This is a genomic window from Leptothoe sp. ISB3NOV94-8A (assembly GCF_043421595.1).
In the GTDB taxonomy this organism is placed as follows: domain Bacteria; phylum Cyanobacteriota; class Cyanobacteriia; order Phormidesmidales; family Phormidesmidaceae; genus Leptothoe; species Leptothoe turfae.
Genome location: NZ_JAXSQW010000001.1, coordinates 4,267,693 through 4,498,378, shown reverse-complemented (window position 1 = coordinate 4,498,378; position 230,686 = coordinate 4,267,693). Strand labels below are relative to the sequence as shown.

Sequence of the window (230,686 nt, the reverse complement as noted above, 5' to 3'; positions counted from 1 at the left end):
AGCTGAGATAAAAATGGCTCGCAGGATTTGCTTCATTCTCTCTTGAGATCTTTCTTTTGATCCAGGCAAATTGGCTAGTTATCTGTTTCTTCTTCCAGGTAGAGCTTGGAAATTGACTGACTAAGAACCCTGGATTGAAACTAAGTATGACTGCGGCAAGCATAACGAAACTAACTATCGTATATATAAGTTATATCGCAAATTCGATAATCTGTGTTGTGGAAGCTTCTAAAACTAACTAGCAAGATTTAGTTTTAGTTGAGTCTTGCTCTCTGCTTGACTTTGGGCACGCTTGAAGATGTGACTCCATAGAGTTTGACCGGCCAATGATGGCGATTACTCACGCTGAGATCGCAACCGCAGGTGCATCCTTACTACTCGGCACTGCCCAGCCCCTACCGTTAGCGCTCGCCGTCCTGGGTAGCCAGCTGCCGGACATCGACACTAGGACTAGCATCATCGGCCAGGTCTTTTACCCCATCAACTCATGGATTGAAGATCGCTTTCCCCATCGGTCTCACTCATTCGCTGGTGGCGACGGTTGCGATTGCAGCGGTATCCCTAAGCATCGGCGCAGCGTTGGGCAATATCAAGACGACGGCGGTGGTACTCCTGGGTCATGTGTTGGCCTGTTTTGCCGATTGCTTTACGCGCTAGGATGTTCAGCTGTTTTGGCCTGATCCGGCCTTGGCGATCAGCGTGTCAAACCCAAAACGACGGATACGGACGGGGGGACCGGCGGAGTATTGGGTGCTGACGGTGGCCGTGGCGTTGTTGCTGGTGGGTATGTGATTAGCCGATGCGGGTGGTGGGTGAGTCGGTAGAGTTGCAGTATTGTGAGCTGGAGGTTGCGATCGCTCTACTGAGTGACCAGAGGGCTATCGGGATTATGACATCGCTAATTTTTCAATGAGATGTAGTACTACAAGGATTAAAAACTAGACTATAAGGGAGTATGACTAAAAATTACAATTCATTGTGCATGAAAGAACCAATTGTTGAAGAGTTGGTAGATGTCCTTCGGGTGATTGGTATGCTTCAATTGAGAGAGTCTACTCTCAGAGAGGATCTGCAGTTTTTTATTAACAATTACAATCCAGATGAGCAAGGCTGGATTGGTGCTTACAAGCGCCTAGAGCATGAAGCAATGTTTTTATGTGTTGATGCATACTCAATGCATCAAGGAATTTCTAAGAAAAAATCTCTTTACAGCAAGATAATTAAGCAGAATTCGAAAGAGTTTTTGAAGATTGACCGTCAACCTATAACTAACGTAGAGCACCTTGGAATTAATGGAGAAGATGGTCTGAGGCCAGCCACTAACGCTGAGGTAGCTCATGCTATGAAGGCTATTAATGCTATGGCTATCGACTCTAGAAAAAAATCACAAGAAGAAGTTGGCATACAGTCTCACAAGTCTCCTGAAATGGACAATTGGATAGAGTCTGTGGTAGACGAGGAGACACTATTCAAGTTAAGTGAATATAGAAAAAAATTTGCTCATAGGCTAGATAGCCTAGAGCATCTAAAGCAAGAGTTGGAAGTCTATCACTCTAAAGCTTTACAGGAAATGTTAGATGTAGTCGCCTCGGTCTTGGAGCAATATTACTCTTGTATCCAAAAGATTTTGGAATATGCGACTTCAACACATTACAGTGCCAAGTTTCCAATGCATTACTCCTCATTGGGACGAATAAAACTTTGGAAGGAATGGCAGCAGAGACAATCTGATTAATCGCCAGACTATATCCTCAATCTTTAGGGTATACAGATGAACTCGCCAACATTTCGAGCAATCATCATTGCTGACTTATGCTCCAGTAATCGGCTAATTTTTACGGCTGACTTGCCTGCTTTTTAAGGTTCGAAGCTTCATTTTGGCACGACGATTCCAATAAAAAGGAGTAAAAACGTATATGGTATCACCGCAATTCCAAGCGGCTCACTTCCGAGCGTTTCAGCATGCGTTAGGGCTTTTGGTAATGACCTGTGGCAGCTACATGTATTTGAGCATTGGCACGAGCTATTAGAAAAGCAAAGGTTCCCAATCAAATAGAGTTTATAAAAACAAAGCTTCTGGATAACACCAGGGGCTTTTCATGTGCGTATTGATACCCTGCCTAGGGGTTGTTACTTTTTTGCCTTCGGTGGTCAAACGGTTTGCTCCTAATGAAAAGTTATCTAATTTGCTTAGGCTGAGTTTGTATAAGCTGTGGCTGGAGTCTGGGCGATCAACATTTCGCAGTTATAGCAACTTTCAGTATTATTTCAAATCAGGCTACCGTATAAGGTGAATAGGCAAAAGTCAGTTTCTGAACATTTGGAGGAATCTAGGTGTGGATTTGATCATTGATACACAGATTTTGTCGTATCGATTCAAAGGTATTGAGACAGGTATTCATGACGCAAGGTTGGCAATAGCCTCCATTACGGCTAATGAGTTTTTAATAGCACAGGCTAAAGAATCAAAGCAGCCTGATTACTATATTATTCATCCAGCTAAATATCCTAATCTCGAATATAGTCCTAGTAATCTTGACCTTTTTAGTAATCCCAAAAGCGCAAAATTGGGTGCTCGTCGGACAGATCAGATAGTTATTGATTTTGGCAATCAGTTTTCAGCTTATCGAGAGTTTGGCAATGAGGCAGTTTCCGAAATCATAAATGAAAAGAAAATTGATATATACAAAATTAGTATTTCCCATTTACCCAAACAAAAACAGAAATATCTTTTAAGACGTTTCAAGTATATTCTTGATAGTGATTACTACTGTTACTCTCTCACTAAGACGTCTTTAGAGGATGGATTGAGACTATTCTCAGAGTTTGTATCTAAATATAACTGCAAAGGAAATGTTCGGAATACTATCAATGACCTTTTGATATTGTCGACAGCTATTAATAGAAAGAAGAAGCTTTTAACAAATGATAGTCTGCTTAATCGTTTCGCTGCTGAGTATTATGAGGCACCTATTCATCAGAATGAGAATGAATTATTAATTGACTTTTCAGAAAAGCTATTAAAGAAAACGAAAAATAGAGAAAGTAAAGGCTACATAAATAAGGGTTGGAGTTATGCTTTACGTAACAATCGTTTTTTCTAGGTTTCTAACAGTTGAAGTAAAACGGATTGGTCAAAGGCATTTACCTGGTGTGTAAAGAGATGAATAACCTTTTCCCGAGCCATTGATTAGGGTTTAGCTCAGCTAAGATAAACTACTCTTCAGTAGGTCTGCTCTGCCATATATTTACTGTTTCAACACAAAGAATTTGTTACTTGTTAGTTGATTCCTTGTGATGTGAAAATATGTCTAACCTGCGCACAATCCCAAGAAATTCATGCTGGTTGGGTCTGAGTGATCGGCATCTCACAGTTAGAGCAACGACTTGTAAAGATAGGATGCTAGTCGAATAGGGCAAATGCTAATCCAGGTGTAACGGTCTACTGGAACAGGGACTATTTCACCGTTGTAAGGTTACTGAAGTTTCGTTGGTATTCATTGGGTTAGGGGGCCTGAGTTCGGTAATAGCTGTAATGCTCAGACCGCATCAGCAGTATTTGCGGGAGCTTTCAAGATTCGCTGAATAATGCCTAAGCTAATCCTACACTTGCAGCAGCTCATCCCATTGCCACGAAGTTTAAGGACCATATGACCTGCTCGGATTTACAGGACTTATGGCGACCACCTAGGGATAGCCCCTTAAACTTTGCGGTACTCCATTGATTCCTGAGTGCGTTCTCTAATCAGTCCCCGCTCAACATCAGCCAGTCCAGTAATAAGACTAAACTACAACCGGAGCAAACTTGCCCAGTGCTTTTGTTTGGAAAATAGTATTCCAATATTTTGTATCAATACCCTCTGATTCGATACAACACCTAGCTTTTGATACAGCCCTAATATCGTCAGTTGGCTTTAGCAGTAGCAGGATAAACATTGCTATTGAACCTGATGGTTCCCCTTAGATTCAATAGAAAGTCCAACTCTAGTATGGTTTCTCTAGACTTATTTGATCTGAATCAACCCACTCGTGATTGTGAGTCCAACGCGGATCCTTAGAATCAACCTCAATTTTTACATCCACGTCATCAGGGCCAGGATTACGAAAATCTTCAATTTTGCCCCAGTGGTCAGATTGCCAATTTTCGTGGCTAACAAATACATTTGTGCCCTCGTTGAACCCTTCACCTTTCAGGTCATGCACCGAAATACCGCTTCGTTGTAAATCTCCTGCCGACTCCAAATGATCACCGACAAAGCTATGTGCATCAGCCATCTCGTCAGGGTCAACATGAAAATGTGTATGATGATCGTGAAAGATTAGGCTAGAGCCAACATTCGCTGTACGGCCTAATATATTTGCTGTGATAGGGTCTGCACCGCAAGCCGTAGCAGCTCCTTTTACAATTAGCCTAACAAAGTAAGATGGTCCAGACATAGTGGCAACCTTATAAATAGAAAGGACAAATTGGTATAACTCAAGGCTTGTAAATAGCTTCTTACATCACTGCGTTTAAGCTCTCATAATTTGGGTTAAAACTCAGGTGTTTTCTTAGGGTGAGTCCCAGCGTAGAAGACCATCACTTTAAGCTCTCCTTCTTTCGGGAAGTAATATACTCTATCCCCTTCAGATACTTCGTATTCCCATTTACCCTTATATTTTTTGCCCTTTAGTGGGAAAACACTTCCTGTTATTCGAGCTAATGGGGTTAGCTCTAGATGTTTCTTGCACCGCTTGGCAGCGCTTGGAAACCTCTGCTCCAACTCTTTCCAAGCTTTTCTTACAGAGTTATTTTTGAATACGACTTGCCATTTTTTCTTCTCCATTCACTTTGTAGCTAAGTTATTCTTAGCATCGATCATAAAGAAAGCGAGTGCCTATCTAGACAGATTCATCTATGGAATCACTATTATTTGTCTCATCTAGAGGCACCTCATCACCTTCTGCATTCCATGCCTCATCTAGCTCATCGCTAACGATAGCGATTGCACTTTCACACCATTCGTGAATTATTCCAAGAAGAAGTTTCCATCCATCATCAGTGGCCATTGCGCGATGATAGGACTCAGAGATTTCATCAATCAAATCTGTTAACTCTTCTGAGTCAAAAGCTTTGAGCCAAGCAAAGCGGCTTGATGAACTTATCTGTTCACCATGTCTAATTCGGTGAGCCGCGTTGGTAATTTCAAAAGCTTGAGCAAGACTGTCAGTTTTGCCATAAAGAGCTGACGCCCTCTTCCGACTCATCAGCGCATAACTTTCGCCATTCCGATGAATAGTTACAGGTCCTTCCAAAGCTGCATCCAATATCTGACCAGGTTTACGATTCAGCTCTGTGGCAGAAAAAGTGGCATCCTGATAGAGCCTGTTTGCGGTGATTGCAGAAGACACGGTTCTAGATCCCTAAGTTTCTAAGAAACAGATAAACTGCTACTAGCCTTTGAATCTAGTAGCTCATACATACACTTCATCGAGTACGTAGAATATTACGTACTTTGTGTACACTTATAGTAACCTTTCCTCAAAGCAAGGTGTCAATAGTTTGATTGAAAATTTATATTACCCAGTGTCAATAGTTTGAACAGTGTCAATAGTTCGACTGCGATTGACACTAACTGCTGACCGTGAATGCCTACCACTCAATTAACTTCATCGATAGAGTCTTACCCCAATCATGCTAGACACTGAAGCCATACTCCTTTTTATCGTAATCAGCTACCTCAGGATGGGCAGCAAAGTAAGCTTTGATTGTGCCATAGCGGGAGCCTGACAGGTGTTTAACGTTAGTCTTAGAGCCGTCTGCCCTAACTCTTTGAACTCGTTGTAAGCCCGGATGGCCTCAGTAGAGCGTCTGATTTTCTCCTCAGACCATGGGGCTGATTGCCTTTAAGCTCAGAGCTGGACACCTGGGACCAGTCGGTAGTAGATAGTTTAGATTCCGGCTCAGGTTTAGCGGTAGCCACGGCTTCAGACATGACCTTAAGCTGACTTACCTGATTTCTGAAGGTTTGTAGCCGAATGACCTACTATCGCTTGGTTGGGTACTCATTACTTCCATTTAAGTGGCAACTTAACCAACCAAACGGTAGTAGGTCGCCCGACTGATACCCACCTGCTTACAAATTTCTGTGATAGGCATTTCTCCAGCATCAGCCAATCGCTTAGCCTCTAACTCCTGACCTTTGGTAACCGTTTTCTTACGACCACCTTTTCGACCACGGGCACGAGCAGCTTTCAAGCCTGCTTCGGTTCGCTCCTTGATAATGTCCCGTTCTAGCTCAGCAATACTGGCCATGGTGCGAAAGAAGAACTTACCCATAGCGGTTGAGGTATCGATCTGGTCCTGAATAGAGCGCAGTTCTACACCTTTGAACTCCAGGAACTCTGACACCTCAATCAGATGCTTGGTACTCCTGCCAGCTCGGTCTAGTTTCCATATCACTAGGACATCACCTTTACGTAGCTGATCAAGGCACTTATCCCACTCCGGTCGAGATGACTTTGCACCACTCACACCCTCATCAGTGAAGATGCGATCTCAACTGTCAGTGTTTGGGTTTGTACTGAAGCTTGGAACGGGTTCAGTGCTGAAGGATAAACATCAATCAAGTCCTAAAAACCGCTTAACCCTTCTTACTATGTCAGGAGTACCTATAACTAAGCCACCTGGTGCTTCGTAGTCCTTGACCTTTAATGCATCGCCTAATATAGATTCTTCATCTTCTTTCTTTTGAAGTGATTCAGCTAAAACTCGAATAGTAATTTGATTTTCCTGTAGCTGTTGCCCTAATCGAGAAATTTCAGCATTTTTATCTTGAATACTTTGATCCTTAAGTTCGATCACAGCACCTATCATTTGACGCTTTAGGTTTGCTATATCTAATTGATTTTTCAGATTATCAACTTGAATCTTTAGACTTTGTGCTTGCAAACTTAGGTCCGAGGAAACTTGAATCTTATTGATTAACTCGCTACCTGGAAACTGCAAGTAAGCTTTTAGATATTGACCAATCGTATCTAATGCTTCTTCTCTATTTCTAGGTTGAACTGCAAATATAGTACTTTCACCATCAGGGCTCAAACTAGTATCAACTTCAATACCAGCAATATCATTTAAGAACTCAGCAAAATATAAAAGGTATTGTTCACATGCTGTTTTGACTTCTGGTGGAAAGTTGAAGCGCTCAGTTAAAGAGTAAGTAGTTAAGGATGACTGATATTTATCTAATACTTCACTGTTTGCTTTCTTAAAGATCTCAATACATCTGTTCAAAAAATCCTTTAAGGTAAAACTACCATAGTCATTTATGAAGGTGGTAAAGATATCGTATTCTACTGGATTAGTATTGCTATGATCTGATTGTATGCCTAAAAGGCCACAATCTTCTGGGGAATTAAATTTTAATTCATAGCCATTTATATAGGAATGGAAATTATTGAAGTGCTCTTTTAGTGACCAGACTTTTTTCCAATTGACAATATCAATTTCAAACTTAAACTCAATATATTTTTCTCTGTAGGCAGGTTCTCGACTTGTAGGGCTTCCAGACCTGACTGAGATTGAATCTATCCAGAAATCTTCAAAAGAATTAGTTGAAAATAAATCATAAATATATATCTCTTCAAAAGAATTAGTTAATTCATCGATAGTATAGTTGCTTGTTTTATAGTATCCCTCTTTTGAAAATATACAGAGACTTCCTAAGCCCTTTTGAGTTCGAGAATAATAGCTTAAGTAAGCATATTCCGGTGAAATAGCTTCCTCATTGACAATAATTTGATAGGTATTAGTTTGATTTTCTCCTCTTACATATTTTTCACCTCTCTGAAAAATTGGCGTTGAACCACTCATATAAGCTCATTCCTTATCAATAAACCAAACTAACTAGCTACTATCTTAGTCATAGAACTAAATAATATTCAGGTAGTAAGTAATCATTAAACCCAATTAATAGCCAACCATCCTAGCGCTGCCTATTTGCCTTAAGGCTGAATTTACAAGCAATAGTCTCCTTTAGTTACAGACAAACTACCCAATATACCGAGCCGTCATCGTCGTTGACTTATGCCCTAGTAATCGGCTGATTTCTGCTGCTGACTTGCCCGCTTTCTGCAGGTTCGTAGCAAAGCTCCTACGGAAACTATGAGTACTAATTCCATCCAACTCGGGTGCAGCGTCAATCACCTCTTTCAAAACTTTATGGGCAGCTTGCCGAGAAACATGAGTCTTACGCTGACTGTTTTGGTAGGCCGGGAAGAGATACCCGCTTTCGGGTGCGTCGTAGGCATCTAGAAACGTCTGCAACTGTGGCTGAATTGCAATTTCTCGCGTCATGGGTTTGCGAGCTTTCAGCACAGTAATCACGATCCGATCGGACTGAATCGCATTCACATCTAAGCTCAGTACTTCAGAGATACGAGAGCCAGTGAAGTATGCGATCGCAAATACACATTGCCATTTCTCATCCGGCAAGTGATTGAAAAACGTGACTAACTCTTCTTCACCTAGATGACGAGCTTGACCCTTGCCATCTTTTTTCCGAGCTGGAGCCGCAACGGTTTCGGAGAGATCAAAATTCGCAGTCGTGAACATTTTAGGAGCGATTTTCATGAACACCTCTACTCTAGTTTACAAAATGGAGTAACGTAAACTAGAAATCAACGAATTTATAAGGGTTACAGCCATCAGTCTAGATTTTTGATCGTTTTTAGGACAACTGGCACACTCGCAACCAGTTTTATGAAGTCATCCTAAGACAACTTGTGTCAAGCTAAGACTATATTTATGTGACAGCAAGTGTGACAATCGAGAATTATGATCTTTGTATTGACTTGAGATTTAATAGTATTGATATGAGACAATCTCATGTCTGAAAAGTGCAGCAGCGCAAAAAGTGAAAGTGCTAATGAGGAGTCTTCGGGGCACTACACACTGCTCGAAAACCAATATAGTTGCTGCAGAGGCCAGGTTGATTGAGGTCGCGACGGGCGGAGCGGCAATACTCTAGATCGTAGGGCCAGGAGCCCCCGCGAAGAACTCGATAGAAGGAATCACCGTCCTTTATCCATGTACTGCCGTCGCTTAGTGCTCCATGATAGTTTTCATGCCAATGGTCCTGACACCATTCCCAAACATTGCCATGCATATCATAGAGACCAAAGGGATTGGGGGGATAAATACCTACTACAGTTGTTGTGCCTTGGTTTCGGTGAAAGTTAGCCTGCTTCCTGGTGAGTTTATCTCCACAGAAATAGCGCGTTGTTGTCCCCGCTCGGCAGACATATTCCCACTCTGATTCACTGGGCAAACGATAATCCTTACCTGTACGCCTAGACAAACGCTTGCAAAATTCAATCGCTTCATTCCAGCTCACTTGCTCAACAGGGAGATCGTCCCCCTTGAAGCCGGAAGGATGGGGATCTAAATGACTATCTGCATCAGGTAACAAAGAGACCGCATACCATTGACGTTGGGTAACTGGATACTTGCCCATGTAAAATGTTGGCACAGTAACTTTATGCTGTGGACTTTCCGAGTCTCTATGCCCTAGTTCATCCTTGGGAGATCCCATCCAGAAAACTCCTCCAGGAATTTTCACCATATCCAGATATGCACCATTACCCAGCTCCTGACGGAAATACTCAGCACTTCTCTGTTCTCGGCTAGTAATAAAACCTTCGTTATTTACCTTGACAGTTTCAAAGGTAAAGGTCGGAAGTTTCGGAGTTGGGGTTGCGATCTCATTTGGAAAATGCAGCTCAATTGACGTCACGAGCCGTTCTAATTCCCCGTCTTGAAACAGATCCACCCACTGCAGATCTGCCAGGTTTATTCCATATTCTTCTTGGCGTAGCTCGGGTACTTGGCAATCATCTAACCGGACCGGAATTAGATAGATTTTTCCAGGTGGCATATCTCCCATTTTCTGGAGGGCCATTCTAAATTCGCGTTGAATATAGCCTTGCTTAGCAACCGATTCCTTGGATAGACAGGCAATGAAAACGTCACTTTCTCGAATTGCCTTAGGTATTTCAGCTCGCCAGTTTTGCCCCGGTAATAAATCCTTCTTATCTAACCAAGGCTTGAAACCTTGAGCCTTGAGCCGATTGTACAGATCAATAACAGCATCCTTATCTTCACTGGCATGAGCCAAAAAAATCCGAACCATCGGCTACCATAGGGCTACAGGTTACATACTTTGAAAGCGGCTCTAACTTGGCGGTTGGGAGCCGTTTTCTGTATCTATAGCCTATTAAAGCTGGTTTGCTTGATAGATGTCAGGAATCTAAACCTGGGCACTGTAGGTATAGATGGCAGACATACTGCCCCATTAAATTTCTTATAAAAAGCCGCCCCTGGTGCTCAGTGCATCGGGGGTTATTTAATGCTTACGGAATCCCGATAAACCAGCTGTATACTCCTGATAACGCGGTTAACCGTTATCGGAAATGAGTAGACCTGCCACTGGACGAACCACCAAGCTTGTTAGAGTACCGATTCGCTTTGAGGCTCAAGTCAAGGCGTTGATTCGGCGGCTCAAGGACGAAGAAGCTCTGAAGCAAGTGCAACAGGAGCAGAGGTGATGCTGAGTGCTGTAGCATGGCTGCTGGCTGAGTCAGCTACTCAATCCGATCCTTTGTCCAATCTACTTGAGCAGCTTGAGCAGCTAATGTCTCCCAGGGCATGGACGGTGCTCTTTTTGGGATCTGTCGTTCTTGTATTTCTCCTCACTGTTGGTGACCAGTTATCTGGAATTCTTAGTTGGTTAGGTGTCCCAAGCCCCTTTCAGCGATCTCAACCCTCTACAGACCAGCTAGAACACACTCGCAAACAGCTACTGAAAATCGTCAAAAAAGAAGTCAACCTTCGTTTAGCTACGTCTTTGCATGAGCTGGTCAAGCTGGATCTCTATATGGAAGACCAGCGGCAACGGGTAGGTACCCCTAAGTATGAGCTGGTTCCTGAAGACCCACCCAAGGACGGTGAGCCCAGCTTTCAGGCTGTCAACCGGGTACTACATCCAAAAGGCAATAAACCACCGCTGGACTTAAAGCTCAAACAGAAAATCATTGAGGTTTTTGAGCGACCGGATATTGCAGGAAAGCTACTCATTCTAGGAGAGCCGGGCGCTGGGAAAACAACTGAATTGCTGCAGCTGGCTAAAGACTTGGTTGCTCGGGTAGAGGAGAATGCTCAGCATCCGGTGCCCATGATTCTAGAGCTGTCGAGCTGGAATGGGGAATCTATTGATAAATGGGTAGCAAGCCAACTAGATAGACTCTATAGTCTGTCAGAAGTCACCACACAGCAATGGTTACTAGGTAACCACATACTGCTGATGCTGGATGGATTAGATGAGCTAGGGCTGACTAAACAAAAACAATGCATTGCAAAGATTAACCAATTTCTAGAAACAACTCGTACATCAGAGTTAGTAGTTTGTTGCCGTCGAGAAGAGTATGAAGCAGGCCAAATTGAACTGGATGGGTTGAATGGGGCTATTTATTTAGAGACTCTGAAAGAAGATCAAATCCGTCAGTATTTTGAAGAATTAAATCGACTGAGCCTTTGGAAGAATATCAAGAATAGTTCAGCTTTACTAAAACTATCCCAGAAGCCACTGTTCCTTTTTATGATGGTGGTGGCGTATCAGGGTAATCCAATTCGTAACGAGCAGGAATTGTTTGATGCCTTTATTGCACAAAAGCTCAAAGAGAAGCATTCAGATGTTTACCCTCCTCATAAAGCTCCCAATTCTCATCAGACATGTGTTTACTTAATATGGCTAGCTCAAGAGCTGGAAATTTCTGATGAAACCGAGTTTTTAATCGAATGCTTACAACCTAGCTCGCTGTACCAATCCCAAAAAGAAATGCATCTTTATGAATTGATTTTTAGGCTGATTGTTGGGCTGCCTTGCGGGCTGATTGGTGGGCTGCCTTGCGGGCTGATTGGTGGACCAATTGTTGGACTAATTGTTGGAGTAATTGTTGGCCTGATTAGTGGGCTAGTTATCGAGTTCCACAAAGGCCTGATAGACGGGTTACGTGCCGGACTGAGCGTTGGGTCGATTGTCGCACTAATTCTCGGATTAATTGCTGCTGGGCTAATTAGCGTTTTTTCCCATGTGTATATTATGGGCTTGATTGAACGTTTGCTTTCCGCATTATTTTTCGGATTAATTGCTTGGCTATTTTTCAGTCTGCCCTGTGGGCTGATTGGTGGGCTGATTGGTGGACTGATTGGCGTGATACGTGAAGGGATGGGCGAAAGGTTGAAAATCTCAGCTATTCAACTACGTGAAAAACTGAGATTTTCATTCTCTGATGGATTAGGAATCGTTCTGAGTATCATAATGATTTTCGCGCTGACTTGCGGACTGAGCATTGGATTGGATCCTGAGCTGAGCGGCGGGCTAATTGGCGGACTGATTGGTGGACTTAGTTTTGGACTGAGTACTGTGCTTAGTTTTGGACTGAGTGTTGGACTAAGTAATGAACTAATCAATGAAAAAAACTTTCCTAACCAGGGGATTTGGAGATCTTTTCAGAACTCAATCGTTGTTACTTTAATAAGTGGACTGAGTTTCGGACTAAGTGTCGGACTAATTTTTGGATTGCTTTTCGGACTGAGTATCGGACTGAGTGTCGGACTGGGTGTCGGGTTAGTATTTGGGCTTAGTTTTGGACTGATTTTCGGATTAAAAGCAGCTATTCAACATTTTGCCCTACGTGTAGTTCTCACAATCAACGGACATACCCCATGGAACTACGCCCGGTTCCTTGACCATGCTGTTAAACACCGATTCATCCAAAGAACGGGTGGTCGCTATCGCTTCGTGCATGATCTGCTACGGAAACACTTTGCAGCCATGCCTTTGGAGTAGTTGACGTGGGACAGTGATCAGCAATCCTAAAGACAGTATTAGAAGGAAAGCAAAGAATTTCGAGGGTTTTGGCTGAGTTGCTTAGCAAATAGCCCAGAATTCGATCAGTAGAAGCATTAGCTGAACTTGATGAGTTAAAAAGGTATTGCTGGGTGATTGGGTGCATGGAGCTAGGACATGAAAGCCGCTGAGGTGCTGCGACTCTATGAGAAAGGTGAGCGAGACTTCAAAGGAGTCAGTCTCAGAGGTCAAAACTTTAAGGGCAAAGACTTATCAGGTGCAGATTTTAGCGGGGCTGATATCCGTAGTACGGACTTCACCAATGCGAATTTGACTGGGGCGAATTTTGCTCAGGCTACAGCTGGATTGCAGAAGCGTTGGGCAGCGGGGATTGTTGTTTCTTCATTATTAACGTCTACAATTCTAGAAATTTTTTCAGGGTTTGTCGGCGCTACTGTTAACCTACTCTATGACTCTGGTAAACCTCAAAATCAGATTGTTGGTTGGGCCTCATTAGCGGTTGCCGTTATCTTTTTATTCCTGCTTCTCTGTAAAGGTTTTAGATATGCAGTCATAGGTGTAGCAGTCATAGCTCCAGGTGTAATTGCGGGCCTATCCGGAGCTGGATTGATGGCCATAGGCAGGCCCATAAGTATAGCTTTAGCCATAACCATAGCCGGATTCGGAGTCGTTATCGTCGCTGTAGCTATAGCTGTAGTCACGTCTATAGCCGTAGCTGGAACCGTAGCTGGAACCGTAGCCTTATCTATATCCATATCCATAGCTGGATTCATCACTGGAATCCGCGCCGTAGCCATAGCTTTAGTAGTAGCTGTGGCGTTGGTGAGTGCCTATATTGGCTGGCGAGCGTTTAAGGGAGATGAGCGAGATGCTTGGATACGTTCTGTTGCTATCGCGTTTGCCGCTATCGGCGGCTCTAGTTTTCGAGGGGCGACGCTCACAGATGCTGATTTTTCTCAAGCATGTCTCAAAAGTACTGACTTTAGGCGAGCAGTGCTACGTCGTACCTGTTGGCGGGATGCTGAAAAACTGGACCGTGTACGTCCGGGAGAGACTTATCTCAACAATTCTAAAATTCGTGAGTTAGTACTAACGGGCAATGGGCAGGGACAGTCCTATGACCATCTGCTCAATCTCTCGGGTATCAACTTGCAAGGTGCAAACCTGTTCAAAGCGGATTTTACGGGCTCTAATCTCAGTTATGGAGTGCTGCAAGGGGCTAATCTCGCTAACACCAGTTTCATCGGTGCTAACCTCAACTGTGCCTACCTGCAAGAAGCTGACCTATCCGACGCCAAGCTAGTCCAAACTCAGCTCGATGTTGCTGACTTAACTGGTTCCACTCTGACCGGAGCCTATATCGAAGATTGGGGCATTACCACTCGTACCAAACTCGATGGCATTCGCTGTGACTATGTCTTTATGCGCTTGCCCTCTGAAAGACATCCAGATCCCAATCCCCGTCGTAAACCTGATGATTGGAACAAGACCTTTGCGGATGGAGAGTTTTCTGACTTCATCGCTCCGATGGTCGAAACCCTGGACCTATACCATAACCAAGCGGTAGATCCTCGTGCAGTTGCGATCGCATACCATGACCTCCAGCAAAACCATCCAGAAGCTGAGATGGAAATCGTTTCTATGGAGAAACGAGGCAAAAATCGAGATAAACTCCTGCTCCGTGCTGAGACAGATCCCCAAGCTGATTTATCTGAGCTGAACAGTCAGTATTTTGAGCGCTACGATTACTTGCTTACTCTGCCCCCAGAGGCATTACAAGCACTCCTTATTGAAAAAGATAAACAAGTCAAAATGCTAGCCCGCATGGTTGATACAGCAATTGATCGACCGTCACAAACGTTTGTTAGCCAATACCATAACCAAGGAGATGTAAATATGTCTGAACAAGGTTCAAACGCCCCAAAATATGACCTCCGTAATGCTCAGTTTGCCGGGGGGTTTGCCGAAACCGTCAAAGGCGACCAGGTCGGTGGCACGATCAATAACCAAGCTAGTAAAACACCCTCCCTTGCAGAGGCTGCAGCCGAAATCCAAGCCTTACTCAAGCAGCTAGAGCAAACCGCCCCAGCTGAGACCATGACCGAAAAGATGACCCTGGCTACCCAAGCTATTGCCCAAATCGAAGCCAATCCAACCTTCAAACAACGTGCCGTCGCTGCCCTCACTGCTGGTGGAATGAAAGCGTTTGAAAGTGCTATTGACCATCCCGTCGCCGCTTTCGTTGTGGGAGCGATTGACGAATGGAAAAAATCCTAGTTGACGCGGTTGATTGAGTTGGAGTGGCCAGCGTTGGATTTTTGAAGGTTGTTGCTGCTGAAGTTGAAGAAAAACGAACGTTTTCAGGTGTGTCGGCTGAGTTGTTGAAGTGAGGGTGGTGGCGTGGCGAATGTGAATCATTTGAGGCGGCTTAACCGGGGAGTAGAGGGCTGGAAGCGTTGGAGAATTGGGAATCCTAAGGTTAAACTTGACCTGAGTGGTGCCAATCTGAGGGAAGTCGACCTGAAGGAATCCAACCTGAGTGGCGCTGACCTGAGTGGCGCTGACCTGAGTGGCGCTGACCTGAGTGGTGCTGACCTGAGTAGTGCTGACCTGAGGGAATCCAACCTGAGTGGCGCTGACCTGAGTGGTGCTGACTTGCATGAAGCAAATCTAATTAGAACCGACTTGCGTGGAGCTAACCTAAATGGGGCCAACTTGCATGTAGCTGACCTAGATAGGGCCGACTTGCGTGTAGCCAACCTGCGTGAAGCAGATTTGCGTGTAGCCGACCTACGTAAAGCAAATCTGATTAGAGCCGACTTGAATGGAGCCAACCTGCGTGTAGCTGACTTGGGTAGAGCCGACCTGAGTGTAGCCGACTTGAATGGAGCCAACCTGCGTGGAGCCGATTTGCACGAAGCCGAGCTAAGTGAAGCCGAGCTAAGTGAAGCAAATCTGATTAGAGCCGACTTAAATGGAGTCAACCTGCGTGGAGCCAACCTGATTAGAGCCAATCTGCGAGGAGCCGACCTGTGTGGCGCTGACCTGAGTGAAGCCGACCTGAGTGAAGCCGACCTGAGTGGAGCTAACCTGATTAGAGCTAACCTGAGTGAAGCCGACTTGCGTGGAGCTAACCTGAGTGGCGCTAACCTGAGTGGCGCTAACCTGAGTGGAGCTAACCTGAATGCAGTCGATCTGAATGGAGCTGACCTGCGTGAAGTCGACCTACGTGAAGTCGACCTACGTGGAGCCAACCTACGTGGAGCTAACCTACGTGGAGTGAAGTTGGAAAAAGCTAACTTACGTCAGACTTGTTTTAGTTGTGCCAAGCTGCAAAAAGCTAACTTTACACAGGCTCAGCTGGTTGCAACTAATTTTATGCAGGCCGATCTGCGAGGGGCGATGCTACTGGGAGCAAATCTCCAGGGAGCGTATCTTCAGGAGGCAAATCTCCAGAAAGCGTATCTGGTTAAAGCCAATCTCAAATCGGCTAATTTAAGCTGGGGGCGTTTGCAATACTCCAATCTCGCGGGAGTCGATTTGAGTCAGGCTATACTTTGTGATGCGAATCTGACCCAAGCTAATTTGTTTCGGACTGATTTAGTAGGGGCTGACTTGCGCCAGGCAGACCTAACCCAAGCTATTTGTGAAAAGGCTCAATTTATTGAAACTAAGTTGGGTAGTGCCAGTTTCTACAAAGCTGATGCGACGGGAGCTAGCTTCTACAAAGCTGAAGCCATTGGTGTTGATTTTCAACAAGCTACTTTGACTGGTGCGTGTATCGAAGACTGGAATATCAACAGTGCCACGAACCTTAAGGATGTTGTTTGTGAGCATGTCTACCTTAAGGAAAACGCTCAAGAGCGTCGTCCCCATGGCGGTAGCTTCCAACCAGAAGAATTTACCCAACGGTTCCAAAAATTCTTAGAAACAGTCGATCTATTCTTTGTTGATGGTGTTGACTGGAAAGCCTTCTTAACTTCGTTCCAAGACCTAAAATCCCAATACGGCAATGAAAACTTGGCGGTTCAAGGCATTGAGCGCAAAGAACAGAACAGCTTTGAAATCCGTTTAGCAGTGCCACCAGAGGCTGATAAAGCTGAGATTGAGAAGGTAGCCTACGAACGATACGAGATTAATCTCAAACAACTTGAAGCCCAGTATCGTGAACAGTTAGCAGCTAAAGAGGGTGAAATAATCCGTTATCGTCAGCAGACTGAATCTCTAAAAGATGAATTATTAGACGCCTATCGTCAGCAATCTCGACAATCTGCACCAGACCTAATGGAAGTCGTTAAAATCCTTGCTGCTCGTGATTCTATTGTCAATGTTGAGGCAACTGCTGTAGCAGAGAACAACGCTCCTAAGTACGACCTCAGCAATGCGCAGTTTGCCGGTGGTTTTGCCGAAACTGTTCAAGGCGATCAGGTGGGTGGCACCATCAACAACTACGGCCCCAACACGGAAGACATCACCCGCCTAATCACCACCCTTCGCGACCAGGCCCAGACATTTCCTACCGACCAAAAAGATGAAGTCCTCGATACAATTGAAGCGCTGCAAGATGACCTCGCTAAGCCAGAAACCGATCAAAGCCGCATCAGTCGCCGGTTGAAAAAGCTGGTTGAGAGCGCAAATCTACTCACCGACCTTACCGACTTCACTAACAACGTCATCGAGCTAACCGAAAAGCTGAGCATTCCTATCGAGCAAGTACAGTTGCCACCGTCCAGCAATCCATAAGCTGCTTTAGGGGGTGTGCTCGTTTGGTAGCATTATCCCTCTCAGCTCATTCCGGACAGGTCATTTTTATTGACTCTGCCGTTTTGCGATCGCTAAACAGTCTGGACATTTACAGTGCCAAGATTGGCCTGCTTTGGCGGGTCTAGGTTGATGCTCAGCCGCTGTTTTTGCAGTCGCTCTTTGCTCAACACCCTTGCGGAAAAGCTTTGCCCAGCGGGATATTACTTCCTGCTTTTCAATTTGGCGATCTTCTTCGAGTGCTTCGATGATTTCAGTCGTGGTGGGGATGTAACCAGGGGGCCACTTACCCGCAAGCTTAGCCAGTGGGCCTTTACTATCGGGCGGGATGAACGAACTATTCAACGCACTACGCTGCTTGCCTTCAGCCGTGCGTGGACCTGTGCTCTTCTCCCAGGGTTTCCAATCCTGGATCAACCGTGCTTGCCGTTCACGCTGCTCCTTTGTCCACCGTCGTCGTGCCATCATTAATCACCTTTTATGTGTAGCTATATGCTGGTCAAGTCTTTAGCTTGCAAGGGATCTAGATAGTTCTAATAGTTCGTACTAACCTGGATACCCCCCTCTGATTAAAAAGGTCTTAGGTCTGCACATAGAGGGTGGGGTAACCCTTAAAACGCGCATTTCTTAAATTTTTACTTCAAAAAAATCGAATGAAAATTTACCCTGGAAAATCGTTAAAATCAATTTATTCTTAATTCAATTAAGGCTCTGAATTAACGAGTTTCTGTGAGTTTAGATAACCCCAAAGAAGTGTCTTTTCCAGATTTTTCTTTCAAAAATTCACCCAATTGTTTTTCCAAAATTTTTCTAACTTGAAAATCCCTTTGAAAGATTCTCTAACGCTTCACCTAGATTGGTTTCAGGATGCCAGAGTTCATCTTTGAACGCTAACGGTATAAGGCTTGCCTCCATATCAGCTTCAGCTAGACTTCTGCCACGCTTTAAGGCAAGTTTTTTGGCATGCTTCTGAGTTCGCTTTAATGCAATCCGGTGCGCTTTCTGGTTAGCACGTCGCTGTTTCCTATTCATAAGAAAAGATAGCTAATAGTTCACCTGTATTGTAGCAATTAATCAACCGGAACGAGGCGAACGGGTGGCGCGCAATATGCGATCACAGGTTCCATCGAACGAGGCTCCCTAAGGGTCGCTCGATACCAACCGAAGGGAGTAGCAATCCCTTATCCCTAACTACACTCCCTAAGGTCGTTCTAATGGTCTCATCCGGGCGAAGAGTAGTACACCCATCTATATCCGATTTCAAATTACAACCGAGATAGCCCCAAAATTCTAAAAACCGTGTCTACATAGACACGGTTTGCATATAAACAGACACGCTATAGACACGCTTTTATATACATAAATAAAGAATAAAACCTATATATATCAATGCTTTCAATTATTTTTAATCATTTCATAGACACGATAGACACGGTTTCTGATCTTCTTCCTACAGAACACTCAACCGGGGGTAGTACACTCTTATCCCGATTACCACGCTCCAGAGGATCATTTTGAGGTTTCTATCAGTAGTGGCCAGATATGAACAATGGCTCCTACGTCCGCTCGGTAGGCACTACTGATAGAAACCCTGCTCCAAACCTCTGATGATTATCGTGCAATTTACAGGCACGAGTTTTTGGCACAATATTGTGCTAAAAAACTGACCACCCTCAAATCCAATCTCTGCATGCTCTATCAGGCATATCAATTTCCTGGTTGGCTTTGTACTTTACAAATTCTTCTAATGTCGCACCTCTCCCAGGGCACCACCTTTAAACCCAATCTCAGCAAAGGTTTCAGCTAAATTATCTCTTACCAGGGCACCACTCTTCTATTGGGTGCGTGGCAGGTGCGCATGTACTGGTCATGCTCTAAAACCTTTATTAGGTAACACTTCAGGTATGTGCTTTTTACCTTGGGGTAGTAGGGGTCGTGGGTTCAAATCCCGCCGCTCCGATTCTTGAAAACCGCTGGTATCAGCGGTTTTTGTGTTTTTAAAGCCAGGGTTCGTCAAGTATCAATTGGTCGACGGTGACGCCTGAAAGCGTCATTGTCACGTCACAATACGCCATAAACTGGTCGATAGTTGGTCGACGAAAACTGGTGACTGAGCCTAAGCAAAAGAAAGCCCTTAAGGGGCAAATCGCACTACATGTAGATAAAGGGTGGCTTCGACTGCGGTGGAACCACCAGGGAAAGCGTTACACCATGGCGGTGGGCTTGCTCAATACACCGGCAAACCGCAGCTTAGCAGAGGCTAAAGGGGCCATCATTAGAGCAGACATCCTGTCTGGTCAATTTGATAAATCTTTGGTCAAGTACAGATATGAGTCGGTCGATAGCCTGACAGTCGTGGAACTCTATCAGAAATTCGTTGACTGGAAACGTCGACAGGTGACAAAACGCTCACTAGATAAGTATCTTGGGTTGCGATCGCAACTTGAAACTTACTTTGGTAGCCGCCAGGCGGAGCGGGTCATTGAGGACCATGCTTTAGACTTTCGTGATTGGCTGGTGAAGCGCCTGGCCCCGTCAACAGCGAAGGAACGTATCGGCATGATTCGCAGTTGCTGGAGCTGGGCGATCGGCAAGAAGCTGGTAGCCGAAAACCCATGGGTCAATGTCAGGGTGAAGGTGCCTCCGAAGCAACGCCCCAGACCCTTTACTCAAGATGAATATGGCCGCATCCTCGACGAGTTTGAAGCTAACCATGCCCATTACTTGGACTTCGTTAAATTCCTGATGGGGGTTGGTTGCCGGACGGGTGAAGCTGCCGGTTTGAGGTGGAAGCACCTATCGGAAAATTGCGATCGCATCTGGATTGGTGAGTCGTGGGGACGTGGTGAACGGAAGCCGACTAAGACCAATCGGAGTAGAGCATTTAAGCTATCGCCTGACCTGGTCGCTATGTTTCGCGCCAGGCGATCAGCCACGGTCCGCGACGATGATTTAGTGTTTACCAGTCCCAAGGGTAACCCCATTGATGACCATAATTTTAGAAAGCGACATTGGACACCGGCGCTGGCCGCTGCCAATGTGCCCTACCGCAAGCCGTACAATACGAGACACAGTTTTATCTCTCAGGCAATCGACCAAGGCTGGTCTATAAGCGAAATAGCCTCCATCACTGGCAATAGTGAGGAGACTATTTTGAGGCACTATACGGGCAGTGTGAGAGGTGAAGCGGAGCTTAAGTCTGTTTGGGGTTAATTGACTCTTGTCTGGAGTTGAACAAACTATCCAATACCCATGAGCATCAGCGTACTCGTCGAATATAAAGTCTGAAACTGCAGTGTCTACAACCAAGTAGTTAGCAACAGATTCATGTATTTCAAAACGGGATTCTGTCATATCTAAAACTAACCAGAGAAATTGGTGCTTAAGTCTGTTTGGAATCTAGTTAATCCTGAAGTGATTTTAAGATAGTAATAAATTCAACAATAAGATGATGCTGTGCTTGCAACAGCTTTCTTTGGGCAGGTTGAAAATTACTATCAAGTTCTACTTCTAATCTCGTCTTTCTACTTTCGTATCTCAGTAAGTATGAATCAATCATATTCAGAAGGTTTGCGGGAGGATGCAACTAGTCAACGTAGTTACGCCCGTTTCACTCATAGCCCCCAACGAAGGAATGGGGCTTGACCTGTGTGACAGTTAGCTACTTTAGGCCCGACTTAGTCCACTAGACTTTTAATCCAGATATTGCCTTGAGATATTGAAGATTTTCTAATCTCTTCAATACAGGCATCGGAGTTTTCAAACCAAGTTTGTTCATAAGTTGCTCTACTATAACAACGGCATAAACTGTTGTCTGCTGTAGCTCCAACAAAACCTGGTATAAATCTCTTTGGCCGGATGAGAGTGTGCCATCGTATTCAGACTCAACAAAAATGCAATAAATGTTTTCTTGCTTTTGTTGTTTCTCGCTACTGGATGCATTAAGGAAGGGCGTATCTAAACCTCCTAGCCAGTTCCATGAATGCGATGGGGTATTTGAAAATGATTTTCCAGCCGTATCCCAATACCAAACTCGCACACCTTGTTTTTGAGCTTCAATCTTGATTTCATCATAATGTCCCAAAATCCTGCTATCGTGCGTGAGAGCCAAATCGTTAATTATCAGTGCCTGTGACGTGAGAAAAGCTACTATAACCGAAGGCAAATTGCTACCCACCTTCCCCTTCCCTTCCGAGGCTCGTTTGTTTGGCTTGCCGCCCGACCAGGGTCGCTGGCTGTTTATTCCGCTCGGCTTAATGGTATTGCTCTGTTTAGGTACGGTTTATTCCTGGAGCATTTTTAGCGGACCCTTTGAGGCAGAACTCAAAAGTCGTCCGGGTACGATTTTACTGCCATTTTTGGTTTTGGGAGTCACCTTTACCCTGGTGATGCCGATTGCCGGCCTGTACATGAATCGCTGTAGCCCACGCATTCTTGCCAGTTTGGGGGGAATCTTAGTGGGCCTGGGCTACCTGCTGGCCAGTCAAGCATCTAGCCTGCTCTGGCTGGTGCTGAGCTATGGCGTAGTGGCCGGTTTGGGGGTGGGCATGGCCTACGGCGTGCCCCTGGCAGTGGCAGCTCGCTGGTTTCCTGATCGCAAAGGATTGGCCGTGGGGTTGACGGTCGTGGGATTTGGCCTGTCGCCGCTGGTGACTGCACCGCTAGCCTTCAATCTGATTAACGGCAATCCCGCCTGGAATTTACCCGCCCTGGGAATACGCCAGACCTTTGTTTTGCTGGGCATTGTGTTTACGGTGCTAATTGTGGCGATCGCATCTGTCCTGCGAATGCCGCCGCCCCGCTGGACTCCCAGCAACTTTGCGCAGACGCTCAATCAATCGGTCGAAACGGATGCCAGTCTGCCCATGATGCAAACCCAGACTTTTTATGGGCTGATGTTTTGCTACACCGTCGGTACCTTTGTCGGGCTAACGGCGATTGCCACAACCGCCCAGGTCGGGAGCGAACTGGTCAACCTGGAGGCCGAGGAACTTGCTCTGACTGTGCCGCTATTTGCAGTCTTCAATGGGCTGGGGCGACCGCTGTTTGGATGGTTGAACGATCGCCTGCGCCCTAAGTTCACGATTATCATCATCAACAGTTTGACTTTGATTGCCTCAATTTTGATGATTCACACCAGCCCCAATGAACCCGGTCAATTTCTGGTGGCGTTTTCCATTTTCTGGTTTTGTCTAGGGGCGTGGCTGGCAGTCGCACCAGCGGCAACCTTGAGCTTTTTTGGGTTGCCCAACTACCCTAATAACTATGGTTTATTGTTCCTTGCCTTTGGCGGCGGTGGCCTTTCGGGAATTTTTATGGCGATCGCCCTGCGCGGCATCACGGGAAGTTTTGCGCCTTTTTTCTATGTCACGGCGACGCTGGCGATCGCGGCAATTTTAGTGGCCTACTTTGGCCTCAACGCACCCCGAAAAACGCGACTGGCGGATTGGCTATTTCGCTATTTGATTAGCCCGATTACGCCTCTGCTAATGACATTAGTAGAGGGTTGGCTGGCAGTGGTAAAACCAAAAGAAATCAGGGAAAAAGGGGATGGCAACTAATCCGCGTTCGACTCCAGCTATGCATCGTTTTGATAATCGTTTGGGAAATGATTCTGCCAGCTATTTTTCAACCAAAGAACGGTTTGAGCACACCGGGTTAATCGACTATAGCCAACTGCGATCGCTTCCACAGATGTGGGAGATTACAGAACAATACTTTGGCAATGTGGAGGCGCTGATTGACCCCCACAGTCGTCCGGCAGTATCGCTGACTTATCGGCAGGTATATCAGCAAATTCGACAGTTCGCGGCAGGGATACAAACGCTGTTGTCCCCTTCGTCGCGCTTACCGCAAAATCCACCCATCGTGGCGCTCTTTGCCGACAATAGCTGGCAGTGGCTGGTGGCAGATCAGGGCATCATGCTAGCGGGGGCAGCGGATGCGGTGCGATCGGCGACTGCAGATCCCGATGAACTGCTCTACATTTTGGAGCATAGCCAGAGCAGTGGGCTAGTGGTGGAAAACGCCAAAACGTTAGATCGGTTGGGTGATCGCATCTGGACATTGCCAGTGGAGTGGGTGGTGCTTCTGTCGAACGAACAGCCCGACTTACCCGGTCGCCCCTCCCACGTCAAACTACTCACGTTTGACCAACTGCTGGAACTGGGCAACCAGCAACCGCTACAATCCGTCAACACAACTCCAGACACCCTCGCCACGCTGATTTACACCTCTGGCACCACTGGCCAACCCAAAGGGGTAATGCTGAGCCACGCCAACTTTATCTATCAACTGGTAGCTTTAACGGCGATTATTCAACCCCTGGTTGGCGATCGCACCCTAAGCATCTTACCCACCTGGCACAGTTTTGGGCGGGTAGGCGAATACTACACGCTTTCCCAGGGCTGCACTCAGGTATATACCAATCGTCGTTATCTCAAGCAAGATCTGAAAACCTATCAGCCCGCCTATGTGGTGGGAGTGCCGCGATTGTGGGAGTCTATCTTCGAAGGTATTCAAAAGTCTTTTCGAGATCGCCCACCTCGAATGCAAGCATTCATTCAATCGTTTCTGGCGGTCAGCAGTCGCTACATTCAAGCGGTACGTACCTGGAAGCACCGCGATTTGCTCAATTTACACCCGACGCGCTCGGCAGTCCTGCGAGCCTGGGCGACCACGCTGTTGCTGGCTCCGCTGCACTACTTGGGGGAACTGTTGCTCTACAAGCGAATGCAGCAAGCCCTGGGTGGCAAAGTCAAGCAACTCATCTGTGGCGGCGGTTCCCTGGCTCAGCATTTAGAAGACTTTTTTGAAATGATTGGCATCGAAATTTTGGTCGGTTACGGTCTGACTGAAACCTCCCCCGTACTCAGTGCGCGACGCTACTGGAACAACGTGCGCAAGGCTTCTGGTCAACCATTAATCCAGACCGAATTTCGGGTTGTCGATCTAGAAACCCGACAAGCCTTGCCCGCCGGAAAACGCGGCTTAGTCCTGACAAGAGGTCCCCAAATCATGCAGGGCTATTATCGCAACCCCGAAGCCACCACCAAGGCCATTGATCCCGAAGGCTGGTTTGATACAGGCGATATTGGCTGGCTAGCAGACGATGGCAGCATTATCCTGACCGGCAGAGCCAAGGATACGATCGTCCTCAGCAATGGCGAAAACATTGAGCCACAACCGATCGAAGATGCCTGCTTACGCAGTTCATTTATCGATCAAATTGTTCTGGTTGGGCAAGATCGAAAAGCACTGGGAGCATTGATTGTGCCTAATCTGGAAGCCCTGCAAGCCTGGGGATTAGCGCAATCACCTCCGTTGATGATTGGGGAGAATGAAGCGATCGCACCCGACAACCTCATTATTCACAATCTCCTGCGCCAGGAACTCAACCGAGAAGTGCGCGATCGCCCTGGCTACCGTTCCCAGGATGAGATTGCTGCATTTACGCTGTTACCGGAGCCAATGACGATCGAAAATGGTCTGCTCACCCAAACGCTCAAAATTCGCCGCAATGTGGTTGTGGAGCGTTACTCTGAGATGATTAAGGGGTTATTTTAGCGTTTTGCGCCGAGGCTTGGCGAAAAACTCAATGCCCCACTCTTTTAAGAGTTTGAGTGCCAGCTTTTTACCCACATAGCCTCGAACGTCCTAGACCCTTTACTCAGGATGAATATGTCCGCAGCCCCGAAGAGTTTAAAGCTAACCATGCCCATTACTTGGACTTCGTTAAATTCCTTAGGGGGTGGGCAAGGCTTGAAAAGTCTCTTCCACTAGCCGCTTAGCTTTTTTATCCAGGGCAATCCAATCCACATCACCCATTTCCAGGTCCAATAGACTTGTATCTATGGTGATGGGGCCAGTATGATTTTTTGTATCTGCTGTATCCGCTGCATTACAGAGCCGATAGCACAGCTGCCAAACATCGATTTCCTGCTGTTGATCTTGCTTTTTAAGGCATAGGGTATACCGATGGTCAGGAGATGGCAACTGGGCAAGCGTGGCCTGAATTTGATCATGCTCTTCAGGCGTTGCTTTTTCTAACATCTCTTGAAGCGCTAAGTATTGCTGTTTTTGTTCAGCCGTTGTCTCTGCTGGCCATCGCATATCGTCTCGATAAGACCCCTCCCAAGTAGAGGCATCTAGCTGTTTACGAATATTGTCAATAATGCGAATTAACGCAGGCTGCATTAATGCTTGGGCATAGCGTTGATCTTGGGCAGTGGCAAATTGAGGCATAGAACGGCCAATGCGATATGGAGACTAAAATATAGTGTATGGGAAAGTGCTCTGTTCTTCCCCATGGCTTTTCTGCCTGACCTGGTTAATGCATCCGTAACGGTCACGAATTATGCTAGCCCTGTAGAAGATGGCTGCTTTAACCAAAGTTGTAAAATGTCATTCACCCAACTGATTTCTGACTGAGTTAATTCCAGCTCTTTGGCTGAAAGCGTATACTTCAGCTTGCCAACGATGGTGCGATTATTATGTAGGAAAAACTTGATGAGAGAGCTATCTTTTTGGAAATGAATATCTTCAATATCGCGTTTATAGGTATTGATTTTATAGTCAACTGGCCGACAGGGGAACCGATGCCCTAACAAAATAATTTCTGGCAATAGCTGAATGCTGATCTGTTGGAAAAGACTAGAACAGATAGATTGCAATCCTCGGTACCCAGAGCGTACGTTAAAATATGTCCATCCTAGCCCGATGATAATAATAGATAACTGTTGCCAAACGTTGACCAGCTGAGGCCAGAAGTATAAAAACCCTCTAAACGTCAGCCATACACTTGCTGCGCTCACGATTGTCTGGAGCATTGCCAGGCAGAATTTTCTGCTTTTCCAGCCCAATGGAGGAAACAAGACCTCCAACATTTGACTGTACTCAAGAATCTTTAGCTGGGTGTTGGCTGGGGCCATTGTTTCTAAAAACGTGCGTTGCAAACGATGGCTAAGACTGTTGAAGGATAGCCAGTGAGATGAGGAAAAAATCTCATCAGCTTGCTCTAATCCTTTCAGGGCAGATTTTGCGGATATGGGTCGTTTATGTTGCTTGGGTTGGGTGAGCCAGCGTAACCAAGATTTGAGGGGCCGACTCATATGCTCTAATTCTTGGCTAAACAACAGACGTAGGCCGCTCTGGGGCAACGTGTTGGGATGTTTTCCTGTAGCAAGATGGATGAGTGTGGCTCCCAGGCTGTATAAATCTGTGGCAGGCATGGCCCGATCTCCCAGTTGTTCGGGTGGGCGGTAGCCTGGAGTCCCTGAGATGAGAATGGGGGTATCTGTATCAGTTTCTGTATCAGTTTGAGTTGTGCTAGCACATTGTACTAAGCCAAAGTCCACTAAATAGAGATCACCTGGCGTAGAATTAGCGAGGGTATTCAGCACAAAACTGCTAGGTTTGATATCACGATGAATGATCGGTGATTTTTTGGTGTGTAGATAATCAAGGATCGCTAAAATCTGTTGCGCCAGTTTACGAATCTCTTCTTCGGTAAAGACTCTTTGAGTGTTGATCAGGGTATATAGTGATTTACCCTCAATGTATTCTTGTACAAGCATGCAGCCGTGATAGCCATGGTCTTCGATCTCAAAGCTGTCGTAGTAAGCTGGAATAGCTTGATGCTTCAAATTTTTAAGGACTGTAACTTCTTGGTGAAAACGTTTGATATCGTTTGCTTGAAGTGGATCGTCAAAACATAAATATTTGATGATAACCCAGCTATGGCGGATGTGGTCGTAACCCAGCATCGTTCTACGACCAAGGCGAGCCCCTAAGTTTTGTTGAATACTGTAGCGATTGAGAAGTCGAGGAGTCGTCTTTAAAACGCTGGGGGAAACCATGAAACTATTGACGGGGTTGCAATTATTCATCAGAATTCCCGATTGCATCCCCAGGGTAGCGGCATAGATACTGAACAATGCTGTTTGATATTAAGCCAATGACCATGGTCTACCGAATCATGGCCCTATAAAATGACACAGACGGTTTAAGAGAGTAATCAGGAGTTGTCCCATGGTGCAGCCCAGGGTTTTTATTGATGGTGAAGCAGGTACAACCGGGCTGCAGATTTATGCCCGCTTAGCCCAGCGAGAAGATGTCACGGTTGTCAGTATTGATCCTGCTAAGCGAAAAGATGTGGCAGAGCGGGCAAAGCTGATTGATTCTGTGGATGTGGCGATTTTGTGTTTGCCCGATGCCGCCGCTCGTGAGGTGGTTGATCTGGTATCAAGTCCCACGGTTAAAATTTTGGATGCTAGCACAGCCCATCGTACCCATCAGGATTGGGTGTATGGATTCCCAGAGTTAGCACCGGGGCAGCGGGATGCGATCGCAAAGGCCCATCGTGTTAGTAATCCAGGCTGTTACCCTACCGGCTTTCTAGCAGCCATCAAACCATTAATGACCTCTGGTCTAATTCCTGCTAGTTTCCCAGTCACCATTAATGCAATTTCCGGATATTCCGGTGGAGGCCGTAAGCTGATGGAGACCTATGCCGGGTATCGCGGTGAATCAGAACCACTTTATCCCTATGGTGTGTATGGTCTGACCTTTGGCCATAAGCATGTGCAAGAGATGCATCAATATTCTGGGTTGGCCCATGCGCCCTTATTTCTGCCAGCGGTAGGTACGTTTGAGCAGGGCATGCTGGTGCAAATTCCGCTGCCGCTGTGGACGTTGGATCATCCACCCACTGGTCGGCAACTGTGCGCTGCCCTCACGGATTACTATGCCGATGAACCCTTTGTGCAGGTGGCGGCTTTGGCGGATGAAGCGGAGCTGCGTGATGGCAAGTTTCTGGATACAAAAGCGGCTAACGGAACTAATCAGGTCCAACTGTTCGTCTTTGCTAAGGACGATACCCATGAGGCATTGGTCGCAGCACGATTGGATAATTTAGGCAAAGGGGCTTCAGGGGCTGCTGTGCAAAATATGAACATCATGTTGGGGCTGCCGGAGCAGGCAGGGTTGAATCAGGGAGTCTAACCATGGAAACCTTTACATTTGGGGGGCTAGGGGGCTGAGTAATGGGTAGCGTCTTTTCTAGACACATCCTTATACCTAAGACAAAGGACCTCAGATAAAAAAGGAGCCGCTTACAACTAGCAACTCCTCACTTAGAGACTTATTCCCACTGTGGAAGACACGGATTCTTGCATGGCAAGAACCGCCAGGGGAGAACGATAACTCCCCAACCCTGATGCAAGTTTGAAAGATCAGTTAACTGACAGTGTCAGACCAGCCAACAGTGTCAGATCAGCCACACGCTGCTTCACTCTCAAGGCAAGCTGTTGTTACTTTGGCTTAAAACCTTTGAGTTTGGGTAGTACCCTTTTGTGTACTCCTGCAAAGGCATGACACAGCGGTATTAGTTTTCCAGGACTGTCCGGAATTATGAATATTGGCGGGGTAACAATTCAGAGGTGTCTAAGATCGGCGGTGCTGCTCCTCGGTATGGTTTCATCTCTCAAGTCTTGGTTGGTAACCTGTTGGGGTGATCGGTTTCTATACTCAGGCAGTAACGGCTGAATATTTACAGCGGCTCTGGGAGTCTTTTCATACATTATTTTCTATGGTTTTATCGTCGCCTAGTAATGCCGCTCGGTTTCAATTTGAACCGTATTCCCACAGTTGGGTTGCCCTCCATCCCCAACCCAAAGGTGTGATTCAGTTTGTAGGGAGTGCTCTATGGGGGACATTTCCCACCCTCGTGTATCGTCATTTTCTCAAAAGTCTTTTTTCGGCTGGCTATACCGTTGTCGCTTTGCCGTTTCGGTTTACGTTGCACCATTGGTCCACAGCCATTGACCTTTTAGATGAGCACTACACGTTACGGGGCTCAATGGTCGAGGCGGCAATGGCTAAGGGGTATGAGTCAGCGGTGTACTTAAATGCGGCTAACTACACTTGGATTGGCCATGGCCTGGGCTGTAAGTATGTAGCCCTACTAGAACTTTTGTCCTCTACAGAGGTGTTAACAGAATGCTGGCAATCGTTGCCGCCGCACGACCCTAGTACTCGGCAGTTAAAAGAGATTCAGCAGGGATTATCCTGCCTCAATGCGCGTCTACGTCTGATGGAACAGCGTATCCAACGGCTGACCGGGCAGACTGTTGATTACGGTCTGCCGTCGATTATGCAACAGGCCTCTTTATGGTTGGCCCCTGCCATTAAATTCCCTGTGCCTGCCAAATGGCTACGATGGGTTTTGAGTAAACTGCTGACGGCATCCCCTACTGTTGATCAAACCCATCAGCTGATTGCCCATAGTCGGCTATTTCATTTCACCGGGCTGATCCAATTTGCTCGCGATCGCAATACCGCCAATACCTGTCAACAGCTGATGCATGAACAGCCCCACATTCGGCGACGGTTTCTCAAAGGCAACCATTTAGAGCCAGTGGGGATTCAATTAGGCCAGTGTGTGGTTGACTTCAACCCACTGGATAAATTTATTCAGCCCCTCAGCTGTCGGGACTTAGAGTTTAACGCCTTGGCCCTGGTCCATCGCCTCCGAAATACACCCGCTGTTGCCCAGCAGAGGTGTGATGAGACGTGTGATGCCAGTACTACCAGGCATCGAATCGCGGCTTGAGAGCGGACTTAACCGCTCCTGATTTCTCAGCTTTCCCTAACGCTTCCAGCGATCGGCTATAGCCTGAACTATATGCGCCAAGCTATAATCAACCATTTAGGCAAGCATACTGGGGATGTAGATGGATAGCTGGATAGATGAAGACGACGAGCTGCTCGATTTTGAGGAGCTGCGATCGCAACTTTTCACAACCTATCAGCAACAAACGTCTTTACGTAAAAGTATTGTCCAATTGCTCTCAATCTTTTACGGACCCACTAGCCTTGCAAATGCCACGACAGCCCTCAACTATGTGGGCATCACTACTAAAACGGGTAAAACCATTACCCCCAGCTCTCTAAAAACTCAGATTACGGGGCTGATTAATGACAAACTGCTGATTTATGGTGCCGGACATTTACCCCAATGCCACCCCCTGATTGTGGAACAGGTCACTCGGGATGTGGTGCAATCAGGCCCGTTTGAGCCGATGCTTCAGGCCGTTAGAAATATCTTTCATCCACATCGCCAATATAGCGGTCGGGTCAATCGCATACGCCATATTTGCCGATCTAAAGACGAGCTATATCGTGAAGCGCGTTTGGCGCTTTACGAGCAGGACTATGACGCTTTGCCTCAGCTGTTTCTCGACTATAGCAACTATAACTACTACGCTACGCCCGTTGCCCTAGAAGATTTTCTCCTAGATGTCGTCAACAACCCCTTTGATGTGACCTGGTTGCAAAGACTGCCTGCTGAACATTACAGCATGGTTTTGAAAACTCTCCTGGTAGGGGCAACAGCTTCGTTAAAGCCCGCTGATCAGCTGTTGGACCTGTTGGAAAATCATCCCGCTGATTCCAGTGAGTTTAATGTATTGCTGGTGGAGCAATACCTGTTGCGCAATCGGCTGACTGAGGCTGAAGTCATCTTAGACAAAACCGTTGACGAACAGTCCCAGGTCTATGCCACCGCTTTAAGAGGCGCACTCGCATTGTTGCTAGGGGAGACCAAACTCTCCCTGGAGTACTATGCAACCGCTACCAAGCTAGCCCGTAAACAGCTCAACAAAAAAGCAGTGATTGGTGGTATCGCTGGCTTGTTTTATATGTTGGCTTTGCTGAAGTCCGGGGATGCCAAGCATCTAAAACAAGCGATTGCCATTAGCACCCCACTGATGCAAAACTCTGGCTATTTAAGTAATGCTTACGGCTTGCTGCATGAGATGACAGTGCTCCAACAAGGCAATCTCGCTGCTCGTCAGAGACTATTCGAGCTCATCGAATGTTATGGGGATGATGCAGAAGATAGCTTTGGCCGATTTTTTAGCAAGCTCTGCCTTTACTGGCTAGATTTGGATGAAGCTAGGGCAGAATCGCCCCGTCCCCTCGGGATATTTGCCGAAGAGGCAAACGATGCAGGATTCTATTGGTTTGCCACCGAAGCGGCTGAGATTCTCAGTCGTTTAATTCCGGATAGTGACTATCGAGCATGGGCTGACCAGCGAGTGGGTGTTTCAATTGTTGATACCCTAGAACCCCAAAGCACCTGGGAAATCAGCTTAAAGGCATTGACCAAAGTGGCCGGTGTCAGTAGTAATGATGCCAAAACAGAACGGCGTTTGGCCTGGTTTTTGACCCTGTATACTAAGCACTGGTTGCTACAGCCTCGAGAACAAAAACTCAGCGCCAAGGGAACGTGGACTAAGGGCCGCGTTGTTGCCCTCAGTCGCCTGGCCAAGAATGCCTCAGAATTTGATTACCTAACAGCTCAGGATCTCAAGGCTTGCAACCATATCAAATATGACTACTATTCTGGTTCTCAATACGCCCTCAATCGAGACGCCATCAAGGCTTTAGTGGGTCACCCCCTCGTATTTTGGGAAGATTCTCCAACGGTGCGTGTGGAGATTGTTGCCGCAACACCAGAGTTGGTGATTGAACAGGCTGGTGATGGCACCCTCATACTTAAGATGGAGCCTGCCATTAGTCCAGGAGATGGCATTACCTTGTTGAAGGAAACCCCCACTCGGATCAAGGTTTTGGAGGTTACCTCCGAACACCAGCAGATTGCCGAAATTTTGGGTAAGCGTAATCAATTGACGGTGCCTGCTGCCGGGCATGAGCAGGTGCTGGCTGCCATTCAATCGGTGTCGAGCTTGGTAACGGTGCACTCCGACATCGACGGTGATATGGATGATGTGGAAGCAATTGAGGCAGACGCCAAACCCCATGTGCACCTGATGCCAGCCGGTGATGGTCTGAAGTTATCAATGTTGACGCGACCTTTCCCCAATTCTGGGGCTTACTATCCGCCGGGAACTGGTCGCAAGACAGTGATTGCCGAAATTGATGGCAAACGCTCCCAGGCAACTCGCGATTTAGCCATGGAAAAACGCCTGGCCCAGGATATTCAGCAGGCTTGTCCAGCGCTACAACTGGGGGAAGAAGCTGAAGGAGAATGGATTTTAGACGAGCCCGAAACCTGCCTGGAGCTGTTGTTGCAGCTTGAGGCCGTGGAAGAAGATATTGTTTTGGAGTGGCCTGAAGGAGAGAAACTAAAGATTCGCAATAAAGCCGGTATCGATGGCTGGCGGTTGCACATTAAGCAGGAACAGGATTGGTTCTCAGTCAGTGGCGAGCTAGAGCTAGATGATGGCAGTGTCATGGATATGCAGGCTTTACTATCCTTATTAGATCAAACCTCTAGTCGATTTATACCCATCGGGGATGGTCAGTTTTTGGCCTTGACTCAAGCCTTTCGTAAACGGCTGGATGAATTTCGAGCCTATTCAGAACGTCACGGTAAAGGGGCTCGCTTTCACCCATTAGCGGCCCTGGCTTTAGAAGAAACTCTCGATGAAGTGGGACAGTTAAAGGCGGATAAAACCTGGAAATCCCACATTAAAAGACTAAAAGAATCTAAAACTATCGCTCCAGAAGTTCCCTCCACACTGCAGGCTGAGCTAAGAGACTATCAGCAGGAGGGGTTTCAATGGTTGGCCCAGCTTGCCCACTGGCGGGTGGGTGCTTGCCTGGCTGATGATATGGGCTTGGGTAAAACTCTCCAAGCACTGGCGGTGATTTTGATGCGGGCTCCTGGGGGACCCACACTCGTTGTTGCTCCCACCAGTGTGGGGGCTAACTGGATTAGTGAAGCGCAGCGGTTTGCGCCCACACTCAATGTATTCCAGTTGGGTAGTGGTGATCGTCAAGCTGTGGTTGATCAGCTGAGTGGGTTTGATTTACTGGTGTGCAGCTACGGTCTGCTACAGCAACCGGAGGTGGCGGCACTGCTGGCGGAAATTGAATGGCAAACCATTGTGCTAGATGAGGCTCAGGCCATTAAAAACAGTGCTACGAAGCGTTCCCAGGCGGCGATGAAGCTCAAAGCTGGGTTTAAGGTGGTGACCACTGGTACCCCCATTGAAAACCACCTGGGAGAACTGTGGAATCTGTTTCGATTTATCAACCCCGGCTTGTTAGGCTCGTCAGAGAAATTCAATGAACGATTTGCGATTCCCATTGAACGTCATCAAGACAAGCAGGCGCGTTTACGGCTTAAGAAACTAATTCAACCTTTTATGCTGCGGCGTACTAAGGCGCAGGTGTTGGATGAACTGCCCTCTCGTACTGAGATTACTCTTCATGTAAAACTGAGCGGTGAGGAGAAAGCACTGTATGAGGCGCTGAGGCGGGATGCGATCGCAAAGCTTACGACAACTGATGCAAAAGCTGGAGCTAAACACCTACAGGTCCTGGCTGAGATTACTCGATTACGACGTATATGCTGCAATCCCAAGCTAGTGATGCCAGAGATGCCTCCCACCAGCGCCAAGCTACAGCTGTTTGGCGAAGTGTTAGAAGAATTGCTCAGTAACCGTCACAAAGCCTTGGTGTTTAGCCAGTTTGTCGATCACCTAACAATTTTACGAGAGTATCTGGATAAACGAAATATTACCTATCAGTATCTGGATGGCAGCACGCCAGTCAAACAGCGTAAACAGCGAGTCGATGCGTTTCAAGCCGGTGAGGGTAATGTGTTCTTAATCAGCCTAAAAGCGGGTGGCACTGGCCTTAACCTGACAGCGGCTGACTATGTGATCCATATGGATCCATGGTGGAACCCAGCCGTGGAAGATCAAGCTTCAGACCGAGCCCACCGTATTGGCCAAACTCGCCCAGTGACCATTTATCGTCTGGTCACTGAAGGCACTATTGAGGAAAAAATTGTTGAACTACACAATAAAAAACGAGATCTAGCTGACAGCCTTTTAGAAGGCGCTGACATGAGTGGTAAGCTCTCTACTGATGCGTTATTGCAACTCATGAGCGAAGCATAAGATAGCCCGTTTATGGAGCCCTGAGGCTAAGGCAGAGCTCGCTAATATCCACTTAACAAAATATGAGGTTCTAGGTATCGGTCTATAAGCTAAAGCACCCAACACTTAATATCCAGGTAAAACGGGTATTTCATTTAGCGACAGTTCCCTACCCTCAAGAGGTTACTGTTGATTAGTCAGGCTCCTCCTATATCCTCCTTAAAATGATGTATCTTGAGTAAGGTATGCGAACTTTTAGGGCCTTTAATGCAGAAGAAAATTGCATCGCGATTTTAACCCTAGGTCGGGTGGTGTAGGTTGAGGCTTTGTGTCAGCGAAATCAATCATGCTTTAGCTGTGACTTCAAAATTAGCGTGACTTTACAGTGAGTGAATCGATTCCAACAATAAGAGTCTCCTTTGCTGGTATGTGATTTAGAACATCCACTGTACGCTCACTTATTGATTTGGATATTTTTGCTTGCATATCTGATTGAGATAGCTGATGAGTATAGATCCTGATAATAGTGAGCTTGCCATCCCATCAACTGAGGGATTTAGTAATCGGATCGAATTTGATCAAACTCCTCTAATTGTGGAGCCCCAGGTTCCCTTAAGTCAGGTTTTATCATGGATGTCCCAAGGGGAAGATGGTCAGGCTGATGAGGCCGAGAGCCAGAGTCAAGATGCTGTTAGCGATAGGCCTCGCCCATCCAGTTACTGCCTGGTCATGTCTGGCGAGCAGCTACTCGGTATTTTCACTGAGCGTGATGTTGTTAAAATCATTGCCCAGGATATAGATTTAAGTGCTTTCACCATTGCTGAAGTGATGAGTCGTGGGCTGATTACAATTTCGCCTGGAGAATTGGAGCGACCATTTAATGTAGTTGCTCTTTTGAGGCGACATAATATTCGCCATTTACCTGTGTTAGATGACCAGCATCATCTTGTAGGAGTTGTTACGCATACCAACTTACGTCAAGCATTAAAGGCCGCTGATCTATTGCGTTTAAGGCGGGTTCATGAAGCGATGTCTACCCATGTGGTAACGGCTCTTGCCGACGAGCGACTACTAGGTGTGATTAGACTTATGGCTACCCATCAGGTTAGCTGTGTTGTCATTGTTGACGTCAATGATGGGAAAGGTGCTCAAGTGCCAATTGGCATTGTGACCGAGCGTGACATTGTTAAGCTACAGGCTCAAAACATAGATTTATCCGCTCTGGTGGTCGAGGCTGTAATGAGCAAACCTTTGCAATGTGTTGCTCCTGAGGATAGTCTTTGGACTGTTCAGAAACAGATGCAAACCATGGGTGTACGTCGATTAGTCGTTGCTGATCAGGGTGCCTTGAGTGGGCTTGTCACCCAAACCAGCATCCTGTCAATGCTCGATCCATCAGAGATGTATTGTACTATTCAAGTCCTGAGGGAAGAGCTCAATCGATTGCAAGATCAGCGTTTAGATCTATTACAGGCCAAAGCATCTCAATTAGAGCAGCAAGTAAAAGTTAGTGAATCTCGATTTCGGGCAATTTTTGACCACACATTTCAGTTTATTGGTTTGCTAGAACCTGATGGAACTCTGATCGAAGCCAATCAGGCCGCACTGGATTTTGTTGGGCTAAGTCAAGAAGATGTCATCAATTTACCGTTTTGGCAGACACCTTGGTGGAGGTTATCGGCTGCTATTCAGGCCCAACTGCGTAAGAATATTGAGCGATCTGCTCAAGGTGAATTCATTCGATATGAGGTGGATGTCATCGGGGGGAATAATCAAGTTATTACAATTGATTTTTCACTGAGTCCGGTCAAAAATGACGCAGGTGAGGTGATTTTAATTATTCCAGAAGGACGAGATATTAGCGATCGCAAACGTATAGAAATTGAATTAGAGGAAAGTCAGAATCACTATGCTAGTCTGACGGCTGCCGCTCCTGTCGGGATCTTTCGTGCTGATCGATGGGGCGATTGCGTCTATGTAAATGAACGCTGGTGTAAGATTGCTGGCCTCTCGTTAGAAGACGCATTAGGCACAGGATGGGCTGAGGCAATTCATTGCGATGATCGTATGCGAGTATCGCAACAATGGCATCACGCTACCCAAACGAGTCAAACTTTTCAGGCTGAGTATCGCTTGCAAACCCCTGCTGGCAGTGTAACTTGGGTCTTTGGTCAGGCTGTTCCTCAGTACGACAATGACGGTGATTACATGGGCTACGTTGGTACTATTACTGATATTACTGAGCATAAACAATTAGAAGCAGCACTAGAGGCCGAAAAAGAAATGGCTCAAGTGACTTTGGACTCTATTGGTGATGCCGTAATTACTACCGATGCTGCTGGTAATGTGCGTCATCTCAATCCAATAGCTGAGACGATGACAGGATGGACTACCCAAACCGCCCGTGGACGCCCTTTAACCCAAGTCTTTCAAATCATCAATGAAACGACTCGAGAACCTGCCATTAATCCCGTAGAACAGGTGCTCTTAGTTGGTCTTATAACTGGGTTAGCGAATCACACTATTTTGATCCGACGGGATGGCCAGGAATTTAGCATTGAAGACTCAGCCGCACCAATTCGCAACAAAAGCGGTCAATTAATTGGGGTTGTCATGGTTTTTCATGATGTGACCCAGTCTCGTTTCATGGCACGCCAGCTCAGTTGGCAGGCAACCCACGACACATTAACAGAATTGTTTAACCGTCGCTACTTTGAGGCCGAACTCGAAGACATCGTGACAACAGCTGTGCAACAAAATCAGTCCCATGTGCTCTGTTATTTAGATCTAGATCAGTTTAAGGTGGTCAACGATACCAGCGGTCATTTAGCTGGAGATGAGTTGTTGCGCCAATTAGCTCGATTGCTCAAGCGACACATCCGAGCTGTCGATATCATAGCCCGTCTAGGCGGTGATGAGTTTGGCATTCTATTGGCTCAGTGTCCCCTTGATCGAGCCGTCAACATTGCAGAAGATTTACGTCAGGCAATAGCCGACTATCCATTTATCTGGCAAGAGAAGATTTTTCGTGTGGGTGTCAGTATTGGTTTAGTTGTTATAGACTCCAATAGTACTGATGCCATAGCTGTTATGAGTGCTGCCGATGCGGCCTGCTATGCAGCTAAATATCGGGGTCGTAATCGTATTCAGATTTATCAAAAAGATAATGCTGAACTTAATCAACAACGCCAAGAAAGACACTGGAGTGTTGTTATTCGTCAGGCCCTTGAAAATGATCGTTTCTGTCTCTATCGTCAACAAATTGCCCAAACGATAAACCCTCAGGGGACACCGATTGCTTTTTATGAAGTCCTGGTGCGGATGATCAGAGACTCTGGGGAAAATATCTCTCCAGGGGAGTTTATTCCAGCTGCTGAACGCTATGGCTTAATGCCAATGTTAGACCGTTGGATTATACGAAACTGTTTAGCCAATCTAGAACAGGTACTGCAAGACGGTATTGAAAACGTCCTCTACAGTATTAATTTATCCGGTATGAGCCTGAATGATGAGCACTTTCTTGAGTATGTGAGTGCTCAGTTTGAGAGATTTAATGTTCCGCCTGAATGTATTTGTTTTGAGATTACAGAAACAGCAGCGATTGCTGACTTTGAGTGTGCAATTTCATTTATTCGAGCGTTAAATCGTTTAGGATGCCGCTTTGCCTTAGATGATTTTGGTAGCGGCATGTCTTCCTTTGCTTATCTCAAAGCACTACCAGTTGATTTTCTCAAAATCGATGGTGACTTTATTCAAGGTGTTATTACTGACTCTACAACGGAGGCCATCATCGAATCTATTCATCGCATCGGCCATGTTATGGGTTTACAGACCATTGCCGAATCGGTGGAAAACGAGGCCATTCTAACTAAAATGCAAACAATTGGTGTTGATTATGTCCAAGGCTATGGCATTAGCTACCCATCTTTTTGGTGCTAAGGCGCTTGTGCTTAAATAATTACCCCATTACCCCATCACTCATCCACCCATCTACAAATCTGATTTCCCGCCAGTCAATTTGATACCCAGGCGGTTATAGTCAACTGCTGACTGCATATCCCCAAAGGAAAGGCTGCGCCCAGCTATATTTAATCGGTAGTGTTTAGCTGTGCCAACCCTGAAAGCTCCACATCTCAGTGTTTACAAAGACATGCCCATGTGGGGTTTTTAATCACTTACAATCAAATCTCATTGCGGACAGCTGATGAACTGATATAGTTTCTTACCGAATGGGCAAACTTTCCCGGAAAACTACATAGACACCTGTTAGACGCTAACCTTGTGTTTCCTGTAGCCGCACTTTTAGACACGCTATCTCCTACCCGCGACCCCTTAGGGATATGAAATCACTTCTTCGCCAACTCACCACACTGTCAGCTGTTGCTGCTACTACTGCTTGTAGTGCAGTGCTCACTTTGCCCTCTAACGCATTGGCAGCTCAATTTGGTCAGCAGCCTATTTCAGACGAGCGTGTCGTCGCTGTCGCCGAACCCATAAGCAATGGTCGGTTTTATAAATTGTTGATTATTGAGCAATTGAGCTCTGTCAGACGTTGTTGGCAAGAGGAAGGCAGCAATCCGACGACAATTAATCCCCTGTTGCTAAACTTTGATTTCTCAGGGATTTGTGGCCGTAGTTCTGACAGCAATGGATATTCTGTACGTATTGGCGGAGAAGATTTAGGGTCTCGCTATCGTCTGCAAGTGGAGAAGCAAGGGGATAGTTTGGTGCTGGTCGCCTCCCCGAGTCCGTTACAACGAGGGTTGCCACGGCTAGAGTTGGGGCGCTCTAATGGGAGTGCGAATGATTTTGTCAAAATTGAGTTAGATCCAGGGTGGACGATGACCCGACGGGTCTATAACGGCCAGCTTCTCGGTCACACTTACATCACCAATAATCAATCCTTAGATGCTGTGATTGCAGCGGTAGGGGCTGAGCCCCCTGCTCCTCGGCCCTCCACGCCTGCGCCTAGACCGCTGCCGACGCCCCCCGTTAATCGACCATTACCCCGACCCGGTACGCCTGCCCCCGGCAATGGGTCTAATGTTGATTACCAGGTGATTGTGCCAGGCGGTTCTGCGATTTTGCGATCGCGTGTAAATTCCGTTGAGCCTGGTGCGTTTCGCACTACGGTGGATGGCCGAGCGGTGATTCAGGCTGGCCGTTTTCGTGAGCGGGCGCGGGCTAATGAGTTACGTCAACGGTTGGTGCAAGCCGGTCTGTCAGCACAAATTGTAGAAGCCGGTCGCTCAGATGGTCCCAGCACGCCTGCGCCCACCACCCCTGCTGGCAATGTGGTTTACCAGGTAATTGTGCCGGGGGGCTCTACAGTTTTGCGAACGCGCGTAAACTCCGTTGAGCCTGGTGCGTTTCGCACGACGGTAAATGGTCAGACGGTGATTCAGGCCGGTCGTTTTCGTGAACAACGCCGGGCGAATCAGCTACTGCAGCGTCTGCAAGATTCAGGGTTGGATGCTCGCATTGTGCAAACAACGGGAACTGTGGCAACTCCTCCTAGCCGACCCTCTCCAGGACCCGCCACGCCATCTGCAGGGCGCGGAGAAGTACTGATCATGATCGATCCAGGGCACGGTGGCCGTGATCCTGGTGCCGTCGGTCGAAATGGTCTATTAGAAAAAGAAATTAATACCTTTATTGCGCGTCGTCTTCAACGTACCTTAGAACAGCGAGGCTATCGTGCTGCGTTAACCCGTACCCAAGATGTAGAACTCGACCTGCAGCCACGGGTGGATATCGCTGAGCGGGCCAATGCAACGATATTTGTCAGCATTCACGCCAACGCCATTAGTCTCAGTCGTCCCGAGGTGAATGGTCTAGAGACTTACTATTATTCGTCAGGTCGTAACCTGGCGCGGGCAATCCACAGCAGTGTTCTACGCGGTACCGATCTTCGCGATCGCGGTGTCCGCCAGGCCCGCTTCTATGTGTTGCGCAATACCTCCATGCCTGCGGTACTGGTGGAAACTGGGTTTGTTACCGGCAGTGAGGATGCAGCTCGTTTTCAAAGTACTGCCGCCCGCGAACAGATTGCCGATGCGATCGCCCAGGGGATTATTGATTACTTACGCTGATATTGCCAGTGCCAGGGTAGTGAGGGCAGTTTAAAATGTGGGGTCATGGGTGTGATCTACACATTCTTCTCGGGTCCAGACTCCTCCATTTTTTTCGCAGGTATTTTGCCCTTTGCGGAAGGGTAAAACCGTTGGGTGAACTGACGCTTTCTCGATGGGCAGAGTGGCCTTGGTGTAGGCGGCAATTTGATAGTCATAGCGAAATTTCATTAAGCCGACCATACTACCCATGCCGATCATGCTAGCCATCAGGCAGAGTGCCGGTGCCAGCAAGCTTTGATTGAGCCGTTTTTTACTCCGCTTGCGACCGGCTGTGAGCGATAGGCAAAAAGGCCCCAATGCCGTTCTAAAAATCGTTTTTTGTTGCCGTTCTCGCAGTACGCTTTGGATCGCTACCATTTGTTGTGGCGTAATGCTGTGACGATGCTCTGCCGGAATTCGATGGAGAATCTTAAGGGCTAAATCACAGGGTACTTGTCCAGGCAGACTAGGGTTTTGCTGGGAGGTTGGCATGGGTGATATTACAAAAAGTATGCAGTACTTATGTGCTGTCTGTACATATTTATACATAAGTTTTCTCCGTGGTCTCCTCACTAAAACTACCGAAGTTTCCATGAGGTTTATGTGAACCCTGCATATGTTCTGCTAGTGGCCTGATATCTACATCTGAAACACCACAAAAGTCCAAGGTCACGGGGTTAGGTGTAACAAAATGCACGATGCACCGTCCTACTCCACTGTGTGAGCTTGATGCCCTATGAGCTGAACGGATTGAGAGCCATAGCGTAAGTCATGCTGGCGATTTAACCAGGTTTGTTGCACCCACGACAGCTTGCCAATGATAGGTAAAATCTGTTGAGCAATGGCTAACTTCCAAGGAGAAGATCGCACCACTTTGAGGCCATTGGCTTCGCGAAGCTGTAAGGTTTGCGATCGCACCACTTCTGGCAATCGTTCTTGCTGAATTGTTGCCAAGGCTTCATCTACTTTTTCATCACTTTTGTGGAGAGCTGGCACCAGATGGTTCGTCGCCACAATGGCATCCCGCAGCGCTAAATTAATCCCTTGAGCTCGCACTGGAGACATGGGATGGGCCGCATCTCCCAATAGCAAAGCCCCCGGCACCCACCACTGTGGACATTTGCCCACCACCACGTTCAGTCTTACCGGTTCGCTGACAGAATCGCGGTGGGCGAGTACATGCTCAGCCAACCAATCGGGAGCAGAGGCAGCGGCCAGACTGAGCCAATCTGCATCCCCTAATTGTTGCAATCCCCCCTTGGGCAAAATTAACCCGTACTGTAGTTGACCGTCCCAGGAGGTGTAACAACTGGCCGGATGCTGCTGAGATTTCGCCATCAAATAAAACTGGCAGGTGTGTTGCAATCGCTCCGGGGGCGGTAGCTTAAACCACAGGACGTCGTACTGATCAGGCTGTAGGTCAATGGTTAATCCAGCTTTACGGCGCACCAATGAACCGCGACCGTCACAGCCAATGACTAAATCAGCTCTAATGTCTGAGGACGTATTATTTGTTTTAATCCGCACCCCAACAACGCGATTCTCTTCCCACAGTAAATCCTGTACCTGGCAGCCCGCTTTAAACTCAAAGCCCTCATGCCCAGCAGCTTCATCCACAATGCCCTGTAATAAAGCAGGTTGAGAAACAATACTCAGGGACTGTTCTCCTAAGTCAGGCTCAGGAATCACAAAAACCTCGTTACCACCCAGATGAATATGCCAAGACTCAAGCCGACGATGGGGCACCTTAGTGAGCATTGTTGTGAGCCCCATCTGTTTCAGTGCGTCCATGCCTACAGGCATCAACCCTTCACCTCGAAAAACTCGTTCGAAGGTGGTATCTTTTTCCAACAATGTGACATGAATGCCATTGCGAACCAGCAACAGCGCTAAACTGGTACCCGCTGGCCCTGCACCAACAATAATGACGCGTTTAGTCATAACTTTGATATCAGTTTGGTTGTGGTACTGCGCTTATAAAATCGAACTTTATTCGGGTAACCAGTCGGAAGACACAAGTTGCTCAAGTAGATAGGGGCATTTTTCTGGAAATGAAGTTAATGCCTTGTTAGTTTCCTGGGCTGCATCTCGGCGTGCTCGTCGGTAATACTTCTGACGCCATTCAGCATTATTGACAAACTGCTGCAAACTCGGTGCGTCTTCTAGGCAATCTTGGATGCTATCCCGACAATTGGTGATTGTTATTTGCCAGCTGGCCGTGCGGCGTTCAGGTTGATACTGCCATTTCAGCAGATGCATCATGAGTACCCTAAGATAGCTACCCAGTTCCCGTTGTTCACTACGCCCCAAATCTTCCAGTTCCTCTATTAGATTTTCAATATCTAAGTCTGACCAACGACCATGACGCAAAGAGTCAATCTGTTCTTGGGTCCATTGCAGAAAATCTTGACTATGGAGTGTTGATTTGCCCATGGCGTTTTACCCAAAAACGTTCGAGTTCTGATCTCTTATTTTATGGGTAGTCATTAATGATTTGCAGTCAGTGTCTTGGGTTCTACATCTGTAGAAAATGCCTGTACCTCGGCTCTAACAGCCCGAAACATGCCAAAACGACACAGGCCCGCTCCAAAAGCCAAACGCATTAACAAGATAGTGGGCACCTCGCGTAGGGATTTAATCAGCCCTGAAAACCCAAAGCGGATAAGACCTTGGGGACGAACAATACCTTGCCAAACTGAAGCCAACCAGGAGGGCAAGGTTTCCTGGGTCCAATCTGCGGTTACAACAGTGTCTTGCACCATGCCGGTTGCTTCTAAGTTTTCGGCAAAGCCTTCAATGCTGGCAAAAGCAGGATGAGACCACTGGTCTAGTAACTGTCGCATCACTGGTTTTTCCCAGACATTTAACGGCACCTGACGATCGTCTCGCTGGTTCCAGTCTGCCAAGACTAAAATACCGCCGGGTTTTAGTACCCGCATCAATTCTCGGGCAAACATCGCTTTATCGGGCATATGGGGGCCTGCTTCCACTGACCACACCACATCAAAGCTGGCATCTGGAAACGATAGCGCCATGGCATCATCAATTTTGAACTGGGCAGTGACGCCTGCGGGTGTCAGCTGTTGAGCTCGCATCACCTGTTGAGGGCTAATCGTGACACCCGTAACATCAAACTGATATTCCTTGGCCAAAATCCGACTACTGCCACCGATACCGCAGCCCACATCCAACAATGTAGTCCCAGGGGCTAGTCGATCCAAACCTCCCCAGGCCACCATTTCATGCACAAAATCTGCCTTGGCCTTTAGAAAATCCTTAGATCGCGCTGGTGAACCGTAATGCCCCAGATGAATATGCTCACCCCAGTAAAACTCTAAGATGCCGTCTTCAGTCCACTGGTCATAGGAGTTTGCTACAGAATCTGAGGACTGATAACGCCGGGCAGTCAAAAGATAGGCAACCACACCAAGCACTGATAGGGCCAACAGCAGCTTGATTAAAAACAGTAGATTCATGGGTGAAAGCGGAGATGTAAATAGCTGTAGTTAGGTTTGATTTTGCGATTCCAGACAATCAATCAAACCTTAGAAACGATACATTCCTTTACATCTTACTCCGTAGAGTTCTCCTGTGCTGCGTTGGACCGTAGAATCACAATCGCCTACCACTGTTGATTTTCCCGAGTATCCTTAACGGCAGCCATAAAGAAAATAACGGTAATGGGGATGCTTAAGGCCAACACGATACTGGTTGGAACCACACCCAAGTCAGGTTCACCATAGGCAAGCTCAAATACAGACCCGACGCCGGCAATGGCAGTGATACATGTGCCGGCTAGAAACAAACCACTTTTAGGGGTCACAGTTTTCTCCTGATAATGAAAAATGAGGCTTTAAAGGATATTGCTCTTAGTGGCGTTGTATGAAACGCCTCTACATATTCCTAGGCAACCTTCCTAACATCATTAGCAGAAAATCCGCCCTTCTGAAGTTCCTGGGCTAAGGCAATGGCATTATCAACCCGGTCAACAAACATGACTCCGTTGAGGTGATCCATCTCGTGTTGAATCACACGAGCTAAGAGATCATCAGCTTTAATCTTTTGAGGACGACCGTTTTCGTCTTTATAACTCACTTCAATGGCCGCTGGACGAATGACATCTAGAAAAACGCCGGGAATGCTGAGACAGCCTTCCTGACCACAGGCCATTTCCTTGCTGTTGCGAGTGATCTTAGGGTTGATCAATATTAGCGGTTTGTTAGCGGCCTCTTCAGGGTCCGTATCAACCACTAAAATCTGCTTATGAATGCCAACTTGAGGGGCGGCTAGACCAATGCCATCTTCGCTATACATGGTCTGTAGCATCTGGTGGGCTAAATCACGAATGCCGTCATCTACTTTAGCAACGCGTTTGGTTGCTTTTCTGAGCACCCGATCTCCCAAATAGTGCAGCTCAAGAGGCGGATTTTTTAACTTTTCTTTGCTGACTGAAATACCCACGATTAAATTGATTAGGCTGATGGATCTAACCCTATCCTAGCAAGTAGGACTTCACCTCGTGTATGTGTACGGGGCTATGAACGCAAAAGCCTTTGAGATAATGGTTTAATCAGGCTGTTTGTGTCTTTGCATTGTGTTCCCAAAATCGTTATTAACTGTGATTAACTGCGCTCTCAGCGTGTAAGCCAGCATGGGGAAGTTTTTTACTAAAGCAAGCTATTTGTTGCGGGAAACCTTTTTGGGCCTGCAGCGCGGTGGTTGGATGAACTGGGCCGCGGTGAGCACCATTATGGTGTTGTTATTCCTGTTTGGGATTAGTTTGCAGGCAACCTGGCAAGTGGAAAGCTTACTCAATCAATTTGGTAGCCAGCTAGAAATAGCAGTTTATTTGGAAAGCGGTGTTACTGCGGATAGTTTGAGCCCTCGCGTTAGCAGCTTAGCCGAGGTGGCTGAGGTCGTAACGGTTACTAAGGAAGAGGCCTGGACGCAGCTGAGTCAGGAACTCGGAATTACTGATATCTCCGGCGCAACTGAACAGCTGAAAGGTAATCCGCTGGTTGATGAAATCAAGGTGAAGGTACGGTCATCTGAGGCGGTACCTGCTGTGGCCGCTCAGTTAGAAAGTCTGGCTGGGGTGGATGAAGTGTTGTATATCACGGAAGCTGTGCAGCGGCTGACGGAACTGAACCAGGGATTGCAGTATGTCAGTCTCGGTGTGTTGGCAATTTTAAGCTTGACTGCGATCGCAGTTATCACCACCACAATTCGCTTAATTGTCATGGCCCGACGGCGAGAAATCGAAGTAATGCAGCTGGTGGGAGCCACGTCCGTATGGATCTATATGCCCTTCATTTTGCAGGGTATTACTTTTGGTCTGATGGGGGCGTTTATTGCCTGGGCACTCTTGGTCGGTACCCATCAGTCACTACAGCGACTGTCAGCCCAGCAACCTGAATTCCTACAATTTTTAGCTGTTGGACTACAGTTTACGCCGAAACAGTTGCTGCTATTGCCAGCATCCCTCTTTGCCCTAGGTAGCTTGGTGGGATTGCTGGGCAGTTTAGTGGCTGTGCGCAAGTTTGCTGTGCGCGCCTAGTCGGCGGTGCATATTTCCATAAAAAAACTCCTAGCCCATACAGACCAGGAGATGTAAACGTTTCGAGTGAAAGCTGTTATCGAATCTGAAGTCTAGTAAGCCAGACCCATACTCCGAGTAGTCTCAGCACCCAGGTATACACGAATGCTCAAGAAGTCAGTTGGGCAGGCAGTTTCACAGCGCTTGCAGCCAACACAATCTTCAGTGCGAGGGGAAGAGGCGATTTGACCAGCTTTGCAGCCATCCCAGGGCACCATTTCAAGTACATCTGTTGGGCAAGCCCGAACACACTGAGTGCAACCAATGCAGGTATCGTAAATCTTGACCGAATGAGACATCGAAGGAATGCTCCAAATATTATTAAATGGTTTCAGCTATATAGCAGTTTGGCTATGACCTTGAATGCAAACAATCGCCTAAAAAGCGTTCAAAAAGATAGATAAATCACAATTCAGCGACGTTTGTTTACATTAGTCCAAACTAGCCAGAAGAGTTCTCCAATCAAGTTTCAGTCTATCAGTGCCATTTTTAGCGAACGGGGCAACATGTCAAAAGTTTATGGATTGTAATATTGTTAGGCTTCTGTCTTTGCCAGCCATAGGTTACCTAAAATGCGACCACTGTATGCCCATGTAGGGCGCACGCTTTCCTATAAGATGAAAAAATGCCTAAATCTGGACGGACGGTTTGCCATTGTGGCAAGGTCCGGTCTGGGGCTAGGGTATGTTCTTTGCTGCCGCTGAAAAGGAAATTTGGAGATTATGGCTGACGACATTTTAGGAAAGGTTCAGAAGATTGTATCTGAGCAGCTAGGTGTAGATGTAGCTGAGGTCAAGCCTGAGGCCAGTTTCGCCAACGATCTAGGTGCTGATTCCTTAGACACCGTGGAGCTTGTAATGGCTCTCGAAGAAGAGTTTGATATTGAGATCCCAGATGAGGCTGCTGAGGGCATTGGCACAGTTCAGGCCGCTGTCGACTTCATTCAAGAAAAGTCGCCTGCATGAGCGCCCCTGTCTGTTTGAAAATCTGTTTTTTAATGCCTTGGGACCGTCCCCCTTGTGTCGATGACCATGACAAGTACTGAAAAAAAACGCGTTGTGATTACAGGGATGGGGGCTATTACTCCCATCGGTAATACTCTAGAGGCCTATTGGCAAGGATTGCTGGCTGGCAAAAGCGGCATTGGGCCGATCACATTATTTGATGCATCGAAGCACAAATGCCGCATTGCAGGTGAGGTTAAAGGGTTTGATCCACTAGAGTATCTGGATGCTAAGGATGCTAAGCGGACTGATCGATTTGCCCAGTTTGCGATCTCAGCTAGCAAGCAGGCCTTAGCCAATGCCGATCTCACCATTACTGATCTCAACGCCGAGCAAGTGGGTGTCATGATTGGGACTGGGGTGGGCGGCCTCAAGGTTATGGAAGAACAACAGGCTGTCTACCTAAATAAAGGGCCCAATCGTTGCAGTCCGTTTATGGTGCCTATGATGATTGCCAACATGGCAGCAGGCTTAACAGCTATTCATACCGGTGCAAAAGGCCCCAATTCTTGTGCTGTGACTGCCTGTGCAGCTGGCTCTAATGCCATTGGCGATGCGTTTCGTATTGTCCAAAATGGCTATGCCCAAGCCATGATCTGCGGCGGCACTGAAGCTGCCATTACGCCCTTGTCGTTTGCTGGGTTTGCCTCAGCTCGGGCGTTATCTACACGCAACGACGATCCGGATCATGCTAGTCGCCCGTTTGACAAAGGTCGTGATGGTTTTGTGATGGGTGAGGGGGCTGGCATTTTAATTTTAGAGGAGCTAGACCATGCCCTCAGTCGAGGTGCTCGCATTTATGCTGAAATGGTGGGCTACGGCATGACCTGTGATGCCTACCACATGACTGCGCCAGTCCCCGGTGGTGCTGGTGCTGCCCGTTCTATGGAACTAGCCCTGAAGGATGCAGAAATTTCTCCTTCAGACGTAAGCTACGTTAACGCCCATGGGACAAGTACTCCTGCTAACGATCCCACTGAAACGGCAGCTATTAAGACTGCGTTGGGCGATCATGCAAAACAAATACTGGTGAGTTCTACGAAATCAATGACCGGGCATTTGTTAGGGGGGTCTGGCGGTATTGAGGGTGTGGCAGCTTGTATGGCTGTGGCCAACGACCACGTTCCTCCCACCATTAATCTGCAAGATCCAGATGATGAGTGTGATTTAGACTACGTGCCCAATCAGAGCCGTGCCCATACGGTAGATGTGGCGATGTCTAATTCATTTGGCTTTGGCGGTCACAACGTTACTCTGGTTTTTCGCAAGTATCGTAGCTAGTGCTACAGCTTGGTAGGTATAATGACCTAACAGGAAACATTAATTAAAACGAAAGGTTTGCTTATTTCATATAAGCTGCCACTCGTATCTGAGCATATTTAACTTAACCAATGGATATGCTCAATATTACGGTATAGGCTTAGGCCAGTGGCTCTCCTTGGACCAGGTTGAGGTAGTTAGCTCGTATGCTTAGTCAGCTGCAGCGAGCTTCTGTCACAATCAGCGTTTCAGGTGAGCGGCTAAGTGTCTGCTCCAGCCTGTTGTCTGTGAAAATGTTTTTGCCCCGTGGTTATGTGCTCAGGGGTGAAGGCTTGAGCTATTGCGTTCAGCTTTCTTCCGCTGTGGTGCACAGCTGCGTAGATTACGTACCTATCCGTTTTTAGCACATGCTTTGGCGTGTTGGGGTTACCCATCTGAGAGCTCCGAATCTCTATCACCATCAGCAAAGGTGCGTTCGTCTGCTTTGTTCACACCTGGACTGTACCGTCGTTAACTACTTGGAAGACTATGGCTGTCGCAACCCAATCTCTTGAAACGCAGTGTATAAATGCCATTCGGTTCTTGGCCATTGATGCCGTTGAAAAGGCAAAATCTGGTCATCCTGGTTTGCCCATGGGAGCTGCGCCAATGGCGTTTGTTCTTTGGGATCAGTTTATGCGCTTTAATCCCAAAAACCCCCAGTGGTTCAACCGCGATCGCTTCGTGCTGTCTGCAGGACATGGTTGCATGCTGCAGTATGCTCTGTTGCATCTCACAGGTTACGACAGTGTCAAGATTGAGGACATTAAGAATTTCCGGCAGTGGGGCGCAACCACTCCTGGGCACCCTGAGAATTTTGAGACCCCCGGTGTTGAAGTTACCACGGGGCCTCTAGGGCAAGGTATTTGTAATGGCGTGGGTCTGGCCATGGCGGAGGCTCACCTGGCAGCTCGCTTTAACAAGCCTGACTCCACATTGGTTGACCATTATACCTATGTAATTTTGGGCGATGGCTGCAACATGGAGGGTGTCTCCGGTGAAGCCTGCTCTTTAGCCGGTCACCTAGGTTTGGGTAAACTCATCGCTTTTTATGACGACAATCATATTTCCATTGATGGTTCTACCGATATCGCTTTCACTGAAGATGTGAGCAAGCGTTTCGAGGCCTACGGCTGGCACGTATTGCATGTGGAAGATGGCAATACTGATTTAGAAGCCATTGCCAAAGCGATTGAAGAAGCCAAGAAGGTAACTGACAAGCCCACCATGATCAAGGTGACTACCACCATTGGTTATGGTTCTCCTAACAAGGCTGATACATCTGGAGTCCATGGTGCTGCTTTGGGTGGTGACGAGATTGCGCTAACTCGTGAAAACTTGGGTTGGGACCACGCTCCTTTTGAGATTCCTGAGGATGTGTTAGGCCGTTTTCGTCAGGCAGTTGAGAAAGGCGCTAGTGCAGAAGCTGAGTGGAATCAGACATTGGCAACTTACCGTACTAAGTACGCTACAGAAGCTGCTGAGTTTGAGCGCATGCTCAAGGGTGAACTACCTGCAAACTGGGCTGATGCACTGCCTACTTACGCCCCCGGTGATAAGGCTATTGCCACCCGTAAGACCTCTGAAGCGACATTGAATGCGTTAGCACCTGCTGTGCCTGAGCTAGTGGGGGGGTCTGCTGACCTGGCTAAGTCCAACAATACCCTGATGAAGATCTCCGGTGATTTTCAGAAGGGAGCCTATGAAAACCGCAACCTACGTTTCGGTGTACGTGAGCATGGTATGGGCGCTATCTGTAATGGTATTGCGCTGCACAACTCGGGTCTGATTCCCTACTGTGCAACATTCCTGGTATTTGCTGATTACATGCGCGCGGCTATCCGTTTATCGGCTTTAGCTGAAGCGGGTGTTCTGTATGTGATGACCCACGATTCCATCGCATTGGGTGAAGATGGTCCCACCCACCAGCCAGTGGAAACGGTTGCTTCCCTGCGGGCAATTCCTAACCTTTATGTGATTCGTCCTGCGGATGGTAATGAGACATCCGGTGCTTACAAGGTTGCGATCGCTAGTCGTAAGACTCCCACACTGATGGCCTTCTCTCGTCAGAATCTACCTCAGCTAGAAGGTAGTTCCATCGATGGTGTAGCCAAGGGTGCCTATGTCCTTTCCGATGACGAGGGTGCTGACCTACTGTTAATCGGAACCGGTAGTGAAGTTTCCCTCTGTTTAGAAGCCGCTAAGCAACTACGTTCCGAAGGCAAGAAAGTCCGCGTTGTTTCCATGCCCTGCTGGGAACTTTTTGAAGCTCAAGATGCAGCCTATAAGGAGTCCGTTCTACCCAAGGCAATCACCAAGCGCCTGGTTGTAGAAGCTGGTATCGAAATGGGTTGGGGTAAGTACTACGGTGCTGAAGGTGACATGATCAGTGTTGATCGCTTTGGTGCATCTGCTCCCGGTGGACGCATTATGCAAGAGTTCGGCTACACGGTTGAGAATGTCATTGCTCGTGCCAAGGCTCTTTAATCTGTAGAAGATTTCCTGAGGGCATCCTGTCCTGGGTGCTGCATCCTGGACAGACTGACTCACCCAGGAACCTCAAAGGGCGCTTAACTGACTCCTTTAAACAAGAAATGCCTTAGAAACCTTGGTTTCTAAGGCATTTCTTGTTTAGTCTAAGAAATATAGCTTGGCGCACATAGTTCACAACTATGAGTGTAAGTGAGCGCTGACAGCTATAAAAAAATAGCCCCTATTCTGTAGCTGCATCGGCAGGGGCTTCAGGAGAACCTAGTTCAGATGGAATGGTATCAGCTGCGGGAGCTGGGGCTGTTTCTTCAATGGGAAGACTGTCTACGGAGGGAGATAGTTCAGATACCGTACTACCTAGCCAGCCAGCACTCAAAATTACCGTAATTCCCATAAACAAGATTGTCAGGAGCCAGGTAGCACGATTTAGAGCCGTTTCAGCACTCTTAGTACTCGTAAACATCTGAGCTTGTCCCCCTAAAGCTCCAAGGCCATCACCTTTTGGGCTGTGAAACAGCACCAAAATGATCAATCCAATGGCAGACACTAGCCATACCACCTGTAAAACCGATAATACCATTTCAATTTTCTAGCCTGACTGTTCCGTAAATTCATATTTGTTGAGTTTAAGAATACACTCTTAAACCCCAGCATCAAACCATGGTACCGCAGGTAATGGCACCATGACGAGCCATCTAATCCACCCCAAAAGTTCAGGTTGATGATAGATTGTATCTGGAAATACAGTTAACGAGATACTTTGACCGGTGTGCGGTTACGCTTCACATCAACACGAGCCGGTTCAAGCATAGACTTACCTGTCATTTCCTCAGGTTGGGTTAGTTGCAGAATTTCCAAGATAGTTGGTGCAACATCCGCCAGGCAACCATTTTCTCGCAACTCTACTTCGCAACCGCGACCTGGAATCTTCAAACGCTCACCTTCGACCAAAATAAACGGAACTGGATTAGTTGTGTGGGCTGTCCAAGGTCTGCCCTCGTCATCCCACATATATTCAGCATTACCATGGTCGGCAATGATAATAGTTGTTCCTCCAGCTTGACCTACGGCATCGAGCAATCGACCTAGCTGTACATCAACTGACTCAAGGGCCTGAATAGTGGCTTCCATATTGCCAGTATGGCCAACCATATCTGGGTTAGCGTAGTTGATCACTACCAGACCATACTTATTTTTGTTGATCGCTGTGATTGCTGTATCAGTAACGGCCTTCGCTGACATGGCTGGAGCCTTGTCATAGGTTGCGACCTGGGGACTGGCGACTAGCTCACGGTCTTCTCCCTCAAAGGGATCTTCACGACCCCCATTAAAGAAGTAAGTGACATGGGCATATTTCTCAGTTTCAGCGGTGCGGAACTGCTTGATCCCATGGTTAGCAACCACTTCCCCCAGAATATTGCTCAGGTTTTGAGGCTCAAAAGCAATCTGCACAGGTAATGACCCATCATACTGAGTCATGGTGACAAAGTGGAGCGGGGCAATTAGCTGTCTTTCAAACCCTTCAAACTTAGGAGCGACAAACGCTTGAGTTAGCTGACGTGCCCGATCTGGACGGAAGTTAAAGAACACAACACCATCATTGGCTGCCAAAGTTCCAGATGATAAACGGACTGGTTCGATAAACTCATCAGTGATGCCTTCAGTGTAAGAAGCCTGGATTGCTTCTAGGGCTGTAAGTCCATTGCCAGCGCCTGAACTTGTCATCACTCTGTATACCTTTTCCACACGATCCCACCGATGGTCGCGATCCATCGCGTAATACCGTCCGCTTAAGGTAACAATCCGACCGATCCCGCTCTGTTCCAGATGGTCTTGCAATTTGCCAATAGCGTATTGCCCTGCAGTAGGCTGGGTATCACGACCATCGGTAATTGCATGAATGCAGATCTCTTGGATATCTTGTGCCTTTGCCATATCCACTAGGCCTAGCAAGTGGTCCAGGTGTGAATGTACACCTCCCTCCGAACAAAGACCGATTAAATGAAGCTTGCCGCCGTTATAACGGACTTTTTGGCATACATCCAGAAGAGCCTGATTTTCTTGAATTGAGCCATCGTCGACGGCATCAGAAATGCGCACAAGCTCCTGAGGCACAATGCGACCTGCACCGATGTTTAAATGCCCCACTTCAGAGTTGCCCATTTGGCCATCAGGTAACCCCACCTGTTTACCTGATGTTTGAATTAAGGTATGTGGATAGGCGGTCCAAAGACTATCGATAACAGGGGTCCTTGCATTGCGAATTGCATTGCCATTGTCCTCATTGCGATGTCCCCATCCATCCAGGATGACGAGAACCATTGGAGAAACAGACTCCTGCGCCATACTTACAATTCCTTCTTCCGACTGTGAACGACTGTGCCTTTTGCCTAGCGAGATCATATCACTCGCCCTTTCTCAAATATTAAGGTTTTCTTAACATTTCTTTCTCGTACAAAAGTATAGCTTGTTAGGCGGCTAGCAAAAACCTACTGTCAGTGCAAGACCTAACTGCTCTGGCGTATATTCTGAGACTGCTTAACTACATTTTGGTATCAACAGCTTCCTAATATTTTAGCTATTGATCAGAGTATTATCGCTTGCTAAAAATTATCCAGAATATAGAGCATCTAGCTATATTTTTTTCTCTGTTTACCCCCAGTTTGTCAATGAGTTGAATTACTCATTGGAACAACCACGTTGTCAATAGATTTTTCTATTTGAACAGCTTTACTCTGTGTTTTCTTAGCACCCCAAAATTAATGCTATTGAAAATAACTGTGGGCAAGGATGCCTATATACTTCCAAGTCTATGGTGTGCTCTTGAGTAACTGTCAGAACTATATAAAAGTTTTGGGAGCATGACAGAAGTACATCTGAAACCTTATATTAATGTCCGTAAGGAAGGATGCAGTGTCAATGGTTATCCCTTTTTCTTGGCAGCGGCCTTGGCCTTTTGCTTATCCTTTTGTTTCTGCCGTTTAGCGGCTGCTTTAGCTGATCTTTCGGCTTCTATTTTTTCTAATCTAGCCCGTTCCTTCTCCTGGGCTATTTTCTCAAGATAGTAGCTATAGTCACCGCGATACAGCCGTAATTCACCTTCTCGGATTTCTACAATCTTATTGGCTACCTGGGAAATGAAAAAGCGGTCGTGGGAAACGATGAGAACAGTTCCCTCATATTCTTTTAACGCCGACTCTAGCATTTCTTTAGCTGGGATATCCAGGTGGTTCGTGGGCTCATCCAAAACTAAAAGGTTAGCTGGGGCAAGTAGCATTTTGGCCAAGGCTAAACGAGCTTTCTCACCACCACTGAGAGCGGTTACAGGTTTGTTTACCATGTCGCCGCTAAATAGAAAGCGACCTAGGAGGGTGCGTACTTCTTCATTTTTCCAGGTGGGCACCTCATCATGAATAGTGGCCATGACCGTTTTATTAAGGTCCAAGGCCTCTGCCTGATTTTGCTCAAAGTAACTAGGAATGACATTGTGCTCCCCTAGGGTGGCATTGCCTTCTACGGGCTCTTCTAGACCCATGATTAGGCGCAGAAGCGTCGATTTGCCAGCGCCATTGGGGCCCACAAAAGCGATGCGATCGCCCCGCTCAATCAGCAATTCTGCCCCTAAAAATAAAATGTTATCACCGTAAGTATGGGTGAGGTCGCTGATTTGAACGACTTCACGACCGCTACGAGGGGCGGGGGGAAACTTAAATTGCAAAGTTCTAACGTCGGAAATGGGAGCTTCGATCAGCTCTATTTTTTCCAACTGTTTCTCACGACTCTTGGCCTGGGTGCTGCGAGTCGCACTGGCACGGAAGCGATCGACAAAGGTTTGCTGTTTAGCAATTTCTTTTTGCTGACGATCATAGGTGGCCTGTTGAGCAAGCTTACTTTCCGCTTTTTGAGCCAGATAAGCGCTGTAATTACCCAAATAGGTAGTGGAGACGCCTCGCTCAGTTTCTACAATCTGAGTACAGAGGCGGTCGAGGAATTCACGATCATGGGAAATGATCACCATCGGTGTCGTTAAGCCTTTGAGATAGCCCTCAAGCCATTCGATGGTTTCTAGATCCAGATGGTTAGTAGGTTCGTCCAGCAGTAATAAATCTGGAGCTTTGAGCATCACCTTGCCCAGACCCATGCGCATTTGCCAACCGCCACTGAAGGAGCTAACTAGTCGCTCTCCATCATCATTTTGAAATCCCATTTCGGGCAGAATCTTCTCAATTTTGGATTCCAAACCGTAGCCGTCAAGAGCTTCAAACTTCCGTTGTTCGCGGTCTAGGGCCTTAATCAACTTTTCTAGTGCATCTGGGTCGGCACTTTCCATATGTATAGGAATTTCTGCCAGCTTTTGTTGAACTGTGTTGGCTTCTTCAAAGACTGTCCAAAATTCTTCACGTACGGTGCGGCGGGGATCAACTTCAAATTCTTGATTGAGATAGCCGATGTGTAGTTCATTGGGGCGAATGACATTGCCGCTGGTGGGTTCAACTTCCCCCATGATGATTTTGAGCTGAGTGGATTTGCCAGCCCCGTTAACCCCCACTAGACCAATGCGATTACCTGGTTTGACCTCCCAGGTAACGTCTCGCAATACTTCTCCGGTAGGATAAACCTTTGTAATGTTTTCGAGACGCAGCATAGGTTAATGAGTGAGATTACCAACGTTGAACGCGTTTATAAACTTTAACAAAAATCAACGTACAGTTTGTTTACTGTAGGTTAAAGCCTTGGTTTAATTTGGCGATCAACAGTAGCTAAAACATTGCTAATTAGGGTAGGAGAGGGGCATCCGCAATATTCTCTAGCCCGATAGATTCTAGTAGGATTTGCCAGCTGGCAATGGCCTGACGGTCGTTGGGTTGCTCCTGTAGATGGTCCGTTAGAGCACGGGTGGCATCAAACCACAGGCTGTTTTCAGCTGCGATCGCAGCTCGACTAATTCCGTCACTATTTTCGAGGGCTGCCGCCAAAGTAGGATCAGGCTCCAATCGTTCTACAAACCCCTCCGCCATCATCACGGCAATTGTCTCATCGGAGCAGTAAATCTCTACGCTCCAGTAATAATAATTCTCTGCTTTGAGGGGGGCCAGACCAATATTACGAGGAAGCTCTAGAGTGGCAATGCCTGCTGTGGGGGCGGGGACAAAAGCCGTCTGGTAAATCGGCTGAAAGATGCCCTCTTCTTCACTAACAACTTCGTAGAGGTTAAATTCGACATGGCTAGCGTTGTTGCTAGGCATATACCATTGGAATGCTGGATAATTATCCGTGGTGTAGCCCAGATCATCGTCTGGAAAGATGGATGTCAGCTGAGGGGCTTGTGGATCACTAATGCAGCTAGCACCAGCGGGGGAACGGGTGCCTCCTGAAACGCGTACATTGGGAATACCACGAGGTTTGGGGATATAGCCAGGAAATACTTCGGCACTCGTGGCCATTACAGATAGCCCCAACGTCACTGGAGCTAATGCTGAGACAAGGCTAAGAATTTTCATGGAAACCTGAGATGCTTGATACTAGACTGAGGTGTTCAGGCGACTAGAGTTTTGAGGGCTATTGTTCAAAGATATAGACGTCATCGCTAAACACTTATGGACTTTGATACTAAGCAGACTGTAAGGCAATTTGTATTGGGCATAGGCGCTTTAGGGATCGTCCTAGCCCCTGGCTCGACCGAGGTTGCCGCTGAGACGTTGGCTAATCACCAAGAGGTTGAGTTTGCTGCCGGTAATGCCGTTAACGTTAAGCAGGAACCGTCGGCCCCCAGTGAGTTTGCTCGTTATGAATCTGCTAAGTTCAGTGTGGATTACCCCAGGGAATGGCAAATAGCCTCCCAAGAAGATAATGGTGTGGCAATTGTCAGTATTGCCGATGGCGTCAATATGCCTATTCGCACCGATATTGTAATGCTCCGGGAAGATCCGCAGACTGCTGTGCCCCAAAAACTAGATCAAATCGTGGCTGACGCAGTAGCTGTGCAGCGCTACTCCCTGGTTGCTATCGATGGACAGTCGGGGTTTCGGATTTGGTACGAGCCAGAAGCTGGGCAACAAGCACTAATCACATTTGTGGGTTATGGTAACGAGCAAACAGTTGTCCTCTCCAGTCAGTATTCCCAGGTTGAGGATGCTGAAGTCCTGGTTACTCAAATTCATGATTCATTTGTGAATCATTCAATTGCCCGCGCGGCTAAGCCTGAGCAGTGATATAAACATCGTGGGCCTAGTGTCGTCGGGTGTAGTAAGAAACTTCTAAGTCAGCACACCAGCCAGCATTCGTGTTTTCGTATAGAAATACGGCATCTACACGAAAATAGCGGCCATCGTGAAAGATGCAGTCACCCACACGGGGAATGATGGGATACACCGCAAACCATAAATAGTCGCGGCTGGGCATATTGGTATTGGTGGGCATTGGGATTTTGGCCAATACCTGAACTTTGTAGCCATTCCCTGTGTAGCTTGCAGAAGGTGTTGGTGTAGAAGGCGGGCTAGTGTTTTTTTTGGCAGGGCTAGATCGAGTTTTTGTCGTTTTTGCTGTGGCCTTCGGTTTAGATAACGATTTTGATACTTTTTTTGCTGTTGGTTTAGCTGAGTTTTGAGGTGGGGCAACGGCTGGCGACTTGCTGAGTTTCTCTGGCGTAGCGAGGGAAAGATCCGTTGGCGATTTGTGTTGAGACTGGGGAGATACGTCAGGATCAGCGGGTGGTTTTTTTCTGCCCTTTTGCATAAAGGGATTGCCGATAAAGGGATTACCTTGCGAATCACCCATAGCTACTCCTGGACTTTGTTGTGGATAACCTAGCATAGGTTGTCGAATTCCATCGAGAAACCCAAGTTTTCCCATCGGTTATGGAAAAGCGGTGCAAAATATAGTCCAAGGGCAAAATCAGTCTTTTTAGGCATTCACATACGCTTCAGCATGCTTTATTCATCAGGTTCGCGTTCAGTCAATCTTACGTATTTAATTCTAGAAGCGTTGCGGATGTCTCCCGCCTCCATTCCTTACTACGTCAGTCAGTTTCTGGCAGAGAGCTTTCCTGAAAAGGAGATTTTAGAGGGGGATAGCTACTATTTTGATCTTCGTAAATATGCTGAAGAAGGACTGTGTACGACCCAGGTAATTAGCACGGTTGATTTGCCACCAGGCTATGCGGCAAGTGCCCGCGAAGCAGTTGTGCATAACCATGTAATGACCCTCTGGGATGCCAAGAACCAGAAACTGCGCTATGAGCAAAAGAATTTTTGTTTTGAGGTCCAGTGGCAGGAGCACATATTGATGGTTTTACAGCTGTCCTGGCCTCAGGGGTATTTTGACGATTGCCGTTATTACTGGATTTTGTCAGATACCCAGGTTGTTGCCGATAACTTTTTTGCTGATGTTTGTAAATGGAACTCCCAAGTAAGGGAAGAAGTTTTGGTGTTTGAGGGGGGCTTTTGGCAAAAAAATCGTGATTTATACGCGTCGATTAAAAGTGCCACGCTCGAAAATCTAGTCCTGGCTGGCACCCTCAAAGAAGATATTTACAAAGATGCTCAACGCTTCTTTGAATCGCAGGCTATGTATGCCGAGTACAACGTGCCTTGGAAGCGTGGCCTTTTGTTTATTGGCCCGCCAGGCAATGGGAAAACCCACATGGTCAAGGCGTTAGTCAATTCTTTGGGATATCCCTGTTTATATATCAAGAGCTTTAAGACCCGTCAGAGTAGTGATACTGATAACATGCGCTTGGCCTTTAATCGGGTTAGGGAGGCTGCCCCTTGCATTGTAGTGATTGAAGATTTGGATGCTCTAGTAGACGATGAGAATCGATCGTTTTTCCTGAATGAGTTGGATGGTTTCGCCCTCAACGATGGAGTGTTGATGATTGCCTCTACCAACCACCCAGAACGGTTAGATATCGCAATTTTGGAGCGTCCTAGTCGGTTTGATCGCAAGTATCATTTTGAAGCACCTGGAATGGACGACCGCGTGGCTTATTTGCAGCTTTGGAATCAGAAGTTGAAGTCAGAAATGCAGTTATCGCTGGATGAAATTGATGCGATCGCAACTACCTCTGAGAATTTTTCCTATGCTTATCTCAAAGAGTTGCTGCTGTCAGCCAGTATGGTTTGGGTTCAACAACGCACACCGGGCACCATGGCCAGTATCATGGTTGAGCAGCTTAAAAAACTTAAGACGCAAATGCAGAGCCAATCTTCCGAGTCTAAGGGCCAGGATGAGCACCCAACATCCGATATGAATGGGGCGGCATCGGATAAAGTAACCTCTGACTCTGCAACTGCTGAGACTTGAACCACCCCATTAAACTAGTACTCTGTGGCGTAAGTTTGCCCACTATAAATGTGGACGGGGGGATGCAATAGCTCCCAAAATTCTGCCATCGGGTACTAGGCTGAATTTTGTAAATGATTGACCAGGGCTCGTAGACCCAGGTAATAGCTATTTATGCCAAAGCCGCAGATTTGACCAATGGCAATGGGGGCAATGTAAGAATGGTGACGAAATGCCTCACGCTTATGAATATTGCTGAGGTGGACCTCAACCGTTGGAATATTTACAGCGGCAATGGCATCACGGATGGCAACACTTGTGTGAGTGTAGGCTCCAGGGTTTATCAATAATCCTTGATGCTTTTCACTAGTAGCCTGTACTGCATCCACCAAATCACCTTCGTGATTAGACTGATAGGTGCTAACCTGCACACCCAAAGACTCAGCCAGAGATACTAAGGCCTGATTGATATCATCCAGGGTATCGTGACCGTATATTTCAGGCTCACGTTTGCCCAACATGTTCAAATTAGGGCCATGAACTACGAAGATACTATCCAATGAGTCACCTAAAGCTACACATGGAATAGTATCAAAGACTAACCAGCGAAGCGACAGAGGTTAATCCTAGGACAATACTTGAAAGCCCATTTATAAATGATGCTGGGGCTTAACGACGGCGGCGATCGTTAACTGGAATAGGGATTGCTTCTGGCTCCGGTTGTGCTGAAGGGCCAAGCAAAGAGTCTAAAACCCGATTTACCCAGTTCTTCAACTTTTCCAGAATTTTGCCAATATCCATGAGCCAGGCTGCTCCTAATCTCATCTGGTGCGGTCTCATTTAACAAGACCATTATAAATTCCACAAATAGCAAATCAACTTGAAGTAAACTTCAGTGAAGTTACTTGTGGAAGTATTCACCATAATAACGAATTAGCAGAAATGATCAAGGTGTTGTCATCCCGATGTCGGTACTTACACTGTCTGAGGATTACTGAGTAAGGTACGTCGGAGTATATCTAGCGCGGTGTTACGACTCATTAAACGAATCCACTCGCGGCTTTTACGATGGCCAAACCGGCATTCAATATGCCACGTAGTTGTCTGGTTTGCCACACCAATAAATACTAAACCAACAGGTTTCTGCGGACTGCCGCCACCAGGACCGGCAATGCCTGTAATACTGATGCCCCAATCGGTTCGCAGCCGTGCACGGACACCACCTGCCATTTGTTCAGCAACTGGAGCACTGACAGCCCCATGGGTTACTAAATCCTGAGGCGAAACTCCCAGTAGCCGCTCTTTAACGGTGTTTTCATAGGAGATAATTCCCCCCATAAAATATTGGGAACTGCCTGGAACGGCGGTAACCATGGCACCCAGCCCACCCCCGGTACAGGATTCGGCTACAGCTAGAGTGGCAGCTTGTTCTATGAGCAACCGCCCGACAGCATTGCCCAAGGTCTCATCGTCTTCTCCAAAGCAGTCGACACCACCAATGGCTTTGAGTTGTTTGGCGACAGGGTCGATGAGCTGTTCAGCAGCGTTTAAAGAGTCTGCCTTAGCTGAAATTCGCAGCTTAATCACGCCGTCGCTGGCGTAGGGGGCAACTGTTGGGTTTTCTAGCTGAAGAAAATCATTGACTTTGGCGGCCAGACCTGACTCACTGGTGCCCCAAAATTTGAGGGTGCGGCTATGAATGATACCATTGCTCCACCCTTGATCTTGTAGATAAGGAACAGCAGTGGTTTGCCACATGGAGTACAGTTCTCGCGGTACTCCTGGAAACGTCATGATGTGCAGTCCGGGGCGAGGTTGCCAGAGAATACCGGGGGCTGTGCCTTGAGTATTCGGTAGTATATCTGCACCTTCGGGAAGCCAGGCTTGCTTACGATTGTTATCAGTCATAACGCGATCGCGCTGAGCAAATTTAGCTTTAATATCAGCCAGAACCTCGACGTTTTCCACTAGCGGTACCCCAAAGAAGTCTGCAATCGTTGCAGTTGTAATGTCGTCAGGGGTGGGGCCAAGGCCACCGGTAAAAATAATCAACCGTGACCGTTCACAGGCAATGGCGATTGCTCTTGCTAAGCGCAGTGGGTTATCACCCACAACGGTTTGATAGTGATGGGAAATACCCAAATGGGCCAGCTGCTTGGCCAGGTATTGGGCATTACTGTTGAGAATATCGCCTAAAAGTAGCTCAGTTCCCACACATATGATTTCTGCACTGCCGGTGATCATGGTTGGCCAAGATAGGTCGTTAATAAAGGAAAGCGGAGAAAGTGCCCTGTGTTGGTTGATGGTAAAGCATTTCTTGCAAATTTGATCTGATACTTGGAAGGTGCGTGCGCTTTGCAATTGGGATGAAAACATGGCCACTGGAAAATTGATGCAATGGCCAAGCTGGCTGATGGGGCTGGTAATAGGCTCTTGGATTTTACGAATACTTATTGCATGGCTGTTGCCGCCAGGGTTTGATGAAGCTTACTACTTCTTGTACACCCAGCATTGGGATTGGAGTTATTTTGACCATCCGGTCATGGTGGCGTTGACGACGGCACTGGGTCCCTGGTTAACGGGGTATATTTCACCCTTGACGATCCGACTGGGGGCATTGATTCTATATGGCCTCAGTACGTGGTTGCTCTATTTAAGCGGGCGGCAGTTGTTTGGGGAGAAAGTTGGGATGGGGGCAGTTGCGATCGCCTCCCTATGCCCGTTATTTATATTCAGCTTTGGTCTGCTAGCAGCCCCAGATAACGCCTTGATCTTTTGGTGGTCAGTGACGATGTATGTGGCTGTCTTGGAATTTTTCCCAGTGAAGGGACCCTATCAACCCACTGCCAAAATTGCTTTGATTGGTCTGTTGCTAGGGCTGGTCTGTCTGAGCAAATATCACGGCTTTGTTTTAGGGCTGAGTTTGGTGGGGTTTTGTTTAACCAGCACGCGTCATCGTCAAGCACTTGTGTCCGTATGGACCTTGGCCGCCCTAGGGCTTTTTAGCCTGGCTTTACTGCCGCTGGTGTACTGGAACCTTCACCATGATTGGCTCTCCTTTGGATTTCACTTATTTACCCGGTTTGACGGTGATGCCACGGGGCCTCAGTTTAATTTGCTGAATATGGTGGGTGTGTGGCTGGTGGGTATTGCCTACCTGTTTCCTGCCTTGGGGTTTCCACTGTGGTGGGCCATTGGTCGTCACCTCTGGCATGTACCCAACGGTGATTTGCGCCATCGATTTATTCTATGGCTAGGGTTGCCCATTGCGGCTGGGTTTACCTTGCTCGGCGGTTTTACCCGGATTTATCCGGCTTGGCCTGCTCCAGGACTGTGGAGTTTGAGTTTATTGCTGGCGGTGACCATGGCCGGCTGGTCATCCCAAACAGTAAGACGATGGTTGGTCAGCAGTGCCCTGGTGATAGCCACATTATTAGTGTTTGCCCTGGGCCATGTCGCGCTGGGGACCCTACAGCGCCCCGGTGGCGTGGTTGAGGTGGTGGCACCAGAAACCGATCCAACCACCACCATGATTGACGTGGTACAGCTACGGCGACGGTTGCAAGAGGGTGGCGTGGGAGATGCGATCGCAGCCGCGAATTTTCTAGTGACGAATGAGTTCTGGCTCAGTGGATATGTAGACATGGCCATTAGCCCTCTCACGTCATCTCCCGTAATGGCATTTACTCAAGATCCACGGGGTCATGCAGTCTGGTTTCAGCCAAAAGATTGGTTGGGATATTCAGGGCTGTTTCTGAGTATTGCCGATGATGATCAATCTGAGATCCGAGCTACCTACGCCCCCTACTTTGAGCGGTTCGATTTGTTAGCAAGCGTAGACACTCAACGGGCAAGATCGACAACGGAGACGTTCTATCTATACGACGTTGGTCAACTCATAAAGCCCTACGATTATCCATATTGACGGTCGATAGATATAAGAGAGGGCAGGTATAAGGCCTGCCCTACGAATTTATTGTTTGTTGGCAGTGGCCATTGCCGATTCGTTACCGGTTCATCTCGCATGACGTTTAGCCCGCCAACCTGTGTAGCCTAATAATGCTGTTGAACCAAGCGCATAGGCCCTGCCACTGGGCATATCAGAGAAGGCCAACGCTAGACTACCCACCCATAGGGTCAAAGAGTAAATAAATAACACTGTAAAGCGATGGGATAATCCAGCATTTAAAAGCCGATGATGGAGATGTCTTTTATCTGCAACAAACGGGGACAGCCCTCGACGCAGACGAGCCAGGATGACCGCTGACATATCCAAGATGGGCACAGCCAATATCAACAAATAGGGTAAAAATACCGCAGCTGTTGTTACACCTTTGACCAGACCAATGACCCCTACCCCTGCCAGGGTAAAGCCCATGTAATAGGCCCCGCCATCCCCCATAAAAATTTGGGCAGGGTTGAAATTGTACTTGAGAAAACTCAAGGCTCCACCGGCAAGAGCGGCAGCAATAAGGGCTGCAGCAGGCTGCTCCATAAACAGAGCTACCAGCATCATGACAATCGCGGCAATTCCGGAAACCCCAGCTGCCAAGCCATCTAACCCATCAATCCAATTAATTGCATTAGCCATCCCCACCAGCCATACAACCGTTATGGGTAAACTCACCCAGCCAGCTAGTTGAACAATGCCCAACCCTGGAATAGACACAAACTCAATATCCACCCCTACATGCCAGGTAATAGCCGCGACAACAGCCTGCATTAACAAACGACTAATGGCAGAAAGCCCAAATAGATCATCCAACAACCCGATTAAGAAGAATGCCAAGCCTCCCAAGGTAACACCCCAGATTTCAGCCTCAGGTTCATTAACCAGCTGTTGACCTTGGGCATCAACAAAGCCACCAATATTCCAAACAACCAATAGAGCCACGACGGAGCCCAAAAAAATTGATACGCCCCCCAACCTAACCATGGGGACTTTATGTACTTTACGGCCACCAGGCATATCAACTCGGCCACTGTGTAACCCAATTCTTTTGACAATCGGTGTAGCGACAAGAACCACAACAGCCGACAGCGTAAAAGCTAACAGGGGATATATCTGAAAGGGCATGGGTGACAGAGTAAGGGGGAAGACAACACAAGCTCTTATATGAACTCAACGCACAGGGTTGGCAGCACACACAATAGTCACCGTCACCCTAGCAGGTTTTCTAGATCTTTCAAGCCGGTAATTATATGGTTCAAATAACGATTATGGATTTGTCAAAGGAATTGGCGAGATATAGGGATTTTTATAAATCTTTGATACGTCAGGTACTCATGACGTATCAAAGATTCTTTGTAGGAATTCCATGGAAGATAGAGCAATTGTGAAGCTATCTAGCCATGAAGAGATTACCTAGGCCAAAATAGCCTCTGTTGGGTGGAGATGAGGATAAAGAGGAAATCGATTACAGAGAGCTGCAACACGATTTCGACAGTCAGTTTCAACATCACTATCCTCAGGGGAGAGTAGCCGATCAGCAATAATGTTGGCAATCTCCTTGAACTCTTCACTGCCTAGCCCGCGAGTGGTCATAGCTGGTGACCCTAAACGCAGACCACTGGTCACAAAGGGAGACTCTGGATCAAAGGGAACCGTATTTTTATTGGCTGTAATGTTGACCATGCTGACTAGAGCGTCAGCCTGTTTTCCAGTCATACCAATGGAACGCAAATCGACCAATACCAGGTGATTATCGGTGCCATCTGAAACCACCTTAAACCCTCGTGTCTGTAGCTGCGCTGCAAGGGCTTTGGCATTGGTAATTACCTGGGCGCAATAGGTCTTAAATTCGGGTTTAAGCGCCTCTCCAAAAGCGACTGCCTTAGCGGCTACGACATGCTCTAAGGGCCCCCCTTGGCTACCAGGAAACACGGCTTTATCAAACTTTTTACCCAAATCAGGGTCATTGGTCATGATCAGACCACCACGGGGACCTCGCAATGTTTTATGTGTGGTGGTGGTCACTACATGACAGTGGGGAATGGGATTGGGATGATGACCTGTCGCAACTAGCCCTGCAATATGAGCGATATCGGCCATGAAGTAAGCACCTACCTCATCAGCAATGGTTCGGAACTTATCAAAATGAATAGTTCGGGAATAAGCAGAATAGCCACAAATAATTATTTTAGGTCGATGCTCAAGGGCTAGCTTCCGAATTTCATCGTAGTCAAGTTGCTCAGTTTCCTTGTTAACGCCGTACTGGACAACATTGAACCATTTGCCCGATACATTCACCGGAGAGCCGTGAGTTAAGTGACCACCATGGGAAAGATCCATACCCAGGATGGTATCGCCGGGTTGTAGTAAGGCTAGAAAAACTGCAAAGTTAGCCTGAGCACCCGAATGGGGTTGAACGTTAGCGTGGGCCGCTCCAAACAGCTGTTTGACTCGATCAATTGCCAGAGCCTCAGCCTGATCGACAAATTCACACCCGCCGTAATATCGCTTATTAGGTAACCCCTCTGCGTATTTATTTGTCAGAACAGAACCTTGGGCAGCCATGACAGCAGGGGATGTAAAGTTCTCGCTGGCAATTAGCTCTAAGTGTTCCTGTTGACGCTGACGTTCGTTCTCGATGATGGCGGCAATATCTGGGTCAGTTTGTCTCAAAAATTCAAAATTAGTGGTCATGGGGATGGATACTTTAAGTTGGATAAGTCTGGTTGGCTGAAGAGTTAGGACAGGAATTTAATTCTTCGTGGTTTTACCAGCAAACTATAGTACCGTGCTGCAAAGGGTGGTTACCAGCTAGAGCCATCGCCTCTAGCTGTTTCAATTTCTGGTTAATTGAAACCTCACTAAGGTTAATGTTACGTTTTTGTATCAGAATGTAACGCTTGAAAATCTATAATGGATAAAATCCACGAAAACTTGTGATTAATCCTGTGCTTGGGCATTTACAAATGTTCAAGGATAGTAAGGTGAATTTGCATTTGTCATTAGCTGGCAAACATTCATCTCTTGTTTTTTGACTCCCTACTAGCTCTTGACGCTTTTTTGCTTAAGAAGGACACCCATGCTGCTGCAACCCACTACTAATGTCTCGCCTGCGTCCAAGTTGGCTTCTGTAGATGAGTCCTACGAACGCTGTCGGCAAATTACAGCTAAGTACTCAAAGACATTTTATATGGGTACGATGCTGATGTCGGAAGTCAAACGCCGTGCCATTTGGGCGATTTATGTATGGTGTAGGCGTACAGATGAGTTGGTTGATGGCCCTTCTGCTCAGTTCACGACTGAAGACACCCTTAATGATTGGGAGAAGCAACTAGAGTCTGTCTTTTCAGGTCATCCTCAGGATGACTACGATGTCGCTATGGTGGACGCTCTAGAGCATTTCTCCTTAGATATCCAGCCTTTCCGTGACATGATTTCGGGGCAACGGATGGATTTAGAATGCTCTCGATACGAGACCTTTGAAGATCTAAAGCTATATTGCTATCGGGTTGCAGGTACGGTGGGTTTAATGTCCACCGTAGTGATGGGTGTGGACCCTGAATACAACACAGCACCCTGGGCTAAGGCATTACCTTGTCCTACGGAAGAAGCTATTGCCTTGGGCATTGCTAATCAGCTCACTAATATCTTGCGTGATGTGGGAGAAGATGCCCGTCGTGGTCGCATTTACTTACCCCTCGAAGACCTTGAGCTATTCAAATATAGTGAAGACGATTTAATGAATGGGGTGATTGATGAGCGTTGGTGCGCACTGATGCGCTTTCAGATTCAACGGGCATTAAAGTTTTATCGTCAGGCAGAAAGCGGTATCAGTGTTCTAAGCCCTGATGCTCGCTGGCCTGTATGGTCTGCTCTGATGCTTTATCGCAAGATTCTGGATGTAATTGCTGAGAATCAATACGATGTCTTTAACAGACGTGCATTTGTCCCTACAGTACGTAAGCTGCTCTGCTTGCCACCTGCATTGCTTCGTGCTCGGGTGCTTTAAGCTAGCGTTGAATCCTCTAAAGGTTATAAACTTTCAGCATTAAAAAAAGCCAGGGGATGCATCCCCTGGCTTTTTCCTAAAGTCAAGTAGTGGAGGGCGCTTCTATGAAGCAGTTGTTTGGGCAGCTAGCATTTCCTTGAGCTTTTCCAAATCGGAAGCCCATCGAGGATCGGGCTGTGTGCTTTCAGGAGCTGGGGAGGAATAGGTAGCAGGCTTACGTCCACCGCCGTTACGCTTACCGCCCTTTCGATTATTGTTTCCGCTACTAGCATTAGCGCCCTCATTTTCTTTGGTACGGGGCATTGCTTTCTCAACCTTTAGAGTGATGTCTTGCAAAGCCTGGCCATTGTACTTGGTAACAAGGGTGTCTGCGATCTCATCAGTTTTAACAGTTACGAACCCAAAGCCGCGGCACTTGCCAGTCTTTCGGTCAGCAATCAATTTTACTGAAACGATATTATCCACGTCTTCTGAGAAGACAGCTTCAAACTCCTCGCGTTCTAGATCGCGGGGTAGGTTGCCAATATATAAGCGCACTGACATGGGATACCTCTTAAAAAAATCTAAAAAACAACTGCGGCGGATAGGCAAACAAAAAATTAGCCAACTAGCCCTACCAGAGCTTGGAAATCTCTAGAAAATAGCTTGTAACTGTGGCTTGAAATGATTAACAGGTGACGAACCGCAGCAAAAAAACTGGCCATTTTAAGCGAGCAACTACGTTGATGAGCTAACAACCCTACTTAGGGGTCTGCAAAAATCACTTTAAAACTCTGGTAACAGTCAACTAAAACGACTACTCATCACTATCGTTACCAGAAAATTCTCATTATATTCAATGAGAACTATGACGTATCTCTACACCTTCAAGGTATCACGCTGTCCGATGCCTAGCCAAGCTATTCAGTGGTTTTTTTGGTGAAGCTCCCTAAAGATAGCGTAGAGTATGCCATCAAGTGTATTGGTCTGTTTTGTCCCTTCCGTGGGTAAAACCATTGAGGGCATTTACTCGAAGGGAAAGACAATTGATATAAGTAAATGATTTATCGTTAAACCATTTTTTCAAAACAACAGCATCTGTGTAATAAAAAAACCAGCCACTTTAGTAGGGCTGGTTTGCTGTGTTGAGAGTAGGAGAACCCGATGCCCAACGACAAATTGCTAAATAAACAATCTGAAACGAAATTAGGCAATCAGTACTCATTTACAATATTTAACATTTTCTGGTAATGGGTGCAACGTGTCGGTATGGTCAGCCGCCTTTGAAGATGAGCCAAAGGCCGTACGCCAAAGGGCAGAGGCTGCTAATGGTAGCCCATATGGGATGTTGAGCAATCTTGATTTGGTTTTGATCGTTTTGGAGGCGGTCAATATCAATCCAGAGGTGATGTCCTCGGCGAAACCATCCGGTTACCTGTAATGACTGTTGGAGCCAAGGGGTGAGGCTTTTGATATTGCCCAAGGGGCCAAAGTGGTTGGTGTAATGCAGTTTAATGCAGTTTTGGGGTGTGCGTAGTCGCCATTCTTGACCTAGCCAGTTTGCTAAGGCTGGGCGGCCTGTCAGAGTACCTTTGATAGTTACAGGTCGATGACTGAGGGGAATCAGCGTAGGATCTTTTTGCCAGCTTGTTAGGTGTGCTTCACTTTTTGGCTGAGTGTTGCTGATTTCTGGAAAAAAGGGATTGATCCTTAGTAACTGGCCAGTTGCGGCACAGATCAGAGGGATACCAATGAGAATGCTGCGATCTTTATAAAGCCAATCCAGTAGAGGGAAATCGAGGCTTGTCGCGATCGCACCAATGAGCCACATTACACCTGCTACACCCAACCCCACGATTAATCCAGACCATCCGCCCCCCTGGGACAGGAGTTCTTGCCAATCATGGGCAGAGAGAATGCGCGCTCTATTTTTGAGGGTCAGATGGGCAAAGTTGAGACTCGGTTTTAGTCGCCAATGCCGTCCATAAGCTCCTAGGGTATAGAGTCTATCTCCTAGGGGGGGGTGAGCTTGATTGATGGATAGCCAGTGCCGCAATGGATTAAACGCCCCCCAAGCATACTGTTGCACCGATGTCCCCGTTTCTTCCAATCCAACTGGCAGCATTAAGTCCAAACTTTCCAATAAAGGAGGCGTGTAGCCTTGCTGGGCGATAGCCTCTGCGTTGGCTTGTGACAATTTGGCCAGTGCCCGTACAAGGCCATTGGGATTGCCCGTAAGTTCGGTGGCGATGCGATCGCGATAGGGTGTGCGAATACGCGCTAAGCTACACCCGATCTTAGCCAGTAGCCAAAACATACAATAACTAAGAGTGGCGAGTGTACCAGCAGTCCACTGGATGAGGATTGGGCGATGCTCGCCGTGCCGTGCCAAGAACCAATAGACACGATGGCATCCTTGTAATAACAGCCCTAGTCCGGAAAACAAGATCCAGTCAAGTTTGGGCCAGTGGCTGATTTCATACATGATGATTGCGGCCAACTCATCGGGCTGTAGGCGATCGAGTAGCCCCTGGCTGACCACCAGTTGACCAACGCGAGGCTGCCAGCCATAGGAAAAAATAACGGCTAGTTCACTGTCTATTAGCTGAATTGTGGGAAATTTCCAGCGTCGATTTGTGCAGAGACGTCGTAATAACTGAGCAGCTTCCGGGCTGTAGTTTTGTAATTGTTGATGGGTGATTTGTTCAGAAGGGCGTAAAAGCAATGCCCATAACCAGGGCGCTGCCAACGTCAATAGTCCCAATCCAATCAGGACTGTCCAGGTCTGGTTACCCCAAAAAAATGGGGCTGGTCTAATATTGATCGGTAAGATCCGATCGAGAAACTGTAAGTAGCCGCGAATAAAGATCAGGCTAGTTTTTAGCGACCAACGAATTACCAAAAAAAGAATTGGGATTGTTGTTATTTGAGCAAACCAAAGTTTCCCTTTACTGACTTTACCTAGAGATTTCAGGGCTCTGAGGCGAGTGCCTTGGGGCCAACTGTCAGGGCCATGTGGTGGAGGTGCAGAAGCTAGAGGGTGGGGGGGAGAGTCTTGTTGTTTTTGGTGAGGGGATTGTTGCTGTTTAGGGGGCTGTGGCTTTGGCCGTTGTGTGGACGTGCTAGTTTGCTGTGGTGTGGATGCAGCAGTTGGCGTACTTTTCGGCACTTGATTGACGCCTGTGTCAATGGTGCTCAAATCTTGTTTAGTGTTGAGCGTTTCATAATGGAACAAAGACGATCTGCCTACAGTTTGGTGAGTGAGGTCGTTGGTGGACTGAGGCTGTACGTTTAATGTCTGGTTAGAAAGTCCACGACTGTCAGCAATGGTTTGCTCACTGTGCGTTAGCGATTGGCTAGGGACGTCTTCAGCCAATGTTGGTTGGATGTCTGGTGAGGAAATACTGTCTTTTGAGGGGGGTGTTTGATTGACGGTCGGTGTCTGGTCGTTAAAAGGGATAAAGCCGCTGCTCTCAGGGACAAACCCTCTACTCTGGGGTGCTTCAGGTGTGCTATTGGGTCTCTTTAGTGATGGTTGGTCAGTCTCTAAATGTTTTAATTTATCGTGGGCCCATTGACGAATAGCCTGACTATGGCTGTTTAGTAGAGATTTGCATAGGGTTTGGGCCTGGATATTCGCTCCTTGGGCTTCATAGGTACGAATAAGACCCATTTGAGCTTTGAGTCGATGGTTTGTGCTGACCCCATCCGCTTGACTGAGCTGTGTAAACGTTGCGATCGCACGCTCATAATCTTTTTGCTTGAGTGCAGCTAGCCCGGTTTTAATCAAATAGTCCGGTGATCGATCTAAACCCATGCAGATATCCTCTGATGTTATTGACGGCAGTGCAGGGGACACAAGTTTGACGCAATCTTAACCCGAATGGCCAGGAGATGCTTTCGTCGGTGGGTTTAATATCTGTTCAACCAGTGTGTAGAGAGTCTCTTCATTTACACCAGTAAGCTGTTGTTCTTTGAGATCGATCAAACCTGCGGCAAGGGGCTGTGCTCGTTTTTTATAGACATTGTGAGCTGTTAGCAGATCGGTGAAAATCTCTCGTTCAATTTGATGACGGTCAGCATCGTCCGGCAATGGCGTGCCGTACTCAACGTTTTCAACTTCATACCTAAGTAGAAAAATTAATGCGCTACAGTGTTCTTGCAATAAGCTTTGCAATTTTCTGGTATCAAGTTCTAAGCGCTCAAAACCGATCTGCCCTTCAATCCGCAGTTCCACAATGGGCTGGTCCGCAGGGATGAGGCGTTTTTGCTCCATTGCCCGGTCAATGACCTTAAGGGCTAGCCCTTCAATATCCTCTAGCGCTTCTTGCCCCCGTAATTTTAAGGACAGACGAATAATCGGACGCTGTCGATATTCAGTTTGTAGCTGAGCATCCACTTGGCCATTATTGATTTCCACTAGAAGAGCGCCGCGCTCCAGACCCCCCTCCTCAATATTGTTGGCTTCAAGGGAGCCAGGATTAAAAACCCAGTTATCGACGGTGTAGTGCTTATGGATATGCCCTAGACCGACGTAGTGCACACCAGCTTTTTTAAGAGGCAATAAATCGCCATAGCGTAACGCTCCAGAGTAACGAGCAATTTGCCCTTCTAAACCGTGATGGAAGAGTAAAACAGTTGAGCCGGGGCCTACAGGCAATGTTTCTATAGCCTGTGCAATTTGTTCGATGGCCTTAGGGGCAGCAGCACCATACCAGTTAGAGCCGAGTACTCGCACACCACAGTCAAGATCAATATAGCCACCCCGTTTTGTTGCCTCATTCCAAGGGGTGTACATCGCTTCATCTTGACTGGGCTCTAGCAGTGTGAGTAATCCCCAGTCTGATAAATAGCGTAGCCAACTGGTCTTAGTGCCATAGGGACAGTTGTCATGATTGCCTTCAATGGCAATTGCTGGAATACCCGCACTCTGCAACTGCTGGAGACAGAGCTGAGCCTGATTCAAAATAGCCGGTTGAATCATTCGATGTTCAAACAGATCACCGGCAATGACTACAAAGTCTACACGTGTCTGGATAGCATAACGCTCCAACACATCCCACAGCGTATGGAAAAAATCGGTGGTGCGTACCTTGCTGTTGTAACGATCAAATCCCAGATGTACATCGGCAATGTGCAGAAATTTCGCCATGGTAAAGGGAATGAATGTGAGTGATTAATTTTAGTTTTGAGCTGGAGGTTGTCAAATAAAACTAATGACTACTTACCCAGAGCATGGGGGCATCATCCCGGAGGCTATCTTAAACAGGCGTATCAGTTTCAGCCGCCAGCTGTTCTAATTTAGCCTGTTGGTCTTGGGTGATGCAGGATTGCACCATGATTTCAATGTCTCCTTCTAACGCGGGGGATAGGCTAAAGTTTTGTCCCAGACGGTGGTCCGTGACTCGGTTATCCTTATAGTTATAGGTGCGAATTTTCTCTGAGCGTGAGCCGGTCCCTACCTGAGAGCGTCGCATATCAGTGACTTCTGCTTGTTGCTCTTGGAGCATCATTTCGTAAAGCTTAGCCCGCAAAATTTGCATAGCGCGCTCTCGGTTTTGTAGCTGCGATCGCTCTTCCGTACAGAAAATTCGAATACCTGTAGGTTTATGGAATAAGTCTACGGCTGTTTCTACCTTGTTGACATTCTGACCACCTGCACCACCAGAACGTGCTGTGGTCAGTTCAATATCTTTGGAATCAATTTTAACTTCCACATCGTCCACTTCTGGCATCACTGCCACGGTTGCTGTCGATGTGTGCACTCGACCGCTAGTTTCTGTGGCAGGCACCCGTTGCACGCGATGGACGCCTGCTTCAAACTTGAGTTTGCTGTAAACTTGGTCGCCTGTAATTTCTAGAATGGCTTCTTTGCAGCCACCCATATCAGCGACCGACTGACTAACTGTCTGTACCTTCCAACCCTGCCCCTCAGAATAGCGGGAGTACATCCGCAACAAATCCCCTGCCCAAATGCCAGCCTCATCGCCACCAGCACCTGCTCGGATCTCCAACATAATATTTTTATCGTCATTGGGATCGCGTGGTAACAGAAGAATTTTGAGGCGGTTTTCTAGGTCACCAATGGTTGCCTGAAGTTCCTTGACTTCCATGGCTGCCATTTCTCGAAGTTCCTCGTCCCCTGCGGACTCTTTCAGAACTTCTTGAGCGCCCTCGCAGTCTGACTGAGCTTTTTTCCAGTCGTTATAGGTGGTGATAGTTTCCTCTAATGACGCCCGCGCCTTGGCAATTTTTTGGAACTCAGTCGGATCTTTTGCCACATCCGGGTCGGCAAGGCGGCGGGTGAGTTCTTCAAAAGTTTGGTCAACCGACTTTAATTTGTCGAGTAGATATTGCTCAGCCATGGGATTTGCTCAATGATTTCAGCGGATTCGGGCTAGAAGAAATGTCAAATAAAAAATATCCGAAGGATACAATAATCCTTCGGATTCAAGATGACGTTATGAGCAGCTAGCCTTCTGAGCTATCAGCTGTTTTGGCCTTATCGTCGGCCATGCCGTACTTACGTAAGAAGCGCTCTACACGACCCTCAGTGTCAATGATTTTCTGCGTTCCTGTGTAAAAGGGATGGTTGCCAGACCATACATCAACGTGAAGCTCGGGCTTAGTAGAGCCCACAGTCATAATTAACTTGCCGTCGCAGTAAACCTTAGCGTCAGGATACCACTCGGGATGAATATCAGCTTTTGGCATTGTTCTAATCCGGTAGTGAGATGATCTAAAAAATAGATAGAATCCAAACTTAACGCTTGGAGAACTGGGAGGCTTTACGGGCTTTCTTCAAACCGTACTTCTTACGCTCCTTACAACGGGGATCACGGGTTAGATAACCTTCAATCTTTAAAGGACCACGGTTTGCAGGGTCTAGTTCACACAGAGCTCGAGCTACACCGAGCTTGATGGCATCAGCTTGACCAGTCAATCCACCACCACGAACATTAACTAAAATATCGTAGTCACCTTCCAGGCCTAGAGTCTCTAGCGGAGCTTTGGTTGCTGACAAGTAGGCAGAGTTGTTCTGAAGATGATCTTCACCGGGTTTACCGTTGACAAAAAGCTTGCCTTCTCCTGGAACTAAGCGTACGCGGGCGACAGATGCCTTGCGACGGCCAGTACCCCAATAAACAACGCGATCGGACTGTCCTTCTGACATGGAATTATGCTCTCCTGTAAATACTGCTAAATACTATGAGGTCGACTCCTAAAGGCTGATTGTTTCAGGCTGTTGAGCAGCGTGGGGATGCTCAGGACCTGCATAGACTTTCAGATTGGTAAACAGCTTACGTCCGAGAGCATTCTTAGGCAGCATTCCTTTAACAGCCTTTTCAATAATGCGCTCAGGAATCCGGTTCTGTAGTTGGTCAAATGTTTCAACCTTCATTCCACCAGGACGACCAGAGTGACGGCGGTAGAGTTTTTGCTGACGCTTGTTACCGGTAACGTTAACCTTCTCAGCATTAATTACGATAACAAAGTCACCCGTATCCATATTGGGGGTGAAGGTGGGTTTATTTTTACCACGCAAGATATTGGCAATTTCTGTTGCTAGACGACCAAGGCGCTTGTCAGCCGCATCGACAACGTACCACTTCTTGTCAATTTCTTGGACAGGGGGAATGTAGGTCTTAAACATGCTTAGGCTCTGATATCAACGAACTGGATGAAAGGCTGCTTCTTTTTCTAAGAGTGTTGAGTAACATCTCAACGATTGCCCACAGCAATCTAAACAGCCAAATTCTTGGTGGTGGAATGCAGCGTTAGCTGTGGTTGAGTATCAAACCAAGCATCCGGTGCAAAGGGGAAATGTTGGTAACCGACTCGCAACAGACAAAGTCCTCGAGCCGGTGCGGCATGCTTAACCAAGTCACGACGCCCTGACTGCCATAGTTCAGTAAAAGCAGCAGGGGTTAAGCGGCGGCGTCCCACACTCACTAGCAAGCCCATCACCAGGCGCACCATGCCGTACAGAAAACCGGCAGCTTGCAGCTCAACCTGAACAAACGGTCCACAGCGGGAACATTCAGCCGCCTGCAACTCAACCCACGAATGGGCACGACTAGATCCCGCGCGATGAAACGCAGTTAGCTCATGATAACCCACCATGGGGGTTAATGCCGACTGCATTAGCTGATCGTCCAGCGGTTCATGGTAAAAATGCCATGCGTAGGGACGAACAAAGAGATTGGGATAGGCATCGGTGTAGATGGTGTATCGATACCGTCGCCATTTGGCCGAATATTGGGCATGCCAATCATCGGGAACCTGAGCCGCAGCGCGAATCACGATGTCTTCACTTAATCGATGATTAAGTATAGATGCCCAACGGTAGGCTGGGATGATTTTAGGAGCATCAAAGTGGGCTACTTGGGCTGCCGCATGTACCCCCGTATCAGTACGCCCTGCGCCATGAATGGTGACGTGATAACCCAGTAATGACGCGATCGCTGCCTCAATCTCCGCTTGTACCGTACGTTTTTCCGGCTGACGTTGCCATCCATAAAAATGGGTGCCCTGATATTGAATAACAATGGCTACCCGTTGGGTACCTTGGTTGGCTTTAGGGACAGCTTCGAGCTGCTTAGCGGGCGTACGATTAGCCATCAATGGGAACTAGGTGAGCTCAATAATGGCCATCACTGAATTGTCACCTCGGCGGCTAATTGTGCGCACGATGCGAGTATAGCCACCCTGACGCTCAGCATATCGAGAGGGGGCTTGTTCAAACAAAGAATGAACAAGGTCTTTGTCGTACATGTACCCCATGGCTCGACGGCGAGCCGCCAGGGAACCTTCCTTGGCTAGGGTGATCATACGCTCGGCTTCGGAACGGACGGCTTTGGCTCGAGTGAGTGTGGTTTTGATCCGACCGTGACGAATGAGTTCAGTAGTTAGCGATCGCAACAAAGCACGACGCTGATCTGCAGGTTTGCCCAGATGGGGCGTACGACAACGATGGCGCATAGGGTCTCCTCTGTTAGCAAATAGACAAGAAAAAACCGAAGCCTTGGGCTTCGGAGAGATTGGCCTGAAAACACTCAAGGCCAATGCGTTAGGCCTAAGATTGTTTAGCCGGTTTTTCGATAGGTAGGGTAATTCCCAATCGATGTTGTAGTGAATCAATCACCTCTTCCGCTGACTTCTGACCAAAGTTCTTAATCTCAAGGAGATCTTCTTGGCTGTAGTCCAGCAAATCAGACACAGAATTAATCTGCGCTCGCTTCAAACAGTTATAGGCACGTACAGACAGCTGTAATTCTTCAATTGGAATCTGATAAGTGGTGTCTTCCTCTTTGACGTCTTCATCCCGCTTGGGCTCAAGGGTAACATCCTTGAGTGGGTTAAACAGGTCTATCAGAATATCCGCTGCCTGGCTCATTGCCTGCTGAGGCGTCAGACTACCATTCGTACTAACTTCCATCAGTAAGCGATCTTTAGGCTGATCGGCACCAACGATTGTCTCTTCAACTGAATAATTGACCTTTCTTACTGGCATAAAGACAGCGTCAATTTGCATGAAGTCTAGGGCTGTTGCTTCATCGCGATTGTTGCTGACAGCACGGTAACCATGACCATTTTCTACCCGAAACTCCATTTCAAGTGTGTGACCCTGCGCAACTGAGGCCACGTAATGATCTGGGTTAATAAGCTCAACTTCAGCAGGCAACTCAAAATGCGCTGCCGTTACAGTTGCAGGACCTTGTACAGCTAGGCGGCCAATCTGAGGTTGGTTTGTGTAGGTCTTAACAACAACTTCCTTGAGGTTCAGAATGATATCAAGCACATCCTCACGTACCCCTGGAATTGTTGCAAACTCATGATTTGCCCCTGCCATGCGCACCGCTGTGATAGCAGCACCCTCAATATTTGAGAGTAAAACCCGTCTGAGTGCGTTACCAACTGTGATCCCTTGACTACGCTCAAGAGGTTCGAGTACAAAACGACTAAATTGGCTCTGATCGTCTTCGACGATTGATTCTACACATTCAATTTTAAACTGTCCCACTACAGTGACCTCCCTTAGATAGCTATTGCCTGGTGGCTAACTTTTTAGCTGATAGGTTAAAAAAAATTAGACGCGGCGGCGCTTGGGTGGGCGGCAGCCGTTGTGGGGAATAGGCGTCACATCACGAATTAAAGTGATTTCTAACCCAGCCCCTTGAAGAGCACGAATGGCCGTTTCACGACCAGCACCAGGGCCACTAACCATGACTTCAACCTGACGCATTCCTTGGTCCATAGCTCGACGGGCAGCACTGTCGGCTGCTGTTTGAGCTGCAAAGGGAGTTCCTTTCTTGGCACCTTTAAAGCCGCTGGAACCAGCTGATGCCCATGAAACTGCATCACCTTTGGTATCTGTAATAGTCACAATGGTGTTGTTAAATGTTGATTGAATGTGGACAACACCGTTGGGGACATTCTTCCGGGGTTTGCGTCCACCCGCGCGCTTGACGCCTTTAGCCATAGTTCCTGTATTCCGAAAACGTTAACTCTTTAAAAACCTGTGTGGTCGCCGACTAGTGACCCACCTGATTGCCAATTCCTTGCCAAAATGCCTTTCCTGTTGTAGCACGCATGTCTAAATCGGCAACCCTTGGAATGTAAAGATCACCTACAGATTGCGTCGTCAGGTTTTATTTCTTACCAGGCTTCTTCTTGCCAGCAATAGCCAAGCGCTTACCACGACGTGTGCGCGCATTAGTGCGAGTCCGCTGACCACGCACGGGCAGTCCTGACCGATGGCGACGTCCTCTGTAGCAGCCAATATCCATTAGCCGCTTGATGTTCATACTTTCCCAACGTCTCAAATCACCTTCGATTTGATAGTCGTTTTCAACCACTTCCCGTAGTTTTGCTACATCGCTATCGGCCAAATCCTTAACGCGAATATCGGCGTTGACCCCAGTTTTTTCCAGGATCTCTTTGGACCGACTCAGGCCGATACCGTAGATGTAAGTTAAACCAATCTCAATGCGCTTATCCCTTGGTAGGTCAACGCCTGCAATACGTGCCACCGTGCTTTCTCCCTAGTTTGCTGCCGTGCGGTTACGTTGGCACTGACATGTCAGTTGGCAACCGCTCAGTTGAATGTGAAATAAATCGTTAAACTCGTTACAGTGGCTAACCCTGGCGTTGCTTATGCTTGGGGTTAGAACAAATAACCATCACTCGACCGCGCCGACGGATCACCCGGCACTTGTCGCACATCTTCTTGACGGATGCCCGTACTTTCATGCTGAAAATGTAAAAAACTTGCCTACAGAAGTGTGATTCTAGCAAATAGCTTAACAAGCGGTCAATTAATTTTTGTTATGGACAGTTGATGTGTCTTGAGCTCGCTTGCTACTCGATATAGCCATTAGTAGATGTAAATTGCCATGGGAATACCCAAAAAAGCCTCGCCGGATTCCGGCGAGGCTTTTTTGGGTATTTGTGACTGTTAATTATTAGCTAAGCCGATTCTCGACGCAGTGCAGCTTCGACTTGCTTAAACTCTTGTTCTAACCGAGCCTTCAGCTTTGCGGGAATAGGGCGATTGGGATAGGAACTATAGTGGCCTGCCAGCGCATTCACTGCTGTTTGCATGGTGGCAAAGGAACTTAGACTAGCTGCATTTGCAGATCGACGATAGCGAGCTGAGAATGCATTGATCTGTTGTCTGGCTTGGGAGCGAACCTCAGGGAGGTTTGGAGCATCTGCGGGTAGCTCAATGGCGGTTCTGAGGGTTTCTACAACTGCCATGGTGTCTTGGCGATAGTTACCGCTGAGTCCGTCAGCTCCCATGCCGTCACCACCGCAGCCAGTGAGACCTAGGATGGCCACTAGGGTAAATGCAAACAAACGAGACAAAATACGTTTCATAAACTTATTCCCAATTACAGATGGCTCCAATTGTGTGCCTGGCCATTGGGCCTGTGGTGATTATCTTATCTGAATGGGGTACTCAGGAGAACGTTTAGGTGTATGGCACCCATAGGTATGGCGATATTTAGGCGGGAAAAATACGTAGCCGACGGTTGGGTTCATCCCCAAAACTCAAGGACTTAAGTCGATAGTGCTCGGCTAATTCGTGTTGCATTTTTCGGATTTTTGCGGAGCGGGGTAATAATTCGACGGGTTGTCCTTTAGGAATCACAATTTGCTCAACTGCTAGCCTTGCTTCTTCAAGGGCTTCGAGTTCATCATCTTCGCCTTGGCGAGTAAAGAGAGAAAGATCAATAGCTGCTGATTGATCTCTAGGGTCAATATCTAGAAGACGTTGCAGGGCCCGTGTGATCTGTGGAATGGTATTGGATTTGACGGTGTAAATAGGAAGTTGACGCGATTTTGCAATGGTTTTGAGTTTAGAGTGGTTTCGCACATGCGATCGCAATGCCAACACTGCTTGAGCCACCCCAAGCTCCTTGGTAATTGATACCGGAAGTTTCAGCGTATCAATGACATGATGTAGCTGTTCACGGCTAATGCCATAGGGATAAATCGGCACCAAATCTTCCCCATTAGGCCCCACTGGTGTGGACAGCTCCAAACTACTTGTATCCAGTTGCCGATCCAACAAGGCTTGAAACTCATCAGTAGCATTAGGTACGGGCAGTGGCGTCGGTGCCTTGGTGCCATGCTGGCGAGCTCGTTGTGCAACGGGTTCCATTTGGCCAGCCTCGCGCCAACCTCGCTGAGTCCGTCGAGTGGTGCGCCTTTGACTAACAATATCCGGTAGTTCATGGGTAATGGAGACTTTGCCGTTTTCTCCCACCGTCCGAACCTGGGTTTCCGACATGCGCCCGCGCAATAGATGATCAACCGTAGCTGCTACATCCTCATGGACAACCCACCGTTGTCGCTCCAGCATTTCAATGGCCATGTCAAATGTGGGTGGAGCTTTGCGTTCCAAAACACTTTTTTGACTACCCCGACGACGAGCTTCATCATCTCCTAGGGTGACCGTTTGAATACCGCCAATGAGGTCAGCCAGAGTTGGATTTTTGATCAGGTTTTCTAGCTGGTTACCATGGGCGGTACCCACTAGCTGTACCCCCCTTTCTGCAATAGTTCGGGCTGCTAGTGCTTCGAGCTCAGTACCGATTTCATCAATGATAATGACTTCGGGGGTATGGTTTTCAACGGCCTCGATCATGACTTGGTGCTGCTGTTCCGGTCGAGCTACTTGCATACGGCGGGCTCGACCGATGGCAGGGTGAGGGATATCTCCATCACCAGCAATTTCGTTGGACGTGTCTATAATGACGACGCGTTTATCAAGGTCATCTGCTAAGACGCGAGCAATTTCGCGTAGAGCAGTAGTTTTGCCCACACCTGGTCTGCCCAGCAGTAAAATTGACTGGCCTGCTTCAACCAGGTCACGAATCATTTCGACCGTACCAAAAACAGCTCGACCCACTCGACAGGTCAGGCCAATAATGGTTCCAGCTCGGTTCCGCATAGCACTAATGCGGTGTAGCGTTTTCTCAATTCCAGCGCGATTATCACCCCCAAACGTCCCAACCCGTTCAATACAGTGCTGTAAATCTTCCTTGGAAATAACCTGCTCTGAAAGATAGTCTGCCTTGCCTGGAAATCTAGCTTCGGGTCGTCTACCTAAATCTAGGATGACCTCAATTAGCTGAGAACGCTGAGGGTGATTACTCAGGGGAGCCCGCAGGCCTTCAGGCAGGATACTTAAAAGCTGATCCAGGTCGTCATGAATTGGAGCACTGCTTTTAGAAAGTGCAGCAGTCGATTCAGGCGTAGATTGATATTCGTCTGAACGAGCCATAGATTCGGGAAACTAAAAAGGAATATTTAAAAATAGGTAGAATCGAGCCAGGTTTTCAGCCATAGGAGTCAAACTGGCTTGCCTGACTACAGCTATCTCCTATGGGGGAACCGTCGCAGCTGGGCTTGGTTTTGGATAGTTCTCTTGTTTTAAGAAGTGTGAAATACTGGTGGCGTTCCGGATATCAGGCTTAATCTGACTTACCAAGCCCAGCGCTAAGTTAACCTGCTGCCATAGCTGCTCTGGCTCATCTTCGAGATGGCCATCTCCCAGGTTCAATAATCGACGGGCGTAGCTACCATAGGCAATCCCGTGAATTCCTATGGTGTTGGAGTTAGTCTCTCCAAGAGACTGTAGGCGAGGCTTGAGCAAATTTAGCGATCGCAACTTAGCCACCGTATAGTCGTTGGTTCCGCCTGCTAGTTGAACATAGCCAGGTAAACGAGCGTTTAAGACCTTTTCAGCTAGCCGAACCGTCGCAAGGGTTGTTCCCCTACCAATATCGCCGCTCATGGGTCGTCCGTCCGTCTGCCACAGCAATTGGTTGGGCTTAGGATCCATTAACTGATAGAGCTCAGTTAGATAGTCAACAATGGTGATGCCGTAAGCCTCGCTATCGGGGCAACTGACGGCCACCAACTTCAGCTGCGGAATATAAGAAGCAATTTGCTGCCATAGGCGCTGAAATTCAATCTGTCGACCAATTTGAGTGTGGATTTCAATTGCATCGATGAAGGGAATCAGTGTGGGTACGAGCTCACCTGCGGCTACAGTAAATGCGTTCTCTTTCAGCAAACCATAGGGACAGACCGGCAAACAACGGCCACAGCCATAACAGCGTTCAGCAATTACCCCCAACCCTGACAGCCCAGGTTTGTCTGAAAGTAACGAGATCGCATCAGCTGGGCATACTCGCTCGCAAGGACGGGGGCAATTGACAGGGCATTTTCGGCCATCAAACCACGCTTTGCGGAAGTGAGGATCTTGACCATCATTAAAACTCACCATCAACCACGGACGTCTGCCAGAGCCAGTTGGTGTCACAAACTGTGATGCAGTTATTCCATCAGTGGCAGCCTGTACCACTGCCAGATCAGCTGCTACATCAACGCAATCTGCCCCTGCAAGGCTATACACCAGGGACAAATTACGGACTTTTGAGACATCTTGATAACTAGCGCCACAAATAAGCTTGAACCATTGTCCAAGTCTCAGGGAATCTAGCGGATTTAGGGGAATAGTCACCCACCTATACTATCGCTTAGCAAAATACTCTGCAGTCAAATTAGAACAAATGTTCTTTTTTGGCCAGTTTCTGGTTGGCCAATGGTCGACCTATGCAGATTTAACAGCGTCCTTAAGCGGAAACCACTTAAATGAGCGGTCACCACCTAGTTCAACAACCACTTTGATGCGGGAGTCGGATTCACATAGGGTTGTTAAGAATGCCAATTCTTGGCTAGATAAAATATGTCCCTCAATTAACCAGAGCAAAATACCCTTCATGCCTTTAGCCATACGCTCTAGGCGATAATCCAACACGGCTGGCACAAAATAGCGATCTCCGACAGCGGCTTGCCCCATACTTTTCTTACCTAAATGGGGAGGGCGGACACCGTGTACATCACCTAAGTAAGCTGATAAATCCCCCAGCCCACGGGCCGTCATGTGTAAACTTTCATAACCTGATGCCCGCATGCGTCGCTGATAGCGGCCTTCGAAGCCACCCTCCAACGGTACCTGCACTGCCAGTGCACCGTTGCTCTCTAAATCCCGAACAAATCGATTGCCGAATACAAGTAATCCCATAACTTATGCAAACAGTGCCTAAATGGTGGTTGCTCTACTACATATATTAGGCCGGTTAAACGTCACCTTTGATAAAAACACGGCAGGTTCTTTGCATTCAAAGCTTTATCAAATTAGGATTTCAAATTTAATTTGATAAAATAATGGACAAGTATCTCAAATGTCTGTATTATTATAAACCGCTGCCAAGCTAGATACTAAGTGGTGCTGCTGCTTAAGTCTAAGGCGCAACTTTAACGGCTCAAAGGGTTGTGTCTCAATACATCAAAGGTATTGAGGTTGTTTGTATACCCTGGCTAATGTTCAAAATATTCAATCAAATACGGTTGAATTTCTGGAGAGCGGGTAAGTGCTCTTTGCATTTGTCTGTCTTTCCGGGTAATTGCCCCCGCTGTGAAAAAACAAGGGGCTCAAAGTGCTGGCTGTGAATCACCACAGTTTAGCTGAAATGTTTAGGGAGATTGATTGTGTCTGTCGGTATTCTCGGGACAAAACTGGGAATGACTCAGGTGTTTGATGACGCTGGTAACGCAGTACCGGTAACTGTCATTCAAGCAGGCCCCTGTGTCGTTACTCAGGTTAAAACGCAGCAAACCGATGGCTACTGCGCCGTGCAGATTGGCTATCAGGAAGTAGCGGAGAAGGCATTGACTAAGCCTGAATTAGGTCATCTCAAAAAGGCAGGAGCTCCTAGTCTGCGTCATCTGCGTGAGTATCGTGTTGATGACAGCTCGTCATTTGAGTTGGGTCAAACTGTTGCAGCGGATATTTTTGAAGCTGGTCAACTAGTAGATATCTCTGGTAAGAGCATTGGTAAAGGGTTTGCAGGTAACCAAAAGCGTCACAACTTTAGTCGTGGTCCAATGAGTCACGGCTCCAAGAATCATCGCCTACCTGGTTCTATCGGACCTGGTACAACACCTGGCCGAGTCTACCCTGGTAAGAAAATGGCCGGTCAATTAGGTAATGTGCAAGTTACTGTGCGCAAGCTTGCGGTCGTAAGGGTAGATAGTGAGCGTAGTGTTCTGCTGGTTAAAGGTGCTGTTCCTGGTAAGCCAGGCGCACTACTGAACATCGCCCCTGCAAATATTGTCGGCAAGAAATAAGGGGGCTAAGAACTTATCATGGTTGATTGCGTAATAAAAGACTGGCAAGGGGCTGATGCAGGTACTGCCACCCTTGATCTAAGCGTTGCCAAGGAAGATAACGCTGCTCATATAGTGCATCGCGCCATTGTGCGTCAGATGCATAATTCTCGCCAAGGCACGTTGTCTTCAAAGACGCGTTCCGAGGTGCGTGGAGGTGGCCGTAAGCCGTGGCGTCAAAAAGGTACCGGTCGAGCTCGTGCTGGTTCTAACCGTTCTCCATTGTGGCGTGGAGGTGGGGTTATCTTTGGTCCCAAACCTCGTGACTTCGATGTCAAGATGAATCGCAAGGAGCGTCGTTTAGCCCTGCGTACAGCATTCCAAAGTCGAGTGGATGACATGGTCGTTGTTGAAAACTTTGCTGATCAACTCTCAGCTCCTAAGACGAAAGAAGTGCTTTCAGCTCTGGAACGTTGGGGAGTTGATGTTGAGCAGAAAGTTTTGATGATCACAGCTGAGAAAAATGAAGTAGTCTATCGCTCTGTGCGTAATGTGGCCAACATCAAATTGATTTTGGCTACTAATCTCAATGCTTACGACATCGTTCTAGCTGACAAGCTAGTGGTGACAGCAACAGCTCTCGAGAAAATTCAGGAGGTGTACAGTGCCTAAGGCAATTGACCCCCGAGATCTGCCCGACATTGTTCGGAAGCCAATTATTAGTGAAAAAGCGACCCTCAATCTGGAAAATAATCAATACACCTTTGAGGTTGCTCCAAAAGCTACAAAAACTGAAATTAAGGCAGCGATTGAAGCATTGTTTGATGTCAAAGTGACTGGCATTAGTACTATGAATCCGCCTCGTAAGAAGAAGCGCCTTGGCCGTTTTATAGGCTATAAGCCTACCTATAAGCGAGCAGTTGTGACTCTCGCTGAGGGTGATAGCATTCCTCTTTTCCCAGATGTCTAGTACCGGCTTTAGCACTACTCAATTAGTTTGTAGATAAAAACATGGGAATTCGTACTTATCGGCCTCTGACTCCAGGTACTCGTGAGCGCAGTGTTTCTGACTTTTCAGAAATCACTCGGAGTAAGCCGGAAAAGAAATTAACGCGCTCTATTCATCGTGCCAAGGGAAGAAACAACCGTGGTGTGATTACTTGCCGTCATCGTGGTGGTGGTCACAAGCGTCTCTATCGCGTGATTGATTTTAAGCGCGATAAGCGAGAGGTAACGGCTGAGGTTCTTTCGGTTGAATATGATCCCAACAGAAATGCGCGCATCTCTCTGGTTCAGTATGAAGATGGCGAGAAGCGCTACATTTTGCATCCCGTGGGATTAAAAGTGGGGGCTACTATTGTCGCTGGGACTGATGCTCCCCTTGAGGTGGGTAATGCTTTGCCACTATATAAGATGCCTCTTGGCACGTCGGTTCATAATGTTGAACTGTATCCAGGACGTGGTGGTCAAATTGTTCGTGCAGCTGGTGCTTCTGCTCAAGTAATGGCTAAGGAAGGGGGATATGTCACCCTCAAGTTGCCTTCGAGTGAAGTCCGTATGGTTCGTCGTGAATGTTACGCCACAATCGGTCAAGTAGGTAACGTAGAGTCTCGTAACGTAACTTTAGGTAAGGCTGGTCGTAAGCGTTGGTTGGGGCGTCGACCAGAGGTTCGAGGCAGTGTTATGAACCCTGTGGATCACCCCCATGGTGGTGGTGAAGGTCGTGCTCCCATTGGGCGTAGCGGTCCTGTGACTCCCTGGGGTAAACCAGCACTTGGCTATAAGACCCGCGATAAGAAGAAGGCTAGTACCTCGCTAATTGTTCGTCGTCGTCGTCGTTCCTCTAAGCGTGGCCGCGGTGGTCGAGACGCATAAATGTTTATCCATTCGTTTGGATTCTATTGCTCATCCAAATTTTGTTGTTCAACCGATTGTTGTTAGGCTGGCGAAACTATGGCTCGCTCTCTCAAGAAAGGTCCTTTTGTGGCGGATCACCTGCTCAAAAAGATTGAAAAGCTCAATGCTAAAGGGGACAAGCAGGTGATTAAAACCTGGTCTCGTGCCTCTACTATTATCCCTCAAATGATTGGGCATACCATTGCTGTTCATAATGGTCGTCAGCATGTCCCGGTGTATGTCAGCGAACAAATGGTCGGGCATAAGTTGGGTGAATTTGCCCCCACGCGTACATTTCGTGGGCATGTCAAGAGTGATAAGAAAGCGAGACGATAGGGAGGTTAGCCATGGTTGATATTGACAGTAGTAATCAAGTTAAATCTGTTGCTCGCTATATTCGAATGTCGCCTCATAAGGTGCGTCGGGTACTTGATCAGATTCGCGGCCTCTCCTACCGAGAAGCTCTAATCATTCTTGAATTTATGCCCTACAGGGCTTGTGAACCAATTCTTAAAGTTCTCCGCTCTGCTGTAGCCAATGCTGAGCATAACAATGGCATGGACCCCGTTGATCTTTACATTAGCGAAGCGTTTGCTGATCAGGGGCCTGTCCTTAAGCGTTATCGACCTCGGGCCCAGGGGCGTGCTTATCAAATTCGTAAGCCAACCTGTCACATAACAATTGCAGTGGCCCCTGGCTCTGCTAGTTAAGGTCTAGTATTTTTTCGCTGTTAGCTCTGTATAAGGAAGGATTTGTGGGACAAAAAATTCACCCAATTGGCTTTCGTCTTGGCATTACTAAAGAGCACGCTTCTTGTTGGTATGCCGACTCAAAGCAGTACCCTAGTCAATTGCAAGAGGATCATGTAATTCGTCAGTTTATTGAGAAAACCCTCAATAACGCTGGTATCTCTGATATCAAGATTGCTCGTAAAGCCGATCAAATTGATTTAGAGGTGCACACAGCTCGACCTGGTGTTGTTGTTGGTCGTGGTGGCACAGGTATTGAGTCTCTGCGGGCTGGTTTACAAAAACAACTCAAAGATAATACCCGTCAAATTCGTATCAATGTAATCGAGGTTGCTCGAGTTGATGCTGAAGCTGCTCTGATTGCTGAATACATTACTCAGCAGCTTGAACGACGTGTATCGTTTCGCCGAGTGGTAAGACAGACAATTCAACGTGCTCAACGTGCTGGTGTTGAAGGGATCAAAATTCAGGTTAGTGGTCGTTTGAATGGGGCTGAAATCGCTCGTACTGAATGGACACGTGAAGGGCGTGTGCCCCTGCATACGTTGCGCGCGAACATTGACTACGCTTACAAAACTGCTCAGACTACTTACGGAATTCTAGGCATTAAGGTCTGGGTTTTCAAAGGTGAAATTATTCCAGGTCAGGAAGATGTTCCTCAACCTGCTAATAATCAGCCACGTCGTCGTCAGCCACGTCGTCGTCAACAGTTCGAGGACCGTTCTAACGAGTCCTAATTATTTCTCTTTAACTGTTTAGCCTGTTTAAGCATCATGCTGAGTCCTAGAAGAACAAAATTTCGTAAACAGCATCGCGGTCGTATGCGCGGTATGGCCCATCGTGGCAGCACAATTAACTTTGGTGAATATGCTCTCCAAGCCACTGAGTGCTCTTGGATGACTTCTCGCCAAATTGAGGCTGCTCGTCGTGCGATGACTCGTTATGTGAAGCGTGGCGGGAAAATTTGGATTCGTGTTTTCCCAGATAAGCCTGTGACGATGCGTCCGGCTGAGACCCGTATGGGATCTGGTAAGGGTAACCCTGAATTTTGGGTTGCTGTGATCAAGCCCGGTCGAATTGTTTTTGAAATTACTGGTGTGCCTGAGGAAATTGCCCGTGAGGCGATGCGTTTAGCATCCTTTAAGCTGCCATTCAAAACAAAATTCATCGCTCGTGAAGGATTGGAGGGATAATTTATGGCGCTTTCTAAGGCTAAAGAGTTGAGGAAACTCAGTGAAGATGAGCTGTCTACTGAAATTGCTAATGTTAAGCGTGAACTGTTTGATTTGCGCTTCCAGCTAGCCACCCGTCAGATGGAGACAGGATTTCATCAGTTTAAGCATGCTCGTCGTAAATTGGCTCAGCTAATGACTATCGAGCGTGAACGGCAACTGAGTGTTGGTGCGACGACTAGCGAAAATGCGGCAGTGAGTAGCGAGCAGTAGGAGTTGAAAAAGCTATGGCAGCTAGAGAACTAACGGGGCGAGTGGTGAGCGACAAAATGGATAAGACAGTTGTTGTGGCTGTTGAAAATCGTGTCCCCCACCCCAAATATCAGAAAATCGTCGTCCGTACTAAAAAGTACAAGGCCCATGACGATGCTAATGAGTGTAAGGATGGCGATATTGTTCGTATTCGCGAAAGTCGCCCTCTTAGCCGAACCAAGTGCTGGGTCGTTGCCGATATTGTAGGCCGTTCTGAAAAAGTGTAGGGGAGCCAACTAATGATTCAGCAGGAAACATATCTGAATGTGGCAGACAACAGCGGCGCACGAAAGCTAATGTGCATTCGTGTTCTCGGCGGTAATCGTCGCTATGCGAGCGTGGGTGATGTCATTATCGCCGTTGTTAAGGACGCGCTACCAAACATGGGTGTAAAGAAATCTGACGTTGTCCGTGCTGTTGTTGTACGTACCAAGAAAAATCTTCGTCGCAACAGTGGTATGAGCATTCGTTTTGATGATAATGCCGCTGTTCTCATTAATAATGACAACAATCCAAAAGGTACTCGAGTTTTTGGGCCTGTTGCTCGTGAGTTGCGTGACAGAAACTTTACCAAAATTGTTTCACTAGCACCGGAGGTACTGTAGTGGCTAGCAAACAAGCTGTGCGTCACAAGATGCACGTTAAGAAAGGCGACACTGTGCAGGTTATCACCGGTAAGGATAAAGGCAAAGTAGGCGAAATTACTGCTGTTTTGCCTAAGAAGAGCCTGATAATTGTTGAAGGTGTCAACATTCGTACTAAGCATGTTAAGCCTCGTCAAGAGGGGGAGTCAGGACAGATTGTTACATCTGAGTTTCCGATTCATAGTTCAAACGTGATGCTTTATTCCAAAAAGGAAAAAGTTGTTAGTCGTGTTGGCTATACGTTTACCGATGATGGTCGTAAAGTCCGCATCTTGAAAAAGACAGGCGAGATCATTGATTAGCTCACTATTTGTCCCTGACCAAGCCCAGGGAAAGGAACGAGAGAATGGCTGAACAGCTGAAAAATTTTTACAATACAAAGGTTGTTCCTAAGTTAATGGAGCAATTTGAGTACAAAAATGTACACCAGGTACCCAAGGTACTCAAAGTAACTGTCAACCGTGGTTTAGGAGAAGCCTCACAGAATGCTAAAGCATTGGAAGCATCTGTGAGCGAGGTGGGTGTAATTACTGGTCAACGGCCTGTGATCACTCGTGCTAAGAAGGCGATTGCTGGATTTAAAATTCGTCAAGGTATGCCAGTCGGGGTTATGGTTACCCTTCGTTCTGAGCGTATGTATGCGTTTCTAAATCGCTTAATCAATTTGGTTCTACCCCGTATTCGCGATTTTCGAGGGGTTAGTCCTAAGAGTTTTGATGGTCGGGGAAACTACACCTTGGGTCTGCGTGAGCAGTTGATTTTTCCTGAGGTCGATTACGACAGTGTTGATCAGGTTCGCGGCATGGATATTACGATTGTTACCACTGCCAAGACTGACGAGGAAGGGCGTGCTCTTCTCAAAGAGCTGGGAATGCCGTTCCGGGATAACTAAGGTTTATACGAGAGAGAAATATGGCGTCTAACGATACGATTTCAGACATGCTGACGCGCATTCGAAATGCAAATCTCGCGCGGCATAGGACTGTCCAAATCCCATCTACCAAAGTTACCCGTAATATTGCCAAAGTGCTTCAGGAAGAGGGCTTTATTGGTGATACCTCGGACGCAACTGAAGGTGTGGCACGCATGATGACGGTGAGTCTAAAGTACAAGGGTAAGATGCAGCAACCTATTATTCGTAATCTGACTCGTGTCAGTAAGCCGGGTTTGCGAGTTTATTCAAGCTGCAAAGATTTACCGCGAGTGTTGGGGGGTATCGGCATTGCCATCGTTTCTACCTCAAGTGGCATCATGACTGACAGAGATGCTCGTCATAAGGGTATCGGTGGAGAAGTGCTCTGTTACGTCTGGTAATGTTTTGCCTTGCTTGTATTAATTAGTTGTTTTCGCGGCTATTGCTGGCGGTTAGGGAAAAATTAAAATGTCTCGGATTGGTAAAAAACCGGTACCTGTACCTTCAGGTGTTACCGTGTCTATCAATGCTCAATCAGTAGTTGTCAAAGGTCCAAAGGGAGAGCTGTCTCGCATTTTACCTGGGGAAGTCAATATTACCCAGGAAGGTGAGCAAGTAATTGTGACCCGTCAAGATGAGTCGCGTGCTGCGCGAGCATGTCATGGGCTGTCACGTACTTTGATTGCCAATATGGTAGAGGGTGTTTCTAAGGGCTTTGAGAAGCGTCTTGAGATTAAAGGCGTTGGTTATCGTGCTGCTGTCAAGGGTAAGACCTTGAATATGAACTTGGGCTATAGCCATCCGGTCGAATTCGAACCACCAAAAGGCATTGAGTTCAAGGTAGAAAACAACACGAATATAATTGTGTCTGGTATTGATAAGGAACTAGTAGGAACCGTCGCTGCTAAGATTCGTGATGCCCGACCGCCTGAGCCCTATAAGGGTAAAGGTGTACGCTATCTCGGTGAGATGGTGAGACGTAAAGCTGGTAAAGCAGGGAAGTAATTGAGTTATGAAAGCTACGCGTAAACAATCTACCCGTCGTCGTCACGCGCGCATTCGTCGCCGAGTCAAGGGTACTGCTGAGCGCCCTCGGTTAGCGGTTTACCGCTCTAATAATCACATCTATGCCCAGGTAATTGATGATTATAAGCATCACACCCTGGCTGCAGCATCTACATTAGAGGCTGACCTTAAAGGAGATACTGGCGCTACTAAGGATGCCTCAGCTAAGGTCGGTAAGTTGATTGCTGAACGTTCCTTAGCTAAGGGAGTTAAGCACGTTGTTTTTGACCGTGGTGGTAAGCTTTATCACGGTCGTGTGGCAGCTCTGGCAGATGCTGCTCGTGAGGCTGGTCTGGATTTCTAGGACTTCTTAAAGGGTTAAATCATGGCAAAGGAACGTCGCAAGAGCAATAAAGGTAAAGAAAAAGAGTCAGAGTGGCAGGAGCGAGTTGTTCAAATCCGCCGTGTCACTAAGGTGGTTAAGGGCGGTAAAAAGCTAAGTTTTCGCGCCATCGTAGTAATTGGCAATGAGAAAGGCCAAGTTGGTGTTGGTGTTGGTAAAGCCAGCGACGTAATCGGTGCTGTTAAGAAGGGTGTAGCTGATGGGAAGAAAAACTTAGTGGATGTGCCTTTGAATAAGGCCTATTCGCTGCCTCATCCTGCTACTGGTGAAGCGGGTGGTGCTCGTGTCTTCATGCGCCCAGCTGCTCCTGGTACTGGTGTAATTGCTGGTGGTGCCGTTCGTACTGTGCTTGAGCTTGCAGGTGTGCGGAACGTTTTAGCTAAACAGTTAGGCTCTGGTAATCAATTAAATAATGCTCGAGCTGCTGCTGCTGCGTTGGCCTCATTGAGAACTTTCTCTGAGGTTGCTAAGGAGCGGGATATCCCCCTTGAGAAGCTCTACGCTTAGATCTGAGATAATTAAAAATTGTTGAGATTTAGAACAATGAGATTAGAGGATATTCAGCCAAAAGCTGGTTCAAGACGCCGTCGTCGTCGCGTAGGGCGTGGCATTTCAGCCGGACAGGGGGCTACTTGTGGTTTTGGAATGCGAGGGCAAAAATCTCGTTCGGGTCGCCCTACGCGCCCTGGTTTTGAGGGTGGGCAGCTACCGCTATATCGCCGAATTCCAAAGCTTAAGCATTTTCCCATTGTGAATCAAAAGGTATTCACAGTGCTAAATGTTTCGCGCTTGGCTGAGCTTTCTGCAGGTTCAGAGGTGACTATAGAATCTCTGATGGAAGCTGGAATCATTACATCTAACGATGGACCACTGAAAATTTTGGGCAATGGTCAGCTTGATGTTGCCTTAACGGTTAAAGCTGCAGCATTTACCCAAAGTGCGAAAGCTAAGATTGAGGCAGCTGGTGGTACCTGTGAAATCGTGGCGTAAGCCTCTAGAATAAGCATATAACTCAGTTAGCTGTGTCTTGGTTTCCGTCCTGGGCGCAGCTTATGTTTAATTAGAATCTAAAACAGAATCTAAAGATTATGGTTGTCAGTCGAGGGAAGACACCAAGCGCTCAGGAAACGTTTTTGCAAATGGCTCAAGCAGCCGGTTTGCGTGGGCGTTTGCTGGTGACTTTGGGATTGTTGGTGTTGGTACGCTTGGGAATGTATATCCCTGTGCCAGGGATTGATCGTGTCGCTTTCTCACAGCAGGTTGATGCTGGAGGCCTGCTTGGTTTCCTTGATATTTTTGTGGGTGGTGGTTTATCCCTGTTGGGTATTTTTGCCTTAGGCATTTTGCCCTACATTAACGCCTCTATCATTATGCAGTTGCTGACAGCCGCTATTCCTCAATTGGAGGATTTACAGAAAAATGAAGGTGAGGCTGGACGACGCAAGATTTCCCAAATCACTCGCTATGTTGCGATGGGGTGGGCGGTACTGCAGAGTACATTGCTGGCTAGCTTTTTGCTAAGTCCTTTTGCGAATGAGCCTGGCATCCTATTCATTGTTGAAACGGCAGTTGCTTTAACTGCTGGCTCAATGTTTGTGATGTGGGTAGGGGAGTTAATTACCGAGCGTGGTGTTGGTAATGGGGCTTCTTTACTGATTTTTCTGAACATTGTTTCATCACTACCTCGCTTACTTGATAGTGCCGTCACCGTAGCTCAGTCGCCAACATCCTCTCGTCAGGAAGTAGCAGGTATCATAGTTGTCAGCCTTGTATATTTGGCTATGGTTGTGGGGATTGTGTTTGTCCAAGAGGGCATGCGTCGAATTCCCATTGTTTCCGCACGACGACAGGTAGGTCGAAAACTCTATCTGGAAAAGAGCAACTACCTGCCTCTGCGTCTAAACCAAGGTGGAGTGATGCCTATCATTTTTGCGTCGGCTATTTTGGTTCTACCTTTACAGGCGGCTCCTTATATTGCCAGCACGCTATCTAATCCTGGGATCTCAGACTTTGTAAATCGATTTTTGAGCCCGGGTTCTCCACCTTACAACCTGATGTATCTGGTTATGATTCTGTTCTTCAGCTACTTCTATGCATCACTGGTTGTGGATCCTGAAGATATGTCGCGGAATTTGAAGAAAATGGGGGCAAGCATCCCAGGTATTCGGCCCGGTAAGGCTACTAGTGATTTTATTGGGAAAGTCTTAAATCGTCTAACTTTCCTTGGTGCCTTGTTCTTAGGGGTCGTTGCGGTGGTTCCCAGTATGGTAGAAAGTGGTTTGCGCGTAACCGTATTTCAAGGCTTAGGTGCTACTTCTCTGCTGATCTTGGTAGGTGTGGCTATTGATACAGCCAAGCAGATTCAGACCTATGTGATTTCTCAACGTTACGAGGGTATGGTGAAAAAATAGTGATCAGAGTAATTTTTTTAGGTCCTCCTGGTGCTGGTAAGGGGACTCAGGCCGCCGTTTTATCTAAAGATTTTGATGTGCCTCACATCTCGACTGGAGATATTCTTCGAGCAGCGGTGGCTGCCAAGAGTGAGCTTGGTCAAAAAGCGGAATCCTATATGAATGCTGGGGAGTTGGTACCTGATGAGCTGATTTTGGATCTTATTCGTGAGCGTTTAGGTCAGAAAGATGCCAGTAAGGGTTGGATTTTGGATGGCTTTCCCCGTAATGTTAGCCAGGCTAACTTTCTAGACAAGCTGCTTGCAGAGATTCAGCAGCCTTGTGAATGTGTGCTGAATCTGGAGGTACCGGATAATGTGCTGATATCTCGCTTATTGTCGCGCGGTCGTAAGGACGATAACGAAGATGTTATTCGTAACCGATTAGAGGTTTATCGTAAGCAAACGGAACCCCTGATTGAATTCTTTAGAAGTCGCCAGCAACTAGTGTCGGTCAATGGGCATCAGGCAATGGGGTCTGTAGAAGCTGATTTGAAACAGGTTTTACAAGCATAGGTTAACTGTCTATGTATATGTTATTAGTAGACATCTATTGGCGGACCATTTCATAGCAATTTGGGTATCGTTTGTTAATCTTATAACGGTGGTTCCATTGTCTAGAACAAGGGACAATCGTGAGAGATTTAAATTGCACTAGCGATGTCAGCAGTTATTCTAACGTGTTCAAGTAGCTGCTATTGGAGCGGGTGGACGGTGAAGTCTGTCCGCTTCGTGTTTGATTATTGATTGAATTGAGGATTAGCTAATTGTCTAAGCAAGATTTAATTGAAATGGAAGGGACTGTTACCGAATCTCTTCCCAACGCTATGTTTCGAGTGGATTTAGATAATGGGTTTAATGTATTAGCCCATATTTCTGGCAAAATTCGTCGTAATTACATCAAGATTTTGCCAGGTGATCGGGTCAAGGTTGAACTAACTCCCTACGATTTGACTAAGGGCCGCATTACCTATCGTTTGAGGAAAAAGTAGTTTGTTCTAAATGCTTAGTTTTGAGTTTTGGGTTGTTGGGTCTACGCTCAATAGAGTTAGGTATTTAGAATAGCGTCGAGGATTGGAGATGGGCTAAAGCGGACAACATCTGTACAAGGTAGTCCGGTCGTTTCTGATAAGTTTGAAATTGCATTTCTAGCTTCATCTTCACTGACTCCAAAGGTATTCAAAGCAATACCTGCCATTTTCGGTGCTCTGTAGGTTCCACCTGCATGAGCCACAGTTTCATAGAGTTTAATCACCTCTTGAATAGGGGGGATGATAAAGTCTGGAAAGTGTTGAATGCGTTCTAGATTAATTTTGTGTACCAAGACAAGATGGGTTGGCTGAGTGCCCCGTAGTAAGGGTAATGTGGCGGTCGAGGCTGGATTGAGCAAAGAGCCTTGACCTTCTACATAGAGCACATCATTTTGGGCGCTATGGTCGAGGACAGCTTGTTCTACTGCCCCGGCTGCAAAGTCTACGCGCACAGCATCGAGGGCTATGCCTGGAGCCCCAAGCATTAGAGCTGTTTGGCCAGTGGCAATTAGCTGTGATCGCAAGCCTTTTGCCTGAGTGGCGCGGTTCAGTTCAATACATGTAGACATTTTGCCAACCGCCATGTCAGTGCCAACTGCCAATACACGGCGGCAATGGTTTAAGTCGCGTGCTTTGCCTGAGCCAACGGAAAGCCCAGGGGTTTCCTGGCGCATGTCCCAAATCCACTGGTCGGGGTAGCGGGTTCGGTCAAGATACTTAGTCAACGTCGGATCATCGTTGAAGTAGGTGTGGAGACCGTTCATCACATTCAGGCCTGCTGCGATCGCAACCCTCACATCTTCCAGCCATGGTTCTGGTAAACGACCTCCAGATGGAGCAAGTCCAATAGCCAGTACATCGGGCTGATAGTGCAAAGCGGCTGCCATCGTGGCCACGATGGGTACATCTCGATTGATGCCGGTAAGTTCTTGAATCGATTGATCCGCACAGGTTTCATCCACAACAACGGCAATGGGATTCTGGCTATAGCGCAGCAGGGCAAGCCCGGTTTTACCCTTGGCTCCAGTAATGCCGTTGTGAAGCAGGATCGCAATGCGATGGTGAGGTTGGAGATGCATAGTAGGGAGACACGTGGGTAAGAAAAGATTTGAGTTCTAAATTATGAGGTTTATTACTCACGGATTTTCGTGCCGTGTAAAACGTTTTAACCGGAATCACTTAAAACTCAGCACTTAACACTCAAAACTTAAGCTCCTCCTAAGAGGGGATAGCCGATGAGACCTACCGCAGCACCGCCTAGAATGAGTTTCCATGCGGTAACTTTGAAACGGATAATGGCGATTAGGGATGCGATCGCAACCACCCCAGCCAAGATCGATAGCGCCCAAGTTTCTCGCCCAAATGCCGTTTGCCCTAAGGGGATGGCCGCTGCCATAATTGCACCGACTACAGCTGGTTTAATACCCTTTAGAAATGCCTGGACCCAAGTATTTTGTCGTAACCGAACCAAAACAGGAGCTGCCAGCATAATAAATAGAAACGATGGCGTAAAAATGCCTATGGCAGAAATCAGTGCTCCAAAAAAACCAGCCATTTTATATCCCACAAATGCCGCTGTGAGGACGACAGGGCCAGGACTAAGCTGTCCGATAGCAACGCCATTGATAAAGTCAGCAGTAGATAGCCAACCTAAACGTTCCACCACCTCGAACTCCAACAGCGGGATAATGACTAATCCACCGCCAAAAATAAGTGTTCCTACCTGTAGGAAAAACGTAAATAAAGGCCAGCCATATTCTGATATGCGTTCAGTTCCCCAAAAACTAGGCTGCAATGTTGCCAATAATCCTAAGGGGGCGACGCTATTGAACCGGAGACTTTTAGAGCCATATAATCCAATCCCTAATAGTCCTGCCAGCAAGAATAAAACCAGGGTGCTGAGATTGCTGAATGTGCTTGCCAAAAAAGCCATAGCAGCAATTGTTATCCCTATCCAGTTCTGAATAGATTTGCGGCCTAACTTATAACAAAAGCCCAGAATGATGGCGATCATGACAGGCGATAGCCCAAAAAATAGAGCGATTAGCTGGGGTAGCTGTTGAAACTGAAAGTAAACCCAGCTTAGAGTTACCACAATCAAGAAGGCTGGTGTAATAAATGCCAGACCTGCTACCAAAGCCCCCAACCAACCAGCATAAACATAGCCGGTGTAAATACCCATCTGAGTCGAGGCTGGGCCTGGAAGCATTTCACATAACGCCAGACCATCGCTAAACTCATCAGCATCAAGCCAGCCGCGTTGCTCAACTGCCTCATCGTTAATCATGGCAATGTGAGCCTGGGGACCTCCAAAGCCAATAGCACCTAACTTTAGAAACAATTCAGACAATTCTTTAAGTCGATTTATCTGACTATTCATAGAAAAAGTCCACTCTAATAGGTTTCTTTGATAGAATAGACTCTATCGAAGGATACGTGACGATTGATTACCGCTAGCTGCAACGAGGACTCAGACCGTGATTCATGCGACGCTCCATCAGCTCAAGGTATTTGAAGCAACTGCGCGCCACGGTAGTTTTACCCGTGCAGCCGAAGAACTTTATTTAACCCAGCCAACAGTATCAATACAAGTCAAGCAGCTTACAAAAGCTGTAGGATTGCCATTATTTGAACAAATTGGTAAGCGGTTATACCTGACCCAGGCTGGTAAAAAGCTACTAGAAACCTGTCAAGAAATTTTTCAAGGGCTATCTCAGTTTGAAATGTCCATTGCCGATCTTAAAGGCATGAAACAGGGGCGCTTGAGTATAGCTGTCATTACAACTGCCAAATATTTCGTTCCACGCCTGTTAGGACCATTTTGCAAGCGCTATCCTGGCATTGACATTTCGCTCAAGGTGACAAATCACCAAAATATTCAGGAGCGTATGATCAATAATCGGGATGATTTGTTTATTTTCAGCCAACTGCCCAGCCAGCCTGATCTCAAAACTTATCCCTTTTTGGATAACCCGCTGGTGGTAATTGCGCCTACAGATCATCCACTGGCTGGCAAAGCAAATATACCGATTGAGGCCTTAAATAACGAGCCCTTCATTATGCGTGAGCCAGGTTCAGGTACTCGCGAAGCGGTACAAAAGCTATTTGCCGCTAATAATGTGGATGTAAAAGTCCGTCTTGAACTGGGTAGTAATGAAGCCATTAAGCAAGGGATTGCTGGTGGTCTAGGTGTTTCGGTCCTATCCCAACACACCATTATTTCTGAAGGCACGAGTGGTGAATTTGCCATTCTTGATGTTGAAGGTTTTCCCATTCCTCGCCAGTGGTATGTTGGTCATTTAGCCGGTAAGCAGCTTTCTGTAGTAGCTGAAAGCTTCTTGACATACTTGCTAGAGGAAAGTCCTGCTATGGCTAAAAAGTTTTTACCAGGTCTGGGGCAACCAATGCCGAACCAGGAAGCCGTAGTGGTTGGCTGAGACTTTATCAAGCCAATATAAAGTTCACATTTGACAACTGGTTCAAAGTCGAAACCTGATAGTTTATGACATCTCTTGGGATGCCAAATACTGCTACTCAGGCAGCTATCGTACAAGGCATTTCCCCTAGAGCTGTAACCTGCAAAAGTTTATTGTTTTTTGCAGGTTAGTCAATACCATATCCCATGGCTAAGATGACAAGGCCTGTTTCGTCTTGTCAGTAGCCTCTGCCACTTCTCTTTCTTTATCTAAGCGACGCTTTCGGGCATAGAGCTGAATAGTTGCCAAAAACGAAATAGTTAAAGCCACAATCAACCATGTGGTGGCGCTAGTGGGAAACTGGTTCTTAAAGATGACCAGCATGACAATGATCACCAGTAATAAAGTGGGTCCCTCATTAAAGAGCCGCAACGTTTTACTGTTCCACATACATTCGCCATTTTCTAACTGCTTAATTAAGCGACCACAGTAAAAGTGATAGATCAATAGCAATCCTACAAAGCCAAGTTTGGCGTGCATCCACCCCTGATGAAGATATTCAGGCATAACTGTGAGTAAGCCTATGGCCATGGCCACAGTTAACACCATGGCTGGTGTAGTGATGATGTTATACAGCCGCTTTTCCATAATGCTGTATTGCTTTTTCAAAATACTCTGAGCGGGTTCAATCTCCATGTCAGCCTCGACATGATAGATGAATAAACGTGCCAGATAGAAAAGACCTGCAAACCAGGCCACGACACCAAAAATATGAAATGCTTTGAACCAGTAGTAAGCCATGAATTTGCACAGTGGGGCTAAAACTTGAAGCCACTATTTTTCTCTAGCGACTATTCTCCCGTAAATGTCATGGTTTTGACTGCTGCGATCTGGCTTTGTAACGGCCTTGTAATGATTAGAGAATGGTGAGTGGTGAGTAGTGAATGGTAGGGTGGGCATTGCCCATCGGGCGATCATTCACCAGCAGACACACCATGCAAGTTGATTGGCAATCTGTCAAAACCTATGAGGATATTTTTTATCACAAGGCCAATGGCATTGCGAAGATCACCATTAATCGTCCCCACAAACGCAATGCCTTTCGCCCCAAAACAGTATTTGAACTCTACGAAGCTTTTTGTGATGCGCGAGAAGACACCTCCATCGGTGTTGTTCTGTTGACCGGAGCGGGTCCCCACACCGATGGCAAGTATGCCTTTTGTGCAGGTGGTGACCAGAGCGTGCGTGGTAAAGCAGGCTATGTAGGGGCTGATGGCATTCCTCGATTGAATGTGCTAGATCTGCAGCGGCTGATTCGATCCATGCCCAAGGTAGTCATTGCCCTGGTGGCAGGCTATGCCATTGGCGGTGGCCATGTATTGCATTTGATTTGTGACCTGACCATTGCTGCGGATAATGCCATATTCGGTCAGACTGGCCCTAAGGTGGGGAGTTTTGATGGGGGCTTTGGGGCTAGCTATCTGGCCCGCATTGTCGGTCAGAAAAAAGCGCGCGAGATCTGGTTTCTCTGTCGTCAGTACGATGCCCAACAGGCACTGAATATGGGACTGGTAAACCATGTTGTCCCCGTGGAACAGCTAGAAGCAGAAGGCATTCAGTGGGCACAGGAAGTTCTTCAAAAAAGCCCTACTGCCATTCGCTGTCTTAAGTCCGCATTTAATGCCGACTGCGATGGTCAAGCTGGTCTGCAAGAATTAGCGGGTAATGCTACGTTGCTGTATTACTTGACAGAAGAAGGTGCTGAAGGAAAACAGGCTTTTCTGGAAAAACGTCCGCCTGATTTTAGCCAATATCCCTGGCTGCCTTAGTTATAGGCTATTGGGCAATAACTATTGAGCAATAACTATTGAGCAATAACTATTGAGCAATCGAACAACCTACTATGGATTTTGAGCAGAAACCTTTAGTGTTGATTGAAACTCTTTTATGGAACTGTTCGACAGCCAAAACAGTGATGTTGCTGTCTTAGGTAATGTTGTAATTCGTCGTCCTCGAAATATTGAAGCGGTCGCAGGAGTTCGTCAAGAAGTGTCTGTTTTACCACGACTTCGTAACCTGCTTGTTCTGCCAGTTCCCGTTATGCAAATCGTAGAGGTTGGAGATGAAATTGTGACCCTTCATTCCCGACTTCCAGGTGAACCGCTATGGTCAGTGCAAAATCTTAGCAACTTAACCCAAGAGCATCTAGCAACTCAGCTTGGTAGTTTCTTGAAGTCTCTACATGAGATCGAGTCAGTTGTCTTGGGTGATATTGATTTACCCTGCATCGATCAAAGATGGTGGACGAATTTTCTTGATAAAGCAGAGCGATTTGTTTTTCCTAAGGTAACTTCTACGACTGCCAAAGTTTTGCGTTCTCAAATTCAATCCCATATCGAGCAACTGCCGAACCTACCTTGTGTGCTGCGACACGGTGACTTTGGTTCGAGTAATATTCTGTGGGACGGTGAAAAGAATATCACGGGTGTTATTGACTTCGGTTCATTAGGGTGGGGTGATCCTGGTTGGGACATAGCAGGGCTGTTTGCCAGTTATGGCAGTCTGTTTGTTGAGCAGCTTGCCTTAACTTATCCGGTAGTTGGATCATTACTGGAGCGATCGCCTTTTTATCATCAGATGTTTGCTTTGATGGATGCAGTTTTCGGTGTTGAACACGCAGATGACGAAACTCTGAACGATGGATTGGATACACTGAAGCGAATCGCTTAACCTAGCGATATAACCGCAGTCGAAGGCGATTAAAGATGCTCGGTCGAATAACAAGGCTATTAATCGCCGCTGGACTCAATCGGTATGTTGCTGATTCCACTCGCGTATCTGAATCATCACAATGCTCAGTTCAGAAACCGTTCAAGAAATTGCCGCTTTGGTTCGCTCAGGGTTCTACCGCAAGAACCGCCTGATGGATATCTTCTGCGAGGAGATGTACGCGCCTGGAGACCTTGAGCCAGACGAAGTGTCGGCGGCAATTGACGTTGAATTCGAAACATGGGAAGCGGAAAAACAAACATGGCCCGAGGTGACTGATTGTGATCGCCTCGATTCAGCTTTTGCCGCAATCAACGAACGCGGGATTATCGCATTACAAAATGCGGGCTACACGCAAAGCGATGGCTATGAAGACTTTCTTGATGCTTATGAGAATCACCCGAACAAGTCGTCAGTTCTGGGTTATTGCTTCTATCACGGACAGGACCTTGAACGTGCTGTGTATGGTGGTGGCCTGTACTTCGCGTTTGGCCCAGTCGATCCAACTGAGGAAGAAACCAAGGGGCCGGAAATCGGAAACGTTATTCGTGAAGAACTTGAACGTGTTGGCCTGAAAGTCGATTGGGATGGAACGTTTGCCAAGAGGCTAGGCGTGCCCAAATTGGAATGGCAACGGCGTTAATTCATAAAAAGTCGCATAACAAATCGATGCACCTGAAATGTCTTGAGGATAAGGATGACGATTGTCGTAGGTAGACTCTGGTAACCGAACAATAGCTATATCTGGCTCCGGTTCGGAAGCTGCCAAAGTGATGGGACCATTGAAGCGAACATCAGCCTTACCCTGGAGCAAGGTTTCTAGATAGCGAGAATCCCGTTTGGCAACATTGTAAGGGAGTGGGGTTTCCGGTGCCGTTTCGATGATGTCTCCCCCGCTAGCAGCTCCACCTGGCGATTATCTAAAATACCCGCTGCTACCATCTGGTGATAGTCGTTGATAGACCATTTTGCAAGGGTTTTCATTCTAGAACTGCTCCTGACTGGATAGGGTTCTCGATTATCTTGTTTTTAATATGGTTGGTGACAATTGCCCCATAGAAAATGTTCTCTAGAAAACGACTAATTCCTCCGTTGGTTCGGCATCTGCCTGAGTGCTTAGTTCATCCAACACTGCGACTAATTCTCGCTCAAACACTACCTGAGCCCGGTTAGTCCGGCCTCCCACATAAAGCTGATTCCCTTCTTGTAATGCCCAAACTTGAGAGTGGGAGATATAGCTCATAATCACCCCCAACATCAGTAACGCAAAGCCTAAGTAAACAAAGGGTACACCTGGATCTGCTTTGATCTGGAGGCCAGTACTGCCAATAATTTCAGCCACTGATAGAGTCACCCCATTAACGTCCACCGACATGCCTTCTCGCACCGTGGAAATTAGCTCACCTTGCTCGTTGTAAACCAACAAAGTTCCCTGTAAATCCTGGGTAATCAGCGATACGCCAGCACTCATGTCGGGTTTGGTGGGTACCCAAGTTCCCCAAAGCTTACCGCCATCTTCAGTGGCTATGGGGGCCATGGGTAATTGCAAAATGGGACTATTATTGACTTTCACCCGCACTCCTGCAATGGACCAATCCGCTTGGTACATGGTGACATTGCGATAACGTAGGGGCTCATTCACCCATACGGTTTTACGTTTAACTTCGTCACCTTGGTCGTTCAGAACCGATAGGTCTGAGTAAAACTGATCAACACGTCCTTCAGGGCTGTAGTCAATCCAAAAGCGATTCACTTTTACCGACCAATCTTTGGGAATTTGAGGACCTGCCCAAGGTCCGGCATCAAAAATGTTTTGCACTGTAAATGTATTGCCGCTGGGTACCATCTCCTGGGCAAAGAACCCGGTCATGGCTCCATACATGGCTCCCAGCAAAATGATCAGCATGCTGGCATGAACCAAGATGGGACCGATGCGCCCTGCTAAACCTTTATGGGCGTAGAGCATGGTGCCGTCTTTATGGAAGGTTTTGTAGCGTTTTTCTTCCAATAGTGCGGTGAGCTGGTCAAGAGAGCCCTGATTAATCTCGGTGCTGAGGGCCATTTTTTCAAACTGGCGCGGCTTGCTGTAGAAGTTCCAGGTGCGTGAAAACCACCTTAGGGCCGTAATTTGCCGCGTGAAAGTGCAGGCGGTGAGACTGCCGCCAAAGAGAATTAGTAGGGAGAGGTACCACCAAGTGCGATATACGTGGTCCAAGCCTGCTATGAGTAGTACTTTCCAGCTAAGAAAACCGAATAGAGCTGGGTCTTCTGGATAGTTCTGTTGATAAAAGGCTAGGCTTTGCCCTTGTTCGATGACGGTACCCAGGATGCTGAATACGGCAATCACCAGCAGCAAAACGATGGCAAGACGCAAATCTGCAAGCAGAGGAATCAGTTCTTTTTTGAAATAACGTTTGAGGGCAGCAGGCATAGGAAATGTTGATGGAGAGACGTTGTATGTAACGTCTGTATATTAGGCAACTGGCATAAACCGTGATACCAGTGAAAAGACGCCAAAGCCAATGAGCAGAATACCGCTAGTAGGAGTGATCCAACCAGACCATTGGCGAATGGTCAGAATTTTTTTGATCGAAGCTGTGAAAATACCGGCAATGACCAGCGGGGTAACATACCCGATCGTATAAGCCAGTAACAGAGAGCTACCCAGAATCGGATCGCCTTTTTGACCAACCCAGGCCAATAATGTGGCAAGCACTGGGGTACTACAGGGTGAGGCCACTAAGCCGAAGGTGAGACCGAGCAAGTAGGACTTTAGCGATCGCGGAATATTGTTTTGCATAAAGTCCATGCCGCTGTAGGACGGCAAAGGCGGTAGCGGTAAAGCTTCGAGGAGATTGAGGCCCATGATGATTGCGATCGCACTCACCACAATGGGCAAGCCCACACCTACCTGACCATAGACCCAGCCCAGACTGCTGGCCACCACACCTAGCCCAGCCAGGGTAGTGGCTAAACCCAAAGCAAACCAGCTAGATTGGCCAACGGCCTGCCAGCGATTCTCAAGCTCATAACTGCCCATGTAGCCCACTGTGATCGGCAGCATGGACAACATGCATGGTGTCAGGCTGGTGAGTAAACCAGCCGCCATAATAATGGCAACACTGGCCAACGAAAGATGGTTTAGCTGAGCGCCTACCCACTGATTAGCCAGCTGACTAAGGTTATAAAGACTGAGCTGAAGCGTTTCCCACATACAAAATCGGGCTGCAAATCAACGTTACCTACGGACCCCTGTCCATAGCTTCTTAACTTTCCTAATTGTAGTTGTATCGAAACATTAAATGCTTCGTATTCGCTTACGTTTGCGGATGGGCTTGCTACTGAGCTTTGGTTTTGCATTCACTTCAGGGTGAATCCGTGTGGGAGGACGAGGGCGAAAAATTCGTTTGTCAGGTATCTGCTTAGCTTTAGTAGGCGCTGTTTGAGGCTGTTGCCCATGGCGACGACGACGACTGCCAGGTCGATAACGCCTGGGACGAATGGGTTGCTCAGTCATCGCCACAATATCTGCTTCATGTGCCTCACGAGCAACGCGAATCAAGAGCCCAGCAATCACTAAGCTAGACATCATCGAGCTACCGCCGTAACTCATCATGGGGAATGGTAGCCCAGTGGTGGGTAAAGAGCCCGTTGCTACTCCAATATTGATCAGAGACTGGCCCACTAGTAATACCATGCAACCAATGGCAATTAGGCGATTAACTGATGATTTTGCTTTCAGCGCTACTAGCAGGGCAACGGTGCTAAAAACCGCTAAAAACAGCAGCAGCATGACTGCCCCGATAAAGCCAAATTCCTCGGCGTAGACCGAAAAAATAAAATCAGTATATTGAATCGGTAGATACCCCAGCTTCTGCTGACCCATGCCAAAACCGGTACCCCATAGACCACCAGAACCAATGGCGTAAAGACTCTGCACCAGCTGATAGCCATTATCACTCGCCTGGGCCCAGGGATCTAAGAATGAGATAATCCGCTCCCGTTGGTAGGCCTTAATGCTAATACTCAGTAAAGCAGCGACTACCCCAGTGCCAGCTGTCATCATCAGTTGCCCATAGGGACGGCCCGACGCCCAAGCAATCAGCCACAGCGTAATGCCACAAACAGCAGTGGTGCTGAGATTAGGCTGCACCAAGATTGCTAACAAGCAAAGGGCAAATATTCCTAACCATAGCCACCGCATCGTATTACGGAACCGGTGCCAGCGACCAAATAGTCTGGCACTCTGCAAAATCAAAAAGGGCTTTAGAAGTTCCGAAGGTTGAATCAGGAATGGCCCCAGTGGAAGCCAGCGGGTCGCCCCGTTAACAGTAACGCCCAAACCTGGAATATGTGTTGCTACGATTAATCCCAAACACACAAACAATCCCAGCCCAGAAAACTGCATGACTAGTCTGAGAGGATTGCGTGTAATCCACCGAGACATGAGGAGACCCACAAGAATCCATAAAATCTGGGCCTTGAAATAGCGGGCACCATCACCAACTTCTGCATCAGCCACTGGAAAGGATGCTGAAAATAGAACTACCAAGCCGATGAATAACCAAAGCATGGTCAACCATCGCAGTAGTCTTGCTTCCAGTGCCCAATCTCGCACCGAAAAGAAGTTAATGACACCTGCAAAGCGATTCAGATTCAATGTGATGATCTTGGTGTAGGAGTGCTTAAGAAATAAAGAAAACCATCGACCTTGTCAAGGGGTAACCTTGTAAAGATCGATAGTTTAGTAGAGGATAAGAATTTTTTCCATGTGTAGAGGCGTTCCATGGAACACCTCTACACACGGGACCTATTGGCCGATGGCTGGTGCCTTGGTGGTTGGGATATTGCCGATGGGCAGCGGCGGTTGCCGATCGGCAATGGCAAACAGCTCTGTACGCAAACTCTCGCTCACCTGCATCGTTTTAGCGTCATACACCTGAGTGAGTAGCTTTGGATAGAGGCCAAAGCCAACGATGGGAATCAGTAAACAAGCGATGATAAATACTTCGCGAGGTTCTGCATCAATCAGTGCCTGATGTTCGGTTAACTCCTTGTTCTCAGGACCAAAGAAGATTTCCCGTAACATTGACAGCAGATAGATCGGGGTCAAAATTACACCCACTGCCATCAGCAGAATCATCACCAGCTTGAAGTTAAAACTGTAGGCATCGCTGTTGGCAAAGCCTACAAAGACCATCAGCTCAGCTACAAAACCGCTCATGCCAGGTAAAGCCAGGGATGCCATGGAACAGGCTGTAAACATGGCAAAGATTTTCGGCATCTTGGTACCAACACCGCCCATTTCCGGCAGAATCAGTGTGTGGGTACGATCATAGGTCGCGCCCACTAAGAAGAACAGGCTCGCCCCAATCAATCCATGGGACACCATTTGCAGTACCGCACCGCTCATTCCAAGATTGGTAAAGGATGCAATACCAATGATCACAAAGCCCATATGGGAAATGGATGAGTAGGCGATCTTACGCTTGAGGTTACGCTGAGCAAAGGATGTCAGCGCCGCGTAAATAATATTGATGACGCCAAATAGGATCAGTCCGGGGGCCACGATGGCATGGGCATCGGGCAGCATTTCCACATTCATGCGAATTAGGGCATAGCCCCCCATCTTCAGTAGAATGCCTGCCAGTAGCATGTGCACTGGAGCTGTGGCTTCACCATGGGCGTCAGGCAGCCAGGTATGCAGTGGGAAGATGGGTAGCTTCACTGCATAGGCTACTAAGAATGCGGTATATAGCCAGAGCTGTAGGCGAATGGGAAATTCCTTAGCCATCAGTGCCTGCATGTCAAAGGTGACAGTGTCACCGTAGAAGGCCATGGCTAGGGCTGCTACCAAAATAAAGAGTGAACCGCCAGCGGTGTAGAGGATAAACTTTGTGGCTGCGTACAGACGTCGCTTACCTCCCCAAATTGACAGCAGCAAGTACACAGGAATCAGCTCCAGCTCCCATACCAGGAAGAAGAGCAGCATATCCTGTACTGCAAATACTGCAATCTGAGCGCCGTACATTGACAGCAGCAAGAAGTAGAAAAGCTTGGGTTTCAGGGTGACTGGCCATGATGCCAAGACAGCCAGGGTGGTAATAAAGCCGGTCAATAATACCAGCGGCATCGAGAGGCCATCTACGCCGACTGACCACTTGAGATCTAGGGCTGGCACCCAGCTGTAGCTTTCCACCAGTTGCATCCCGGAGCTAGTGGGATCATAAACAGTCACAAAGGCAGTGACAATTAGGGCAAAATCAATTAACCCAACAATGAGGGAATACCACCGTATTGTTTTGCCATCCGTATCTGGGATGAACGGCAAAATTAATGCTGCCACAATGGGCAGCAAGATGATGGTGGTTAACCAAGGAAATGTTACAAAGTCCATAGACGTTAGGGCCAGTTTCTAGAGCGTGGGCCAAATGATTTAGACCAAAGGTATTCAACATAGATTCTCAGCCAAGACAACGTGGCTGTAGGAATCAGGCTGTTTTATAGCTGCCAGGCGGCAACTGTCCAGCCTTGTTAACCACTGTAAGAATAAAAATATTGATTCCCAGCCATCTCCTGGATTTCTTAAAGGTGTGTAATCAGAACGTTACAAGTCATTAATAAAGTTGGTTGACTCTCAGCTTTGCCAGACAACTAGGCAGGCTTCTGGGCAATGACCACACGGTGCCGAGAGGTATTAATCGTCTGGCTCGGCTGAGCAAAACCTGCATCCATCAGCACCTGATGTAAATCCAGAGCAAAGTACTTATCGAGGTAGGGTTCTGTGCTCTTAAGTAGGGTGAGGACATAGCCAGGCATTTTCTTGTACACCTCCGACTGGGGATTCATGTCCATGATGGTGAAATGGCCACCGGCTCGTAGGATTCGATATCCTTCGTGGATGACATCCAGGGCTGCGGAAACAGGTAACTCATGGAATAGCAAAGACGCTGAGACTAAATCCACGGACTGATCAGCAAAGCCGGTCTTCTCGGCGGCGGCATGTATCCACTGGGGCGTTTTAAGGCCATCTGTAGCTGCATTTGCTTGGTACTGGGCTACGGTTAAAAAGTAGTCGGATAGATCTACACCGACGGTGGTTGCCTGGGGATAGGCCCGTTGCAATGCGCGGGTGCTGAGTCCGGTGCTACAGCCAATGTCCATGATGGTTTCGGGGGGTGTCGGTAATTTTTCAAGCAGGACATCAAGATGGCTTTGACGTAGACGCAAGTCGCCTTGGGCATCGCCTTCGGGCCACAGACGGGCATGGACGGCTTTGGCTGCCACCGATTCCTCTAGGGCAGGTTCCCAGCCAAGGTTGCCTTCTTCGTAGGCGTGAAAGCTGGTGAGGTAATAGTCGGGATAGGTGAGGTTGCGATCGCAAATTTCCTCTCTTTCCTTTTCCCAAACCGGGTTAAATGGCTGATCGCCACCTCGCGATCGCAGTTGGGCCACCTCATCTAGCCAATACACCCCAATAGATTCAGCCCGTTTGATCATCATGTTGCGGGCACGATCCTTAGCAAAATTGGCCAGGGGCTTAATGGCCAAGGCTCCATTGATCAAGCGGTTAATAGAGCGAGTCGCAATGGCGTTCATTTAACGGCACATCTCAAACACGTTTGTCCTATTTAGCTTAGAGCCACGGTCAATCGCTGAACTTTAAGTTTCCTCTCCGAAAACTAAAGGTCTCGCTCCAGAGACACTTTAAATATCCCAAAGTGTAGCGGCGTAATCCTAGGGAAAACGTTAACCTAAATTGCTAATACGTTGCCCTTGATCCCTCGCCCTCAATCCTTTCCCCAGGGAGCAGGGACTGGAGGATAGGGCCTTCACCCACCACAAATTCTCTATGTCCGTCGCTGCCTATTTCAATGCCGATGAAAACGGCCATAAACCCTTCGCGCTTCCCGGTGCATCGCCCCACTATAATCCTGACCGTCCTGGACAGGTTGAGCACATAGCCCTTGATCTAGACTTTGATATTCCTAAGAAAAGCTATAAAGGTACCTGTGCCATTCGCCTCAATCCGGTACGCAATGGGATTGAGAGTTTGACCCTTGATGCCGTTAGTTTGTCCGTCGATTCAATCACGATCGACGACGAGCAGCAGTCCTTTGACTATGACGGTGAACAGCTGCACATTCACCTCAATAAACCTACATTGGCGGGGCAGACGATTACCCTTGTCATTACCTATGGCGTGAAAGAGCCCCAGCGGGGCATTTACTTTATTGCACCCGACGAGCACTATCCTGAAAAGCCTTATCAGGTGTGGACCCAGGGGGAAGATGAAGACTCTCGTTTTTGGTTTCCCTGCTTTGATTACCCAGGTCAACTGGCGACATCTGAAGTGCGGGTACGGGTACCGAAAAAGTATTTTGCCCTGTCTAATGGAGAATTAATCTCTACCGAAGAGGATGGCAAAGCCAAAATCTATCACTGGAAGCTAGATAAGGTTCATCCTAGCTATCTGATGACGTTGGCCATTGGTGAATACGATAGCATTGAAGCCGAATGGCGCGGTCGTCCCGTGCGGTATTACGTGGCTAAAGGGCGCAAGGATCAAATTGAGCTGACCATGGGGAAAACGCCCCAGATGATGGAGAAATTTAGTCAGGTGTTTGGCTACGATTATCCCTTCTCCAACTATGATCAAGCCTGTCCGGCTGACTTCATCTTTGGTGGTATGGAGAACACGACCACCACGTTGCTGACCGATCGCTGTTTGTTAGATAAGCGGGCTGCTATCGACGACCTTCGGTCTGAAACGTTGGTGGCCCATGAGCTGGCCCACCAGTGGTTTGGTGATCTGATAGTTATTAACCATTGGTCCCATGCTTGGGTAAAAGAAGGCATGGCCACGTATTCAGAAGTGTTGTGGTTAGAAGAAGCCTATGGCCGTGATGAGGCCATGTATTATCATCTCAACCATGCCCGTGCGTATCTCGCTGAAGATGCTAGTCGCTACCGTCGTCCGCTAGTTACTCACATTTATCGAGAGCCCATTGAGCTATACGACCGACATATATACGAAAAAGGCTCCTGTGTTTATCACATGATTCGTGAAGCCTTGGGGGATCAGTTGTTTACTAAAACATTGAAAACTCTTCTCACCGAGAATGCCCACACCACTGTGGAAACGGTAGATGTATTACGGGCCATTGACAAAGCAACTGGCAAGAATCTCCGCTATCTGTTTGATCAATATGTTTATCGTGGTGGACATCCTGATTATTCCATTAGCTACAGCTGGGATGGCGATAGTAATCTTGTGAAGCTTATGGTGACTCAGACCCAGGTGGCCGATGGCAAATCCCAGGTGCAAGAAGGACTCTTTGACCTGAAGATTCCCATGGGGTTTGGCTATATTGAGAATGACACGGTCAATGTACAAACCGTAACCGTGAGAATTCACGAACGGCAGCAGGCCTTCTACTTCCCACTTCAGAAAAAGCCTGACTTTATTAGTTTTGATGTGGGCAACCATACTCTCAAAACCGTTAAGTTGGAGTACCCATTAAAAGAGCTCCAATCCCAACTCAAGTATGATCCTGATCCTATCTCTCGCGTATACGCTGCGAAGGCCATTGCTAAAAAAGGCACGTTAGAAGCGGTAGAGACCCTGGGCGCAGCCCTACTGAAAGATTCTTTTTGGGCGGTTCGGGCCGAAGTGGCCGAAGCCCTGGCTACGATTCAGCTGGATCAGGCCGTTGAGGGACTGTTGAAAGGGTTAGATGATCAGCATCCCAAAGTGCGTCGGGCAGTGGTAGATGCCTTGTCTGGGGTAAAAACAGCAGCGAGCTATAAGGCCCTGAAATCTGTTGTTGAAAACGGTGATGAGAGCTACTACGTTGAAGGTGCAGCGGCCACAGCCCTGGGTAAAGTGGGCTCTAGCACTTTAGACAATGGTAAAAATAAAGAGAAAAAGACGCTTAAGCTACTGGAAATGGTGCTAGAAGAGCGCGCAGGTTGGAATGAAGTGGTGCGTTCAGGTGCTATGGGTGGTTTGAGTGTGTTCAAATCTTCAGAAGCAGCTCTAGATTTGTTGCTGCCCTACACCGAGATTGGTACTCCTCAAGCATTGCGGCTTAATGCAATTCGATCGTTGGGTAAGATTGCAGCGGGGCAGAGTAAGGTGAATTGCGATCGCATCCTAGACCGCCTCGAAGCCATTGCCCGCGAAGAGTTCTTCTTAACCCAGGTTGCTGTTGTCATGGCCTTAGGCCAAATGGAGGTCTCTGGCGCAGTGCGAGTATTGCAAGGGCTAGCGGAGCAAAGCCCTGATGGTCGCGTAAAACGCCGTGCTGAAGAAGCCATGGGTAAAGTGCGTAGGGCCATCGGTGCTGATCAGGCAGTCGATGAATTGCGCAAAGATCTTGATGAGTTGAAGCAGTTAAATCGAGATCTAAAGAGCCGATTGGAAACCTTGGAAGCCAAGGCGAAGGCCGAGAAGAAAACCAAGGAGAAATAAACATTTGTAGGGGCTGCCCTTGTGGCTGCCCCATCCATAACCATCGCCAAACGCCAGCTTATATTGAGATTACAAACCCAAAAATAATGGGGCTTCCCACAAAAGGATGCCCCTACGAAATTTTAGATACCCATAGCATAAGGGCATCCACAAGGAAGTGCCCCTACCAACCCATTGCTGCCAATTGTGATGTTTGGTCAAATGCCTCAACCGCTGCAGTATCTGCCAAAGGCGTTCCCTCGATTGCTTTGCCATCTACCACACGGGTTTCTGCACAGAAGGATGCCGTATTAAACCCACCAAACCGTTTGACGATACTGCTACGCATCCGTAGATCAGGGGTGACAAACCAAAAGCGCTCGACAGAGCTCATGGTGTCATACTCGGTCTCTAGTATTAACCCGTCTTCATCATCCATTTCGTAGCGACCGACTACGGGTACGATTTCGGCATAACCGCGTTCACGCAGCAGACGACCCTTGCGAGAATTGTCCTGATCAGGAACCAAGGCAAAAACTGTAGTCCCTTCATGGTTGCCTTCACCATCGCGGTCCCAGGCCATTTCACCATTCCAGGCAACATAGGCACCACCCACAGCTAATGCTGGGTCGATTTCGTGGAGTTCACAAATGGCAATGATTTTTTCGTTCGCTTTGTCGAGGGCTTCGACGGTAATGTTAGAGCCACCCAACTCAGCCCGTCGGAAGGGCAGGTGGTGGGTGGTTCGTTGGGATTGCCATTGTCCAGCGCTATGCTGGAAAAATTCCATTACATCCATAGGTGTATTGAGGATTTGATGCTTTTCCCTATGATAAACCGCTACGGAGAGGGTTTTCCATGGGTTGGGCAGTGAGGTCAGCTAAGATTGGGCTGGACCAAGTTTCAGGCTCGAACACTAATGGCTAAAACTGCGTTAGAGCTGACACCAGAAGAATGGAAGCAGTACACGGTACCCAAAAGGCCAGTGTCTGCTGAAGTGATAGCGCGTTGGGAAAAGGCTTGAGAACTCATCCCTGAACTGACGGCACTGCTGAGAAATAGATTTGGTGCAACGCAAGTAAAAGTGTTCGGTTCTGCAATTAAGGCAGACTATTTTTCGCTGGATTCGGATATTGATCTGGTAGCTTGGGGTATTCCAAGTGAGCAGTATTATGATGCCTTTTTGGCTGTGATGGACTATAGCGAGGAGTTTAAGGTGGATTTGGTGAACCCTGGCACCTGTCGGCCATGGATTATGGAATCGATTGAAGAAGAGGGCATTGAAGTTTGAGTAGACTTGCCCAGCGAATTATTAAAGAATTTCAGTCGATTAATGTTGCTCTTGAACGTGCTGTGTTGAGTTGGCAAAAATTTGAGCGAACTGACGATGAACTATACGTTGACAGTGCTGCCTTGAATTTACAAGGTGCTTACAACGGTGTAGAGCGTTTTTCGAAATAATTGCCCTCGATGGTGAGCGACCAGCTGGCAATAATTGGCATCAACAGTTACTCCATCAGCTGGCAATGGAAATGGGTACGATACGCCCTGCTGTGATCTCTGGGGAAAGTTTGCAAGGTTTGGATAACTACAGAGCTTTTCGGCATATTGTCCGTCATGTTTACTCTGAAGAATTTGAGGCTAAAAGGATTGGCGAGGTGGTTGGTGAGTCTCGACAAGTTTTTACGCACTCTCGAAACACTATCTATTTTGGGAGACAATTATGAGTCAATTTCAGGTATTTGATTCTCTTGCTGAGAATATGAAAGCTTCCCATCAATGTCTAATACGACAACTTCACGAGCCTTATCTGCCCCTCCCCCAGTACTCACACTTTGAAAAGTAGTATCAGCCTCTGAGAGCCCAGACATAGGGCCGGTAATCAGGTTTGGAATAACAGTATTCGTACTAGCTGCTTCATTTAAGAGAATCGTGTTGCCAAGATTGTCGGTGTGATAAATCCAGTGGTAATCACCATCGGTAACAATGGCCCGCCAGCCCATAATCGCAATTTCAGGGCAATCACCTGTTTCGCTGGGCAAACCGTAGCAACCATCCCATACTCTCGTTTGGGCCTGGGTAATAGACAATGCCGGTTCACGTCCCTCAGCTTCCGTTACATCGGTGTGTACCGTTTGCAAAATCCGAGCTTCGAGGGAAGGCGGCAAATTATTGTCCAACGTAGAACGACGTACCTGGTTGCCAGTCAGGTCAGTGCGATAAAAATAACTTTCGCCCGTTGGTGCAATCGCTTCCACTTGCCACCCCTCCGTCAGGGCCGCTAAGCATAACTCGGCTGGGCCACCCAACCCCAGACAGCCATCAAACCAGGTTTCATGACTATAACGGGCAATGTTGATTTGGTCAGTCGGGATGCCGAGATAGTTGGAAAGCTCCGTTTGAACACGGTTACGAACAGAGTCGGGTAGAGGTTGGACTTCAACTGTTTGCTCAATTTCTGGGGCAGTCATGATGTCTGGCCCAGGTGAGCTTTCTGGCATGGGAGCCTCAGCTAAGAGACACCCCATAAGGAATAAGGTTGTTAAACGCATGGGGCAAAGCATAGAGAAACCTCCTTAAGGATGAGTTCACTCTAGACCTGACTGTAAAGAAACAACCCTGCGTTACAGATTTTGAGACAGGGGGTTTGATACCACAACACTGATTTATGGGAAGGCTATCTGAAAGATGAGTTCATCCTAGACCTGATTGTAAAGAAACAACCCTGCGCTGCAGATTTTGAGACAGGGGGTTTGATACCACAACACTGATTTATGGGAAGGCTATGTGTCGTAAGGGATTGCCGCTCTCCTAAATTCTCTCTGTAGAGTCTAAAAGGATGATGCAGATCACAGAAAACTGTAAGGTAGATCTCCTCTTTTGTTGATATCTCCCCAGAGTAAAGTGCCTTGATCTAAATCAGATTGTTCCCGGCAAGAGAACAGTTTTCAAACTGTCCTGTGTGAATAGGGCAACACTATCGTCTCAGAACGAAATTGCAGCATTTCAACCTGTGCCGCTTAGAAGAATGGTCCCTTCTCATCATGTCTTCAACAACGGATGGCTAGGGTCTAGGTGTTGCCGCTGGGTGCTATCTATTGCTCTCTTCGGAGAGTTCCATACTATTTCTCACTTTTTTCAAGATAATTTCTATCCTTAAAAGCATTGAGTTCTCATGCCAATGTGACGTGCAAACGTCTTCATGCATCAGGACGTTTGCTCTATCGGAATCAGGTGTGTCATATCCGCAGCGGCATGCAATTTCTCTTATCGTTGTCACCTTCAGGATGCACACACAGTAATGGCTGTACATACAATGGGTCTACCATCAGGCCTAGTAGATAACATTGATCTTGTTATTCGTCAGGATGCGCGCGAATTAATCGAGCGTATTGAGCAGGGACTAGCGTCTGAGCATCTATCAAAATCTGCTTATCGTGAGTTGGGTAAGTTGCTTGAGCAAGTGCCTCATCTAGAACTTACCAATGATCAAATGTTGATGCCAATGATGCAATTGGCGGTCAGTTTGTTGTTGCCGACAGATGCGACACCGAAAAATAATCAATCTCCAGCTATGTCTATGGCGGAGCGAGTTTCTTTGGCTCGGGACATTCGTAAACGCATTGCTCGTGAGATCCGAATTTATCGAAATCCACTGGTGGCTGTGCTTAGTGCTGGCGGGTCCCCTGCTGCACAGTTGATTTCAGGCTTGACGTGGTTCACAATCACAATCTCATTATTGATTGGCAGCACCACCGCCGCCCGCATGTTTTTATCGAATCAATATAATATTGGCTACCAGCACGGCATCAACCATGCTCAACCCATTGATAAAGCTGATGATGAAGCTGCGGGTGAACTCTCGGAAACTGGCGATGTCCTAGTTGTGGGCGAGTCATCAGGTTCTGCCACCATCGCTGAGGGAGAAGCCAAGGGGTCCCAGGTGGAACTGTTTTCGTCTCAAGAGTGGCAGTACATTCAGCTGGTGCTGGCGGCTGGTGGTTTGGGCAGCATTGTCAGTGTGATGCTGCGATCGCGAAAACTGGAAAACCGTAATCGGTCCCAGTCAGTGATTCCCTTCTTTATCGGTTTCTTTAAGCCAGTGGTGGGTACCGCCTTTAGCTTGCTGGCCGTGGCCCTGATCGAATCAGAGATTGTAGTCGTGTCCGGATTTAGCCCCAGCGAAGCGGAGACTCAGTCTAAGTATCTGTACTTTGCGATCGCATTTATTGCTGGATTTAGCGAAGTATTGGTACCCGATTTCCTGGCCCGCACCGAAAAGTCGATGTTATCGGGTGGGGATAGTAACAAAAAGGATGATCTCTCCTAGGTAGATTCGGATCATGTATGACGGCCCCGTAAAGAGGACTACGGGGCCGTTCTGCATTTGGCGCTTGTGCAAAACTCAAGTTATATCGCCGTTTTGTTGTTCCTTAATAGTCTATGCTAAAGCCTATTTTTCTGAGTTTATTGATATTGAGCACAATCCTGGTAACGCATGTCCAAGCAGCTCAACGATATGGTGCAATCGCTATTTCTCATTCCGGTGATTGGGGAGTAGCCACTAACTATTTATCTGTCAACAGCGCTGAGCGGGAAGCTCTACGTAGCTGTGGAGACATTAACTGCTCCGTTCGGGTATCATTCCGAGGCTGTGGTGCCATTGCTGAATATGATCGTACGCTTTCTTGGGGAGTAGCTTCCACATTAATCCGCGCTAGAGGACAGGCCTTAAGTGCTTTAGAAGGGCAAGGCGAGATTCTTGCCGAAGTATGTAATCGTGAGAACTAAGGTTTAGGAGATACTAAATCTAGTTTGATTTGTCTAAATTTAGATCAAAAGAGGCAATGGTACATTTTTACCATTGCCTCTTGTTGTTTAAGTAAGTCTTACTCTAACCTTTGCTCATCTATTGATATTTAACTATTGAGAAATCTTGACGACTAATGGCTTTTCAGAAGATGAAAACCGGTTGGATGGCATCGGTAAAGGTTCTGAAGCTATCTGTTTCTCTTGCGCAACTTTCGTTAAATCTATCCCCGAAGTTAAGTCTATCTCAGCACTAGTAACGTTCGTTAATTTTTGGAACGGTGATTTTGCTAAAGAGCATGTTTTCCAAACAGATTGAACGTGTACTCCAAATTGCGAACATTCTCCTCCACGGCGACCAGTAGGCGTATAAAACCGGCACGCACCGCATCGCGCAATTTCACCTTTTTTAATACTCATGAAAAAAATAATTGAGAGACTCACTAAACGCCTTAACTTTCGTCATTGTGGATTAGTTAATGTATAGGATTCAACATTGGGAAAATGTTAAAAGCTTGATACGCCAAGACTCGGCAGTTAATTTAAGTTCGTTATCTTCATTAATGTTTTCTTTATATTTTCTTTAAATAAATCAATGTTTTGAAGGCGTCTGGGATCATTTACTGATGGGTGATCCCCATAAATATTACCCGATGAGATAGATGGAATTACGGCTGTTAAATTTCAAAAAATATCTATCTGAAAGCTTGAACTGTAAAATTATTTTTGCTTATTTATTGTTGATTGCTATTTCCAAGTTTTGGTGATGCATAGGGCGCACATTGTCCATCTTGCGATTTCTCCAGGAGGGCAATGACAATGGCATTGTGGACAAATCTCTTGGGATTCTTGTTGTTTCTTTTTCATATTTGCCCATAGAGCATAGGCTTCTTCAGGTGTTTTTGTTGATGTCTCTTGAGGTGATTCTTCGGAATCTGTTTCTCCAAGATAGCTAGGGTGAGCCTTGACCCAGTCGCTGACGGGTTGCGTTTTGCGTACAGGTTTGGTGTGCCACTGAGCGCTGGAAAAGCGAATGTCATGCAAAGGAACTGCTATGAGGCGATTGAGTTTATGAAGAATGCGTCGACGCTCCAGGGTTAGGGTTTGAGTCCAGGATGCATTGGCGACGGTAACATAAAGGATGTGGCGCTGAATGCTGACAGGTTTTGTCTGGCGGGCGACGACATACCCCACAGTTTTCGGCCAATATTCAACAACTTGGGCAAACTGTCGTCGGGATTGCCAGTTGGGGTGGGCTTCAATATCTGTAATGAGCGATCGCAATCCAGAAAATCCCATCCTTACCTCTTGCTAAAACAAATTACTCTCATGATGTACGGACTTTGCGGCTAACGTCCCTTAACTAACGTGCTAACGTATGGTCTATCAGCAGACGCTGCCCGCTTTTACCTGTTATTTTAGCTGTGCTCCATGGCTTCTTCCTCAGACAACACTCCCCCTCCCATGCCTCCTCGACCCGGTTCAGGGCCGGAAACTGAGATTGATCCGCAGCTAGAAAGTGTTCTGCGAAATCTTAATGTCAATCTTGAGGATGAGCTCACCCGCTATCGGCGTCAACGCCATGGGCGAGTACCACCGCCGCCACCGCCACGTCGGGCGGCCCACCGTAACACGCTTGACTTAATTTCTGTGTCAGTATCAACACCGGCAGCAGCGTCAGATGCTGGGGGAACGCTTAAGCAACCACCTACACCGCCACCGCCACCGCCAAACCCCTTCCTGAAGGATGCTTCTGAGTCATCTGGTCTAGAAGATGAACTGCCGCCGACTCTGGAGCAGCTTGCGGATGTTGACGAATTGACGTCGGACGTGGCGGAGTCTGAGCAGATGGATGCTGACACGGATGTCTCTGCGTTGTCGGTGCCTGCTAACGATATGCCGGCAGAAGGCTATTTAGAATCCTCAGAAGAGCTGTTGAAGAGTATTGAGGAGGAGCAGGCTGATCCAGAGTCGGTGCCTGAACCCTATTCTCCTGGGCGCAAGAGTAATATTTTGTTGAAGCTAGCAGGCTTGGTGTTGGTGCTGTTGGCTGGTATCGGTGTTGGGTTTGCCATTACCTCCCCAGCACAATTGCAAAAACTGCGATCGCAACTCTGGCCAGCGAGCGAAACCGAGCCTGTTGATGCTGACACTGACACTACTGCTGAGGGTGCAGGTGATTTGCCTGAGGTACCTGCCTCTACTCAGCCAGCGGCCACTGCTCCGGATCCTGCCTCCGATGGCTACAAGCCGCCAGGTCCCGATCTGTCTACTCGTGAGTTTAAAGAGCTTGATAGCGTCGAAGATCTAGTGACCTTAGATGTTGATGGTGTCAATGGTTCAACCTCTGCTCCGGTGACATCGCCATTGCCTAATCCAGCACAGTCTCCATTGCCAGCACCCGGAACCGCTGCTGCAGATAGTCAACCGGCTGTTACTAACAATCCGACAACGAGCCCGATCGGTACAGAAACAAATTCTGCGGCTGTGCCATCAGCCACACCAGCCCCTGCTACACCAGCACCGACAGCCACACCGCCCCCTGCTCTCACCACAGCCGTAACAGGCTCTAATTTCTATGTGATTGCTAGCTACACGGGGGATGCTTCTTTAACCAAGGCACGTGAGTTAGTGCCCGACGCTTTTGTGCGGAACTTTAAGGCTGGTGCTCGTATTCAGCTGGCAGCCTTTGATAATCGTGCCCAAGCTGAAGAACAGGTGCGATTTTTGACCCAACAAGGTGCAATTGTAGAGCTCTTTGGCCCCACGAACGAATAGCCCCCCTGCTATCCTAAAAATGGTGCTGTGTGCGAGTTGCGCAGCATCATTTTTGCGTATCAAGCTAAAAACTTCCATGGGATTGCTAGATCGTTTCTTTCGAGTGGTACGTGCCAGCCTTAACGATGCGCTCAATGGAGCTGAAGATCCAGAGAAGCTGCTTGAGCAAACGACGGCGGATATGCAGGAAAATTTGCTGCAACTGCGGCAGGCAGTAGCGGTTGCGATCGCAACTCAAAAGCGCAACGAGCGGCAGTGTGAGCAGGCGAATGCCCAAGCCCGTGAGTTTTACAATCGTGCCCAGAGTGCCTTGGTTAAAGGGAATGAGCCCCTAGCACGTGAAGCTCTCAACCGCCGTCAAAGCTATTTAGAAACGGCCCAAGCTTTGGGGGGGCAGCTGCAACAGCAGAAAGATACCGTGAAGCAGCTAAAAGCCAATATGCGCACGCTGGAAACTAAAATTTCCCAGGCGCGCACCCAGAAAGATATGTACATTGCGCGGGCCCGCTCAGCGAAAGCGAGCCAGAAGCTGAACGAGATGATGACCCAGGTTAATCAAGGTGCATTTGATCAAATCGAAGACAAAATTTTATCTATGGAAGCCAAGGCAGCGGCAGCGGCAGAACTCAATGATCTCGGTCAAGATGCCCTAGAGAAGAAATTTTCAGCTTTAGAATCTGGTCGTGACCCCAATCAAAATTCAGTGGATGCTGAGATAGCCGCCATGAAAGCTCGCCTGAAGTTACCTGAAGGTTGAAGCAGATTATTGTTCGATTTCTGTAGTCCAGTTCTTATAGTTCTGATAATGGTTGCCGACTGTTCGACTGCTTAAAGACAGGGAGTGTGAAGTGAAACGTACTCCCCGCTTGGGGAGCTGAATCAACCCAAATTTGACCATAATGAGCCCTAACAATGCGCAAACATAGGGCTAACCCAAGGCCATAACCATCCTGGGACTGATCTCTCTGAAGCCGAAAACTCTCCTCAAAAATACGGGCTTGTTTATCAGCGGGGATACCGGGTCCCGTATCTTGAATACTGACTTGAACCTTCTGAGTGGTGCGATGTAATGCCGTAATCATCACATCACCCCCATTGGGCGTATATTTAATCGCATTATCCAAAAGATTCACAATCACACGACGTACCTGATTGATATCGGCATGCACCTGGGGTAAATCCTGGGGAATATCGAGGCCAATAGTCTGTTGCTTGTTTTTGACTTTAGTGATCATTGAATCCACGACTTCTTGGCAGAGCTCCTGTAGATTCAACTCTCTTGGAAAAATATGGAGATCAACGCTGGGGCCATGGGCTGCCTGCAAAATATCCGTGATCATGCGATCAATGGAGCGGATCTGAGTTTTGGCGTTGCGCAATAGTTGCACCGTTAGCTCAGGCCGAAAGCGCGCACGACGCTCATGGTTAGGGTCATACCCCATTTCTAGGGTCTCAATAGCGATGGAAGCTGCCGTTAGTGGATTGCGTAAATCATGGGCCAACATTGCAATAATGCGATCCTTGAATACTAGCTTGGCATTCGCTTCAGCATTGAGTTGCTTAAGCCGAAAAATTTCATCTGATAGGTGAATGATTTCCGTTGACTGAGCAATTGACGGATTATTGACAAGATGACGTTCCGAAGTATCACCGCCGTTTTCAACTTCTGCCTGCCAGCGTGACCACCAGTAGTCAATCTGAGAAATAATGTCACTGCCGGTTAGTGTTTGGCGTCCTCCCTCCGAAATTTTAATGAGGGTCGGAGTCACGACTAGCTTAAAGTGTTCAGCCAAATAAGGCTGCTCACTAACATCAATGACCTCCAAAACCGGCTCAATTTGACTTTCTAAACCTTCAATATGCTGACGGATCTGGCGAATTTGCTCAGCAGAACTTGGCCGCTTATCAATAAACAGCAAAAGCTTTAGCGGCACTTCAAGGGACGGCATAGATGAACGTTTGACTCCTGCTCAGCGATACGGCATATCCAATGGCTGGGTGCCTAGCTAGCCAGTTATTCTTTTAGCCTACATCGTTCCAACGATGGATGACGGTGACTCTTTCAAAGAATTATGCAGAACGCCCCCTAGTATTCCAGACAGAGTACACTCTATGCCAGTTATAAAACCCTCCCATACGGAATCAAAAGCCTCAAATTTGTAGGGAATGATAGCGGTAATTTGGCTAACTGACATGAATGCAATCGTTAAAGAGATATTAAAGGAACGCTGCTAATCAGGTTTACCCATAAATTTCTCACCTACAGTGAGAGATAAGAGTTTCCTTTTTGATCGCATTCAGTCATTCGTTAGCGGTACTCGGTAAATACAGTGAGGCGCGCTGGTCATGCAAGTGTTAACAGTTATTCAACGTCACATCCGTCAGCAACGTATTCAGAAACAGATATGCGGAAACACTTTGCGTACAGGGGCTCTGCTGGTGGGAACTGCAACGTTGTTAGTTGCCCATGCCGCTAATGCCAGAATGTCCATGCAACCGTCGCTAGAGGTTGATACGGAAGTCATCCACCCTCTATTAGCTCAGGCTGCCCCGTCTGTTTCTACACCCCTCAGCAATGGCATTTATCTTTTTGGTGAACAGCCTTTACCCGATCAGTTGCAAACTGCCTACATGGTATTCGAAGCACAAGCAGGTGAAGTTGTAGGAGCGTTCTATTCTCCACATTCCTCATTCGATTGTTTTCGAGGCAGTGTAGAAAACGCACAGCTTTCCTTGGCGATTACTGAAACCTATTCCCAAGAGGAATATGATTATGCCCTCGATCTCGAAGATACCGCTGTTGCTGGACCAGGTGGACGTCAATTTGCGATTGAAGGGTTCCATCAAATTGACACTGTTAGCGACAACGATCTGCGTATGCTGAACACCTGTCAGGCCCACTATAGTCCGACGATCTAAGCAGATCAATTTCACTTTCGTTTAATCAGCTACAGTTTCTTCTGGTGAGCTCATTTATTTTTTTCCTTAGTAGCATTTGCTAACTATCCAAAGATGCAGAATGAATGCCTTGGCTATTTGCCTAGGCATTGTTTTATCTTGGTAGGTGAAATTTTTTGACTTCCCTGGTCGTAAGTGTGAACGCAGCAGAACAAGCACGAAGCATCGAGTATGCCAGTAAAATAGCCGCTATTGTGGGTGCCTTTAAGGGGCAGCTTCCTGATTTACGCTCTGACCTTAAACCCTGGGCAAACGATCCCGATACAAGAGAGCTCGTTGATCCTGATTCCATCGATATCGGGTTTCATTTCCCTGGCTTTAGCCGCTCATTCAACTGCCGTAGTCTTCTCGTGCAGATTCGTCTTCATTCAGTGGCTGAGGGGACAACCCAAGGTACAGCGGATGCTGTAGCAAATATTGTCAAGGCGATTGGTGTTGAAGTCGTTGGGTTTAACCACCATGGTGAACAGTGGCATCTTTCTACCATTAACAACTGGCAGTTTGAAGGTGTAGCTCCACCTCAGGCTAATGCTGGGGAAAAAATCAAGCTTTGCTGTCGAAAAATTTTTCAGGTGTTTAACCCAGAACCCGAGGTTTAGTGGAGCCTGAGGTTTAGTGGAGCCCAAGGTTGCGTAGGGAATGCGTTGTGCTTCCCCATTCCCTTACTCCCTACTACTGTTTACCCTGAGCAGTAGGATAGTTGAGTACACCGTGACTCAATGCAATGAAGACCGTTATCCCCGTCGAGCTACCCCAAACTCAATATGACATCAAAATTGCTACTGACGGGCTGCAATACTTAGGCCCCTGGCTCGCTGCCGCTGGTAAAGCTGGTAAGGTGCTGCTTGTTTCTAACCCTGCTATTTTTCAACACTACGGCGAAACCGCCTTGACCTCTTTAACGGAGGCTGGTTTTGAGGTTAGTCAATGTGTTTTACCTGCTGGAGAGCAATACAAAACTCTACAGTCTATCGAGAAAATCCATAGTGTTGCGTTTGACCACCATTTAGAACGCAGTTCTACCATGGTGGCTCTAGGTGGTGGTGTAATTGGCGATATGACGGGCTTTGCTGCAGCCACCTGGCTACGGGGTATTGCGGTTGTTCAAGTGCCTACTTCATTACTAGCCATGGTTGATGCCGCCATCGGGGGCAAAACTGGCGTGAACCATCCTCAAGGAAAAAATCTAATTGGTGCCTTTCATCAGCCGAGTTTGGTGCTGATTGATCCCAGTGTTTTGAGCACACTCCCTGAGCGTGAATTTCACGCTGGTATGGCTGAAGTCATCAAGTATGGAATTATTTGGCATGAAGGTCTGTTCCATCAGCTAGAGCAAGCCGAGCGCCTCGATCAGCTGTGCTTTGTTAGTGAGGCTCTGCTCCACGATATTCTCAAACATTCTTGTCAGGCTAAAGCCGATGTTGTCAGTCAAGATGAAAAAGAGGCTGGACTGAGGGCTATTCTTAACTACGGCCATACCATTGGCCATGCGATCGAAAGTCTGACCGGTTACAAATCCGTCAACCATGGTGAAGCTGTCGGCATTGGCATGGTTGCAGCGGGTGCGATCGCAACCACCATGGATCTTTGGCCCCAAACTGCCGCCGACCGACAACTTGCTATCATCCAGAAAACCAATCTCCCCACCAAGCTTCCCGCCACCCTCAACATCGACGCCATCCTCAATGCCCTCCGCAGCGACAAAAAAGTTAAATCTGGCAAAGTCCGCTTCGTCCTCCCCAAACGCATCGGCGAAGCCTGCGTCACGGATCAGGTGACCGATGACGTTATTCGAAGTGTTTTGGAAATGATGTTCTAGGGGTGGAGAGGCAGCTGGCAATGGGGAGTAGGGAGACTCTTTTCCTCAGATAAACTAGAGCTGAGATCAATGTCGAACGACGATTACTCTTTTACGGTGCGTAGCGAATGCGTAGCAGCGTAATTCCCTTAGATACCGTCCAGGGTAACCACAAGGGCAGCCCCTACACCCCCATAACCACCATGCAAACAAAAGCAAACCCAACCACTAATCTCGAATTCCCTACTCGTACCGCCACCGTCACCCGCACCACCAAAGAAACCGACGTCACCGTCACCCTCAACGTCGACGGCACTGGTCAGTGCAATGCCAACACTGGCATTCCCTTTCTTGACCACATGCTCCATCAAATCGCCTCCCATGGCCTCTTCGACCTCGACATCCAAGCCAAAGGCGATCTCGAAATCGACGACCATCACACCAACGAGGATGTTGGCATTACTCTCGGCATGGCGCTGCACCAAGCCTTAGGTAATCGCAAAGGCATCGTCCGTTTTGGTCACTTTGTCGCCCCCCTAGACGAATCCCTGATCCAAGTATCGTTGGACTTCTCCGGTCGCCCCTACCTCGCTTATGGCCTCGATATCCCCACCCAGCGCGTTGGCACCTACGACACCCAACTCGTCCGCGAATTCTTCATGGCTGTCGTTCATCACAGCCTCATGACGCTGCACATTCGTCAGCTTGACGGCATCAATTCCCACCACATTATTGAAGCCACCTTCAAAGCGTTTGCCCGCGCTATGCGCATGGCTACCGAGATTGATCCCCGTCGTGCCAATGCAATTCCCAGTTCCAAAGGCGTTTTGCAAGTGTAATCACGACTCAAGCAAACAGCCGGTAGAATAAGTACAAAAGTACCTGTGACTAAAACAGGGATAAAGCCATGACAGCGATTATTCCTAACACCCAGACATCTCAGAGTCTTTATCCCAGCGGAGATGGCATGCCTGTGGCTGAAACCTTTGACCATCTCTATGCTCTGCTGATTACATTGGAAGTTTTACGTCAGTATCTGAAAGGTCAGCAAGCGACTGTTCTTGGTAATCAATTCTTGTATTACGCCCAGGGGCTACCCAATATGCGAGTAGCCCCTGATGTGATGGTGATTTTTGATGTAGAACCCGGTGGTCGTGACAACTACAAAATCTGGGAAGAAGGTTCGGTTCCAGCCGTCATTTTTGAAATGACCTCCCAGGGAACTCGACAAAAAGACGAAATTAGCAAGTACGACCTCTATGAAGCCATGGGGGTGCTTGAATATTGGCAGTTCGATCCCAAGGGTGAATGGATTACTGACCGGTTGCGAGGGTACCGCCTGGAAGATGAGGCCTATAAAAAAATTACCGATAGCGTCAGTCAGGTGCTGGGGTTACGATTAGCCGCAGTAGGCACTCTGATTGAGTTCTACGAGTTAGAAACCGGGAAAAAGCTCTTAATTCCTGATGAACTTAAGAAACGCGCTGACCAAGAAGCCCAGCGGGCTGACCAAGAAGCCCAGCGGGCTGATAGAGCAGAAGGTGAGTTAGCAGCACTCAAGGCAAAACTCAAAGCTCAAGGGATTGAGCTAGATGATGAATTGCAGTGATGGCGATTAGGCCATAGGTAAAGTTAGCAACGTATCCCTATCTTGATAGACCGTTAGGGTAATAATCCGCTGATCTATGGTTGGCACGGTATCTAAAGGATAAATTTGTGTTCCAGGGTTAACGGTATAGGCTGGAAAGCAAGCTGCACTGAGGCTTAACCGTAAGGCTTGGCCAGCCATCAAGCAAAAATAGGTGGGTTGCAAAGATAGAGACACGACTTGTGCTTGTCCCCCATGAATACGTGTATAACCCTGTGTCAAATTAAACACTCGATTATCAGGGTAGACCACTGACAGCACGGCACATAGGTCATAACTAGGGGCATCAGCCTGAACTTTAAGCGTTGTCGTCACGTCCCCTGCTACAGCCAAGTCTGCTTCCAACAAAGCAGTTGTATAGGTCAAGACATCGCTGCGACCGTCTAACGCACTGCGCTCAAAAGATCCGGATGGAAAGCTTGCATGTCCTCCCAAGGAGGGCACAGGTCGCCATGGATCATGAACCAATACATCAGGCACTGCAGTTACAGCTGGATCTTCGCAACTGGATGGCACTAAAGCGCCATCATCTTCACGCATGGCTGCTAGACCAGAGCTTTGCAAGCGATAGGTTTGAGTTGTAGATTCACTTGGCCACTGCTCAAACAGTCGCCATTGGTTGCTGCCCATCTCAAAGAGATGTACGGGGCGCTCATCCAGGGGGGCCACATCTTTTTTATCGGTGAGCCAACGATAAAACCAACAAATTTGTAATCGATCAATGGGGTTCATCGCCTCAGGACCAAAATCCACCTCCCCTACCTTTCGACTCCAGGGAATATGGCTCCAAGGGCCCACCCAAAAATGTTGAGGATAGCGGCTTGATGCCATTTCCTTAAATAGGCGGATATCCCCTGTGAGATAAGGGTCAAACCAGCCACCCACATGGAGCATTGGCAAATCGACATTCGTTAAATCGGGCTTAAGTGACTGCCAGTAATCATCGTTTTGGGGATGTGCCAACCAGTCATGCCAAAAAGAATCAGGGGCGTATTGTTTGATGACATCTGGATAGGCAGAGATGGGACCGTTGAGCGGCAAGTTACGAGAAGCGGCTCGTAAGGCGTTAAAGGCAGTTTTGTCTCCTTTTAAGCGAGCGGTTTCTGCGGCTAATTGAATGGCCCAGCCTAAACCAGCCTGCAAACGTAGTGCACCATTTTCATACGCCCAATCTTGGTAAAGGTCGTAACCCACCATGGCCGGAGCTAATGCCTTAAGAGCTGAGGGCTTAGCCTGAGCTGCATAGAGCTGGGTCATCCCCTGATATGAAAACCCATACATGCCAACCCTGCCGTTGCTTCTAGGTAACTGAGCGGCCCACTGAACGCTGTCGTAGCCGTCGTCTACTTCGTGGGCAAACAGGTGAAACTCTCCCTCTGAAGTGCCGCGCCCGCGCACATCCTGAATCACGACAATATAGCCCTGGGCGGCGTACCAGGTGGGGTGAGCATAGACAACCGTGGATGCGATCGCACGACCATAGGGCTGTCGCATCAGCAATACAGGCCACGGACCTTCGGCATCGGGATAATAAACATCTGCATCCAGACGCTTACCATCCCGAGTTTTTAATGAATGTACCTGTTTGGGTTTGACGGGCAGAAAATCAGACGGCATTAAATACTGTGGGTACGTCCTAAAACAGCCATGTCTTCTTCATCTAACTCTGCCGGTATCCCATCACGAATTAATTCCGCAAAGTCCTCATTAGGTACCATGACGCTGAGTAGATAGAGTCGTTGTGGACCAGTGTTTTCAACAAAATGAACACCGTAAGATGGTACTAGGATGCTATCGCCAGTTCTAATTGTTGAACTTTTACCATCACAAACAACTCGACCTTCTCCTTTGATCACATAAAACATTTCTACGGCCACTTGGTGTCGATGGATAGGGGTTCTGCCACCCACATCAAAAATTTCTACACAGCAGGTTAACTTGGCATGGCCCAGGGTAGGATCTACCAAAAGTGCTAGTCGGTTTTTATCATCAGGACTAATGCGAAATACCTGATAATCGCTGGGGGACTTTAGAACGGGTAAAACGCAGCTGTTAGGCAGATCACAGGTACTTTCCATTATGCAAAATCATGCAGATATTAGCGGCGCTTCTTCAGCTTAGAAATCACCCTTAACCCTAGGGTAGTCTTGCAATAATTTTTCACTTAGGAACCTTCTTTACTGCCAAATTAGTGACATATACCTACCAATTTTGTGTTGATTTCCTGGCATGAGGGCACAGTTTTGCTCCTGAGACGTCACAGCTACAGCAAATACATTGATTTTTCTATCTTCACTGCCAATTGCTGAATCGCACATATCTTCTGTGGACTGATAAAATAGGCCATCAACGCTGTGGTTTATGGCTAAGGTTGCTATTTGCTCAGAAAATCATCACAGATGCTTTACTGTTTTTGACCAATGTCCTTTGGAAAGCTGTAATGTGCATATTTGGCCAACCGCCTTCATATGTCTGAATGAGAAGGGTACACTCTAGCTGAAACCAACGTTTCTTATTTAATCAGAGAGTTTTTAGCCTTTAATATCATTCGATTGCTAGATGCTTGTTAATGACTTTGGTAGGACTTCAATGCCATGAGTAGTAGAACTAATAGCCCATGGGGGAATGCCAGTATGGGACTAGGGACATGGCACTATGAAATAAACCTCTGCGTCGTATCGGTGTAATGGTTAAGGCTGCTAATTCTATTGCAGATATTTTGGTGATCGATGATGATCCGATCATTCGACGTATCCTTCAGCGGATGCTGCAAAGCCAGGGGTATCGCGTTGCTATTGCAGAAACCGCCGCCGATGGCCTAGAGCAAGCCTTGGTGATCACGCCACCAGTAATTTTATGCGATTGGCGCTTACCTGGATCCATCGACGGTTTGGAAATTTGCCGTCGATTGAAAGAGCATCCAGATTTGTCCATGAGCTCGTTTCTGCTGATTACGGCCCATGCCGAGACGGCCAGTCGAGTCGAGGCTCTAGAAGCAGGGGCAGACGACCTGTTAATGAAGCCCATCGACATGGCTGAGCTTAAGGCCCGAGTTAAGTCTGGTATGCGATTGTGTCAGCTTACTCGCGATTTGAAAGAGCAAAAGCAGTATTTAGAGAATGAGCTGGCGGAAGCTGCTTCCTATGTGCAGTCGCTTTTGCCCAGGGATACGGATCAACCTCCGGTCAAGATTCAAACTCGCTTTTTGCCATCGCAACAGCTTGGGGGCGATTGTTTTGATTTCTATTGGCTAGATCCTGACTATCTGGTGATATATCTACTGGATGTATCGGGCCATGGTTTAGGGGCAGCTTTATTGTCCACCTCTGTGCTGAATGTGTTGAGATCGCAATCTTTGCCAGGCACCAACTTCTATCGACCTGACAAGGTGCTTGAAAGTTTGAACAACATGTTTCAGATGACGGCTCAAAATGAAAAGTATTTTACCATTTGGTACGGCGTCTATAACCGAGTTAATCGCCAGCTGATGTATGCCAGTGCGGGGCATCCTCCAGCTGTGCTTCTGTCTCCGCCCCCCCCTCCTAATACAACTGATGTAACTGCGAATGGTAATGGTGGTGGCGCTCCCATGGCTGAAACAATGCGTCTGCGTACCCCTGGTATGCCCATTGGCATGATGCCCGGTACCACCTACACCTGGAAACGTTGTTCGATTCCAGACAACAGCTATCTCTATATTTTCAGTGATGGCGTCTATGAAGTACCTGAAACATCCCTGGCTGAAACCGGAGAAATTCTGGGTTTAGATAGCTTTATTGATCACATTGTTAAATGCCCGCGACCGGGGCAGCTTGATCAGTTAATTAGCCATGCCACTATGCCCAGTATTGATGTTGGGCAAGATCTCTCAGACGATTTATCGCTACTAGAAATTAATTTTAGTTAGAAACACGTAGGGGCGTTCCATGGAACGCCCCTACGTGTTTCTAACCTTGTGAAGGGTTTAATGCTTGAAGTCTGTCGGACCTTGATAGCCGGATGCTTCAGCTAAGGTTGTCAAGGTTTGAGTACCAGGTAAAAATTGTCCGTTGACCTCCCATGTGGGAAAACCGGTAACTTCAGGTACAGATCGGCACAGGGCTGTCTGGGAGTCAGCACCATCCTCAGCACATTCAATGTAGGGCATATATTTCTTGGCTTCCTGTCCGAAGAGCTGTTTTTGATCAAAACAGTGGGGACACCAGTAGGCACCGTACATTTTTGCCCCTACCTCCTTTAAATGCTTCGCTAGGGCAACTTCAGCAGGCCCAGATGTATTGGTAACGGCAGGGCCGGTGTTGCCAACACTACTAGCGGTTGCCGCTGGTCCATTAATACTGATGGAATACATCCCAATAGTAGCCACCAGGGTGACCATTCCCATTATCACGCCACGAAAAACAAGAGCTCCCTGGTCTTCCCATTGGCGACCTAAGAGCGTTAGCAAAAACATTAAGAATGTAAATGTGGCGGAGGCTATACAGTAGAGACAAGCGGCCTTGAGTTCGGTAGCCAGTAGATACATTAGGTATCCACTGAAGACCATCATGCCTGTAGCTCCGATAAACAAGAGCGGCCAGGTTATATCTTCTAGCTTTTGACGCTGCTTAATCTTCTCTTTGTTCAATAACAGTGGCCCTAGGGACAAAGCCACCATGGATAGATAGGCGAGGCAGCCAAACAACGTTAGCGGAATACCAAAAACGTCTGCGTAGGCACTATTCAGTACTTGGTCACAACCCTTTACAGGGCAGGCAGCATCATTACCCATTAGCTTGATCACCGTTAGGTAACCTGTGCCTAAGGCTCCAACGGTTGCGATCGCACCAATAGCTGGGCGCGACCAACGATAAATCCCACGAGTTTCTTTACGGCGACGTCCCATAGTTTACAGATAACTCTAAGCTCATCAAGATCAACAAAAGCAGGGTACCCCAGTAGACAGGCTGCGCCCCCGACTGCATCTTAGACAAAAAACAGGGCCTTCGGTAGAGATATTCCAGAATCATCCCTGTAGGGGCCTTCCATGGCCCCCCTACGGGGATGACGATATTGCATCCACAAATTGGCTTACACGATTAGGATCGACAGGTTGTTCAATGTGCCCCCATCGTTTTAAAGAACTAGAAACAATTACACCATCTGACGATTTCATCAATTTAGGAATATTGTCCACGGTGGCACCACTGCCGATTAACACAGGGATGTTGCCCGCAGCTGCTTTCGCCGTTGCTAGATCCTGATGGGTGGGCGGGTGGCCCGTGGCACCACCAGAAACAATCACAGCATCTGCCAAGCCCCGATGGATAGTATCAGCGACTGCATTGGCCATGGCTGTGTCCGGACTGATGGTACCTACAGGGGTAGCATGCTTAACTAGTACGTCAGCAAAGACCTTAATATCACGACCTAATTCTCGGCGATAACGCATGAGTCGATGGGCATCTCCCTCGATTACACCCTGATCCGTAGCCATTACTCCAGTTAACACATTAACCCGGATAAACGCAGCGCCGGTACAGGCGGCAATGGCCAGACCGCTCTGGGCATCGTTACGCAATACGTTAATACCTAGGGGAAGCGTTACTAGCTGTTGTATACGGCTGACTACAATGGTCATGGCACTGACCACAGCAGGATCTACCGATCCCTTTGTAAAGGGTGCATCAAAAAAATTTTCTATAATAATGCCGTTAGCACCACCGGAGGCCAGAGCAACGGCTTCTTGGACAGCACGGTCTACTACGGCCTGTAATGAGCCTTGCCAGCGAGCCGATGCGGGTAAAGGCAGTAAATGAACGACCCCGATCACTGGCGTTGATGTCTTAAAAAGTGTTTGTAACTCCACAGATCTCAAAAGTTTTAGTTATTGCATGGATCGAGATTATTTACCAAGGATGATGATTGCAGCCGTTCTCACCCAAACGTATTGGCCATTGCATACAGACATAACACAAGCTGCTTTCCCCGATAAATCAACCCTTTTCAGGTAAGACCCACAGAATTGTATAGTTATGTTATAATTTCCTCAACCGGGCCAAAACAATCGCTACCCGTTCAACAGCTCAGTGATAGGGTAGGGTGCTGAGTCATCCGTGCGATCGCAACGCCTGCTTGGAGACCAGCATTCTGTTTTTTGTATAGAAGAATTTATGGTTCGTAAACCAACCGTTGCTATTACTCACCTAGGCTGTGAGAAAAATCGAGTCGATAGCGAGCACATGTTAGGCCTTCTGGTTAAGGCCGGTTATCAGGTTGACGCCAATGAAGAACTTGCTGACTATGTAATTGTTAATACTTGCAGCTTCATCGAAGCTGCAAGGCAAGAGTCGGTTAGAACGCTAGTAGAGTTAGCTGAAGCTGACAAAAAAATTGTTATTACGGGCTGTTTAGCTCAACATTTTCAGTCAGAGCTGCTAGATGAGATTCCAGAAGCCGTTGCGCTGGTTGGGACTGGGGACTATCACCGCATTGTTAATGTGATTGAGCGGGCTGAAGCTGGTGAGCGAGTTAAGGCTGTTTCTGCTGAGCCTACCTACATTGCAGATGAAACAGTGCCCCGTTATCGCACAACTAGTGAAGGCGTTGCCTACGTTCGTGTGGCAGAAGGTTGTGACTATCGCTGTGCTTTTTGCATTATTCCCCACTTGCGTGGCAACCAACGTTCTCGCCCCATTGAATCAATTGTGGCAGAGGCCCATCAGCTGGCCGCAGAAGGGGTTCAAGAATTAGTGTTGATTTCCCAAATAACCACTAATTATGGTGTTGATCTCTATGGCAAACCCAAATTGGCAGAGCTGTTGCGGGCTTTGGGGGACGTAAATGTGCCGTGGATTCGTATGCATTATGCCTATCCCACGGGTCTTACCCAGGAAGTGCTTAACGCGATTCGAGATACACCCAATGTTTTACCTTACCTAGATTTACCTCTACAGCATTCTCACCCTGAGATTCTGCGAGCTATGAATCGTCCATGGCAAGGGCGTGTGAATGATGAAATCATTCAGCACTTAAAGACTGCTTTGCCTGGTGCGGTGCTGCGCACCACGTTCATCGTTGGTTTTCCCGGTGAAACAGATGCTCACTTTGAACATCTCAAAGCGTTCGTGCAGCGTCATGAGTTTGACCATGTCGGTGTATTTACCTTTTCTGCTGAAGAGGGGACTCCAGCAGCTACATTACCAAATCAAATTGATCCAGCAATTATGCATCAACGGCGGGAAGAGCTAATGCTGGCTCAACAAGAGATTTCTTTTAGGCGCAATCAAGCTCAGATTGGTCAAGTTGTGGATGTTTTAATCGAGCAAGAAAACCCAAGTCAAGGTGAATGCATTGGCCGTTCTGCTCGGTTTGCTCCTGATGTTGATGGCCTTGTGTATGTGCAAGGTTCGCCGCCTTTAGCTCAGATAGTACCTGTGCAAATTCACGGGGCTGATACCTATGACTTGTTCGGTACAGTCCTATCTGACGATGCCTCGGTTGCGGTCCAAGCGCCCGTAAGTGTTTCTCTTTGAAATTCCCGCCTGCACTCAATGACCTCAAAGGAGTCTAAATGACATTGTCTTTTGCTGACCTCGGGTTATCTGAACCCCAAGCGCAACATTTGGATGAACTTGGCTTTAAGGAGCCCACACCCATCCAGGCTCAAGCTATTCCACACATGCTTGCTGGGCATGATGTAGTGGGACTAGCCCAAACAGGCACTGGCAAAACAGCTGCCTTCTCCTTGCCGATCTTGGAACAGGTCAACATTAACAAGCGTTCTGTGCAAGCATTGGTGCTCACTCCAACCCGTGAACTTGCTATGCAGGTTTGCCAGGCAGTGCAAGGTCTCAAATACAACTCTCAGCTACGGGTATTACCCGTCTATGGTGGGCAGTCTATCGAACGCCAGCTTAGTCAGCTTCGCCGTGGTGTTCATATGGTTGTTGGTACACCAGGACGCGTGCTCGATTTGCTCAGCCGTGGGGCTCTAAGTTTTGAGCAACTGAGTTGGCTAGTGTTAGACGAGGCTGATGAAATGCTCAACATGGGCTTTATTCAGGATGTAGAAAACATCCTGAGTCATGCTCCAGCAGAGAGACAGACTGCCTTTTTCTCCGCTACTATGGAACCGGCAATTCGTGAGTTGGCGGCTAAGTTCTTAAAGTCGCCGGTGACGGTGACGGTTAAGTCTCAAAATACTGCACCTAAGCGCATTACTCAGCTAGCCTATGTAGTTCCCCCTGGTTGGAGTAAGCCACGGGCTTTGATGCCAATTTTAGAAATGGAAGATCCAGAGTCAGCGATTATTTTTGTGCGGACACGACGCACAGCAGCTGAACTGACTCGTCAATTACAGTTTGCAGGTCATAGTGTGGATGAATACCATGGTGACCTTAACCAAGCTCAGCGGGAGAGGCTGCTGCTACGCTTTAAGCAGGGCCAGGTACGTTGGGTAGTAGCTACTGACATTGCTGCTCGAGGCATTCATGTAGATAACCTGACCCATGTAATCAACTATGAGCTACCTGATAATCAGGACAGCTATGTTCATCGCATTGGTCGCACTGGGCGTGCCGGGCAAGAAGGGCGAGCTGTCTCCATTGTGCATCCTTTAGAGAAGTATCAGTTGCGGCAAATTGAGCGTCATCTGAAGCAGGAGCTAGCTTTTTGTAAGGTGCCAACTCGGGCAGAAATTGCTGCTCGCTCCCTAGAAAAACTACAGACTCAAGTGAAAGAAGCTGTTACCAGTGAGCGGCTGGCTTCCTTCTTGCCCATTGTCTCTCAACTCACTGAAGATTACGATCCTCACACAGTGGCAGCAGCGGCCTTGCAAATGGCCTATGACCAGACTCGCCCTGTTTGGATGCGGGGTGATAAGGAACAATACCTGGCTGAAGAAGAACCTCGTCGTCATCGTCATCGTCGTCATCGTCGTCGTCGAATTGAGACACCCGCATCGTAAAAAGACTTTACCAGACCAGTAAAAACTGGATAAAGTTATGCCCAATAAATTGATACCTCGCCTAAGATAGGCTTAAAGCCTGTTCTTGGTGGGGTGTCATACTATGTTGGTGATTCTGCTAGACAACCAGGTGATTCCGTCAGCATCTGTATGTGCCAGCTGCTTAATGGCAAATCAGAGCGGTCAACCTCGTTTTAATGATGGGAAGCTAGGCTGTGCCAGACAATTGGAGTCTGCTACACCACTGCCTCAGTATCAATGTCAGATGGGCTTTCGGTTGGCTAACATAGAGTCATTTCAACAGTGTGAGCATTAGCATCAAGCTACGCTATGCTGAGAGCGAGGTTTGCAAAAATCACTTGAGCATTATATGACTTGGCGTAGCACCACTGAAATTTCTGACAAGATATTAGGTTCTTTGCCTTATCTAATCGCTTTATTAGACGCTCTTCGAGTTGGCCCAACTCCTTGGGGGGCCTTTGTTAACTTGATTAGCAATTTCCCAGTGCTGGAGCCTGTTGCTACTATCCTTATTGCTCTTGTCGTACCAGTTGAGTTTCTCTATAGTCTGGTGCCGTTTGGTTTTGGTTCGATTGTTGTCTTCTTTGCACTATTTTTCTTTGTGGTGCGCAATCCCAATATCAGTCACTTCATTCGATTCAACACTTTATTGTCAATTCTGATTGGTTTTATGATTACCATCGGAAGCGTTATCCTGAGCCTGATCAACTTGCCAGGTTTAGGTTTAATTAGTGACACGCTCTATAATGTCTTGCTATTTGGTGGTCTTGCAGCTGTTATCTACTCCATCGCTCAGTGTGTGATGGGACGTTATCCTGAAATTCCTACCATTTCGGAAGCTGTGCATATACAACTTGGCCGCTTTTAAGACTTTGGTTTAGACCGAATGCTGGCAGCTCAAGACTCCTCTGACGGTTTTATCTGGCGATTTTAAATTTTTTAAATGGTGATGCCTTGCTGCTAATATGGAAGACCCTTGCTTGACAAAAAAGCATGTCAAGCCATTTAGTCCATAAGGAGCAGTATGAGCCATTTTTACGAAACCATGTATATTCTTCGGCCTGACATTAGTGATGAGGCCGTGGATAATACCATTGGTAAATACCAGGGCATGATTAAGGATAAGGGTGGTGAGGTATTAGAAACCCAACACCGAGGTAAGCGACGCCTAGCTTATGAAATCAATCGTTACCGTGAAGGGATCTATATTCAAATGAACTACCAAACTCCTGGGGATACTATTGCCCCTATGGAGCGCGATATGCGTTTGAGTGAGGATATCATTCGCTACTTAACGTTGGTGGTTGATGAGCCCCAAGAAGCTGAAGCTGATGAAGTTCCTCCTCAGGCTGCACCTCTAGGTTCCTAAGTCAGTAATTGGTTCGGTGGCCTTATTCTAAAAGCTAATTTCTTTAAGTGGTCGCAGCTATGACAAAAGGCTGCGGCCTCTTAGTTTGCAGGAAATTACAAACCTATAGAATAAAAACCTTGCATTTTGCGAAATTGATGCTAAATTTGTGGGCACTTAGGTGTTGGCTTCAATGCTTTTGAAGTTAGTAAACATTTTTTGTTCTGTTATTTAGGGTGTATTGGTGGGCTTTACTTTAACTAACGTTGAAATGTTTGGCTGCCAGCTTGTGCAATGTTTGCTGTTACACTTACGCTCAAATGATTTCGGTATGACTGCCAGTTTTCTCAAAACTAATCTGTGAGGAAATTTGTCATTGTGCTGGTCAATACTCTGAATCAATTGACGACAGTTTGAAAAGTTATCGTTACTACTGTTAGGAGTGATCTCGTGCCCCAATTGACTAAGTTGAAAGCGTCTGATTCCCAGGTAGAAATTGCTCGCTTGCAAGAAGAATTGCAAATGCGGGATCAGCTAGTCCAACAGCTATCCCAAGAATTGTTTCGCCTGGTAAAGGGGAATCAAGACTTTCTGCCATCGACGGATGTTTCTGAGCGTCATCAGGCTGAGGTCAGGGCTCTACGAGAACAGCTGCAAGGTGTAGAAACTCAGGTAGCGTTTTATCAAGAACAAATCGAGAGTCGAGATGAAGAGAATCATCAAATGCGGCAGACTGTTCAAGAGCTCACTGACCGTACTCGTATGCTTGAGCAGGTCGTTCAGGAATTACCGAAAATCTATAAGCAAAAGTTTGCTGAGCGTATGCTGGAGGTAAAAAATCGAGTTGCTCGTATTCAGCAAGAAAACCGTCAACTGAATGCTGAGTTGCAAAATGTTAGCTATCGGTTGGCTGTGAGAACTCGCCGTACTCAGCACTGTCTGGATTTACCTACATTCCCTCAGTCGATGTTAGGGGCTACACCTATGGCCAGTTTTTCCGAGGCTTAAGGGTTTCCGTAATCAATACTTTAACTTAGTCATTAGCCTTCCCGACTGGGAGGGTTTTTTATTTTTAGCCAGTGTTATGGGTATTACTTAGGATCTTTTTGGGTATTCATTTGTATAGAAATAGTTTCGCTAGAGGCTGTCTAGATGAAATTCAGTGGTTTGCATCACGTCAGCCCTCACACTTGTAAGAAAAATGAATAAAATAAACGAAAGATAAACTTGTATCTATGCACACTGTCCCATTGACGTTTGACTTCTTTTCCCTTGAAACGATCCAAACATTGGCTCAGGACTATGGCTATTGGGCCATTTTTTTTGGCATTATGCTCGAAAATATGGGACTACCTTTGCCGGGGGAAACAGTCACATTGGTAGGTGGATTTTTAGCGGGGAGTGAAGAGTTAGTCTATCGTTGGGTTTTATCGAGCGCGATCGCAGGTGCCGTTATTGGTGACAGCATGGGGTATTGGATTGGGTTTTACGGTGGTTGGCCATTGCTTTTAAAGTTGGGCACTTTCTTTCGTATTGATGAAGCTGCCCTCGCTAAAATTCGTGAGCAGTTTAGTCAAAATGCTGACAAAGCTGTGATTTTTGGCCGATTTGTAGCGTTGTTGCGTATTTTCGCAGGGCCTTTAGCAGGTATCGCTCGGATGCCTTACTGGAAATTTTTGTTGTGTAATTTGTTGGGAGCTAGCCTGTGGGGAACAGCGATGGTGAGCTTGGCCTTTTTTGTAGGCCGTTTGATTCCATTGGCTACCTTGGTGGGTTGGGTCACTCAATTTACAGTGGCAGCCCTGGTTCTGGTGACTATTTGGATTACGGTTTTATGGTGGTTAGAACGCCGTCAACATACGCCAGCCCCTGACTGATCCGCTAACTTACCTAGCTACCTATAGTTTCTAGACTTCCGTTTTAGGTGCATGCGCTGATGTTGCTTGAGTGTACCAGTGAAATAATTGGCACAGGCAACAGATGAGGTTTAGCCATGAGCGGCGTCGAAGTTATTATTTTTGGGGCAGGGCCAGCGGTTGGGTTACTCATTTCTTTTCTCGCTTGGCTGTTTGAAGGCTATGACACAGCTAATAGCGAGAATCCTCAAACTTATAACCATGACTGGATTTAATGCCTCAATTGATTTTGGTGACGGGGCCTGCCCGCTCTGGTAAAAGTGAATGGGCTGAGCATTGGGCTGAACAAACCCATAAGCACGTTATCTATGTGGCTACATCGACCGTGTCAGTCGATGATGTTGAGTGGCAACAGCGTATTGAGCAACACCGAGTTCGTCGTCCTGAGAGCTGGCAGACGTTAGAAACTCCGAAAAATTTGGCGAATGCTATCCAAACTGCTGAGGCTAATAGTTGTTTGTTAGTTGACTCTCTAGGGACTTGGTTAGCTAATTGTCTGGATGAAGATGATAGCTGCTGGCAAATGTCTGTCAATGAATTGTTAACAGCTTTGGACCTGGCTGTTTGTGATGTGATTTTAGTCGCGGAAGAAACAGGTTGGGGGATTGTGCCTGCCTATCCCTTGGGCCGTATATTTCGTGATCGTTTGGGATATTTGGTGCGTCGGATTGGTGCGATCGCAACCGAGTTTTATCTAGTGACAGGGGGGTATGCCCTTGATCTCAAACGTATAGGCACACCGCTACCACATAAACACTGAGGTAAAAACCTTGGGAGAACCCAATTATGTGGACACATCACAGACCTTGAAAATAGATTAATGTCTCAAGACTTATAAAAATCAGGCGTTAGGATGAAGCTGTGACAGTCACCGTGCTGTAGCAAAAGGTTATTTCACAGTGCGAGGTGGTCTATGGCGTCTCCTAACGAAGTAAAAATCTATCTTGCCTATTGGTTTCAGCTTGGCAAGCCTGTTCATATCAACAACCGGCAGATTACTCATCGTCCTAGTCCTGTATTAGAAGGCAATCAGTTTAGCCGTGCTTTTCAAGATTGTTGGCAAGCGATTATGTCTGTGGGTGGACGGGATTGTTATCTAGATGGCTCCCAAGAAACCATTGAGCAGTTGTTGTCACCCGCATGGGAAATCACTGACTGTGCCCGCTGTAGTATCCCGACAGCTATGCAGACTGTGATGCCTGTTGCTCAACTCTGCCCCTGCGGTGATATTGATACTTGGCCCAATGATGAGTTACCGGCTCCCCATATGCCGATCAACAATAATGAGCATTTTGGCAGGCTCAAAACACGGTTAGACGAATACCCCCGTGGTGAGCATCAGCTAAAACGTAATGTGAATGCTCAAAAAGCTGCCATCAACAACCAGCACAGCGCAAATTAGTTTTCTAAAGTTGTCTGTCTGATTAAGCTGTTGCCCGCTCCACATCATGGACATAGAAGTCGTGGGCCATAAGCGTATTCGGAAAAATTGCCTTGGCTTCTAAGAGTAAATCTTTGAGCTGAATTGTGTTGCCTGGGGCGTAGCGGGGACTAAAGTGGGTGAGAATCAACTGCTGTACTTGGGCAGCTAGGGCTACTTGGGCTGCCATAGTGGATGTGGAATGAAGACGCTGGTAGGCGAGTTCAGCATCTTGATGGGCAAAAGTGGATTCGTGGATGAGTACATTGGCGTGCTCTGATAATTCGATGGCGCGATCGCAAAAAATTGTATCGGTACAGTACACCATCTTTCTACCCTGAATGGTCTCACCGCATAGGTCAGAGCCGTTAATCATTCGACCGTCTGCCAAGGTAACCGCCTCACCGCGTTTGAGACGGCCATAAATGGGGCCAGGGGGGATGCCTAAGGCAGCTGCGCGCTTCACATCAAAATGACCGGTTCGATCTTTTTCTACGATCCGATAGCCAAAAGCAGGTACTCGATGCTCTAAACGTTGGCAGTAAACCGCAAATTCCCCATCATCCAATACCTTACCCGGTTCCACCGTATGCACTTTGATGGGATAAGAAAAATGAGTTTGCGAGTAGCGGCGACAGGCTTGCAAATACTCGTTTAACTTAGGCGGGCCATAGATATCAATGCGCGATACATTACCGGCTAAACCACAGCTAGCCAGCAGTCCCATCAGACCAAAAATGTGGTCCCCATGCATATGGGTGACGAAAATGCGCCGAATTTGGCTGGACTTTAGATCACTCTTAAGAAACTGGTGTTGGGTTCCTTCTCCACAATCAAGCAGCCATACTTCAGCGCGCTGAGGTAGGCGTAGCGCAACGCTTGACACATTGCGTGCCCTAGTGGGGACACCAGAACTAGTACCAAGAAACGTAATTTGCAAAGGAATATATGAAGGAGTGGGACAAGAAGATATGAGCTAGCAAACTTTCCTCATTATCCTTGACAAGGGTTGGGTTTGCGGAAGTCCTTACCGTGGAAGTGGCTACTGTGTTGAGACACATGGGATTGCTAGCTTTAATTACCCAGGTAATTTCCTATCTTTATCCATGGGTTTGATAAATAGTTCAGCCATTGAGTTTAGGATTTGTCAGCTGACTGAGATGCCATAAGCAGAGTTTTTAGGGCTCATATGTCAGGATTTCATGACTTTTTTGGTTCTTGCACTAACTTGATTTGATGGATGGACTCATTTGCTGTCAATCTTTGGGTAGTTTTACCGAGTAACGCCTACACAAACTTATTGCAATTTAGTAAAGATTCATCACAGAAAAAATTGTACTGATTGTTACAATGTCGTACGGAGATTGATTAGTTAGTGCACAACGCATTTTCAGCCACCTCCAAATGAGAGATAAACGCAAAGTCAAAAGACTTTTTGAATCGGTTCTGCTCTAGAGCCGATTTTTCTTTTGACGAATTATTATGAACTATTCTTAGTTTGACTTTCGATAAAAAACTCCTGTTGAACCGTCAACTCTCAGGTTGGGGGCTTTGAACTAAGGCCTGCTGTAGATATTTGATGAAGTAGTCGGTAGCGTGGTTAATCAAAGCAGGACGAATACGCTGCCGATAAGTGCGATGGAAGATGCTGCCTTTAATGACATCGCGTTTGATCAGTAGATAGGCGCGAATCCGTTCGTAAATACGTGTGCGTATTTGTTCGCCGTTGACAATAACCCCATTGGCCGAAATTTTGGCTCCAAACATGTCCACTAGGTAACGTTTGACTGTGCCAGAGTAGTTGAGCCAATTGGCCTCTAAGATGGCAGCTTTAACCGAGAGGCTAGGGTTTTCATACAGCAGTCGCCCAACAGCGAAGGCAACTAAGTCAGATGCATAGTCCTGTTCAGAAGCAAATTTCCCCAACAGTTCACTTAAGGTTTCTGGTTGATAGGTGGTGAGGCCATATTTATCGAGGTAGACCTCGATGGGTTGTGCCGTATCCCCAATGGCTGCCGTGTATTCGCGGCTGTCGTAACCATGGCCGGTCATTACTTTCGACGTGATCCAAAGAAATCCGTCGCTGAGGGTAGATGTGAGATTTCCTCCCCAGGTCTGATCTGATAAGGCTGCCATAAAATGGGCAAAATCAATGCTTTGACCCATGATCTCAACGGATTGGTCATCCAGCTCGCCTTTAACAAAGTCTGGGTTGCTACCTGCGACCATCTCCCAAAATGTATTGGCATAGGATGCTCGGGTATAGGCCCGTAAAGACCGCACTATTTGCAGTGAAGTCGCCTTGGGCCGCTGCTGTTGGTATTCATCGATAAACTGCAGCATTTTCTCCAAATTTGCGGCCATTGGTTTACTCTGCGAAGTTCATTATGAATGCTAGGGTAGCGTTAAATGATGGAGGCGTTGCTATGTGGGTGGCCTATGCTTTGCTTATTCCCAGGTTTGCAACATATAAGCCCACTTATTGAGCAGTTCACTAATTTGCGCTCGACGGGCTTCAAACGTAGCGGCTACCCAGATTAGGGCGATGCCAAGTAGGATGCCGATGGCCCAAAGCATACGACCGTCTGTGCTAATAAACAGTGCGATCGCACGCAATATTTGCAGGCTAAAGGTGAGGGTGCCCACATATAGATAGGCGCGTACTCGAGTGAATAAGCCCAGGCCGATAAAGCCAAAACTAATCAATAGACTCAGGCTAATAAAGAGAGCTGACGTGGTTTCAGCTTGAAAAATTGCGGTTAGCCCTATTAATAATGTGGCCAAACTCCGTAGGCGATGGCGTTCTTCACGAGCGGAAACCAGTTGCCAACGGGGGTCGACTTCTAGAATGTACAGCACCGATATTCCAATCATGGTGCCTAGCCAAAGTGGTGTGAGCCATGCTTGGTCGAAAAGATAGCGGAGTAAGGCCCAGTTCAGTAGCCCCAGACTTAAATAGCTGAGGCGTACAGCCCGCAGTTGTTTAGCCATCGCTGCATAAAAGGCTCCTATCAGCAGCAGGCTTTGGGTTGTGATGGTCGTTATGCTTAAGAGCGTAGCTAAAACCGGCCAAACAATGGCTATCCGCTGCCATGGGCGCATCGGCCACCCCCAGCGCTGCCAGGGGAGGCGATGGGCTATCAAGCTGAAAAGACAGGCGAATAAAGCACCCCAGCCGCGCAATAAAGTCAGGTGTGATAGGAGATGGTCTACGCCATAGGAGACAGCGATAGTGGCAATCACCAGACCGCTCCAGGTCCATTGTCTGTAGCTGTGATGATTGCCATTGAGCTGAACAATGTGCCCACTTTTGGCATTAGTGGCATAGGCCGGAAACCAACGAGAATTACCTCTTAACAACGCGTAGAGAGTCAGAAAGCAGGAGGTACTCAACCAAAGCCAGACGCCTAACTGACTGTGCCCGCTGATCATGGCCAGAGCTGCTAGCATGACGGACAACAGCCAATGGAGTAAGGAGCCTGTTGCAATTTCAGATGTTGTTAACTTGCTGTAGCGCTGAATCCAGCGATCGCCTAGGAGGTATAGGGGTGCGATCGCACTACCCACTAAAGCCAACAGCGTCAACCCATCTCCTGGTTCTCCACCACTGGCCTGTAGCATTTGATAGACAACTAGCTCATAGGTGCCTAAAGAAAGCAGCCCAAGACCGCCATAACCTAAAGGTCGTAGATCTGTCTGCCGTCTGCCAATGGCGAGAACCACAATGCCAACAACGAATGAATAGACGCCTGTTATTGCTGTGAAGTTCAGATGGCTAAGGACTAGCCCTAAAGCACCGTAAGCCAGTGGAATGTAGTGCCAGCTCGATGGGTAATTGCGCTGATGTTTCGCGACATAGATACTCCCCAGCATCTGGGTGCCTAGCCCTAATGCCACCATGGCTGTAGCCAGCATCTGGGGCTTCATCTCCTGATGCCATAGGGTTAGACCCATGGCTACGAGGAGACCCACTCCATGGGAGACTTCCCAGTAGTCTAGATTGCTCAGCCGCCGCTCAGTGAAAAACCTGGCCAATATGAGGGCCATGGCTGCTGCACCATATTGCAGCAATGTGGCGACATCCGGTGATATTGCTTGGGCCTCAGCAAATGGATAATTTAGGCTGTAGCTCAGCACCATGATCAGTGTGAGGTCAAAACTTAAGGCAACTGCTAATGCTCGACTCCAGCCATAACTGGCGTTGCCATAGGCCCGTAGCAAAGGTTGGGCCTGGTGCTTGAGCTGTCGAGCCAAAATGCTAAGGCCTCCAGAAAACAGAGCGATCACTAAAAATAGCGAGGCAACATTCTCGGGCCATACTTTTGGCATCAGCCACAACCAGATGGCAGCTGCGTGCCCGCCCCCCAGGGCAAAGCCGATGGTTATGACTGGTAGAAATGTCTGCGTAGGCCAGCGCTGACTATGGAGATACAGCAGTCCAGCCCCGGTGAACAAGGCAACCGTTGCCATGGGCCAGGAGCTAATGAGTAATATCTGGCTGCCTAAAGCAAGGACCGTCAGCGCTGTGGTGACCAGCTGTGGTTGGGCTACGAGCTGGCGTCGGTATGCCAACCACGTTAATAGCCCCGGCACAACTAACCAGCTCAAGTTAATCCAGCTGCCCCAGTTATCTAGCAAAAGACTATAGGCAATGATGCTTAGACCTATGCCCAAATACCACGATGACTGTCGCCATTGGGGATAACGGTGGCTAGCAACACTGGCGATCCATTCCACCGTCATCAGGCTTAAGAAAACTAAAGCGCCCTGCCACCGGTTCCAATAGCCAAACCAACCGCTAATCACATAGAGACCACTGATCACGGTTGCCAGTGCTGAAATGTGTGTGCAATAAATCAACCAATTGGTTGCAGGGCGTCGCAGGCGAGTAATGGCACCTAACGTGAGTGTTTGCCCGAGCAAACTCATCATCAACAAAAATGATTGGGCTTGGGGGACTATTAACAGGACTAATAGTGGGCTGAGTCCCATGGCTAGGTTTTCAGTCAGTTGAGCCCAAGCAGTGTGTTCTTTTTGCCGAAATCTCTTGGCTCCCACCACCATCAGGCCAACATAGCCATAAAGCCATAGGCCTGAAAACTCGATCGTGCTGACGGGGTCCTGGCTAAGGCTGCCAACTGCCAAAAGTATTGTCTGCCGCAGGGGACCAGGCAAGGTTAACCAAACCAAACCACAGGCTTGTAATCCCACTAACCAAAGTCTCGATAGGGTACGTAGCTGGTCTCGTTCTTGGGTGTGTTGTCCCAGCTGTTCTAGTAATAGCCAGATGGCGAGTCCACTGATACCCAGGGCCTGTAGTGGATATGGGATGACAGAAACAAGCCAGCCCAGTAGCATTAACCCGGCTCCTAACTGGGGCCACAGGGGATATCGTTGATAAAGCCTGCGCAGTACCCAGCCGCAGAGGCCCATGGCCAGGCCCAACTGGGCTATGGGTATTTGGGCAATCCATACGCTGCGTACTAGAAGAATGAGGAGTGCGATCGCAACTAAAATTCCTTGAGGTTGAGATTCTGCCTCACGATCTTCACCCGTCTCCTCAGCCGTTATCTTTGGCATGTCCCGGACCAGGCTGATTGCACTGCTCAAGGTGCCCACATAGGTGGCGATCAGAGGCCAGGTCGCGAATCCCCATCCCCAATGCAACCAACTTAGGCCCAATACGGTTAACCCGATCATTCTTTGTGGGGCTAACACCAGGGTTAATATACTCAAGCCAATACTCGCTACAATGGCCAGCCCTGCTGTCGTATTGATTAACCCTGAGGTGTCTATCATCCACATATTTAGGGGAATCAAGAGCAGCGTTGTCGCCTTTAGCATTTGGGCCGTCGTCTTTAGTTTGGCCTGACCTGCTGCCCAGTGACTTGCCCCCCCAAAGGCCAGGGTATACACCAACAAAATGCTGTATTGGCCAACGATGGAAAAGGATTGCCATTGGCTGGCTACCAACACCCCAGACGACACCACCACCAAAAATACGCCCAAAAACAGCAGCCATAGCACGCTGACCTCTGCCAAAAATGACTGCACTAGATGGGACTTGAAGCGTGAAAAGAATGGCTGACCTGTAGCCGTCGGGACCTCAGTCAGAGTTTCAGGAGGGGCTGTCTCTGATCTCCTTACCTCAGTATTGACCTCGACAGATTTCTGCTGCACTGCCGTAGGTGCTTTATGGGCAATGGGTAAAGGACTGCATAACTTGCGGCCAAGACTGATGACCTGTGCTTCCGATAACAATCCCAGCTCTATCCAGCGATCTAATTCCTGCAAAAGATGGACATTAGCCGCTTCATTTTCTAAATCAATCGGAATTTTCAGCCACATACCACGCTCCACAGGTTAGATGCTAATAGCGCTACACATATTGATTGTGGCTAGTTCATTTATCAACGCCCATGAGTGTTACGAAGTGTAGGTGGTGTGTGACCAAACCTATGTACTTAGACGCATTGCATCGAAGTGAGCCGAAGTTGACTAAAGACGGGTTCTTCAGACCCATTAGCTATGGCGTGTTACCCCCTGCCGAAGCTGTCGATTGTTAAGTAAGTTAACGTTCTGCTTGTTTGTACTTAACAAAACTGTTGCATTCACCATGTTTGGTTAGCTTCTATGAGAGTATTGGGCTCAGATGCAGCTAGTTCCTGTTAAAGGGGCTAGTGGGTCATGTCGTTGCGGCTACCTCTCTAAAAATGGTGGCTGCGAAGGATTGTTATCCTTGGCGATTTGGCTGGCGTTATAAATTCGAATTTCCCGTCTTACGACTGTCCATTACATAGGAAGACGTTCTTATGGCAACTAGTTTTGCAAGCGCAACTGGAGCTCCCGAAGTGGGTGACGTTGCGACTCCGATTAACTCCTCTGCGGTTGCACGTACTTACATTAATAATTTGCCTGCCTACCGCGCAGGTTTGTCTCCGTTTAGCCGCGGCTTAGAAGTGGGCGTTGCTCACGGCTACTGGTTCTACGGTCCCTTTGCCGTTCTTGGCCCACTACGTGCCAGTGACTACAGCACTGTGGCTGGTGTGATTGCAGCAATTAGCTTCGTCTTTATTTTGACTGTAGCTATTTCTATTTACAGCGCTACTAGCCCCGATGGTCCCGAGGGTACATTGACTACTCCTAATCCTCCTGAAGCGTTTTCTAATCGCGAAGGCTGGAGCAACTTTGCTAGCGGCTTCTTAGTAGGCGGTTGCAGCGGTGCATTCTTCGCTTATCTACTTTGCCAAACTCCTCACCTGCTACCTTTGCAGGAAATTGCTGGTGGTATCTGGTCCTCATAACTTTAGTGTTGAGTTGAGTAAGATATCAGATTCTGAAGCTTGCTGAACTAGATTAGATAACGTTGAAAGCGCTTCCATGTTATGGGGGCGCTTTTGCTTTCTAGAGCAACGGCTTTCTTGGAGCCAAATTATTTGAATCTCAATGTTTAAAGCATAAACAGTCAATTTAAAATACTCAGCTAGCTGAGAAGAGCAAAGCTCTACAAGACTCAACACTCAAAATTCTCCATTTCCATGGATCTCTTTGAGCAACATCGCCAGACACTAATCGAAGCGGAAGCACCATTGGCTGCCCGGATGCGTCCTCGTAATTTGGATGAATACGTGGGGCAGGGTGCCATTGTGGGGCCAGGTCGTCTGCTGCGTCGGGCTATCCAGGCGGATCAGCTATCGTCGTTATTGTTTTACGGGCCACCGGGGACAGGCAAGACGACCCTGGCTCAGGTGATTGCCAACACCACCAAAGCCCACTTTATTGCCATTAATGCCGTGTTGACTGGGGTGAAAGATATTCGGAGTGCGATCGCAACTGCCCAAGACCTTCGCGGCCAGCACGGTCAGCGCACCATCCTCTTTGTCGACGAAGTTCACCGATTCAACAAATCCCAACAAGATGCCCTCTTACCCTGGGTAGAAAACGGCACCGTTATTCTAATTGGGGCGACTACTGAGAACCCCTACTTTGAGGTGAATAAAGCCTTAGTCAGTCGGTCGCGGGTGTTTCAGCTAAAGTCTCTGGAACCCGATGATTTACGGCAGATTGTTTACCAAACGCTGACTGATAAAGAACGGGGCTATGGCGATCGCACCATCCAAATCGACGAAGATGCCTTAGATCACCTGGTTAATGTCGCCAATGGCGATGCCCGTGCCCTGCTCAATGCCCTAGAACTAGCGGTCGAAACTACGCCTGAGGTAAGCATCTCTTTAGCTGTTGCCGAAGAATCAATTCAGCGACGAGCCGTCCTCTATGACAAAGAGGGGGATGCGCACTTCGATACCATTAGTGCCTTTATCAAAAGCATGCGCGGCTCTGACCCCGATGCCACCCTCTATTGGTTGGCCCGCATGGTTTATGCCGGTGAAGATCCCCGCTACATTTTTCGTCGTATGGTGATTTTTGCTGGAGAAGATATAGGTCTGGCAGATCCTAATGCAATGGTGGTGGCCAATAGCTGTGCCCAGGCGTTTGACCGAGTGGGTATGCCAGAAGGGCGCTATCCGCTGGCTCAAGCGGCGCTTTATCTAGCTACCTGTCCCAAGTCCAACAGTGTCATGGGCTTTTTTGATGCCTTAGCCACGGTGGAAAAGGAACGGGAAGCCGATGTGCCCAATCCCTTGCGAGATGCAAATCGGGATAAGAAAGAATTTGGCCATGGTCAGGGATATCTGTATCCCCATGCGTATCGCGATCATTGGGTGGAGCAGCAATATTTACCCACAGGTCTCCAGGGCAAAGTGTTTTTCCAACCGTCGAATCAGGGCTATGAAGATACTATTCGTCTAGAGGTTGCCCGTAAACGAGAGGCTCAGCTAGCAGCGGTGATGGAGGCGGATTTGCCCGAAGTGCTGACATTTGGGCCGACGGATCAGGGGCAAGAGCAATGGTTGCAAAGGACTTTGGGCAATGCAGGGGAGCAGTTGAGGGCGGTGTGCGATCGCATCTACTCCACACTAAAGCCTCAACGCCACCACGTTTTGCTGGACCTCAATGCCGGCCTTTTAACCTGGGAGGCTCTACGCCAGGTGCCCGAAGGTGGAGTGTATGCCTGTACCTCTACTGAAACCTATGCTGCTCTGAGCGAACAAGCTGAGGCACTGACAGCGTTAGCTCGACCTACATTTCTATCGACACCGCTGCATACCTTAGCTAAAACCCTAGCGACTCAAGCATCAGGTATTTTGTTTGATGGCATTGTGGGGCGTAATGCCTTGAAATCCTTGCCCAACCAACAGCAAGTGCTCAATCAATTGGCTGATTACCTTGCTCCTAACGGGTATATGGTGCTGGCTGAAACGATTCCCTTCCGCACGTTACGGCTGTATTCCCTACTGACTCATCAGAGCATATCGCCTAAATTATTCCAAAGGCTACAACAGGCTGAAGACGATCTCTACACTAGTGATTGTCAGAAATATTGGGATATAGATGCGGTGACTACATGGTTTGAGAACACGCCGCTGATGCCGACTGTTGAGCTAATAGAACTCCAAACTGAGTTACCCATTACCTCTCAAATAAAAGCTCGATGGTTTAATACTGAGTCCCATTATATGACCCATTTAGCTAAGGCTTTGAGCGAACAGAACTTGGAGATCGTGAGACAGGCATTTACAAGACAGCTGCAATCTCAGTCTTCGATTTCTTGGCAGATCAATATTGCCCTAATCAAAGCTACAAAAAAGAGTCAACTATAGTGATGTTTGCTCCCTGACTGTGATCTCAAAATCTCATCAACGATTCTGGTCTTCAAACGAATCCACAATTAAGCTTTCAAGAGCTGTTTGGAGATCCTTGGTCAATGCTGACACTGCCTTACGTCGGCTTTGTTTGTAATCATCCCAGCGCTCACTGACACAAATGGGTTCTCCAACTATTACCTGAGCTTCTCGCTTACCTAAAGAAGGCCTCGGGAAGGGTGTTTTCCCCTGGAGTCGAGTGACCATATCAGTCATCAATAAAACAGTTTCGGCAAAGCGATCGGCTGTGGGTTTTTCTAAGACATAGCGGCCTGTTACTGCCACAAAACTTTCCACAAGACGCATATGCCACATACGTAAGTCCGCCTCTTCCGCAATCCGATCGGCTAGTCCTCGTTCCACTGAAGACAACGCCGCTTCATTACGTAAGTCTTCGCGAAAAATACGTTCCCAGCCAGCTTGTTCCAAACGGCGACAACGATCAATCACAGAGCCTTTGGGCCGCAAATTAAAATACTTTTCTGCTACTGCTAACGCACCATTGAGCAAGTGTTCTAACCGTAAAGCCAGCTGTGCATTAGCATCTTTAGCTTCTGGAGTATCGAGTTGTTCTAGGCCATAGATTTGGTAATAGTAGCTCTCCATCAAGCTGAGTAAATGTTCAGCTAAGCGATAGAGACGGCCATAGAGATTGGTAATTTGAGCTGTGGGTAGTTCCACAGGTGGGACAAATTTTTCATCAGTACTCGATAAACCACTATAAAGTTCTAATTGGCTTAACAGCTCGTCAATAGCATCCCACGGCGGATTGATGTATCGATACTGGATTCCCAATGGCACGATATAAACCGGTTCAGACCGCTGGGATTTTGCCAGATCCTCCACACACCAAAAAGCCAGTTGGGGTACCCCCGGTTCTAGAGGGCTGACAATTTCGTTATGGCCATTATTGCCCCCTTCTGGAGCGGCTGCTAAGGGAAATTTCCCATTTACCAAAAGCTTCCGTGCGGCTTTTAGGGCGACTAAATCTAACTTACCGCGTTGAATGGACACCCCCCCCAAGTGAGAACATAGCCAGCCAACCCACTTCCCTGCCCATAGGGGAATGCCCCGGTCATAGATAAAGTGGCTGTGCACAGGCTGCAGTTTTTTTCCCATTTGGACAGCCGATTGTGGCACTGCTTTCCACAGCAAATGTGCCATGCCATAGGCATCTTCAGGAGCAGGATGCCGGAAAGCCAGAATCAATCTGCTATGCCCTGCCTGAAATTCTGCGTAGTGCTTGGCGAGAACCCCGGCATTATTGACCTTGATGTTTACGAGATCAGTTTGCCAACGCATCCAGCCTGGCAAAGCTACTCGCACAAAACGTCGCACCCATGGATTAAAGCGTTCGGGAATAAAATCTAGAGGGGGTTGAGCACGGATGATGGCACTGATCACAGCAGGAACTCTCCAGAAAATAGCAGGAAAAATAAAGCTGCTTAATAATTACTTAATAGGTACAGTTAATTTAAGCTGTGTCATGACGATACTAAGGGGATGTGATGGTTTCTACACTGTCTACTTTCAAGACGCTGAAACCCCTATGAGTACAGCTTTACGGATTCAGGACTGCATATACCAATCTTGGGGGATTTTAATATTTACTTGTGGCTTTTAAAGCTTCCATAAAACGGTATCCGCCAAATTACTTATTTTGAAAGCACAGGCTTTAATAAACAAAAGATATAAAGAAGGCAATACTTTTGATAGGTTCATATCCTATACATAGAATTGCTGAGCACCTGTAGAGAAAGTTCTAAAACTATACTTAAGTATATTTAGGACTTTATGTATGTCCCACCACCGTTGTAGCTAGATTTTTTTAGAGATTTTCTCAATCTTAGACAATGAGGGTATTGCTACAGGTGAGCAGCAATTTTTCATTAGCTGACTTTAAAATCTATTTTTCTACCTCATTAATGATTTCTCAATTCTTTGGGAAATTCATATGTGAATCTACTGAATTAGGGTGACAATCGACCGCACTTATAGCCTCTTGCTGTTAAGTTGTTTAGTCATTGTCCATGTCCACGCTTAGAGCTTTCCTATCCGATAACCAGGCAGTTAAAGAAACAGCTGGTGATCTTATCAGCAAAAATGTTTTATCACTTCCTTGGGATGCGCTGTTTAATAATGTTAAAAATGATTTTGAAACGGCTAATGTAATTGCCGACTCTATCTTGACAGTTAAAGAACGCTGTCAAAATACACCTTTTTACGTTCAGGCGATCATCGCTAATTCTTCTGTATTTTTAGTCTCTAATACGGGCAGTTCTGAAACTTTAAATCTCACCCATGTGGGTGCATGTTGGCTATTAGGAAAATCCGTAACCTGCGCATTGCCAGTCGGCAATGCAACTGTTGCTCCATGTCATGCAGTGATTCGTCATACCCCTGAGTCTGGTTTTTTCATTGCTGATGTTGGTAGTCAATCAGGGACCCGTTTAAATTGTCGTCGTCTTGTTCCTCAAAAACGTCAGGCCCTTAGGGATGGCGACATGATTGAGTTAGGAGACCTGGTGGTAGAATTCTTTGTCGATAATTTTGATTGCATAGAAGATCCGCTAGATGGCCACGAAATCACCTACACAGGGTTTGAGGTAACCTACACCGGTATGGAAACATATCCAGGAAACTGATATAGGGCAAAACTAAAAGGTGTAGCCATGACTATGACTATGTGCGCTGATATTGGCCACCAGGTAATTGGACGATAACACCAGCGAGTTCTAACTGTAGTAAGCCACCCAGCAGGGCACTTGTGTCTAGCTGGGTGGTTTCTACTAGGTTATCCAGGCTGACCGGTTCCTCAGGAATCATCTGCAAAATATGCTGTAGGTTTTTATCCAGTGTTACCTCCGGTGCAGACTTTGCCGGTTCAGGTGCTGATGTATCTGGCTGAGTGTTTATAAAATGCCTGTTTTCATCGCCACCCTGGTTGTTACGGTCGTTTTGATGGGTCATATTTTTATGAGCCATATCTGAATTGGGAACGCCAATATTGAGCAGATCTTTGATCAGCTGGTCTTCACCCATGATGATGGCTGCTCCAGTATTGATGAGGACTAAGCAACCTCGACAGGTGGGATTATCTAGACCGTCAGGTAATGCGTAGACATGACGACCATAGTCATTGGCTAAATAAGCTGTAATCAGTGCACCTGAGCGTTCTGGGGCTTCGGTAACCAAGGTGGCATGACTAAGGCCAGCAATGATGCGGTTGCGTCGAGGAAAGTGACTACGATCAGGCGGCGTACCGTTGGGGTATTCGCTCACGATCAAGCCGGTTTCTAAGATGCGTTGGTAAATTTGAGCGTTGCTACGGGGATAGATGACATCTACACCAGTGCCAAGTACGGCTATGGTTTGGCCGTCGGTATTTAGACAGCTTTGATGGGCATGGGTGTCAATGCCAGTGGCCATGCCAGAAACAATGGTGATTTGCCGTTGACTCAAGCGACGACTTAAGCGCTGGGTCCAACGACGTCCGTAGGGACTAGGGTGGCGAGTTCCGACAATGCTTATGGTGATAGGATTTGTGCAAGCATTAGGCCTGAGAGGACCGCGATAGTAAAGCACGGGAGGTGGGTCTGGAATTTCCCACAGTAGACTGGGATAGTCAGAGTCAGCTGGTGTCCAAAAGTCTGGGTATTGTGATTCGTGCTTGTCTAATAGTTCTTGGGGGTTGAGATGAGATCGCATCTCCCTAATCCGATCCGCTGTGATCAAACCAATGCCTGCCACAGCAAGCAGTTCAACTGGGGCAGCCTGCCAGGCTAATTCCAGTGACCCAAACTGCTCATGCAGCCGCTTTATCAACACTGGCCCGACATCTTTAACCCGTGACCAAGCCAGCCAATATGCTCGTTCCAACCTAGCATCCCCGTTGTTTCAACGGTTCTAGGATGCCCATGAATAACCCTAATATAGGAGCAAAATCATAGAGGCGTTCCATGGAACGCCCTTACCTGTATGGGCAATGCCCCTAGATGTTTGCCTGACGCTTCTGTTTGAGGTGCTCAAAGACACTTTTGTCGCCAATGTCAGGTGGGATTGGCTGCATTAGTTTACGTAGGGCAAAGATGACAAACAACACTGCCCAAGCGATCAGTAACCCCTGACCTATATGACTGGGCATAGCCTGTGCCATGTGGGTCAACAGCAAGCTAGGAACTAGGGGCACCAGAAATTTTGTTTCAAGTCGATTAAAACAAAAGGCTTCTTTGATAAAGATGCCGGTCATGGCTGCAAAGGTAAACCCTATGCCCAAAATCGACAAAGGCTGTTCATACGCTGTCAGGGCTAATGGTCCCGGTACACCTATGGCAATGCCCAGGCTGGCTAGGCCTCCTGCTAACCACAACCCCTGTAATGCCTGATGTAGCGGTTTTAGATAAATATGAATGAACCAAAGACTAATGCCCAGACCTAACCACATGGTTAAGTAACATCCAGAAATGGTCCAAAGTAGCCCGGTGCTACCATTGCCTAGGCGCAGCAACATAACCCCCAAAGCAAAACTGAAAGCGGCTATGGCTAAACCACAGCGGTAAATCACGACCTCGCGTCGATCGTCCGCAGTGATGACAAACGGGCCAAATTGACCCTCATAGGTTTCTAGACTCGTGTCTGACGGTGCAGTTACCATAACTACCTCCTGATATGGATTTAATCCATGTGAGTGCTATCTCTCATCAAGGTGTGAAGGAGAGCGGTAACTCAATCGTAAAACACGTCTGATCATCTTCACTCCTAACTGTAATAACTCCGTTAATGTGTTCCACCAGCTTTTGGACTAATGCTAGGCCCAATCCGGTTCCTCCCTGTTTCCAGGGGTCGGCGCTAGGCACCCGATAAAACTTGTCAAAAATACGTGGCAGTGCATCCTGGGGAATTTCCACCCCTGTATTTACGAGGGCAAGTTTTAAGATGTCGTCCTTCATCTGCACTACGGAAAGTGTGATTTCACCTCCGGGAGGGGTATATTTGCACGCGTTGTTTAGAAGTTCGGCCCAAATGCGATCGAGGCTCGACAAGTCTGACTTCAATAGGGGAATATTCTCCGCAATGGTCACTTGCAGCTGTTGCTGACGACTGGCAGCACGTTCTTGAAAACTACTGACCAAAGCAGGGAGCCATTCGTTGATTTGGATCGTTTGTAGTGCTAAATCGTGGTTGCCCACGTCCAAACGCTGTAGGTCTAGTAAATCGTTGATCAAACTAATTTCCCGTTCACACTCTTCTTTGAGAATGCGATAGTAGCGGGCAATGCGACCTTGCTTTGCATCGGGGTTGGTCAGTTCATGCTCCAACCCTAGTTCTTGGGTGAGGGTGACTCCGAGCAGCTGTAGAGCCACACGCATACTGGTGACGGGTGTGCGCAGCTCGTGGGAAACGGTGCTGAGAAAGTCATCCTTAAGGTTATTGACTTGCTCTAGTTCACGTACCTGGGATTGGGATTCTTGATAAAGCCGTGCCTGGCGAATGGCAATGGCACATTGGTTAGCCACCTGTTGCACGAGGCGAATTTCATATTCGCTAAAGCCGTGTTCTTTATCGTTAATCAGCCATAGATCGCCGAGGACACCCCGGTCATCAAAAATTGAGCAGGCTAACATCGACACCAGGCCCCGTACTGGGTTAGGGGCAATGGAGCAAAACTGAAAGTATTGGCCTTCGAGCAGCTGATGATAAACCTCCGGAAAGGCTTCCATTTGGGAGACGCGCCCCCGGTCGGATGGCAGGGTGGTGTACTCGTAATAAATGGTGGAGGTGCCCTGCTCTAGATCATACAGAGAGGTATTGGAACCTCTAACGTTGAGGGCTTCCGTGATTTCTTGTACGGCTGTTTGTAAAATTTGTTTCTCGTCCAGGCTGTCCCGTACCCGGTCAGTAATCCGTTTTAAGGTGGCCTCAAATTCTGTTAGTTGATCTAGAGCGCTGTCACGTTCTTCGAGTTGTTGCTGTAAGTCAGTGTTAAGGTGGCGAAGCTGAACCAACTCACTGATGTCTTGGAGGGTATTTATAAGGACTAGACCATTTGGGGTTTGTAAGAGGGCACGCTCCCCTGAAAACTGGTGCTTGCCATGGCAGGTATTCAGGTAAATCGTTTGCTCAGCAACTGTGCCTGTGGTGAAGAAGCTGGCGTCTTGCGATCGCAACAAATCTGCATCAACTACTGCTGTCACGTCATGGTCCAGGCAACCTTTAATGCTCTCTAGGGATACATTCAGCAACTGGCAACAGGCCGTATTTGCAAACAACCATCGATGATCTTGGCTTTTGACGTAGATAGGTGCGGCAACAGCATTTAAGGCGCTGGTTATTACGCCGAGCAAATTTGGGGTATCAACATTTGAAGCGACAGATAAACTCATTTCACCAATGCAATGAGTGAACGTGATGTGTTCCCTAACTATGCCCCGATTTTTCAGAAAAGAGCTAACGGTGTATCGCTAAGTCAGCCCTTTTCCGTTAAATCAGTGATTATACGTAGGTTATGGCGAATGAAATGAACGTTGCCTATGCCCCTGTAGAATTCTAGAGTTTGTTTCTTGTTTGATGCTATGGGTTATGTTCCCACTGACTATTCCATCACTAGTTTGTTAAGTCCTAACATTGATTGGCAAACGCTCAGCTACCCCACTCTCAAGCTGGGGATTTTAGCATCTGGTAACGGCAGCAATTTTGAGGCCATTATGGACGCCATTGAGGACTCACGGCTCAATGCCAAGGTTAATGTTGTCGTTTGTAACAACCCCGGTGCGAACGTTCTGGAGCGAGCGGCTAAATGGTCGATCCCTACGGTTCTTCTAAATCATCGTGAGTTTGCGTCTCGCGAAGTGCTGGATCAGGCCATTGTCGATACCCTTGTCCAACATGATGTCGGCTGGGTGATTATGGCAGGCTGGATGCGGCGGGTAACGCAACACCTAATTGATGCTTTTAGTGGACGTTTGCTCAATATTCATCCCAGTTTATTGCCCAGTTTTCCGGGTCTCCATGCGGTACAGCAGGCCTTAGATGCAGGGGTTCAGCTGGCGGGCTGTACAGTACATTATGTAGAGCTAGCAGTCGACAGCGGTCCCATAATTATGCAAGCAGCTGTGCCCGTGCTGGCTGGTGACACTGAAGCAAGTCTCCAATCTCGTATTCAGGTACAAGAGCATCGGATTTATCCAGCTGCCATAGCCTTAGCAGCCCATGCTCATTTCACAAAAACTAGTTGAGTGAGGTTGATCAGTGCGACAACCAGTTGTTTAAGTGGCTCTTTAATCGGAAATCCATGTGATCTAGATAACCTTTGATCCGGAAGTTGAGCTGAGAAGGGCGAATGTATAAACAGTTACCCACTCACCCAGCTTTTACGATGTTCAACACCTCTCAATTTGTTGGCAAGGATCTAGAAGTTTTGGTGCGCACAGCACTTACCCATGGTGAATTGGCCCCTGGTATTGCCTTAGCGGTTGAGCGTTATCGCTCAAAATCCAGTCTGACAGTGGTAGAACAACGACAATTACAAATTTTGGACAGTGCGATCTCAGATGGTTGTGTTGTAGCTGTACAAGTACAATCAGCTAAACGCTAGTCCCAAGACTGTACTAGCTTTCTCAGAGGCATGTGGTCATCTATAGTAGTGATTAGGGCCGCTATATGGCTGCTCGACTGCTGCTTCTTGAAACATCATGCGCTTGAGTTCGATATTTCATCGCTGCCGCTGGATAGTTGTGGTTGCGATCGCGTTAGCTATTAATCTATCAATTGCGGCACCAGCCAGTGCTACCGGGATCTATGACATGCCCATTAGTCCTAATGCCGACAACTGGGTCTTAGATGACGCCAAGCAAATCACTCGGCTTAACGAAAGTAATCTGAACAAAGACCTGAAGAAACTAGCAACTGAAACCGGTCAAGAGGTTCGCTATGTCACCATTCATCGTTTGGACTATGGTGAAACGGCTCAAAGTTTTGCTGAGCAAATTTTTGCTCGTTGGTTTCCTTCTCCAGAAGCAGGTGCAAATCAAACTGTGATTGTTCTGGATGATGTCACCAATACCATTGGCATTAAATCCGGTGAAGAAACAGCTGCTTTACTTCCTGAAGAGATTTCCGAAAGCATCACGAAGGAAACAATGAAAGCACCGTTAATTAAAAGCAACAGTTACAACCGAGCATTTGGTGATGCCACCGTACGCTTAGCTGCTATATTAACGGGCGATCCTGACCCTGGCCCTCCCGTGATCGAAGAAACCATCAATGTGGAAGGTACCTTTGCCACTGCTGAGGAAACTGAGGAAAATCGCACCAGCTCAACTTGGATCGTTGTGGTTCTACTGATCTTGGCTACGGTCATTCCTATGGCCACTTATTACTGGTATCAGTCTATGGGTGGTTGAGTCTGCGCTAATGTTCAGTGGCCTCTGGCTAATAAGTGTTTATAAGAAAAAGCGACCCAATTTTGGGTCGCTTTTTCTTATCTCAAACTATGCATAAACTGCTTCTAAAGCATCGCTAGTAACCCCCTGAAGGAGGCCTTCAGTGATGGCCATGTGCAGCATCAAATCAACTACACGGTTGGAGTAGCCCCACTCATTGTCGTACCAAGTGATCAGCTTGAAGAAATTGGGGTTAAGTTCAATACCAGCGCCTGCATCAAAAATGCTAGAGCGCGGATCACCCACAAAATCAGTTGAAACAACGGGATCTTCTGTATAGCCTAAGACCCCACGTAACCCGTTGTTAGATGCCGCTTTCATGGCATCGCAGATTTCACGATAGTTAGTGGCCTTTTCAGTTCGAACGGTCAAATCAACCACCGATACATCAGGCGTGGGTACCCGTAAAGCCATACCTGTTAGTTTACCTGTTAGCTCTGGGAGCACCAGGGTAACGGCCTTCGCGGCACCTGTGGATGCGGGAATAATGTTCTGAGCTGCACCACGACCACTGCGCAAACTCTTCTTGTTCGGGCTATCCACGGTGGATTGAGTCGCTGTAGATGCATGCACTGTAGTCATCAGACCTTCAGCGAAGCCAAAATGCTCGTGGATCACTTTGGCTACAGGCGCTAGACAGTTTGTGGTGCAGCTAGCATTGGAGACAATTTGATCGGTTTCGGGATTAAAGGTCTTATGGTTTACCCCTACCAATAGCGTGGGAACCTGTTCTGGGCTCTTAGTGGGAGCTGAAATGACAACTCGCTTTGCCCCAGCTTTTAGATGATTGGCGGCTTTGTCATAGGTTGAAAATCGTCCTGTCGCTTCAACCACATAATCGGTACCCAAGCTGCCCCAGGGCAGTTCAGCTGGGTTAGCGATGGAAAAACAGGGGATAAATTTACCACTGACAACAATGCCGTTATCTCTTGCTTCCACATGGCCTGGGAACTGACCATGGGTGGAATCATATTTAAGTAAATAGGCCAGATTCTCAGGGGAGACTAAATCGTTAATACCAACAAACTCAATATTAGAGTTATTGACAGCGGCTCGCAGTATTAAACGACCAATACGGCCAAACCCATTGATGCCAACTTTTAGCACGGTCATAACAAACCCTATTGCTCATAGATGGTGTACAAAATCACTGCCTCAATAAGCGAGCAGCTTGTACTTTGTATGGCTGATTAGCTAGGGAAGCTGGGGATCGTCGGTTTTCCTTTATAGTTATCGACTTCCATATAAATTATGGTTTCAAAACGTAGGTAAATATGACGTAAGTAAGATCATTTGCAATGAAACATCTCAAAATATTTCATTGCCTTGCCAGGACCCGATGGTCTCAAATTGCTGGATTTGATGGCATATCTTTTGTCCGGCTACCGTCCATGTCTGCTCATCTAAAACGGGGACAGATTGTTTGGTATCTCTAGGGGTTTCTAGGTTTAGCCAAGATCGACAGCCACCGTAGGCAGCCTGCCAGTCAAGCTGTACTGGTGTTGTTAATCGATATACACGCATTAACAGCAGGTGCAGGGGTTGGCTGGGTTTCCAGCGAAAACGTTCCGTTACAAACTGCTCGTTCCAAATGTGAAATGGCAGCAACGAGTTAACAGACTGCTCATTTCTAACGGTCCACACCTGGGTAATATTGGCCCAAGCTTGAATAGTCACCTGGGTTGGATGCCAGCCAGCTGCCACAGGTGTTACTTGTGCAGCCCATTGGGGTTTTAATAAGTTCGTTTTTTGGTGTTCATAGGTGGGGTATAGCCAGACTCGCTGATGGGGTACTTGAAAATGGTTGCCTACCTCACGAATGCCTCCCTTGCGCAGCAGCAGAATTGTTTGGCCTTGGACAAGGGCATCCACTGCTACAGACCATTCCTTCAGAGCATGTTGAAGCAATTTTGGGCACCTCCGAAATCGCTTGAAATCGTAACATCCTAGACTAGCTGGATGTCTGTCAAAAACATAGCCATCTCCCACTGAATGGAGATGGCTGAGAAGATCATGACAAGTCAAGTAAATGTCAGCATTTCGGTTAATTTAACCAACTGTGGTGACAACGGTTGCTGTGCTATCTAGCGTTTCAGGACGATCAGCTTCTGATGGAGGCACCACCTGCCAGAACCTGGGTAGATAGTTGTCCCAATTCGCTAAAATCTGGGCCGCTTTAGTACTGCCGGTGCGTTCTGCGTGATTGGTAATCATCTCTTTAAGCTGTTGAGCACCGGCTGTGGTGATCACCCGCTGTACCTTGACAATCTCAGGGTTAACTCTGGTGGGGAAATCACCTTGTTCATCGAGAAAGTAGCCTAGGCCACCGGTCATACCGGCACCGACATTACGTCCTACGCTACCGAGGCAAACCACAACGCCACCGGTCATGTATTCACAGCAGTGGTCACCGGCTCCTTCAATCACAGCCTGACCTTTAGAGTTACGTACGGCAAATCGCTCACCAGCTTTACCAAAGGCATAAAGTGTACCGCCAGTGGCTCCGTAGAGACAGGTGTTGCCGACAATGACGTTTTTCGATGGATCGTACTGGACGCCTTCGAAGGGCGTAATGATCAGTTCGCCACCGTGCATCCCTTTGCCGACATAATCATTGGCTTCGCCGATGAGACGGAGATTCATCCCCGGTAGGTTAAAGGCTCCAAAGCTTTGACCGATGCTGCCTTTGAATGTGAGGTTCAATGTGCCAGCAAAGCCAGTATTGCCGTATTTTTTGGCAATGGCTCCAGATATGCGGGCACCGACAGAGCGATCAGTGTTGATGACATCAGAGGTTTTGTGGAGTTCAGTCTGGTTAGTAATGGCTTGCTGAATCTCGGCATTTGCCAGGAGAGTGTCATCCAATACGGGACCATTGCTATGAACATCACCATGGTCAAGCCAGGTGCGATCGCTACGGGTATCCGGCAATTGGGTAATGATATTCAGCGTCAAGCCCTGGGTTTTGGTGAGGCTAGCATCAGCGCGAGTGGTCAGCAGATCCGCCCGACCAATAATTTCATTCAATGAGCGATAGCCCAAATGCGCCAATAGTGAACGAACTTCCTCAGCGACAAAGTGGAAAAAGTTAACCACATGCTCAGGCACACCGGTAAAGCGCTTACGCAGTTCTTCGCGCTGGGTAGTGACTCCAACGGGGCAGCTATTGGTGTGGCAAACTCGGGCCATGATGCAGCCCTCAGCAATCATGGCGATGGTGCCAAAGCCATATTCTTCTGCACCCATCAGGGCACCCATGACAACGTCCCAACCAGTTTTAAGGCCCCCGTCAACACGCAGTAGCACGCGGTCACGCAGCTGGTTTTCCATTAACACGCGGTGGACTTCGGTCAGACCCAGTTCCCAAGGCACACCTGCATGCTTAATAGAGCTGAGGGGAGATGCCCCCGTACCTCCATCATGGCCAGAGACCTGAATAATGTCGGCGTTGGCCTTGGCCACACCGGCTGCAATGGTACCAATGCCAATTTCAGACACCAGCTTGACTGAAACACCTGCAGTTGGATTGATTTGGTGCAGGTCGAAGATCAGCTGAGCCAGGTCCTCAATCGAGTAGATATCGTGGTGAGGTGGTGGTGAAATCAACGTTACGCCAGGCTTGGAACGGCGTAGTGAAGCAATGTAGTCGCTCACCTTACGACCGGGTAGCTGACCCCCTTCACCCGGCTTGGCACCCTGGGCCATCTTGATTTCGATTTGCTTGGCGCTCATGAGGTACTCAGGTGTGACGCCAAAGCGGCCTGAGGCTACCTGTTTGATGGCGGAGCAGGCGGTGTCACCCGGCTTTAAGCCCTTCAGGTGGGGCAGCGTGGCTGACAGCCCGTTATCGTCCACATCGTTGATGGGCTGGAAACGGACGGTGTCTTCGCCGCCTTCTCCAGAGTTAGACTTGCCCCCGATGCGGTTCATTGCGATCGCAAGTGTCTCATGGGCTTCCCGAGACAGTGCCCCCAAGGACATCCCCCCGGTGCAGAAGCGGCGCATAATGGCTTCCACTGGTTCCACCTCCTCCATCGAGATAGACCCACGGTCACTCTTGAAGTCCAGGAGATCTCTCAGCGCTGCTACAGGACTCCCCTTCAGCTGCTCCTGGTACAAGGCATAGTGGTCATATTGATTAGACTTAACTGCCTTGTGCAGCAGTTTAGTGAGCTGTGGGCTGTTGCTGTGATATTCCCCCTTAGGCCTTGCTTGCACAAAGCCCATGTGCTCTAGACGTTTGCCAGTGAGCTCGGGGAATGCTTTGCTGTGGAAACGCATGGTTTCCTCGGCTAGCTCAGCCACGGTTAGACCGCCCAGGCGAGAAATACTGCCCTTAAAGCCTGCTGTCAATAGTTCAGGCCCAATACCAATCGCTTCGAAAATCTGCGCACCTTGATAGCTGGAAAGTAAAGAAATGCCCATTTTGGATAGAATCTTCAGCAATCCAGATTCCACGGCCTTACGGTAGTTGGCCTGGGCTCCATTCAATGTAGTGCCAGGCAGCTTGCCGGTTTCCATCAGTTTTTGGGTTTTGCTGTTGGCCCACCAGTGACGAACACTTTCTAGTGCCAGGTATGGGCAGACTGCGCTGGCACCGTAGCCCACTAGGCAAGCAAAGTGGTGGGTGGTCCAGCACTGAGCGGTATCCACTATCAGTGAAGCTTTCATCCGCAAGCCGTTACCGATCAGATGGTGGTGTACGGCACCTACGGCTAATAGAGGTGGAATGTAGGTTTGAGTGGCGGATAGTGTGGCTGGGTTGCCATGGGCATCGATGCGATCGCTAAGGATTAAAATCTCAGACCCTGCCTTAACGGCTGTATCGGCTTGATTACAAAGAGCCTCCAGCGCTTGGCTCAAGCTATGGGGGCCGTTTTCAATGGTGTAAAGCGTAGAAATGCTAGCTGTTTTCAAACTACCCTGGCGAATTAGCGCCAGCTCATTGTCGTTAACCACCGGTGATTCCAGCTTCATCAACTGACTCGGTTGTTCATCCAATAGATTATGGCGCTGCCCCAACTGCATTTGTAACGACATCACCAGTCGCTCCCGCAGAGGATCGATGGGGGGGTTGGTCACCTGGGCAAATCGCTGCTTGAAGTAGTTGAACAGCAGATGAGGCTTCTCAGATAGCACCGCTAAAGGGGCATCGTTCCCCATGCAGTAAGTGGGCTCTTTCCCCTGAGCCGCCATATCCTGAATAACCATATCCAGGTCTTCAGCCGTATAGCCGAAGGCGGTTTGCTGTGTCAGTAGAGACTTTCCTTCCAGGTATGGCTGTTCACTGAAAAGCTGAGGAGAGATGTCTTGACGATGGTTGCGGAGCCATGCTCCATAGGGTTGAGTTTGAGCCACCCGCTGTTTGATATCCCAGTTTTTCAGGATTTCATGGGTCTCAAAGTCAATGGCGATCATTTGACCAGGGCCTAAACGTCCCTTTTCAACGATCTCCTCTGTAGGTAGCTCAACGACGCCTGCTTCGGACGAGACAACCAGGTAACCGCTGCGGGTAATGGCGTAGCGAGCAGGACGCAGTCCATTGCGGTCCAGTGTGGCACCCACTTGCTTGCCATCGCTAAACACCACAAGTGCTGGACCGTCCCAAGGCTCCTGTACACCACTGTAGTATTCATAAAAGTCAGTGATTTCAGGATAATTGAGTAGCTCAGGCTGATTTAGATAGGCCTCAGGCACCATCATCATCAAGGCCTGGGCTGGCGTACGCCCTGAGCGAACCAGCAGCTCCATGACGTTGTCTAAGTTGGCCGAGTCACTGTTATCAGCATTCACAATGGGTTTCAATTGCTGGATGCTGTCTCCCCATACAGCACTTGCCAAATCCGCCTCTCGGGCCATCATCCAGTTGATGTTACCGATCAGCGTATTAATTTCACCGTTATGACCCAATAGACGCATGGGGTGGGCTAAGGGCCACTTTGGCATGGTGTTGGTGCTAAAGCGACGGTGATAGACAGCAAATGCGCTTTCATAATCACTATCTTGCAAATCCAAGTAGAACTGTCCAAGCACATCACTGCGGACCATGCCCTTATAGACCAAAGTTCGACCAGAGAAGGAGCACATGTAGGCTTCTTTGAGGGCCGCTGCCAGCTCGTCACTGCCCTGAACCGCTTCCATTGCTCTTAGCCAGGCACGGCGCAATAGAAAAAGCTGGCGTTCTAGTTCATCACCAGTTGCTTCTGATTCAACAACCACCTGCTCAATCTGAGGCTCAAATTCCCGAGCTAGTGCACCTAATGTCTCAGATGCTACGGGAACAGGCCGCCAACCAATCAGGGTCATACCAGCGGCCTTAGTTACCTGAGCAAACTTTTGTTTAGCAATTTCAGCGGCATCACCATGACGGGGTAAGAATGTCATACCCACGCCAACATGGCCCTGCCTTAATGATTGGCCAGCGGCCCAGCACTGCAAAATTTTCCAAGGGATGGCGGTCATAATACCTGCCCCATCCCCAGAGTCATGGTCGGCGCAGCAACCTCCCCGATGTTCCATGCAGCTAAGGGCATGCAACGCATCAGTAACTAAGCGGTGACTAGCACGGCCTTGCTGATCAGCAATAAAACCCACACCACAAGCGTCTCGTTCCTCCACTAGTGATTTAGGCCCCAAAGGCTCCAGGCCTTGACATTGCTGATTTGTTTGCACATTATCTACACGCTTATTACCCATGGGCCAGTCACAAGAAGAAAATAGAAAAACGATTGGTTATCTAACTGCTAGAGAATCCCTCGCAGTTATTACTAATAGCGATTGAAAAGTAATCTCCCAGATACGCAACTAAGGGCGATTAAGATATATCGCTCTACAAAATTGGTAGACCGTAATAAATCCACCTAAGGAAACGAGCTATTGACACCAGTCAACATCGCTGAACAGGATCGATGTGTATAAACTGATACTCCCAACAGCACTACGTGGGAAATCTCCCATGAGCCGACCATTGCCTGCAAACGCTCATAGCGGGCGTTCGGTGTGACAATGATCACACTACCTTTACATAGTAAAAGTAAATCAAATTTAGCGATCCTTCACTGAACTTGACGAACTGCGTTGGGAAATGTCCTCAAAATTCTTGAGGATCGCTATTATCAAGTGCCTCACTTGGATTCGTCAAGAATCTTTAAGGGCTTTGAAAGATGAGGTGCTTGTGGGATTTGTGGGGTCTTGGTGCCTGGCTATGGGTATGCCAAAGTCCAGATTGAGCCGTGAAAGCTACAGTTGTCTTGGCTCAGCCTATTTTAATTGTGCTGGTATGTGAAGGTTATTTAAAGTGACTTCACTGTCCATAGCCACTTCTTTCTAGGTAGTACCCTTGGGGTAGTTTCAGGATTGATAACGCCTGGAAAGCGGTCGGTAATTTAAAAGCCCTGCTGCTAATTAATTCGCTTCACCTCGTTGAATTGGTTGCCTATGTCGGTGCAAGGTCCTTGGTCGCCCCATGTCAGATCGTCACTAAAGTATCTTGTTTTAATGCTTTGTGTCTGTAGCTTTGTGCTAGGCGGTGCGCAAATAGATTCACAACCAGCTGTAACTAATGTTGTTACAGCATCCTTAGGGCGACTGGCACTGGTGAAGGCTACAGAGCCAACCGCTAGTGGTCGACAGTTGCGACTCAATGGCCGCCTGGTGAATGGTGCATGGCAAAAGCGACGTGATTTGATTGGCATTGCAGATGGTGCGATCGCAACCCATTTAGGTGTTGATTTAGGCAGTACAGGCGACCCATCTGAGCAGCCTGTATCTTGGTTTAATGGCGCTAATCAAGGCATGCTGACCTTGCCTGCATGGCGATACGAACATCATCGCTATGTGGATATTTCCCCCTTGGGGCGTCAACATGAGTGGCAAGTCACTCCCCAGGGCTCAGTTCTAGACTTAACCCTGCCAACGAGTCAGATCATGGCGGTTCGTCAGGGGCGTCAATCCTGGGGTGATCGTCTGGTATTGGATTTAAGTAAAGAAGCTTCGTGGCAGGTAAGCCCGGCAACCAATAGCATTACGGTGACCGTTGATGCCGCAATGGATACAGGGGCTATCTCAGCCTTTAAACTAACGCCCACCAACAGCCTCAAAGGTGCCAACATCACTTCCAGTGCTCAACGCACCACCCTCACCTTGACCGTGGCCAACCATCTGAAGCCCCATGTCTGGAGTTTAGCTGAGCCTAACCGCCTGGTGATTGATATTCGCCCTGATGCTCTCAGATCTAAAGAAATCCTCTGGGCCGATGGCGTGCAATTTCAACAGCGTTACGTTAGCTTAGGCAGTCAGCGCTTCCCTGTGTATACCTTAAGTCTAGACGCCAATCATCCTGACTTTTCTTTGCTGCCTCTGTGGGCGTTTCCTGACCAAGCGGCTGGCATTAAACCGCCATCAGATTTAGCCGAGCAGTGGCAGCCTATAGCCTTAATCAATGGCGGCTTCTTTAATCGAAATAATCAATTGCCACTAGGGGCATTACGGTTTAATAACAGCTGGATTTCTGGCCCAATTCTTGGGCGTGGGGCCATGGGTTGGGATGACCAAGGTAATGTCATCATGAGTCGCCTAACTCTAGCGGCCACCGTCACCGCTAACAATCAAACCTATCCTATTGATCACCTCAACAGCGGCTATGTCAAAGCTGGCATTGCTCGCTACACAGAACATTGGGGGCCTCAATACACCACCCTGGTTGATAATGAAGTGGTTGTCACGGTGCAAAATGAGCGAGTGCTGCAGCAACGTACGTTGGGATCTGCAGGTCAAGAGACTGTGCCCATTCCTCCAGGTGGTTATCTGCTCGTTTTACGGTCTTTTAATTCCGCTGCATCCGCTTTTGCGCCTGGAGCAACCGTCGCCTTAACACAACAAATGCAACCCTCTAGTTTTGAGCAGTTGCCCCACACTTTAGGGGCGGGTCCTTTGCTGATAACCAGAGGGCAAATTGTCTTGAACGCCCAGCAGGAATCGTTTAGCCGTAACTTCATCGAAGGTAGAGCCCCCCGCAGTATTATTGGCCTTACTCCGACTGGTCAAATCAAGCTAATCGCTATTCAAGATCGGGTGGGTGGCCGTGGTCCTACGCTGCCAGAAACTGCTCAGATTGTTCAGAAATTGGGATGTACTGATGCACTTAATTTAGATGGTGGTAGCTCATCTAGCCTTTATCTAGGCGGGACGTTGCTCAATCGACATCCCCGCACAGCCGCTCGCATCAATAATGCTTTAGGAGTGTTTGCTAGTTCCCCTGTGGAAAATCGTCTGTAAAAGTGCCCCTGATTGAAGCAACCTTTAAAGTATTTTCCGTAACTTGAAGACTCCGTTTAGTTAATTGCTTCGGTGGCCTCACTCGTGACGCCTATCTAATTTCCGCTGTTATGATGAGACCTGAATTGAAAACGTTATTCAAAATCGCTACCACAGATCGCGGCGTTTTTTACTAAACCCATTTTCTCTAGGGAAGCGATGCATTAAAAAATCCCTGTAGATCCTTAATACCTACGGTAACTAAACCGGTATTCAAACCTTGTGCTGATTGTATCAGCGAAGTTATTACGCCTACTGCTACTGCTCAGCTACTGGCAGGCTAAGTTTTCTTTGGCCTTGGCAATTCCTACAGGGTCCGCCATTAAAAATCGTAGCCACTATCCGTATCTGTACTTTCCCAAACAGGAACTATAATCATGGTCCAAACTCAAGATCGTCCTAAATCATCTACTCAGGAAAATAAAGAGAGCTTGACCACTATCAGAGATACTCCCATCAGTGACACCCGTCCTTGGGGGTCTTTCACCGTCCTTGAAGAGGGTAAGGGCTACAAAATCAAACGTATTGAGGTTCAGCCTGGTCATCGTCTGAGTTTACAGATGCACCACCACCGTAGTGAGCACTGGATTGTGGTGTCCGGTACCGCCAAAGTAACTTGTGGCGATCAGGAGATTCTTCTTTGCACAAATCAGTCCACCTATGTACCTGCTTGTACCGCCCACCGATTAGAGAATTCAGGCGTTATCCCTCTTGTACTTATTGAAGTACAGAATGGTGAGTACTTGGGCGAAGATGACATCATCCGTTTTCAGGATGACTATGCTCGCACAGACAGCAAGTAAATTCAGTTTGAGCCATTAATGGCAGCTGACAACACAGATATCTAATCTTTATACAGCAGGCCCAGGCAGACAAATCCTACCTGGGCTTGCTGTATCGGTTTGGACTGCCCTTCACTCTATCTGCTCAATATTCAGAGCTGCGTCCAAACAAGTCCAGATTCGACTCAGCTTTCCCTCAAAAGTAATCAGAAAAATATTGACAATAAAGCCTCGAAATCGATACGATGGGGTCTTGTGAAAACTTCGAAGCAATAGGCATTTGCCTTTCTCAGTATGCCAACTATTCAACAGCTCATTCGGAGTGAGCGCAGTAACGCTCAGAAAAAGACCAAATCCCCAGCGCTGAAGAGTTGCCCTCAGCGTCGTGGAGTTTGTACTCGTGTCTACACCACAACGCCTAAGAAGCCTAATTCTGCGTTGCGTAAGGTAGCTAGAGTTCGACTAACGTCTGGTTTTGAAGTGACTGCCTACATTCCAGGTATTGGACACAATTTGCAGGAGCACTCCGTTGTCATGATTCGCGGCGGGCGTGTTAAGGATCTTCCTGGTGTTCGTTACCACATTATCCGCGGCACCCTGGATACTGCTGGGGTGAAGGATCGCCGTCAAGGTCGTTCCAAATATGGCGCTAAGCGTCCTAAGGAGTAACGGTTCTGCGGCAGCGCACTACGGGAGGTGGGCAGGTGTGGCCCTAGGCTTTCGTGTAGTTGCAGTGCGTTTGCTAGTGTATCCGCCACAGACTCTCTAGCTAGCTATTGTTGAAGCTGTTCAACTCTTAGCACTCAACTCATAGTCTATTAAAGGATTAATATGTCTCGTCGTTCGAGCGCTCAGAAGCGCGTTGTTCCACCTGATTCTGTATATAGCAGCCGACTGGTCAGCATGATGGTTCGACGCATCATGGTGAGCGGTAAGAAATCCCTGGCACTCCGTATTGTTTACGGAGCCTTTAAAATCATTGAAGAACGTACTGGAAATGAACCTTTAGAGGTTTTCGAGCAGGCCGTACGTAACACCACTCCCTTGGTCGAGGTGAAGGCGCGACGTGTAGGTGGTGCTACTTACCAAGTTCCTATGGAAGTGCGCGCCGATCGAGGCACTGCTCTATCTTTGCGTTGGATTTCTCAGTTTGCTCGTCAGCGCGCTGGTAAGAGTATGGCTATTAAGCTTGCGAATGAACTTATGGATGCGGCCAATGAAACAGGTGGTGCTGTTCGTAAGCGTGAAGAGACTCATCGAATGGCAGAAGCCAATAAAGCTTTTGCCCACTATCGTTATTGATTTTTGAGTCAAGCTTGGCCTACTTGGCCTAAGCGTAACGATACGACTTTCTTCAGCTATGTTGTTTGAAGGTTATTGCCATGGCACGCACCTCTCCCTTAGAAAAAGTTAGAAATATTGGGATTGCCGCTCACGTTGATGCGGGTAAAACCACGACAACTGAACGTATCCTCTTTTATTCTGGTGTTGTCCATAAGATTGGAGAGGTTCACGACGGTAATGCTGTTACTGACTGGATGGAGCAAGAGCAGGAACGGGGTATCACGATTACTGCTGCTGCTATTAGTACTAGCTGGCGCGACCACCAGATAAACATCATTGATACACCCGGTCACGTGGATTTCACTATTGAAGTAGAGCGCTCAATGCGTGTTCTTGATGGTGTTATCGTTGTTTTTGATTCAGTAGGTGGGGTGCAGCCTCAGTCAGAAACTGTTTGGCGTCAAGCTGATCGTTATAACGTTCCTCGAATTGCGTTTGTCAACAAGATGGACCGTACCGGGGCTGATTTTTTTCGAGTTTACGAACAAGTTTGCGAACGTCTTAAGGCTAATGCAGTTCCTATTCAGATTCCCATCGGTGCTGAGGATAAATTTCGCGGCGTCGTGGATTTGGTAAAGATGCGGGCTCACATCTATGCCAATGATTTAGGTACAGACATTGAGGAGGTTGATATTCCTGAAGAGCTTCGGGAACAGGCAGAGGAGTACCGGACACTACTCATTGAGGCGATCGCTGAAACTGATGATGCTCTTATGGAAAGATATCTTGAGGGGGAGGCATTAACCGCTCAAGAAATTACTAATGCGGTGCGTACAGGGGTGACTAGTGGTGGCTTGGTCCCCATGCTCTGTGGTTCAGCATTTAAAAATAAGGGTGTTCAGCTTCTGTTAGATGCAGTGGTTAACTATTTACCCTCTCCTTTGGATATACCGCCTATCCAAGGAACATTGCCTAATGGGGAAATGGGTGAAAGACCACCTGAGGATGATGGTCCACTCTCTGCTTTAGCATTCAAAATTATGTCAGATCCCTATGGGCGACTGACATTTATTCGAATGTACTCTGGTGTTTTGACTAAAGGTAGCTACGTTTATAACGCCACTAAGGATAAAAAAGAGCGAGTTTCTCGCTTAATTGTCCTTAAGGCGGACGAACGTATCGAAGTTGGGGAACTACGAGCTGGCGATCTTGGTGCTGTATTAGGCCTCAAGGACACCACTACCGGTGACACAATCTGTACCACTGATAACCCGATTGTGTTAGAGTCCTTATTCGTGCCGGAACCCGTCATATCCGTTGCTGTGGAACCTAAAACCAAGCAAGATATGGAAAAGCTGGCTAAAGCTTTACAGTCGCTGTCTGAGGAAGATCCCACATTCAGGGTGTTTACAGACCCTGAGACGAATCAGACAGTGATTGCAGGAATGGGGGAGCTTCACCTGGATATTCTCGTGGATCGTATGAAGCGAGAATTCAAGGTAGAAGCAAACATTGGCGCACCCCAGGTTGCCTATCGTGAAACTATTCGCAAGGCGGTTACCACTGAAGGTAAGTTTGTGCGTCAAAGTGGAGGTAAGGGCCAGTTTGGTCATGTAGTGATTGATGTTGAACCAGGGGAAGAAGGCTCCGGATTCAAGTTCGAATCTAAGATTGTTGGTGGTACGGTGCCCAAGGAATACATTGGCCCTGCTGAAGCTGGCATGAAAGAAAAGTGCGAATCTGGTATTCTAGCTGGGTATCCCGTGATCGACCTTAAAGTCACACTGGTTGATGGTTCTTACCACGATGTGGACTCGTCTGAAATGGCCTTTAAGATCGCTGGATCGATGGCTATTCAGGATGCAGTCACGAAGGCTTCTCCAGTATTACTGGAACCTATGATGAAAATCGAAGTTGAAGCTCCTGATGAGTTTCTCGGTGACATTATGGGAGACCTTAACTCTCGTCGAGGCCAGATTGAGGGTATGGGGTCTGAGAGCGGACTTGCCAAGGTAAGTGCAAACGTACCTTTGGCTGAAATGTTTGGCTATGCCACTGACATTCGTTCAAAGACTCAGGGTCGAGGCATATTCTCTATGGAGTTTAGCCACTATGCGGAAGTTCCGCGCAACGTGGCTGATGCGGTTATCGCTAGAAACAAAGGGAACGCATAAGTTAGTTTAGGGACACAGTAAAATACATGGCACGCGAAAAGTTTGAAAGAAGCAAACCCCACGTTAACATCGGCACCATTGGCCACGTTGACCACGGTAAAACCACGCTGACAGCTGCGATCACTATGACCTTGGCAGCAGCTGGTAGTGCTAAAGCTCGTAACTACGAGGATATTGATGCTGCTCCTGAGGAAAAGGCGCGGGGTATTACGATCAATACTGCTCACGTAGAGTACGAAACCGAAAACCGTCACTATGCCCACGTAGACTGCCCCGGACACGCAGACTATGTGAAAAATATGATTACAGGTGCAGCCCAGATGGATGGTGCTATCTTGGTTTGCTCTGCAGCTGATGGCCCTATGCCTCAGACCCGTGAGCATATTCTGCTTTCCAAGCAGGTTGGCGTACCTCACATCGTCGTTTTCTTAAATAAGCAAGACCAGGTAGATGATGAGGAACTACTTGAGCTGGTTGAGCTAGAAGTTCGTGAGTTGCTCAGTTCCTATGATTTCCCTGGTGATGATATTCCTATCGTTGCAGGCTCTGCGTTGAAGGCTGTTGAGGCATTGCAGGCGAATAGTAGTATTGGCAAGGGCGAGGATGAATGGGTAGATAAAATTCATGACCTGATGAATCAGGTGGATGAATACATTCCTGCTCCCGAGCGTGATGTTGACAAGCCTTTCTTGATGGCTGTTGAGGACGTTTTCTCTATTACTGGTCGTGGTACTGTAGCTACTGGCCGAATCGAGCGTGGTAAGGTTAAAGTCGGTGAAACAATTGAGATTGTTGGTATCCGTGACACTACTCAGAGCACAGTTACAGGCGTTGAGATGTTCCAGAAGACCTTAGATGAAGGTATGGCTGGTGACAACGTTGGTGTTTTATTGCGTGGTATTCAAAAAGAAGACATTCTACGCGGTATGGTGTTAGCGAAGCCTGGCAGTATCACTCCTCACACTAAGTTTGAGGCTGAGGTTTACGTTCTAAATAAGGAAGAGGGTGGCCGTCATACTCCCTTCTTCCCCGGTTATAAGCCTCAGTTCTACGTGCGTACCACTGATGTAACTGGTTCTATTGCTAGCTTCACTGCTGACGATGGCAGTGCTGCTGAAATGGTTATGCCTGGTGACCGCATCAAGATGAACGTGGAGCTAATTAACCCTGTAGCGGTTGAAGAAGGTATGCGTTTCGCTATTCGTGAGGGTGGACGTACTGTTGGTGCCGGCGTAGTTTCTAAGATCACTGAGTAATTATTACTGAGTAATCTGTTTTAGATTAATACGAAGAGGGCATTCTCAATGCCTTCTTCGTTCCCTTGGTCGTAAGGCCTGTGAACCTTGATAATTAAAGGATACTTTAGTCGTAATGGCTACTATTCAGCAGCAAAAAATTCGCATTCGTTTAAAAGCTTTCGATCGTCGTCTCCTGGACACTTCGTGCGAAAAGATTGTAGACACGGCAAATCGCACTAATGCAACAGCGATTGGTCCAATCCCTTTACCTACTAAGCGCAAAATTTATTGTGTACTCCGCTCTCCCCACGTAAATAAAGACTCGCGCGAGCACTTTGAAACCCGCACCCATCGACGTATTATTGATATATATCAGCCAACTTCAAAGACCATTGATGCTTTGATGAAGTTGGATTTACCTGCTGGTGTAGATATTGAAGTTAAGCTTTAGTCTTCTAATATTAGTTCTGTAGTTAGTTATTGCGCTGGTTTTTGTGTAATAACTTGATGGTGGATCTAAGAGTATATGCCTGGGCATGAGTTTTTGAGCTGCTCAGGTATTACTTCTGCATATCCTGTGTCTAGGGCTGTTTGAAATGGGTGGATAGGTTAGAATAAGCATGCTGCATCTGGTAGACATGCCATTATTTGGTTGTCCTATGGGGTGTTTGCTGCAAAGTATCTCCTACCTGCCATAATGGATTCTGCTTCATCAGTCGCTGTCCGAGAGCTACCCTTGTTCCCATTGCCTGAGTTGGTTCTCTTTCCTGGTAGGCATTTACCTCTCCATATATTTGAGTTTCGCTATCGCATCATGATGAATACGATCCTACAGTCGGATCGTCGTTTTGGTGTATTGATGATTGATCCTGATAGTGGTGAAATTTCGAAAGTTGGTTGCTGTGCTGAGGTGATTCACTTTCAGCGTCTGCCTGATGATCGAATGAAAATATTAACCATGGGGCATCAGAGGTTCCGTGTTTTAGATTATGTTCGTGAAAAACCTTATCGAGTAGGTCTGGTTGAGTGGGTTGAGGATGAAGCTGCGGATAAAGATTTATCACCGTTAGCATCTGAGGTAGATCAACTGCTTCGAGATGTTGTTCATCTTTCATCCAAGCTTACAAGTCAAGAGATTGAGTTTCCTGAGAGTGTACCGGAATTGCCCTTAGATTTGTCCTACTGGATTGCCAGTACGCTACATGGTGTAGCCAGAGAGCAACAACAACTCCTAGAAATGCAGAATACAGCTCAACGTTTGGAGCGTGAGGCTGATATCTTAACGTCTACGCGTAATCATTTAGCTGCTCGTACTGCCTTGAAAGATGTTCTTCCTGAGGATAGTCCTTCGTAAGCTTTGATGTCGGTATAGGTATTAATTTACTCATAAAATTTGGGCTTTAATTTCTTTGTAGCTACCAAAAACTTTTAAGCTTTTAGTGCAGTTTTTGAGTAGTTGTAAAGCTGCTTGGGTGTTTGGATCATCCAAGCTAGCTTCAATATCAATAAAAAATCGGTAGTCTCCTAAAGCTAGCTTGGTAGGACGTGATTCGATACGACTCATGTTGATTCCTTGAGTGGCAAATAGCTGGAGTGGTTTAAGTAGAGCGCCTGGGGTATTGTCTGGCAGTCTAAATGCTAGGGATGTGTGACTGCCATGGTTTATCAGGCTCTGACCTAGAACCCAAAAGCGGGTTGCATTATCGGGGGTGTCATTAATGGGATCTGCTAATGTTGGGATGTTATATAGCTTAGCTGCCCATAGGGGAGAGATTGCTGCAAACGTCTTATTTTCAGATAGTTTAGGCAAAGCTTCAGTTGTTGAACTTGTTGCTATCTGTAGAGCGTTTGGCACATTAGTGGCAAGCCATTTTTGGCATTGAGTCAGGGCCTGCGGATGAGAATAGACTGTTTTAATCAAGTCTAGACTTGTGGCCTGAGACAATAGAGCGTGGTGAATAGGAATTACCAGGTTATTTTGAATCTTTAAACTGTCTAATTCCCATAACATGTCTAGGGTATCGCGTACACTTCCACCAATAGAATTTTCAATGGGAACTACAGCGGTATCAGTTTCACCAGCTGCAGCGGCTTGAATAGCTTTAGAAATGGTACTGTAGGGCTTTAGGGTCGGCGGTACCTCATTACGGTGTGTCTTGAGCCAATGTGCATAGTTAGTAGCCGCCAATTCAGAGTAGCTCCCTGCTGGTCCTAAGTGCGCAATAGAAGTCATCTAGAAAATATATAGAGGGCGTCAGCGACCGCTGAAATAAAGGTGTTAGAGTTAGCTTAATAACTTTTAAGCAAAATGATTGTTGAGGGGTATGACGGCAAGGGGTGATGGCCTGCGATGCTGTTCATGCTACGGACATTTTATGTGTACGATGCGACCTTGGGGTGAAATTGGCTAATGGTTCATTTGCGTGCGTCGCAGTCTGTAGAAATCGCTATATCCCCAGCTCCTGTGCCGATTCATCAGTATTTAAGAAATACTGATCGATTGGTGTATGCCCTTGCAGATCCTAGCCAAATTAAAGTCTTGGGACGTCATACTTTCCAATTTAGTATGCGCTCCATCAAATTTTTGATGCTGACGTTGGAACCCGTGGCAGATGTTCAGATTTATCCCAATGATGCTGGTGAAGTAGTGATTTATTCAGACTCCTGTCGGCTCCGACAGCAAGCTGCACTCAATCGAAGGTTTTCGTTCAAACTGCAAGGCTGGCTGGCCGCACGTCCAGATAATTCTGGTGTTTCGGGCAATGCTGAGCTAGATATCAGCATTGATTTACCTGCTGCCTTCCAGTTGACTCCAAAACCTTTGCTAGAGTCGACGGGAAATACTATTGCTAATAGTATTTTAAGTACGATTAAACAGCGGTTGCAGCGGCGTTTAATCCATGAATACCGCGGGTGGTCTACAGGTGTACTGGCGTCGTCTCATCAGCTACGATAACCGCACTTAATCCCCTAACTTGAGCTAGAGCGCATATTAGTCACTCTAGTAGTGATAGTTGTTGGCAACTTTTGAAAGAGCGGCGATGGTATCGCGTAGGCCCTAGTTTTTGTAAACCAGCTAGATGTTTAGGGCTGCCATAACCTTTATTAGATGCAAGATCGTATCCTGGATAACGGTGTGATAAGCGGATGATCAGTGTATCTCGCCAAACCTTGGCAATGATACTAGCAGCTGCGATCGCAACCACTGATTGGTCTCCTTTAACCACTGTTTTTTGTTCTATCCTTAGTTCGGGAATCATCTGGTTCCCATCCACCAGGCATTGTGTTGGTTGAGGTGATAATCGCCCAATTGCTTGCCGCATGGCTTGCAATGAGGCCTGTAGGATATTTATCTGATCAATGCGGTGAACTGAAACCCAGCCAATTTGACTATCCACAGAAGCTGATTGAATCCTAGGCACTAGGTGTTGACGTTTTTTGGGCGTGAGGGCCTTACTATCTGTTACCCCTTGCTCCTGCAGCCATAATTCCAAATCAGGCCGTAGTATAACGGCCGCAGCCACTACAGGACCAAAAAGAGCTCCACGCCCAACCTCATCTACACCAGCCGTTGCCATGTGGAACCCTAGCCCACCGTGGCAGACGAGCGGCGACGGCGACGGCGACGAGTGGGAGGTGTTTCAGGTTCTTCTGATTCTGGTGAATTTTGAGAAGCTTCAGTAATATCCTCAGGGACAACATCAGACTGGTCTGGTGTACTTAGCGGAGCATCTGTACTGATTGAATCAGTAACCTCAGCAGACACGCTAGTCATATCAGTTTGAGTCTCCTCAGACCCTAAACTCTTAACCAGCATAGTATCAAAGTGTTCAGGCTGAAGTTGACTGGAATCCACTGATGTAGAAGTCTCTCCAGGAAGTACGACAGATACCACTACGTTTTTTGTATCTTGGATTTCCTCCTGGCTTAACACCAAAGGAGAAATCCCCATTTCTGCATAGATTCTTTGTTCATTAGGGGTCAGGGCGACGGTTACCACCTGAGGGGGCACTTCGGGTTTACGTCCACGTCCACGAGAACGTTTACCACGAGTTGAGGTTGTCTCTGTTGTCGATAGCTCGTCTCGGGAACTGTCTCCATTAGTGGCCAAAATAGGAGCAGAACCAACAATAGAGCTGACGTTGCTGCCGTTATTGACTAATTTAGGTGGAGTTGTGATTGACCGACCGCTGCGAGTGCTGCTGGGGCTATCATTGCCACGACGACGGCGGCGGCGGCTGCTGCGACCGTTACCTTTATCGTGATAGTCAGGATGATTGACCAAATCGAGAGACTTCAGATTTTGCTCGGGCTCCAAGCTATCCGAACGTTCTTGGCGTGCCATACGAACACTTGGCATCGGTACAACACGACTCGCTACTGCTGATTGTTGCACTTCTACAGGAGCTTCGCCCGGTAACTGAGCAAGATGACCCAGTCCACCACAGGCGGTACAAGGGCAGCTAAATAACTCGTAAATATTCTGGCCTTGACGTTTTCGAGTCAGCTCTACCAGTCCTAGTTCAGATAGCTGGGAAATTTGAGGACGGGCCTTATCAGCCTGTAGTGCCTTACCAAAATGCTCTAGGACTTGCATTTGATCACGCCGGGATTCCATGTCGATAAAATCGATCACAATAACGCCTGCCACATTCCGCAGACGTAGCTGTCGGGCAATTTCCACAGCCGCTTCACAATTAGTCCAAAGAACGGTTTCCCGTGCAGTTGCTGATCGAGTAAATGATCCAGAGTTAACGTCAATGACGGTTAAAGCTTCAGTGGGCTCAATAATGATATATCCACCAGATGGCAGATCGACTCGTGGCTTTAACGCTTCACGAATTGCTGCATTAACGCGGAAGTATTCTAGAATCGGCGGAGACTCAGTTCGGTGATGATCGACCAATACTCCAGCTGGTAAGCGACCATCACTCCAGCTTGATAGGTGTTGTTTCACCCGCTGCATACCGATATCTGAGTCAGTTACAATGCGATTGACGTCTGCATTGTAAACATCCCGTAAAACCCGCTGAATAAAATCATCGTCCCGATTCAGCAAGGCTGGTGGTCTGGTGGCCATGGCTTCTTGCTGAATCATCTCCCAGCGTTTTTGCAACGCTTCCAAATCTTCAATAATAGCTTCTTCAGATACGCCCTCAGCTTCAGTACGTACCAGTAGCCCCATACCTGGTGGCTTTGTCAAGATACCTAAAGCCCGTAGCCTATGGCGCTCAGCCTCATTACGAATTCGTCTAGATAGGTTAACCCCTCTGCCATAGGGCATTAACACCAGATATCGTCCTGGGAGAGTGATTTTCCCAGTCAGTCGAGGACCTTTATTTCCTGTAGGCTCCTTCATAATTTGCACCAGCACTTTCTGCTTAGGTGCAACTAACTCAGTAATAGGCCCCGGAGCTCTCTTTAGTTTTAGTGGCCCAAGGTCGGACACATGCATAAAGCCATTGCGCTCACTATCACCAATATTAATGAAAGCGGCATCAATGCCTGACAGCACGTTTTCAACCGTACCTACATAGATATCTCCAACCTGGTGGCTACCGGTAGCCACAATTAACTCTTGAATTTGATCTTCCGAAAAAACGGCGGCAGTACGATGCTGCTCCGCAATAATGATCTGCTTAGGCATCCAATTTCCTCAAAAACCCATGTAGCCAACCCATATTCACCGGGGTCGGCTTACGTAAGCTCAACGATTAATCCTTCAAATCTAAGACAGCCGCCCTAACCTAAACCCTCTGGCACCTCAGTTAAAGTCAACCGGGCTCTGGTGAGGCCATGGGCAGGCTACAGAGCAAACCGCAGGAATCCAAAAACTTCACTGCTTAGCAGCTAGAAGTAACGTTTAGATAAATCCGATTAGAGTACTGGGGCCTCAGACAGACCGTAAGCGTCGCTGGTACGTTGCAATCGCAAGTGTTCTGACAGAAGCGGAACTGGTCAGTACTCGCCGTTGGTTGAGCTGCAGCTAACAAGCTCTGTAGTTATCCTATGACAGCTTCAGTTGCAATGGATTATAGCTTGAGCCTGCCCATATGGCCAGGATTTTGGACTTTTTATTTAAATTTTTTCAGAGAAAATATAGTTGCCGTTATGCAGATTTATAGCAAACAGCTGAACACATTCAGCCGTTTGCTGAGTGTCAAGCTTTTGCTATTCATAGCTTCCAGTCATGACTGATGTTGTGAACTATGTGCGCCAAGCTATATCTAAAGCCCATAAAAATAAGTCTTTGAGGTGGATGGCAATATCCACCTCAAAGACTTGGAGTTACGTTGCTACTAATACTAGATAGCTAATACTAAACAGCGACAACTCGTTTTTTTATTGGCTGTGCTGGTTCCAAAGGCGTTGTCGTATCAATGGGCTGCATGAGGAAAACAATTAAGGGGTAACGTTTGGGGAGCTCACGCCGGACAAAATGACGAACCTCCTCCTCTAAGCGTGAACGTAATCCATCCCATCGAATAACCCGCTGATTCCCAGAGGTATCAATGACTTCGTTCCAACGACCCCGTAGTCCAGCCGTGACTACTTGGTAAACTTTGGCATCCCAATCGGCCTGTGAGTGCTTGGTAACCACACCGCGTAGATGTACTGCAGGAGGGGTCAATAACTTGCCATTACTGTCTACAGTAGTCGATATCGTAATGATGCCGTCTTCTGCTAGCTGCTGACGTTCCTTCAATACTGTCCGTCCGACAATTCCATTGCGGGATGAGTCCACTAATTCAATACCTGAAGAAACTTTGCCAGCAATCCGGATACCTTGCTTTTTATCAACAGCCACGATGTCGCCGTTTTGGATGACGACCATGTTCTCTGCAGGTATCCCCATGCTTTGAGCAGTAGCCGCATGCTTAACTAGCATACGATGCTCACCATGGACAGGTAAGAAGTATTTCGGGCGAGTCAGGGCCAGCATCAACTTTTGGTCTTCTTGAGCACCATGGCCAGATACATGTAGTCCTCGTCTCTTGCCGTAAATAACATTAGCACCCTGAGCCATCAGTCTATCAATAGTATTGACGACTGCTATGGTATTGCCAGGGATAGGGTTGGCTGAAAAGATAATCGTATCTCCGCTACGTACCCTGATTTGGCGGTGGGAACCATTAGAAATACGCGTAAGTGCGGCCATAGGCTCTCCCTGGGAGCCTGTTGTCAGAATCATTGCCTGTTCATCAGGGCAGCCATTCAGGGCGTTTAAGGGCTTAAATAAATTGTCTGGACACTTGATATAACCCAAGCTGCGGGCATGAGCTATCACATTGAGCATGGACCGTCCGACCACGAACACCGAGCGCTTATGCTTTTGTGCGAGCTCTAGTAGCATGTTGACTCGGTGCACTGAGGACGCAAAGGTCGTCACCATGAGACGACCTTTGGCTTCACTAAAGGCACGATCTAGGTTTGGAAATACTGACCGTTCAGAAGGGGTATGACCTGGAACCTCAGCGTTTGTAGAGTCGCTGATTAAGCACAGAATACCTTCTTCTCCATAGGCAGCTAATCGGGCGAAATCAAAATATTCACCATCTACAGGAGTATGGTCGATCTTAAAATCACCTGTATGAATAACAGTGCCTGCTGGTGTGCGAATGGCTACTGTAAAGCTGTCGGCCATTGAGTGGGTATTACGGATATATTCCACTACAAAGGATTGACCTAGCCTAACGGTGTCACGGGGTTGGACTGTTTGTAATTCGGTTCGATCAGCTACCCCGGCTTCTTCTAGCTTGTCAGCCAGCAGCGCCATAGCCAGCCGTGGGCCGTAGATAATGGGAATGTCAAACTGCTTCAGATGAAAGGCAATGCCACCAATATGGTCCTCATGACCGTGGGTGACAATCATGCCTTTAATTTTATGATGATTTTCCCTGAGGTAGGTAACGTCAGGTAGCACGATATTCACGCCATGCATTTCATCGGATGGAAATGCTAGGCCTGCATCTACCAGGATGATTTCATCATTAATTTCAAAGACACAGGTATTTTTACCAATTTCATGTAATCCGCCTAGGGGAATGATTTTAAGAGTGTCTTTCTCTATTGTTTTGGTATTACTGGGAGATGGCACAGGGGAAGTGCCCTTAATTCTAGGAGTATCAGACTGGTTGCTACTTTTTGCAGTAGTTCTAGATCGTTGGCTTGTTCTAGATCGTTGGCGCATGAGTTCCTTAATGAAAGGTCAAAAAAATTGTCTGAAAACGTTTAGTAGAGATGTGCTGTAAAGTCTGAAGCGTTAACTACAGGGGTATAGATATCTAAACAGTTGAGTTTTGTGGCTTTCAGATATTTGAAGCAGTGCTAGGTCTATGCAGCGGCTACGGGTAGCAAATCTAATTCAGCCATTAAACCTTTAAGTTCATTGCTGAGTTCAGCCGGAGCTTCACCTAGAGGTAAACGGCAGGTACCTACAGACCATCCCTGAATATGCATGGCAGCTTTAATCAAAATGGGATTGGTGGTTGCGAATAGGGCTTTAAACAAGGGCAGTAATTTAAGATGCATATCCCGCGCTGCCACCACTTGACCCTGCTCATAGGCTTGAATCATTTGCTGTAGAGATTCTCCCACGAGGTGGCTGGCAACACTGACAACACCTGTGGCTCCTACTGACAGCATGGGTAGCGTTAAGGAGTCATCCCCGGAATAAATGTCAAAATCAGATGCGGTCAGCCGACGAATTTCGCTTACTTGGTCTAAGTCACCACTAGCTTCTTTGACAGCGACGACATTTGGCACTTTTGCCAAGTTGGCAATGGTAGACGCTGCCAAATTTTGCCCGGTGCGTCCTGGGATGTTGTAAAGCATCACAGGTAAGTCGGGGACTGCGTTTGCGATCGCACTAAAATGTTTCTGTAATCCAGCCTGAGGAGGCTTGTTATAGTACGGAACTACCTGAAGTGTCCCATCTAACTCTAACTCAGCTGCCTTTTTGGTTGCTTCAATAGCCTCTGTCGTACTATTCGAGCCAGTGCCAGCAATAATTTTGCCGTGACCCTGGATAGCAGCCTTAATGACTTGAAACAGCTTGTATTCCTCTTCCCAAGTAAGTGTGGGAGATTCTCCTGTGGTACCACATACAACGATAGTATCTGTACCGTGACTGACCAGATGGGATGCTAGCCGCTGCGCAGACTCATAATCGACGGCTCCTGTCTGATCAAAAGGGGTAATCATTGCCGTGAGTACTCGTCCAAAATATGTCACGTCCTATCTATCCTCACTACATCACATCATACAGAAAACTTAATAAAATCCTATCTTCAAAGGATTAATTGACAACCCTGCCACTTGGCATGGCCGTTTGGAACCTCCCATTACAGAATCTATAAACTATTAACCGCTCAAGCGCCCCATAAGGCTTGACTATAAAGCTTTTAACTTTCCGAAGACTAACAACTAACTAAGATGACAGACTCATTCTAGGCTAGGGCCTTTGGTTTCAGAGCTTGCTTATTAACTAAGAGTTCAGCGATTTGAACGGCATTGAGAGCTGCCCCCTTTCGTATCTGATCACCACTGAGCCAAAGCTCTAAGCCATGATCATGAGACAGATCACGACGAACTCGACCAACTAATACATCATCCTGACCGCTAGCTTCCATAGGCATTGGAAAATAATTAGTCTGCCAATCTTCAACTACCTTTACACCAGGTGCTGTTTGCAACAGGTCTAACGCCTTACTCACCGTGAGCGGCTGTGTGAATTCAATATTTATGGCTTCTGAATGAGCTCGTAAAACCGGGACCCTTATGCAGGTTGCACTCACACGCAAACCAGGAACCCCAAAGATCTTACGAGTTTCATTCACCATCTTCATTTCTTCTTGGCAGTATCCCTGGTCATTGAGTGGTGAATTATGAGGGAACAAGTTAAATGCCAGTGGATATGGAAATGACTCAGTTGGAGGCTCTTCACCCTGTAATATTGCCTGAGCTTGCTGCTTAACTTCTTCCATTGCCCGAGCTCCCGCTCCACTGGCAGATTGATAAGTTGCAACTACAATGCGTTCCATCGGTTGATGCTGATGTAATGGCCAAAGGGCCACACTCATCAATATGGTGGTGCAATTGGGATTGGCGATGATTCCCTTGTGATTGAGCGCAGATTCAGGATTCACCTCAGGTACCACAAGAGGGACATCTGGGTCCATGCGAAACGCACTAGAGTTATCTATAACAACAGCACCTGCTGTAGCCGCTTTAGGTGCCCATTCTTTAGAAACAGAACCCCCGGCAGAGGCAAGGACTAGGTCAATATCAGCAAAATCTACATCGCTAATAGCTTTAACCTTAATAGGTTTCCCTTTAAAGAATAGCTCCTTCCCAGCCGAGCGCTGAGAAGCTAAAAGAGTCAACTCCTGAACAGGGAAGTTACGCTCTTCCAAAAGCTCTAGCAGTTCGGTGCCAACGGCACCTGTAGCCCCCATAATCGCTACATGATACGCTTCAGGCAAAAGATCTAACCTCCTCATTTATTAATAAAACTTGCACACAAACAATAATCATTAAATAGAAAATAAGCCTGATTTAACTTTTAACGAACGAGCCAATGCCTACAAATAAATTCTAAATTCTTTTCAGATCCCTAAGCCCACCGCTGAACCATACAGTAGAGTTCCATTTATACAAAGATACCAAAGCTAAAACAGGAATCTCTAGAATGGCCAGATTGCCAAATAATCCCTTGTGTCTTATTCAGCCTTGTGTCTTACTCAGTAAAAGTAATGGGTTAGTTTTCGAGCCTAACTCAAACACAGTCCAAAAGGGAAACACTAGTACTCCTAAAACAATTAGCGGTTCAGCTTACTTCTCCCTACAAATTGCTCCCATGTCCCCAAATCAATTTGCCATGGCTGTATCCGGTTGAAGTCAACCGGCCTACAAGCACCCAAGCTAAAGGCACCATGTAATAAAGCTTGGGTGCTTTACAAATAGCAATCATGAATACTCGCCTATGATACTACACCCATTTAGCCCTGCCTTAATGTTGGCCAATAGTTAATATTCAGTGCGGCTTGCTGGTGTGGGCAGGTAAGAAATTAAGCAAAAAGGCTAAACTTCTTAACAAGGCATCTAAGAGTCAACGCTTCGATATAGGAATAATCAGGTAATATAGCTAACTGCGCTCGCAGCTCATGCTTTGAGCGTTGAATTTTTTAGGTGTTCTTCACACAGCCACGATACTTTAGCCAAATAAAGATGGTGCTGCATCTTGAGTCACAAGACAGCACTCGACTGAGATGTAAAAGTGCTGTCCCTCTAATGGAGCAAAACTTTACAAAGTCAGTTTGTGGTAAAACCTGCTGCGCAACCCAATCAATAAGAACAAAAAGCCGAAATGAAAGTTACCCAGGAAAAACTGCCCGATAGCCAGGTTGGCTTAGAAATAGAAGTTCCTGCAGATATCTCTAAGCAGACTTATGAGCAGACGCTACGTAAGTATATGAAGACGGCTAATATCCCTGGGTTTCGTAAAGGCAAAGTGCCTCGTCAGATCCTGGTACAGCAGTTGGGAGCAAATAGGCTCAAAGCTGCTGCTCTTGAAGAGTTAGTCCAAACTGCTATTGATAAGGCGATTTCTCAAGAAAAAATTGAAGCATTAGGCAATTATCAACTGCGCTCTGGTTTCGAATCCTTAATTGAGCAATTTGAGCCAGGTAAAGTTTTAACTATTTCCGCATCAGTAGATGTTCCTCCTCAGGCTGAACTTGATAAATATCAAGGTCTATCGGTTAAAGCTGAGGAAATTGCTTACAGTGCGGATCGAATCACTGAAACTTTAGAGAGCTATCAGCAAAATCTAGCCAGCCTGGTCCCTGTCGAAGATCGAACAGCGCAGGAAGGGGATGTCGCTGTAGTTGATTTCGTCGGCAAAATTGTTGAAGACGGTAAAGAACCTGAAGAATTTGAAGGAGGCTCTGCCAGCGAATTTCAGGTTGAAATTAAAGAAGGCCGCTTTATTCCAGGATTTGTTGAAGGCATTGTTGGCATGGAGTTGGGCCAAACTAAAGATGTCGAAGTTTCATTCCCAGATGAATATCCTCAGGCGGATCTTGCTGGTAAACCTGCTGTTTTCAGCATCACCTTAAATGACTTGAAGGAGCGCGAACTCCCTGATCTTGATGATGATCTTGCGCAAGAGGTCAGTGAATTTGAAACTCTGGCAGAATTAAAGCAGTCCTTGGAAGAGCGTTTTAAGAAAGAGGCGGAGGATGCGACTAAGGCCAATACAGAAACAGCCCTTCTAGATGAGCTGGTTACTCACCTACAGGTAGAAATTCCCAGAACCTTATTGCAGCGGGAAGTAGATCATATCGTTACCCAGACAGTGATGCAGCTGTCTAATCAAGGTATTGATATCAATAAATTTTTGACCAAGGAGCTGGTCGAAAATATGCGTGAAAATGCAAAGCCTGAAGCAACCGAACGTTTACGTCGCACGCTTGCTTTGGGAGAAGTTGCAAAGCAGGAATCCATCAGCGTTGATGAGGATGCTGTGACTACTCGCATGAAAGAAATGATGTCTGAAGTAGACGATCCGACAAAAATTGATCAAGATCGTTTGAAGCAAGTGGTAAATGAGGATCTTCTTAAGGAAAAGATTTTGACTTGGCTTTCAGAGAACGCAAGTGTTGAGCTTGTGCCTGAAGGTACTCTGGCTCCCAATGAAGAAGCTGACACTGAAACAACGGCTACTTTGGAGGAAGAATAGTCGTCTGGTTTAAGAACCATTGATTGAGGTTAGCCTTCTCAATCATAGAGTTTACTCATGGCTTAAGCCGATCAAATTCTTTTAGAGATAATAAGGTTGCCGGGTGCGGGCGTTACTACCCAGAAAGGGATTGCATTGCCAATAATGTTGGAATCAATTAAAGGATTGCAAAAAATCCTGCCAGGTGGCTGTTGAAATTGGTCGGTTTTCGCTAGAGTATGGGGGCCTTCCCTACACACATCTCAACTGAGGGATAAGGCATAATGTATAGGGAGCCTATTAATCAATATATGTATTCATCAATGTTTCATCTCTGCCAGAGTACAACAGTACCAGATTTGTCTGGGCACATGTTGTCCAGTGGCACTGACGGAGCAAAAAGTATGCTTCCAGTAGTGCTTGAGCAATCTGGTCGAGGTGAACGGGCGTTTGATATTTACTCACGCCTGCTGAGGGAGCGCATCGTATTTCTTGGCAGTGGTGTAGACGATACGCTGGCTGATTCAATTGTGGCTCAGTTGCTATATTTGGATTCCGAAGATCCCGAGAAAGACGTCCAAATATATATCAATTCCCCTGGAGGATCGATTACCGCAGGGATGGCTATCTACGATACTATGCAGCAGATTCGTCCGGATGTGGTGACCATCTGTTTTGGATTAGCTGCTAGTATGGGGGCGTTTTTGCTTTCTGGTGGGGCTAAAGGGAAACGCATGGCCTTGCCAAGTTCCCGCATAATGATTCATCAGCCCCTGGGCGGTGCTCAGGGCCAAGCAGTTGATATTGAAATTCAGGCTCGGGAAATTTTGTACTTGAAGCAGCGGTTAAATGAGCTATTGGCTGGTCACACTGGGCAGCCTTTGGACAGAATCGCAGAAGATACTGAACGTGATTTCTTTATGTCTGCTGCTGAGGCTGCTGACTATGGCTTAATTGATACCGTGATTTCTCGCGATACAACCGCCGATTTGATGTCAACGCACTAGGTTAGGGCTGATATGTCTAAATATGACTCCCATCTCAAATGTTCCTTTTGCGGGAAGTCTCAGGAACAGGTGCGCAAGTTAATAGCAGGTCCAGGTGTGTATATCTGTGACGAGTGCGTTGATCTTTGTAATGAAATTTTAGATGAGGAACTGTTTGACTCCAGTTCTGCAGTGACTCCTCCGACACCTCGACGAGAGCAGCAACCTGAGCGTAGTCGAAAGTCGCCGTCACATATTTCCCTAAACCAAATTCCTAAGCCTCGTGATATCAAAGCTTATTTGGATGAGCATGTTATTGGTCAGCACGAGGCTAAAAAGGTCCTTTCTGTTGCAGTTTATAACCACTACAAGCGACTAAGTTATGTGCAGTCGGGGGGTGGGCCTGGTGAAGAGAATGTCGAGCTGCAAAAGTCTAATATTCTCTTGATTGGACCTACTGGTTCAGGTAAGACTTTGTTGGCTCAGACATTAGCAAAAATTTTGGATGTTCCCTTTGCTGTAGCTGATGCAACTACGCTTACCGAAGCGGGATACGTAGGTGAGGATGTTGAAAATATTTTGCTGCGGTTATTACAGGTCGCAGATTTAGATGTAGAAGAAGCTCAGCGCGGCATTATCTATATCGATGAGATTGATAAGATTGCTCGTAAAAGTGAAAATCCATCAATAACAAGGGATGTGTCTGGTGAAGGTGTGCAGCAGGCACTTTTGAAGATGCTGGAGGGAACTGTTGCCAATGTGCCACCTCAAGGGGGACGGAAACATCCCTACCAAGATTGTATTCAGATTGATACAAGTAATATCCTATTTATCTGTGGTGGTGCGTTTGTTGGTTTAGAGAAAATTATTGAGCAGCGTATTGGCAAAAAGTCTATGGGCTTTGTACAAGGGTCAGGAGAACCTCAAACACAGTTCAATCGTGATAAGAGAGCTGCTGATGTCCTCAAAAATTTAGAAGCTGACGATATTGTTAAATTTGGGATGATTCCTGAATTTATTGGCCGAATTCCAGCCATATCCGTACTTAATCCACTTGATGAAGAAGCATTGATGGCAATTTTGACAGAGCCTAAAAATGCCCTTGTCAAACAATTTCAGAAGCTCATGCTTATGGACAATGTGAGCTTGGAGTTTAAGCCGGACGCTATTCGTGCGATTGCCCAAGAGGGGTATCGGCGTAAGACCGGTGCACGAGCACTGCGTAGCATTATTGAAGAAATTATGCTGGATGTGATGTATGAGCTGCCTTCAAGGAAGGATATGAAGCGTTTTCAAATTACCCGAGAAATGGTTGAAAAACGCTCTACCGCAGAGTTGCTTATGCATCCCTCTTCATTACCTAAACCAGAATCTGCTTAATTAATTAAAACCAGAGAATACCTGACTTATGTCTGCCTGAATGTCACTCTGTATAAAGCTGAGTGTTGAGGGTTATATGGCTTATATAAAGCTTAATGGGGTCAACCATTACTATGAATGGATTTGCGATGGTTCACCCGGAAGTCGCCCAACTCTAGTGTTTTTGCATGGCTGGGGAGGATCTGCCCGTTATTGGGAAAGTACAGCTCAGGCAATGAAATATGATTTTGACTGTTTGCTATATGATCTGCGTGGATTTGGTAGATCCGCAGCTGCAGTCAAGACAACAGTTGATTTAGGAGCTCTGGAAAGTTTTGCAGATGATCTTAATTGTTTATTAACAGCTTTGGAGCTGGAACGTGTCTTTATAAATGCTCACTCTATGGGGGCTTCAGTAGCACTTTACTTTCTTACTCGTTTTTCTCAACGCGTGAATAAGGCAATTCTTACGTGCAATGGGGCTTTTGAATATGATGAGCTTGCCTTTCAAGCTTTTCATCGGTTTGGTAGCTACGTCGTGATGTTTCGCCCATCATGGTTAGCGAATATTCCTTTTGCACCTCAGATGTTTATGGCACGATTTCTGAAAAAACAAATTTCTTATCCTGATAAAAAAATATTTCTTAACGATTTTTTGCAAGCTGATATGGCAACTGCCTTAGGTACCTTAAAGGCCTCTGTCAGTAAGCATGCTACAGAAACAATGCCTCGGGCCTTTTCAGCTATTAGCGTACCCACGCTGATGATATCTGGGGAATATGACAAGATTACCCCTGCTCAGCTCGGGCGTCAGGCGGCGTCCTTGAGCAAGCATATTAAGTATGTAGAAGTGCCGGGTACTGCTCATTTTCCCATGTTGGAGGATGCTTCAACCTATTTGTCGGTGGTCAAAGCATTTCTTGATTAATGGCTAGATACTGCTGAAAAATTTGTAGTGTGCTTCAAAACTTTGAGCAACAAAATTTCAGTGAGTAACGAGGATGGTCTAAATTCATTATTTCTTTTAAAGAAAAAGTTACATACACAAAGCTTGATGGGAATGCTGAATATAGGCATATATGACTGTCTATGATGCTTATATCTCACATAGTTTCTAAAGTTAATTATTTCAGGTAGCGATTAGGTAACGTTCTAGGTTCTTTCCAAGAACTATATGTATAAGTCTAAAGTTTGGCTGTAGTGCATTAATGTCGCTGCGATCAGGCAAGAAAAATTACATGGCGATAATTTTTGATGAATAAATAATTCCTAAGAGTATCTACTGATTTAGATATCATCAGTGCACTCTACCGGGTGTGTTGGGGATATCTATCTCGAAGTAATACTTTAAACAGCCAGAGTAAATATACGGAGTCTCTCGGGAAATTTATAGTCCGAGTCCCGTAATCCAACGATGGTGGGCTTAAGTCAACATCCCGACAATGTACTTAAATCACGATTTAACGCCCTAACACAGGATATTTAGTACACTATGGCTACTCAAACCTCATCGCTTCGATCTCGCGGGATGGAGATGCTGATGGCATATAAACAACAGCCATCAATTAAGTTGCGTAATGATTTAGTTCGCTTAAATGCAGGTTTAGTGCGAAAAATAGCGCACCGTGTAAGTCATCAGTGTGCTGAACCTTATGAAGACCTTGAGCAGATTGGCTATCTTGGTTTGATTCGAGCAATTGAACGGTTTGATCCAAGTCAAGGGTGTGCGTTTAGTTCTTTTGCGGTTCCCTATATTCGAGGTGAGATGCTTCACTTTCTGAGGGATCGCGGATCTACGGTTAAAATTCCTCGTCGTTGGCAAGATTTGCAAAAGGCTAGTCAGAAGCTACAAGCTGATCTACTTCGACAATATGGTCGCCAGCCGTCTGATCATGAAATGGCTCAAGCCCTTTGTATTTCGGTTAAAGAGTGGCGTCAGGTGAAAATGGCTAATAAGAATCGTATGCCACTGAGTTTAGACGCTACTGTTTGTCATCAAACTGATTCAACAATTACTCTGGGAGATACCCTGCCGGATATGCATTATCAGCTTCTGCAAGCGCTAGAAGAAGATCGTCAGCAAGTGCAGCGGGCGCTCAGTCAGTTAGAGGATAAAACCCGCTCAGCTATTGAATTTGTCTTTTTTAAGGGACTTTCCCGTAAAGAGGTGGCTGAACGCATTGGTGTGAGTCCGATGACAGTGACTCGTCGCATTCAACGGGGAGTTGATCAAATGATTAATTATTTGCAACCCCAGACATTGCAGACAGATCCCTAGGGTTTGGGTTGCGTTTAGGTTGTTTAAACCTGTAAGAGTGTCAAAAATTTTGCCTCTCTTGGATCCGGTTTTGATATAGATAAAAAGTAGCGGTGTGAAGGGTTGTTTCACACCGCTACTTTTGTATTAAGAAAATAGTAAGTCTATGGTTGGGGTGTTAATCAGATTCAGTAGCCAGTTGTGTTGGTTAAGGAGCAGTCGTGATATTTAAGTTAGCCAACTCTGAAATTAAAGATGATTTCAAATTTCGTCAGCTCCAGGCTCAATTGACGACATGCTGGCAACCTGTAGATTGCTTTGACCGTGCTCCCAGGCAAATTTTGGTGGTGCCTTCCCTTAGCCTTGATCAAGAGGAATTGAGAAAGGTGGAAGGTGTACATCACTATGAAGAGAGACTGCTGTTTTCACTCCTGCACCTGCGGAATCCTAATACGTCTCTGATCTATGTCACTTCGCAGCCGCTGCATCCTAGCATTGTCGATTACTATTTGGAGCTATTACCAGGTATTCCTAGCTCCCATGCTCAGAGCCGGCTGAATTTATTTTCTACCTATGATGGGTCACAACGGCCCTTGACTGAAAAGATTTTGAAACGTCCACGCTTGGTGGAGCGTATTCGCCATTGTCTTTCTCCCGAGGAAGCCTACATGGTTTGTTTTAACTCTACGTCTTGGGAACAGCAGTTGGCGCTGACATTGAATATTCCACTAATGGCGTTATCTCCAGCGCTGTTGGATTTGGGTACTAAGGCTGGGAGTCGTGAAATTTTTGGTGTCTGTGGTGTACCCCATCCGCAAGGTAGTCAGCTTACATATTGTGTCAAAGATCTGGCTGTGGCCACAGCTGATTTATGGGAGCAACAGCCAACCTTGAAACGTATTGTGATCAAGCTGAATGAGGGATTTTCAGGGGAAGGAAATGCTTTGCTGTTGTTGGATGAGTTGCAAGATGTTGCTCCAGGCCATGCATCTCACAGCCAAAGGGTTGTCAAGATTCACGAAGCACTGAAACATATGCGTTTTCAGTATGTGCATGAAACCTGGGACCACTTTAGTCGCAAGATTGAAGAGCTAGGTGCGATCGCAGAAGCGTTCATTGAGGGTGACATTAAGCGTTCTCCTAGTGTCCAAGGTCACATCACCCCTTTTGGCGAAGTCGAAATTCTATCCACCCATGACCAGATTTTAGGAGGCCCTGATGGCCAAATCTTTTTAGGTTGTCGTTTTCCTGCAGACGGAGCCTATCGGCTGGAATTGCAGGAAATGGGCCGTCGCGTCGGAGAAAGCCTGGCGAAACAGGGAGCCCTTGAAAGGTATAGTGTTGATTTTATTGCGGTGCAGAACGCGGATCAAACTTGGGATTTAAATGCCATTGAAATTAACTTGCGTAAAGGGGGCACTACCCACCCATTTATGGCTTTGCAGCTATTAACCAACGGCAGCTATAACCTGGAGGATGGCCAGTTTTACACTCCCCAGGGGCAACCCAAATACTATCGAGCGTCTGATAACTTACAAAAGGAGCAGTACAAAGGTCTGTTGCCCAATGATCTGATGGATATCATCATGATTGAACAGTTGCACTTTAATTCTATTGCTGGCACTGGGGCTGCATTTCACCTGATGGGTTGCCTCTCGGAGTATGGCAAGCTGGGCCTCACCTGCATTGGAAATACCCCCAAAGAAGCTGAGCAGATTTATGAGCAAGTAGTGGCTGCCCTAGACAAAGAAACGATCTAGCGATTTTTCATCATGCGGGCAATATCGCGTTTTTCTTGTTTTTGCTTCAAGGACTCGCGCTTATCGTGGAGTTTTTTACCACGCCCAATGGCAATGTTGACCTTGACGCGTCCTTTTTTGAGATAGAGCTTTAAGGGGACTAGAGTTAGACCCTTTTCTTCTACTTTGCCAATCAACTTACGAATTTCAGCCTTGTGCAGCAATAGTCGACGTGGACGGCGCGGTTCGTGGTTATACGCCTGGTTAGTCATGTTGTGGGGGGAAATATGGACATTCAGTAGCCACACTTCACCGTTTTTGACCTGGGCATAGCCATCTCGCAGGTTGACCTTGCCAGCGCGGATAGACTTGACTTCAGTGCCCTTTAATTCAATACCCGCTTCATAGCTGTCTAAGATTTCGTAGGTAAATCTGGCCTGGCGATTGTCAGCCATGACTTTGAAGCCGTCACTGGGCTGGGATTTTTTATTGGTTTTCGCCATGTTGACCTAACGTTGTGGTAACTATGAAAAATGCTGAAGTCCTCGGGTCTGTTATTGTAGCGGGCTATTCCACCACTACACACCATTCATGAAGTTCGTAGTCGACGCAGCCATTTTCAATCAGCGGATCGGCTTTGACAATGGCTTCGGCTTCGGCTAGAGACGATGCTTGGAAAAGCAACATGCCACCGCCATGCTCAGCCCAATACCCGGTTTTGGCTTGGTGTCCTTTTGCAATTAAATCGTTGACGTAGTCAACATGGGCAGGCACAAACTGGTCAAACGTGGATTTATTGACAATCCCACGCTCAATTTTGACAAACCAGGCCATAAGCAACCTTCGGAGATAGTGGCCTTGGTTTTGGACTAAGGCCTTACAAAATACATTGTAGAAAGATTAATGGCTAACCTATGAATTCGCAGCGATTCTTCATTGCTCTGGTGCCACCATCGGAGATTCAAGCGTCTGTCAATGAGATTAAGGGCTACTTTGAGCAACAGTATGACTCTTGTAAGGCATTTAACTCACCGCCTCACATTACGTTGCAGGCTCCGTTTGAGTGGCCTAAAGAGCGGGTGGATGAGTTGACTGAGGGATTGAAGGGGTTTGCTGTGGGAAGGGAGGAGGTTGCGATCGCACTGCGTAATTTCGGAGCCTTTCCTCCCAACGTCATTTACGTGGATGTCGTTCATGTTCCAGGTTTAATGAGCCTACAAAAAGATTTAGCCATATTTATGGAAACTAGATATGGTGTTGTCGATCGCCGTTATCGTAACTTCTGTCCCCACATTACCGTTGCCTTTAGAGATCTCACCAAAACGGCATTTCACCAAGCTTGGCCAAAATTTCAACAAAAAACATTAGCGTTTGACTTCATAGCCCAACAATTGACGCTACTGCGTCATGACGGTCACCGTTGGCAAATTCATCAAAATTATTCACTCTCAACTTCACTCTGATATCGCCATGCCGCCTGGAAAAAATCCCGCTCACAGACCATGGCATAGCGATACGTAGATCGAATCAACGCACTGTCTGCTGCATATTCATCCACAATGGCTTCTAGCTGAGCTGCTAAGGGTTCAAACTCGTCGCTGCTATATGTGGCAATCCAATCCCCATAGGTATGCTCTGGAATGCCACCCTGGGCGAGCTGTTGACCTAAATAGGCGTACAGACGCATGCATGGCGACATGGCGACAGCTGTGACCCCAATAGACTGACCCCAGGCCGTTGCCAATAAAAAATCCGTATATTGCCGTGTAGCTTTTCCGGGGCTCACCTGGGTCAGGTCTACATGCCAAGTTTGAGCATAGCTCTGGTGTAGCTTGAGTTCTGATAACACCCCAGCCGCCAAATCATGAAATACATTAAAGCTCTGCCAGGTGGGAGCTTTGGCCGCTGCAATGCTATAAGCTCGGGCAAAGGCTTCTAGAAAGAATGCGTCCTGACCCACATAGTAGGCAAAGGTCTTTTGGGGAAGTGTACCGTCTGCAATACCTTGAACAAATGGATGGGCAAGGCTTTCATTGGCCAGGTCTAGGTGGTCTTGCCAAAGCTTGGAAGAAAGGACCATAGGATAGGGATCAGCGGTCGAACTGCGGGTGACATTATAGAATTAATAGGCTACGACCCCATTGGTTTTCATCGTCTAAGCCCATTGCCTAATGTTAGACCTGTCCGACCTCAAACGCGAAAGCGATCTGCTCACTAATCGCCTGGGCAAAGCTCAGGAGTATCTTTGACCTGCCTGCTATTCAGGCAAAAATTGATGACCTAGAGCAGGTAGCTGCCCAACCAGACTTTTGGGATAACCAAGAACAAGCTCAGAAGACACTACAAACGCTGAACGAATATAAGTCTTATTTGGAACAGCTCAATACTTGGAATATTCAACTTGATGATATTCAGACCATTGCAGAATTACTGGAAGTAGAGTCAGATCCAGCCCTTTTATCTGAAGCGCAAGAAACAGCTCAAAATCTAGCCAAGGCCCTTGACCAGTGGGAGCTACAACAGCTGCTTTCGGGTCCCTATGATAAGAACAGTGCTGTCGTTACCATTAATGCTGGGGCAGGGGGGACCGACGCTCAGGACTGGGCTGAAATGCTACTACGGATGTATACCCGCTGGTGTGAGCAGCACGGTTACAACATCAGGCTGGTGGAAGAATCTAAAGGAGATGAAGCGGGGCTAAAATCGGCCACCCTAGAAATTGATGGGCGCTATGCCTATGGCTATTTGAAGGCAGAAAAGGGGACGCACCGACTGGTGCGCATTTCTCCGTTTAACGCCAACGGCAAGCGGCAGACTAGTTTTGCGGGCATTGAGGTGATGCCGGTTTTAGATGACACCATCGAGCTAGATATTCCCGATAAAGACCTGGAAATTAAAACATCCCGTTCTGGGGGAGCAGGTGGTCAGAACGTGAATAAGGTGGAAACGGCTGTGCGGATTACTCACCTGCCGACAGGCCTGTCTGTGCGGTGTACCCAGGAGCGATCGCAACTGCAAAACCGTGAAAAAGCCATGGCTTTACTAAAAGCGAAGCTGTTAGTCATTGCTCAAGAACAGCAGGCCCAGGCGATTGCTGATATTCGTGGTGACATGGTAGAAGCCGCTTGGGGAAATCAAATTCGTAACTACGTCTTTCACCCTTATCAAATGGTGAAAGATCTACGAACAAATGTTGAAACTACGGCAGTTGACGATGTTATGAATGGCGAGCTTGATCTATTTATTCAGGCATTACTTCAGCAAGAAAATCAAATTACTCAAGAATCAACCGTGTAGTCGACCGGGGTATAGTGAGAGCTGATACATTACTTAATGTTTGAAAGAATTCTAGTTCTAGCCTGTTGCGTCAATATTTAGCCTAATGGCCTAGGCGTTTGTAGCCGTTGCTGATTTCAGGGATGAATCGATCTGACAAGATTGCTTTAAATCAGTATTTTTTAGATTAAATCCTCCCGAAGATCAACAACGACCATTTTTATTTATTACTTAAGAGCTATGTCCCAATCGCCTCCGCCTTCTGTAGACCCACAACCCATGGAGCCTGCACCCAGCTACGTCAAACTAGCCATGCGCAATATGGTCAAAAAAGGTAGTAAATCGTTATTTCACTTTTTTCTGACCGCTATGGGCTTACTAGGAGTGTTGATTGGTTTGGCTTACCTTACCCGGTGATTCCATTGACTCAAACTTTAGTGCCCGAGGTAGAGCTTTGGGTAGAGGCGACAGAGCTTTTACCCAAGCAGCCGGACTTACCCCCTACGTCGGCTTGGCAAACCTGGTTTAATATTTGGCTTAGGGAACTAGCTCCAACGGCATCCCCCATAGGTCGATACGAGATTAACCTTCTGCTTACGAATGACGTTACCATTCAAGAGTTAAACGCTACATATCGTCACCAGGATAAGCCCACGGATGTCCTAGCCTTTGCGGCTCAAGAAACGGAAATCCCTGGAGCTCAAACCATTTATCAAACATCGCCTATTCCCTTGGGTGATCTGATTATTTCTGTGGAAACTGCTCAGCGGCAGCGTCACAATGATAATTACTCCCTGATTCAGGAGTTGGCTTGGCTGGCAGCCCACGGTCTTCTGCACTTATTGGGATGGGATCATCCTGATGATGCGGCTCTTCAAAATATGCTAGAGAAGCAACATAGTCTTCTGAAGTGTATTGATTTGACGTTTTAGCAAGATAGGTGATATTTCCTGAATCTGGATAGGTAATATACGATTACAGATTTTGATAAAGGTTAATATAATCGACAAAATGATAATTCTTTCGGGAACCTATTTAGTAGTTTCAGGCTTCGATTAATTAGGTCCGAAGATTATATAAGTCTTATTGATGGACTAAGCAGTAGCTCCGGCATTTAGTTTGCGGTGGCTGCTAGCTAAATTAAGCGGTCTTGCGCTTTTTGTGCTGACTGAATATACATCACCTCTTAAGGTTTGTGCATGTCTATTTCCTCTAACCTTCAAACTGCTCCTAAGAGTAAGAAAGAAAGCAAAACTGCTTGGCAGGTTGCCCCGAATTTATTCACTAGTTTTCGCTATGCATGGGCAGGGATTATCTATGCCGTCAGAACCCAGCGAAACTTCCGTATTCATTTAGGCATTGGTCTAGTAGCGTTGTTTCTAGGAGTAATGCTGCACATCAAAGCAATTGAAGCCGCTGTGGTTGCTATTACCATCAGTGCTGTTCTGGTGATGGAGCTGATGAATACAGCTTTAGAGTCTGTGGTGGATCTAACGGTTGGCCAGACCTACCATGAGCTGGCTAAGATTGCAAAGGATTGTGCTGCTGGGGCTGTTCTGATCTCTGCTATGGCTGCCTTGCTTGTGGCTGGATTTATATACTTGCCACCGCTACTTGTGCTGTTGAATACTGGGATCGCTTAAGCTAGGCTCATTGAGCTTTAGGCAAACAATGATCTTAGTCATTGATAATTACGATAGTTTTACCTACAACTTGGTTCAGTATCTAGGAGAGTTGGGACAAACGCTTCCTGTTGCATCTGACATTCGTGTCTTTCGTAATGACCAAATTACATTGGCGCAGGTTCGTGATTTGTCACCGGATGGAATCCTAATCTCTCCGGGGCCTGGCACTCCTGACGATGCCGGCATTTCTTTGGAAATAATTCGAAAATTGGGTCCAACTATTCCGATTTTGGGGGTATGTCTGGGACACCAAAGCATTGGTCAGGTATTTGGTGGTATCGTCACAGCCGCCGCTGAACTGATGCATGGCAAAACATCCCCCGTGACCCATACAAATCAGGGGGTTTTTGCAGGTCTTGAAAATCCATTGACGGCAACTCGTTACCACAGCTTAGTCGTGGAGCGAGCGAGCTGTCCTGAGTGTTTAGAAATCACTGCTTGGGTTGATGACGGCACGATTATGGGGGTTCGTCATCGCGAGTACCCTCATATTCAAGGAGTGCAGTTTCATCCTGAAAGTGTGTTGACTAAATCAGGTAAACGGCTCCTGCATAACTTTTTGAGTCCTATTCCGATGAAGGTACCGGCCACCGTCTAAGGGGTTTGGGGCTTTTGACAGGGCGGTATGACCCAGAAAACTGGCTGTCTTTCTTAGCGAGTATTCCAAGCCTGTGGCACTATAACAAGTCATGGACAGTTGATCTCAATGGGATGTGAGGACACTATGAAACGGCGGCAATTGCTTCAAAATGCCAGTGCAGCCTTCGTCAGTACTCTTGGATTGGGCATTGCTTCTCATTGGCAAGCCTACCAAGCGCAAACGGGCACCTTAAGCATCACAGCACTGGGGCATATGTGTTTCCAGTTTTCCGGTGGTGGTAAGACCATTTTGACCAACCCGTTCAGACCTTTGGGCTGTACTGAAGGTTATACAGCTCCAAATTTGGCTGGTTCAGACCTGGTATTGATTAGTAGCCGATTATTTGACGAAGGATTTATTCCTGAAGGCACAACCGTCAACTATCTAGATGAACCAGGTGCCTATGAGATCAATGGTCTCAGTGTTCAAGGTGTTGGTATGCCCCACGATCGAGAGGGGGGGAGAAGATTTGGTACGAATACGGCTTGGCTATGGACTCAAGCTGGGGTCAAGGTTGTTCACCTTGGCGGGGCTGCAGCACCCATTGATTTAGAAGATAAAATTTTGATTGGTCGCCCTGATGTATTACTGCTACCAGTAGGGGGTGGCTCCAAGGCTTACAATGCCACGGAAGCGGCGGCGGCTGTGCAGAGCTTGCAGCCCAAATTGGTTATCCCGACTCAATATCGCACCAGTGCTGCCAACGACAGCTGTGAACTGCAAGGTGTCGATGAGTTCCTAGGAGCAATGGCGGGTACACCTGTTGACCGAGTTGGTAGTACGCTGACACTTCAGAGTGGTAGCTTGCCAGCCAGTGGTATGCGAATTAAGGTTCTCTCTTAACGTAGCAAAACTGCTCACATGTCCATGAATTCAGAATATCAACAGCGACGACAGGCTGTGATGGCCGCTATTGGTCAAGGTACTGCTATTTTTGGTAGTGCTCCAACAGCTGTCATGCACAACGATGTGGAACACCCATTTCGTCAGAACAGTGATTTTTTCTATCTGACGGGGTTTAATGAGCCGGATGCGATCGCAGTCCTAGCTCCCCATCACGAAGAGCATCAGTTTGTGCTGTTTGTCAGACCCAAGGATAAGGAAAAAGAAACCTGGTCCGGTTATCGCACAGGTATAGAGCTAGCCAAGCAAAAGTATGGAGCCCAGGAAGCTTATCCCATTGAAGAATTAGCTGAAAAGCTACCTCAATATGTGGAAAATGCTGATCGGCTTCATTACCATTTTGGTGATGATGGTCGTTTAGACCAGCACATCCTGGCCCTATGGCGAAGACTATTAGCCAAGTACCCAAAACGTGGACGAGGCCCGGTAGCCATTGAAGATGGGCGGCTGTTAATGCAGCAGTTTCGCCGAGTCAAAAGCGCCAGCGAACTGGAACAGATGCGTAAAGCCATTGCTATTTCAGCCAAAGCCCATAATCATGCCATGGCTATTACCCAGCCTGGTCGCTATGAATATGAAATCCAGGCTGAAATGGAACATATATTTCGCTTAGAAGGGGCTCTAGGGCCGGCTTATCCATCGATTGTGGCCTCTGGTGCCAATGCCTGCATTTTGCATTACATCGAAAACGATCGCCAAATGCAGACGAACGATCTGCTGCTCATTGATGCAGGCTGCGCCTACAACTACTACAATGCCGACATTACCCGCACCTTTCCCGTGGGAGAACGCTTCACGTCTGAGCAGCGCATTCTCTATGAATTAGTCTTAGAAGCTCAGCTCAAGGCGATTGATGCCGTTCAACCAGGGCGTCCCTTTAATGACTTTCATGATGCGGCTACTCGCACAATTACCGAAGGATTAGTCGAGTTAGGTCTGCTTAAGGGCAGCGTAGACACATTAATCGAAGAGAAAAAACATAAAGCCTTCTTCATGCATGGTACCGGTCACTTTTTAGGGCTGGATGTACACGATAGTGGTACTCTACGGAATTCGGATAAAACCTGGAAACCCTTTGCGCCTGGCAATGTAGTCACGGTTGAGCCAGGTATCTATATTGCTCCAGACTATGAACCTGAAGAGGGACAGCCCGATGTGGAACAGCGTTGGCGTGGTATAGGTATCCGTATTGAGGATGACGTTCTGGTCACCCAAACTGGCCATGAAATTCTGACAGCAGCTGTGCCTAAAAGCATTGCTGCGATGGAATCGCATGCTGAGTATGCTTAGTCACTAGGGAACTGTATAAATAGTTTTCTTGTATTAATTTCTTTTGATAAGGGCACTTTAACGATGAACTGGAGTTAATCTAGCTCGTCGCTGGTGGCAGGTTTCCCTAACGATTCTTGTCTGAAACTACAAAAGTCAGATGAATCAAAGAAAGGAGTATCCTGAAAACCGCACAATTTTGATGTTCGATATCTTAAACATTGCACAAATGCGGTTACTCTTGTCTTGCAATATTGATCTCGGGTTTACTTGAGCCAGTTAATGGCTGTGGGATCATCACTGTTAGAAGGAACTGAAGCTGTGCATTGGAATCCTTTACTTTCTAGTAAGGCGGTAGCCTCCAGAATGTCTAGCTTGACGTCTGGCGTGATTGGTATTTTGGGGGCTGTGCTGATTGCCTTGCCAGCCGATGCTGCCAATCTTCAGTTTTGGCGTTTTGACCAGCAGCAAAATCGTCTGACATTTACAACGGACACTCGGGTCCAGCCAACAGCCAAGTTGATTTTTAATCCGACCCGTTTAGTCATTGATTTACCAGGTACTCAGGTGACGAGTGCGACTTCTCGACAGCGACTACAAGAAGGGTTGCGTGAAGTCCGCGTGGGTCAATTAGATGACCAAACAGCCCGCATTGTGATTGAAGTAGCCCCTGGTTATAGCCTTGATCCACAACAAGTGGAAGTTCGGGGCGAAACCAATCGTCGTTGGTTTGTGCAGCTGCCTGAACTAGTGGCTACCGATGATGAGGACCGCCCAAGACGCTCATCATCATCTGCTCGAGTTAATCAGTCGTCGGATCAAGCCGAGCGCGCATCTGGGCGGACAACAAACCAGGTGACAGCGGATGCTAACGCGTCAGCCCAGAGTCAAAGCACTCAGGTGCAAAGTATTGTGGCAACGGCTGATGGCTTTTTTATTCGCTTATCGGGTGATACACCGGAGGTGCGCCTTAGCCGCTCCCGGCGACGGGATCCAGAACGAAAAATCACCTTAGAACTACCCAACAGCTCTGTTTCGCCCAGATTAACGCCAGCGTCACTGCCAGACAATCGTTACAGTATTGAAAGTTGGGAGATATCTCAGAGCGACTCAACGGTGTTTATCACTATGACTCTGGGGGATGACAGCCCTGACTGGCAGACCATTACGACTGAAATTGGTAGTAGTCTCCGGGGAATTTCTGTACTTCCTGATGGAGTAGCGATTCGAGATATTCCTGATAGTGCGCCTAGTAGCACTGTTCCAGTACCCTCTACAGCGGTGACGAGACGTCCTTCAGAGCGACCTTCTAGTCCCTCTGACAGAGCTAGGGTTAACCCAACTGAGCCTTCTTCAGCTTCGAGCGATCTGCCTCGGGTACCCCAAGGGCGCATTGTTGTTGCCATTGACCCTGGGCATGGAGGACGTGATCCGGGTGCTGTCGGAATTGGCGGTCTGCAGGAGAAGCAGGTGATTTTTCCAATTTCTCAACAGGTTGCCGCTATTCTACGGGAGCAAGGGGTAGATGTGGTTATGACCCGCAATAGTGACATCGAGCTCGATCTTGACCCCCGCGTTCAGATTGCTGAACGTGCAGATGCAGACCTATTTGTCAGCATTCATGCCAATGCTATTAACTTGAGTCGGCCCGATGTTAACGGTTTAGAAACCTACTATTATTCTGGTGCAGGAGCTCGGTTTGCGCGCACAGTGCATGATGTAGTGCTGCGCATGATGGGGATGTCCGATCGGCGTGTAAGACAGGCTCGTTTCTATGTGCTACGCCGTACCTCAATGCCAGCAATCTTAATTGAAGTAGGATTTGTCACAGGTGCGGAAGATATTCACAATCTGCGTGATCCAGAGTGGCGCAGTGAGATGGCTAATGCGATCGCACGCGGAATTTTAACCCACATCCAGCGCGAATTCTAGAAAGCAAGCTAATTGCATCATTAGCTTGCTATAAAAGGTGTATCTGGAAAAATGAGTGTTGATTATTTATGTTCCGGGTGTTCAGTAGCCTCACAGGGCTCGCCAAGAGTGTTAATCTTACGAATTAGCTGTTGTAGGCGACCAAAGTCACGGTGATTAAATTGGAATACCAGGCGAGACAGCTCTGCTGTTTCATCATCTTGCTCTTCTGGTAGCGCATTTGACATTTCTATTTTGCCAGCAGCAACAATATCGCTAAATGATTGATTGAGCTCCTCTAACGCTCCAGACCGCAGGCAAGAATTGAGCCTTATCACCAAATGATCACCAACATATCGGCTGGAATGAAACACTCGATAATAGTTTGTTATTTCCTGCCATGCGTCATTGATGTTATCGGTCATAACATAAAGGCTAGGATCGTCGTCACTGATCAGTCGATTGGCCATTAAGTGATCGCGTATATAGGTATCCCAACCTTGCCAATAGTTGCCACCAGGGTGATCAATCAACACAATAGGTATTGGTTCGGCTTTCCCAGTTTGGACGAGTGTTAACGACTCAAACGCCTCATCTTGAGTCCCAAAACCACCTGGAAATACTGCTAAGGCATCACATTCCCTCAAAAAAAATAGCTTGCGTGTAAAAAAATATTTGAATGTGAGCAGTTTTGGATCATTCTCCATAATTGGGTTAGAGCCCTGCTCAAACGGTAACTGAATATTCAGACCAAAGGAATGCTCGACGCCAGCTCCTTCATTACCAGCTTCCATGATGCCTGGTCCGGCACCAGTCATAATCATGAATCCCTGTTGTGCTGCTCGTTGGGCAAAGGTCTTTGCTAACTGGTAATCAGGATGCTCTGATGGAGTACGTGCTGACCCAAAAATGGCTATTTTTCGGGTATGGCGGTAAGGATAGAAACCCTGAAAACCCAGTTCCATATCCTGTAATGTATTGCTTAAAATCTTCCAATCCAGCCGATCAGCCTCTCGCCCAATCATTCTTACTAGGGTTTCTAAAATCTGTTGAATTACAATCCCATGTTCCATGGAGGGCAACTGGGTGACAATTTCAGAAATCTTCTCTTGTAAGTGAGTGGGCAATTTTGTTGTAGAGGTCACCATAAAACACGCAGTTAGTGAAGATTCTTAAGCGTTGAATCAGAGCATCTAGCTCCCCAATTGTATAGCAATGGATTGATTCAATAGGATGCTGGTCTCTCCTAATTGCTACAGCACTCTCTATGTACCTAACGCTCCTTGTTATCTCTAGTAATTGAGTCAACTCATTGAGTCAACGCAATCGGTATTCTTGCAGTATTAGAGCGTGATTGCAGTTTAGCAGTCTGTGCCTGTTGTGCACAGACTGCTCTTTCAGTTGCTTCAGCCTCTAAAAATGAACGGCTCCAACAGAAACTGTTGAAACCGTTTATTTCTGAAAATTTGAACTTACCCGATCTATCTGCACCCTATATCTGTCTCAGTATATTGGGTTACAGCTAAGTCATTTAGCCAATAATAAATCCATAAAACCAAATCAAACGCCTATAGATACTTCTCAAGAGTATTTGCCAAGGTGGTTTTGGGGACAGCACCCACTACCATATCAACCCGTTGCCCATCTTTAAAAATCATCAATGTTGGAATACTTCTGATACCGTACTGGCTAGCAACTTTTGGGTTATCATCCGTGTTGACCTTAACAACCTTGACTTTGCCATCGTACTGTTCAGAAATCTCATCCACAACGGGAGCAACCATCCGGCAAGGACCACACCAAGGGGCCCAAAAGTCTACAAGTACCGGTAGTTCACTTTTGAGAACTTCTTGTTCGAATGTCGAATCTGTGACTTGTGCGGCTGACATCCCTATATTCCTTGTCGACAAATATCAGATTCTTACCATAGCTGATTTTGGCTTGTGACTCATCTCAGCAGTGGAAAAATCAACCTTAAGAATACTCCTTTATGACCGCTTCCATGGACTGCAAAAGTTTTATTGCAGGTTTTTTGTGCCCAACCTGACTAGTGTCATAGGTCTTATTCAAACTTGAGGAATTATCAATAATTATCAAATTTGGTTCATATAGGAACCGCCTAAACCAAACAGGTTTAGGCGGAGTGTGGTGTGAGGAGTGAACGGAAACTTCCGTCTCCGCTTTCAGTCCTATTGTAGGTCAAGTCTCAGCTTTTGCCATCCCCTACACTTGAGGTCTGACGCGGATTATAAGTTTTGTTTTCTTGTGTCTGTAAGAAAACGTAGTGTTAGTGACGCTGGTCATCCTCAAGGTGTGATAACAATCATCATCTTGAGAAAATCATGAATAACACTCCACAATTTTTTTGAAAATCACCTTTTAATTAAAAAACATACTCAGAACATGCTGCCTTGTGATCTAAAAAGCTGATGCTCTGAATATATCTTAATATGGCCTACTTACCCATGCCCAACTGCTGAGCTTTTTGGTACACTTTCCCTTCCGTCAGCAATGAGGGAGCAATGACAACCTCTACCTGTTGCATATCCTTTAAGTCTTTAGCTCCCAGGGTGCCCATGCTGGTTTTGATGGCTCCTAACAAATTATGGGTACCGTCATCGAGCTGGGCTGGACCCCGCAAAATCTGCTTCAGACTACCGGTTGTGCCTACTTGGATACGTGTCCCTCGGGGGAGTACTGGGCTGGGAGTTGCCATACCCCAGTGAAATCCACGACCAGGAGCTTCGGCTGCTCGGGCAAACGGTGACCCAATCATGACTGCATCGGCACCGGAAGCAATCGATTTGCAGATATCCCCCCCTGTGACTAAACCTCCATCTGCGATTACCGGTACATAACGTCCTGTTTCACGTTGATAGTCATCTCGAGCGGCTGCACAGTCGGAGACAGCGGTTGCTTGGGGAACACCCACACCTAATACACCTCGTGAGGTACAGGCTGCGCCGGGACCGATACCAACCAGAACACCTGCTGCGCCTGCTTTCATTAGCTCTAGGGTGACTTCATAGGTAACGCAGTTGCCTAAAATCACTGGCATAGGCATGTCGGCACAAAATTCTGCCAGATCTAACGGAGTGATAGATTCAGGAGAGAGATGGTTGGTAGATACTACCGTTGCTTGAATAAAGACTAGATCAGCCTCGGCTGCGGCTACTGTTGTGCCATACTTGGCTGCCCCCATTGGAGTCAGGCTAACGGCTGCGATCCCACCTTGAGTCTTGATCTCTGAAATGCGCTGCTTAATTAGCTCTGGCTGAACTGGCTGAGCATAGATTTCTTGCATGAGAGGGACAAACTCTGCTTTGCCGACAGAGACAATGCGGTCCAACACAGGGTTGGGGTCGGCGTAACGAGTTTGAATACCTTCTAAGTTTAAGACGCCGAGAGCACCAAGCTTTGACAGGTCAACTGCCATGCGGACGTCAACAACACCGTCCATCGCACTGGCAATAATCGGAACTTCACGTTCTACGTTACCAAGGGTCCAACGCGTGTCGGCTAGTTCTGGATCTAGGGTTTTCGGGCCGGGCACCAATGCGATTTCATCAATGCCATAGGCACGTCTTGCTGTTTTGCCACGACCAAGTTGAATGTTCACTGATATCTCCTTCCCAAGATCATTAGGTAAGCCTAGCAAAGAAAGAAATCGATACTCAATTGTTTGTTGGCGGGTCACTTAGGAATTTGGCTCAAGGCGTCTTTATACTGAACGAGTGATTGTCGTTTAAGGCTTGAGCATGGCAAGGTAGAGCCATTTTTCAAGATAAACTCTCATTAGAGTAAAAACACCCTACACCCTATTGGTGCTTTAACACACTAATGTTGATGGGGTAGCGAGATATTCTTCAGCAATGGGGGATGGCTAAGCCGCTTGACCTTTGGGCAAAATAGGTGTCATCTGTTCCGGAATCGGAGGTTTAATCTTAGAAACCTTTAGGCTACAGAATCAGATGCAACTTAGACTCCATTATTGATTTATTGGCAATCAACGTGAATTTATCGTCACTAAAGTTTTTTAGGAATCTGCGTGCTAATAATCGTCAGTTTGCGGTTATCGGATTGGGGCGTTTTGGGCGAGCTGTCTGTCTTACGCTCCATGGTATGGGGTATGAGGTTTTGGGGATTGATTCTGATGAAAATCGGGTTGCTCAAGTCCTAACTGATCAAATTGCAGCCCATGCTGTGCAGATGGATTCTACCCAGCCGTCCGCTTTGCAAGAGGCAGGCATTCCTGACTTTGATACGGTGATTGTTGCCATTGGTAATTACATCCAGGAGAGCATTATTACGACTCTCAATGTTAAAGAGGCAGGCGTTGCTAACGTAGTTGCCAAAGCGTCTACAGAGATTCATGGTAAGTTGCTCCAGCGAGTAGGGGCGGATCATGTTGTCTTTCCAGAGTTTGAAATGGGCTGTGAACTCGCTCGCTCGCTAACGCGTCCAGGCGTGCTCGATCGATTTGAGCTTGATCCAGATCACAGCATTGTAGAGGTGGTCGTTCCTCAAGAATTTGACGGTAAAACCATTGTGGAACTCGATCTACGAAATCACTATGGGTTAACCTTGATGGCTATCAGCAAAGCCAATGCTATGGACAAGTTTGAGATCAATCCCAGTCCAGTGACTCGATTGAGAGCTGGAACCTTGATGGTAGTGGTGGGTTCTAACAAAGGCATTGATAAGCTACCTATGTAGAGCTAGGTAAGTAGGGGTATGAAAGTCATTGGCCTGATGAGTGGTACCTCTGTCGATGGCATTGATGCAGCTTTGGTGGAGGTAACAGGTAAAGGATATGGGGTGAAGGTTGAACTGTTGGCGGCTCATACTGCTGACTATTCACCGTCTCTGCGAGATCGCATCCTGGCCGTATGCGCTAATAAACCTTTAGCGATGGCCGATATTGCTGGCATGGATGACGATATTGCGATCGCCTTTGCTAACGCTGCCAACCATTTAGGTACAGCTGAATTAATTGCTTCCCATGGCCAAACGGTTTATCATCGGCCCCCAACCGCCCAGCAGATGGGCTATAGCTGGCAAATGGGACGTGGAGAGCTAATTGCGGAGCTCACCCAAACACCTACCATCAGTAACTTTCGTGCTGCTGATATTGCAGCTGGTGGCCAGGGGGCTCCCCTGGTGCCACCGGTAGATGCTAGTCTTCTCAGTCATGCTCAGCACCATCGCTGTGTACAAAATATTGGCGGTATTGGCAACCTCACTTACCTGCCGCCTTGGGATCGAGCGGGTCCACCACCAGCAGCTATTGTTGGCTGGGATACGGGGCCTGGTAATGCCCTGATCGACTGGGCTGTGAGCCTGTTTAGCGATGGCAACCTAACCTATGATCACAACGGTGACTGGGCAGCCCAAGGGCACCCTTGTCAGCGCTTAATTGATCAGTGGCTTGCTCAGTCATTTTTTCGGCAGCCTCCTCCAAAATCGACAGGACGGGAACTATTTGGTGCTGACTATGGTCAGCGGTGTTGGCAAGAGGCTCAGGCACTTGATCTGAGTCAAGCCGATTTTCTATCGACTTTGACAGCCTTTACGGCTGCAACTATTGCTGACAGTTACCAACAGCTACCCTGTCTTCCAGATGAGGTCTTGTTGTGTGGCGGAGGTAGTCAAAATGGATATTTGCGATCGCAGCTTCAGCTTAGATTGCCTAGCGTCAACCTTATGACTACTGATGCTGCTGGTATCAGCAGCAGTCATAAGGAAGCTATTGCTTTCACTGTCCTAGGATATTGGCGTTGGCATCAACATCCAGGTAATATCCTTGCTGTTACCGGTGCTCGTCAACCTTGCCTGCTTGGCAACATTTATACAGTTGGTGATAGCGTTAACGACTAACAACTGAACCACAGGGTACGGTGTGACGATAGCCATAGCTATCGTTTTCATCTCTTCCGTAAGGGTATACCTGTTAAGGTTAAGAACACATGCACTCAGAGCTTTAAGGTTTAACGTCTCAAATCCATAAACTGTTGATTGTTCGATTGCGCATTTTCATCAAACCACTAGGGAGAACACGTGAGTCACAGTTTTCTGATTGAGCCAGGACGCTGGACCCTTCAAGGGAGTTGGTTAGCCAGGGATTTACTCCCTATAACTGTCAAAGGCAAAATCCTGGTTGCTTGGAATAGCAATGATTGGTTCACAATGGTTACCAAGCTCATTTTTCCTAATGGAGAATTAGACGATATTTCCTTGCAGTATAAAGGGCGGATTGTCAGAGGCGATCGTCAATACACATTTGTATTGCAGCACAGTGTCCTTGGGCGAGTAGAAGGTGAAGGTTGGATCGCCCCTAGTTCAATTGTTCAACAATACTGGGCACTGCAGGATAGACAAATGCGTACCGGGTTTGAAACCCTCTACCGCCTAAGTCCAAAGCGATATCATTTCTCCGGAGGCATTATGGCAGGTCATCATCTGACCAGCACCATGGAAGCTGTCGTTGAACGTCATCAGAGTTAGGCTGATGAAACTATTCTTCAAGTTGCTATCAATTCGCCCTGGGAGTTTGCTTAGTCCTATGTATTGATAGATAGTCGAACTCTCAAATTGTGTTTTTAGACACCAAGGCTAATAAAATTTGGGCGTTGCTGATCCCCGGGAGGATTTAATCTGACAATGCTGATGTGGGGCAATTTTGTCAGATCGATTCATCCCTGAAATCAGCAACGGTAAAATTGGCTACTTAATTCTCTAGACTGGGAATTAAGGCTGAATGAGCTTGCTTTATAAGCTCGCACTGTCAACCTTGCAAAAATCGCAGTGGCTATATTGTTGGTTTAGAAGCGCAGCGTTCAATGACAGACAATAACTTCGGTCGTAGACTTGCCAATCGCTATGAGCTCATGGACTCCATAGGCCAAGGCTCCATGGGAAAAGTCTATTTGGCCAAAGACACGCTGCTTGGTGGTGTGCCGGTTGCTGTTAAATTTTTGGCTCAAACCCTGCTAAATGAGCAAATGACCCAGCGATTTATGCATGAGGCCATGACCTGTGCCCAGCTGGGAAATAACAGTATCCATGTCGTCAGAGTTACCGATTATGGTGTGGCTGATGATGGTGTGCCGTTCTACGTCATGGAATATCTGAAGGGCAAAAATCTGGGCCAAGTGATTCAGTCTCATCCCCTACCAGTCAAACGATTTCTCGATTTTACTAGACAAATTTGTTTAGGCCTTCAGACAGCTCATAAAGGCATTATTCTCGATGGTCAGCTTGTGCCTATTATTCATCGAGATATCAAACCTAGCAATATTCTGGTCACTCAAAGTGCCAGTGTAGGGGAGCTGGTCAAGGTTTTAGATTTTGGTATTGCGAAGTTGACGCAAGCCGGTATCAGTGAGCAAACCAGCAGCTTTTTGGGAACCTTAGCCTACGCGTCACCAGAGCAGATGGAAGGTCAAGAGCTGGATAGTCGTTCTGACATCTACAGCTTGGGTGTCATGATGTACCAGATGTTGACAGGTACGCTGCCATTATGTCCGAAGGTTAATACGTTTGGAGGCTGGTATAAAGCCCACCGTTCTCAAGAACCAACACCCTTAGATGGGTTATCGCCCTATGGCACATTGCCGCAACGGCTCAAAGAAGCAGTAATGGGGTGTTTAGCCAAGGAACGGTCCCGGCGACCGACTAGCGTTAGCCATTTGCTGGCACATCTTGAAGGGGCTGTTGACAGTCCCATGTCAGCCTTTCTAAGGTCAGCGAAAGATCCCGAAGAGCTGCCACAAGAGTCTGAGGAAGAGCGGTTTTACCGGCAGCAAGTATGGCCGAAGGATAAGCCGATTGCTGAGATTGTTTTTCCAAAACTCTTGACTATGGGCGAACGCCAATTGCCTACACTGTGGGTTATGCTATCTGCGCAAGAAATAGAGCAACGCGTTAGTAACACCGGCTACAACAATTTTTTATGTACCCTTAACCCTCATCCCATGGTTCTATGGGTGACGGCGTTTCACAGTAAAGTTCAAGGGCCTCGATGGCTATCTAGCTATCTAGATCTTAAAAACCCTTACCATGGAAAAATTATTTGGCATTTAGGGGGAAACGGTAGTTATCGTGTGCTGTTTTTCGCTAAAGACTTTCCTAACCAATTTGTTGATTCTCGCCGTTTACATATTGCTCCCCCTCAGCGAAAACTCCTTAAGGAATGGGTGCTGAGGGCACGTACGACTATCTCAGTAGGTAGTTCCCAGGACAGTAAAAGTATGCTGAGAAAAGAGCTGAATACCAATCTAAAGCCTCAGATGCTCTGGTAGATCTGGCACTGTTGCTCTCTATAGAATGGGGGTGTGTTAGACAAAACGGGTATTTTAAGAACAGTTAAAACGTTCTTAAAGCTAGTGAAGTTCGAATCGGGAGGAATTCTGGTTTGTTGCGATTTAACATGCTGATTGCCCTTTAGATGGGGCAAAATCGCTACACTGCCATCACCTATTTTCTAAAATACTTTTATTGCTAAGCTACCAGTTGTGTCTCTGGGGCATTACAGCGAAAAGGGGCGGGGCAACCTAGTTTACGACGAGTAGCAACCTTGATGTCATAGGTCTTGATGCGTTGATTTGTGGCTGTAGCTGAGTGTTTTAGGTTTTTCGCTATTCTCAGCAATAGGACCAACGCTATGTATTATTTGCTTAGAAAAACAGCCTTACATGACAGACAGTAATTTCGGTCGCAGACTTGCCAATCGCTATGAGCTCATGGACTCAATAGGTCAAGGCTCCATGGGTAAAGTCTATTTGGCTGAAGATATGCTCCTCGGAGGTGTTCCTGTTGCTGTTAAATTCCTTTCTCAAACCCTGCTTAATGAGCATATGGCCCAGCGGTTTATGCGTGAGGCCATGACCTGTGCTCAGCTAGGAAACAATAGTATGCATGTCGTCAGGGTTACCGATTATGGTGTGACGGATGACGAGATTCCCTTCTACGTTATGGAATATTTGAAGGGAAAAAATTTAGGCCAGGTCATTCACCCAACTCCTTTGCCTATTCCACGTTTTCTCGACTTTATTCGCCAGATTTGTTTAGGGCTGGAGACAGCCCATAAAGGCATCGTTCTGAACGGTCAAATTATTCCTATTATTCATCGTGATATTAAACCCAGCAATATCTTGGTTACTCAAAGTGCCAGTGTGGGTGAGCTGGTCAAGATTTTGGATTTTGGTATCGCGAAATTAATTCAAGTTGATAACAGCGAGCAAACCAGCAGTTTTATGGGAACGTTGGCCTATGCATCTCCAGAGCAGATGGAGGGACAAGAGCTTGATCGGCGTTCCGACATTTATAGTCTTGGGGTAATGATGTACCAGATGCTGACAGGTACATTGCCGTTGCGCCCTCGTAATAATACGTTCGGTGGTTGGTATAAAGTCCATCTTTCCCAAGACCCCATACCGTTGGATGGGTTATCACCCTATGGTGTATTACCTAAGGTGTTAAAAGATACGATTCTCCGCTGTCTAGCGAAAGATCGGGCGCAACGGCCTAATAGCGTTAGCCATCTTTTGGATAGTCTAGCGCCTTTAGAAAATCGTTTTGGTCGCTCAATTGATCTGGGTAAGCAGATCAGGGGGACGTTGCGAGAGCTGCCGGTGGTTCCTAAATCGGACCCACCCAACGATTCGGAAGAAGATCGTTTTTGTCGACTACAGATGTGGCCCGAAACTACGCCTGTTGCCGAAATCGTTTTTCCTCAACTGCTCAACATGAGCAATCGTCAGTTGCCTACACTCTGGGCAATGCTGGCTGCGCAAGAAATTAACCAACGAATTGGTAATACGAGTTCTAATAATTTTCTGTGTGTTCGTAATCCCCATCCCATGGTTCTTTGGGTTACAGCGTTCTACAGCAAGACCCATGGAGCACGATGGTTATCTAGTTACCTAGATCTCAAAAATCCTGGTAACCAAAAGTTTGTATGGCATTTGGGTGCGGCGGGGGCCTACCGCATTCTCTTTTTCTCAAAGGAAGCGCCTAACCAGTGTCTAAACTTTCGTCGTTTACACATTGCTCTACCTCAGCAGAAACTTCTGAAAGAATGGGTCCTGATGGCCCGCACGATTGTTCCAATCGGTAGTCCTCGAGATAGTAAAAAGATCCTTAGAAAGGAGCTAAACGATAGCTTAAAACCTCGGATGCTTTTGAGTTTTGAAGCGATGCAATCTGATACTTAACTACAAAGCCACCCCTTACATTTAACTGATGCCGGGAAAATGTATGACTGGATGCCAACTAGAACGTAAGATGGCACTTGTAAAGCTTGGGACCGACCATTTTAAAATCCCTTTGGAGCTGCCTGAGCAAATTGCGATCGCAGATATATCATTTACCTCTGCTGATTTCAAGACTTCACCCTGAGGATCACCCTGGCGAATCTCAGTAAATACCTCTATTCCAAACGCTTCTAAGTCTGCTTTTACCTCAGCCAGTAAAGTCTGAACCTGCTCTTCAGACTCCCTTAGTTCCACACGAATACACTCATCAATGACCCAACAAAGTGTGCACTGCTTAGGATAACCATTGGTTTTAGCTGCTGCTTGGATACGTGAGACTAGATGTTTAGCACTGTTGCTGCCATCGTAGGGAATTAATAAATGGGTAAATAGAGTTTGGCAACGCAACGCCAGCTCTTGCTCACGATAGGTAGCTACCAACTGGGGTCTTAAAATTACAAGCGGTATATTAAGTTGCTTGGTAATCCCCGTGGTTGTGCTACCAAAAAATTTTTCAGCTAAAAGCGAACGCGTGGGAGTCCCCAGAAGCAGTACATCAGTATCGTAGCAGCGCACTGCCTTCTCAATATTATTGATGACACGCCCCGAACGAACATCAACGATAACTGACTTGCCATCAGGTAGTGCAGCTTCATTAGCTGCCGCGAGCTGCAGTTTGGCTTCTTCAACAGCGTCATCGTTCACTTGAGGAATTTCGCGCTCAGTTGTAATCGAAACATTATGGAAAAAAACTACTGTATCTAAGCCAGACTGAACTAAATCAGGCACAAACTTGATCAGCCGTTGGAGACTATCCTCAAAATCAGTACAGACTAGTGCACTTTTAAACATCTGGCTTCACTCTACCCTCATAGCATTGAGATTCACGCCTAATTTTCTGCTGTAGAGTCCTTATGTGCAACAGTGCTACAGTGGAAAATTAATCTTGAAAGGCTACTACCACTACTGTAATATTGTCCCGTCCACCCCGCTGTTTGGCTGCATCAACCAGAGATTCAACAGCAGTTGGGCATGAACGAATACTCTTTAAATGGGTAGCAATTAGGGGATCAGACAACTCCTCAGTTAATCCATCGCTGCATAACAATAGTCGATCACCCGCATCGACATCCAGTGACTGAATGTCGATGCGGTTTAAATCTTCTCTGCCTAAACATTGGGAAAGCACATGCCGCCAAGGATGATGCTTAGATTCATCGGGAGTCAATTCACCATCTTCGATAGCTTTAGCAACCCAAGTGTGATCGGTGGTAATTTGGTCTAGCTTAGCCCCTCGTAAGCGATAAAGACGAGAGTCACCGACGTGGGCGCACCAGGGATGGTTGTCACAATCTCGGAACATCACTGCTACGGCAGTTGTCCCCATATCTGCCCGCTCAGGATGGTGATATTGGTCTTTTAATATAGCGTCATTAGCTGCGATAAACGCTTTGCGTAGCATTACATCGGGAGCCTCTGAACTCTCCCAATGATTGTCCAGATACTGATAAATAGCTTCTGTCGCTAAACGACTGGCCTCCTGGCCACCAGCATGTCCCCCCATGCCATCTGCAACCACAAAAAAACGGCCTAAATCATCCAGGTAATAAGCATCTTGATTACTAGTGCGTAGCAATCCTGGATCAGTTAAACCGGCAAAAAAGCGTTGCATAAAGCATCTAGGCATAAAGGGAGGAACTAAGGCATACGATCAGTGCGACCAAGACGCATCAAGGCGCGGACTAACGCTATTCCCGAAGCAATGGCGGGTAATATCATACCCAAAGCAACCCATGGTAATTGACTAATTAACAAAAGGGTAGCTGACAGAGTAAACGTGCCCAACAGCAGAGTGTAGTTTGTCATTAAATTGACACTACTAAGGCGACGTATAGCACGATCTGTTTCAATAGAGCGTACTCTTACCCGAATATCGCCTCGATCCAACCGGTCAAGCGAGTCCTCAATTCGCCGTGGCAAGCCAAATGCTGAACTTCCAACTTGAGCGGCTTGACGACCTATTTCGCCGATCAGTCCATTGGTAGAAGAATTAGAAACGTTAGTCATAAGCTGATTAGCAAACGGTTTTGCGGCTTCCATAAAGTTAAAGTCTGGATCTAGGCCTTTCCCGACACCTTCTAATGTGGAAAAAGCTCGCATAACGAATGTAAACGTTGCTGGAAACCGGAAGGGTTGATCGTAGGCAACCGCATACAAATCGTCGCTGATAGCAGTAATGGACTGTTCCTCAAAAGGCTTATCCATGAAGTTATCCAGAATATACTGAATCGAGCGACGCACAGGCCCCATGTCCTCAGTTTCTGTTAACGCACCTAAGTCAATTAGGGACGCCATTACCATATCGGCATTTCGCTGAGATACTCCCATAAAGGTCCGCATCAGACCATCGCGGGTAAGCGGTTGGATCTGCCCCATCATGCCAAAATCATAAAAGATTAGAGCACCATCTGGATTCACAGCAATATTGCCAGGATGAGGATCGGCATGGAAAAACCCATCATTTAGAAGCTGATGCAAGTATGCTTGAGCTCCCAATTGGGCTAGTTGTTGACGATCTAAGCCTGCAGCTTCTAGAGACTCGTAATGACTTATCTTAATGCCTGGCAAATACTCTAAGGTTAATACTCGTCGTGATGCGTAGCGCCAATAAATACGAGGGGCTTTTACCCAATCAATAGCGCGGAAATTACGCCGGAAGGTATCTGCATTGCGACCTTCGTGGAGGAAGTCGATTTCTAACCAAAGAATACGACAGCACTCTTCATAGATGCCGATCCAGTCTCGCCCTCTACCCCACTCAGGATGACTCTGAAAATAATGGGCAATGCCCTTCAAAATCGAAAGGTCTATTTGAAAGAGACGTTGCAAGCCAGGTCGTTGAACTTTAACAACGATTTCTTCACCTGAATGGAGCTGAGCCCGATGTACCTGCCCTAGGCTAGCTGCTGCTAGCGGTATTGGGTCAAAGGTTCGATATAGTTCCCCAATGGGTCTCCCCAAGTCATCCTCAATAATTGCCTTGACTTGTTCATAGCTGAAGGCTGGAACTTGATCCTGGAGTTTAGACAGCTCTTCAACGTATTCAGTGGGAAATAAATCAGAACGAGTGGAGAATAGTTGGCCTAATTTAATGAATGTTGGCCCAAGGTTTAAGAAAGTCAAGCGAATCCAACGAGCTTGGGCGCGTCTTCGAGCCGCCTGTTTTTCAGGTGATATGCCTCCGGCATAACTCCAAGACTTGTTATACAGCCAGCGTTTACCCAAGAAGGATAGAAAAAATGACCAGATATCAACAAATCGCTCTGGACGACTATAACGTCGGTTCCAGCGATAGTTTGTCTCGACTGATGTCACATTAAGCGGTTTGTCGGCAAGCTGTCTTGCTTCTAAGGCTGCATCCGCTACTTCAACTAGGGCTAGTCGGGAATTATCGCCACCATGCCCATTGAGTGAGTGCTCACTAGAACGCTCACTGGACGATGGCTGATCAGTTGTATTGGGAACTGTAGACACGCAGTCTCCTAGATGGCCAGCGGATTCTTATAACTATGAACGGAACGCGAAACTGTTAAGGAACGACGCTCCCACAGTTAGATGTGAGCATCTAACTGTGGGAGCGTCGTCTAGAAATTAAGAAGAACGATATTGCTGTAGAGCAACACGCACTTGAGCAATTTCAGCGCGCAGATTATCGATTGTTGCCTGCAGATCTTCACCTACACCATCATCAGTCTCAGAGTCCATCCCTGCTTGGGAGGATTGAGCCTGTTCAAAAACATCTTCAACAAATCGATGTAGCCATTCTCTCTGCTCAGCGTCAAAGCGGCCAACACCACTCATGCCAGTAGTAATAGCTTCCTCAACTTTTTCACCGATAGCCGTTGCTAAGGCACGTCCCAGAAAGAACGCTTGCAGCGTTGGATTGCTCATAAAAAAAATTACGGATATCTAAGCGACATTATACCCATGGTTTAAGACTACCTGAGCCCAATAACCAAACCCACCCAATATTTTCTAGAGATGGAAACTTTTCTAATCTACTGTAGTTAAGTCAATCTGACAGTAAATCAGATGACTGGATGGGTTCTTCCGGAGCGATAATAATCGGCCCATCTTCAAACTGAGATTCTGACGCGGGCTGTTTGTTAAACCAAGAAGGCGTTTCAGTTAAGGGGATTGTGTAGTCAGCTGGTGGCTCATCGCTGAAGCCAGGCTCAGGGGTGAGCTCTCCTCTATTGGTTGAGACTACTGGAGGTAAGGATTCTTCTTCGAAAACTTCGTTCGTAATATCCCGTACAGCATCTTTTTCATTGAAGGTAGCTGGAATTGGGCTAGAAGCATCGTCTAGAATTACAGCTTCCTCAGCAGGAAATTCTTCATCACGGTAGATGTCTTCGCTGACGTTATAGTTTTCGACATCCGTATCGGGAGTATTGGTGTAAACCAACTGAGGGGGCGATATTGAATTTTCTTGATCAATATCAAAGGCATTACGCTCTTTAACTAAGGGTACCTGGGGGGGCCATTCTGCTAACGGAGGAAAGTTTTGTTGGGGATTAAACAGTGGTGCTGGACTCACAGCTAATACTTGAAAACGTAAGGTGCTGCCCATAGCAATACCCAGGGTACTGGCTAAAGCTGCTGTTGCAACTAAAGAGAATAATTTCTGTTTGGAAACTCTGACAGATTTTGGCCTTGAAGTCTTCACAGTGGATCTAGTTGGCGGCGGCATTATCTGCATACGAACACAAAAAGCTTCAGTAAGAAGTCGCTGAAAGTTTTGAGGATAAGAGGATGAAATAACGATGCTGTCTGATAGGCCGCAAGCTTCACTAGAACATTTGACGCTTGCCAGGTGAGTTAAGTGCGGATGGGATTTAATATTTCCTCAATTTCCAACTTTATCGATAGCAGTGGAGAAATGGCAATGGTATTAGCTAAGTAACTTTTATCCTTTATGGCTATATGAACTCGTGTTAGAGGATTTCGACCAATTTAAATTGTTTGCTACTTAACGTCTGTTTGCTACTTAACTTCAAGGGGATAGTGATGATGCAGGTAGGTTTCAGCTGAAGCTATGGAATTGATCTCTCCATCTAGGGTTGCATGGGTTAGAGCAGTCAATATTTGACGATATAGAGGGCCAGGAATGTAACCCAACTGTTTAAGGTGATGTCCATTAATGGGAGGGCAGATGTGAATCAGATGGCTGATGTAATACCAAATGTAAGTGCCAATTGATCGAGGATGGCGTACGCTAATCAGCAATAGGCTAGGCAGGTCGTGGGGGGCTAAGGTCTGATAGATAAAGCTAGGCTGGGGCTGATCAGCGTGCTGAAATTGTTCTAACAATTGATTTTCAACCTGTGCTAGCTGTTGTAATCGCTGAATTGAGCCGAGGGGTAACTGTAAGTTGGTTGCTATTTGCGATCGCACCTCCACCCTTGCCAGCAAAACCTCAAGCCTAATGAGCCAGGCTTCCACACCAATATCTTTGCCCACTTCATCGATAAATCGCTGTCGCCAACGACCGGCCCGATGCATTTGCCGCCATAGGTCTGCATCAATGGTCAAAGATGGATGCAGGCAGCTTAAAGCACCGAGCTTATCCAATAATCCTAGGGACTGAGCCCAGTAATCGGCCTGGAAAATGTAGGTCAGCTCAGCTTTAAGTCGTGTTTGCAGGGCTGGCATTCGTTTCTTTGTTTGCTGTGCCTGCAGGTCCGCATAGATGCCGCTATCTACCGCATAACGGATAAAAGTTTCAGTTTGAGAGTCGAGGCCGAAGCCTAAACGCACGGCAAAACGTACAGCTCGAAAAATGCGAGTAGGGTCCTCGATAAAGCTATTGGCATGGAGTACCCGCACCTGGCGCTGCTGGATATCCAAATAGCCTCCAAAAAAGTCTAGCAGCAACCCTGGCTGAGGCGATGTCAGACGAATGGCCATGGCGTTGATGGTAAAGTCACGCCGATAGAGATCTTGGCGAATTGAGCTGGGTTCAACCTCTGGATTGGCAGCGGGATAGGGATAAAACTCGGTGCGGGCGGTGGCAATATCAATCATCAACGGAGCATGGCCAGCCCGTGTCCGCCAGATTAAAGCGGCAGTTTGAAACTCTCCATGGATCTGGAGTTCAGCATCTGGGTACTGCTGTTGTAGCTGCTGGGCCAAAACGATGCCGGCCCCTTCTACAACAGGAGATCGAAAGCTATCTACCACCAAGTCAATGTCTTTGAGGGGCACCATTTGATCGATAGGAGCCAATAATAAATCCCGTACAGCTCCACCCACCAAATAGAGATGCCACCCCTGTTCCTGGGCCGCTAGGGCAATGTGAGTTAACAACGTCCATAGCTCTTTGGACTCTAAAGCTGTGGGATAGGCTTGCAATGACGTTTGTAATCTTTCATATACATTGGTTTTGAGCGGTGTGAGGGCATCGTCATCCACCGCTTGAGGTGGGTACATCTGTCGTAAAACGTCAGTGCGGGTGACAATACCCACCAGCTCATTTCCATCCAGTACGGGCAATCTACCCACGTCATAGGTGACCATCAAGGCCTGAATCTTGCTCAGGGGGGTATAAGGCGTGATGGTCTTCAAGTTGAGGGTCATATACCCTTTTACCGGAGCATGACTAAAACCATGGTGTAGCGCTAAGTCAATGTCTCGCCGAGAAATAATTCCCTGTAGTTTCCCGATGTCGTCAGCCACACACAGACCGGCGTGGCCATAGCGCAGTAAAATGCGCTGTGCATCCGCTACCGTAGTTGTTGGTCGGATAGTCCGTACTGGCGAAGACATAACATCCTGAGCTGTGACTGATTGGGTGTGGGATTGGACAACAGCATCACAGAGTTGATGGAAAATGGTTTCAGGTTCATCGGAAGTGAGATTCGCCGATGCCGCACAGACATGACCTCCGCCACCATGGGGTTGGAGCAATGCCCGACAGTTCATGCCGGTTTGAGGGCGGGTACGGCCAATTAATGTCAGCCGAGGTTTGGCCTTAGATGTGTAAACACTCCCTAGCAGTAAACTATCCAAACCTAATAGAGCTATTAAATGACTGGCCAACCCTGAGAGCCCAGGTACAAAATTGTCTGTTTTTAGATAGATAGTGCCTATGGTGTAGCCTTCGATTTGCTGAATTTTTGTGGTGTCCAGGGCTGTGCTCAGCAAATTTTGGAGGGTGGTTGATAAACCGGGTTCCACTGCTTCAGCAATGGTTTGCTGATTTGCCCCTTGTTCCATTAACCAGGCCAGGGCATAGGCGTCTCGAGCTGTGGCCTGGGCGAATGTCAATGAACCCGTGTCGACATGGATACCGAGGGCCATGACTGTGGCTTGGGTAGAGGAAATCTGTCTGTCAGACTGTTGTAAGGCTTCCACCACAAGGGTGGTAGTGGCTCCTACCGCCTCAATATGGGTTTTGCCAGGCATATCAGGAGAAGACTCCGTATGGTGGTCATAAATTGTGATGGGTAGCTGGGTTGCGATCGCATGTTCAATCCAAGTGGCGGCGGTTCCTACCCGATGACGTTGGTGAGTGTCTACCAACGTAATTGAACGAATCATAGACGTCGTCACCGCCCGTCGTTCAATCAGGGGATACTCATCCCGATGCAGGGCTAAAAAGGATTTGACGGCTGGATGAGCCCCACCGGTCAGTACAATCCGACTGCCCGGATTCAGGCAAGCCAAGCCAACCGCTGCTCCCAACGTGTCAAAATCTGCAGTGGTATGACAAAGGATTAAGTCCATAGGAGATCCATCAGCCCAAGCAACTGACTTGTCGATGGCAATCTGCAAATATTAGTTCAGAAAAATTAATCCCAAGGGATTCAAATAAAACGCTTTCTTTAAGTACCTAATATTTGATAGCTTACTAAGCAGAGCAATCAGTGCTCCATACTGTATCACCATCGATAGATTAAGATGCTTGCCCAGCTTTAGAGGCGAAATTCTATTCGGTTAATATGGCAGTTTTCCGACTGGGCACGGTGAATCAGATTTTTTGCTGTCTTGAGAGTGGCGCGTTATGTCTATCCTGTTTCAACTGTTTCTGTTTGTTCTGGTAGTTTGGTCTTTCGTTATGGTTATTGGGGTTCCCGTGGCCTATGCTTCACCCCAAAACTGGGATCAATCCAAGCGATTGATATTCCTTGGCTCTATTATCTGGGCAGTCCTGGTAATCGTAGTAGGTAGTCTGAATTATTTTGTGGTGTAAGCCATTATTTCGAAACCTAGTTTTGGGCACTTAAGCAGCTGTCATTGCTGAGTGTTTTACTGGTGAAAAATATTTGCTGTCGGGTGGTAAGGTCATTGAGACCTACCACCTTATTTTTTTGAAAAAGTAGAGAACTCCATGGCTGTTTTTGAAGGAAGTTTCGACCGTGCCAGCGCTGCTAAATTTGCAATCGTAATTGGTCGATTCAATGATTTGGTTACTAACAAATTGCTAGAGGGATGCCAGGATTGCTTAAAGCGCCATGGTGTAAATGTAGACCCCAATGGTAACCAAGTAGACTACGCCTGGGTCCCTGGTAGCTTTGAAGTGGCTTTAGTGGCCCGACAGCTGGCTCTCAGTGGACAATACGATGCCATCATTTGTTTAGGGGCTGTCATTCGTGGTCAAACCCCTCACTTTGACTATGTTGCGGCTGAAGTTTCTAAAGGTATTGCAGCAGCAGGGTTTCAAACTGGCGTTCCAGTGGTGTTTGGTATTTTAACCACCGACTCTATGCAACAGGCGTTAGAACGAGCAGGCATCAAAAGCAACTTAGGTTGGAATTACGCCATGAGTGCCTTAGAGATGGCTAGTCTAATGTCTCAGTTGCCTAAACCAGTTAATGCTCTGGAGATGTCCAGTGTGATGCCTCAATTGCCCAAATCTGCAGAGGTCTGATGGTTAGGGCGTTGGCGACTTGGGGGTACCTTGAATTCGGAACTCTCAAGTTCTTAAAACCCACTCCAGAAAGTTTTTTTAGAATTTGTTTGACAAGGAAAAACTTTCTGTGGCATCCTTGATAAGGTCGAAACAAGGCAAATGCGGGTGTAGCTCAGTGGTAGAGCGTCACCTTGCCAAGGTGAATGTCGCGCGTTCGAATCGCGTCACCCGCTTCCAAAATGGATTATAGGTGAGTCTAGTCGACGGCTTTGTAATCTGCTTTACAGATTTGATTGCTATCAAGGTTATGTCTAGACAAGGTGTATTTAGGTGATTAGGCTATCTGAATAAATTTTTTCAGATGCATAGTTTAAGCGTTTTTGCCTCTGCATTATCAGACTTCCAGGCTTTTAATTTGCACCTACTGGCAGTGCATATGGTCAATGTGGCTGCGTCAGTCTACATGTTTAGAGTCGTCCGTCAGCTTAGCGTTGAGCTAATTCGAGCGCTTTCAATTCGGCGAGATCTAGAATCATGCCCTCGCGAGCCACAATGCTATTGGGAAACGCAGCAGCAGTCTTGCGACCAATATCGTCCATAAAGTCATCATCATGAAGTGGATCATGATGGAAGACCACTAGTTTTTTCACGTTGGCAGCCTTTGCCAATTTCACTGCTTCTTGCCAGGTGGAATGTCCCCAGCCAACTTTACTGCTAGTTTCAGAGTGATATTCTGCATCGGTGTAGGTACAGTCATAAATCATCACATCTGCATTTTGCGCTAGATATAAGACGTTTTCATCCAGTCTTTCAGGAAAATGCTCCGTATCAGTCACGTAGGCGGCTGCGAGGCCATTCCACTCCACGCGATAACCCACTGCTTCACCTGGATGATTGAGTAAAGCATTGGTTACATTGATGTCTCCAATGGCGACTGTTTCACCAACGGACAGGTCACAGAACTTTAGCTGGGCCTGCATAATCTGCAATGGTACCGGGAAATTAGGATGCAGCATCTGATCGTTAAGACGCTGTTCGATGGTGGCTCCGTTTGGGGAAATGACGCCGTATACCTCAAACTGATTGCTGGGTAAAAAAGCAGGCACAAAAAATGGAAATCCTTGGATGTGATCCCAATGGGAATGGGTGAAAAACATACTGGCCCGTATGGGCGTGCCTTCGTTCAGTAAATGCTGTCCCAGTTCGCGCAAGCCTGTCCCGCCGTCAAAAATCAAATGCTCACCATTAACTCGCATTTCGATACAGGAAGTATTGCCGCCGTAGCGAACTGTTTCTGCACCAGGACAGGGGATACTGCCTCGTACTCCCCAAAAGTGAATCGTAAATTGAGCATTCGAGTCGGACATCAGTGGCTAATAATGACGTTAATGAGGGACGCGAATCTTGCTGAATGGCTATTGACGAGAGTGGTTAAACCCATTAGCGTAGCGTATCCCCCTTTTTTCTAGAGAAATATATGGTAATCAGGAGTAATCTTACCCAGTGATCCATACAAATTGCTTGTAAACCCAGACTGTCTTTATAGATCAAGCCATAGTGCGCACATTGGCCATCGTTAAGATTTTTACATCCGAGCTGACTTCATCGCATGGTTAGGCGTTTGAATAAGCATTTTTAGGTTAGGCCATCTTGCTTACAGCCAGTTTGCCCAAAGCTTTATCGAAAGTAGGCGCAAGGCATACCTCTTCTTGCTAGCAAGGCAGCAGCTGAGGTAAATGGCTTTGTAGGCTCGCTAAGTCACTATAAGCTGTGAGGTCGTAGTGTAGAGGTGTGACTGTAATATAGCCAGCTTTAATCGCTTTTACGTCGGTGGTAAACCGATTCATAAAGTCAATAGTCTGCGCCTGATTCAAACTATTGGGTAAGCCATGGGATAGTTCTCTGTCGCTTTCTTCTAAGACTTCTCCTGCCAGCCAGTAATAGGTTTTTCCACGGGGATCAATGCGTTTCTCAAAAAGATCTCGGTACCGACGTATCCCTAGGCGGGTTACCGTTATTCCCTGTATTTTGGATTTCGTTATCGGTGGAATATTGAGGTTGAGGAGTAATGGCTGATCGAGCTGTGTCAGCGTTTGCACTAACTGGCAGGCATAATCTGCTGCAGGTTGAAAATCTGAATAATGAAAACTGGCTAAGCTAAGGGCTACACTAGGGATGCCTTCTAGCAAGCCTTCCATGGCTGCTGATACGGTGCCTGAGTAGAGGACGTCATTACCTAAATTGGCTCCGTGATTAATGCCTGAAAGTACGCAATCAGGTGCTGTGTCTAACAGGGCGTCGAGGGCAAGTTTTACACAATCGGCTGGGGTACCTGAACAGGCCCATGCCTGAATGCTTTCATGGTAAACAGAGGAGACCTGTTCGGCTCGAATCGGGCGGTGCATCGTAATGCCGTGACCTGTGGCGGATCTTTCACGGTCGGGACAAACTACGGTCACGTCATGACCTTTGGATGCCAGGGTATTGGCGAGGGTACGAATGCCAGTGGCGAAAATACCGTCATCGTTGCTGATTAATAGTTTCATAGGGAATCAAAGCTTAGGTGTAGACTAAAGGTTGTCTTTTGTGACCCTCCCGTTTCAACTTTTTGGCCAGTATGACCACCGACCTAGAGCAGCAACTGAGTACATTACAGCAAGAAGCCAGCGATGCGATCGCAACTTTAAGTAACCTCGACGAACTCGACCAGTTTCGGGTGAGCTATTTGGGCAAAAAAGGTAAGCTTTCCAAAATCTTAGGCGGTATGGGCAAACTCTCTGCCGAAGATCGCCCTCGCATAGGGGCCTTGGCTAATCAGGTCAAGACAGTGCTGCAAACTAGCATTGACGAGCGTAAAACCGCTTTGCAAGATGCCAAAATCCAAGCGCAGCTAGAGGCTGAAACCTTAGACGTGTCAATGCCTGGAACATACTTACCCCAGGGAAGGGTTCACCCTATCAACAGCATTATTGACCAGATTACCGATATTTTTGTGGGCCTTGGGTATACGGTGGCCAGTGGACCTGAAATCGAAGAGGATTATTACAACTTTGAAGCCCTTAATTTCTTACCTGATCACCCTGCTCGGGATATGCAGGATACCCTCTATTTGCCCAACGGCAAGATGATGCGTACCCATACGTCCAATACCCAAATCCGGTACATGGAAAATCATGAGCCGCCGTTGCGGGCCTTGGCTATGGGGCGCTGCTATCGTCGCGATACAGTTGATGCAACTCATGCGGCAGTGTTCCATCAAATAGAATTTTTTGCTGTTGATAAAAACATCACATTTGCTGATTTACGTGGCACTATCCAACTCTTTTTAGAGGCTTTATTTGGTGAGATTGAGGTCAGATTACGGCCCAGCTATTTCCCATTTACTGAGCCCTCAGCCGAAGTGGATGTGAAATGGAAGGGCAAGTGGTTAGAAGTGCTTGGGTGCGGCATGATTGACCCCAATGTGCTTAAGGCTGTTGGCTATGATCCTGAGGTTTACAGCGGCTTTGCAGCTGGCCTGGGGGTTGAACGCCTGGCGATGGTACAAAGCCAGATTGATGATATTCGTCGGTTGTATGCCAGCGATCTACGCTTTCTCAAGCAGTTTTAGGTTTGAGTGAAGCTTGATGACCGTTCGTTGTTTGTTGGGAAACAGGGACAGCTTTAGTCACAAGCTACCCCCCCTATGGAACATCCATTTGACAGAGGGGATTACTTTAGCTATCTGTTGTGGATGAAACCGTTGATTAACTATCGGATGCCACACCAATACCAATGGGGCAAGCCACATTGGTGCCACCAAGACCACAGTAACCACCAGGATTCTTCGCTAGATACTGCTGATGATAATCTTCAGCATAGTAGAATTCAGGTGCATCCAAAATTTCGGTTGTGATGGTGCCATGACCAGCCTGGGTCAGTGCCTCTTGATACATGGCTAAGGACTTCTCAGCAGCGGCTTTTTGCTCAGGAGAGTAGGTATAAATTCCAGACCGGTACTGGGTTCCTACATCGTTACCCTGGCGCATACCTTGAGTAGGGTTATGGCTTTCCCAAAATACTTTTAGCAGTTGCTCGTAGCTAATCACGTTGGCATCAAACACCACCAACACAACTTCGTTATGTCCGGTCATCCCGGAACAAACTTCTCGATAGGTGGGGTTAGGGGTGTAACCTGCGCTATAGCCTACGGATGTTGAAAATACGCCTTCTTGTTGCCAAAAGCGGCGTTCAGCTCCCCAGAAACAACCCAGACCAAACATTGCTGTCTGCATGCCATCGGGAAACGGTGGCTGTAAAGGATTGTGGTTAACGTAATGCTGCTTAGGGACAGGCATCTTATCAGAACGACCTGGCAATGCTTCATTAGTAGACGGCATTGTGCCTTTTTTGCCTAAGCTACCAAGTCCAAAAAACACCATAGATTTGCAATAGATTTAAGAACGCCTATGTCTTAGTCTACTCAATCTAGCCCAGAGTGGTGAGTACTTACTTCGCATTTATAAAAGCAATAGCCCCCTGACAGAGCAAGGGGCTACCAGTACTGAAGCAACTGAATGTTGTTCAAGACTATTTGAGAACACCTGCCTTAAACGCTGCTCGGTCCTCAAAAATTTCAAAGACCCTATCCATGCTGGTTAGTTCAAACAGCATGCGGATTTGATCGTTGATAGAACAAACGTACATGTTGCACCCAGCTGTACGTGCATTTTTCAAACAGGCGACTAAAACGCCCAGACCTGAACTGTCTACAAAAGTGATGTCTTTCAGGTCAATTAGCAATACTTTGGCACCTTTTTCTAGAGCTTCATCAACTTGCTGGCGAAATGCCGAAGTTTGAGTTCCGTCTAAGATACCGCTCGGCTCAATTACATGAACACCTAAGTCCATAGAGATTGTCATGGCTTAATATCAATAAACTATAGTTTAGCTTTACAGATGTTCAAAACTTGCACTTTTGCTCAGTTCGCCATTGGGAGCTGTTGAACTGAAGCAATAGAGAAGTGTTCGTCCCCTTGTACATTAGGCTGTCAGTTTTAGATAGCCATGGTTGCAGTTTAGAACACTTAATCCTTCAACAGAATTGAGATTTTTCCGGCTGATTGATTAACTGTTGGTTGATTGCCAGTGATTGCGATCGCATCAATTGACTGATTCCATGGCTGTAAAATGGGTTCTATCAAGGAAAACCAACGATTACTAGCTAGAAGACGTTCCAGTTCGTTCCAAGTTCCATATAAATATCCTTGGTCAGGGATAGCCATTGATGGCATAGTATGTTGGAACCTTTGAGTATCTGACAGTCGGTTGTCTGGAGCTTCTAAAGTGGCAGTTAAACCATCAATGGACGTCGAAAAAATAGTGTGTGCATCCACATTAGTATGGAGGGCTAAAAGGTCGGTTTCAACCGTAGTTTCTCGATTACGGCTGTTTGCTACCCGAGTTTTTAAGCGACTCCATGCTGTGACAGCTTGATTACCTAGGGTGAACTGACTGACTGTTAACCCTTGGTCCGTTGCAATTGCATCCAGCTGACTGATTAACCTTGGGGCAGGATCCTCCACAGCCATTAACCACGAGCCATCGTTTAATTGACCAATTGCATAGTGGCTAGCTAGAAGCTGAGCAAGCGGTTGTAAGAGTGTCTGGGCTAACTGGGTGGACAGTTGTTCCTGTGCCAGTTGGAGTGGAGCCGGTAGCTGCTGATAATGGCTCAGTTCACTTTGTACTGCCAGCCATAAAGGTCGTAGATCGTGCCCTGTTGCTCCCCAAGCCAGTGATGCGGGTAAATACTTGTCGGAGATATTGGTAGTGGCCTTTAATTTAGAACTCTGGTCTGTTGATTTAGCGGCTGATTTATCTAAAAATGCCCTATTATTCAGAGTCTGTAATTGACTGCTGATTACTAGTTGCTGTTGATGAAATGTCGCTGTTGCAGTTAGCTGCTGCCATTGAAGTGCCGACATAAATCGTGGCTCTGTTGGCGTGGCTAACCCTAGCCAATCAACAAGGTCTGGAATGCGTAAACTTAGCCAGACTGGTGTGCAGCATTCGGATTGTGAGAGCTGCAAAGTAGGCGTCTGGGCAACACGCAGGCTCTGCTGTAAAACTTTTATATCATTGGCAACCAGCAACCTACTCCCACTGATAACTGCGGTGGCTATCTGCTGCTGTGTTTTGGCTAGCTGACCAGTAATGATGGGCACTCCACTGGTCTGGGTGAAAACAGGTTTAGTGCCCGCAATAGTTTGTCGCTGCCAAAACAGCTCTAAGAATTCACGTAGTCGATCACCATCATCTGCATCAACCACCAAAAGGTATCCAACCTGGCGACCATTACTATTATCTTGATCAAGATCCTTATTCGTGATCGCAAAGGCAATATCTTGCCCTAGCCAGGGACGAACATCTTCATCGAGATTAAAATCAAAGGAAGCTATTAGTTGGTCCCTAGCCTGTGATAAAGCCTTGAAAACGTCAGATTTCTCCCAATCTTTGCCAGGTTTAACATCAGTACTCACTACCGCTGTTAACAGTGCATGCTTTGAAACAAACGCTAAAGTTTCACTGCTTGAAAGATGGGACGGTTGATTTGCATCTGAGGATAGCTGGCTGCAGCTGTTGATACCAAGGCTAAGGCATAATAGTGCGATCGCAATTACTATTAATTGCCAACGCCGCCAAGGTATCCCCGACAAATTCACCATAGATAGTCTTGCTCAATCCTGTGCGACTCTAGTTTAGTAGAGCAACGACCCTGGAACTGAGCGAACAATTAACGTTTCAATGCTTAGGCATTGAAACGTGGCAGTAGCTTCTATAAACCAGCTATCAGTGACCCTAAAGTTGAGATTAAATCAAATCTTGGCTACGCCAAACAGCTAATAAGCGACCTTGAATATCAACTTCTTGAGCTGGATAAACCATAGGCTCATAGTTAGAATTGGCAGGTTTAAGCACTACATCATCACCCTGACGATACAAATACTTAAGGGTGGTAGCGCTTTCTACCCGGGCAGCCACAATGGTGCCATCACGAATGCTGTTGGGATCTTCCACTGGACGCATGATGACAAAATCGCCGTTATCAATGAGTGCGTCGATCATGCTATCGCCTCGCACGCGCAAAGCGTAATCACGCGACTTAATAGGTAATGAGGAGAGATCAAGGTGTTCTTCAGCAACATCTGCAAAAACTTCAACCATAGAGCCCGCAGCAATGGTGCCTTTCACAGGGACTCCCCCACCCTGCAAGATCCGAATTGTTCTAGCTTTACCCTCATTCCAGTCAATGTAGCCTTTCTTTCTGAGGTGATCGAGACGGCTTTGAATAGGAGCTGGGGACTTTAGCCCCATAGCCCTCATCATTTGACGAATGGAGGGAGAATGCTGATGCTCACGAATGTAATCAGCCAACCAGTTATACAGCTCCTCTTGAGCGTTAGTAAGAGGTTCCATGGGTTACTCACAGGACGAACCATAAGGGAACAAGCGTACCCCTATAAGAACAACAGTACCAACAAAACTGTCTTTTTGTCCACTTGGTTTTGAAACAGATAACAGGATGCTCTAATCACCCCATAAAAATAAGCCGTTGCTGATTTAGGAGATGAATCGATCTGGCAGGATTGCCCTACATCAGTATTTCCCAGATTAGATCCCCCCGAGGTTCAGCAACGGCAAAAATAATACTGAGACTCGGCGGCTACGCTCAATGTCTGTCGACCCAAGCATAAGAAACAGGCCTGAAGGATTCCTTCAAGCCTGAACTAATGAATATGTGCTTGCTACAGTAAATCCTTAGCGGATGTACTCTTTCAGAACACTGTTGCGGTTAGGATGACGCAGCTTACGAAGGGCCTTAGCCTCAATCTGACGAATACGCTCACGAGTCACATTGAAGATTTGGCCGATTTCCTCCAACGTCTTCATACGACCATCATCCAAACCGTAACGTAGACGCAGCACATCGCGCTCGCGGGGACTCAACGTACTTAAGACGCCTTCCAAATCTTCGCGTAAAAGGCTCTTGGATACTTCGTCCTCAGGAGTTTCACCGTCTGATTCAATAAAGTCACCTAGACGCGAATCTTCCTCTTTACCAATGGGCGTTTCCAAAGAAATGGGCAACTGAGCAGATTTAGCAATAAAACGTAGTTTCTCGATGGTCATTTCCATCCGAGTAGCAATTTCTTCCTCGGTAGGCTTACGACCTAGCTCTTGAGATAAAAGTTTGGTGGTTTTCTTGATACGAGAAATAGTTTCGTACAGGTGGACAGGCAGCCGGATAGTACGGGATTGGTCAGCAATCGCACGGGTAATAGCCTGACGAATCCACCAAGTTGCGTAAGTTGAAAACTTATAACCTTTTTCGTGGTCGAATTTCTCAGCAGCACGAATCAAACCCAAGCTGCCCTCTTGAATCAGGTCCTGAAAAGATAGACCACGGTTCATGTACTTCTTGGCGATGGAAACCACCAATCGTAAGTTAGACTGCACCATCTTATCCTTGGCACGGCGTCCAAGGTGAAGACGACGACGAAAGGCCGGTAAAGGCATATCAACAGCCGCTGCCCAATCAGCATCATCGGGCTCGTGATCCATTCCATCGGACAAATCATCGCGAATTCGCTCAAGTTCTAGCAAATCAGCAATCTTACGAGCTAATTCAATCTCTTCTTCTGCCCTTAGTAGACGAATGCGTCCAATTTCTTGTAGGTAAAGTCGAATAGAGTCTTCGGTGTAGTGTTTTTTCTTCGACTGAGCTGATGATGATGATGAACTACGACGCCGAGTTGTACCTTTAGCAGCCTTAGCACCCTGGATATCTTCCTCGGAACTTGAAAAAGTTTTCCCAGCCTCAGGATCGATTAGCGAATCCAGTTCATTTCTGGGCCTCAAGTCCTCAAGAACAGTATTAGCTTGGGTCATGCCGCTTTCCTCGTATTCCTTCAAATGCAACAGATCAAAATATCAAAACAGAAGATCACCAAACCTAGCAGGTCCATACCAGAGACTCAACATTAAAAGTGCTAAGGCAACTCGATGGACCCCTTGAAGTTTATTAATTAGTGAAAGACTTATCTGATATGGTGAACGAGCTGCCTAGCATAAAGGTCCATAGTTTACAACGGTAAACATTCGCTAACACTTTGAATAGGGATTCCATAGTCAGCAAAGCTTGAAATTTCACTACCAATGTAAAAACTCAGGACCAACTGCTGAAGCTGTCCGTGTTTCTACAGTAGTAACACGCTTTCAACAAAACGCCCAGAGGAATTTGAGCAAGTTGTCATCAATCCATGGTTTTTTATGAACAACTCTGGACTCAATCCCTTTATTTTCAACGGGTTTCAGACTGTATCAATGCACACATTAATTTTGCCTATCAAAAACTAAATAAAATATAAAACTTTTGTGCTTTTGATTTATAGAGCGGTTGTAGAGCTAGTTTGATGGCGTAATTGTTTGAATTAATTTGGGTTAAGGGTATGCAGGATCAAGGCTATGTGGTTTATGCTTTGTGTTTAAGATTTAACCAAAGGTGACACGCCTGATCTTCGTAGGTTACCAGTATGTCAGCCCCTTGTTGCGCTAGCTGGCTGGCCTGTTGATAAACCTGATGGCGCTGTTTGTAGTCTGCTGTATGTATTCGTTGGAAAAGAGCGTATTGATATTGCATGCCATCCCGCAAGCGCTGGTTGCGCCAAAACTTGAATCGTCTGATTTGCTGGGATTTAAATGATTTAGATGTCACAGATACAGTGTCGCAGAATATACAGTGGCGCAGGATATTTCTTGTTAAGCCGCTAAACTGCTTTAGTCTTTCAACTCTAGATTAGGAAACTCTTGTAGCAGGACAAGCCGCTTGATATTACCTATGGCACTGAGGTCATAAATATGCTTGCCTACCCTGACACCAGGGTAGTTGCTTACAGTAAGCTGTAATCTATCTGTATATCTAAATATCTATAAGATGGCTTTTGCTACAGCTGACTTCACTAGTAAATGCAGCACATCTTTACTAATTGGTTCAACTAGAAATCCATCAACCCCTGGATGCTCTTCTTGCACAGGCCAGCTTGGCTCATGGGATTTGGTCAGGGCTACGATAGTTGTTCCTAAGGGTTTTACAGTTTCTCTTAGTCGATCTACAAAGGCTGATGACCAGTGCTTTTGAGTGCCAGAGAGGATGACTAAATAGGGAATGCTTTCTTCGATACGGGCAACAGCTTGATCGGCTGAATGGGCTACAAATACGGAGCCCTCAACCTGGTTTGAGAGTGATTGGACGACCAGTTCTGTTCCACAGTACTGGTCCAGCAATAAGATGTAACCGCTAGAGCTGTCCATATGCCATTACCCATAAGGCCTATTTCAGCACCCTAAGTCTATGGGGAATGTCTAAAAAACACAGCCCCATGAAAGGTATCGAAAGGCTTCTTAGGGTGGGTTATCAAAGTTGAGAACTAGTACATTCAAGTTAATGAATTGCAAGATTAACCTGTGAAAATGGCAATAATCCTTAAGGCGCAAGACGTGCTTTCTTAAGTCGAGTTGTTTCGTACCAAGTTGAGATCGCAGGTACCCAGCTCTGAAAGTGTGGCCAAATAACTTCACAAAGCTTTTGTGCCTCTAGTTGGGCATCTGCTTTCCAGCGGAGATCTAACAAATGCATGAGCGATCGGACATTAGCCGACATCACCCAATGCTGCCGTACGTCAAAGGGAATCAGGCCTCTCGCATGCTCTTCAGAAAAACCTTGCCCAATGCGAGTTTTGTAGCGCTCACAGGCTTCTAAACACCAGGCGATATCCTGCTGACGAAGCTCCTCAGTATAGGCGTAGTGTTTGCCTTGTCGGTCGCTATAGTCGCCAACAGGACGCAAATAAAAAACATCTTCCACATCCTGTTTCCCGGCTATAACATCTAA

At 47.2% G+C, this 230,686-nt stretch carries 209 protein-coding genes, 1 tRNA gene and 2 pseudogenes (1 of these 212 cut by a window edge); 110 read left to right on the top strand and 102 right to left on the bottom strand.

All coding sequences use genetic code 11. The annotated features are described in order from the left end of the window. Positions 1-326: 326 nt before the first annotated feature. From SPB21_RS19010 to SPB21_RS19000, 3 genes are all read left to right on the top strand, one after another. The gene (locus SPB21_RS19010) at positions 327-680 is read left to right on the top strand and encodes a metal-dependent hydrolase (protein WP_499867439.1); all 354 of its coding nucleotides are present in this window, start codon (positions 327-329) and stop codon (positions 678-680) included. A 302-nt stretch (positions 681-982) separates the two neighbouring features. Beyond that, the gene (locus SPB21_RS19005; RefSeq protein ID WP_499867438.1) at positions 983-1,735 is read left to right on the top strand and encodes a hypothetical protein; all 753 of its coding nucleotides are present in this window, start codon (positions 983-985) and stop codon (positions 1,733-1,735) included. A 601-nt stretch (positions 1,736-2,336) separates the two neighbouring features. Further along, positions 2,337-3,104: a hypothetical protein gene (locus tag SPB21_RS19000; protein WP_499867437.1), complete on the top strand. Its 768-nt coding sequence runs from the start codon at positions 2,337-2,339 to the stop codon at positions 3,102-3,104. A gap of 880 nt (positions 3,105-3,984) precedes the next feature. On the opposite strand, the gene SPB21_RS18995 is transcribed toward SPB21_RS19000, so the two are convergent. From SPB21_RS18995 to SPB21_RS18965, 7 genes are all read right to left on the bottom strand, one after another. After that, a complete protein-coding gene (locus SPB21_RS18995; protein WP_499867436.1) occupies positions 3,985-4,437 on the bottom strand; it encodes a hypothetical protein in 453 nt (150 codons plus the stop codon). A 95-nt stretch (positions 4,438-4,532) separates the two neighbouring features. Further along, positions 4,533-4,826: a hypothetical protein gene (locus SPB21_RS18990; protein WP_499867435.1), complete on the bottom strand. Its 294-nt coding sequence runs from the start codon at positions 4,824-4,826 to the stop codon at positions 4,533-4,535. A 55-nt stretch (positions 4,827-4,881) separates the two neighbouring features. Next, on the bottom strand, positions 4,882-5,391 hold the full coding sequence (locus SPB21_RS18985; protein ID WP_499867433.1) for a hypothetical protein: 510 nt from the start codon (positions 5,389-5,391) through the stop codon (positions 4,882-4,884). 679 nt (positions 5,392-6,070) lie between these two features. Beyond that, a complete protein-coding gene (locus SPB21_RS18980; RefSeq protein ID WP_499868724.1) occupies positions 6,071-6,532 on the bottom strand; it encodes a recombinase family protein in 462 nt (153 codons plus the stop codon). A gap of 69 nt (positions 6,533-6,601) precedes the next feature. After that, positions 6,602-7,852 (bottom strand): hypothetical protein, encoded by a 1,251-nt coding sequence (locus tag SPB21_RS18975; protein ID WP_499867431.1) that lies wholly within the window; start codon positions 7,850-7,852, stop codon positions 6,602-6,604. Between the two features lie 177 nt (positions 7,853-8,029). After that, a complete protein-coding gene (locus SPB21_RS18970) occupies positions 8,030-8,611 on the bottom strand; it encodes a tyrosine-type recombinase/integrase (RefSeq protein ID WP_499867430.1) in 582 nt (193 codons plus the stop codon). A 292-nt stretch (positions 8,612-8,903) separates the two neighbouring features. After that, positions 8,904-10,169: an SUMF1/EgtB/PvdO family nonheme iron enzyme gene (locus SPB21_RS18965; protein ID WP_499867429.1), complete on the bottom strand. Its 1,266-nt coding sequence runs from the start codon at positions 10,167-10,169 to the stop codon at positions 8,904-8,906. Positions 10,170-10,449: 280 nt separating this feature from the next. Between SPB21_RS18965 and SPB21_RS18960 the strand changes: the two genes are divergently transcribed. From SPB21_RS18960 to SPB21_RS18945, 4 genes are all read left to right on the top strand, one after another. After that, a complete protein-coding gene (locus SPB21_RS18960) occupies positions 10,450-10,584 on the top strand; it encodes a hypothetical protein (protein ID WP_499867428.1) in 135 nt (44 codons plus the stop codon). Continuing rightward, positions 10,584-12,887 (top strand): NACHT domain-containing protein, encoded by a 2,304-nt coding sequence (locus SPB21_RS18955; RefSeq protein WP_499867427.1) that lies wholly within the window; start codon positions 10,584-10,586, stop codon positions 12,885-12,887. The genes SPB21_RS18960 and SPB21_RS18955 overlap by 1 nt, the downstream gene beginning before the upstream one ends. A 177-nt stretch (positions 12,888-13,064) precedes the next feature. Continuing rightward, entirely contained in the window at positions 13,065-15,185 is a 2,121-nt protein-coding gene (locus SPB21_RS18950; protein ID WP_499867426.1) for a pentapeptide repeat-containing protein, read from the top strand. Between the two features lie 123 nt (positions 15,186-15,308). Further along, positions 15,309-17,651: a pentapeptide repeat-containing protein gene (locus tag SPB21_RS18945; RefSeq protein WP_499867424.1), complete on the top strand. Its 2,343-nt coding sequence runs from the start codon at positions 15,309-15,311 to the stop codon at positions 17,649-17,651. Between the two features lie 66 nt (positions 17,652-17,717). On the opposite strand, the gene SPB21_RS18940 is transcribed toward SPB21_RS18945, so the two are convergent. Together SPB21_RS18940 and SPB21_RS18935 are read right to left on the bottom strand one after the other, a co-directional pair. Then, entirely contained in the window at positions 17,718-18,137 is a 420-nt protein-coding gene (locus SPB21_RS18940) for a hypothetical protein (RefSeq protein WP_499867423.1), read from the bottom strand. 342 nt (positions 18,138-18,479) lie between these two features. Further along, positions 18,480-18,701: a hypothetical protein gene (locus SPB21_RS18935; protein ID WP_499867421.1), complete on the bottom strand. Its 222-nt coding sequence runs from the start codon at positions 18,699-18,701 to the stop codon at positions 18,480-18,482. A 1,074-nt stretch (positions 18,702-19,775) separates the two neighbouring features. Between SPB21_RS18935 and SPB21_RS18930 the strand changes: the two genes are divergently transcribed. Then, a complete protein-coding gene (locus SPB21_RS18930) occupies positions 19,776-20,882 on the top strand; it encodes a tyrosine-type recombinase/integrase (protein ID WP_499867419.1) in 1,107 nt (368 codons plus the stop codon). 472 nt (positions 20,883-21,354) lie between these two features. Here the strand turns inward: SPB21_RS18930 and SPB21_RS18925 are convergent, their stop codons facing one another. Further along, positions 21,355-21,753: a hypothetical protein gene (locus tag SPB21_RS18925; RefSeq protein ID WP_499867417.1), complete on the bottom strand. Its 399-nt coding sequence runs from the start codon at positions 21,751-21,753 to the stop codon at positions 21,355-21,357. 52 nt (positions 21,754-21,805) lie between these two features. Here SPB21_RS18925 and SPB21_RS18920 point away from each other — a divergent pair, with 52 nt between their 5' ends. After that, the gene (locus SPB21_RS18920) at positions 21,806-23,230 is read left to right on the top strand and encodes an L-lactate MFS transporter (RefSeq protein ID WP_499867416.1); all 1,425 of its coding nucleotides are present in this window, start codon (positions 21,806-21,808) and stop codon (positions 23,228-23,230) included. Continuing rightward, positions 23,220-25,235 (top strand): AMP-binding protein, encoded by a 2,016-nt coding sequence (locus SPB21_RS18915; RefSeq protein ID WP_499867415.1) that lies wholly within the window; start codon positions 23,220-23,222, stop codon positions 25,233-25,235. Before SPB21_RS18920 ends, SPB21_RS18915 begins: the two co-directional genes overlap by 11 nt. A 177-nt stretch (positions 25,236-25,412) precedes the next feature. Here SPB21_RS18915 and SPB21_RS18910 read toward each other — a convergent pair whose 3' ends face one another. Then, positions 25,413-25,913: a hypothetical protein gene (locus SPB21_RS18910; RefSeq protein WP_499867413.1), complete on the bottom strand. Its 501-nt coding sequence runs from the start codon at positions 25,911-25,913 to the stop codon at positions 25,413-25,415. Positions 25,914-26,023: 110 nt separating this feature from the next. After that, positions 26,024-27,526 (bottom strand): serine/threonine-protein kinase, encoded by a 1,503-nt coding sequence (locus tag SPB21_RS18905; protein ID WP_163662034.1) that lies wholly within the window; start codon positions 27,524-27,526, stop codon positions 26,024-26,026. A gap of 172 nt (positions 27,527-27,698) precedes the next feature. Between SPB21_RS18905 and argC the strand changes: the two genes are divergently transcribed. The 5 genes from argC to SPB21_RS18880 all read left to right on the top strand — a co-directional run bounded on the left by argC (position 27,699) and on the right by SPB21_RS18880 (position 40,671). Continuing rightward, complete coding sequence (gene argC / locus SPB21_RS18900; RefSeq protein WP_499867412.1) at positions 27,699-28,670, top strand: N-acetyl-gamma-glutamyl-phosphate reductase; 972 nt, start codon at positions 27,699-27,701, stop codon at positions 28,668-28,670. Between the two features lie 586 nt (positions 28,671-29,256). Next, positions 29,257-30,279 carry a DUF1350 family protein gene (locus tag SPB21_RS18895; protein ID WP_499867411.1) on the top strand — a complete coding sequence of 341 codons (1,023 nt, stop codon included), beginning with the start codon at positions 29,257-29,259 and terminating at the stop codon, positions 30,277-30,279. A gap of 121 nt (positions 30,280-30,400) precedes the next feature. Continuing rightward, positions 30,401-34,600 carry a DEAD/DEAH box helicase gene (locus tag SPB21_RS18890; RefSeq protein ID WP_499867410.1) on the top strand — a complete coding sequence of 1,400 codons (4,200 nt, stop codon included), beginning with the start codon at positions 30,401-30,403 and terminating at the stop codon, positions 34,598-34,600. A gap of 483 nt (positions 34,601-35,083) precedes the next feature. Then, positions 35,084-38,518, top strand: a complete 3,435-nt coding sequence (locus SPB21_RS18885) for an EAL domain-containing protein (protein ID WP_499867408.1) — start codon at positions 35,084-35,086, stop codon at positions 38,516-38,518. A 401-nt stretch (positions 38,519-38,919) separates the two neighbouring features. Beyond that, positions 38,920-40,671 carry a DUF3747 domain-containing protein gene (locus SPB21_RS18880; protein ID WP_499867407.1) on the top strand — a complete coding sequence of 584 codons (1,752 nt, stop codon included), beginning with the start codon at positions 38,920-38,922 and terminating at the stop codon, positions 40,669-40,671. Between the two features lie 30 nt (positions 40,672-40,701). On the opposite strand, the gene SPB21_RS18875 is transcribed toward SPB21_RS18880, so the two are convergent. The 6 genes from SPB21_RS18875 to def form a co-directional block, all read right to left on the bottom strand. Further along, positions 40,702-41,184 carry a hypothetical protein gene (locus SPB21_RS18875; protein WP_163662022.1) on the bottom strand — a complete coding sequence of 161 codons (483 nt, stop codon included), beginning with the start codon at positions 41,182-41,184 and terminating at the stop codon, positions 40,702-40,704. Between the two features lie 216 nt (positions 41,185-41,400). Further along, positions 41,401-42,633, bottom strand: coding sequence for an FAD-dependent monooxygenase (locus SPB21_RS18870; protein ID WP_163703015.1), 1,233 nt, complete (start codon positions 42,631-42,633; stop codon positions 41,401-41,403). A 48-nt stretch (positions 42,634-42,681) separates the two neighbouring features. After that, positions 42,682-43,125, bottom strand: coding sequence for a DUF29 domain-containing protein (locus tag SPB21_RS18865; protein WP_163662018.1), 444 nt, complete (start codon positions 43,123-43,125; stop codon positions 42,682-42,684). A gap of 53 nt (positions 43,126-43,178) precedes the next feature. Further along, positions 43,179-44,168 (bottom strand): methyltransferase domain-containing protein, encoded by a 990-nt coding sequence (locus SPB21_RS18860; protein WP_163662017.1) that lies wholly within the window; start codon positions 44,166-44,168, stop codon positions 43,179-43,181. Between the two features lie 146 nt (positions 44,169-44,314). Next, the gene (locus SPB21_RS18855) at positions 44,315-44,515 is read right to left on the bottom strand and encodes a hypothetical protein (RefSeq protein WP_006515953.1); all 201 of its coding nucleotides are present in this window, start codon (positions 44,513-44,515) and stop codon (positions 44,315-44,317) included. Positions 44,516-44,595: 80 nt separating this feature from the next. Continuing rightward, positions 44,596-45,153, bottom strand: a complete 558-nt coding sequence (gene def / locus SPB21_RS18850; protein WP_348917902.1) for a peptide deformylase — start codon at positions 45,151-45,153, stop codon at positions 44,596-44,598. Positions 45,154-45,343: 190 nt separating this feature from the next. Here def and SPB21_RS18845 point away from each other — a divergent pair, with 190 nt between their 5' ends. Then, positions 45,344-46,249, top strand: a complete 906-nt coding sequence (locus SPB21_RS18845) for a cell division protein FtsX (protein ID WP_163662015.1) — start codon at positions 45,344-45,346, stop codon at positions 46,247-46,249. Positions 46,250-46,341: 92 nt separating this feature from the next. On the opposite strand, the gene psaC is transcribed toward SPB21_RS18845, so the two are convergent. Continuing rightward, positions 46,342-46,587 carry a photosystem I iron-sulfur center protein PsaC gene (psaC, locus tag SPB21_RS18840; RefSeq protein WP_006515950.1) on the bottom strand — a complete coding sequence of 82 codons (246 nt, stop codon included), beginning with the start codon at positions 46,585-46,587 and terminating at the stop codon, positions 46,342-46,344. A 423-nt stretch (positions 46,588-47,010) separates the two neighbouring features. Here psaC and acpP point away from each other — a divergent pair, with 423 nt between their 5' ends. From acpP to tkt, 3 genes are all read left to right on the top strand, one after another. After that, a complete protein-coding gene (gene acpP, locus SPB21_RS18835; protein WP_006515949.1) occupies positions 47,011-47,253 on the top strand; it encodes an acyl carrier protein in 243 nt (80 codons plus the stop codon). 66 nt (positions 47,254-47,319) lie between these two features. Then, positions 47,320-48,573 (top strand): beta-ketoacyl-ACP synthase II, encoded by a 1,254-nt coding sequence (gene fabF / locus SPB21_RS18830; RefSeq protein ID WP_163662013.1) that lies wholly within the window; start codon positions 47,320-47,322, stop codon positions 48,571-48,573. A gap of 507 nt (positions 48,574-49,080) precedes the next feature. Further along, positions 49,081-51,078, top strand: coding sequence for a transketolase (gene tkt, locus SPB21_RS18825; protein WP_163662011.1), 1,998 nt, complete (start codon positions 49,081-49,083; stop codon positions 51,076-51,078). Between the two features lie 361 nt (positions 51,079-51,439). Here tkt and secG read toward each other — a convergent pair. From secG to SPB21_RS18805, 4 genes and pseudogenes are all read right to left on the bottom strand, one after another. Next, a pseudogene (secG, locus tag SPB21_RS18820) lies at positions 51,440-51,661 on the bottom strand (preprotein translocase subunit SecG); the annotation flags it as partial. Positions 51,662-51,828: 167 nt separating this feature from the next. Next, on the bottom strand, positions 51,829-53,427 hold the full coding sequence (gene gpmI, locus SPB21_RS18815) for a 2,3-bisphosphoglycerate-independent phosphoglycerate mutase (RefSeq protein WP_499867406.1): 1,599 nt from the start codon (positions 53,425-53,427) through the stop codon (positions 51,829-51,831). Positions 53,428-54,004: 577 nt separating this feature from the next. Then, the gene (locus SPB21_RS18810) at positions 54,005-55,726 is read right to left on the bottom strand and encodes an ABC-F family ATP-binding cassette domain-containing protein (protein WP_499867404.1); all 1,722 of its coding nucleotides are present in this window, start codon (positions 55,724-55,726) and stop codon (positions 54,005-54,007) included. Between the two features lie 130 nt (positions 55,727-55,856). After that, the gene (locus SPB21_RS18805; RefSeq protein WP_163662002.1) at positions 55,857-56,582 is read right to left on the bottom strand and encodes a DUF928 domain-containing protein; all 726 of its coding nucleotides are present in this window, start codon (positions 56,580-56,582) and stop codon (positions 55,857-55,859) included. 96 nt (positions 56,583-56,678) lie between these two features. Between SPB21_RS18805 and SPB21_RS18800 the strand changes: the two genes are divergently transcribed. Then, entirely contained in the window at positions 56,679-57,293 is a 615-nt protein-coding gene (locus SPB21_RS18800; protein ID WP_163662000.1) for a PsbP-related protein, read from the top strand. A 16-nt stretch (positions 57,294-57,309) separates the two neighbouring features. Here SPB21_RS18800 and SPB21_RS18795 read toward each other — a convergent pair whose 3' ends face one another. Continuing rightward, on the bottom strand, positions 57,310-57,858 hold the full coding sequence (locus tag SPB21_RS18795; protein ID WP_250564855.1) for a hypothetical protein: 549 nt from the start codon (positions 57,856-57,858) through the stop codon (positions 57,310-57,312). A 150-nt stretch (positions 57,859-58,008) separates the two neighbouring features. On the opposite strand from SPB21_RS18795, the gene SPB21_RS18790 reads away from it, so the two are divergent. Next, positions 58,009-59,382, top strand: coding sequence for an AAA family ATPase (locus SPB21_RS18790; RefSeq protein ID WP_163661998.1), 1,374 nt, complete (start codon positions 58,009-58,011; stop codon positions 59,380-59,382). 95 nt (positions 59,383-59,477) lie between these two features. On the opposite strand, the gene aroQ is transcribed toward SPB21_RS18790, so the two are convergent. The 3 genes from aroQ to SPB21_RS18775 all read right to left on the bottom strand — a co-directional run bounded on the left by aroQ (position 59,478) and on the right by SPB21_RS18775 (position 61,605). Continuing rightward, positions 59,478-59,921, bottom strand: coding sequence for a type II 3-dehydroquinate dehydratase (gene aroQ, locus SPB21_RS18785; protein ID WP_163661997.1), 444 nt, complete (start codon positions 59,919-59,921; stop codon positions 59,478-59,480). A gap of 109 nt (positions 59,922-60,030) precedes the next feature. Continuing rightward, positions 60,031-60,186 carry a hypothetical protein gene (locus tag SPB21_RS18780; protein WP_156828345.1) on the bottom strand — a complete coding sequence of 52 codons (156 nt, stop codon included), beginning with the start codon at positions 60,184-60,186 and terminating at the stop codon, positions 60,031-60,033. A gap of 150 nt (positions 60,187-60,336) precedes the next feature. Continuing rightward, on the bottom strand, positions 60,337-61,605 hold the full coding sequence (locus SPB21_RS18775; RefSeq protein WP_499867401.1) for a competence/damage-inducible protein A: 1,269 nt from the start codon (positions 61,603-61,605) through the stop codon (positions 60,337-60,339). A gap of 130 nt (positions 61,606-61,735) precedes the next feature. On the opposite strand from SPB21_RS18775, the gene SPB21_RS18770 reads away from it, so the two are divergent. Further along, positions 61,736-63,286 (top strand): ArnT family glycosyltransferase, encoded by a 1,551-nt coding sequence (locus SPB21_RS18770; RefSeq protein ID WP_499867399.1) that lies wholly within the window; start codon positions 61,736-61,738, stop codon positions 63,284-63,286. A 90-nt stretch (positions 63,287-63,376) separates the two neighbouring features. Here SPB21_RS18770 and SPB21_RS18765 read toward each other — a convergent pair whose 3' ends face one another. Together SPB21_RS18765 and glyA are read right to left on the bottom strand one after the other, a co-directional pair. After that, positions 63,377-64,438 (bottom strand): glycosyltransferase family 4 protein, encoded by a 1,062-nt coding sequence (locus SPB21_RS18765; RefSeq protein WP_163661996.1) that lies wholly within the window; start codon positions 64,436-64,438, stop codon positions 63,377-63,379. 288 nt (positions 64,439-64,726) lie between these two features. Further along, positions 64,727-66,007, bottom strand: a complete 1,281-nt coding sequence (gene glyA / locus SPB21_RS18760) for a serine hydroxymethyltransferase (RefSeq protein ID WP_163661995.1) — start codon at positions 66,005-66,007, stop codon at positions 64,727-64,729. Between the two features lie 385 nt (positions 66,008-66,392). Here glyA and crtB point away from each other — a divergent pair, with 385 nt between their 5' ends. After that, complete coding sequence (gene crtB, locus SPB21_RS18755; RefSeq protein WP_163661989.1) at positions 66,393-67,322, top strand: 15-cis-phytoene synthase CrtB; 930 nt, start codon at positions 66,393-66,395, stop codon at positions 67,320-67,322. A gap of 102 nt (positions 67,323-67,424) precedes the next feature. On the opposite strand, the gene SPB21_RS18750 is transcribed toward crtB, so the two are convergent. From SPB21_RS18750 to ndhN, 17 genes are all read right to left on the bottom strand, one after another. Next, positions 67,425-67,865 (bottom strand): RNA recognition motif domain-containing protein, encoded by a 441-nt coding sequence (locus tag SPB21_RS18750; RefSeq protein ID WP_163703012.1) that lies wholly within the window; start codon positions 67,863-67,865, stop codon positions 67,425-67,427. A 709-nt stretch (positions 67,866-68,574) separates the two neighbouring features. Continuing rightward, positions 68,575-71,118 (bottom strand): M48 family metalloprotease, encoded by a 2,544-nt coding sequence (locus tag SPB21_RS18745; RefSeq protein ID WP_499867396.1) that lies wholly within the window; start codon positions 71,116-71,118, stop codon positions 68,575-68,577. A gap of 57 nt (positions 71,119-71,175) precedes the next feature. Further along, the gene (locus SPB21_RS18740) at positions 71,176-72,453 is read right to left on the bottom strand and encodes a metallophosphoesterase family protein (RefSeq protein ID WP_163661982.1); all 1,278 of its coding nucleotides are present in this window, start codon (positions 72,451-72,453) and stop codon (positions 71,176-71,178) included. Between the two features lie 109 nt (positions 72,454-72,562). Beyond that, positions 72,563-73,666, bottom strand: coding sequence for a peptide chain release factor 1 (prfA, locus tag SPB21_RS18735; protein ID WP_163661980.1), 1,104 nt, complete (start codon positions 73,664-73,666; stop codon positions 72,563-72,565). Positions 73,667-73,772: 106 nt separating this feature from the next. Then, on the bottom strand, positions 73,773-74,015 hold the full coding sequence (gene rpmE / locus SPB21_RS18730) for a 50S ribosomal protein L31 (RefSeq protein WP_006515928.1): 243 nt from the start codon (positions 74,013-74,015) through the stop codon (positions 73,773-73,775). 49 nt (positions 74,016-74,064) lie between these two features. Further along, positions 74,065-74,475, bottom strand: a complete 411-nt coding sequence (gene rpsI, locus SPB21_RS18725) for a 30S ribosomal protein S9 (protein WP_006515927.1) — start codon at positions 74,473-74,475, stop codon at positions 74,065-74,067. Between the two features lie 48 nt (positions 74,476-74,523). Continuing rightward, on the bottom strand, positions 74,524-74,955 hold the full coding sequence (rplM, locus tag SPB21_RS18720) for a 50S ribosomal protein L13 (RefSeq protein WP_163661979.1): 432 nt from the start codon (positions 74,953-74,955) through the stop codon (positions 74,524-74,526). Positions 74,956-75,044: 89 nt separating this feature from the next. After that, positions 75,045-75,923 (bottom strand): tRNA pseudouridine(38-40) synthase TruA, encoded by an 879-nt coding sequence (gene truA, locus SPB21_RS18715; protein WP_163661977.1) that lies wholly within the window; start codon positions 75,921-75,923, stop codon positions 75,045-75,047. Between the two features lie 9 nt (positions 75,924-75,932). Then, positions 75,933-76,283 (bottom strand): 50S ribosomal protein L17, encoded by a 351-nt coding sequence (rplQ, locus tag SPB21_RS18710; protein ID WP_006515924.1) that lies wholly within the window; start codon positions 76,281-76,283, stop codon positions 75,933-75,935. Positions 76,284-76,377: 94 nt separating this feature from the next. Next, positions 76,378-77,325, bottom strand: coding sequence for a DNA-directed RNA polymerase subunit alpha (locus tag SPB21_RS18705; RefSeq protein WP_006515923.1), 948 nt, complete (start codon positions 77,323-77,325; stop codon positions 76,378-76,380). A 66-nt stretch (positions 77,326-77,391) separates the two neighbouring features. Further along, positions 77,392-77,784, bottom strand: coding sequence for a 30S ribosomal protein S11 (gene rpsK / locus SPB21_RS18700; RefSeq protein ID WP_163661973.1), 393 nt, complete (start codon positions 77,782-77,784; stop codon positions 77,392-77,394). 169 nt (positions 77,785-77,953) lie between these two features. Continuing rightward, complete coding sequence (gene rpsM / locus SPB21_RS18695; RefSeq protein WP_163661971.1) at positions 77,954-78,334, bottom strand: 30S ribosomal protein S13; 381 nt, start codon at positions 78,332-78,334, stop codon at positions 77,954-77,956. Positions 78,335-78,440: 106 nt separating this feature from the next. Continuing rightward, positions 78,441-78,554: a 50S ribosomal protein L36 gene (gene rpmJ / locus SPB21_RS18690; RefSeq protein WP_006515920.1), complete on the bottom strand. Its 114-nt coding sequence runs from the start codon at positions 78,552-78,554 to the stop codon at positions 78,441-78,443. Positions 78,555-78,770: 216 nt separating this feature from the next. Then, positions 78,771-79,181, bottom strand: a complete 411-nt coding sequence (psb27, locus tag SPB21_RS18685) for a photosystem II protein Psb27 (RefSeq protein WP_163661969.1) — start codon at positions 79,179-79,181, stop codon at positions 78,771-78,773. A 127-nt stretch (positions 79,182-79,308) separates the two neighbouring features. After that, positions 79,309-81,093: a R3H domain-containing nucleic acid-binding protein gene (locus SPB21_RS18680; RefSeq protein ID WP_250564853.1), complete on the bottom strand. Its 1,785-nt coding sequence runs from the start codon at positions 81,091-81,093 to the stop codon at positions 79,309-79,311. Between the two features lie 99 nt (positions 81,094-81,192). Beyond that, positions 81,193-82,338 carry a circadian clock protein LdpA gene (ldpA, locus tag SPB21_RS18675; protein ID WP_499867390.1) on the bottom strand — a complete coding sequence of 382 codons (1,146 nt, stop codon included), beginning with the start codon at positions 82,336-82,338 and terminating at the stop codon, positions 81,193-81,195. 90 nt (positions 82,339-82,428) lie between these two features. Continuing rightward, positions 82,429-82,902, bottom strand: coding sequence for an NAD(P)H-quinone oxidoreductase subunit N (ndhN, locus tag SPB21_RS18670; protein ID WP_163661966.1), 474 nt, complete (start codon positions 82,900-82,902; stop codon positions 82,429-82,431). A 467-nt stretch (positions 82,903-83,369) separates the two neighbouring features. Here ndhN and rplC point away from each other — a divergent pair, with 467 nt between their 5' ends. From rplC to infA, 21 genes are all read left to right on the top strand, one after another. Then, complete coding sequence (gene rplC, locus SPB21_RS18665; protein ID WP_163661964.1) at positions 83,370-84,008, top strand: 50S ribosomal protein L3; 639 nt, start codon at positions 83,370-83,372, stop codon at positions 84,006-84,008. Between the two features lie 18 nt (positions 84,009-84,026). Then, a complete protein-coding gene (rplD, locus tag SPB21_RS18660; RefSeq protein ID WP_163661962.1) occupies positions 84,027-84,659 on the top strand; it encodes a 50S ribosomal protein L4 in 633 nt (210 codons plus the stop codon). After that, a complete protein-coding gene (locus SPB21_RS18655) occupies positions 84,652-84,957 on the top strand; it encodes a 50S ribosomal protein L23 (RefSeq protein ID WP_163661960.1) in 306 nt (101 codons plus the stop codon). The genes rplD and SPB21_RS18655 overlap by 8 nt, the downstream gene beginning before the upstream one ends. Before the next feature lie 41 nt (positions 84,958-84,998). Next, positions 84,999-85,862 carry a 50S ribosomal protein L2 gene (gene rplB, locus SPB21_RS18650; RefSeq protein WP_163661958.1) on the top strand — a complete coding sequence of 288 codons (864 nt, stop codon included), beginning with the start codon at positions 84,999-85,001 and terminating at the stop codon, positions 85,860-85,862. Between the two features lie 78 nt (positions 85,863-85,940). Next, entirely contained in the window at positions 85,941-86,219 is a 279-nt protein-coding gene (gene rpsS / locus SPB21_RS18645; protein WP_163661956.1) for a 30S ribosomal protein S19, read from the top strand. Between the two features lie 11 nt (positions 86,220-86,230). Continuing rightward, the gene (gene rplV, locus SPB21_RS18640; protein WP_006515910.1) at positions 86,231-86,593 is read left to right on the top strand and encodes a 50S ribosomal protein L22; all 363 of its coding nucleotides are present in this window, start codon (positions 86,231-86,233) and stop codon (positions 86,591-86,593) included. A gap of 44 nt (positions 86,594-86,637) precedes the next feature. Beyond that, a complete protein-coding gene (gene rpsC / locus SPB21_RS18635; RefSeq protein WP_006515909.1) occupies positions 86,638-87,369 on the top strand; it encodes a 30S ribosomal protein S3 in 732 nt (243 codons plus the stop codon). 36 nt (positions 87,370-87,405) lie between these two features. Next, positions 87,406-87,825: a 50S ribosomal protein L16 gene (rplP, locus tag SPB21_RS18630; protein ID WP_006515908.1), complete on the top strand. Its 420-nt coding sequence runs from the start codon at positions 87,406-87,408 to the stop codon at positions 87,823-87,825. Positions 87,826-87,828: 3 nt separating this feature from the next. Further along, on the top strand, positions 87,829-88,077 hold the full coding sequence (rpmC, locus tag SPB21_RS18625; protein WP_163661954.1) for a 50S ribosomal protein L29: 249 nt from the start codon (positions 87,829-87,831) through the stop codon (positions 88,075-88,077). Between the two features lie 14 nt (positions 88,078-88,091). Continuing rightward, positions 88,092-88,343, top strand: a complete 252-nt coding sequence (gene rpsQ, locus SPB21_RS18620) for a 30S ribosomal protein S17 (protein WP_163661952.1) — start codon at positions 88,092-88,094, stop codon at positions 88,341-88,343. Positions 88,344-88,355: 12 nt separating this feature from the next. Next, positions 88,356-88,721: a 50S ribosomal protein L14 gene (gene rplN / locus SPB21_RS18615; protein ID WP_006515905.1), complete on the top strand. Its 366-nt coding sequence runs from the start codon at positions 88,356-88,358 to the stop codon at positions 88,719-88,721. 29 nt (positions 88,722-88,750) lie between these two features. Further along, entirely contained in the window at positions 88,751-89,062 is a 312-nt protein-coding gene (gene rplX, locus SPB21_RS18610) for a 50S ribosomal protein L24 (RefSeq protein WP_163671561.1), read from the top strand. Between the two features lie 44 nt (positions 89,063-89,106). After that, positions 89,107-89,652 carry a 50S ribosomal protein L5 gene (gene rplE, locus SPB21_RS18605; protein WP_163661950.1) on the top strand — a complete coding sequence of 182 codons (546 nt, stop codon included), beginning with the start codon at positions 89,107-89,109 and terminating at the stop codon, positions 89,650-89,652. Between the two features lie 20 nt (positions 89,653-89,672). After that, the gene (rpsH, locus tag SPB21_RS18600) at positions 89,673-90,074 is read left to right on the top strand and encodes a 30S ribosomal protein S8 (RefSeq protein WP_163661948.1); all 402 of its coding nucleotides are present in this window, start codon (positions 89,673-89,675) and stop codon (positions 90,072-90,074) included. A gap of 67 nt (positions 90,075-90,141) precedes the next feature. Continuing rightward, positions 90,142-90,678, top strand: coding sequence for a 50S ribosomal protein L6 (rplF, locus tag SPB21_RS18595; RefSeq protein ID WP_163661946.1), 537 nt, complete (start codon positions 90,142-90,144; stop codon positions 90,676-90,678). A 7-nt stretch (positions 90,679-90,685) separates the two neighbouring features. Beyond that, entirely contained in the window at positions 90,686-91,042 is a 357-nt protein-coding gene (gene rplR / locus SPB21_RS18590; protein ID WP_006515900.1) for a 50S ribosomal protein L18, read from the top strand. Between the two features lie 21 nt (positions 91,043-91,063). Continuing rightward, complete coding sequence (gene rpsE, locus SPB21_RS18585) at positions 91,064-91,588, top strand: 30S ribosomal protein S5 (RefSeq protein WP_006515899.1); 525 nt, start codon at positions 91,064-91,066, stop codon at positions 91,586-91,588. Positions 91,589-91,624: 36 nt separating this feature from the next. Then, positions 91,625-92,071, top strand: a complete 447-nt coding sequence (gene rplO / locus SPB21_RS18580) for a 50S ribosomal protein L15 (protein WP_163661942.1) — start codon at positions 91,625-91,627, stop codon at positions 92,069-92,071. A 98-nt stretch (positions 92,072-92,169) separates the two neighbouring features. Beyond that, the gene (gene secY, locus SPB21_RS18575; RefSeq protein WP_163661940.1) at positions 92,170-93,492 is read left to right on the top strand and encodes a preprotein translocase subunit SecY; all 1,323 of its coding nucleotides are present in this window, start codon (positions 92,170-92,172) and stop codon (positions 93,490-93,492) included. Continuing rightward, entirely contained in the window at positions 93,492-94,046 is a 555-nt protein-coding gene (locus tag SPB21_RS18570) for an adenylate kinase (RefSeq protein ID WP_163661938.1), read from the top strand. Before secY ends, SPB21_RS18570 begins: the two co-directional genes overlap by 1 nt. A gap of 251 nt (positions 94,047-94,297) precedes the next feature. Further along, positions 94,298-94,522: a translation initiation factor IF-1 gene (gene infA / locus SPB21_RS18565; RefSeq protein WP_006276978.1), complete on the top strand. Its 225-nt coding sequence runs from the start codon at positions 94,298-94,300 to the stop codon at positions 94,520-94,522. Positions 94,523-94,578: 56 nt separating this feature from the next. Here infA and SPB21_RS18560 read toward each other — a convergent pair whose 3' ends face one another. Both SPB21_RS18560 and chrA read right to left on the bottom strand, forming a co-directional pair. After that, the gene (locus tag SPB21_RS18560; RefSeq protein ID WP_499867382.1) at positions 94,579-95,640 is read right to left on the bottom strand and encodes an N-acetyltransferase DgcN family protein; all 1,062 of its coding nucleotides are present in this window, start codon (positions 95,638-95,640) and stop codon (positions 94,579-94,581) included. 128 nt (positions 95,641-95,768) lie between these two features. After that, entirely contained in the window at positions 95,769-96,941 is a 1,173-nt protein-coding gene (chrA, locus tag SPB21_RS18555; protein ID WP_163703007.1) for a chromate efflux transporter, read from the bottom strand. A gap of 97 nt (positions 96,942-97,038) precedes the next feature. On the opposite strand from chrA, the gene SPB21_RS18550 reads away from it, so the two are divergent. Then, a complete protein-coding gene (locus tag SPB21_RS18550) occupies positions 97,039-97,998 on the top strand; it encodes a LysR substrate-binding domain-containing protein (protein WP_163661932.1) in 960 nt (319 codons plus the stop codon). 189 nt (positions 97,999-98,187) lie between these two features. On the opposite strand, the gene hemJ is transcribed toward SPB21_RS18550, so the two are convergent. Continuing rightward, positions 98,188-98,778: a protoporphyrinogen oxidase HemJ gene (gene hemJ / locus SPB21_RS18545; RefSeq protein ID WP_163661931.1), complete on the bottom strand. Its 591-nt coding sequence runs from the start codon at positions 98,776-98,778 to the stop codon at positions 98,188-98,190. 194 nt (positions 98,779-98,972) lie between these two features. On the opposite strand from hemJ, the gene menB reads away from it, so the two are divergent. The 3 genes from menB (at position 98,973) to SPB21_RS18530 (ending at position 101,389) form a co-directional block, all read left to right on the top strand. Beyond that, the gene (gene menB / locus SPB21_RS18540) at positions 98,973-99,806 is read left to right on the top strand and encodes a 1,4-dihydroxy-2-naphthoyl-CoA synthase (protein ID WP_163661929.1); all 834 of its coding nucleotides are present in this window, start codon (positions 98,973-98,975) and stop codon (positions 99,804-99,806) included. Between the two features lie 118 nt (positions 99,807-99,924). After that, positions 99,925-100,707, top strand: a complete 783-nt coding sequence (locus SPB21_RS18535; RefSeq protein WP_163661927.1) for an aminoglycoside phosphotransferase family protein — start codon at positions 99,925-99,927, stop codon at positions 100,705-100,707. A gap of 121 nt (positions 100,708-100,828) precedes the next feature. After that, the gene (locus tag SPB21_RS18530) at positions 100,829-101,389 is read left to right on the top strand and encodes a DUF6891 domain-containing protein (protein ID WP_163661925.1); all 561 of its coding nucleotides are present in this window, start codon (positions 100,829-100,831) and stop codon (positions 101,387-101,389) included. Between the two features lie 36 nt (positions 101,390-101,425). On the opposite strand, the pseudogene SPB21_RS18525 reads toward SPB21_RS18530, so the two are convergent. The 6 genes and pseudogenes from SPB21_RS18525 to SPB21_RS18500 all read right to left on the bottom strand — a co-directional run. Next, positions 101,426-101,730 (bottom strand): annotated as a pseudogene (locus tag SPB21_RS18525) (Uma2 family endonuclease); the annotation flags it as partial. Positions 101,731-101,815: 85 nt separating this feature from the next. After that, the gene (locus SPB21_RS18520) at positions 101,816-103,177 is read right to left on the bottom strand and encodes a cytochrome c biogenesis protein (RefSeq protein WP_499867380.1); all 1,362 of its coding nucleotides are present in this window, start codon (positions 103,175-103,177) and stop codon (positions 101,816-101,818) included. Between the two features lie 42 nt (positions 103,178-103,219). Further along, the gene (locus SPB21_RS18515) at positions 103,220-103,960 is read right to left on the bottom strand and encodes a cytochrome c biogenesis protein CcdA (RefSeq protein ID WP_163661920.1); all 741 of its coding nucleotides are present in this window, start codon (positions 103,958-103,960) and stop codon (positions 103,220-103,222) included. Positions 103,961-104,044: 84 nt separating this feature from the next. Next, positions 104,045-105,406, bottom strand: coding sequence for an FtsW/RodA/SpoVE family cell cycle protein (locus tag SPB21_RS18510; protein ID WP_499061297.1), 1,362 nt, complete (start codon positions 105,404-105,406; stop codon positions 104,045-104,047). Between the two features lie 150 nt (positions 105,407-105,556). Next, complete coding sequence (locus tag SPB21_RS18505) at positions 105,557-107,143, bottom strand: NAD(P)H-quinone oxidoreductase subunit 4 (RefSeq protein WP_163661917.1); 1,587 nt, start codon at positions 107,141-107,143, stop codon at positions 105,557-105,559. A 257-nt stretch (positions 107,144-107,400) separates the two neighbouring features. Continuing rightward, positions 107,401-108,345, bottom strand: coding sequence for a class I SAM-dependent methyltransferase (locus SPB21_RS18500; RefSeq protein WP_499867379.1), 945 nt, complete (start codon positions 108,343-108,345; stop codon positions 107,401-107,403). A 253-nt stretch (positions 108,346-108,598) separates the two neighbouring features. Between SPB21_RS18500 and SPB21_RS18495 the strand changes: the two genes are divergently transcribed. After that, on the top strand, positions 108,599-111,220 hold the full coding sequence (locus SPB21_RS18495; RefSeq protein ID WP_499867377.1) for a M1 family aminopeptidase: 2,622 nt from the start codon (positions 108,599-108,601) through the stop codon (positions 111,218-111,220). Positions 111,221-111,383: 163 nt separating this feature from the next. Here the strand turns inward: SPB21_RS18495 and SPB21_RS18490 are convergent, their stop codons facing one another. After that, positions 111,384-111,998, bottom strand: coding sequence for a phycobiliprotein lyase (locus SPB21_RS18490; RefSeq protein ID WP_163661911.1), 615 nt, complete (start codon positions 111,996-111,998; stop codon positions 111,384-111,386). A 285-nt stretch (positions 111,999-112,283) separates the two neighbouring features. Between SPB21_RS18490 and SPB21_RS18485 the strand changes: the two genes are divergently transcribed. Genes SPB21_RS18485 through SPB21_RS18475 form a run of 3 tightly spaced genes read left to right on the top strand, consistent with a single transcriptional unit; the run spans position 112,284 to position 112,926 of the window. After that, the gene (locus SPB21_RS18485; RefSeq protein WP_499867375.1) at positions 112,284-112,490 is read left to right on the top strand and encodes a hypothetical protein; all 207 of its coding nucleotides are present in this window, start codon (positions 112,284-112,286) and stop codon (positions 112,488-112,490) included. After that, positions 112,487-112,660 (top strand): hypothetical protein, encoded by a 174-nt coding sequence (locus tag SPB21_RS18480; protein WP_163696686.1) that lies wholly within the window; start codon positions 112,487-112,489, stop codon positions 112,658-112,660. Before SPB21_RS18485 ends, SPB21_RS18480 begins: the two co-directional genes overlap by 4 nt. After that, complete coding sequence (locus tag SPB21_RS18475; protein ID WP_431732096.1) at positions 112,657-112,926, top strand: ribonuclease toxin HepT-like protein; 270 nt, start codon at positions 112,657-112,659, stop codon at positions 112,924-112,926. The genes SPB21_RS18480 and SPB21_RS18475 overlap by 4 nt, the downstream gene beginning before the upstream one ends. Here SPB21_RS18475 and SPB21_RS18470 read toward each other — a convergent pair. After that, complete coding sequence (locus tag SPB21_RS18470; protein WP_250565612.1) at positions 112,921-113,763, bottom strand: DUF8738 domain-containing protein; 843 nt, start codon at positions 113,761-113,763, stop codon at positions 112,921-112,923. The genes SPB21_RS18475 and SPB21_RS18470 overlap by 6 nt on opposite strands. A 737-nt stretch (positions 113,764-114,500) precedes the next feature. Between SPB21_RS18470 and SPB21_RS18465 the strand changes: the two genes are divergently transcribed. Next, complete coding sequence (locus SPB21_RS18465; RefSeq protein ID WP_499867373.1) at positions 114,501-115,529, top strand: hypothetical protein; 1,029 nt, start codon at positions 114,501-114,503, stop codon at positions 115,527-115,529. A 113-nt stretch (positions 115,530-115,642) separates the two neighbouring features. Then, entirely contained in the window at positions 115,643-115,990 is a 348-nt protein-coding gene (locus SPB21_RS18460; protein WP_163661899.1) for a DUF4189 domain-containing protein, read from the top strand. A gap of 132 nt (positions 115,991-116,122) precedes the next feature. Here the strand turns inward: SPB21_RS18460 and SPB21_RS18455 are convergent, their stop codons facing one another. Next, positions 116,123-116,428, bottom strand: coding sequence for a hypothetical protein (locus SPB21_RS18455; RefSeq protein ID WP_163661897.1), 306 nt, complete (start codon positions 116,426-116,428; stop codon positions 116,123-116,125). A 327-nt stretch (positions 116,429-116,755) separates the two neighbouring features. Continuing rightward, positions 116,756-117,307 (bottom strand): DciA family protein, encoded by a 552-nt coding sequence (locus tag SPB21_RS18450; protein WP_163696680.1) that lies wholly within the window; start codon positions 117,305-117,307, stop codon positions 116,756-116,758. 132 nt (positions 117,308-117,439) lie between these two features. Between SPB21_RS18450 and SPB21_RS18445 the strand changes: the two genes are divergently transcribed. Together SPB21_RS18445 and SPB21_RS18440 are read left to right on the top strand one after the other, a co-directional pair. Then, positions 117,440-118,786, top strand: coding sequence for a hypothetical protein (locus tag SPB21_RS18445; RefSeq protein WP_163696678.1), 1,347 nt, complete (start codon positions 117,440-117,442; stop codon positions 118,784-118,786). A gap of 76 nt (positions 118,787-118,862) precedes the next feature. Next, on the top strand, positions 118,863-119,543 hold the full coding sequence (locus SPB21_RS18440; protein ID WP_499867372.1) for a PspA/IM30 family protein: 681 nt from the start codon (positions 118,863-118,865) through the stop codon (positions 119,541-119,543). Positions 119,544-119,577: 34 nt separating this feature from the next. Here the strand turns inward: SPB21_RS18440 and SPB21_RS18435 are convergent, their stop codons facing one another. After that, positions 119,578-120,735 carry a histidine kinase gene (locus tag SPB21_RS18435; RefSeq protein WP_163696674.1) on the bottom strand — a complete coding sequence of 386 codons (1,158 nt, stop codon included), beginning with the start codon at positions 120,733-120,735 and terminating at the stop codon, positions 119,578-119,580. A 397-nt stretch (positions 120,736-121,132) separates the two neighbouring features. Here SPB21_RS18435 and SPB21_RS18430 point away from each other — a divergent pair, with 397 nt between their 5' ends. The 5 genes from SPB21_RS18430 (at position 121,133) to SPB21_RS18410 (ending at position 125,151) form a co-directional block, all read left to right on the top strand. Then, positions 121,133-121,705: a hypothetical protein gene (locus tag SPB21_RS18430; RefSeq protein WP_163661888.1), complete on the top strand. Its 573-nt coding sequence runs from the start codon at positions 121,133-121,135 to the stop codon at positions 121,703-121,705. Between the two features lie 176 nt (positions 121,706-121,881). Next, on the top strand, positions 121,882-122,343 hold the full coding sequence (locus SPB21_RS18425; protein ID WP_163703386.1) for a Tery_1686 family protein: 462 nt from the start codon (positions 121,882-121,884) through the stop codon (positions 122,341-122,343). Positions 122,344-122,468: 125 nt separating this feature from the next. Further along, complete coding sequence (gene aroB, locus SPB21_RS18420; protein ID WP_499867370.1) at positions 122,469-123,563, top strand: 3-dehydroquinate synthase; 1,095 nt, start codon at positions 122,469-122,471, stop codon at positions 123,561-123,563. Positions 123,564-123,745: 182 nt separating this feature from the next. Further along, positions 123,746-124,381, top strand: coding sequence for an imidazoleglycerol-phosphate dehydratase HisB (gene hisB, locus SPB21_RS18415; RefSeq protein ID WP_490795189.1), 636 nt, complete (start codon positions 123,746-123,748; stop codon positions 124,379-124,381). A gap of 68 nt (positions 124,382-124,449) precedes the next feature. Further along, the gene (locus SPB21_RS18410; protein WP_163696672.1) at positions 124,450-125,151 is read left to right on the top strand and encodes a Uma2 family endonuclease; all 702 of its coding nucleotides are present in this window, start codon (positions 124,450-124,452) and stop codon (positions 125,149-125,151) included. A 6-nt stretch (positions 125,152-125,157) separates the two neighbouring features. On the opposite strand, the gene SPB21_RS18405 is transcribed toward SPB21_RS18410, so the two are convergent. Continuing rightward, positions 125,158-126,807 (bottom strand): CocE/NonD family hydrolase, encoded by a 1,650-nt coding sequence (locus SPB21_RS18405; RefSeq protein WP_499867368.1) that lies wholly within the window; start codon positions 126,805-126,807, stop codon positions 125,158-125,160. Then, the gene (locus tag SPB21_RS18400) at positions 126,807-127,268 is read right to left on the bottom strand and encodes a cupin domain-containing protein (RefSeq protein ID WP_006515866.1); all 462 of its coding nucleotides are present in this window, start codon (positions 127,266-127,268) and stop codon (positions 126,807-126,809) included. Before SPB21_RS18400 ends, SPB21_RS18405 begins: the two co-directional genes overlap by 1 nt. A 608-nt stretch (positions 127,269-127,876) precedes the next feature. Between SPB21_RS18400 and SPB21_RS18395 the strand changes: the two genes are divergently transcribed. Then, positions 127,877-129,097 (top strand): PP2C family protein-serine/threonine phosphatase, encoded by a 1,221-nt coding sequence (locus tag SPB21_RS18395; RefSeq protein WP_250565610.1) that lies wholly within the window; start codon positions 127,877-127,879, stop codon positions 129,095-129,097. Between the two features lie 57 nt (positions 129,098-129,154). Here the strand turns inward: SPB21_RS18395 and SPB21_RS18390 are convergent, their stop codons facing one another. Both SPB21_RS18390 and btpA read right to left on the bottom strand, forming a co-directional pair. Next, positions 129,155-130,075, bottom strand: a complete 921-nt coding sequence (locus tag SPB21_RS18390; RefSeq protein ID WP_163696668.1) for a vitamin K epoxide reductase family protein — start codon at positions 130,073-130,075, stop codon at positions 129,155-129,157. A gap of 150 nt (positions 130,076-130,225) precedes the next feature. Then, positions 130,226-131,038: a photosystem I biogenesis protein BtpA gene (btpA, locus tag SPB21_RS18385; RefSeq protein WP_163661878.1), complete on the bottom strand. Its 813-nt coding sequence runs from the start codon at positions 131,036-131,038 to the stop codon at positions 130,226-130,228. Between the two features lie 304 nt (positions 131,039-131,342). On the opposite strand from btpA, the gene rimO reads away from it, so the two are divergent. The 9 genes from rimO to SPB21_RS18340 all read left to right on the top strand — a co-directional run bounded on the left by rimO (position 131,343) and on the right by SPB21_RS18340 (position 138,824). Then, positions 131,343-132,704, top strand: a complete 1,362-nt coding sequence (rimO, locus tag SPB21_RS18380; RefSeq protein ID WP_163661876.1) for a 30S ribosomal protein S12 methylthiotransferase RimO — start codon at positions 131,343-131,345, stop codon at positions 132,702-132,704. 38 nt (positions 132,705-132,742) lie between these two features. Continuing rightward, entirely contained in the window at positions 132,743-134,137 is a 1,395-nt protein-coding gene (locus tag SPB21_RS18375; protein WP_006515861.1) for a DEAD/DEAH box helicase, read from the top strand. Positions 134,138-134,507: 370 nt separating this feature from the next. Further along, positions 134,508-135,026: a Tic20 family protein gene (locus SPB21_RS18370; RefSeq protein ID WP_163661872.1), complete on the top strand. Its 519-nt coding sequence runs from the start codon at positions 134,508-134,510 to the stop codon at positions 135,024-135,026. A gap of 156 nt (positions 135,027-135,182) precedes the next feature. Next, complete coding sequence (gene rpsF, locus SPB21_RS18365) at positions 135,183-135,527, top strand: 30S ribosomal protein S6 (RefSeq protein ID WP_163661870.1); 345 nt, start codon at positions 135,183-135,185, stop codon at positions 135,525-135,527. 429 nt (positions 135,528-135,956) lie between these two features. Further along, entirely contained in the window at positions 135,957-136,514 is a 558-nt protein-coding gene (locus SPB21_RS18360; protein ID WP_163661868.1) for an Npun_F5560 family protein, read from the top strand. A gap of 242 nt (positions 136,515-136,756) precedes the next feature. Then, positions 136,757-137,383: a DedA family protein gene (locus SPB21_RS18355; RefSeq protein ID WP_163671556.1), complete on the top strand. Its 627-nt coding sequence runs from the start codon at positions 136,757-136,759 to the stop codon at positions 137,381-137,383. A gap of 116 nt (positions 137,384-137,499) precedes the next feature. Beyond that, the gene (locus SPB21_RS18350; protein ID WP_163661866.1) at positions 137,500-137,637 is read left to right on the top strand and encodes a hypothetical protein; all 138 of its coding nucleotides are present in this window, start codon (positions 137,500-137,502) and stop codon (positions 137,635-137,637) included. Further along, on the top strand, positions 137,637-138,182 hold the full coding sequence (cobU, locus tag SPB21_RS18345) for a bifunctional adenosylcobinamide kinase/adenosylcobinamide-phosphate guanylyltransferase (RefSeq protein ID WP_163661864.1): 546 nt from the start codon (positions 137,637-137,639) through the stop codon (positions 138,180-138,182). The genes SPB21_RS18350 and cobU overlap by 1 nt, the downstream gene beginning before the upstream one ends. Before the next feature lie 153 nt (positions 138,183-138,335). Next, the gene (locus SPB21_RS18340; RefSeq protein WP_499867367.1) at positions 138,336-138,824 is read left to right on the top strand and encodes a hypothetical protein; all 489 of its coding nucleotides are present in this window, start codon (positions 138,336-138,338) and stop codon (positions 138,822-138,824) included. Positions 138,825-138,846: 22 nt separating this feature from the next. Here SPB21_RS18340 and SPB21_RS18335 read toward each other — a convergent pair whose 3' ends face one another. The 3 genes from SPB21_RS18335 to SPB21_RS18325 all read right to left on the bottom strand — a co-directional run bounded on the left by SPB21_RS18335 (position 138,847) and on the right by SPB21_RS18325 (position 145,190). Beyond that, complete coding sequence (locus SPB21_RS18335; protein WP_163661861.1) at positions 138,847-139,782, bottom strand: ribonuclease Z; 936 nt, start codon at positions 139,780-139,782, stop codon at positions 138,847-138,849. Positions 139,783-140,372: 590 nt separating this feature from the next. Continuing rightward, a complete protein-coding gene (locus tag SPB21_RS18330; protein WP_499059358.1) occupies positions 140,373-141,206 on the bottom strand; it encodes an FHA domain-containing protein in 834 nt (277 codons plus the stop codon). Between the two features lie 84 nt (positions 141,207-141,290). Beyond that, entirely contained in the window at positions 141,291-145,190 is a 3,900-nt protein-coding gene (locus tag SPB21_RS18325; RefSeq protein ID WP_499867365.1) for a hypothetical protein, read from the bottom strand. 464 nt (positions 145,191-145,654) lie between these two features. On the opposite strand from SPB21_RS18325, the gene SPB21_RS18320 reads away from it, so the two are divergent. Together SPB21_RS18320 and SPB21_RS18315 are read left to right on the top strand one after the other, a co-directional pair. Continuing rightward, the gene (locus tag SPB21_RS18320; protein ID WP_163696660.1) at positions 145,655-146,146 is read left to right on the top strand and encodes a photosystem I reaction center subunit XI; all 492 of its coding nucleotides are present in this window, start codon (positions 145,655-145,657) and stop codon (positions 146,144-146,146) included. 234 nt (positions 146,147-146,380) lie between these two features. After that, on the top strand, positions 146,381-148,564 hold the full coding sequence (locus SPB21_RS18315; protein WP_499867364.1) for an AAA family ATPase: 2,184 nt from the start codon (positions 146,381-146,383) through the stop codon (positions 148,562-148,564). A gap of 36 nt (positions 148,565-148,600) precedes the next feature. Here the strand turns inward: SPB21_RS18315 and SPB21_RS18310 are convergent, their stop codons facing one another. Then, positions 148,601-150,010, bottom strand: coding sequence for a 1-acyl-sn-glycerol-3-phosphate acyltransferase (locus tag SPB21_RS18310; protein ID WP_163696656.1), 1,410 nt, complete (start codon positions 150,008-150,010; stop codon positions 148,601-148,603). A gap of 626 nt (positions 150,011-150,636) precedes the next feature. Here SPB21_RS18310 and SPB21_RS18305 point away from each other — a divergent pair. Next, positions 150,637-151,251: an FHA domain-containing protein gene (locus SPB21_RS18305; protein ID WP_163661838.1), complete on the top strand. Its 615-nt coding sequence runs from the start codon at positions 150,637-150,639 to the stop codon at positions 151,249-151,251. A gap of 37 nt (positions 151,252-151,288) precedes the next feature. Here the strand turns inward: SPB21_RS18305 and dprA are convergent, their stop codons facing one another. From dprA to SPB21_RS18290, 3 genes are all read right to left on the bottom strand, one after another. After that, positions 151,289-152,485: a DNA-processing protein DprA gene (dprA, locus tag SPB21_RS18300; protein WP_499867363.1), complete on the bottom strand. Its 1,197-nt coding sequence runs from the start codon at positions 152,483-152,485 to the stop codon at positions 151,289-151,291. 112 nt (positions 152,486-152,597) lie between these two features. After that, positions 152,598-153,260, bottom strand: a complete 663-nt coding sequence (locus SPB21_RS18295) for a DUF2301 domain-containing membrane protein (protein ID WP_163696652.1) — start codon at positions 153,258-153,260, stop codon at positions 152,598-152,600. Between the two features lie 46 nt (positions 153,261-153,306). After that, positions 153,307-154,989: an ATP-binding protein gene (locus SPB21_RS18290; RefSeq protein ID WP_499867362.1), complete on the bottom strand. Its 1,683-nt coding sequence runs from the start codon at positions 154,987-154,989 to the stop codon at positions 153,307-153,309. A gap of 189 nt (positions 154,990-155,178) precedes the next feature. Here SPB21_RS18290 and purN point away from each other — a divergent pair, with 189 nt between their 5' ends. The 3 genes from purN (at position 155,179) to psb32 (ending at position 157,008) form a co-directional block, all read left to right on the top strand. Further along, a complete protein-coding gene (gene purN / locus SPB21_RS18285; protein WP_499867361.1) occupies positions 155,179-155,841 on the top strand; it encodes a phosphoribosylglycinamide formyltransferase in 663 nt (220 codons plus the stop codon). A gap of 104 nt (positions 155,842-155,945) precedes the next feature. Further along, complete coding sequence (locus SPB21_RS18280; protein ID WP_499867360.1) at positions 155,946-156,200, top strand: hypothetical protein; 255 nt, start codon at positions 155,946-155,948, stop codon at positions 156,198-156,200. A 97-nt stretch (positions 156,201-156,297) separates the two neighbouring features. Beyond that, positions 156,298-157,008 carry a photosystem II repair protein Psb32 gene (psb32, locus tag SPB21_RS18275; RefSeq protein ID WP_499059347.1) on the top strand — a complete coding sequence of 237 codons (711 nt, stop codon included), beginning with the start codon at positions 156,298-156,300 and terminating at the stop codon, positions 157,006-157,008. Positions 157,009-157,095: 87 nt separating this feature from the next. On the opposite strand, the gene gap is transcribed toward psb32, so the two are convergent. The 3 genes from gap to gltB form a co-directional block, all read right to left on the bottom strand. Then, positions 157,096-158,160, bottom strand: coding sequence for a type I glyceraldehyde-3-phosphate dehydrogenase (gene gap, locus SPB21_RS18270; protein WP_163661826.1), 1,065 nt, complete (start codon positions 158,158-158,160; stop codon positions 157,096-157,098). Positions 158,161-158,355: 195 nt separating this feature from the next. Then, on the bottom strand, positions 158,356-158,955 hold the full coding sequence (locus SPB21_RS18265; protein WP_499867359.1) for a DUF1802 family protein: 600 nt from the start codon (positions 158,953-158,955) through the stop codon (positions 158,356-158,358). Positions 158,956-159,096: 141 nt separating this feature from the next. Then, positions 159,097-163,743 carry a glutamate synthase large subunit gene (gene gltB / locus SPB21_RS18260; RefSeq protein WP_163696648.1) on the bottom strand — a complete coding sequence of 1,549 codons (4,647 nt, stop codon included), beginning with the start codon at positions 163,741-163,743 and terminating at the stop codon, positions 159,097-159,099. A gap of 741 nt (positions 163,744-164,484) precedes the next feature. Between gltB and SPB21_RS18255 the strand changes: the two genes are divergently transcribed. The 8 genes from SPB21_RS18255 (at position 164,485) to SPB21_RS18220 (ending at position 173,194) form a co-directional block, all read left to right on the top strand. Then, positions 164,485-166,323, top strand: a complete 1,839-nt coding sequence (locus SPB21_RS18255) for a phosphodiester glycosidase family protein (RefSeq protein ID WP_499867358.1) — start codon at positions 164,485-164,487, stop codon at positions 166,321-166,323. Positions 166,324-166,739: 416 nt separating this feature from the next. After that, positions 166,740-167,165 (top strand): phosphomannose isomerase type II C-terminal cupin domain, encoded by a 426-nt coding sequence (locus tag SPB21_RS18250; protein ID WP_163661818.1) that lies wholly within the window; start codon positions 166,740-166,742, stop codon positions 167,163-167,165. Positions 167,166-167,438: 273 nt separating this feature from the next. After that, a complete protein-coding gene (gene rpsL / locus SPB21_RS18245) occupies positions 167,439-167,813 on the top strand; it encodes a 30S ribosomal protein S12 (protein ID WP_006515834.1) in 375 nt (124 codons plus the stop codon). 162 nt (positions 167,814-167,975) lie between these two features. Next, positions 167,976-168,446, top strand: coding sequence for a 30S ribosomal protein S7 (gene rpsG, locus SPB21_RS18240; RefSeq protein ID WP_163661816.1), 471 nt, complete (start codon positions 167,976-167,978; stop codon positions 168,444-168,446). 80 nt (positions 168,447-168,526) lie between these two features. Further along, positions 168,527-170,602 carry an elongation factor G gene (gene fusA, locus SPB21_RS18235; RefSeq protein ID WP_163661815.1) on the top strand — a complete coding sequence of 692 codons (2,076 nt, stop codon included), beginning with the start codon at positions 168,527-168,529 and terminating at the stop codon, positions 170,600-170,602. Positions 170,603-170,628: 26 nt separating this feature from the next. Beyond that, positions 170,629-171,858 (top strand): elongation factor Tu, encoded by a 1,230-nt coding sequence (gene tuf, locus SPB21_RS18230; RefSeq protein WP_163661812.1) that lies wholly within the window; start codon positions 170,629-170,631, stop codon positions 171,856-171,858. A 115-nt stretch (positions 171,859-171,973) separates the two neighbouring features. After that, a complete protein-coding gene (rpsJ, locus tag SPB21_RS18225) occupies positions 171,974-172,291 on the top strand; it encodes a 30S ribosomal protein S10 (RefSeq protein WP_006515830.1) in 318 nt (105 codons plus the stop codon). A gap of 246 nt (positions 172,292-172,537) precedes the next feature. Beyond that, entirely contained in the window at positions 172,538-173,194 is a 657-nt protein-coding gene (locus SPB21_RS18220; RefSeq protein WP_163661810.1) for an LON peptidase substrate-binding domain-containing protein, read from the top strand. Between the two features lie 30 nt (positions 173,195-173,224). Here SPB21_RS18220 and pheA read toward each other — a convergent pair whose 3' ends face one another. Next, positions 173,225-174,073 (bottom strand): prephenate dehydratase, encoded by an 849-nt coding sequence (pheA, locus tag SPB21_RS18215; protein WP_499867356.1) that lies wholly within the window; start codon positions 174,071-174,073, stop codon positions 173,225-173,227. 177 nt (positions 174,074-174,250) lie between these two features. Here pheA and SPB21_RS18210 point away from each other — a divergent pair, with 177 nt between their 5' ends. After that, complete coding sequence (locus SPB21_RS18210) at positions 174,251-174,796, top strand: DUF1997 domain-containing protein (protein WP_499867355.1); 546 nt, start codon at positions 174,251-174,253, stop codon at positions 174,794-174,796. Between the two features lie 40 nt (positions 174,797-174,836). Here the strand turns inward: SPB21_RS18210 and SPB21_RS18205 are convergent, their stop codons facing one another. The 5 genes from SPB21_RS18205 to SPB21_RS18185 all read right to left on the bottom strand — a co-directional run bounded on the left by SPB21_RS18205 (position 174,837) and on the right by SPB21_RS18185 (position 182,324). Continuing rightward, the gene (locus SPB21_RS18205; RefSeq protein WP_163696644.1) at positions 174,837-175,418 is read right to left on the bottom strand and encodes a ribonuclease HII; all 582 of its coding nucleotides are present in this window, start codon (positions 175,416-175,418) and stop codon (positions 174,837-174,839) included. 8 nt (positions 175,419-175,426) lie between these two features. After that, the gene (gene rne, locus SPB21_RS18200; RefSeq protein WP_163661802.1) at positions 175,427-177,487 is read right to left on the bottom strand and encodes a ribonuclease E; all 2,061 of its coding nucleotides are present in this window, start codon (positions 177,485-177,487) and stop codon (positions 175,427-175,429) included. 672 nt (positions 177,488-178,159) lie between these two features. After that, positions 178,160-180,031, bottom strand: coding sequence for a ribonuclease J (locus SPB21_RS18195; protein ID WP_499059329.1), 1,872 nt, complete (start codon positions 180,029-180,031; stop codon positions 178,160-178,162). Positions 180,032-180,174: 143 nt separating this feature from the next. Next, entirely contained in the window at positions 180,175-181,074 is a 900-nt protein-coding gene (gene dapA, locus SPB21_RS18190) for a 4-hydroxy-tetrahydrodipicolinate synthase (protein ID WP_499867354.1), read from the bottom strand. Between the two features lie 215 nt (positions 181,075-181,289). After that, positions 181,290-182,324, bottom strand: coding sequence for an aspartate-semialdehyde dehydrogenase (locus SPB21_RS18185; RefSeq protein WP_499867353.1), 1,035 nt, complete (start codon positions 182,322-182,324; stop codon positions 181,290-181,292). An 884-nt stretch (positions 182,325-183,208) separates the two neighbouring features. Between SPB21_RS18185 and tig the strand changes: the two genes are divergently transcribed. The 6 genes from tig (at position 183,209) to SPB21_RS18155 (ending at position 190,923) form a co-directional block, all read left to right on the top strand. Next, positions 183,209-184,582, top strand: coding sequence for a trigger factor (gene tig / locus SPB21_RS18180; protein WP_499867352.1), 1,374 nt, complete (start codon positions 183,209-183,211; stop codon positions 184,580-184,582). 350 nt (positions 184,583-184,932) lie between these two features. Further along, positions 184,933-185,568: an ATP-dependent Clp endopeptidase proteolytic subunit ClpP gene (gene clpP / locus SPB21_RS18175; protein WP_036018558.1), complete on the top strand. Its 636-nt coding sequence runs from the start codon at positions 184,933-184,935 to the stop codon at positions 185,566-185,568. 12 nt (positions 185,569-185,580) lie between these two features. Further along, positions 185,581-186,927: an ATP-dependent protease ATP-binding subunit ClpX gene (gene clpX, locus SPB21_RS18170; protein WP_163661555.1), complete on the top strand. Its 1,347-nt coding sequence runs from the start codon at positions 185,581-185,583 to the stop codon at positions 186,925-186,927. A 76-nt stretch (positions 186,928-187,003) separates the two neighbouring features. Further along, positions 187,004-187,834, top strand: coding sequence for an alpha/beta fold hydrolase (locus tag SPB21_RS18165; RefSeq protein WP_163661553.1), 831 nt, complete (start codon positions 187,004-187,006; stop codon positions 187,832-187,834). Between the two features lie 564 nt (positions 187,835-188,398). Continuing rightward, positions 188,399-189,184 (top strand): RNA polymerase sigma factor SigF, encoded by a 786-nt coding sequence (locus SPB21_RS18160; RefSeq protein ID WP_006515817.1) that lies wholly within the window; start codon positions 188,399-188,401, stop codon positions 189,182-189,184. Between the two features lie 203 nt (positions 189,185-189,387). Further along, positions 189,388-190,923, top strand: a complete 1,536-nt coding sequence (locus tag SPB21_RS18155) for a peptide ligase PGM1-related protein (RefSeq protein ID WP_499868721.1) — start codon at positions 189,388-189,390, stop codon at positions 190,921-190,923. Here the strand turns inward: SPB21_RS18155 and smpB are convergent. Further along, a complete protein-coding gene (smpB, locus tag SPB21_RS18150; RefSeq protein WP_163661549.1) occupies positions 190,920-191,405 on the bottom strand; it encodes an SsrA-binding protein SmpB in 486 nt (161 codons plus the stop codon). The genes SPB21_RS18155 and smpB overlap by 4 nt on opposite strands. A gap of 64 nt (positions 191,406-191,469) precedes the next feature. Further along, positions 191,470-191,736, bottom strand: a complete 267-nt coding sequence (locus tag SPB21_RS18145; protein ID WP_163661547.1) for a YciI family protein — start codon at positions 191,734-191,736, stop codon at positions 191,470-191,472. A gap of 80 nt (positions 191,737-191,816) precedes the next feature. On the opposite strand from SPB21_RS18145, the gene SPB21_RS18140 reads away from it, so the two are divergent. After that, a complete protein-coding gene (locus SPB21_RS18140) occupies positions 191,817-192,365 on the top strand; it encodes a 2'-5' RNA ligase family protein (protein WP_499867351.1) in 549 nt (182 codons plus the stop codon). Here the strand turns inward: SPB21_RS18140 and SPB21_RS18135 are convergent. After that, entirely contained in the window at positions 192,341-192,982 is a 642-nt protein-coding gene (locus tag SPB21_RS18135; protein WP_163661543.1) for a TenA family protein, read from the bottom strand. The two genes, SPB21_RS18140 and SPB21_RS18135, sit on opposite strands and share 25 nt — an antisense overlap. A gap of 91 nt (positions 192,983-193,073) precedes the next feature. Between SPB21_RS18135 and prfB the strand changes: the two genes are divergently transcribed. The 8 genes from prfB (at position 193,074) to SPB21_RS18095 (ending at position 200,607) form a co-directional block, all read left to right on the top strand. Then, positions 193,074-194,199, top strand: a protein-coding gene (gene prfB, locus SPB21_RS18130; RefSeq protein ID WP_163661541.1) for a peptide chain release factor 2 whose coding sequence is annotated in 2 segments (ribosomal slippage) — positions 193,074-193,148 and positions 193,150-194,199 — 1,125 coding nt in all. Because the reading frame shifts where the segments join, the coding sequence is not laid out codon by codon here. A 219-nt stretch (positions 194,200-194,418) separates the two neighbouring features. Further along, entirely contained in the window at positions 194,419-194,595 is a 177-nt protein-coding gene (locus SPB21_RS18125; RefSeq protein ID WP_006515811.1) for a DUF3285 domain-containing protein, read from the top strand. Then, positions 194,592-195,110: an rRNA maturation RNase YbeY gene (ybeY, locus tag SPB21_RS18120; protein ID WP_163661539.1), complete on the top strand. Its 519-nt coding sequence runs from the start codon at positions 194,592-194,594 to the stop codon at positions 195,108-195,110. Before SPB21_RS18125 ends, ybeY begins: the two co-directional genes overlap by 4 nt. Positions 195,111-195,377: 267 nt before the next feature. Continuing rightward, on the top strand, positions 195,378-195,821 hold the full coding sequence (locus tag SPB21_RS18115) for a diacylglycerol kinase family protein (protein WP_163661537.1): 444 nt from the start codon (positions 195,378-195,380) through the stop codon (positions 195,819-195,821). A 28-nt stretch (positions 195,822-195,849) separates the two neighbouring features. After that, complete coding sequence (locus tag SPB21_RS18110) at positions 195,850-196,461, top strand: anthranilate synthase component II (RefSeq protein ID WP_163661535.1); 612 nt, start codon at positions 195,850-195,852, stop codon at positions 196,459-196,461. 126 nt (positions 196,462-196,587) lie between these two features. Then, on the top strand, positions 196,588-197,346 hold the full coding sequence (locus tag SPB21_RS18105; RefSeq protein ID WP_163661533.1) for an MBL fold metallo-hydrolase: 759 nt from the start codon (positions 196,588-196,590) through the stop codon (positions 197,344-197,346). A gap of 24 nt (positions 197,347-197,370) precedes the next feature. Further along, complete coding sequence (locus SPB21_RS18100) at positions 197,371-198,696, top strand: aminopeptidase P N-terminal domain-containing protein (RefSeq protein ID WP_499059317.1); 1,326 nt, start codon at positions 197,371-197,373, stop codon at positions 198,694-198,696. A 261-nt stretch (positions 198,697-198,957) separates the two neighbouring features. After that, positions 198,958-200,607: an N-acetylmuramoyl-L-alanine amidase gene (locus SPB21_RS18095; RefSeq protein ID WP_163661529.1), complete on the top strand. Its 1,650-nt coding sequence runs from the start codon at positions 198,958-198,960 to the stop codon at positions 200,605-200,607. Positions 200,608-200,669: 62 nt separating this feature from the next. Here the strand turns inward: SPB21_RS18095 and SPB21_RS18090 are convergent, their stop codons facing one another. The 3 genes from SPB21_RS18090 to SPB21_RS18080 all read right to left on the bottom strand — a co-directional run bounded on the left by SPB21_RS18090 (position 200,670) and on the right by SPB21_RS18080 (position 204,205). After that, a complete protein-coding gene (locus SPB21_RS18090) occupies positions 200,670-201,734 on the bottom strand; it encodes an LOG family protein (RefSeq protein ID WP_499059314.1) in 1,065 nt (354 codons plus the stop codon). A 420-nt stretch (positions 201,735-202,154) separates the two neighbouring features. Then, positions 202,155-202,475 carry a thioredoxin gene (trxA, locus tag SPB21_RS18085; protein WP_006515803.1) on the bottom strand — a complete coding sequence of 107 codons (321 nt, stop codon included), beginning with the start codon at positions 202,473-202,475 and terminating at the stop codon, positions 202,155-202,157. Between the two features lie 566 nt (positions 202,476-203,041). Beyond that, complete coding sequence (locus tag SPB21_RS18080; RefSeq protein ID WP_163661527.1) at positions 203,042-204,205, bottom strand: GuaB3 family IMP dehydrogenase-related protein; 1,164 nt, start codon at positions 204,203-204,205, stop codon at positions 203,042-203,044. A gap of 392 nt (positions 204,206-204,597) precedes the next feature. Between SPB21_RS18080 and SPB21_RS18075 the strand changes: the two genes are divergently transcribed. From SPB21_RS18075 to SPB21_RS18055, 5 genes are all read left to right on the top strand, one after another. Further along, positions 204,598-205,302, top strand: coding sequence for a potassium channel family protein (locus SPB21_RS18075; protein WP_006515801.1), 705 nt, complete (start codon positions 204,598-204,600; stop codon positions 205,300-205,302). An 18-nt stretch (positions 205,303-205,320) separates the two neighbouring features. Continuing rightward, positions 205,321-206,463 (top strand): anhydro-N-acetylmuramic acid kinase, encoded by a 1,143-nt coding sequence (locus SPB21_RS18070; protein WP_499867349.1) that lies wholly within the window; start codon positions 205,321-205,323, stop codon positions 206,461-206,463. Between the two features lie 180 nt (positions 206,464-206,643). Continuing rightward, positions 206,644-207,090, top strand: coding sequence for a hypothetical protein (locus SPB21_RS18065; RefSeq protein WP_163661524.1), 447 nt, complete (start codon positions 206,644-206,646; stop codon positions 207,088-207,090). 335 nt (positions 207,091-207,425) lie between these two features. Next, a complete protein-coding gene (locus SPB21_RS18060) occupies positions 207,426-208,886 on the top strand; it encodes a serine/threonine protein kinase (protein WP_163661522.1) in 1,461 nt (486 codons plus the stop codon). A 393-nt stretch (positions 208,887-209,279) separates the two neighbouring features. Next, positions 209,280-210,800 carry a serine/threonine protein kinase gene (locus tag SPB21_RS18055; RefSeq protein ID WP_163661520.1) on the top strand — a complete coding sequence of 507 codons (1,521 nt, stop codon included), beginning with the start codon at positions 209,280-209,282 and terminating at the stop codon, positions 210,798-210,800. Between the two features lie 21 nt (positions 210,801-210,821). Here the strand turns inward: SPB21_RS18055 and SPB21_RS18050 are convergent, their stop codons facing one another. From SPB21_RS18050 to SPB21_RS18025, 6 genes are all read right to left on the bottom strand, one after another. Continuing rightward, positions 210,822-211,691 (bottom strand): universal stress protein, encoded by an 870-nt coding sequence (locus SPB21_RS18050; protein ID WP_163661518.1) that lies wholly within the window; start codon positions 211,689-211,691, stop codon positions 210,822-210,824. 88 nt (positions 211,692-211,779) lie between these two features. Continuing rightward, positions 211,780-212,511: a PP2C family protein-serine/threonine phosphatase gene (locus SPB21_RS18045; protein ID WP_163661516.1), complete on the bottom strand. Its 732-nt coding sequence runs from the start codon at positions 212,509-212,511 to the stop codon at positions 211,780-211,782. Between the two features lie 26 nt (positions 212,512-212,537). Beyond that, on the bottom strand, positions 212,538-214,214 hold the full coding sequence (locus tag SPB21_RS18040) for an ABC1 kinase family protein (protein ID WP_348917900.1): 1,677 nt from the start codon (positions 214,212-214,214) through the stop codon (positions 212,538-212,540). A gap of 276 nt (positions 214,215-214,490) precedes the next feature. Continuing rightward, on the bottom strand, positions 214,491-214,790 hold the full coding sequence (locus tag SPB21_RS18035; protein WP_006515793.1) for a DUF6825 family protein: 300 nt from the start codon (positions 214,788-214,790) through the stop codon (positions 214,491-214,493). A gap of 121 nt (positions 214,791-214,911) precedes the next feature. After that, on the bottom strand, positions 214,912-215,472 hold the full coding sequence (locus SPB21_RS18030) for a hypothetical protein (RefSeq protein ID WP_499867347.1): 561 nt from the start codon (positions 215,470-215,472) through the stop codon (positions 214,912-214,914). A gap of 413 nt (positions 215,473-215,885) precedes the next feature. Continuing rightward, positions 215,886-218,627: a CBS domain-containing protein gene (locus SPB21_RS18025; protein WP_499867346.1), complete on the bottom strand. Its 2,742-nt coding sequence runs from the start codon at positions 218,625-218,627 to the stop codon at positions 215,886-215,888. Between the two features lie 277 nt (positions 218,628-218,904). On the opposite strand from SPB21_RS18025, the gene psbZ reads away from it, so the two are divergent. The 3 genes from psbZ (at position 218,905) to SPB21_RS18010 (ending at position 219,986) form a co-directional block, all read left to right on the top strand. Further along, positions 218,905-219,093, top strand: coding sequence for a photosystem II reaction center protein PsbZ (psbZ, locus tag SPB21_RS18020; protein ID WP_006515790.1), 189 nt, complete (start codon positions 218,905-218,907; stop codon positions 219,091-219,093). Positions 219,094-219,231: 138 nt separating this feature from the next. Continuing rightward, entirely contained in the window at positions 219,232-219,771 is a 540-nt protein-coding gene (gene ribH / locus SPB21_RS18015; RefSeq protein ID WP_163661508.1) for a 6,7-dimethyl-8-ribityllumazine synthase, read from the top strand. A 143-nt stretch (positions 219,772-219,914) separates the two neighbouring features. Continuing rightward, positions 219,915-219,986: transfer RNA gene (locus tag SPB21_RS18010), tRNA-Gly, on the top strand. 252 nt (positions 219,987-220,238) lie between these two features. Here SPB21_RS18010 and SPB21_RS18005 read toward each other — a convergent pair. Then, on the bottom strand, positions 220,239-221,120 hold the full coding sequence (locus SPB21_RS18005; protein ID WP_163661506.1) for an MBL fold metallo-hydrolase: 882 nt from the start codon (positions 221,118-221,120) through the stop codon (positions 220,239-220,241). Between the two features lie 345 nt (positions 221,121-221,465). After that, a complete protein-coding gene (gene surE, locus SPB21_RS18000; RefSeq protein ID WP_499867344.1) occupies positions 221,466-222,299 on the bottom strand; it encodes a 5'/3'-nucleotidase SurE in 834 nt (277 codons plus the stop codon). A gap of 71 nt (positions 222,300-222,370) precedes the next feature. Between surE and pheS the strand changes: the two genes are divergently transcribed. After that, complete coding sequence (pheS, locus tag SPB21_RS17995) at positions 222,371-223,363, top strand: phenylalanine--tRNA ligase subunit alpha (protein ID WP_163661502.1); 993 nt, start codon at positions 222,371-222,373, stop codon at positions 223,361-223,363. A gap of 136 nt (positions 223,364-223,499) precedes the next feature. On the opposite strand, the gene msrA is transcribed toward pheS, so the two are convergent. From msrA to thyX, 8 genes are all read right to left on the bottom strand, one after another. Further along, a complete protein-coding gene (gene msrA, locus SPB21_RS17990; protein WP_163661501.1) occupies positions 223,500-224,174 on the bottom strand; it encodes a peptide-methionine (S)-S-oxide reductase MsrA in 675 nt (224 codons plus the stop codon). Between the two features lie 148 nt (positions 224,175-224,322). Further along, a complete protein-coding gene (locus tag SPB21_RS17985) occupies positions 224,323-224,643 on the bottom strand; it encodes an STAS domain-containing protein (protein WP_006515784.1) in 321 nt (106 codons plus the stop codon). Between the two features lie 176 nt (positions 224,644-224,819). Further along, entirely contained in the window at positions 224,820-226,460 is a 1,641-nt protein-coding gene (locus tag SPB21_RS17980; protein WP_499867343.1) for a DUF3352 domain-containing protein, read from the bottom strand. 145 nt (positions 226,461-226,605) lie between these two features. Then, positions 226,606-227,211: a transcriptional repressor LexA gene (gene lexA, locus SPB21_RS17975; RefSeq protein ID WP_006515782.1), complete on the bottom strand. Its 606-nt coding sequence runs from the start codon at positions 227,209-227,211 to the stop codon at positions 226,606-226,608. 342 nt (positions 227,212-227,553) lie between these two features. Continuing rightward, entirely contained in the window at positions 227,554-228,684 is a 1,131-nt protein-coding gene (gene rpoD / locus SPB21_RS17970) for an RNA polymerase sigma factor RpoD (RefSeq protein WP_006515781.1), read from the bottom strand. A gap of 583 nt (positions 228,685-229,267) precedes the next feature. Continuing rightward, complete coding sequence (locus SPB21_RS17965) at positions 229,268-229,510, bottom strand: hypothetical protein (RefSeq protein ID WP_163661493.1); 243 nt, start codon at positions 229,508-229,510, stop codon at positions 229,268-229,270. A 212-nt stretch (positions 229,511-229,722) separates the two neighbouring features. Further along, positions 229,723-230,106 carry a response regulator gene (locus SPB21_RS17960; RefSeq protein WP_163661491.1) on the bottom strand — a complete coding sequence of 128 codons (384 nt, stop codon included), beginning with the start codon at positions 230,104-230,106 and terminating at the stop codon, positions 229,723-229,725. A 172-nt stretch (positions 230,107-230,278) separates the two neighbouring features. Next, positions 230,279-230,686: the 3' portion of an FAD-dependent thymidylate synthase gene (thyX, locus tag SPB21_RS17955; protein ID WP_499867341.1), read on the bottom strand. The gene runs 315 nt beyond the window's last position; 408 of the gene's 723 nt are visible here — the last part of the coding sequence; its start codon lies beyond the right edge, outside the window; the stop codon is at positions 230,279-230,281.

Coding starts and splice junctions, on each gene's coding strand:
- SPB21_RS19010 (WP_499867439.1), top strand. CDS start 327: ATGATGGCGATTACTCACGCTGAGATCGCAACCGCAGGTGCATCCTTA.
- SPB21_RS19005 (WP_499867438.1), top strand. CDS start 983: ATGAAAGAACCAATTGTTGAAGAGTTGGTAGATGTCCTTCGGGTGATT.
- SPB21_RS18995 (WP_499867436.1), bottom strand. CDS start 4,437: ATGTCTGGACCATCTTACTTTGTTAGGCTAATTGTAAAAGGAGCTGCT.
- SPB21_RS18990 (WP_499867435.1), bottom strand. CDS start 4,826: ATGGAGAAGAAAAAATGGCAAGTCGTATTCAAAAATAACTCTGTAAGA.
- SPB21_RS18975 (WP_499867431.1), bottom strand. CDS start 7,852: ATGAGTGGTTCAACGCCAATTTTTCAGAGAGGTGAAAAATATGTAAGA.
- SPB21_RS18970 (WP_499867430.1), bottom strand. CDS start 8,611: ATGAAAATCGCTCCTAAAATGTTCACGACTGCGAATTTTGATCTCTCC.
- SPB21_RS18965 (WP_499867429.1), bottom strand. CDS start 10,169: ATGGTTCGGATTTTTTTGGCTCATGCCAGTGAAGATAAGGATGCTGTT.
- SPB21_RS18960 (WP_499867428.1), top strand. CDS start 10,450: ATGAGTAGACCTGCCACTGGACGAACCACCAAGCTTGTTAGAGTACCG.
- SPB21_RS18955 (WP_499867427.1), top strand. CDS start 10,584: ATGCTGAGTGCTGTAGCATGGCTGCTGGCTGAGTCAGCTACTCAATCC.
- SPB21_RS18950 (WP_499867426.1), top strand. CDS start 13,065: ATGAAAGCCGCTGAGGTGCTGCGACTCTATGAGAAAGGTGAGCGAGAC.
- SPB21_RS18940 (WP_499867423.1), bottom strand. CDS start 18,137: ATGATGGCACGACGACGGTGGACAAAGGAGCAGCGTGAACGGCAAGCA.
- SPB21_RS18935 (WP_499867421.1), bottom strand. CDS start 18,701: ATGAATAGGAAACAGCGACGTGCTAACCAGAAAGCGCACCGGATTGCA.
- SPB21_RS18915 (WP_499867415.1), top strand. CDS start 23,220: ATGGCAACTAATCCGCGTTCGACTCCAGCTATGCATCGTTTTGATAAT.
- SPB21_RS18910 (WP_499867413.1), bottom strand. CDS start 25,913: ATGCCTCAATTTGCCACTGCCCAAGATCAACGCTATGCCCAAGCATTA.
- SPB21_RS18905 (WP_163662034.1), bottom strand. CDS start 27,526: ATGGTTTCCCCCAGCGTTTTAAAGACGACTCCTCGACTTCTCAATCGC.
- argC (WP_499867412.1), top strand. CDS start 27,699: ATGGTGCAGCCCAGGGTTTTTATTGATGGTGAAGCAGGTACAACCGGG.
- SPB21_RS18895 (WP_499867411.1), top strand. CDS start 29,257: ATGGTTTTATCGTCGCCTAGTAATGCCGCTCGGTTTCAATTTGAACCG.
- SPB21_RS18890 (WP_499867410.1), top strand. CDS start 30,401: ATGGATAGCTGGATAGATGAAGACGACGAGCTGCTCGATTTTGAGGAG.
- SPB21_RS18885 (WP_499867408.1), top strand. CDS start 35,084: ATGAGTATAGATCCTGATAATAGTGAGCTTGCCATCCCATCAACTGAG.
- SPB21_RS18880 (WP_499867407.1), top strand. CDS start 38,920: ATGAAATCACTTCTTCGCCAACTCACCACACTGTCAGCTGTTGCTGCT.
- SPB21_RS18875 (WP_163662022.1), bottom strand. CDS start 41,184: ATGCCAACCTCCCAGCAAAACCCTAGTCTGCCTGGACAAGTACCCTGT.
- SPB21_RS18870 (WP_163703015.1), bottom strand. CDS start 42,633: ATGACTAAACGCGTCATTATTGTTGGTGCAGGGCCAGCGGGTACCAGT.
- SPB21_RS18865 (WP_163662018.1), bottom strand. CDS start 43,125: ATGGGCAAATCAACACTCCATAGTCAAGATTTTCTGCAATGGACCCAA.
- SPB21_RS18860 (WP_163662017.1), bottom strand. CDS start 44,168: ATGAATCTACTGTTTTTAATCAAGCTGCTGTTGGCCCTATCAGTGCTT.
- SPB21_RS18845 (WP_163662015.1), top strand. CDS start 45,344: ATGGGGAAGTTTTTTACTAAAGCAAGCTATTTGTTGCGGGAAACCTTT.
- psaC (WP_006515950.1), bottom strand. CDS start 46,587: ATGTCTCATTCGGTCAAGATTTACGATACCTGCATTGGTTGCACTCAG.
- acpP (WP_006515949.1), top strand. CDS start 47,011: ATGGCTGACGACATTTTAGGAAAGGTTCAGAAGATTGTATCTGAGCAG.
- fabF (WP_163662013.1), top strand. CDS start 47,320: ATGACAAGTACTGAAAAAAAACGCGTTGTGATTACAGGGATGGGGGCT.
- tkt (WP_163662011.1), top strand. CDS start 49,081: ATGGCTGTCGCAACCCAATCTCTTGAAACGCAGTGTATAAATGCCATT.
- gpmI (WP_499867406.1), bottom strand. CDS start 53,427: ATGGCGCAGGAGTCTGTTTCTCCAATGGTTCTCGTCATCCTGGATGGA.
- SPB21_RS18810 (WP_499867404.1), bottom strand. CDS start 55,726: ATGCTGCGTCTCGAAAACATTACAAAGGTTTATCCTACCGGAGAAGTA.
- SPB21_RS18805 (WP_163662002.1), bottom strand. CDS start 56,582: ATGAAAATTCTTAGCCTTGTCTCAGCATTAGCTCCAGTGACGTTGGGG.
- SPB21_RS18800 (WP_163662000.1), top strand. CDS start 56,679: ATGGACTTTGATACTAAGCAGACTGTAAGGCAATTTGTATTGGGCATA.
- SPB21_RS18795 (WP_250564855.1), bottom strand. CDS start 57,858: ATGGGTGATTCGCAAGGTAATCCCTTTATCGGCAATCCCTTTATGCAA.
- SPB21_RS18790 (WP_163661998.1), top strand. CDS start 58,009: ATGCTTTATTCATCAGGTTCGCGTTCAGTCAATCTTACGTATTTAATT.
- SPB21_RS18780 (WP_156828345.1), bottom strand. CDS start 60,186: ATGAGATTAGGAGCAGCCTGGCTCATGGATATTGGCAAAATTCTGGAA.
- SPB21_RS18775 (WP_499867401.1), bottom strand. CDS start 61,605: ATGATCACCGGCAGTGCAGAAATCATATGTGTGGGAACTGAGCTACTT.
- SPB21_RS18770 (WP_499867399.1), top strand. CDS start 61,736: ATGGCCACTGGAAAATTGATGCAATGGCCAAGCTGGCTGATGGGGCTG.
- SPB21_RS18765 (WP_163661996.1), bottom strand. CDS start 64,438: ATGCCCTTTCAGATATATCCCCTGTTAGCTTTTACGCTGTCGGCTGTT.
- glyA (WP_163661995.1), bottom strand. CDS start 66,007: ATGACCACTAATTTTGAATTTTTGAGACAAACTGACCCAGATATTGCC.
- crtB (WP_163661989.1), top strand. CDS start 66,393: ATGCTGCTGCAACCCACTACTAATGTCTCGCCTGCGTCCAAGTTGGCT.
- SPB21_RS18750 (WP_163703012.1), bottom strand. CDS start 67,865: ATGTCAGTGCGCTTATATATTGGCAACCTACCCCGCGATCTAGAACGC.
- SPB21_RS18745 (WP_499867396.1), bottom strand. CDS start 71,118: ATGGGTTTAGATCGATCACCGGACTATTTGATTAAAACCGGGCTAGCT.
- SPB21_RS18740 (WP_163661982.1), bottom strand. CDS start 72,453: ATGGCGAAATTTCTGCACATTGCCGATGTACATCTGGGATTTGATCGT.
- prfA (WP_163661980.1), bottom strand. CDS start 73,666: ATGGCTGAGCAATATCTACTCGACAAATTAAAGTCGGTTGACCAAACT.
- rpmE (WP_006515928.1), bottom strand. CDS start 74,015: ATGCCAAAAGCTGATATTCATCCCGAGTGGTATCCTGACGCTAAGGTT.
- rpsI (WP_006515927.1), bottom strand. CDS start 74,475: ATGTCAGAAGGACAGTCCGATCGCGTTGTTTATTGGGGTACTGGCCGT.
- rplM (WP_163661979.1), bottom strand. CDS start 74,955: ATGTTTAAGACCTACATTCCCCCTGTCCAAGAAATTGACAAGAAGTGG.
- truA (WP_163661977.1), bottom strand. CDS start 75,923: ATGGCTAATCGTACGCCCGCTAAGCAGCTCGAAGCTGTCCCTAAAGCC.
- rplQ (WP_006515924.1), bottom strand. CDS start 76,283: ATGCGCCATCGTTGTCGTACGCCCCATCTGGGCAAACCTGCAGATCAG.
- rpsK (WP_163661973.1), bottom strand. CDS start 77,784: ATGGCTAAAGGCGTCAAGCGCGCGGGTGGACGCAAACCCCGGAAGAAT.
- rpmJ (WP_006515920.1), bottom strand. CDS start 78,554: ATGAAAGTACGGGCATCCGTCAAGAAGATGTGCGACAAGTGCCGGGTG.
- psb27 (WP_163661969.1), bottom strand. CDS start 79,181: ATGAAACGTATTTTGTCTCGTTTGTTTGCATTTACCCTAGTGGCCATC.
- SPB21_RS18680 (WP_250564853.1), bottom strand. CDS start 81,093: ATGGCTCGTTCAGACGAATATCAATCTACGCCTGAATCGACTGCTGCA.
- ndhN (WP_163661966.1), bottom strand. CDS start 82,902: ATGGGATTACTTGTATTCGGCAATCGATTTGTTCGGGATTTAGAGAGC.
- rplD (WP_163661962.1), top strand. CDS start 84,027: ATGGTTGATTGCGTAATAAAAGACTGGCAAGGGGCTGATGCAGGTACT.
- rplB (WP_163661958.1), top strand. CDS start 84,999: ATGGGAATTCGTACTTATCGGCCTCTGACTCCAGGTACTCGTGAGCGC.
- rpsS (WP_163661956.1), top strand. CDS start 85,941: ATGGCTCGCTCTCTCAAGAAAGGTCCTTTTGTGGCGGATCACCTGCTC.
- rplV (WP_006515910.1), top strand. CDS start 86,231: ATGGTTGATATTGACAGTAGTAATCAAGTTAAATCTGTTGCTCGCTAT.
- rplP (WP_006515908.1), top strand. CDS start 87,406: ATGCTGAGTCCTAGAAGAACAAAATTTCGTAAACAGCATCGCGGTCGT.
- rpmC (WP_163661954.1), top strand. CDS start 87,829: ATGGCGCTTTCTAAGGCTAAAGAGTTGAGGAAACTCAGTGAAGATGAG.
- rpsQ (WP_163661952.1), top strand. CDS start 88,092: ATGGCAGCTAGAGAACTAACGGGGCGAGTGGTGAGCGACAAAATGGAT.
- rplN (WP_006515905.1), top strand. CDS start 88,356: ATGATTCAGCAGGAAACATATCTGAATGTGGCAGACAACAGCGGCGCA.
- rplX (WP_163671561.1), top strand. CDS start 88,751: ATGCACGTTAAGAAAGGCGACACTGTGCAGGTTATCACCGGTAAGGAT.
- rplE (WP_163661950.1), top strand. CDS start 89,107: ATGGCTGAACAGCTGAAAAATTTTTACAATACAAAGGTTGTTCCTAAG.
- rpsH (WP_163661948.1), top strand. CDS start 89,673: ATGGCGTCTAACGATACGATTTCAGACATGCTGACGCGCATTCGAAAT.
- rplF (WP_163661946.1), top strand. CDS start 90,142: ATGTCTCGGATTGGTAAAAAACCGGTACCTGTACCTTCAGGTGTTACC.
- rplR (WP_006515900.1), top strand. CDS start 90,686: ATGAAAGCTACGCGTAAACAATCTACCCGTCGTCGTCACGCGCGCATT.
- rpsE (WP_006515899.1), top strand. CDS start 91,064: ATGGCAAAGGAACGTCGCAAGAGCAATAAAGGTAAAGAAAAAGAGTCA.
- rplO (WP_163661942.1), top strand. CDS start 91,625: ATGAGATTAGAGGATATTCAGCCAAAAGCTGGTTCAAGACGCCGTCGT.
- secY (WP_163661940.1), top strand. CDS start 92,170: ATGGTTGTCAGTCGAGGGAAGACACCAAGCGCTCAGGAAACGTTTTTG.
- SPB21_RS18560 (WP_499867382.1), bottom strand. CDS start 95,640: ATGCATCTCCAACCTCACCATCGCATTGCGATCCTGCTTCACAACGGC.
- chrA (WP_163703007.1), bottom strand. CDS start 96,941: ATGAATAGTCAGATAAATCGACTTAAAGAATTGTCTGAATTGTTTCTA.
- hemJ (WP_163661931.1), bottom strand. CDS start 98,778: ATGGCTTACTACTGGTTCAAAGCATTTCATATTTTTGGTGTCGTGGCC.
- menB (WP_163661929.1), top strand. CDS start 98,973: ATGCAAGTTGATTGGCAATCTGTCAAAACCTATGAGGATATTTTTTAT.
- SPB21_RS18535 (WP_163661927.1), top strand. CDS start 99,925: ATGGAACTGTTCGACAGCCAAAACAGTGATGTTGCTGTCTTAGGTAAT.
- SPB21_RS18530 (WP_163661925.1), top strand. CDS start 100,829: ATGCTCAGTTCAGAAACCGTTCAAGAAATTGCCGCTTTGGTTCGCTCA.
- SPB21_RS18520 (WP_499867380.1), bottom strand. CDS start 103,177: ATGCCTGCTGCCCTCAAACGTTATTTCAAAAAAGAACTGATTCCTCTG.
- SPB21_RS18515 (WP_163661920.1), bottom strand. CDS start 103,960: ATGTGGGAAACGCTTCAGCTCAGTCTTTATAACCTTAGTCAGCTGGCT.
- SPB21_RS18505 (WP_163661917.1), bottom strand. CDS start 107,143: ATGGACTTTGTAACATTTCCTTGGTTAACCACCATCATCTTGCTGCCC.
- SPB21_RS18500 (WP_499867379.1), bottom strand. CDS start 108,345: ATGAACGCCATTGCGACTCGCTCTATTAACCGCTTGATCAATGGAGCC.
- SPB21_RS18495 (WP_499867377.1), top strand. CDS start 108,599: ATGTCCGTCGCTGCCTATTTCAATGCCGATGAAAACGGCCATAAACCC.
- SPB21_RS18490 (WP_163661911.1), bottom strand. CDS start 111,998: ATGGATGTAATGGAATTTTTCCAGCATAGCGCTGGACAATGGCAATCC.
- SPB21_RS18470 (WP_250565612.1), bottom strand. CDS start 113,763: ATGCTTTGCCCCATGCGTTTAACAACCTTATTCCTTATGGGGTGTCTC.
- SPB21_RS18465 (WP_499867373.1), top strand. CDS start 114,501: ATGGCTGTACATACAATGGGTCTACCATCAGGCCTAGTAGATAACATT.
- SPB21_RS18460 (WP_163661899.1), top strand. CDS start 115,643: ATGCTAAAGCCTATTTTTCTGAGTTTATTGATATTGAGCACAATCCTG.
- SPB21_RS18455 (WP_163661897.1), bottom strand. CDS start 116,428: ATGAGTATTAAAAAAGGTGAAATTGCGCGATGCGGTGCGTGCCGGTTT.
- SPB21_RS18450 (WP_163696680.1), bottom strand. CDS start 117,307: ATGGGATTTTCTGGATTGCGATCGCTCATTACAGATATTGAAGCCCAC.
- SPB21_RS18445 (WP_163696678.1), top strand. CDS start 117,440: ATGGCTTCTTCCTCAGACAACACTCCCCCTCCCATGCCTCCTCGACCC.
- SPB21_RS18440 (WP_499867372.1), top strand. CDS start 118,863: ATGGGATTGCTAGATCGTTTCTTTCGAGTGGTACGTGCCAGCCTTAAC.
- SPB21_RS18435 (WP_163696674.1), bottom strand. CDS start 120,735: ATGCCGTCCCTTGAAGTGCCGCTAAAGCTTTTGCTGTTTATTGATAAG.
- SPB21_RS18430 (WP_163661888.1), top strand. CDS start 121,133: ATGCAAGTGTTAACAGTTATTCAACGTCACATCCGTCAGCAACGTATT.
- aroB (WP_499867370.1), top strand. CDS start 122,469: ATGAAGACCGTTATCCCCGTCGAGCTACCCCAAACTCAATATGACATC.
- hisB (WP_490795189.1), top strand. CDS start 123,746: ATGCAAACAAAAGCAAACCCAACCACTAATCTCGAATTCCCTACTCGT.
- SPB21_RS18410 (WP_163696672.1), top strand. CDS start 124,450: ATGACAGCGATTATTCCTAACACCCAGACATCTCAGAGTCTTTATCCC.
- SPB21_RS18405 (WP_499867368.1), bottom strand. CDS start 126,807: ATGCCGTCTGATTTTCTGCCCGTCAAACCCAAACAGGTACATTCATTA.
- SPB21_RS18400 (WP_006515866.1), bottom strand. CDS start 127,268: ATGGAAAGTACCTGTGATCTGCCTAACAGCTGCGTTTTACCCGTTCTA.
- SPB21_RS18395 (WP_250565610.1), top strand. CDS start 127,877: ATGGTTAAGGCTGCTAATTCTATTGCAGATATTTTGGTGATCGATGAT.
- SPB21_RS18390 (WP_163696668.1), bottom strand. CDS start 130,075: ATGGGACGTCGCCGTAAAGAAACTCGTGGGATTTATCGTTGGTCGCGC.
- rimO (WP_163661876.1), top strand. CDS start 131,343: ATGGTTCGTAAACCAACCGTTGCTATTACTCACCTAGGCTGTGAGAAA.
- SPB21_RS18375 (WP_006515861.1), top strand. CDS start 132,743: ATGACATTGTCTTTTGCTGACCTCGGGTTATCTGAACCCCAAGCGCAA.
- SPB21_RS18370 (WP_163661872.1), top strand. CDS start 134,508: ATGACTTGGCGTAGCACCACTGAAATTTCTGACAAGATATTAGGTTCT.
- rpsF (WP_163661870.1), top strand. CDS start 135,183: ATGAGCCATTTTTACGAAACCATGTATATTCTTCGGCCTGACATTAGT.
- SPB21_RS18350 (WP_163661866.1), top strand. CDS start 137,500: ATGAGCGGCGTCGAAGTTATTATTTTTGGGGCAGGGCCAGCGGTTGGG.
- cobU (WP_163661864.1), top strand. CDS start 137,637: ATGCCTCAATTGATTTTGGTGACGGGGCCTGCCCGCTCTGGTAAAAGT.
- SPB21_RS18340 (WP_499867367.1), top strand. CDS start 138,336: ATGGCGTCTCCTAACGAAGTAAAAATCTATCTTGCCTATTGGTTTCAG.
- SPB21_RS18330 (WP_499059358.1), bottom strand. CDS start 141,206: ATGGCCGCAAATTTGGAGAAAATGCTGCAGTTTATCGATGAATACCAA.
- SPB21_RS18325 (WP_499867365.1), bottom strand. CDS start 145,190: ATGTGGCTGAAAATTCCGATTGATTTAGAAAATGAAGCGGCTAATGTC.
- SPB21_RS18320 (WP_163696660.1), top strand. CDS start 145,655: ATGGCAACTAGTTTTGCAAGCGCAACTGGAGCTCCCGAAGTGGGTGAC.
- SPB21_RS18315 (WP_499867364.1), top strand. CDS start 146,381: ATGGATCTCTTTGAGCAACATCGCCAGACACTAATCGAAGCGGAAGCA.
- SPB21_RS18305 (WP_163661838.1), top strand. CDS start 150,637: ATGTCCACGCTTAGAGCTTTCCTATCCGATAACCAGGCAGTTAAAGAA.
- SPB21_RS18295 (WP_163696652.1), bottom strand. CDS start 153,260: ATGGTAACTGCACCGTCAGACACGAGTCTAGAAACCTATGAGGGTCAA.
- SPB21_RS18290 (WP_499867362.1), bottom strand. CDS start 154,989: ATGAGTTTATCTGTCGCTTCAAATGTTGATACCCCAAATTTGCTCGGC.
- purN (WP_499867361.1), top strand. CDS start 155,179: ATGGGTTATGTTCCCACTGACTATTCCATCACTAGTTTGTTAAGTCCT.
- SPB21_RS18280 (WP_499867360.1), top strand. CDS start 155,946: ATGTATAAACAGTTACCCACTCACCCAGCTTTTACGATGTTCAACACC.
- psb32 (WP_499059347.1), top strand. CDS start 156,298: ATGCGCTTGAGTTCGATATTTCATCGCTGCCGCTGGATAGTTGTGGTT.
- gap (WP_163661826.1), bottom strand. CDS start 158,160: ATGACCGTGCTAAAAGTTGGCATCAATGGGTTTGGCCGTATTGGTCGT.
- gltB (WP_163696648.1), bottom strand. CDS start 163,743: ATGGGTAATAAGCGTGTAGATAATGTGCAAACAAATCAGCAATGTCAA.
- SPB21_RS18255 (WP_499867358.1), top strand. CDS start 164,485: ATGTCGGTGCAAGGTCCTTGGTCGCCCCATGTCAGATCGTCACTAAAG.
- SPB21_RS18250 (WP_163661818.1), top strand. CDS start 166,740: ATGGTCCAAACTCAAGATCGTCCTAAATCATCTACTCAGGAAAATAAA.
- rpsL (WP_006515834.1), top strand. CDS start 167,439: ATGCCAACTATTCAACAGCTCATTCGGAGTGAGCGCAGTAACGCTCAG.
- rpsG (WP_163661816.1), top strand. CDS start 167,976: ATGTCTCGTCGTTCGAGCGCTCAGAAGCGCGTTGTTCCACCTGATTCT.
- fusA (WP_163661815.1), top strand. CDS start 168,527: ATGGCACGCACCTCTCCCTTAGAAAAAGTTAGAAATATTGGGATTGCC.
- tuf (WP_163661812.1), top strand. CDS start 170,629: ATGGCACGCGAAAAGTTTGAAAGAAGCAAACCCCACGTTAACATCGGC.
- rpsJ (WP_006515830.1), top strand. CDS start 171,974: ATGGCTACTATTCAGCAGCAAAAAATTCGCATTCGTTTAAAAGCTTTC.
- SPB21_RS18220 (WP_163661810.1), top strand. CDS start 172,538: ATGGATTCTGCTTCATCAGTCGCTGTCCGAGAGCTACCCTTGTTCCCA.
- pheA (WP_499867356.1), bottom strand. CDS start 174,073: ATGACTTCTATTGCGCACTTAGGACCAGCAGGGAGCTACTCTGAATTG.
- SPB21_RS18210 (WP_499867355.1), top strand. CDS start 174,251: ATGGTTCATTTGCGTGCGTCGCAGTCTGTAGAAATCGCTATATCCCCA.
- SPB21_RS18205 (WP_163696644.1), bottom strand. CDS start 175,418: ATGGCAACGGCTGGTGTAGATGAGGTTGGGCGTGGAGCTCTTTTTGGT.
- rne (WP_163661802.1), bottom strand. CDS start 177,487: ATGCCTAAGCAGATCATTATTGCGGAGCAGCATCGTACTGCCGCCGTT.
- SPB21_RS18195 (WP_499059329.1), bottom strand. CDS start 180,031: ATGCGCCAACGATCTAGAACAAGCCAACGATCTAGAACTACTGCAAAA.
- tig (WP_499867352.1), top strand. CDS start 183,209: ATGAAAGTTACCCAGGAAAAACTGCCCGATAGCCAGGTTGGCTTAGAA.
- clpP (WP_036018558.1), top strand. CDS start 184,933: ATGTTGTCCAGTGGCACTGACGGAGCAAAAAGTATGCTTCCAGTAGTG.
- clpX (WP_163661555.1), top strand. CDS start 185,581: ATGTCTAAATATGACTCCCATCTCAAATGTTCCTTTTGCGGGAAGTCT.
- SPB21_RS18165 (WP_163661553.1), top strand. CDS start 187,004: ATGGCTTATATAAAGCTTAATGGGGTCAACCATTACTATGAATGGATT.
- SPB21_RS18160 (WP_006515817.1), top strand. CDS start 188,399: ATGGCTACTCAAACCTCATCGCTTCGATCTCGCGGGATGGAGATGCTG.
- smpB (WP_163661549.1), bottom strand. CDS start 191,405: ATGGCGAAAACCAATAAAAAATCCCAGCCCAGTGACGGCTTCAAAGTC.
- SPB21_RS18145 (WP_163661547.1), bottom strand. CDS start 191,736: ATGGCCTGGTTTGTCAAAATTGAGCGTGGGATTGTCAATAAATCCACG.
- SPB21_RS18140 (WP_499867351.1), top strand. CDS start 191,817: ATGAATTCGCAGCGATTCTTCATTGCTCTGGTGCCACCATCGGAGATT.
- SPB21_RS18135 (WP_163661543.1), bottom strand. CDS start 192,982: ATGGTCCTTTCTTCCAAGCTTTGGCAAGACCACCTAGACCTGGCCAAT.
- SPB21_RS18125 (WP_006515811.1), top strand. CDS start 194,419: ATGTCCCAATCGCCTCCGCCTTCTGTAGACCCACAACCCATGGAGCCT.
- SPB21_RS18115 (WP_163661537.1), top strand. CDS start 195,378: ATGTCTATTTCCTCTAACCTTCAAACTGCTCCTAAGAGTAAGAAAGAA.
- SPB21_RS18110 (WP_163661535.1), top strand. CDS start 195,850: ATGATCTTAGTCATTGATAATTACGATAGTTTTACCTACAACTTGGTT.
- SPB21_RS18105 (WP_163661533.1), top strand. CDS start 196,588: ATGAAACGGCGGCAATTGCTTCAAAATGCCAGTGCAGCCTTCGTCAGT.
- SPB21_RS18100 (WP_499059317.1), top strand. CDS start 197,371: ATGAATTCAGAATATCAACAGCGACGACAGGCTGTGATGGCCGCTATT.
- SPB21_RS18095 (WP_163661529.1), top strand. CDS start 198,958: ATGGCTGTGGGATCATCACTGTTAGAAGGAACTGAAGCTGTGCATTGG.
- SPB21_RS18090 (WP_499059314.1), bottom strand. CDS start 201,734: ATGGTGACCTCTACAACAAAATTGCCCACTCACTTACAAGAGAAGATT.
- trxA (WP_006515803.1), bottom strand. CDS start 202,475: ATGTCAGCCGCACAAGTCACAGATTCGACATTCGAACAAGAAGTTCTC.
- SPB21_RS18070 (WP_499867349.1), top strand. CDS start 205,321: ATGAAAGTCATTGGCCTGATGAGTGGTACCTCTGTCGATGGCATTGAT.
- SPB21_RS18060 (WP_163661522.1), top strand. CDS start 207,426: ATGACAGACAATAACTTCGGTCGTAGACTTGCCAATCGCTATGAGCTC.
- SPB21_RS18055 (WP_163661520.1), top strand. CDS start 209,280: ATGACAGACAGTAATTTCGGTCGCAGACTTGCCAATCGCTATGAGCTC.
- SPB21_RS18050 (WP_163661518.1), bottom strand. CDS start 211,691: ATGTTTAAAAGTGCACTAGTCTGTACTGATTTTGAGGATAGTCTCCAA.
- SPB21_RS18045 (WP_163661516.1), bottom strand. CDS start 212,511: ATGCAACGCTTTTTTGCCGGTTTAACTGATCCAGGATTGCTACGCACT.
- SPB21_RS18035 (WP_006515793.1), bottom strand. CDS start 214,790: ATGAGCAATCCAACGCTGCAAGCGTTCTTTCTGGGACGTGCCTTAGCA.
- SPB21_RS18030 (WP_499867347.1), bottom strand. CDS start 215,472: ATGGGCAGCACCTTACGTTTTCAAGTATTAGCTGTGAGTCCAGCACCA.
- SPB21_RS18025 (WP_499867346.1), bottom strand. CDS start 218,627: ATGGACTTAATCCTTTGTCATACCACTGCAGATTTTGACACGTTGGGA.
- psbZ (WP_006515790.1), top strand. CDS start 218,905: ATGTCTATCCTGTTTCAACTGTTTCTGTTTGTTCTGGTAGTTTGGTCT.
- ribH (WP_163661508.1), top strand. CDS start 219,232: ATGGCTGTTTTTGAAGGAAGTTTCGACCGTGCCAGCGCTGCTAAATTT.
- SPB21_RS18005 (WP_163661506.1), bottom strand. CDS start 221,120: ATGTCCGACTCGAATGCTCAATTTACGATTCACTTTTGGGGAGTACGA.
- surE (WP_499867344.1), bottom strand. CDS start 222,299: ATGAAACTATTAATCAGCAACGATGACGGTATTTTCGCCACTGGCATT.
- pheS (WP_163661502.1), top strand. CDS start 222,371: ATGACCACCGACCTAGAGCAGCAACTGAGTACATTACAGCAAGAAGCC.
- msrA (WP_163661501.1), bottom strand. CDS start 224,174: ATGGTGTTTTTTGGACTTGGTAGCTTAGGCAAAAAAGGCACAATGCCG.
- SPB21_RS17985 (WP_006515784.1), bottom strand. CDS start 224,643: ATGGACTTAGGTGTTCATGTAATTGAGCCGAGCGGTATCTTAGACGGA.
- SPB21_RS17980 (WP_499867343.1), bottom strand. CDS start 226,460: ATGGTGAATTTGTCGGGGATACCTTGGCGGCGTTGGCAATTAATAGTA.
- lexA (WP_006515782.1), bottom strand. CDS start 227,211: ATGGAACCTCTTACTAACGCTCAAGAGGAGCTGTATAACTGGTTGGCT.
- rpoD (WP_006515781.1), bottom strand. CDS start 228,684: ATGACCCAAGCTAATACTGTTCTTGAGGACTTGAGGCCCAGAAATGAA.
- SPB21_RS17960 (WP_163661491.1), bottom strand. CDS start 230,106: ATGGACAGCTCTAGCGGTTACATCTTATTGCTGGACCAGTACTGTGGA.